Raw genomic sequence first — 220,978 nt, forward strand, 5'->3', positions numbered from 1 at the left:
TTCGAGGTTGATCAGGCCACTGAGTACATGAAGACTTACGGACTGGATGCGACCCAACTGGAAGGCAAAGTCTTGCAAGCTATAAAGCCAATTTTTGACGTTATTGTCAATGAGATTCGGCGTGCCCTGGCTTATTACACTACCCGGCACCCGGAAAGTAGTGTCAAAAGAGTAGTTTTGGCTGGTGGTACAGCTAAACTGCCGGGCCTGGTTGTTTATTTGGCAGAAATTTTGGGTTTGGAAGTGCAGCTGGGAAACCCTTGGGATGGGATCTCCCTACCTTCATCTTTGTCACAAAAGTTGACTGAGGACGCGGTTTCCTATCCGGTGGCGGTAGGTTTAGCTCTGAAAACGATTTAAAATGGACTCTATCAATCTTCTTCCGCAAGTTGCGGAAACTGAAATTAAAAAGGATGTTTACAAGAGAAAGATCAGCGTGGCTGCTGTTGCCTCACTTTTGGCAGTGGCGGGGATCATCATTGCCCTTTTTGGCTATCAGCTTTTCTTGAGCGCTCGGGATCGAACTCTGACTGCGGAAACCACCGAAAAGACAGCCCAAATTACTTCTCCAGAAAACGCCGCACTTGAAGTAAAACAAAGAGCTTTGATTGGTAAGCTGGAAGCAATCACAGGTTATTTGAACAGCAACAAGTCAACTGCTCGCGCTTTTAAGCAAATTATTACTCTAGCTTCTTCAGGACAAGTCAGCCTCTCTAGAGTTGAACTCAGTAGTGCCGGAGCCATTACTGTGGCCGGTTTTGCTTCGACTTCTTCAAACTTAGGACGTTTTTTTGACAACCTAACTGACGAGAAGGCTACAGTAAGTTTGGAAAAGGTTGTGGCTAGCTCAGTTTCTTTGACAAGCAATAGCTACCAATTTACGGTTCGGCTCAATTACACCAAACCAGGATTGCTTGACAGAGAGGAGAAAACCCCATGAAACTCCAAAACCTGAACCTAGACGAATTTTACGGTTACCTCATACCGATAGTTACTTTTCTGGTTATCTTTGGTTTGGTTCCCTTTGTTATTTTTCCACAGTTGACCAAAATCAAGGATCAAAGCGACGCTATCCGCCAAAAAGACCAGCGTTTGACTAGAATAAATGAAAAACTCTCTTTTCTTGCTCAACTTAAAAACAACGAAGCGGCTCTAGTCGAAAGTTTGAACAATGTTGAATTGGCCCTTCCCTCGGGTAAAGGTTTGGCCCCTCTGATTGAAGGACTAAAAAAACTGGCAGGAAATTCCAATATGGTCTTGAGTTCGGTGACCTTAAGGCCAGGTAAGGTGGCAACTGCTTCGGCCAAACTTGCCTCTGCGCAAGAAAGTTCCAAGTTGACTTTGAATGTCCAACTGAGTGGCGAAATTGCCGGGTTTGAAAAGTTTTTGACCCTGCTAGAACGAGCAAAAAGAATTGTTCTCGTAGAAAGTTTTGCAGCGAACTCAAATCCTGACGGAGAAAGTACTTTTTCCCTGAGCTTGAACGCCCCCTTTAGAGAAGTTCAGAATCAGGCTACTTCCGAGGATCAAGTCGCCGAGGATATTCCTTCTTTGAGTAGTGAAGAACAAGATTTATACAACAAACTTCAAAGTGACTTTGTACTTTACAGTGGTGAAGTCAGTGCTTGTGAGAACTGTACTGGCAAGGTAAAGAACCCTTTTCCCTAGTCGAGTAGATCAGGTCTGACTTTCTTAGTTTTTTCAAAAGCCGTCTCATGTCTCCATTTTTTGATTTTCTCATGATTTCCGGAAAGTAAAATTTCCGGAACCTTTTGGCCTTGAAACTCGGCTGGTCTAGTATAGTGGGGGTATTCAAGAAGCATTTGTTTTTTACCCTCAAGCTCAAAAACCGAAAAAGACTCCTGCTGCGTTGACTTCTCCTTTCCCACAAAACCAGGGACAAGTCGAGCTACAGTTTCAAGAACGACCAGAGCGGCAGTTTCCCCACCGTTTAAAATATAGTCCCCAATGGAAATTTCCTGATCAACAAAAAGATCAGTAAAGCGCTGGTCTACTCCCTCATAGCGACCTGCGACCAAAATTAACTGCTCCTTTTGTACAAGTTCGGCGGCAAGTTTCTGAGTCAGTCTTGTCCCGCCTGGGCTGAGGAGAATGACTTGTGAGTTTTTGGTCCTTTTCACAGAAGAGAGAGCTTTACTCAAAACATCAACACGCAGAACCATACCTTCTCCACCACCAAACGGAGAATCATCAACCTTTTTGTGAGGCCCCTCACCAAAGTCCCTGATATCTAGCAAATTTATTTCTAAAAGATCTTTGGCGAGAGCTTTCTGAAGCAAACTTTCCTTCAGGGGGCTAGCGAAAAACTGGGGAAAAAGAGTAAGGATGTCAAAACGCAGTTTCGGCATTGGATCTAGTCTTCAAGGACCAAGTGAAGTCGTTTTCGTGCTGGTATTGCTTTGACTTTCAAAGCAGCTCGGAGAGCCTTGATCACTTTACCGCCTTTGCCGATGATCTTCCCAGTTTCTGCCGAGGCAACCTTTAAATGTAGTATTTGAGTTCCGTTTTCATCACTTTGGGAGATTTGAATCGCTTCGGTTTCGTCAACAATGTTTTCAACTAAATAGCGGAGAAGGTCCTTCATAGCTTTTTGATTAAACTGGCCACTGCCTCCGTGGGCTGGGCACCCACAGAAATCCAGTAATCAAAACGATCTTTGTTCACCTGGATTTTGGGTGGGTTGACAGTTGGATCATAGTTGCCGAGTATTTCTAGGAATTTTCCATCTCGAGGAGAAGACTCATCAGCAGAGATGATTCTATACTTGGCTTGGTTTTTACTTCCAACACGGCTAAGTCTGATTTTTACCATTATCGCGGGATTTTAGATCATTTTGGGAAAGTTTGCAAGTGCTTTCTCGGCTGCGTCCTGCTCGGCGCGCTGTTTGCTTGAGCCTTGACCTTCGGCGACGAGTTTTTCATCGAAATAAACTCCCATCCGAAAAGTTTTAGAGTGATCCGGACCTTCTTCGCTGATGATTTTGTAAATTGGGGTGACCGAGAGTTTTTCCTGAGATTCTTCCTGAAGAAGACTCTTAAAATCCTTGTAAAGTTTTTGATTGACAATTTCATCGATCGTGGGAAGTAAAAACTTTTCCACAAAGGTTCGCGCTTTTTCTAAACCAGAGTCTAGATAAATTGCCCCTAAAAAAGATTCAAAAGTGTTAGCCAGAAGGTACTGCCGGTTTCTGCCACCTGTTGCCTCTTCTCCCTTGGAAAGCAAAAGATGCTCGCCGAGCCCAAGTTGGGCCGATATTTGGGCCAGACTGCGTGCGTTTACCAAAGCGGAGCGGAAATTGGTCAAATCCCCTTCCGCACTTTCCGGAAATTTGTGATAGAGGTGCTCAGAAACGACAAAACCCAGAATCGAGTCTCCTAAAAACTCAAGCCTTTCGTTGTGGGCTAGATTTTCACCTGGGTGCTCGTTTAAATAAGATCGGTGAGTAAAAGCAGTTTTGATCAGCTCTTTGTTTTTAAATTTTAGTTTTACCTTTTTTTCTAGTTCCTCAAACACTTTTTTGTTGTAGTTGGTGATTAGTGAGTAGTGATTGAAATTTCAATCATTATTTACCAACAGCCAGCTAAACTTCTCCAATTTGATCAGCGATAAAGATTTCAATGTCCCCGACAGTGTTAAATTTGCCATTTTCTTCAGGGGAGATTTTCACATTAAACTCATCTTCAAGACTAACAACCAAATCTGCCATACTAAGTGGGTCGGAGTTTAGGTCATCCTGCAAATGAGATTCAGAACTGATCTCGGCTTCATCAACCCCGAGGTGGTTAGCAACTATTTTCCTAATTTTTTCAAAAGTACTCATTTTTTGGTTTTCTTGGTCCCCTCAATTTCCGGCAAAAGTTGTTTCACAACTGTTCCCAGGACTCCGTTGACAAACTTTGAAGAGTTTTCTCCACCGAAAGCTTTGGCAAGCTCAACAGCTTCATCAATAGCGACTTTGGGAGGAACACTTCTAGCAATATAAATTTCGAAAATCGCAATCCGCAGTATTTCCAGATCAATTTTGGCAATTTGCTCAATTGGCCATTCGGGGGCAGCCTCTTCAATGATTTTATCAAGACTATCGAGATTTTCCGTGATTCCCGAAACTAAAAATAAAGCCAGGTCTTTATCAACGTTGATTGAGGCTTCCTCACGGTCGACTCTTGAGTATTCCTCGATATCTCTTTCACTGATCGTTTTTATGTTGGTTGAGTTAAAACTCCATTCAAAAAGAGCCTGCAAGGCAACTTTTCTAGCTTCATGTCTTGGGTCAGTTTCTTGTTTCATGAAAATTACTCCCCAGAAACTCTTCTTACTTTTGTTTTTGTTTCCGGGATAGTAACCAAACGTCCACGATACATCCCACAATTTGGACAAGCAGAGTGAGGGAGACGGTCTGCGCCGCAGTTAGGACACTTAGTTAAGCTGATTTCCTGCAATTTTATACCAGCTCTCCTTCTTCCTTGACGAAGTCGAGATAGTTTTTTCTTTGGTAATGGTGTCATATCGAAGAAGATTATATTTAAACTGCTCTATGCTGTCAATCAATTTGATCTTTTTTTAATCAAAACCGAGATCTTTTATTTTCTTATCCAGACTGTTTTGCAGAGAGGCGCTCAACTCTCTTCCCCCTCCTTGGAGCAATTTTTCGGCCCAAGCTCGTGCTTTCTTGATCAAAATAGTATCAGTGAGAGAAGCTACCTTTAAATCCGGTAGCCCGGCTTGAAGCTGACCAAAGACCTGTCCTGGTCCGCGAAAGCTCAAGTCGGTCTCTGCTAGAGCAAAGCCGGAGGTCAGAGTTTCCATCTTTTTTAACCGTGCCAGGTTCTCTCCATCTGAGAAAAGTAAACAGAAAGACTGTCTCTCCCTCCGACCGACTCGCCCCCGAAGCTGATGCAGGCTTGCCAAACCAAAACGGTCCGCTCCTTCAATCAAAATTATCGTTGCGTTGGGAATATCAATACCAACTTCAACGACAGGAGTTGCTACCAGGATCTGGTCTTGGTTACTTCGGAAGCGATCCAAGACTTGACCCTTTTCTTTTGAGGACAGTTTGCCATGAAGAAGCCCGATCTCAAACTCAGGAAAAATTTCCTCACTTAAAAAAGCAAACTCCTTTTTGACCGAACGGAGACTTTGAAGGGTTTCTGATTCCTCAATCAAAGGGCAGACGATAAAGGCCTGTTCGCCAGCTTTGATATGTTTGCGAATAAAATCATAGGCAGCGTCTCTCTTCTCTGGGCCGACCAAGCGTGTCTTGGCCACTTTTCTACCTGCCGGCAGGTCCTCCAAAACACTAACCTCCAGCTCTCCAAAAAAAATTAGCGCTAGAGTACGAGGAATTGGGGTCGCGCTTAGGGTTAAAACATTGGGTATTAGAGCCTTTTGCCGCAGTTTGCTGCGTTGTTCTACTCCGAAGCGGTGTTGTTCGTCAATGACGACCAAGCCGATTTCACTTTTTTTGAAGTCTAGATTCAGTAAGGCCTGAGTTCCTACCAAAACAGTGGCGGCAACTTTAGTTTTTTCGGCTCCAGTAGCTAGTCCAATCGAAAAAGGAGTCTTTGAAAAGACTGTTTCTAGGCTCCTGAAGTGCTGTTTAGCAAGGATTTCAGTTGGAGCCATAAAGATAGTTCTCTGCCCGTTGCTACCGGCCACAAAGGCAGCTAGGGCGGCCACGATTGTCTTTCCACTCCCAACCTCACCCTGCAAGAGCCTATTCATCGCTTGGGTTTTTCGAAGATCTGCCAAGATTTCCTTGGTGGCTTTCAGTTGCGAATTGGTTAGTTTAAAAGGCAGAGACTTTATCAACTTTTCAATTTCCTTTTCCGGAATTTCAAAAGCCGGTCTTTTTTGCTTTTCTTGATTTACTCTTTTTCTCTTTAAACTGGCGAGTTGTAGTAGGAACAATTCTTCGAAAGCAAAGCGCCTTTTGGCTCTTTTGGCAGCTTCTAAGGCCTTGGGAAAATGAATGTCTTTTAAGGCTTCAAGCAGAGTTGGAAGACCCTCTTTTTTCAAAATTGCTTCCGGCAAGGAGTCTAAAAGCTGCTCAGAAAAAGAGTCAAGAAGGAACTTTATCTTTTCCCGTAGCCACCTTGAATTTAAGCCCGCAGTTTGGGGATAAACCGGTACAAGAGGTGCAGTGTGCAGGACCACTTCTCTTTCAAGTTCCCAGGTTGGGCTGACAAAAGTGAGTTTACCTCGGTAGAGACTCACTTTTCCAGCAAGGTGGACTCTTGAAAGGTTTTTGAGCATTTTTTCCAAATAAGGTTGGTTGAACCAAACTGCCTCAACACTACCACTTCCGTCATTTAAAAGCGCTGTAGTCAAAAACTTCCCAGCGTAAGTCCGAATTGTTTTGACTTGCCAAACTTGGGCCTCAATACTCGCCTTTTGTTCCGGCTGCAAATTGGAAATGAGCTTTTTGTCCTGCAGATTTTCATAACGGCTGGGAAAATAAAAGAGCAGATCTGCTAGTGTTTTTATACCAAGCTTTTCAAGCAAAGAGGCGGTTTTGAAACCGATTTTTGGCAATTCTGTGACCGGACTTTGAAGAGAAAACTGCATCAGGAGCCGTAGTAAAGAGATTCTAGAAGGGGCAGAACCATCAAACTAAAAATAACTAAGATAGCAATTGCCGCCCAAATGGTTTTTTGGTGTTTTCGAATTAACTTCACTTTATTTTCCTCCAGCGAACGAGCAAAAAACCTCTTTTTCCCACCTTTAGAAAAGTTTGGTGCCCCTTGATTTGCAAATTCTCCAAAGGCAGACGATGAGGCTTGTTGTCGATCTCCACTCCACCTTGTTCGATCAAGCGCAGTGCAGCTGAGTTTGAGGGAGCCAATTTGGTTAGTTTGATGAGCTCTAGAACGCTCAGCGGTCCTCCTGGGAGATCCAAGGTGGTTTCCGGAGTGGTACTAGGAGCCTGTTTTTGGCGGAAGACTCGGTCAAACTCGTTTTGTGCCTCCAGTGCTTGTCTTTTTCCATAATATTTTTCCGTCAGAGTAGCCGCTAGTTTAAGTTTTAGATCCATAGGGTTGACAGCTTTCAAATTCAGTTGGGCAGCCACTTTTTGAATTTGCTTTTCGCTTTCGTTGGTGAGCCTGTTTAAATACTCGACAATGAGGTCATCACGCAAGGACATGATTTTGCCAAAGATATCGTTTGCCCCAGAATCGACGGGGACGATATTTCCGGCTGACTTGCTCATCTTTTTTCCGTCTAGCCCCGGAAGAAGGTGGGTCGTCAAAACAAATTTCTCCTTTTTTAAATAGGTTTTGACAAGTTGGCGGCCAACTAGCATATTAAAAGTTTGATCAGTACCCCCAATCTCAAGGTCTACTTTCATCGCCACTGAATCGTAACCCTGCATCAGGGGATAAAAAAACTCATGGAGGCTGATTGGGCGGTTTTGTTCTAAACGAGCCTGAAACATGTCCCTCTCAAGCATCTGTTGGACAGTGAGTTGCGAAGCAAGCTCAATTAAATCTTTAAAGTTGACTTTATCAAGCCAGGCACTGTTGTATTTAATTTTAGCTGCCTTTCTTCCAGAAAAGGAGAGGATTTTACTTGCCTGTTTCTGGTAAGTTTTGGAGTTTTCCAAGACTTGATTGCGGGTGAGGGGAATTCTAGTCTTGTCTTTTCCGGTTGGGTCGCCGATCATGCCAGTGAAATCCCCGACTAGCAGGATCACCTCGTGACCTAGGTCTTGGAAAAGGCGAAGTTTTTCCAAAAGAATAGTGTGTCCCAAATGAATTTCTGGGCTTGAGGGATCAACTCCTAGGTAAACTCGAAGTTTCTTAGCTGACTTAAGTTGATTTTCCAAAGCTTGTGGGGAGGGGTAGATCGAGTCAACGTTGTCTTTTAGAAGTGAAGTTAGGTCTTTCATCGGTTCTTGAACTTGCTTGGAATACCATCTTACTTTAAAATTATGTTAAAATACAAGTCTTATGAGTTATTCCTTGTTGCCTCCGCCGCCTCGTGGCTCATCTCGCCTTCTTTCGCGTCGACGGGCCTCACGTCGTAAAGTAAAAATATTGGGTGCTTTGGTCACGGCCTTGTTTCTTTTTTTTATTGTCTCAATTCTGGGCGCGGTCATTGCCTTCGGGTTTTTTGCTCGTGATCTCCCCTCCCCGGGCAAACTTACTGACCGCACTGTTGACCAGTCAACCAAGATTTTTGATCGCCACCACGTACTACTCTACGATGTTTACGGAGAACAAAATCGAACTTTGGTTACCCTCGATAAAATTCCCAAAACGTTGAAAGACGCCACAATTGCTATAGAAGATAAAAATTTCTACAAGCACCGCGGCTTTGACGTTGCGGGGTACCTGCGTTCTTTCAAAGAAATAATTGTCGATCACAAGTTGACAGGAGGCTCGACGATCACCCAACAGCTTGTTAAAAAAGCCCTTCTTTCCGACGAGAGAACGGTGACAAGAAAAATTAAAGAGTTTATTCTTGCTACTCAGATCGAGAGACGCTACAGTAAAGATGAGATTTTGCAACTCTATTTGAATGAAATTCCCTATGGAGGGACCGCTTGGGGTGTGGAGGCCGCCTCAGACCAATATTTTGGCAAGCATGCCTCTGAGCTCAATCTAACTGAATCAGCTATTTTGGCCGGCTTACCACAACTACCCAGTGCCTACTCCCCTTTTGGACCAGATCCAAAGGCTTACATCAACCGTTCCAAAGAGGTCCTGCGTCGAATGCGTGAAGACAATTATATCGATGCTGACCAAGAAAAGAAGGCAATTGAAGAGTTACCAAAAGTAAAGTTCGCCAAATTTGGTCAAGGTATCAAGGCACCCCACTTCTCTCTCTTCGTCAAAAAACTACTGGAGGAAAAATACGGTGAACAAAGAGTTCTTGAAGGGGGTTTGCAAGTCACCACGACTTTGGATCTTAAAACCCAAAATATGGCTCAAAAAGTAGTTAGGGATACCGTCAAGGCTCAAAAAAATCTATTCGTTGGCAACGGAGCCGCCGTGGTTCAGGAAACCAAGACCGGACAGGTACTGGCTCTAGTTGGTTCCAAAGACTATTTCGCCAAAGATATTCAAGGAAATTATGATGTTGCAACCCAAGGCTTGCGCCAGCCAGGTTCTGCTTTGAAACCTTTCAACTATCTAACTGGCTTTGAAAAAGGTTTTACTCCTGCGACCATGTTTATTGATGAAAGAACAAACTTTGGTGGAGGGTACACTCCTGTCAACTACGACGGACGTTTCCGAGGGCCAATTTCGGTGCGTAATGCTTTAGGAAGCTCTTACAACATTCCAGCTGTCAAGATGTTGGGGGTAAACGGTGTCGAAGACTTTGTCAAAACCCTGCAGGATTTTGGTATTACCACTTTGAACAACCCCTCCCAGTATGGACTTTCGTTGACTTTGGGAGGAGGGGCAGTCCGCCTTTATGAGCTGACCAACGCCTACTCAATTTTGGGTAACCTTGGTAAAAGTGTCTCTCCAACGGTGATTTTGAAAGTTGCCGATTCCGAAGGTAACGTCTTGGAAGAGTACAAAAACCATGAGGGTCGGCAGGTTGTAGCCCCGGAACATGCCTACTTGGTAGACCACATTCTTTCTGACAAAACAGCCAAATTTAGTGCTTTTGGAAGTTACGCCAACTTTTTGAACTTCAAACCAAACATTGCTGTTAAAACCGGAACTTCAGACAACAAAGTCGACAACTGGGCCTTTGGTACCACTACTTCCTATACCGTGGGGACCTGGGTCGGCAACAACGACAACTCACCACTTAATCCCCGTCTTGCCTCAGGTATCACCGGGGCTTCTCCAATGTGGCACGATATTATGGCCAAAGTTCTTGACAGCAACCCCTTGAAAAGAAACACGACGGAAACCTTCACTCGTCCTGCTGGGGTAGTGACCGCCAAAGTCGATGCCCTCTCAGGGATGAAACCAGGACCTTACACAACTCAAACCCGCAGCGAGGTCTTTACCAAGTGGCAAGTGCCAACTCAGGAAGACGATATGCACCTCAAGATCCGGATTTGTAAACCTTCTGGACTCCTTGCTTCCCCTGCCTGTGAGGCGGCCGGTCAGGCTCAGAATAAACTTTACACTGTCCTCTATGACCCCTACACCAAGCTTTTCAAGCCAGGCTATAAAAAATGCTCTCCTTGCCCCCCAACAAAGGTTGATACTTCAGTTGACGGTTCCGAGAGACCGACAGTGGAAATTACTTCGCCTGCCGACGGGAGTAACTTTTTGCTGGGAAGTTTTGACGTGACTGCGACTGTTACAACTCCCGCGGGGACAACAATTATCGATGTTAGGGCCTATTTGGACGATGATCCGAGTCCTATTGCCTCATACTCATCGGACCCGTACAGCTTTCATTACAGTGGGGTTAGCAATGGTAATCACACGGTAAAAATTGTTGCCTTTGCTAGCGATGGCACAACTGGGGAAGATTTGATCGATGTTGACATTGGACCCTAAGAAGTCCGGATTTTGGCCTGAAGAGATTTTTCCAGTTTTCTACTGAGTTGCTTTCTTACTTTACTTACCTCCTGATCAGTTAGGGTTCTATCTTTGGCTTGGTAAGTGATCCGAACTGCAACAGATTTTCTTTCTTTTTCTTCAAAAATATCAAAAACTTCTACTTCTTTGATTAGGTTGTTGCTACGGATTACTTTAAGAACTTCTCCTGCCGGTACCTCCTTGCTAATAAACATTGAAAGGTCCTCAATGATCGGCGGGAATTTTTCCAAAGCTTCATAATGATAGGAGAACGGCAGTCGTGCCAAATTTTCCAGGTAAACGGTGCCTCCAATCAGGGGTGAGCCGATTTCAAAGTTTTTCAAAATGTCTGCATTGACCGAGCCCACCTCAGACACAAGCATCTTGCCGATTTCGAAGCTTACTTTGGAACTAAAAATGCCGTCCTTGGTCAACCTCTCGGTGGACTGACCCGCGTTGTTGAGGAGATCTTTTAGGGCGCCTTTTGCTTTTAGAAAAGAATTGGTGGTGACGAAACTTAAGATCTTAGGTTGGTTTGGCAAAGCCTCTCCAGAAGCAAAAACGCGCCCAATCTCAAAAAAAGAAATTTCCTTTTCACTGCGCTGGTTTTTCTCGACCGCAGCGAACAGCTCCGGCAATAGACTCGGACGCAGATATTCAAAGTCCTCACTCATGGGATTATCTACCTTTAAGACTTCCGAGAGGTCAAATTTTGCTTGCTTGAGCTTAGAAGGGCTTAAAAGTGTGTAGGTCATAGTTTGGTTGTATCCAGAGGCCTTAAACCTTTCTACTAAACAGCCTTCCCAGTCGAATTCGAAAGCGTCGGGGTGTGTTGGAGGCTCTCCTCTAGGTAGAGCTTTGGGAAAGAAATTGTAACCCCAAATTCGGCCTATCTCTTCGACCAAATCAATACTTTGCTCAATATCAGTGCGCCAGCTCGGAACAATTACATTTAAAGTCTCCTCTTTGAAAGGGTCTTCACTGACTTGAAAACCCAGTGAAGAGAGAATATTGACTATAGCAGTCGTTTTAATCTCAATTCCCAAGTTCTTTTCTACCTCAAGTAAATTAAAGCTGATTTTTGTTTCCTTCTCAGGGACAAGGCTTTTCGGCTCGCTTGCCAAAGTTGCGCCTGTGGTTTCGTTTAAGAGCTTGACCGCTCTCTCAAAAGCTCTTAGGTGCCCTGCTGGATCAAGTTTTTTTTCAAAACGATTGGAAGCTTCAGTGCGCAGACCTAGGTTTTGACTGGTACGGCGGATTGCAACAGGATCATAAATTGGAACGTGCAGAAAAACCCGCTTCGTCCCTTCATCAATTTCAGAGTTTTCACCACCCATGATGCCAGCCAAATCAATCAGCTTTTTCGAATCCTCAATGATTATTGAGCCTGCCTTTAGTTTCCTTTCGATTCCATCTAGAGTTTTGACGCTTTCCCCTTCTTTGGCAGCTCGCAGAAAAATCTCTCCTTCAACTTTATCGAAATCAAAAGCGTGCATGGGCTGGCCAGTTTCGTGCATGACGTAGTTGGTCACATCAACGACATTGTTGAGTGGGCGTATTCCGACTAGTTTCAGTCTTTCTGCAAGCCAGGTTGGAGAAGGCCCAATGGAGATGTTTTCGATCAGCCCATAAGTATAGTAAGGACAGAGTTTTTTGTCCAAAATTTTTAAGCTGGGCGCAGCACCAAGTTTTTTGGGAGGTAGCAAGAATTCTGTTTCTAGGGCTAGCAAGTCCTGCTTGGTTACGACTGCAATCTCTCGTGCAACACCGTAAATTGAGAGGGTGTCAGGGCGATTGGAAGTTATTTCCAGATTGAAAACAGTTTCCCCGTTTGCCTTTTGAATCTCCTCAACCTTAGTACCAGAAAGAAGAAGCTTCTCGGCAAGTTTTTCCGGAGAAGTTGTGATTTTTGTATATTCCTTAAGCCAAGAAAGTGGAGCCAACATAGAATAAAAATCAAAATTGCTTTAAAAAGCGCAAATCACTACTATAAAACAAACGAATGTCCTCGATTCCGTATTTGAGCATGGCAATGCGTTCCGGACCCATTCCAAAGGCCCAGCCACGGTATTTCTTGGGATCATGGCCGGTATTTTTGATGACTTCGGGATGAACCATGCCTGCTCCTAATATCTCCAGCCATTTGTTTCCTTTGTAAAGAACCTCAACCTCAATCGAAGGCTCGGTGTAGGGAAAGTGATGGCCGTAAACGCGAATTTTGGTTTCTTCACCAAAAAGTCGGCGAGCAAAAAAATCCAACACCCCAATTAAATCAGTCATTTTGGCATTTTGGTCAACTAGTAGACCTTCTAATTGCAAAAAACCTGGTAAGTGAGTTGCATCAATTGCTTCCCGACGGTAAACCCGCCCGGGAAAGAGGACCCGAACCGGTGGCTTGTGCCTTTCTAAATAGCGGGCTTGCATTGATGAAGTGTGAGTTCGCAAAAGGTTTTTTCCAACGTAGTAGGTTTGTTGTGTGTCCCGAGCCGGATGGTCGGGGTGGAGACGCAGTTTTTGAAAATTGTACTCGTCAGTTTCTACCTCTGGTCCGTCAACCCAAGAGAAACCCAAGTATTTAAAAATTTCCTTAATTTCCTCAATTACCAACAAAGCGGGATGAGAATGCCCTGTTTTTGGCTTTTCTCCCGGCAGACTAGGGTCAAAAGTTGAGATAGGGGAAGTTTTGTTTTTTTGAACCTTTGCTGCGGGTGAAGACTCCTTTTGTAAAAGAGCCTCTTCTACTTCTTTTTTTAACTTGTTAAGATCAGGAACTAATTTTCTTTTTTCCGCCAGAGAAAGTTTGGGAATTTCTTTGAAAAGGTCAGTAAGCAAGCCTTGCTTGCGACCAAGAAATTTAACTCGTAGCTTCTCGATTTCTTCAACCGAATTGGCAAGCTCAAGTTCTGCGAAAAATTCCTTTTTTATTTTGTCCAGAGACATCATATTTTAGAATATCACAATCGTTTTCTAAACCACAAAAAAAGCCCTCAATCCATCGGGACGAGGACTCCTCGCTTCTACCACCCGATTTCCCCTCACCTCAATTGGTGGGGACACTTAGTACTCTGCTCCGCCTAAAAAGGACGGACGATTTACTTTGGGTCTTTGACGGGACCTTCCGTCGAAGCCTTGTCAACTTCGCGACTCGGGAGTGAACAGCGTCTTCTTGTTTATCCCCTTCCTCGTCTAAGCGGGACTCTCAGGAAACAAGAAATAGAACACCACTTCTCTTTCATTGTCTTTGGTTTTTTAAGTTGTTGAAAGCGATTCTACCTTGAGAAGAAAAAAGTGTCAAGAAAAGAAAATGGCCCCTTGATGGGAAGCTTACGCCTGCCCTACATAAGCTTCCCACCAAAAGGCCAAAATCAAATTGTGAACAGAGTATAGCATAAATAGGTCTTTTTGTCAAGACTATGGGGCTAAAAAATAACTATGCTATAGGGTTTGAAGTTATTTGCCTAAAACTTTTTCGACCACTTTTTTGAAAGTACTCGGATCGTTGGCAGCAATATTAGCCAAAGTTTTTCGGTCAAGCTCCACTTTGGCCTCTTTAAGAGCTTTTAAAAAGTTCGAGTAGTTGGTTTGTGTTTCAGTCAAGGCAGCGCTAATAGTGCTAATCCAACTAGTACGAAAATCGCGTCTTCTCAGTCTTCTTCCGGCGTAGGCGTACGCTCCAGCGTGCATCGAAGCTTCCTTGGCAACTCTAAAAAGTCTATTTTTTGCCCCACGATAACCTTTGGTCGATTTGAGGACCTTCTTGTGACTTAATTTTCGTGTTACTCCTCTTTTTACTCTAGCCATGATGATTTATTTTCCCAAAAGTCTGGTTATGCTGATTTTGTCTTTGCCAGTTACTTCAGCAGGCTCACCTTGACGGCGTAGTCTGGCACTGTTTTTCGAATCTTTAAGATGGGAAGAATAACCGTGCCTGCGCATCACTTTTCCGGTTGCAGTGAGATTGAAGCGTTTCTTCGCACCTTTTTTTGTTTTAACTTTGTTTGCCATCATTTATACCTATATTTTCAGCAAAGATTGCATTCTTTGCCTACTTTGTTTTTCATGATTTAATGCTTCTTTATCGGGTTAAATGACAAAACCAAATTTCTGCCAAAAAACTTCGGTGTGCCGTCTTTAATCCCAAAATCGACTAAACTTTCTTCTGATTTTTTCAAAACTTCGTGTCCAAACTCTGGGTGAGCCATTTCTCGACCAGAGAAACGAACATTCAACTTCACTCTGTCTCCGGCGGCCAAAAACTCTTTAGCGCGCTTTAGTCTTGTTTCCAGGTCGTGAGTGCTGATCAGAGGACCGAGCCAAACTTCCTTAGTGTCTGTCTCGTGGGTGTGTTTCCTTGCCTGGCGTTCTCTCTTGGCTTCCTCGTATTTAAATTTTTTAAAATCAATGATCTTGACGACAGGTGGTTTAGCGCTGGCGGCGACCTCGACCAAATCAAGACCCTGTTCCTGTGCCTGACGACGTGCCTCTTCGATACCGACCACTCCCAACTGCTTGCCAGCAGAGTCAAGAAGGCGCACCTCTTTGGCTTGAATATTGTTATTCAAGCGGTAATACCTACCCAAGGCCCTTCTCCTTTAGAACTAGATTAATTTGGTCTAAACTGATGCTACCCTGCCGAAGAAGACTCGGTTTTGGGTTTGACAAATCTAACACAGTTGAAGGTTTCTCACCCCAAGCATTTTCATTAACGACGTAGTCTACCATGCCTACAAGTTTACTGTCAACCTGAGCTACCCTCACCGGGGCGCTCTCCCCGGCTAAGTTGGCTGAAGGGGCTAGAATTGGTTCGTTTAGCCTTTGTAAAACGTTGAGCAAAAGTCCGTGAGAAGGGACTCTCAGACCGACTGTTTGGCTGAGACCCTGAATGGGTTTAGTGCTGTTTTTCTTGGCTCGGAGTACCAGAGTAAGCGGTCCAGGCCAAAATTTCTTGGCCAGAGCCTCTGAGCTTTGATCGAACTGCGCGTATTCTTGAGCTTGATGCAAATCTTTCACAACAATTGAAGTGGGTTTGTTTAGAGCTCGCCTTTTTATCGTATAAAGCCGTCTAATACCTTCGGGTGAACCGAGACGACAGCCAAGACCCAAAACTGTTTCGGTCGGAAAAATGACAAGACCACCACTTTTAAGTACTTCCAAAAACCGCTCGGCTTCGTCCATTTTATTTTCGTTCCGAAACTTCTTTTTGCAGTTGGGTGGCGGCTTCAGAAATTGTTAAAACTTTAAGTTCTTTGGAGCCTTTGCTGCGAACTGAAACAGTTTGTTGAGCCTGCTCCCGGTCTCCCAAGACAAAAAGATAAGGGATTTTTTGTAGCTCTGCTTCTCGGATTTTTGCTTGCATGGTTTCGTTCTTAGAGTTGACCTCGACTCGCAGGCTAGAGTCTTGGAGATGCCCTTTTACTTTTTCCGCGTACTCAAGATGCCTTTCGGCAATTGGAATTAGCTCAACTTGGATTGGAGCAAGCCAAAGAGGAAAGTCTCCACCGTAGTGCTCAATCAGAAAAGCCATGGTTCTTTCTAAAGCCCCAACTGAAGAGCGGTGAATGACAATCGGTTGCTGGGCTTTCCCTTTTTCGTCAATATACTCGAGATTGAAACGTCTAGGCATAACAAAATCGTACTGGACAGTGAAGGCAGTTTCTTCTTTACCTAAGACATTCTTTATCTGGACATCGATCTTCGGCCCATAAAAAGCAGCCTCGTTTTCAGCTTCAAAAAAAGGTGCTTTCGTTTCTTGTAAAACTTCGCGCAGTGTTTTTTCCGCTTTTTCCCAGGCTACATCGTCCTTGAAATATTTGCTCTCCTCCCCTCTATCTCCCAAGGAAAGGCGGTAGCGGTAGTCTTTGCCTTTCTCCAAACCTAAAGTAGAGTTCACAAAATCGATTAAGTCCAAAACCTTTTTAATCTCATTCTTAGCCCCCTCGGGAGCAACAAAAATATGGGCATCGGAAAGGGTAAAAGTTCTGACTCTCATCAAACCCGAAAGTTCCCCGCTCTTTTCGTAGCGAAATTGGGGAGAGATTTCGGCTAAGCGCAAAGGCAAGTCACGGTAGCTACGCAGCCCTGCTTTATAGAGCATGAAATGATGTGGACAGGTCATCGGTCGCAAAATCAACTCCTCTTCATCCACTTTCATGACTGGGTACATCGTTTCTTTGTAGTAGGGGTAGTGGCCGCTAGTTTTGTAGAGTTCAACTTTAGCCAAAGGTGGAGTCAGCACGTGTTCGTAGCCTCTTTTTATTTCTTCATCTACAATGAAGCGTTCGAGAACGCGACGCAGAGTTGCCCCCTTGCCCGTCAGCATTGGCAAACCCTTGCCAACCAGATCGGAATTAACAAACAGGCCGAGCTCCTTGCCAAGGAGCCGATGGTCTCGTTTTTTGGCCTCCTGGAGCCGAGTCAAGTAAGCTTTCAGTTCTTTATCATCTGTCCAGACGGTGCCGTAGACCCGTGTTAATTGTTTATTTTTTTCATTACCACGCCAATAGGCGCCGGCGAGTGAGGTGAGTTTAAAACTCCCTATTTGTTTGCTGTTTTCTAGGTGGGGACCCTCGCAGAGATCAATGAAGTTTCCCGTCTCATAAAAAGAAACTTTCTTCTCACCCTTGTCTTTGAGCTCCTTGGTCAGTTCGACTTTATAAGGTTGGGAAATTTTTTCGTTAAATTTAATAGCTTCAGTGACAGTTTTTTCAGCGCGAGTGAAATTTAAATTTCTTTTTTTAATGTCTAGCATTTTCTTTTCTATCTTTTCCAAATCAGACTCTGTAATAGCCTTTTCAAAGTCAAAATCATAGTAAAAACCGTCTTCAATTACCGGCCCAATACCAAGCTTGGTGTCTGGCCAAAGCTCGAGCACGGCTGCAGCCAAGAGGTGAGCAGTGGAATGACGCATCTTTTCTAGCTGGCTATAATTTTTCATTTATTTAAAGGGGGTAGAGGAAATAGAGTCAATTATATTGGAAATGTAACCGCCGATAATTGGAGCAGTATCGAGCTTACTAACAAAGAAAACGATGAGGGTGACGATTACGGTTGCCCCGAGGACACTACCAACTCCCCAGGCCAGTCCGGAAAGGAAACTATTGAACGCCATTTGAAATGGAGAGTACTGGATTTTGACGATGTCTTTTTCAGCTTCGATTTTGATCAAATTCTTTTCCATTTGTTTCTGGTGGACGATACTGGGCTCGAACCAGTGACCTCCGCAATGTCAATGCGACGCTCTAACCAACTGAGCTAATCGTCCCTAAGGTTTAATTCCGACTAGATCTTTCTCTGGATCAGCTTTTAAAGACTTAAAGGATTTCTTGGAATCAATTATTTGGTCGACAATTCCGTATTTTTTGGCTTCTGCGGCCCCCATGAAAAAGTCTCTTTCAGTATCAAACTCCACTTTTTCAAAGCTTTGTCCTGTTTCAGAAGCAAGTATATTGTTGAGTTTCTTCTTCATTTTCAAAATTTCTTCAGCGTGAATTTTAATATCGGTTGCTTGGCCTGAAATTTCCGTCAGAGGCTGGTGGATCATAATTCGTGAGTTTGGTAGCGCATAGCGCTTTCCTTTCGTTCCGCCTGCCATGACCACGGCTGCCCCGGAGGCAGCCATACCAACACAAACAGTTTGAATATCCGGACGGACAAATTTCATGGTGTCATAAATTGCCAAAGTTGAGTGGACATAGCCTCCTGGGGAATTTATATAAATTGAAATGTCCTTCTCGGAATTATCGTTTTCGAGATACAAAAGCTGGGCAATGATAATGTCAGCTGACTCATCAGTGATCGGCCCAGACATAAAAATAATCCTCTCTTCCAAGAGTCGGCTGTAAATATCATAAGCCCGCTCACCGGCCGGGTCTCTTTTTATAACCATCGGTACTAAATCCATAGAAACTCTTTCAGACGGTTACCGTTTGTGCTGCAGTTGATAACCGTAAGTGGGGGTATTCTAACAAATAAGTGAAGAGGTGTAAATTGAGAGGTCTAGGGGCTCGAGTTTAGCCGAAATATATCTCGAGCCCCAAAGTCTATCTCTAGCTGTCTTCCGTGGTTCGGCCCTTATCTACTGGGTGAGTTGAGTTCGCTGCAGCGCTCTTTCTTGCCCCCTACGTGCTTTTTCAAGTCCGGCACGGCGCTGCGTAGAGAGCTTCGGGTCCTTTAGCTTCTCCTTGATATCGGCGAGGTTAATCACCTGGGCAATGAGCTTGCTACCAGTACCTTCACCGAAGTCCATCAGAGCCCCCCTTCGATGGTGTGATCACCCATCAGCTCGTCGCGGAGTTCTCCGAAGACCTCCTCGATGAGCTTCTCACATTCGGGATGGGAGGCCTTCATGCTGACATAGCGCTCCCAGAGCAGCCTGATCGTTTGCTTGAAACGACCGAGTTCCTCCTTAATCTCCTCACGAGTGAGGTTTGAAGAAGTCTGCGTTGCTACCTCACTCATCAGCTCTACTCCTTCAATGCCTGACGGCTTGAGTTGAAAGCGTCATCCTCGTAGTCGCCACGAAGCTCGAGGGCAGCCTCAGCAGGATCACGCCGTGACAAGGGGTACTTCAGCTCTGGACCACAGATGTAGGTCGGCGTCCGCTCGCCCCTCGCCACTTCCCTCTTCTGCGTTGTTACGCTTGTTTGATCCACGTCTGCCTCCTTGCTGATCGCTAGCCGGTGCTTCCCCGGACAGAGTCTTGGCACAGTAGTGGTTGGACCATTCGGCCCCTTGAAACTTACTTACCTCAGACACTGTCGTGATTCAGTTTTGGCAGTCTAGAGAGGAGTCGAACCTCTGGCCTCCAGATCCTCAATCTGGCGCTCTGCCAATCTGAGCTACTAGACTACTGGCGACCGAGACAGGATTCGAACCTGCAACATAGCGATTTGGAGTCGCCTGTTCTACCGTTGAACTACTCGGCCTTTGGCTAAAATAGCCTAACTCTTTTCGCTAACCTCCTTTCCTGACTCTCCGCTTTCGTCTACTTGTTGATTAGTGCTGGTCCTCTCAAGCTTTAGACTTGAAATCCGGATACTTGGGAGAAACGGATTTGGACCACAAAAAAACCCCCTGACCGGGGGTTTACTTTCAAAGGATTTAGTCCTTTATACCCCCGAAGTCGTAAAACCCTTTACAAAAAGGGCTCTACAGGCGGTGGTAATTGGGCACATATACCTGTTCATTTCAAATAAACTATAGCAAGCAGGGGCCAGCCTGTCAAGTCGATTGGGATTTAAGTTAGTAAGTTCTTACAGAAATAGTTCCTGCTCCAACCTCAATGTCTATTTCAATTTTCTCCTTAGCGTTTTGAAAATTGCTACTTACATAGCTGCTACCCTGCTTTTGAAAGTAGTCTTTTGGCAAAGAAATATTTTTTGGTCCACCCTTGATAAGAATTTTGGTCGCACTATCTTTTGGAATTTCAAAATTCAGGCTTGAAGCACCGGTCCTAATCATTGTTTTACTCGACCTAGAAGAATATTTAATTCTTAAATTGACAGCAGCGGTTTGGATGTCAATTTTTTTGGCGAGCAAGTCTTCCAAATTTAGATCCAAATTGCTTGCTGCCGCCTTGACCAAAATTTCTAGGGGGACCAAAGGTGAAAGGTCTATTTTGGCTTCGTTGCGAATTGAGCCAAGAAAAGGAATCGAATTGCTGCTACCTTGGTTGATATTGAGATAAGTAGTGTTTTGGTCTTCGTTTCTCGCAACCGTGGGCGCAGATGCAGTTGAACTGTAGGTTAGCTGTCCGCCGGCCAGTTTGGCCGAATCAGTCGCCAAAGACGCGATTTTTAGATTGACTGCCGGCAAATCGATTGTGATTTTGGCTCGCACTGTAGTCGCCAGGTTTTGATTAAGTGTGAGTTTGCTCTTTGCCAAAGGGTTACCTCCAAAAGGGTTCAAAAAGAGAGCCAGGGGGAGGAGAAAAATCAAGGCAAAAAGAATAATTAAAGTCCGAAAGGAAACTTGCCTACCGATAAAAATCTCAACTCCAATGAGAATCAAAAGAACTGGCCAAAAACGCCAAAGTGAAAACCAAAGCGACCAGGGCAGGACGCCAAAATTGTTGAGCAAAAAGATTGCTCCCAGAAAAATCAGAATGAACGGTGCAAAGCTTGATTTGCTTCTGTTTTTCATAAATTTCTGGTGCGGGTGAAGGGACTTGAACCCCCACGACCTTTTGGGTCACAAGGTCCTAAACCTTGCGCGTCTGCCATTCCGCCACACCCGCCCGATTGTCATTTTTTTAGCCACTTTTCCAACCTTCTTATTGCGTGATGACGAAGCTGATTATACCAACAAAGTTAAAGTTTCGAAACTTGTTTTGTTCTTTGAAAGGCAGAGTCGTGGGTAGAAGTTTCAACAGAGTCGTCTAAAGGAGCAAGTTCAACCGAACCATAACGTCCTTGCAGGGCCCGTTCAAGCAAAAGATCGGCAAAACGAGGATTTTTGGGCAAAACTGGACCGTGCAAGTAGCAGCCAAAAGTATTATTTTTCCAGGCTCCTTCGAGGCGATCTTCCCCGTTGTTTCCCGAGCCAATTAGAACCTTTCCTAGAGGCTCGGTGCCCTTTTCCAAATAAGTTTTCCCGGAGTGGTTTTCAAAGCCAACCAGAGTGCCGTGCAAAAGTTTTGGGTTCACTTCAACTGCGATGTTGCCAATCATTCGCTTCTCCCCGGCCAAGGTAAAGGCGTCCAAAAATCCTAGCCCTTCAAGCTCAACTCCATCAGCGGTTCGATAAAATTTACTCAGAAGTTGATAACCACCACAAATGGAAAAAAAGACTTTCCTCTTCTCCAGATCAGAGCGTAGAAACCCTTCCTTGCTCTTTTTTAGGTCTTTGGAAACCTCAATTTGAGCTTGGTCCTGGCCGCCCCCAAAGAAATAAAGATCAACTTGATTTGGCTCTAGGTCATCCCCAAGATTAATTTCCTTGACTTTAGTTTTGATCTTGCGCCACTGGGACCTTTTTACCAAAGTCAGGATATTGCCTCTATCCCCGTAAGTACTCATTTGTTTTGGATAAAGCCAGCCGATCGTAAGTTCCATAAATTTATTCCTCCCAAAAATTGGGAGAATAGCCTTTCTTTGCCAAATAAGCTTTGATCTTTAACATCGAGGTGTAGGTAGGAAAAAGAAAAATTGTTTGCCCGCTTTCTGCCAGACTCAGGGTTTTCGCTAGGGCAGTTTCAAGAGAATCAATTCGCAAGCAGTTTTCAAGCTCAGCGTACTTGGCACGCAGTTCCATATCAGAAGCTCGGAGACCACTGACAACTAACTTTTGCAATTTGCCTTTGAGAGACTCAAAATCAACATCCCAAAGCCAGGAAACATCTCGCCCGTCAGCGATAAGATCGTTGATTGCCACCAAGGCAATTTTTTTCTCTGTGGTCTCGAAAACAGTGCGCAGTACTTCGTTGAAGCCGGTCGGGTTTTTTACGAGAGAAACAAAGATTTTTTTGCCTTCAACAGAGATTTTTTCGGTCCTGCCAAAGGCAGCTTGGAACTGCTTCAAAGTTTTTTTGACTAAAGCTAAATCTAAATTCAAGGCTCGCGCACAGGCTGCTGCGGCCAAAACATTGTAAAGATTGTAGAGCCCAGGCAAGGGAGAGTGCAGAGTTTCCCTAAAACCTTCACTCTCAAGCTCAAAAGCTGAGCCTGCAAGACCGTCGAGTTTGATTGAAGAGATTTTCAAATCCAGCTTGGGCCTTTTGAAACCGCAGTTTTTGCAAGAGTAAACTCCAAGGTGGGACAAATAAATTCTTTCGTAGGTAAGCTCGCCACCGCAATTAGTACAATTTAAATAGTCAGAGGCGTGTGGGGCTTTGCCCAAATCAATATTTTGATCTTCAACTCCATAGAAAAGCACTTTCGCTTTGGTTTGTGAAAGACTTGCTAGCGCTGGATCGTCAGCGTTTAAAACCAAAGTTGTTGAAGAATCAAGGTTTTTGACTGCTTTGATCCAAAGAGAACGGATCGTGTTGACCTCGCCATAGCGGTCAAGTTGATCCCGAAAAAGATTTCCCAAAACGATGACGCGGGGGTGAAGCTCCGAAACTACGAGGGGCAGAGCAGCCTCGTCGACCTCAAAAACAGCCGTACTAGCCTCTCTACGGCCCCAGAAGCTTTCTTCTCTGGCCAAACTGGTAGCAAGGCCACGGGCCAAGTTTGACCCCTCACGGTTGTCAATATGTTTGATTTTAGCTTCGTCGAGAATGGAGCTGATCAATCTTGAAGTGGTAGTTTTACCGTTGGTGCCGGAAATAAGGATAATGTCAGAGTAATTTTTAGCTAGTTTGCGCAGCGCTTGCGGCTCCAGTTTCAGAGCAGCGAGGCCGGGAGCGGCAGTGGCTCCGCTACCAATGGTGCGTAGAAAGCTGTGAAGTGCCTTGGCGGCAAGAATTGAACCAGCTAGTTTGAGATCCATACTTAGCCTATTCTAGCAGCTCTTGGATCCAGTTTTAATAGCCAAGGATGAGTTTTTGGTTGTAGACAACTCGCACTGCCCAAGTCGCACTCTCCGCGTAGCGTGAGCCAATACCGTAGGCAGTTACGGCTCCGTTTGTCTGATAGCGACTGCGAATACCCTGCGCCACCTGTTTTGAAGCGTCAACCCAGTTTTTGAAGCCCATTCTACCGTTGTTCCAACCGTAAGGGTTGTAGGATCCGGCCGGAATAAATTTTCCGTATTGAGATTCCAGCCCAGCAATAGCCGGCAAAAAGGTCCAATCTAGTTTGTATTTATCCGCAATGGCAACCAAAGCTTTCGCGTCTTTAGCCATGGGGGAAGCCTTGGAAAGTAAGAATTTTTTGAGTTTTTCGGCGCGATCGTCTTTCTTAGCCACGATAGAGACAGCCACTTCATTTTTATTTTGACCAAGGGGTTTGTAGGCGGGCGAAGTTGTAGTTTCTCGCCCTGCAGTCGGATTTAAAATTGTGGGACTGGCGATAAGCATAGAGACAGAGGCTATCACCATGGCAGCGGTCCGGAAAATAAAGCTCGTCATAATCCCCGAAACAAAGTTCGGGGCCAGAGCACAGAATGTGTTTCTTTAACTAGGGATAACCTAGAAAACAAAACACAAAAAAACTTCCGCACGATTGTTTGGAAGTGAGTCTAGTTTAACAAAAAGAAGCGGAAAAGTCAAGCTTGCTTGCCAACTATTGAACCATTTCCGCCATGGCAAAGCGCACCGCAAAGGCCCAAGAACCGTTGGAATTGGGTGTGTAACGTGTCATGATCGCCTCAGGTGTGGTCAAACCGTGGCTAATATACTTTTCTTTGATTCCTTTAGCGACAATTTCAATGGCATGACTCCAGCTCTCAAAACCTACTCCAGAGTTTTTTCCAGTGTAAACTGCCCAACCAAAGGCGTTGTAGGAGCCTTGCGGTATCTTTTTTCCTAGGTTTGACTCCTGAAAGGCAATCGCCGGTAGTAGTTTCCAGTCGATGCCGTATTTGTCAGCGGTAAAAACAAAATCTTTACCTGATCCATACATTGGCGAGTTGTGTTTCCTGAGAAAATTGTCGACGATGTAAGGTCGGGCATCATCAATTTTGAGCTCCGAAGCAACGACGACATTGCTTGCTCCTTCAGCTTGATAGGCATCAATTGAGGATTTGGGCAAATTGGCAGCTCCAAGTAAATTTGAAAAGGTTGGCTCTATCCTCAGAGAAAAAAACTGAACAAGTAGGTAGGCAGCCACAATTCCGGCAATCGCCCACACTATAGTGATAAAAACTATGCCTGCCTTGGACATCGTCAATAATACTAGTTGGGTGCTAAAGGAGTGTCAAGGCCACTTATCTATAAGGAAGTAGATCACTTTTTTTGTTGTATAATTTACGCGCGAGGTAGAATATGGAGGTGATCATGATGCGAACGGAAGAATTCGAGCATCTAGTTGCTACCCGGGTAAGTGTGCTTGAAACCCGCTCACTAGATAAGACAGTAATGGGTCTTACTTTTGGATTTCCCGACACAAAGGATTTCAGTAAAGTCCGAATCCTTGTCCGGGGCAGCGACAAAAGGCGAGTCCAAGTCGTGACCTTCGTCCATGAAATTGTCCATCTGCATCATGGGGACGAAGTAATAACCTTAATGGAACGTTTCGAGAAGGGTTTGATTGGCGATGCTGCAGAAGCAAAAATTGAGCGTGAGGGAAAGCGTTTTTACAAGGCGCATCGAAAGCTAGCCCGAGACACTTTTTTTACCTTGTTAAAACAGAGTCAACAACAGGCCTAATCTAGAAAGGAGAGGGATTAAGCCAAAACTGGAGCGCGAGACCAGATTCGAACTGGCGACCTCTTCCTTGGCAAGGAAGCATTCTACCGCTGAACTACTCGCGCAGACAAAGTTTGCGTGAGTAGGAAGCGGCAGGACCAGTCTTTAGACTAGCCTACCGCTGAACTACTCGCGCACGTAGGAGTATTTTAGCAGACGTAAGCAAAGATTAGCGACCACGAAATTTTTTAATCAAACTCAGGATGTGATCGGCCCTTCGCTGCAGCGTGTAACGAGGGGTTAAGGGCAAATCTTGTGCACGGAGGTATTCAACTCGACGCCCACCAAAGCCAGTCTTAAACAAAGTAAAACCGTACCAAGGGTGCCTCGGTTTAAACTCATTCTCAGCCGCTACTCCCCAAAAATTGTAGTACTTCATTCCTCGACGCTTAGCTTCTTTTATCGCCTCCCACTGCAACAAGTAACCAACCGAGCCCTCTCCCGGTCGGGAGGCGCCATGAAGATAGTAAGCCGCTTCTCCGTAGTAAGCCACGATGGACATTGCCTGAACATGTCCAGACTTGACTGATTTGAAAACAAGCATTTGGTCATCTTTGGCTAGTATTTCAAACTGTTTCTGGTAGTAATCCTTGGAATGGTTTGAAAAACCCTTGCGAAAAGAAGTTTGGTTGAGCAAACGAGCAAATTCTTCGACTTCCCCCGGATTTCGGCTGGCTTCCACTTTGACTCCTTTTTTTTCCTCATCTCGAATCAAATAGCGTGTCGTTTTGCGCATGCTGTAAAGCATTTCTTCTTCTGTTTTGTCCAGATCTAGAACCCAAACTGTTTCAGCTTGAATGAAGTTGATAGCGCGCTTAAAACCAAAGGTACGAAACAATTTTTCGTTTTCTTTTCCTGCCAAAAGATTTGGTTCCAATTTGACAAAATCAACTTTTTCTTCACGCCCCAATTCTGAAGCTTTTTTAACAAAAGCTTTGAAAACTTCTTTTTTTTGCCAATCTATGACCGGGCCGCGGGGTGAATAGAGGGCAGTCGCAAAGCGGAGTTTTTCTTTAATCAACAAACAAATTCCAACCAACTCCTTCTGAGAGTAAATTCCCAAACGAAAAACTTCTTTGCCCAGGGCTTGATTAAAATCCCCCCAATCCCAGCTCTGCAGAAAGCTATTGGGGTCTTGGTAAAGTAGAAAATTTTTCCAGTCTTGTCTGCTTTCAACCAGCTTTACTTCCATATCAGTAAATTGAGTAACCCCTTATTAATCTGCGTAGCTGCGTTCGTCCCTTTTCAGCCGTCGTATAGAGACTGTAGGCGGCTCGTAAAGGTAGATCTTGGGCTTTCAAGTATTCACGGCGAAAACCTCCAAAACCCATTTTGAAAAAAGTAATTCCGTACCAGGGATGCCCGGGCTTGAAGTTCTCTTCTTTGACGACCCCACCGAAATTATAAAAGCCCATTCCCTTGACCTTAGCATCGGTGATCGCTTGAATATGGGTTGAGTAAGCCACTGGGCTGGTATTGTGTTGGGCCGAGGCACCATGAACGTAATAAGCAGTGTCTGCATAGAAAAGAACCATCGCCATAGACAAAACCTGACCGTCTTTTAAAGTTTTATAAAGCTTGATTTGATCACGGGTACCGAGCGCCTCGACAATTTTTTTATAGTAGGTTTCTCCTTGCCCAGAAAAACCTTTGCGAGCTGAGGTTTGAGCTACTAAATCGGCAAAAGCAGCCGCGTCTTCCGTCTTTGTGCTGGAAATTACACTCAAGCCCTCCTTTTCCTCTTTTCGCAAATATCTTCTGGTTGTTTCTCGCATTTGCGAAACTAACTCCTCGACGGGTTTCGAAATCTCCAAAACCCAATCGGCCTCTGGTTGAATATAATTGCCAGCTTCCTGAAAACCTTGATTTTTGAAAAACTTTTGATTTTCTGAGTTTAATTCTAGAAGCGGATCAAGACGTAAAAAAAGACAGCCCTCGCTAGCAGCAATATCCCGAGCTTTAGCAATAATTTTCTTAAACTGCCCCTCGGAGCCAAAAATTGGTCCGCGTGGACAATAAAGAAAGGAGCCAAAACGAGTCGTGTATTTGATAAAAAGAGCAGAAGAGACCAATTTATCGCCATTAACTAGGCCCAAACGGAAAATTTTCTTTCCCAAACTCTGATAAAACTCCCCCCAGGCCCAGGATTGGAGAATAAAAGTGGGCTGACTATTTACTACGAAAGCCTCCCACTGCTCTTCTCTGTCAATTAATACAGCGTCCATAGGGCTACCAACTTCCTCCCCCACCACCACCGAAACCGCCACCAGAAAAGCCTCCGGAGGCGCTAAAACCACTACCTCCACTTGCCGCCGGGGTTGCGGCAATTGCCGAGGACAGCGAACTTGAAAAACTGTTGATTGCTGCACCAAAGTAGAGAGCGTTAAAAGCCCCACTCCCGCTGTACCAAGACGGTTCGGTCGCCTTCAGCCCCATCTTTGCAAAGGCTTTGGCGAATTTTTCAGTACAACCAAAAACAATGGCGTAAGCCAAAAGCTCGTTAAAAAGATTTTCTTTCTCAAAAAATTGTTGACGGTATTTTTCGGCTCGTGAAATGAACATTTCAAAACCTCGGCTGCGCCGATAAAGTTCGTGACCGGCTGCAGTCCGCCGCGACATTAGCGGGGAAAGCAAAGCCAAAAACAGGCCTAGAATTCCTAAAGCGATACTGGGAAGGAAAACGATATCAAGATAGCGAGAAAGGAAGGCTACTCCAAGTGCTGCAAAGACAAAAACTCCAAAGCCAAAGGCTAAGTATTTACCACGCACTGTTTCGGGGTTTTGGGGAAAATATTTTTTGCTAGTTAAATCGGAGTAAAGTTTTTCTTTCACCTTTTTAAGGTCAGTATAAAAAGTCTTCTTGAGCTCAGAAAGAGCTACACTCTGACCATCATCAAAAAGACGTTCAAAAAGTTCTTTTTCATAGCCGAGGAGCTGCTCATCAGCTTCTTTTTTCTTTTCCAGCATATAGTCTTTGCTACCAAAAAGCCATTTTTTAGCTACCTCAGTAATTTTCAGGTAGCCCCGGCTAGCTAGATCAACAATTGTAGCCGTTACGTCTAAAGTGTCAGCTCTCTCGTCCATGAGAGTGCCAATTTCAGCCGGACGTAAATTCTCTGGAGGGCTAAATTCAACCACGAGTGTGTCTCTGTCCAAAAGCGGTTGAACCTCAGCTTTTTGGTTCTCATCAAACAAATGGGCTCGTCTCCACCAAAGATCTCGTCCGTGCCTCGACCAAAGCTGGAAAAGGAAAATAAGTCCTAGCGCTAAAATTATGAAAAAAAAACTAATAGAAACAAGAGTGAAGCGTTGCGCAGTAAAGGGGTTAAAACCGGCTTCTTCAGGTTTCGTTCCGGTCAAAATCGGCACCGTTCCGGGCTTTATTGAGGCAACAATCGAAAAGTCAGAGCCGTTTCCCAAAACTTCATCCGTAGTAAAAGTGGCTGAGCTCTCTTCAAGGTTCGATTCACAAGCTTTCGTCGAAGCAGCCGGACCCACAAAGCAGGTCACTTTTTGCAAAGAATTTCCCGGCACTGAAACAGTTGCTTGGCTAGAAAGTATTTTTACTGGCCAATTTCCAAGAAGATTCCAGTAGATTTCGTCATGGGTTACGAAACCATTTAGAGCTCCTCGAACTACATATTCAATCTGGTAGGTGTGGGGTCCACTTATTGTTCTGCTCGCATCTCCAATTTTCGCCGTTTGGTACCCGGCTTCAAAGTAATCGTCAAAATGGGCTTCTTGACCATCTTGGGAAATTGAAGTGTAGGTAAGGTTGACATAGCGGTTTGAATTGTCAGCAAGTCTATAGGTAGTAGGAATTTGTCTGAAGATACCGTGTTTTTCTTGCGAGCCAAAATCAAGGTTGATAGTTTCTTTAACTGACAGAACACCACTTTTTTCGAGAGTAATATCAGAATGAAAAGAATTAATGACCCAACCCTCATCGGCAAATGCAAGTTTGGGGAACAAAAATAAGGAAATAGCCAAAGGTGCACTAAGCAACCATTTCATTAGCTTTATCTTAACATAAATTGAGTTCAAATCTAATTTCTGCTAAAATAAACCGGTTAAACTTTGGGCGAATGGCGGAATTGGCAGACGCGCTGGCTTCAGGAGCCAGTCCTAGCAATAGGGTGGAGGTTCAAGTCCTCTTTCGCCCACCAGTTATAATAGGATAGTTTTACGCGGACGTGGCGGAATTGGCATACGCGCATGCTTGAGGTGCATGTCCCGCAAGGGGTGGAGGTTCAAGTCCTCTCGTCCGCACCAAAATATATGAGTGACGCTGAAGATCAATTGCTTTTTGTCGGACAAAAAGCATTTATTGAAAAAGACGGAAAAATTTTAATTCTAAACGACCCTGCATTGGGCTTGGATTTTCCGGGTGGAAAAGTTCAAGATGGCGAAGAAAATTTTGATGAGGCCTTAAGCAGAGAGGTTCGAGAGGAAACAGGTTTGGAAATAGAAATTGGTGAACCTTTTACCCGTTGGCGTTATCAGCTCCGTCACGGGCATAGAAATGCAGGAAAAACACTTTGTTTAATAGGATTTCGCTGCAAGTATAAGTCAGGAGAAATTAAGTTAAGCGAAGAACACAGCAGTTTTAAATGGGTTGATAAGGCTACCTACCAGGATTTAAATGACGGTAGTGTTTATTTTGAGCAGTTACAAAAATATTTCTCGGGTTCTTAGCTCAGTTGGTTCAGAGCGCCTCGTTTAAGAAAATTCTGGGCACCTAGCTCAGTTGGGATCGGATGCATTTGTGCTTCGTGCAAAAGTAGATCGTCTCGTTTAGAAATTGGGGACGGTTAGCTCAGTTGGTTCAGAGCGCTTCGTTTACACCGAAGAGGTCGCAGGTTCGAGTCCTGCACCGTCCACCAGAATTTTCGCAGGATCTTTTTTGATTAAGCTCTCAAAAAATCCTACACCGTGAAGGTCTGGGGTTCGCGTCCCTAAGCACCCACAATTTGTTGTAAAATTATTTTATGTGCCGGGCTAGCTCAGTGGTAGGCTAGTTAAAAAAACTTATCCTGCCACCGACCAAATAAACATTTACAACCGAATAGTTTGAGATTTATAACTTTTCTTGGTGACCTTGCCGGGCTAGCTCAGTGGTAGAGCGCAGCTCTGAAAAAGCTGGCGTGCGTGGTTCGATTCCGCGGCCCGGCACCAAAAAATAATTAGCGATCTTGAAAAGGTTTTAGTAAGGTTGAAGAATTTAGGGCGTCTAAGGAACAGATTGCTTTAGCAGTCTATTCCGCGGCCCGGCACCAGAAAATAATTGTTATTTATTCGGGGATGGTCTAATGGTAGGACATGGGCCTTTGAAGCCCAGTATCTAGGTTCGAATCCTAGTCCCCGAGCCAGAATTATTCTGTTTTTCTCTTCCACGCAAGAACTAGCAAAATCAGACCGGCTGCCTCTAGTAGAATGCCTATTATCTGCATAGTGCTTGCAGCCGAAACCCAACTGGCAGCCTCTTCCAAGTACCAAGTTCTCTTTAGTTCTATTGCAGAAGAAACCCATTTGACCACTTCGATCCTGTAGAGGGCCGCGTTAAAAAAGAAAACTAAGGCCACCGAAGCCAAAGTAAGTCCAAGCAAAGCCTTGATCTGGTTTAGATCCAGCCTATTAAATAGCGGCCTGGATATTTCCGTTGCGGCTTTGTTTTTACGAAGCATCAGGAAGCTTGCTACCAGCAATATCAAAGCTACAGCGAAGGCAATACCTGCACCCCTAATCCAATTCCAGCCAACCTCTGCATAGGCGTCCAGCGGTTCTTCTTTATAGGCAGACAGCCAGCCGAAGCCCTCAAACAAATAAACTGCGGCAAAAACGAGCAAGCTTATACCGATAGAAGTGAAAACAACACTTATCCAACCGCTTTTTTTGTTAAAGTCAAAACGCTTAAAGTAGTTCATTTATTTAATTATACAAAATTCCTAGGATAAAAGTTCCCACTTAAGATACCGGCTCGAGCCAAAATGGTGACTGCGAGTTTTTCAAGGGTACTTTCTGATTGGGAGAGTCGCTCTTTTGATCATAAACCAGGTCTAGAAGCTCTGTTTGACCCCGACAAAATCAATTCGTGGATAGTTCTTCCTCACCTCCGACCAGAATTTGTCCGCTAAATTGGCCGAATATTTGCTGTATTGCCCAGACTCGGAATGTCCGCAAAGTTTGTTTTCATAGTCACGAATAATTGCCAAAATCTTTTCACCTTCATGATCAAATTGGGTCTTAAATTCTTTAGGGTTGGTCGCGTACATATCGTGGGTAATTTTGAAGCGGATGAAGTCTTCGCGGTTTTTCTTGACCATTTCGTCAAAGGTTTGTTTGAACTTTGTCATAGAGATTTAATTTTAACCAAAGTGTAGACTAATTTCGAGTGGTGTCCCTCTCTCCTTTCTTCTGGGACACTTAGTCTGTTTCGCGAACAATTGAGAACGAACGCCGCCGCCTTTGGAATTCAACTTCGGAGAGCATTCGGGCTAGGGCTCTTTCCTTAGCACTCATTCCCTGGCTATCGGTCTCCTCGCACAGACGCTCGAGCAATTCGGCGACTGTTTTGACAGGAGGCGAAAAACCAAGATGGACCGAGACTTCAGCGAGACGACGTTGAATCGACGGTATCTCGTCCAGAACCAAAGTCGACTCACGGCTATACTGAAGCACCTCCTCGAGACTGCTCAGCCCGAAAATTCGGTAAAGCCTCAGATCGATGACTTTGGGATCGTGCACTCTGACCTCCTTTCTCAGTCTGATTATAGCAAAAATAATTATTTACCTCTGTCTTTGCTGGCTTTATACTTGAAAACAATGTCAGCTCAAGAACTTAAAAAAGCTTTGCGCAAACTTGCTTCAGAAAAAAAGGCCTCTGCCTCAGCTTGGTTTTTCAAAACTGGTCCTGGTCAATATGGTGAAGGGGACAAGTTTATTGGAGTCACAGTACCGGAGCAAAGAAAACTTGCCCGAGAGTTTAAAGATTTAGATTTAGTGGAGATCGAAAGTCTGCTCCAATCCCCATTCCATGAGGAACGGCTCGTCTCACTCTTTATTTTGGTTAACCGGTTCAAAGGTTCTAGCCAACGAACCCAAAAAGAAATTTTTGATTTCTATCTCGCCAACACTAAATCGATCAACAACTGGGATCTAGTTGATTCGTCTGCTAGTTATATTGTCGGAGAATATTTGCTTGATAAACCAAGAAGGGTTCTCTACTCTCTGGCTAGATCGAAGAACCTCTGGGAAAGGCGAATCGCCGTGATCGCCACTTTTAGCTTTATTGTTCGGGGCGAAAGCAAAGACAGCCTAAAAATTACCGAGCTTCTACTCGGAGACAAGGAAGACCTGATGCACAAGGCAGTGGGCTGGATGCTACGCGAAGTTGGCAAACGAGTTTCAAGAGAAGTTTTGATCAAGTTTTTGAGAGTGCATTATTCTACCCTTTCCCGGACAAGTCTGCGCTACGCGATTGAGCACTTTCCTGCCGAAACGAGACAAAAATACCTCAAAGGAAAATTTTAACCTAAAAAGCAGACAGGCTCTGGTATAATTGCCTTAATTAAAAATCAAGGAGAGGATCGATGCTCTGTCACAACCTTTGTCCTGACTTTGATCGCCTTCTGGGGGAGGCAAACACTCCCGAGAACCGCTGGGAAATCGTTGATTGGCTGCGGATTAAACTCCGTGAGGCAGGCTTCGGCGATGCTGAAGACAACTGGAACCATATGGGGTCAGTCGGACCGGTAGTGGTGCGCCTTTTCAGCCACTGCGAACCAGGTATCTGGTTTGGAACACGTGGCGAGGAGGCTGTAGCGCTGGTGACCAGCTCGAGAATTGGTCTGCCGATTCACGTTAAGGCCCCAACTCAGGACCAGCTTGACACTCTTGTCCTACTTTTGGCCGAGACCATTGAGCAAACGAGCACGACAATCAAGGCAAGGAATCCCAACACTGTCGGTGTCTGGGCAAACTGAAGGAGCGCAACGTGGGAAAAAGCCGAGTCGAAATTCCCCAGGTTGACCTTGGGCTGGTGCGCTTCTTGTACCGCTCCTCAAACGCGGGAAGGTTTGAGTTTGCGGGTGGTGTCTACCACTACTGGGCAGTAGTTCTAGAGAGAAGCCTGACTTGGAGACGACTGCAGAGGATCCACGCGAGCGGTCAATGGTCTCTCTTGGCAACTCACCAGCATGTTGGCTACGCGGGGAGGCTCGTCCCTCTACCCTTCGGAAGACTGGGCATCTGTTTGGAGGCGCGTACCCCCTCCCGAGGAAATGATGTGGCTGCCTTCGAACAACTACTCGAGAACTTCGGTCAACCGGTCCATTAGGTCAAGCCAAAGTCCAGTGAAGACCTCTTTCCAATCAAGGAAGAAAGGGGAGAGCTTCACTACACCAACACTTCCCCACTTGTAACTTTTTCTTTTTAGAACTAAAATATTTTTGTGAACAAGAATCTGCTCACGGTGTCTTTATTGATCATAGTTCTCGGCTTGGTAGCAATTTTTGCCTACCAGAATTTTTTCCCTTCTAAAGACAGTGAAAAGGGCCAAAAACCAGCTGCGGAAATCAGCACTTTCGAGCAGTGTGCGGCCGCCGGAATGCCAGTTCAGGAAAGCTACCCCCGACGCTGTATGGCCGAGGGAAAGAGCTTTACTGAAGACATTGGCAATACTTTAGAAAAAAGCGATTTCATCGTTCTAAAGAGCCCTTTGCCAAACGAAAAGGTGGGCAGCCCGCTGCAAATTACAGGTCAAGCTAAAGGAAGCTGGTTTTTTGAAGCTGTCTTCCCGGTCAAAATCCTAAATAGTGCTGACAAAGTTCTTGGGACTACAACAGCCAAAACAAGTGACAACTGGATGAGCGACAGCTTTGTGACTTTCAATGCGACTTTGACTTTTGAAGCCTCAACGACTGAAAGAGGAACTTTGGTTCTCGAAAAAGACAATCCTTCTGGGCTTGTGGAAAACGAAGATTCGCTAAGAATCCCGATCAAATTTAAGTAATTGGGTTTCAGGTTTGAGAGCTGCCGAGGCTGGTGCGCCAGTTGATGAAAGGCATGCGGTGTTTTTCGATCGACACGTCCTCAAGGGGGATGTTTTTGGCAGCAGCAAAGAGAGAGAGGGTTTCGACACTAGCGGAAAGTTCGGGGTTCATGATGTTGGCATTATGAAAAGAAATGAAGTCCTCAATGTTTTCACTCACCCCTTCAGTCTACTCCTATAAATCAAATAAGCAAGAGCCAAAGGCAGTGCAGGCCGGCGCTTGCTACAAAAATCTGCCGGTGCTACTATTTCTTGATGACGACTGAGGGGCTACAAAAAAGAATTGTCAAATTTCGTGACCTCCGCAACTGGAAACAGTTTCACAACCCCAAAGATCTCGCTATTTCCCTTCTTCTTGAAGCCGCAGAACTGCTTGAACATTTCCAATGGGAAAGCCCAGAAGAAATGGACGAGCTCATTAAATCCGAAAAATTAAAGGAGATTAAAGAAGAGGTGGCGGACACTTACTACTGGATTTTGCTCATTGCCCACGATCTCAATATTGATCTGGAGGAAGCCTTGAAAGAGAAAATGGCCCAAAATGAGGCCAAATACCCAGTTGAGAAAGCTAAAAACTCCCACAAAAAATACAATGAGCTCTAAAACTGTCGGACTTAAAGACAAAGTTGTTCTCATTACTGGCTCCTCCATCGGCATTGGAGCTGCTCTCGCGGAAGAATTTGCCAGGCAGGGTGCCAAAGTGGTCATTACCTACAATACGAACAAAGACGCAGCTATGAGACTAGCTGAAAAGTGCCTGACCCTGGGTGCGGCTGATATTCTCGTGCTCAAGCTTGATGTCCGAAACGAGAAGGAAATTCTGGAAAGTGTGGCAAGAGTCAAAAAAGAGTTTGGTCACATTGATGTTCTAGTCAACAACGCTGGAGTCTTTGCGGAAGGGACAGTAGAAACAACCACTTTTGAAGGTATCGAAGATCAAGTGCGCGTCAACCTCGAGGGTTTGATCAAAATGACGCACGCGGCTCTCCCCTACTTGAAAGGGGCAGTGGTGAACATTGGTTCTCGGGCTGGAACAAAGCCTTATCCGAACTACGCGACTTACGCAGCGACCAAATGGGCGGTGCGCGGCTTTTCCAAATCTTTGGCAGCCGAGATTGCTCTGCCGGTCTACTGCGTCAACCCGGCTGGAACTGCCACCGCCATGAACGATTTTGAGGGCGTTCCGGCCTCCAAAGTCGCTGAGGTCATCCTTGCTGTCTTGACTGGAAAAATCAAAGCTGAAAGTGGGGACGATATCAATGTTTGGGAATATTAGTTTTGGACGAAACTATTTTCCTCTTCTAGTAGGGGGCCTCTGCCTGCTCTCCTTTTTTCTTTTAGGTTTTCTAGTTTTGCAGTTTCCGGACAACTTTCTCGACAGAACAAACTTCTTTTCCGAGGCGGCTCTACCCTACCCGTGGTTGGGAAATTTACTCAAGCTGGTTTCTTTTTTTGGAGAAACTCTGGTTGCACTGCTTTTACTCTTGTTGCTTTCCCTTTTTTTCTTTTTCACTAAATACCCAATCAAGCTTCCCACCATAGTTGGTCTGATTCTTTTTTCTTTCAGTGCTGATCTTCTCAAACCTCTTTTTGCTCGTGATCGACCGGGGCCAACAATCACCCACCTTACCTACAGCTACCCGAGCGGACATGCGACTTTTTACGCAGTTTACTTTGGTTTTATCTTTTTCCTCTTGCTTCGGTCAAAGGCTTTACCAAAATGGCTGCGCAACCTACTTCTTGCCTTTTGCGCTTTTTTGATCGTCTCTGTCGGGCTCTCGCGCCTTTACTTGGGCTTCCATTGGAACAGTGACGTTCTCGGTGGCTACCTCCTCGGTGTCGGTTTACTCTCGATTTTGATCTTTGGCCAGGAGCGCTTGAGCGGAAAGTCGAGGAGTGCTAAACTGGGTGCAAATGAAAATCTCCGAGTCCCAAAAAGAAAAATTGGTTGAGGAAGCCAAGGCTGTTTTGGAGCGAGTTTATCCAGCGGAGAATCCTTTTGTTTTTGCTAGTGCCGTTCTCACCAAAGCTGGCAACATTTTTTCCTCGGCCAACTACGGTTCCGATTCAGCTTCGCTTTCCCTGCACGATACGCAAGCAGCACTGGCTCATGCGGCCGCTCACGGTGAAGGAGATGTCATAGCGATTGCAGTCACCAGCCAAGAAAGGCATGCCAAAGGAGAGTTCACCAATCCTTGCCATATGTGCAAACAGCTTCTTTTCCTGAAATATTGGTTAACCTGGGCATTTTTTGATTAGTTAGTGAGTTGAGGTACTTCTACCGAACGTTTAATAATAAATTCCGGCTTCTCACCGAGTTTTTCTTCGCCGACGACTTCCAAGTAAACCTTAATAGCTTTTTCGACATTTTCCAAAGCTTCTTCTTTGGTTTCGCCTTGGGACATGCACCCTGGCAAGTTAACTACGTCAGCAACAAAACCGCCAACCTCCGGGTCTTTGAAAATTTCGACCACAAATTCTACTTTAGACATGGTTAGATTGTAGCACTATTGCACAGTAATGTTAACTTTCAAGCACTCTAAACTGAGACCCCTTCACCCTAGACCAAAGGCTCTCTTTGTGTTAGACTAGCTTTACAGTAAAAGACAACCCCATCACGGGGCTGCCTTTTTTTTGTGGAGCGGATCAACTCAGGTAAGGATGAAAGGATTCATAATGAGTAAAGCAGTCTTGGATAGGGAAGACACAGCAGGCTCTGAGCGCGACAAGGCCAAGGTCCACGTACTCGAAGCAGTTGATGAGACGTCGAAAAGGTTCCTTCTCATGGAGGACCGTCGGGAGCAACGCGCGGGCAAGGTACTGGAAAACCCACCGCCCGGCTCTTCTCAGTGCAACTGGTGCCTCTACCCGCTCTTCACCCCAGCAGTGGACGAAACCTACCCTCCAGCCCCAGAACTCTGCGAGAACTGCGACTGGCTCTTGGCGAACGGGATCATCTAGGAAGAAGATCAGAGGGAGAGAATCAAGGGACTTTGTGAAAAGTTGGTGTTTACACCTCGTATCGTTGCTTCTTTTCGTAACGGTACGCCCTTCCCTCTTTGAAAAAACCAACTCCAAATTTGAATAAGTAAGAACTTTTTAGTAAACTCCCTTTGTGATTGAAAATTACTTAAACAAAACTTCTCCCCTGACCCTTGGTTTCCTCCAAGCTCTCGGCGTGGGCCTTTACGTGGGAAAAGTAGCAGCCTTTATGTTTTTTCTAGAAAAAAATATTGGTGAGCCGGGCTATTTCGGTGTCGCCTTGATACTGACCCTTTTTGTCTTTTCAGCTGGTCTCACTGGCACTCTGGTCTTTGGTACTCCAGCCTATTTCGCTCTCAAAGGCAATATCTCCAAAGCAGTTTCAACTCTTCTTGCCACGTTCGTTTCCCTCGCCATCCTCATCACCGTCACTGCGCTGACCATCTACCTAGTTTTCTAGAGTTCCCATTTTCCTTGTTTTGGCTTGCGAAGAAGAGTAAAATACCAGACAAAATGAAACCATATTTGGCCGATGCAATAAAAAAACACTTCAACGCTTTCAATATCCGCCGTGCGGCGAACAAGATCTTCAACCGCTTTCACCACAAAGCAGAAAAAGTAGAGAAAGTAGTGCAAAAGCGCAAACCCTCCGAGAAAGTTTTTGATTTTAGCTTGAGACAAGAGTAAAATAGCCAGGTAATTTATAGTGAGCTAATCGAACTATCTTAGCTATCCTGACAACAAGAATTTTTGTCATTTTTTAATAATGTTTTGAGGACAAAACAAAATACATTTTTATAATTTAGAAAGATTGTAAAAGCGAATGGAACAGCAAAAGATGTTTAATGAAACTAAAAAAGTGACCGGATATTCCCTATATAATGAGGATTTTAAGAAGCGGTTACAACACAATTACTCAGATGGGTTTTTTCCTTCTCTACCAAATAAGCGGTTTGACATAATTTATGCTGACCCACCTTGGCACTATAATGGAAAACTTCAATTTGATAAAAGTAGTACAACTAAAGAAAAACTTAACCTATCAAGAAAGATATTCATTAGTACAGCAGGTTTTAAGTATCCTATGTTAAAACTAAACGAGTTAATGGAGATGCCTATAAGCAAAATTACAAAAGATGACTGTCTTCTGTTTATGTGGACGTCAAATCCCCATTTAGCTCAAGCTATTAAATTAGGAGAGGCTTGGGGTTTTGAATACAAAACAGTCGCATTTGTCTGGGACAAAATGAACCATAATCCTGGACAATATACCCTTTCTAATTGCGAGTTGTGTCTGGTTTTTAAACACGGAAGAATACCAAAGCCGAGAGGTGCCAGAAATGTACAACAATTAATAAGAGCCAAAAGAGGGGAGCATAGCGAGAAACCTATAGAGGTGATGAGTGCAATAGAAAAGATGTTTCCAAGCCAAGAGAAGATCGAATTATTTGCCAGAAAGAAAGCAGAAGGTTGGACGGTGTGGGGCTTAGATGTTTTTAATAAAAATGGAGATAACTTTTAAAGTAGTAAATGTTTTAGTTTCGTATTAAAATGCTCAACTAGGGATTTTTCATCAGGATACATCCACATAAAAAAGTGGTTAGGGAAACCATCGAACCAAAAAGTTATTTCTCTTACCCGTTTTGGATCACGTGCTATATCACCTGCATAGACAATCCAAAACGGTAAAACATCCTTTCCTAGGTTTGAGTGATCTTTTAAAAGTTTCAGTAGTCCAGGTGTAAAAAACTTACATGATCTTTCATGTGCATTACCCCTTCCTGCACTTGGAGGTTTACCTTCAACCCAACCATCTTGTCTTTTAACCTCTATGTAAAGTTTCTTACTAGTATTTACATTCTCAATGGCGAAATCTATCTTTATTCCATGGTGCCAAGTTCTACCCGGAGAAAACACAGCTTTCTCAACGGGTTTGTCTAATTTAACTTTTTCATAGATATGTTCAAATTCTTTCGGTTTTGGTCTTAAAATAAATGTTTCTGAGTTCTGAAATTCTTTAAAAAAAGCGTCATTAAACAGAACCTCCTGATCAAGAGCTTTCCCGCCACTTACTGTTTGCCAATTCAATCTTTTTCGTAACTCAAGTGTTCCCATAATTATTTCTCCGAATGCATTAACATACCCATGGGTATTTCAAGAGCCTTAGCGATTTTTTCAATATTTTCCAGAGAAACATTTCTGGCACCGCGTTCAATATCACTAATGTAAGTTCTATGAAGGCTTGCTTTAAACGCAAGCTCTTCTTGCGAGATTTTCTTTTGTCTTCTGATTTGGCGCATTTTTTCGCCAAACTTTTGTTTAATGTCTACCATAAGTTACTGTTACTTATTGACTACAATATACTATTCAATTAAAATTACTCCACAGACTTTAAGTGACATTAATTTCCTCGACACTGTTTTTTGGAAAACTGTTAGAATATTAGCTAGATGTTTCCTTTCTCCAAAGGAATAGACTTCCAGTACCTACGCAATTTCAATCTGATCATGGCTTCCCTACATGCTTTACAGGGAGTAGCCATACTGCTACTCAGCACTTCCTTTTCCTTGCCGGTAACTGCCGGTTACCTGACATTCGATTTTTCCAGCCAAGCGCTTGTACCATCCAGTAGAGAAATATTTAGTCTGCAGATTGGGCCTTTGGTGGCCCTGTTTTTCTTCCTTTCCGCGGCTGCCCACCTCATCATTGCTACGCTCTGGCGGGCAAGTTACGAAGAAGACCTAAAAAAGGGAATGAACCGGGTTCGTTGGATCGAATACGCCCTTTCGGTTTCGGTCATGATGGTAGCGATCGCTCTGCTGGTGGGAATTTATGAGCTCACCAGTTTGATCATGATTTTTGCTTTGGTAGCTGTCATGAACCTCATGGGACTAATGATGGAAGTGCACAATCAAACTACTGAAAAAACTAGTTGGCTCGCCTTCAAAATCGGCAGCTTTGCTGGCATCGTCCCGTGGGTTGTTGTCGGTCTCTACTTCTGGGCCGCTTCTGCCTATGGAGAGGGAGATACACCCACCTTTGTTTACTGGATTTACATCAGCATCTTCGTTTTCTTCAACTGCTTTGCAATCAACATGTACCTGCAATACAAAAGAATCGGAAAGTGGAAAGACTACATTTTTGGTGAAAGGGTCTACATGGTTCTCAGTCTGGTGGCAAAATCTGCTCTTGCCTGGCAAGTCTTCGCCGGTACCCTACGGCCTTAGGAATCCTTGACAACTTCTCCCCAACAAGCCTAAAATCCCGACACAATGGAAAAATCTACCTACAAACTAAGCCCTTCGGATTTCGCTTATCTTTACGAAGACTGCAAATATTGCTACACACTTAAAATCAAACAAGGAATAGTCCAACCTAGTATGCCAATGCCGGGTGTCTTTGGCGCGATTAATACTCGGATTCAAGGAAGTCTGGTCGGTAAAAATCTCCAAAGCCTCGCCAAAAACTTACCGGACGGCGAAGTTGTTACTCAGGAAGGCTGGGTTGAATCAATTCAAATTCCCGGAACTTCAGTTTACCTAAAAGGAAAATATGATCTTTTGGTCAAAAACTCTGACGGCAGCCACACTTTGGTTGATCTTAAAATCAGCCAGCCTGGGGAGGACAAGATCGAAAAATATAAAACTCAGCTGACTGCGTACAAATACGCTTTGGAAAACCCCAAAACAAACTCTCCCATCAAGGTCAGCAAACTTGCTTTACTAATCTTTTATCCGGACAAAGTTTCATTTGAAAGTGGAGCTGCCTTGCTCGACTTTCCCGCGAATTGGCTGGAAGTTCCAGCTGACGATGAGGCTTTCCAGATCTTTATCAAAGGAGTTGATCGGCTGCTTGCTGGTCCGGAGCCGGCTGAGAGCGAAACCTGTAAATGGTGTGTCTATAGAAAGAAGTTTCAACCACAGGAAAAGATTGTTGACGATATACCTTTTTAGATAGACTTCCTTGTCTTTTCTTCTGAGCAAGCCTATACTTAGTTCCTATGGCCCGCGGACAAAACAAACAGAAAAAAGAAAAGAAAAAGCCCAAGAAGGACAAGTCGAAGTAATGGATGAGCCAGTTCGCTGTCCTTATTGCCACAGCAAGGATCTCTCCATCCTTCCCCCCTCAAACAGAGAGTCGACCACTATTTCCTACCGCTGTCAGATGTGCTCGCGCACTTTCAGCAAGTCAAAAAACGAAGATAAAGAAGATAAATAGGCAGTTCCTGACTTTTAAAAACACTTTCTTGTATACTCTATCTTGAGATGCTTGCCTTTTCTAGAAAAAGATTGATCGCTAGCCTTGTCGGGCTCCTGCTACTTCTCTCGACAGCCTCCGCCATCTACTACTTCCTCCGTCCGGCCCAAACACCGCAAGAATCTGCTCAAAAGGAAACCCCCAAATTTGAGGCTTTTTGGAAACAGCGAATTGAGGCCGCTATGGCCCCCTCCAACTGCCCCGACACAGGTCAACCCAAGATCCCAACCACTTCTTATCAAGGCAAACTTTATGACGGGCACATCCACATTCCTTCTATTTTCACCGGGGGTGAGAATGACGAACCGAGCTACGAAGACAAGGTGGTAAATTCAACTTTAGGTGTAAATATAAAAATGAGTGAGTTCGTTTGTGTCCTCGAACATGATGGCACGAGCAAGGCTTTTGCCTTTTTCCCAGTTTACCGAGAGATGAGCCGTCAACACATTGAGATCGCAAAGCAAACAATGGAGCGTTATCCGGATCGGTTTGTCCCCTACGTAATGCCACCGGACAATGATGGCTCGAAGGACGGCTTTCCCACGGTGGACGCGGACAGCCTCAAAAAAATGCTCGGGGCTGACCCAGGATTGTTCAAGGGTTATGGAGAGATTGGACTTTACGCCCGCAGCGGTGGCTCCCCAGCGCTATTTCCGGACTCGCCGAGACTAACGGAAATTTACCCAGTTGTGAGAAAAAACAAACTCCTGATTTATTTTCACCTTGGGGAAGGAATGCGGGAAAGCTACAAAAAGATCATTAAAGCTAATCCTGACATTAATTTTCTCTTCCATGGCGATCAGCTGATTCAGTGCGAAAAGTGCTCACAAGATCTTTCCCAAATCGAAGACGTTTTGGGTTCAGCACCGAATGTTTACTACGAAGTTGACGAGCTCTGGGGTGATGTTTTTATCTTTCAGCCAGAGGTGACGAAGAAGCAGTTCTTCAATCATTTCAAAGATTACAAACCGCTGCTAAAAAAAGACGTTGCGACCTGGAAAGGATTCATCGAGAAATTTCCCGATCAAGTCATCTGGGGCAGCGACCGCGGCATTTTCCGCTGGCCGGTTGATCTTGAAGTGAGTCGGCAGCTGACTGATTACGTCCGTGCCTTTATTGCCCGTCTAGACCCAACGGTCCAGGAAAAATACGCCTACAAAAACATTGAAAAGCTGCTGCCAAACTAGCTTCGTAAGTCGGCTCGCGAGAAACTTCATCTTTTGACCATGAAAATCTTTGTCAAAGTCAAACCAGCTGCAAAAGAAGACAGGCTCGAGAAGCTCGATGAAACTCATTATCGAGTCTCGGTCAAAGCTCCGCCAGTCAGAGGCCAAGCCAATGACAGCGTGGTCGTCTCGTTGGCCCTTTTTTTCAAAGTCCCCAAAGCAAAGATTCGGATCATCTCCGGTTTAACTTCCAGGGAGAAAACAATTAAGTTAGTTTAGAAAACAACAAACAACTTTAGGCGGGCTGCTCTCTTCGCTCCTTTAATTAATTTTGCGGGTTACCACACAACGTGCTGTTGTTAATTCCAGTTTGTGTGCCGTCAGTTCCTGGCCCAGGATAAGAACCGAGGAACGTGGCATGCACCTTTTCGATTCCAAGGCTAGCGTCTTTTCCAAAAGCATCAAACGAGCCATGGTCAGCACAAACAGTTTTGGAAGTTGAAACACCGTATCCTGGCATTGTTCCGTAATCGGACCCATTACCAGAGTTGCTTGCAACCGCTGGTACGATTGCAAAAGCTACTAAAGAACCAGCCGCTACTGCGGCTCCAATATATCTTTTTAACATTATTTTTTTTACACCCCCTTTCACACAAAAAGTTGCCAGTGGGCAACTACAAATATGATGTGCTTTTGGCCCAAAAAAGTCAACTTTCAAGCAGACAAGCCATCAGCGTCTAGAACCAGGAAAGTAAGACTGAAATGGAGACTTTCTTCTTGCCGAGAAGAAGAAAGAGATCTATAATCTACCTATATGGCAATTGTCCGCCTCATCCTTGAAATCATCATCGCCGTCATCGAGATTTTGCTCGTACTCAGATTGGTTTTTGTCTTGCTCGATTCGCGTCTGGTTGGCTTTGTCGCCAATGTTTTTTCTTGGACCGACCCACTGATTGCCCCCACCAGCAATTTTTTCCCCGGTCTTCTACCCCTGTTTGCGATTCTTTTTGCTATGTTTGTTTACGGACTAGTTTTCGGTATTCTGATTGCGCTTTTGCGACTGGTCTAAAATTTGCAAACTAACCCCATAGTCAGGTATAATTAGCCTGTTCAGCCTAAGTAATTCCCTTTTTGAACAAAAGAAAAAGATTTTTTTTCTTGCCGGGAGCTTACTTTGTGCTTAAAAATTATGGAAAAACTGAGAAACGTGGCAATTATTGCCCATGTTGACCACGGCAAAACCACACTCGTAGACGCTCTTTTGCGTCAGAGCAACACTAAACTTCACAAGGACCTCACTGGGTCAGATCTGATCATGGACTCAAACGATCTAGAAAAAGAGCGCGGCATCACCATTTTTTCCAAAAACGCTTCGATTGAATGGCAAGGAACCAAAATTAACATTATTGACACTCCTGGCCACGCCGATTTCGGCGGTGAGGTTGAAAGAGTTTTAAAAATGGCGGACGGCTGTCTACTTTTGGTTGACGCCAAGGAAGGGCCCATGCCGCAGACTCGTTTCGTTCTCAAAAGAGCCCTCGAACTGGGACATAAAATCATTGTGGTCATCAACAAAATCGACCGAGCCGACGCCCGTCCTGACTGGGTCGTCAACAAGACTTTTGATCTTTTCGTGGAACTCGGAGCAGAGGAAGAAACCGCTTTCTTCCCGCTTGTTTACACTTCTGCAAAAAAGGGTCTAGCCGGTCTAGAACCAGAAATCAGCAAGATGAAAGATATTGCTCCGGTTTTTGAGGCTATTTTGCAGCATATTCCCGCCCCAGGTGGAGAGGCGGACAAACCACTGCAAATGCTTATCACCACTATCGTCGGGGACAATTTCAAGGGCCGAATCGCCACTGCCCGCATTTACAATGGCCGGGTGCGAGCTGGGCAAGAAGTGACTCACATCAACCGACTCGGGGAAATGAAAAAGGCTCGGCTCACCGCCCTGATTGGTTTTTCCGGTCTGGATCGAGTTGAAATTGACTCTGCCCAGGCTGGCGATATTGTTGCTTTTGCCGGCATTGCCGATATCAACATTGGCGAAACCGTCGCGGACCCGAATGAGGCCGTCGCTCTTCCTCTGCTCGATATTGAGGAACCGACGATCAACATGACAATTTCGGTCAACTCTTCTCCCTTTGCCGGCAAGGAGGGAGAGTTCAAAACTTCCCGCCAAATCCACGACCGACTCTACAAAGAACTGGAAACCGATATGGCTTTAAAGGTCGCAGATGGGCCAAATGGAGATTGGGTGGTTTCAGGTCGGGGGGAACTCCACTTGGCAATTTTGATTGAGAGGCTGCGCCGCGAGGGTTATGAATTTCAAGTCGCACGTCCGCAAGTAATTACAAAAATAGTTGACGGGACGAGGCTCTCCCCTTTTGAAAAGGTCTTCATTGAAGTTCCGGACCAGTACTCCGGTGTAGTCATGCAAAAAATGGGTGAGCGAGGCGGCAAACTTCTCGATATGAGGAGCGAAGACGGCGTCACCCTGACTGAGTTTGTCATTCCCACTCGCCGCCTTTTCGGCTACCGCAGTGAATTCATCACCGATACCAAGGGCACTGGAACTCTGAACACCATTTTCCACGAGTTTGCTCCTGACGAGAGCGGCTCTTTTGTCCGCTCTCGAGGCTCTCTAGTCGCCTATGAGGACGGAGCAACCACTCTTTATGGTCTGACCAACGCTCAAGACCGCGGAGTCCTCTTTATCGGCCCAGCAATCAAGGTTTATAAAGGTCAAGTCATTGGCCAAAACGCGCGCGGGGACGATATCAAAGTCAACGTCGCCCGCGAAAAACAGCAAACCAACATGCGCAGTAAAGGGGAGGGTGTCTCTGAGCACTTTAACGCTCCCCAACCGATGGGTTTGGAGGACTCTCTAGAATACATCGACGATTCCGAACTGGTGGAAGTGACTCCAGCCAACATTCGCCTGCGCAAAATCGACCTCAACGCCAAGTATTGACCTTTGCTGTGCGCTTTTAACTGGTGTAGAATAAACTTTAATGCCTGTTGAAACAAAAGAAACTTCAAAACTCCCCCTTATTTTCATCGCTTTAGTCTTTGTTCTTTTAATCGCCGGCGGAGTTGCCTTTCTTCTTTTCTTTAATAGATCTGAACCAGTCAAGGAAGCCGCAAACACCAATCCTTCAGCTACAAATTCCGCCACTGTGGAAAAAACGACTATTACCAAAACTGGCTCGGCCAAAAAGATTTTCACTGGTGGCTATGCTGATCCTTCGATCATCAAGAAAAAAGATGGGACTTACTTGATGTATTTGAATAAATTTGGCAACGGTCCCAGCGGTTATCTAGTTTTGTCTTCGAAAGATGCAAAAACCTGGAAAGAGGAGACCGGAATCATTTTCCCTGGAATTTCCGTCGCCCGCGCCTTTCAAACCAAAACCGGGATTCGTTTTTACTATCCAGAGCAAATGCCTTTGGCTGGTAGTACTGATCCGATGCCCTCCCTGCTGAGTGCCTTTTCGACTGACGGACTAGCTTTTAAGAAAGAGGCGGGAGCGAGAGTCAAACCCAGAGACGGCTATTTCCTCGGCGGCTCGACCGTTTTTACTTTGCCAAACGGAAAACTGCGGATGTATTTTGAAGAACCCGCAGCAGCTGACCCAATGAAAAGAAAGGGTGTGATTTGGGGAGCTTCCTCCTCTGATGGTCTGAAGTGGACACGCGATAGTTCCCCAAGCATTGAACCCGAAACCAGTGTTGAGAACGCTCCAGCTGATTGGCCTCAAGCTTTGCACCCCTTCGTCGTCACCGAACCTGACGGGACTTTCTTAATGTTTTACAACACTCATTCCAAAATTTATGCGGCTGAATCAAAGGACGGACTCTCTTGGACTAAACTGGGTGACCTAGGTATCGATGGCGCCGACGCGGATGGAGTTTATCTTCCCAATGGAAACTTTCGTCTTTATTACGGGGATTTTGACGAAAAAACCGGTGGCGAAGTCTTCTCCATTGATTTGACAATTTCCTAACCAAAAGAAAAGATCTCCCTCCTAAAAATCTTTTCTTAAACAGGGCGATTAGCACTTAGAACTCAGCGCCAAATGCGCCTCAAACTACCCTCTCCGAACTCGTTGTAGGTCAGCTCAAAGTGAAAGGATCGGCGCACCACTTTGCTTCTGGGTACTCATTAGGTTAAAATCGAGCCAATGAAAAAGACAGTCAAACCAACCTACCCTGCCTACAAAAGTGACTTTCTTGATGTTGGGCATGGCCACCACCTTTACTACGAACTCTACGGCAATCCCAAAGGAAAACCAGTTCTCTACCTCCACGGTGGGCCAGGAGCTGGCTTCAGAGAAAGGCACAAAGGCTTCTTTGACCCCAAAATCTGGAACGTTATCCTCTTCGATCAACGGGGAGCGGGTCGCAGTACTCCTTTTGCTAGCCTCCACGAAAACACCACCGCCAGTCTAGTCAAAGACATCAACCTTTTGCTCGACAAACTAGGTCTTGAGAAAGTCCTGCTCTTTGGTGGCTCCTGGGGCTCAACTCTAGCTTTGGTTTACGCAATTGAAAACCCCAAGAGAGTAGTCGGAATCATTACTTGGGGAGTCTTCCTTTGTGATCGTTTTGATCAAAAGTACTACCTGGAGGGTGGCTCAGCTGACTTTGCGCCTGAGGCTTGGGAACGCTTCGCAAGCATTGTCCCCAAAGAACACCAAAGTAAACCAGCACCATATTATTACCGGCAAATGCAGGGTAAAAATGAAAAGGCAAAGGACATGTTTGCTTTTGAGTGGACCCTCTATGAATGGCGCCTCATGGATCCGGATGCTAGTTTGGAAAAACTAACTCGTGAAATCAAGAAGGAAGGTTTCTACAAGTCTCTAGCGCCTCTGGAGGCTCATTACATTCTTGCTGGTGGTTTCTTTCCCGAAGGCTACATTTTGAAAAATGCTCCAAAACTAAAAATCCCGGTGACAATTGTGCAGGGACGCTATGATTATTGCTGCCCCCCAGTTAGTGCCTACCGGCTACACAAGAAAATCAGGGGCTCCAAACTGATCATGGTCAATGCCGGTCACGCCAGCAGTGAACGCCCTACTACCAAAAAACTGATCGAAACCCTAAAAGATTTTTAAGCACTCTCTTTCACTAAAGAAATGAAGCGAATTCTTGTTTGGCCAATTGACACTTCTTTTCTTCCCCACTAAACTATAAACATTGTTCTTTGTAAAAAGCGAAAGGCGGTGATTTTTTTATGAAATACACAATGACCTGTAATCAAGGCCACGAAGACGAGCCCTTTACTGCTAGTGTCGAAGCTGAAAATGACGATGAGGCGATGGGAAAGATGATGGAAGAGGTAAAACCTCACCTAGCTGAAAAGCACTCTGACCTGGCTGGGAAAAGCGACGATGAACTCAAAGAAATGATCGTGGGAATGTGGAGCAAAGAAGAGGGCGGCGCGGCAATGGGTGGTGACACCACTCCCGAAGCAGGTGGGGAGACACCCGCTGCATAAATAAAGACTTTTAATAGGTGAAGGAAAGGCGGCCCAGAGGGTCGCTTTTCTTTTTTCTAACCTTCGTTACGAGCAAATTGTCCACTTTCCTTTGATTTAGCAAACAAACGCGAGAAAACCCAAAGCGCCAGGGCGAAATAAAAGATGTTTTCTGCAAAAGCAATGCCAATTGCAGCCCAGTTGACCTGCGTATTGTTAAGCGAGTTGCGGGCCATTTCAAAAACATGGGTTGTGGGTAGTGAGTAAGCAAGGACTTGCATGGCTGGGGGGAGAATTTTGACGGGAAAGAAAGTTGCGCTCAAAGGCTGCAGTACAAAAACCAATCCCCAAGCTAGTGCCTGAATCCTCGTCCCAAAACGGAAGATCAAACCCAGCATAAAAATCCCAAAAGACCAAGAGAAAATTGCTAGATTGATGAAGGAAAAGACAAGAGTCACTGCTCCAATTTGAAAAACATTGAAGTGAAATAGAAACAAGGAAATAAAACTGACCAAAAAGAAAACTATTAGTGACTTGATCGTTCCAGAGAGAATCAGAGCAAACAAGTATTCACTAACTGAAAGGGGAGTGATAAACATGTTGCTCAAATTTCTTGCCCAAATATTCCAGAGCGCTCCTACAGTAACCGAAAACTGACAAATTCGAATCACTTCCCAGAAAATCAAACCCAAAAGCAGGTATTTCCCTGCCAGAGTTGAGTTTTCCTGGCCCAAGAAAAGATAGACGAACCCGAAAGCTAGCAATGAAAGGACTGAGAAGAAAAATAAATCTACGATCACTTCCAAAGACCGACGAGTAATGTAGAACTCTTGCAAAAGAATCCCGAGAACCCTATGTATCATCACCCCTCCTTGCAATTGTCAAAAAGACATCTTCCAGAGTCGGTTTTTTGACTTCAATGTCGGTGATCCAAATTCCAGCCTCGGAAAGACCGAAAATGACTTTTGGAATCTGCTTTTCTTTGGTTTTGACTCGAACTGAGTAGCGGTGAGTAAACTCAAAATCTTGTCCTTGTTCTTTGAGAAATTCCTCGACCTTGTCTCGATCTCCGTCGAAAGTAAGGTTTAGGGTAGCCGCCTCAATTCTTTTGGTCAGACCAAGAGGTGTATCGGCAGCAAAAATCTGACCGTGATCGAGAAAAATGACCCGGTCGCAAAGCCTAGTCACTTCTTCCATGTTGTGGCTGGTGTAAAGAATTGAAACCGAAGAGTTTTTCCTTCTCTCCTCGATAAAGCTTAAAGTCTTGTCAGCAATATCCGGATCCAGCGACGCGGTCGGTTCATCCATGAGAATTAGCTCAGGATCGTTGAGAAAAGATTTTATCAGGTTCACCCTGGTTTTTTGTCCGGCGGAAAGATCCCAGTAACGACTGTCTTTGATCGCCTCAATTTCGAAATAGTTGATCAGTTCAGTGATTTTCTTCTTCGCCTCAGAGACTGCATAAATTTGAGCAAAGACCAAAAGATTTTCCCAAACCGAAATTCGTCCTTGCAGAGTGTTGAAGGAAGAAGCAAAATTGACTCTTTGGAGAACTTCTTGACGCGCCTGGGGGAAATCTTTGCCAAAATATTTTATCTTGCCCCCAGTCGCGCTAACAATACCAAGCAGCATGTGGATTGTAGTTGTTTTGCCGGCTCCATTGGGACCGAGTAACCCGACTATTTCCCCTCTTGGAACTTCAAAAGAAATATCGTCAACCGCTGTGAAAGAGCCGAATTTTTTGGTTAAGTTCTTTACTTCCAAAATATTTTCCATGCAAGGGGTTAGTTTAGATTATTTGCTTGTTTGTGGTCAATCAGCTCTTTATGTATAATTTAATCAATGCCATCCTCCCCTGCCGAAGAGACTGGTCAATTTCGAAATCAACTTTTCAATCAAGTCATCGCAACCATTAAATCCGGTTTGGAAACGGGTAGTCTCCGCTCCTCCCGAGCCAGTGAAATTGCCGATTTTGTTCTCAAAAAACTTCAGGCGAGTCTGACAACGACAGAAATTTATCAACTTGTCCCGACTTTCCGTCAAACTTTTCCCGAACTCAACGAACTCTCAATTTCGGTCGGGCAGCACTATGAAGAACTGGTCAAAAATGAGGCCTTGCCAAAGGCCCTTGCGCTAATTCGTGCTGGCAAAATACAAGAGGCAAATCAATTTATGAAATCTCTAACTAGCAAGGAATCAAAATGAGTCTAGAAGGCGAATCTAGTTTTGAAAAATCTCCTCTTTCTGCTGACGAAAAGCGTAAACTAGAGCCAATCAGAGATCGAGTTGAAAAAGGCGATCTAGGAGGGTCCGAAGACAGCCCCGACAAGGGCAAGGAAAAGGAACCTGTTGGTCAGGATGAGGAACGTCTCCTGAGTTTAATGAAAGAAAAATCAGGTCCAAATGAAGATCCAGAGGAAACTTTACAGACAATTGCGGAATTTCTAAAGAAAGAACGAGGAAAAGCTGGACCCGAAGAACCAAAAAGTGCTGAAGTAGAGCATTCAGAAACTTCTTCTTTTGCAGAAAGGCTTCAAGAAATTCGAGAAAAAGAAAAAGTCAAAATTTACGAAGATCCCAGGCAAGACCCAGCGGTTCAAGAGATAGAGCGGGAAATCGGACGCCTAACTGCTAAATACGACGAGGACCGTGATCGCTATCATGCTAGAACCTCAGACACTAACTTTGATTATAGGCAAGATCGGCAGTTAGCTGAATTCAGAACTTGGGAGAGTTTTACTCGCCGTTTTCCAGAAAAAACCCAGGCTTATCGAGATAAAGTTCCTCAAATTGAGGATGCTATCGGAAGAATTGAAGAGCGCGATCAAGCTTACCAAGAGAAAAAGCAAAAAGAACAGAGAGCAGAAAACCAACGGCAGGAAAGAAAAAAGATTTACGAGGACCCAAATCAAGACCCGGCAATCGAACAAACCAGAAAGGAAATCGAGCAGAAAATTGCTCAGCGTGGAGAATCAGCAGATAGTGTGCTTACGGGCATTTACAAAAAGGTTGATACCGAAAGGGGTTGGGGGAACTTCGCTCTACGCTACCCGGAAAAAGCAACTGCGTATCAAGACCGAATTCCTGAAATAAATGCTGCTCTTAGCCAACTTAAGACTCACGAGCAAGAAGTGCAAGAAAGGCACCCTGTTGCGTCCGGTGTTGGAAAGGAATCTGGAGAAGAGCAGCAGTTGCCTCAGGATAGATCTGAAAGTACCCGTGACTTAAACCCACTCGATCCAGAAAGTAGAGTTGAAACCGTTCATCAGACTGAAGAGACAAGGCAGGAAACTAGAGAAGCCGATTCGGAACTTCTCAAGGACCCAAGGATAAGCTCTGCTTTGCAGGAGTTGATTCAACTTTACTCTTCTCCACAAGAATTTGACGCTAGGATAAATAAACTTAAAAAAGAGGAGCCTAGTCTTTTCTTACTTTTGATGAAACTAGTTGGGGATATTGCTTCAGCTGGCGAAAAGCTCAGTGAAGAGGGCTAGGAGAGCCAGGGGTGCTCGGCTCTCCTCTTGTCTCATCGCAGTCAAGTTTGTCATCCGGACTGAAGGCAGGGCTGACCATTCTCGTTGTGGTCACTACAGACCCCTGCAGACTCTTCTCCAAACGATCCTCTGCCCAAACCAGTGCGAGCAGTGTCCCTACAAAGAGCAGGATCAGGATTAGAAGTGTACTAACGCAGGCAAGCAACACTAGGTGCCCAAGCTTCATTTCGCTTCTCCTTCACTCATCTGCAGGGTACCCAATACACGGGGAGTCGGGGTTAGAGAGAAAACAGGTTCCCCACGACAACCCCAACTAACCAAAACTCCCCTCTTTGGATCTTTCCAACGCACCCGCAAGACGAGTCCTTCTCCGTAAGGAAACTCGTTCCACCACAAATCCTGGCCCGATGCAAGAATTCCTACTCCTGTGACCAAGACCCCCTGTTCCACAGTGATCATCTCGATCTGAGGAAGAAGTACCGACCTGGATTCGTTCGTAGCCAGGACGAGCCAGCGAACTCTTTCTCCTATTTGTACCCAATCCGCACCATCTTTTAGACAAGCTTGTGCCTTTGTTGGCAGCACCCGCAGCGAAGCGTATGTCAATTCGAGCGGTACCGGTGTAGGAGTCGGGCTCGCCTTACTCGAGAAAGAGCTGCTCGAAGCGTACGAGCTGTCCTCGTAAGGTTGCCCCGCCATCGCAGTACACATCGCAAATAGTAGGGCGACGCAAACAACAATCCCAACGAGACAAACAGCATCAATTGTTCTGTTGCCAAGCCGTTTCACTGTTTTCCAATCAAGCTTCTTCACGGAAATCCCTCCTTGGCATTCCGAGTCTTTACTTGAGATCAATTATATTGCTTTCGTCAAAGATTTAGGAAAAAAGGGAAGTTTCTCTATACCTACCAAGAAGGGTTGGAGGTGGTAACTATTTGCTTCCAGGGCCCAGGGGGAACGTCCGCGTCATTGACAAACTGCCAGGAAACTTTGCCACTGTCCCCCAGATCAAGAAAATCCCGGACTGCCGGGGAAAGATCGATTCCGGCTCTCAGGCCAAAAGTGTTTTTTGATTTAGCACTACCAAAGACATAGTTTACATCGTCACTATCGTTGGGTCCAACATCTTCCCATTGGGCGTAACACACTTTCCCGGCACGAGAAATTTTCACCCAACGGTTTTTTAGCAAAGATTTACCGAGAGGTAAATTTTTGTCGTACCAATAGACTGTTTTCGCGTTTGCCTTCAACCCCACCTCGTCGAACTCTCCGTAAGGAAGGGCGAAGTAGAACGGGTTTTCCTTCGGTTTGAAACCCGCCGGCCAGTAGCCGTTGCGGTGGGCCGGATCGTCAACCCCACCAAAATGCTTCTCCCAGGCCCCATCCCAAGCACTCTTGGTATTGGAAATAAAATCATTGTCCGGCCCAGCCAACTCGCCTACGTAAAAATAGGTAGCCACAATATTGCGGTGAAGTGGATAGCTGCCAGAGTTTTGCTTTTGCACTGGCGTGTAAAGTTCTGAATCTTGACTAGATTTAAACAAAATTTTGGTTGGTAAAATCGGTTTTTTGATCACTCCGGAAATTTTGGCCGGCTTTTCCACTACACTGGAGGAGGCCAGTTTTTCCATCCAGCTTGAAAGAGCCGTAAAAAATAAAACCAAAACAAGAAGAGCGGCGAAAAGTCGGGAAAGCATCTAAAACTAATTATACCAAGAGCTTGCTTGGTTAATAAATTTGAGAAGAAATAATCCAAGTTTACTTTTTATCTTCAAAATTAATCAGGGTAGTTTCGGGCCGGTGAGCAAAAAGGTTTCGGGAAGCAACAATGACTTGGTAGCGAGAGAGCTGAACAGCAAAGATTTTTCTGGAAAAGGCAAAGAGCCCGAGTCCAAAAGCTAAGGCTAGGGGGTAAAGATAGAGATTGCCCGGACCGGTGTTGGGTAGAGGTTTTTTTGAACCAGTAGTTTTTTTGGTGGTAGTCAATTTTGGCTCCTCGGTCGATTTTTTAGTCACTTGTGGTGCCGGTGGGGCATTGCCTACGAGCACTGCAACGCTGACCGACTTTTCGCCAACCAAAGTAATATTGTTTCTGGAATTGTCATCAAAGACAATCTCCCCAGAAGTTCGGTTGGGCTGCAGGTCAGTGACAATATTGGTGTTGGTTTCCGTATTGCGAACAGTGTGTTTTTGATCGTCTTCGTTTTTGATCTTGACGACTTCGTTGTTACCGACTTTAAGTTCAGTTGGAGTAAATTTTGCTTCTTTCGTTATCGTAATAATTTTTACTTTAGGGTTGTTTCCAAACAGAACGAAGCCAAGCGTGATCGCTCCAATCAAGATCAGTAAAACTAAAATTCCGGAAATAATTCGCGCCATGTTTGACAATCTACTACAGATTATAGGCTTTGTAAAGAGGCTACATTTTTATCTGGTCGGGGTGACATGGATTGAACATGCGACCTCACGCTCCCAAAGCGCGCGCTCTACCACTGAGCTACACCCCGACGAAGGAGGGATGCAGAGCTCTTTTGAGATCTACACCCCGAAGTACGAGGGGTCCAGGGTTTTTTAACTTAAGCTCTTTAAAAAACCCTACACCCCGATGTAAATTTAGATGTCATTCTGAGTGATAACGAAGAATCTATGAGAGCCTTCACTGCGTTCAGGATGACAGTTGAATCAGCTTATTTTACCAAAAATGGACAGAAAATGCTTTTCTCTTGTAAACTAGAGAAGAAATGAACGAAATTCCTTTTAACCCAGACGAAATTTCTAAACCGGGCGACCTAAACGCTGTTCGAGTCGAAGAATCTCAAGAGCCAATTGTGCGCGAAGTGGAACTCGGCGAAAAAGTCGTTCTCAAGGCTCCAAATGGTGGTGAGCTTGATCTTGGAGTACTAGGACCTGCAACGGGTTACGTCGGTTACGACAAAGCTCAGAAAGTTCTCTTCGGAGCGGTTTTTGATACCAGGGGTGATGTCAGTGTTGATCTGCAAAAATTTCAAGCACAACTATCCAGACAAGGTGTGACCATAACTGAGGATGCTATCGCGGGAGCCAATCAGTATTGGACTGACGAGCAACGAGAGGGAACAGAACATATTGACCTGGTACATCAAGGCAAGCAAAATGCCGCCACCATGGTAAAAAGAAACTTTTTTCGAGCTAATAAAATGACAGAGTTTGCTGTTGATGATACCTTGGGAGTAAAGTTGGAGCAGGGTAATTTTTCTATCGAACACCAAGAAGTCGAAACCTATCTGCCTGAATAAAAATGGCGAACCTAGCAATCAAAATTGAAGAACTCACCAAAGACTTCGGCGCTGAGCGTGGTGTCTTTGATCTCAATTTGGAGGTTGCCCAGGGTGAAATTTTTGGCTATCTCGGTCCGAATGGAGCCGGGAAAACAACAACCATTCGAGTTCTTCTCGATTTTGCGCGCCCGAGCCGAGGTAGAGCGGAAATTTTTGGTCTTGACCACCAGAAAGAAAGTGTCAAGATTCACCAGCGGATTGGCTATCTACCCGGCGAGTATGAACTTTACAAAAATCTGACCGGCGAAGAGTTTTTGAAATTTCTTGCTTCCTTGCGTGGTGGGGTTGATTGGAAAAAAGTAAAAGAGCTAGCGGAGCGCTTCAATTCGAACCTTTCTCAGCCGATTCGAACTCTTTCCCACGGTAACAAACAAAAACTGGGTTTGATCCAAGCGTTCATGCATGAGCCGGACTTGCTCATTCTTGACGAACCAACCACCGGACTTGACCCTCTGACTCAACACGAATTCTTTCACCTTTTGGAAGAAGCCAAAGCCAAGGGCCAAACTGTTTTCCTTTCCTCCCACATTTTGCCAGAGGTAGAGCGCAGTTGTGAGCGCGTTGCGATCCTACGCAAAGGAAAATTAGTTGCTCTGGAGACGGTCAAAAGCTTGAAGGAGCGCGCTCTGCGCCCAATCGAAGTTCATTTCAAAGAAAAACCAGCACAAAAGGATTTCGTTTCTTTGGGTTTACAAAACCTAAACATCGATGGTGAAACTCTCACTTGTACCGTTCCCGGGGATATGGAAAAGTTGATTCAAGCCCTCGCCAAATACAAGGTTGCTACCTTGGTGACTCAAGAGCCAAATTTAGAAGAGATCTTCTTGAAGTATTACGGAGAAAGCTAAATGCTGCGAAATGTTTTTCTGAAAACCCTCAGGGATCAATTTCGACCAATTTTGTTTTGGAGTCTTGGTTTCATTGCTCTGATTTTGATTTATATCGCCCTTTGGCCTTCGATCCAAGAAAGTGCTGCTGAGCTCCAAGCCTACATCGAAAAACTGCCAGAAGCTTTTCGCTCTGCTTTTGCAACTGGCGAGTACGCCACTCCAGTTGGGTATATAAATTCAGAACTATTTAGTTTTATGGCTCCCCTCTTTTTCATGATCTTTACTGTCACTTTTGCTAGTGGAACCTTGCTCAACGAAGAAGCTTCCGGAACAATGAATATTCTTCTGTCCTCACCCCTCCCCCGCTGGAAGCTAGTTCTGGAGAAGTGGTCTGCTATGGTAATCGCAACTCTGATAATTGCTTTCATCGCCTGGGAGGGTTTCTTCATCGGGCTTTTGTTTGTTGAAATGGACCTTAACTTGGCAAACATTGTTTTGGCTCTCTTCAGCGCAGCTCTGCTTGCTCTAGTTTTTGGTACTTTTTCTTTGTTTTTGGCCAGTCTCACTCCGAGCCGTGGATTGGCTGTTGGGGTCACCTCAGTTTTGGTGGTTGCTTCTTATTTATTAAATGTTTTAGGGCCAGTGGTAGGGCAACTGAAAGACTTTCAACGATACTCCCTTTTTTATTTTTACAACCAAAATAACATCATCCAAAATGGGTTGAATCTAACCCATGCAGGTATTCTTGTTTTTCTTACTCTCATTTTTCTCGGGCTATCAATAGCTGCCTTCTCCCGCCGTGATGTCGGTAGGTAAAATATGCGTGAAATGGTGGCTGGGATAATAATTGAAAAAGGGAAGGTTCTTCTTGTTCACAACACTAAACATGGCTCTGCTCGAGTCGAACCACCGGGCGGAAAGAAAGAGAAAAGTGAATCTTTGGAGCAAGCAACAAGACGAGAAGTCAAAGAAGAGTTGGGAGTCGGAATCAAGGTAGGAACACTTTTTAAAACTGAAGTGACAAGCTCTCCCGAAGGAGATTTCAACGTTTCTATGTTTCTGTGTGAAATTGTTTCCGGAGAGCCGAAACTGACTGAGCCAAACAAAATCTCAAATTTTCGCTGGTACACTGCGGAAGAAATAAAAAAGGAAGATAAACTTGTACCAAATCTAGTTGCAATCAAAAATGATTTAATTGCTTTATTAAACTAATGTACCACCCAATCAAACCTTAATTCACTCTTTAATTGGTGCGGACGAGGAGAGTAAACCTTCACTTCGTTCAGGACTGCTTTTTGCTATCAAAAAGTTGAATTCCCACGGCCTTGCGGCCAGCGGATTTTAAGAACCTTTGGTTCTTGCGAAATTTTTGGTGGGCGAGGAGGGAGTCGAACCCTCACAACCTTGCGGTCAACGGATTTTAAGTCCGTCGCGTCTGCCATTCCGCCACTCGCCCAAAAATTTCCAAAGTTCGCGTGTTGCCAAGGTCACACTAAGTGACCGCAGGATTATAGTGAAACGAATCCTAAGTTCGAGAACGCAAGTTTCTCTTATTCCGCCACCTCCGCAAATACAAGCTCAAATTTTACCTAAATTTACCCAGAATGTCTATTTATTTAGTTGTCGTTTGTATCTTGGGAATATTGAGAATGCTGCGTAACTGCTCGATCAGCTTTTCTCCTGAGGAGGGAAACTTCAACAAACACTTGGAGGCACCCGCTTCGATGTAATCCACGCTGTTGTCGGTAATATCCTCAAGGACAACAAGAATTGGTAGAGTGGAAATAGCAATGGTGTGGCTAGAACGAACTACACCGAGAAACCAAAGAATTTCTTGTTTTGGTGAGCTGATGATACAGGCAGTGATTTTTTCTTTGTGGAGGCGATCCTGACCCTCTCGAGCGTCCATCGCCGTGGCAACATCAAACCCTGCGCTTTCAATCAGAGTCGAATACATTTCTCTCAACTCTTTTTGTGGTTCTACAAGTAAGACTTTAGCCATTCCACCTCAAAAAAAGCTCTCGAAGCTGCCTTCAGAGAGCCTTGGTACCCAAACTGGAATACAAAAGCAGTTTAATTAACTGATTTTCAAGTTGAGTATAGCAGATTGTATGCTCTTGTAAATAGAGAATTAGTTGCTAGAAGCTTCTTTACTCTCTATTCCAAGCGGGGAGCTTGCTAGCAGACTGGACGAGTAGAGCAGAGCACGTTAGAATGAAAGAACCGTGATTGAAATCGCCAGCTTAGCCTACAACGAACTCCTTTACCGACCTGTTTACAATCTTGTTGTCATCATTTACAACGTGACTCCTGGGCCAAACTTTGGTTGGACCATGATCGGTCTGGCAATTTTGATCCGCTTCCTCTTTATCATCTTTACCCTGCGTGGTTTGCGGACCGACGAAATCATCAAACAGGTTGAACCGCAGATCAAAGAAATAGAAAAAGATACCTACCTCAGCTCACAGGAGCAGCGCGCCAAGATCATGGACCTTTTGCGCTCCAAAGGGATAAACCCCTATACTGAAATTTACTCCATCGTCGCCCAGGTTGGTTTTTTGGCAGTCAACTACCAGGTCATCCAGTACGGGCTGAAACCATCAGGCTTTCACAATCTTTACTCTTTCGTACATCACCCGGAAAGTATCAACTCGGTTTTCTTTGGCTTTGATCTGGTGCGCTCCAGTCTAGTGCTTTCCGCTTTCGCTGCATTACTACTTTTTGTTGAACAAGTCTGGGAATACGCTGAGAAAAAGGAAATCCCGACTGCTTTCTCAGAGCGCTGGTTCCCCTTGCTTTTAGCCAGCGGGACTTTTATACTTCTATATATATTGCCTTCCGCCAAGGCGGTCTTTATTGCAACTTCAGTCTTGTTTAGCTTAGCTCTGAAGACAACCGTCCGCTTGGCAAGAAGAAGCTGATTTATGTTCGACAAACTAGTTGTTTCATTTTTAACCGAGGAAGTAGTGGGCGGGTTTTTTGTTGACGTCCATCCCGGACAAGTCGCAGCTGTCTACGACCGTTTTCGAGGAGTACTAAAAAACACCTGGGGTCCAGGACTACACTTCAAGCTTCCTTTCATCCAAAAAGTAAAGAAATTTAATACCCAGACTCTCGAATACACCATTCGCGATGGTTTTAATGCAGAAGAGAACAAAGAAATCCTTGGTGACGATGCCTTTAATGTCGTCACCGCTGATGGGGTCTCTGTGCAGCTTTACGGAACTATTCTCGTTCGGATCAACAAAGAAAGCGTTGTCGGGATGTGGGAAAACATTGGCGAAGGCTTTATTTCAAAAATTGTTCGTCCGGTCTCCCGCAGCCGTATCAGGACTGCTGTTTCTGAATTTACTTTTCAGCAGCTGCACACTTCCGAGCGCCACAATGCCGAGAAAAGAATCAAAGAGCTGCTGGAGCTCGAATTTCAACCCAAAGGTCTGATCGTTGAAGGAGTCTTGCTTTCCGAAATCAACCAAACTTCTCCCAGCCCAAACAATCCTGAAATGCGTTGAATTTAAACTCACTTTCGACTATAATAGCTTCCAACCAAAAATAATCTTGCGCGGGATTCGTATAGTGGCTAGTATGCCACCCTTCCAAGGTGGAGGCGAGGGTTCGATTCCCTTATCCCGCTCCAAATAATTTTCACTCTGCGTAGTATAATAATTGAGCTTAGACCTGCGCCTGTAGCTCAACGGATAGGCAAGTCCTTAGGACTTGTCCTGCGATCTAGCGATCTTAGAGCACCTTTTAGCGCCCATAGCTCAACTGGATAGAGCGTATGTCTTCGGAACATAAGGTTGGGGGTTCGAGTCCCTCTGGGCGTACCATATACAGGGGTTCGTTTTGCGATTAGCAAACGAGATTGTCCCTTCAGGTGCGCCAGAAGTGAATTTGTGGGGAAGTTAGCTCAGTTTGGTAGAGCGGCAGTTTGTGGAACTGCATGTCACGGGTTCGAGCCCCGTACTTCCCCCCATAAGTAGTCAATCTTTCCTCCCCTAGCACTCGTTGACTTGATGTGCTAATATACTTTCACTATGATCAACGAGTCTCAAGAATTTCCACTGATTCCGGTTCGTGATGTCGTCATTTTTCCCCACGCTTCGGTACCTATTTCTTTAAAACGTGAGAAGTCCGTTTTTGCTCTGGAGGAAGCCCTGCTTGAGCAAAAAAGAGTTTTTGTCGTTATGCAAAAAAACAAGGACCTTGATGATCCGGAAGCAGATGATCTTTTCTCTCTTGGGACTGTTTCCAAAATTACCCAAATTCAAAGGTTGCCCGATGGAGTGATCAACATTCTGGTTGAAGGTGAATATAAGGCCGAAGTTGAAAAGTACAGCCAAGAAGAGCATCACTTTCGAGTCTCAGTCAAAAGGCTGGAAGAAACAGAAATCTCCAAAGAAGAAGTCGAAAAACTGCTCAAACCCCTGACGGAAAAATTCCGCCAGGCGATTTCGCTTGGTAAACCAGTCCCTCTTGATAGCTTGCCTTCACTTTTTGATTTATCGAACCCTTACCAAACTCTGGATTTAATTATTTACAATCTAGAACTACGCGCCAACGAAAGACAAGCGCTCCTCGAATGTAAGGATCAGAAAGAGCGCATCAAGAAAGTTGAGTCTCTTCTTTCTAAAGACCTCTCTGTTTTGCAAACTGCCCGCAAGATCCAAGACCGGACTGCAGAGGAAATCGGCAAAACGGCCAAGGAAGCTTTCTTGCGTGAGCAGCTGAAATCAATTGAAAAAGAGCTTGGCATCAAAGAAGAGCGCGAAGAGTTTGCTGATCTTGAAAAAAAGATCCACAGTGCCGGTATGCCCGAAGAAGTCGAGAGCAAAACCTTGAAAGAGCTTGACCGGCTGCGCAAAATGCCTCAATTTTCTCCGGAAGTCTCTTTCGTGCGAACCTATCTTGATTGGATAGTTGATCTTCCCTGGAAGATCGAGCAGCAAGAAAAAACCAATATTAAAGCCGCTGAAAAAATTCTTAACCAAGATCACTATGGTCTCAAGAAAGTCAAAGAAAGAATCGTTGAATATCTTGCCGTGCAAAAGTTAACCGGGAAAATCAGGGGTCCGATTCTCTGTTTTTCCGGGCCTCCAGGAGTCGGCAAAACTTCGATTGGTAAATCAATCGCCAAAGCCCTCAACCGTAAATTTGTCAAAGTTTCTCTCGGTGGAATTCGTGATGAAGCCGAGATCAGAGGTCACCGTCGTACCTATGTCGGGGCTCTCCCCGGACGAATAATTCAAGGTATTAAGGATGCCGGAACCAAAAACCCCGTCTTTATGATGGATGAGATCGACAAACTTGGGTTCGACTACCGAGGGGACCCATCGGCTGCGTTGCTTGAAGCTCTCGATCCAGAGCAAAACAACTCTTTCTCTGATCATTACTTGGAGATCCCGTATGACCTTTCCAACGTTTTGTTTGTCACCACCGCCAATGTCCTTGACACTATCCCACCGGCTCTTCGCGACCGAATGGAAATATTGGAATTCCCGGGCTATACCGAAGAAGAGAAATTCCACATTGCCCGTGACTATCTCTTCCCAAAGCAAATTGAAACTCACGGCTTGAGCGAAAAGCAAATCAAAATTTCCGACGAAGCTCTACAAAAAATTATTTCCCGCTACACTCGCGAAGCAGGTGTTCGTAGTATGGAAAGAGAGCTGGCCTCTCTCTGCCGCAAAGTTGCCAAACAAGTAGCGGAGGGGAAAACTAAGGGAACTAGCATCACTGAGAAGAACTTGCCTGAGTTTTTGGGTCCGGAAAAGTTTATTCCCTGGGTTGCCGAAAAAAAGGACGAAGTTGGTGTTGCCTCAGGACTTGCCTGGACCGAAGTTGGTGGAGAGGTCTTGTCAGTTGAAACTACTCTCATGCCCGGTCGTGGCAATCTTATCCTTACCGGACATTTGGGAGAAGTAATGAAGGAGTCAGCTCAGGCTGCTCTTTCTTATGTCAAAAGTCGGGCGGCCAGTTTTGGAATCAAAGAGAATTTTTACAAAAATTCTGATATCCATCTCCATGTCCCGGCCGGAGCAATTCCCAAGGACGGTCCTAGTGCCGGTATCACAATGGCGACTTCCCTACTCTCAGCTATTACCAAAATCCCAGTGCGCAAGGAAGTCGGCATGACCGGGGAGATCACTCTCCGAGGCAAGGTTTTGGAAATCGGCGGTGTCAAGGAAAAAGTTCTCGGAGCTCACCGGGCTGGACTGCGTACCATTTTGCTCCCGATGAAAAATAAAAAAGACCTAGAAGAAATCCCTGCCAAAACCCGATCTGATCTCCATTTTATCTTTTTGGAAACCATGGATGAGGTCATCAAAAACTCTCTAGTCACTGACCCAACTAAATTCGAGACTCACACAGCCTCAAGTAGCCCACTACCCATTGCATAAAAGTTTTTTCTGGTGAGCCAGGAAGGACTCGAACCTTCAACCGATTGCTTAAGAGGCAATTGCTCTGCCAATTGAGCTACTGGCCCACAAAACTCGTTTCTGGTACAGCATCTTGTACGAAGTTAGAACCGAATTTGTTAGTTCTCTTTAATAATTACTTTGCCATCTTTGTCACGTGTGTCAACCCAGTTGTATCGTTCTACAAAACGAAGATAGAAACCAAATGGGTCTGTAGTTCTAAAGTCTTGGTGGCTAAATCTTTTGAATAACTCGCCGACAATACTGTCAGGGTAAAGGCTTTTGTACTTTTCATAAAATGCTTCAATGCCTGTAATCGGAATAATGATCTCCACTCCATAGCCACGCGGAGTATCTTTGGAGAATTGTTTGAAAAAGGAATGTTCATAGACTTGCTCATTCCCACAGTAAAAGTTCAAAATGCTGTTGCCTGAACGCATAACTAAGTAGCCATCACGATTATTAGGTTTTTTCTCCCAAACAACTTCATAACCAAGACTGCCGTAAAACTTTTTAGCCAATTCAAAGTCTGGTATGTGTAATTCTAGTAAGATGTCGCTCTGTAAATCTTTCATAATGCTTATGTTTTGGTACCCCAGGAGGGATTCGAACCCCCGACCTTGACGTTAGAACCGTCCTGCTCTATCCGCTGAGCTACTGGGGCAAATTAAGTTGCCTTATTATACTATTTTGAGGCTGATAAATCTAGCTATAGCCGCTAAATAACAAGTTTGGGAATTTTCCAAGAAGAAACATTTTGGAAACGGTCGGCAGGGCTTTGGAAATAGTTCAATTCAATATTGTTGATTCGAGCGTTGACCACCCAGGAATAGCCCGGATAGTAAAGAAAAATTGCTGGAGATTCGTCAGCCAGAATTCTGACAAACTCAGTGTAGCGATCCTTCCTTATCTTCAAATCATTGGATTTGCGCCCATCCTCGAGAAGCTTATCAAGTTTTGGAGAAGCAATTGAGGTTATATTGCCCTGAGCAATCTGGGTAGAGTGCCAAAGAACGTATTGATCTGGGTCATCGGAAATTTCCGCGGTCGTCAAAACCGCCTGAAACTGAGTCCGTTTGATCGCGTCCGTCAGTTCCTCACTACCAAGCTCAATTGTCTGGAAGGCAATTCCTAGTTTCGCCCACATTGCGCCGATTTCAGCGGCAATTTTCTCAAAATCTGGATCGCGTGGCAAAGTAAGGGTTAGAGTCAAAGTTTTACCAGCTTTTTTTAGGAACGAATTTTGCTTCTTCCAGCCACTACTTTCCAATCTTTGGGCAGCCTTGGCCAGATCAAGAGGGAAGCGCTCTGCCTGTCTCAACCCTAAACTGTTTTCTTTGGGAAAAGGCCCTTGCGCCTGTTCCGAAGCTGGATTGGCAAAATTTAGTAGTTTTTCTTTTGGAGCTGCCTGGGCAAGCGCCTGCCGTACTAATTTGTCAGAAACAAACTCAGCTCGGGTGTTGAAAAAAATTGTCACCACCCGACTGGGCAGTGTTTGCGAGTAGATTTTCAAATTGTGCCAATTTTTAAACTGCTCAATCTCATTCCGGGACAAGCCTCCGAGAGCTTTTATTTCTCCTTGTTTGAGCGCTAAAATTGCCTTTTCCGCAGTGGGGTAGAGCTTAAAAACCAAGTCTCTTTTTGAGTTGGTAAGCACGATTTTTTCTCTGGAAAAAGAAGCGACTCTAAACCCACTAGTACCAACCGGACGGTAACTCTTCAGGGAAATGTGGGCTGGAATTATTCCCAAAGTTGTTTGGGAAAGAAAGGGCGCAAAGGGCTCTTTGAGGGTAAATTTGATCGTGTACTCATCAAGTTTCTCAATGCCGACATCTTTGAAAGCAGTTCTAGCACTCGCGGCTAAATTGGGGTCCTGAGCTTGGCGGATAGTGTAAACGACATCATCAGCAGTGAACTTTTTTCCGTCTTGCCAATAAATGTTTTTCTTGAGTCTAAAAATATAGTCCGTACTGCCGAAAAGTTCGTAGTTTTCAGCCAAATCAGTCTCAATCTGCCCACTCGGGCCAATTTTGGTCAAGCCCCGAAAGATGAGTTGATTGATCTCTTTTTCTGCCTCAGTAGCTTCAAAAATGGGGTTCAAGGACTTGACCGAACCAACCTTTCCTTCGATATAAGTGGTTTTTGATAGTGCCGCGGTAGTTCGGTTGACCAAGGGCTGCCAAAATCCAAAAAAGGTGAGTCGGAAAAAAACAAAGACAAAAAGCAAATACAAACCCAAGCGTAGTATTTGTCTAGTGTTTCTTTTTGAATAAGCAACCAGGAGAAGATAGTAAAACCTGAGTTTTTTTATCATTGAACCAATCAGACTAAGTTCTTTGAGAGCAGGACTTAACTAATCAAAACGGAAGACAAAGAAAGCACAGCAAAGCTGAGTGCCAAAACTATCGTTGCGTAGTGCAAAAGTTTTTCAACTCCGCGTCGGGAGCGATAAACTACACTACCACCCCCAAAAATACTACCGACTCCGCTGCCTTTGTTTTGCATGATGATCACAACAACAAGCAAGCAGGCTACGACTATTTGTATCAAAAAAAGACCTGTTCTCAACATCAGAGGGCTATTCTATCACAGCTCCGTTTTTGTCGCAATTACTCCTTCTCTTCACTTAAAAAGGCTTTGGAGCAAACTCGCGATCAAACCGATTAAAAAGCTGGCTAGAAAAATACTAAAAAGCGGAGTTAGCTGAAAAGCTGGCAAGATAAAACCGCTTACGCTAAGTCCCCCAAAGTTAAAGCTGACAATACTAAAGCCCTGAATAAAGAAAGTAACCAAGTAAAGAATAAAGATGTTGGTGAGCACACTCATGAGACCAAAAGTCAAAAGATTGAAAGGCAAGGCAAGAAGTTTCAGAATTGGCTTGACGAATTGAGTCAAAACGGCAAAAACGATTCCCGCCAAAGCAAGGGTTTGGAGATCAGTATAGGCAATACCTTTGTAAAAAGACGAAACCAAAAGGAAAGCAAAAGCTGACAGAATCAAATTACGAGCAAGTTTTTTCATTTCTCTACTTTGATTTTAACAAATATATTGACCAAAAGGCTACTCTAGCAAGGCTGCTTTGGTTGAGAGCTTGCGGTAAAAACTTATCGCAAAACGGTGAGCCTCATCACGAATTCGGGTGATGAGATAAAGAGCTCCCGAGTCTTTTGGCAAACGGAGCGGCGTAGTTTCAAAAAGATGAATTTCCTCATTACGCTTGGCCAAACCAATGACGGGTATTGCCAAACCAGCGTTCTCGATTTCTGTTTTTGCTGCACCAAGTTGCGTCTTGCCACCATCGACAATAATTAAATCTGGTTTCGCCCACTCATTTTTTAGCCGCCGCCGAATCACTTCTCCCATCATTCCCGGATCATTGGGAGAAGAAAAACCTTTAATCTTAAAACGACGGTATTGTCCCCGATCGACTTCTCCATCAGTTAAAACCACCATCGAACCAACCGGAAAAGACCCTTGAAAATTGGAAATGTCATAGCATTCAATTCTGCGCAAGTAGGTTTTCATCCCTAAAGTTTGAGCCAGTTCTTGCAGCTCCTTTTGGCGAATTTCCTTGATCGAAGAAGCTTCCAAATACTCATCGATTCGTCGTCGTGGACGAGTCACAAAATTAACCGCCTCGATTTTTCTCCTCGTTTCCTCTGCTTTTTCGTACTCAAGCTTACTCGAATAGGTTTGCATCTCTTTCTTAAGCTCTCGAACCAGTTTATTTTTGTTCCCCTCGAAAAAAAGTTTTAACTTGCTAATGTTCTTTTTATAGTCCTTTTCACTGATTTGGTTGGTGCAAACACCAGGACACAAACCAAGGTGGTAGAAGAAACAGGCTCGTCCTTGCCCTGGCTTGCAAGAGGTTCGGAAGGGAAAAACCTTCCGTAGACTTCTCAAAACCACGCGCAAACTTCGCGCTGATGGGTAAGGCCCAAAATACTCTTGAGCATCAACAAGCCCCTTTTTCCGTGCCAAAAGTACTCGCGGGAAGGCTTCTTTGACAATCTTTAAGTAAAGGTAGTCTTTGTCGTCTTTGAGTTGAACGTTAAAATCTGGATAGTATTTCTTGATTAAATTGGCTTCAAGGATGAGAGCTTCTGTTTCCGAATCAACTTCAATTGTTTCCAAACTCTTTGCCTCTCTCATCAGAATTTCTTGGCGCGGGGCAAGTCCAACCCGAAAGTAGCTGTTTAACCTTGATTTCAAGTTGGCGGCTTTGCCGACGTAGAGAACTTTACCCTTTTTGTCTTTGAAAAGGTAAACTCCGGGCCGGTTAGCACCGATCTTTTTCATGATGGTATTTTATCACTCTGGATCTTGAAGCTTGGGGAGTTTTTTTGGAAAGCGAATTTTATTGAAAATAGGTGGGTAAATCAAGAACAAGAAGACAAGACCAAGGAGACTAAGTAGAGAAACTGGGTTGACTGACAAAAAGAATGGTTTGACCAAGGCGGTCTGGTTGAACTCCTGCCTGGTTTCCTCTTTTCCAGCAAAACCAACAACCGCTACTTTAATACTTTGCTTTTTTGTGCTTATTAAACTACCGGTGTTTAGTTTTATATCATAGGTTTTACTTTCGAAAGGCAAAAAAGCCTCTTCCTCAACAGTGTTGGGCGAGTTCAGTCTTGCTCCGGGAACTTCAAAGTAAATTTTTGGTCTCAAAATTGCCTGCCCGGTCGGGTTTTTGATCGTAACTTTGGCACTTGAAGGTAAACCACCCAGAACATTGTTAAGGTTGAAAGTAGCCTCAAGTCTCGGTTCTGGTTGGGGTGGTTCGGGTGCAAAAGACACCTCCAGATCATCGTTTTCGGCTCCGGTTATTTTATAGCCTCCAGCTGGTATTGGAGTTTGGCTGGAAAGACCGTGAATCGCAAAAACGATGTGGTTGGTATCAAGTTTGTCAAAGTAGTTCACTCCCCCGGTAGTAGATCCCCAAGTCGGGTCGATTGCAATCCAGCGCTTTTCGTCTTGATCGTAATATTGCGGCCAGGCGTGGAGAATGTTTGTCGCTGACAAACCACCAACTTTGATCGGACGAGTATCAGTGTTGTCGGTGTAGGCATAGCCTTCTAACTCGCGAGCTGGAATTCCCGCGGCCCGTGCCAAAGCGATGAAGAGATCGGTATAGTCAGTACAGATTGCATTGGTCGGTTGTTGCAAAGCCTTGACTGCCCCGAAACGATCCGTTGTTGGCTGATCGAGCCTCTGGTAGTTGTATTTCAACAGTGAGGTCACATAGTTGTAGATATTACGAGCAGTTTTCAACTCCTTAGCTTTTTTCTGGATCATCGAATTCTCAACTTCCCAGTACTTCTGAGCCACTAAGTACTTTTTCAGTTCTGCCTCACTAGAGGCTTGAACTGTTTGTAGTTTTTCGGTTTGGTCGGAAAGTCTGGCAAAACCCTCGACTTCTATTTCCAGCTGAGCACGTCCTTTGATCGAATACTCTGCCAAATAATTTCCGTCCCCATCCAAATAGAGTCTTTTGGGTTGCGGAGAAATTCTTGAAATCAGAATTTGCTGCTGATCAGTATCCGGAGGAAGAGCAATAGTTCCAAGAGCGGAAAGAAGATTGTTGTTTTTGAGACGGTATTTTAGTTTGAGCTTAAACTGCTGGGTTGAGCCAAAAAGAGCCGAGATATTGGAATCTTTATCTGCTTTACCAAATTTGTAAGTTCCTTGAGAAGAGTCAACCTTGCTGCTAGCTGGATCAGGGGTGATAGAGTGCAGAGGCCCAAAACTTTTCGGGACGATCAGACTCAGTTGGTAACTATCAACTTGCTCGGGCGTGGCCACTTTGGGTAAATTAACTTCCCAGATCAGACCATGCTTGATAGCCAGATCGTCAATAGTGTAATTGATTGTTATCCGGGCAGTTTTGCCCAAACCAACCACAATTTCTTTGGCAATTGCTTTGATAGTGGTGGAAGTTTTGTTTTTTTTGGTTGTAACTGCAAGAACGCCGGCCCGGTCTGTGGCGGAGACTGCTGAAACGCGGGTTGAACCAATCGTCAAGCCGTACTCCTGAATTCGATTGTCTTCAGTCTTGTTTTTGAAAGTTACCGTTTGCTTGACCCGAGCTCGACCGGAGCTGTCAAATTTGAAAGTTATATCGTAGCTAGTACTAAAACAATCGGCTCCTTCACAAGCAAAAACTTGAGTCGGTTGAAAAAAAGGGAAAAGAAGTGAAAACGTTAGTAATAGAGGCAGGAAAATTTTTTGCAGATATTTTTTAGGAAACATTACCTTCAATCTTTGACCCAATTTTTTACTTTAGAAGAAATTTGTTCGGGTGAGAATTGAGATTTTATTAAATATTCATTGGCTCCCAAAGTTAGGCCCTTTTCGATCATATCTTGTTCATCAAAATTGGAAAGAATAACTACAGGAATATCTTTTGTTGCTTCTTCGGCACGTAAATGCTGGAGAACTTCAAAGCCATCCATCTCCGGCATTTTGATGTCAAGGTAGATCAGATCAGGTTTTTCTTTCAGCGCCTTGTCTAGACCTTCTTGACCCGACTCGGCGGTAAACACTGTATAGTCATCCAAAGTAAGCTTTAGTTTGTAAAGCTCCAAAACTTCCTTCTCGTCTTCAATTAGCAAAACCTTGATTTTTTCTTCAGCCATTAGAGTAAAAGGTGAGAAAAGTCTAGCATAATTAGCTTTGCAACGCAACCACAGGCAACCCAAAAGAAAAAACGCTCCCGCTTCCCGGAGTAGAAACCAAAGTCAGCCGACCACCGTGCATCTCAACTAGTGATTTGACAATGAAAAGACCCAAACCGGTACCGCGATTTTCTTTAATGTAGCTACCAGGAACTTGCTGAAATTTTTCAAAAATCTTCGCTTGCAAAGAGGGGGGAATCCCGACCCCATTGTCCTCAACCACAGTAACTATGTTTTCCGTCTCAATTTGAGTCCGAATTTTTACTTTACCGTGCTCCCGATTGTATTTGATTGCATTGTCAATCAAATTCATCAAAACTTGCTTCATTTTGTCTCGATCCACCAAAACCAGTTTTCCGTCCGAACCCCGGTCCAAGTCAAGATCCAAATCAATTGCTAGTGAGTCCGCCAAAGGTTTCATCTCGGTAAAGACTTCACGGATCAATTCAGTCAAATTAACTTTGCGCAAACGCAATTTAAGTCTTCCTTCCTCAATACGGGAAACGTTTAGCAATTCTTCAACTAGACCAGTCAAGCGCTTAGTTTCCTTGTAAACTTTTCTGATCGCTTCAAATTGCTGGTGACGAGCAACCTCTTCGGCCGGATCACCCAAATCTCCATTTAGTATTAAAGACAAATAACCGTTGATCACGGTCAACGGGGTACGCAATTCATGCGAGGCAATTGAAACAAATTCTGATTTAGCGACGTCAAGTTCTTTCAAACCAGTGATGTCACGAATCACGCCAATACACTGAATGACCTTTCTGTTTTCACCTAAAATTGGTGTGTAGGACGTTCCCACCCATCTTTCGGTTCCCTCTGGAGCGCTGTGAATGTGCTCGTCATAAGGAATTGGCTCAAGAGTCTGATAAACTTTTCTGGCTGGAGAAAATTCGGGAAAGTAGTGTCCATGGGCATCGTGGCAACCAAAAACTTCATAGGCGTATTTGCCGATTGCTTCCTTTTCTTCAATTCCGGCCATCAACTCACAAGCTCCGTTCATGGCTAAGATTTTCATATCCTTGTCCATAATATAAATTCCTTCTTCGACATTTTCAAAAATTGCCTCCCAACGGTTTCTTTGTCTTTCAACCTCAAGTAAGTTTTGGCCAATTTCTTCAGCTTGCGCTTTGAGAATGCTAACATCTCGAAAACTACCGATCATTCCCAAAACATTTTTCGCCCGGTCAACAATTGGGATATAGTTTGCCTCGATGTACTTGACAGGGTGAGAATGAACCTTAATCATGATGTTGGTCACTGCTTGACCAGAAAAGACTTTCTTCTGCGTCTCCCAGCTATCATCCGATCTTTCCTGGAAATGGGCGAAATACTTGTCCCGATGCTTAAGGATCTCCTCCCTAGTGACTCCAACCAGGCTAGTTTTTATTCCAAAAAGTTTTTCGAGAGAAGGGTTGGTATAAACAACTCTCCCTTCTTTGTCGTAAAGAGTTAATCCATCTCGTGTGTGGTTGTAAATCAAATCCATTTTGTTCTTCTCTTCTTCCAAGTGATTTTCGATCCGCTCTCTATCTTCTATTTCTCTTCTCAAGGCTTCGTTAGTTTTCTGAAGATCAACAGTTCGATCAAAAACTCTTTTTTCTAGTTCCGCATGGGAGATTTGTAGCTCTTCTGCAACACGCTTCTGTTCAGTAACATCAGTGGAAACCACCGTGAGGGCAACAATTTTTTTGTCTTTTCGAATTGGACCCACATTACTGCGATACCAAGCCTTTCCCCCCTCAAAGGCTGGTCCCTCAACTTCGTAAGTCTGGGTTTTCCCAGTCTTGAAAACTCGGGCAAAGGCCTTTTTCATGATCGGTCGGTATTCTTTGTCCACGTAGTCAAAAGAGCTTGAACCAAGTACTTGTTCGTATGTCAGACTCGGGACCAGACGATTAATGAATTGAATTGCACCTTTGCGGTCAACTGTAAAAATGAAGTCGGGGACGTTTTTGACAACAGAATCAAAAAGCTCCTGGGTAAGCGTCGGGGTTTTTTCAGAGGCTGGCTCTTTTTTAGTTTTTTCGCTTCTTTTCATTGCTGGAAGTTTCTTCACCAAAAACTAACCATCTAGGTGGTTATTTTACAACTATCTTACAACCTTTTGTTATAGCCCTACTATAAACTTATTTTCTTGGGAAATCAAGCAGGAGAGTTGTAAAATTTATTTTTGGCTGACCAAAGGCTTTAAATAAGCTCCGGTAAAAGACCTTGCTTGCTTGGCAATCTTCTCCGGCTCCCCACTTGCCACTAGTTCCCCTCCCCGTACACCACCTTCTGGCCCCAGGTCAATGATCCAATCGGCAGTACGAATCACGTCAAGGTTGTGCTCAATGACGAGAACACTGTTTCCCACTTCAACCAGTCGGTGTAAAACAGTCAGAAGATTTTCAATGTCAGCAAAGTGCAGCCCAGTGGTTGGCTCATCGAGAATATAAAGCGTCCCACCAGTACTTCTTTTGGCCAACTCAGTTGCCAACTTAACCCGTTGGGCTTCCCCACCCGAAAGAGTGGTCGCCGGCTGACCCAAGCGGATATAGCCAAGTCCAACTTCATCTAAAGTTTTTAGTTTCGAGGAAATAGCCGGAATGTTTTCAAAAAAACTGACTGCTTCGGAAACAGTCATGTTCAAAACCTGAGAAATGTTTTTACCTTTGTAAAAAATTTCTAAAGCCTCACGGTTGTAACGCGCCCCAGCACAAACTTCGCAAGTCACGTACACATCCGGCAAAAACTGCATCTCTACCTTGATAACACCATCCCCTTGGCAGTTTTCGCACCTTCCTCCTCTGACGTTAAAAGAGAACCTACCAGGTTGGTAACCCCTGGTTCGGGCTTCAGCGGTTTTTGAAAAAATGTCCCGAATGTAGATAAAAGCTCCGGTGTAAGTTGCTGGATTCGAACGTGGGGTACGACCGATTGGGGACTGGTCAATGGCAATGACTTTGTCAATCTTTTCCGTGCCAAGAATTTCTTTGAAAGCTCCGGGTCGGTCCTTGGCACGGTAAAACTTCGCGGCCAGTGCTTTGTAAAGGATGTCCCAAATTAAAGTTGATTTTCCTGATCCAGACAAACCGGTGACGCAAACAAATTTGCCAAGCGGAATTGAAACATCAATTTTTTTCAAATTGTGTTCGGCAGCACCAACTATTTTGATCTCACCTACCTCAGCTCTTTTCTTCGCAAAACTTTTTCGGCTCACCACTTTTTTCCCAGAGAGAAACTCTCCGGTGATTGATTTTGGGTTCCTGGCGATATCATCTGGTCTTCCTTGGGCAACAATTTCCCCACCGTTTTCACCTGCTCCCGGACCAACGTCGACGACCCAATCCGCAGCCCGAATTGTTTCCTCGTCGTGCTCAACAACAATGACGGTGTTGCCCAGTTCTCGCAGTTTTTTCAGAGTCTCAATGAGCTTTGAATTATCTCGCTGGTGTAAACCAATCGAAGGCTCGTCAAGGACGTAAAGAACACCCGAAAGCCCAGAGCCGATTTGGGAGGCAAGACGAATTCTTTGTGCTTCTCCTCCGGCCAAAGTCGCCCCAGTCCGGTTTATAGTCAAATAGTCCAAACCAACATTAATTAAAAATTTCAACCTTTCCTGAATCTCTTTTAAAACTTGTTTCGCTACCAAAGCTTCATTTTCTGCTAGTTTAAGATTGCTGAACCAGTCCGAAACTTGAGAAATTGCTAGTGCGGAAACTTCAACAATTGATTTATTCTTGATAGTAACAAAGGCAGCTTCTTTTTTTAAGCGACTACCGAAGCAAAGGTCACATACTTCCTCCCGCATGTATTTTTCAATTTCCTTTTTGACCCAATCACTTTCTGTTTCCTGATAGCGGCGTAGCATCTCAGGAACCACTCCTTCAAAAGTAGTTGAGAAGCGGATATTGCGCCCGAAGCGGTTGCGTCCAGAAACTTCAAGAACATCCTGCGAAGAGCCGTACAGAACTTTGTCTAGGATATCTTTGGGCAAATCTTTGATTGGAGTACTTAAAGAAAAGTTTAGCTCGGTGGCGAGAGCCTCGAGGCGGCGGGCGGTCCAGTTGTCATGGGCAAGAGTTCGGCTCCAGGGAATGATTGCCCCCTCGCTGATTGATAAAGTCTTGTTGGGAAGAACCAGCTCGGGATCAACCGTAAGTTTGGTCCCCAAACCAGAACAGCCCGGACAAGCCCCGTGGGGTGAATTAAAAGAAAAAGTTCTTGGCTCAAGTTCGGGCAAAGAAACGTCGTGCTCGGGACAAGAAAATTTCTCTGAAAAAAGCCGATCCTTTTCACCTTCAACGTTGATATGAATCAAACCCTCCCCAAGTTTAAGAGCCACTTCAACCGAATCAGTCAGCCTCTGTCTTTCAATCGGCAAAACCAGTCGATCCACGACAACTTCAATGTTGTGGATTTTGTAACGATCAAGACTAGGAGTTTCGTCAATTTCGTAAACTTTCCCATCGACACGGGCTCGTACAAAACCCTTTTTCTTCAAATCCAGGAAAACCTCGTCATAAATCCCCTTCCTGCCTTTGACGATTGGGGCAAGTAGCAAAATTTTCTTGTCCTTTTCTAGACTCAAAATTTGATCAACTATTTCCTGAGTTGACTGAGCTGCTATCTCCTTTCCATCCACCGGGCAATGAGGATGCCCAACTCGAGCCCAAAGCAAACGCATGTAGTCATAAATTTCGGTGATGGTGCCAACTGTCGAACGTGGGTTTTTCGAAGCCGACTTCTGGTCAATAGAAATTGCCGGTGAAAGCCCTTCGATCTGATCGACATCGGGCTTTTCCATCAAACCTAAAAATTGGCGCGCGTAAGCTGAGAGAGATTCAACGTAGCGGCGCTGCCCTTCCGCATAAATCGTGTCGAAGGCGAGTGAACTTTTCCCCGAACCGGAAATGCCGGTGATAACAACCAAAGAGTTTTTGGGAATTTCTAGATTCACATTTTTGAGATTGTGCTCACGGGCGCCGCGAATGACGATTTTGTCTACCATAAAAAGAGTAAATAAGCCGAAAAATTCTACCAGAAAAAGCAAGTTGAAACAATATCTAGGAGCTAAGTCTAATGTTTTTTAATAACAAAATAGGCAAGATTAGGTTCTTCGGTAAGAGTATCAATTTTGCGAAAATCGTCACGATAAACCCCTTCGAGAGATACGCCCTTAATTTTTTCAACTACAAATAGTACCTCTCTTAAGTACCACATTTTTTCTGTCATTGACTCACGTTTCCAATCTGACCAGGCACCGTCAGGATCACGAGTTCTTATAAAAACATCAAAGTTAATAAAGTTCTTTTTTGTGTCCTGATGGTTCAGCCAAATTCGGTGAAACCTCTCAGTCGCGAAGATAGTAATTGGTTGGGAATAAAAATCAATTTGCCAGCCTTGGAAAGTCCTGATATCAAAGACCAAAATTCCGTCTTTATCCAAAATATTTACTAATCGTGAAACCATCTCCTCAAGTTGTATCGGATTTAAAGCAAAATTTGAACTGTAGTCAGTCCAAACTACCGCCGCTGCAGGTTTGTCAATACTCACAGTTCGTATATCAGCCTCGAAAAGTTCAATGTTCGGATAACCAGCACTTAATCTAAAGGCTTCGGAAAGCATAGGTCGAGAATTATCAAAAGCTTTTATTTTGGAAAAACCCTGTGAAACTAGTTGTCTTGCAAGTGCTGCCGTACCGCAAGCCGCCTCTACTACCAACGCATCTTTGGGAATTTTATAACTTTCAAGAATTTCTTTGGCAAACCTTGCTACACCAGATTGTATATAATCTGGACTATCCTCATTGTAAACAGGGGCAAAAACTGCCCAGGCCGGCTGTTTTTTGAGAGATCCAAGCTTCTTTTCAATTTCAGCAGCTACTTTTTCGGGGTTTGTATCTGCCTCTCTAGCCCATTCCCCAAACTGTCCTGGCTCCTGCTTGGCGAGCTGTCGAAGTCTTGCTAAAGCAATAGAGTGGAGACTATCCGCCGAAGTATCTAAAGTCTGCATTGAGTTTTCGGAACGCCCGCTTAAAGCGTTTTTCAAGAAGCCCGCTACAATTCCTTTGGCTTCTTCTTCAGTTTCATAGGAATTACCTTGAAGCAAGTCATGGGTAATATAAGAACTGAAATCTTTGCCTTGAGCTAAAATTAATGTTGGTTTATGAAAAAGCAGGGCCAGCGTTAACTCATGACCCACTCTAATATCTTCTTCCGTTGCTTCGATAATTACCACATCAGCAGAGGCAATTCCTTGCCTAATAAAGGCGTAATGGGCTTGTTCTTTATTTAAGCCTTGGCGCTGTAGTTTATCGAGAGAAGCAAAATACCGATTAGTGTCTTCAGGGGTAATAACCCGATCACTTTTCCTAATAGTAGCAACAATAGCATCTATAAAGGTTTGATAGTGTTTTTTGCCGGAGAACGGAGTCGTGAAGAAAACATTCATAATACAAAAACTATAGCATAGGGAACTAGATCTTTTTCCCCTGAGCAGTGATTGTCTTTGGAACCGCAACCTCTTCTTTTTTAAGTTCCATGATTTGGTCGCGGATCAGTGCGGCGCGCTCAAACTGCAGATCTTCGGCTGCCGCTTTCATCGTTGCTTCTAGATCCTTGATCAGTTTTTTGACTTGATCAGCGGGAACTTTGGTCAGATCCAGTTCTTCAACTGTGGTTGCCTCCGGCTGGATCTCACTCAAACGCTCCCCAATGTCATGCAAGGCTTTTTCGACAGTTGTCGCGGTGATGCCGTGGTCTTCGTTGTATTTGATCTGAACCGCCCGCCGCCGGTCAGTTTCGCTGATAGCTTCCTTCATTGAACCAGTGACTCGGTCAGCATACATTATTACTTTAGAATTAACTCGACGAGCCGCCCGTCCGATAGTCTGGATTAATGAAGTTTTGTTGCGCAGAAAGCCTTCTTTGTCCGCATCCATGATCGCCACCAGAGAAACTTCAGGTAAATCCAGTCCTTCTCTGAGCAAGTTCACCCCAACTAAAACATCATAAATTCCCCGCCGCAAATCTTTCAAAATCTGAACTCTCTCGAGCGTATCAACCTCAAAATGGATGTACATGACCTTGATCTCCCGTTCCTGAAGGTATTCGGTCAAGTCTTCGGCCATCCGCTTTGTTAAGGTTGTCACCAAAACTCTCTCGTTTTTCTTGACCCTTTGGTCAATTTCGGAGATCAAATCGGGAATTTGCCCTTTGGTGCCTCGCACTTCAACTTCAGGATCAACCACGCCGGTCGGACGGATGATCTGCTCGACCACTTGAGTAGATAAAGAAATTTCGTAGTTCTGCGGGGTGGCGGAAGTGTAAATCACTTGGTTGAGTTTGCGGAAAAACTCATCGTAGCTCAGAGGTCGGTTGTCCAGCGCCGAGGGCAAACGGAAACCGTGATCAATCAAGGTTGTTTTCCGTGCCTTCTCTCCGTGCCACATTCCCCGTACCTGCGGCAAGCTCATGTGTGATTCATCGACAATCAGTAAAAAATCTTTGGGAAAATAATCTATCAGTGTGTACGGCGCCTCACCTGGCGCTCGATGATCGAAATAGCGTGAATAGTTCTCAATTCCGTTGCAATAACCCAGCTGCTCCATCATTTCCAAATCATAGTTGGTTCGCTGTTCCAATCTTTGCGCCTCAACCAATCTGTCATTCTTTTTTAAATACTTCAGCCTTTCGGCAAGTTCTGCTCGAATTTGCTTGATTGGGCTAGCAATATCTTCCTCCTCCATCTGATAGTGACGGGTGGGAAAAATCAAAATTTCTTCAAGCTCTTCTTCGAGATCAAAGCTAGTCGCGTTGAGTTTACTTATTTTTTCAATTTCATCACCGAAAAAACTGACGCGGAGAGCAAACTGTTCGTAGGCGGGATAAAGCTCGAGAATGTCCCCTTTGATTCGAAAAGTTCCACGCCGCAGATCAGTATTGTTGCGCTCGTACTGCAAATCAATCAAGCGTTTGGCCAGGTCTCCAAGTAAAAATTTCTGGCCTTTCAACAAACCCACTGTGCTTTGGCGGTAAGCAACTGGGTTGCCCAAGTTGTAAATGCAGGAGACTGAAGCGACAATAATGACGTCTTTCCTGGTCATTAGGGCTTTGGTTGCCGCCAAACGCAGTCGGTCAATTTCCTCATTGATATCGGCATCTTTTTCAATGTAAAGATCGATTTTGGGAACATAGCTCTCGGGCTGATAATAATCATAGTAACTGACAAAATATTCCACCGCGCTTTCAGGGAAAAACTCGCGAAATTCCGCAGCTAGTTGAGCGGCCAAAGTCTTGTTGTGGGCTAGAACCAAAGTTGGCTTCTGGATCTGATCAATGACATTGGCAATCGTGAATGTTTTGCCCGTACCCGTGGCTCCAAGCAAAGTCTGGTGTTTATCGCCGCGTTGGATTCCGGCCACAAGTTTTTCGATCGCCGCTGGTTGGTCTCCGGTAGGAATAAAGGGCGCGTGCAGTTTAAATTTGCCCATTGGAATTTCTATTGTAGCTCAGAAGTAAAGAAGTACAAGAAGTGAGGAAGCGCAGCCAGAGGAAGTGTAACATTGAGTTTCCTCTTTGTTCACTTTTCTAGCTGCGCTCGTGCATCAGTGGCGGACCCAGGATAAGTCGCTGAACCGGCCACGTGTTGCTTAGTTGGCAGGAGTCTGAGTGTACTTTCCGAACTGAACCCAGACCAGCTGCGACCGCGAATGCTGAAAGCATCCCGATTCCGTAGTCCCTCTCCTGCCTTCTGCTTTCACTTTGGTACGGAGGTTAACCGCCAACAGCACCAAAGTTTCCGCCTTTCTCACTGGAAGCAACAGATTTTGGTCGCTCAACCAGGTTGTAGTTGGGGTGGAGTCAGCGGCTGCCTTCGAACGCAATCTCTCATAGTTGCACTCATTGGCGCACAGACCTGACTCCCCGAAAGAACGGCCAGACAGGAGGTCCTGTCGGCACGGAAAAAGCGGATGAAGAGACTGGCTAGTAACTCTCAAACTTGACGGGTTCGGAAAGTGCGGGCGTGGTGCCCTTGAAGCGCAGTCTCGTCTCCGGTCTCAAATCCAAAGGTCACCGCTGCCGAGGATTTTCATCCATAAGCGGCGACACGTCAGATTGATCCCAAATTTCTTCCGAACTCTATTATAGCGCAGGAAGTCAAAATTTAAACCCCAAAAACTGATCTGGTTTGGTTGTGAAAAGAGTCTTTTTGCCTGAGTTGACAGACGACCAAAAAAGAGACGACAATATAACCAGAAAAGACACGAATGACCTGCCACGTACCAGATCAAAAAAATGTAAGTCTAATTCAACAAAGCGAATTAACTTACAGTCCGGGGCTAGGTTGAAAGTTACCAAGGAAAGTCTCGGTGCATGGCCTGCTCGGGGCCCATTCGATTTTCCTCTTTATTAAACTTAAATACTTGCCCGAGCAAAGGAAGGGTTTTATATGGCTCCTGTTCTTTACCGACGCCAGCGAGATCTGGTTGAATTTGTCTCTCAATTTATGCAAAAAAATGGTTATGCCCCGACACTAGCTGAAATATGCGACGGTCTTGGTTTGCGCTCCCCAGCTACAGTTCACGAACACATTGCCAATTTGATCCGAAAAGGGGTTTTGAAAAAAACTGAAGGCACTCGCCGTGGTATTGAGGTAGTTGATCAAAGGGCGATGGGCTGGGTCCCGGTTGGGGTGGAACTTCCCCTCAGCGGGCGTATTGCTGCCGGTCAGCCCATTGAGGCCATTGACGATCCTGCCTCAACGATCACGGTTCCGGCCGACCTGGTCGGCAACAAACGCTCCTTTGTTCTTCAGGTCAAAGGCAATTCCATGATTGAGGCAGCCATTCTCGATGGCGATTTTGTCGTCTGTGAACAAGTTGAAAGCGCCGACAACGGCGAAATCGTTGTGGCTCTACTGAACAACGGCACCTTTGCCACACTCAAGCGTTTTTTCAAAGAAGCTGACCACATCCGTCTTGAACCAGCCAATTCAACCATGAACCCACTCATTGTCCGCGATGTCCAAATCCAGGGTAAAGTAGTTGGGGTAATTCGTAAGTATCACTAACAGCGGGTAACCACCTCCTTCAATCCTGATACTTGATACTTGATACTTGATACTTGATACCTTTAGAATAAAGCTAATGCCTGAGGAGATAATTGAGAAAGTCGCCGAGTCCCCGGCGGTTGCTGTTGAAGCCGCTATTGATACTTCCAAAAAAGTTTCTGAGACTATTGCCAACCAAGCCCCGGTCAAAAAGGCCAATGAATACTGGCGCATGCTTGGTCCTGGCCTGACTACCGGCGCAGCCGACGATGATCCTTCGGGAATTGCTACCTACTCTCAAACTGGTGCCCGTTACGGCTTTCAACTGCTTTGGCTTGCGGCTTTTACCTTTCCCCTGATGGCAGTGGTCCAAGAAATGTGTGCTCGCATTGGTCTAGTTACCGGTCGGGGACTAGCTGCCAACATCCGCCTCAACTATCCAAAATGGGTTCTCTACACTTGTACTGCTCTTCTTTTCGCAGCCAACACTTTGAACCTGGGTGCTGACCTTGGAGCTATGGCCAAAGCCACCCAACTTTTGCGCCCAGATCTTAATTTTGGCTTTTTGGTAGCTGGCTTTGCCATTCTCAGTTTAGTCCTGCAAATTTTTACGACTTATGACAAATACGCCAAATATTTAAAGTGGCTCGCCCTTTTCCTTCTTTCTTACGTTCTGGCTGCTTTCATGATCAAAGGAATCGATTGGAGTCAAGTTTTCAAAGCTAGTCTGTTACCTCAACTTCAGCTAAACAAAGAACAAATTCTTCTCGTTTGTGGGATTTTGGGAACCACTATCTCCCCTTATTTATTTTTCTGGCAAACTTCTCAAGAGGTTGAGGAAGAGGTTCTCGAAGGTAAGACGACAATTCAACTGCGTCAGCAAGAAACAAGCCAAGAAGAGATTCGAAAAATGAGAGTCGATGTTTGGTCAGGAATGTTTTTGTCCAATCTAGTCATGTTTTTCATTATTTTGACAACAGCCGCGGTTTTGTTTTCCAACGGTATTACTCAAATTGCTTCGGCTGCTGATGCTGCGGCCGCACTTAGGCCTCTAGCTGGGCCCTTTGCCTACTATCTTTTTGCTGCCGGCATCATCGGAACTGGTCTTTTGGCGGTTCCAATCCTCGCCGGCTCAGCTTCTTACGCCATGAGTGAGAGCTTCCGCTGGAAATACGGTCTCTACCGCAAGCTCAAAGAAGCTTACGCTTTTTATGGGGTCATCATCATTGCCATGCTTATTGGTCTGGCTATCAATTTCTTTGGCATTGACCCGATCAAGGCGTTGCTCTATTCGGCGGTTCTCAACGGCCTGATTGCCCCGGTCGTACTGATTTTAATTGTTCTGATTAGTAGCAACAAAAAAGTTATGGGGGAAAGGAAAAATGGTTTGCTGACCACTAGCTTAGGCTGGCTTATTACTCTAGTAATGACTGTGGTTGGTCTGGCTGCTTTAGTTTCTCTCCTCATCCTATAACTGATTTTATTTCTTCCAAAACCTTCGCTGGAGAAGCTGAACTTTTAATAATGTAAGCCTTAGCCCCCAAGGAAAGTGCTTTTGTAAGCAGGGGATCGTCGTCCAAGTTGCTCAGGACAATCACGTTTAAATCTCTAGTTTTGTTGTCCTCTTTTAGCTCTTGAAGCACTTGGAAGCCATCCTTTTCCGGCATCATGATATCAAGCAGCAAAAGATCAAAGCTCTCCTTTTTCGCTATCTCCAAAGCTTCGTTACCATTGGTGGCAATTTTGACCCGATAGCCACCCTTGGAAAGCATCCGTTCGTAAAGGTTGCGGATAAACTGGTCGTCTTCAACTAAAAGAACTTTTTTTTCTTCCACTATTTTTTCCTCATTTTCTTGTAAAAGTAGATAACCACTAAGATTATAACGATAGCAATGATGACGATGTCAAATTTGCGGAAAAAAGGTCCAATGCTGTGCCAGTTTTCACGCAGTTTCAAACCAATGTAAGTAAGCAAAGCCGACCAAAGAAAGGATCCCAAAAAGGTCAGTGGAATAAAGGTTTTCAAAGGTAGTTTGGTGATTCCAGCTGGCAAAGAAATAAAAGTTCTAACTATCGGAAGAATACGGCTGAAAAAAACCAAGGGGCTGCCGTATTTTTTAAACCATTTGACGGAAAACTCGTAGTCCTCTTCAGAAAGTAGCAAAAACTTACCCCAACTCCTGATAAATTTCCGCACGTAATGGTCCTGACCCCAGTAGCCAAGACCGTAAGCAAGCAAACTCCCAACCAGGTTTCCCGCCGCACCGACGCTCACTACCAACCAAAAAGAAAACTTACCCTGAAAAGCGAGTAGTCCCGAAAAGGGCATAATGATTTCAGAAGGAATTGGAATCAGAGCTGACTCCGCGGTCATAAAAAGAAAGACTCCCCAATAGCCCGTAGCGGCAATGGTTTCTACTATTAAATTGGTAGCGGTATTGATCAAGCTCTCAAGCATAAATTAATAATACCAGTTTTGGTCCTCAGTTTGCTCAGTGTCAGTTTAGTTTGCTATCATTGCCAAGATGGCTCTTTATCTTATCGCTACCCCAATTGGAAATTTGGCTGATATCAGTCAAAGGGCTTTAGAAACTTTGGAAAAAGTGGATTTAATTTTAGCTGAAGATACCAGAAAAACAGGTCTCCTGCTTCAGCATTACAAAATCAGAAAACCCCTTTTTTCATTTCATGAGCACAATGAAGTGGACAAACTTGGTCAGGTACTACAAATGCTGACCGAAGGCAAAGAAATTGCCTTAGTTTCTGATGCTGGAACGCCAACTATTTCTGATCCAGGCTTTAAACTCGTGCGCGAGGCGACTGCCGCCGGAGTATCAGTAACTTCTCTTCCTGGTGCCTCGGCCGTTTTAGCTGCCTTGACTATCTCCGGATTACCAACCGATAGGTTTCTTTATTTAGGTTATTTACCTAAGTCAGGCGGAAAAGCTGAGAAACTACTCACCCAAGCCAGCCAGGCAGTGGCAATTTTGCCCTCGACAATTGTAATTTTCGAAAGTCCCCATCGTCTGACAAAAACTCTTGAAAAACTGGCCAGGTTTTTTCCAAAGGCGGATCTAGCAGTAACAAAAGAGTTGACCAAAATTCATGAAACAGTCGTGCGGGGCAAGCCTGGAGAGCTATTTGAGAAGTTTAAGACGGAGACGATCAAAGGGGAGTTTACTTTAGTACTGCGAAATTAAATTTCTCCCGGTCATAGTACTTGGTTTGGCAATTCCCATCAAAGACAGCAACGTTGGTCCGACATCGGCTAAGATTCCCGAAAGCAGTTGTTTACTTGACATGTTGCCAAACTGTTCCGCGATGATGACCGCTGGTACTGGATTGGTGGTGTGTTCGGTATCGGCCGCTCCAGTGGTAGGATTTACCATCAACTCGGCGTTACCATGATCGGCAGTAATGACTGCTCCCCCACCCAAACCGAGGATTGTCGGAATCAGTTTTCCCAAACATTTATCAACACTCTCAATTGCTTTGACCGTTGCTGGTATTGAACCGGTGTGGGCGACCATGTCGGGATTGGCGAAATTGATCATGATAAACTCATAGGATTGTTCACGCAGTTTACTGTTGACATAATCAGTTATTTCGGCAGCCGACATTTCTGGCTTTAAATCATAAGTCGCTACGTGCGGGGAGGGAATGTGGACCCGATCCTCCATCTGAAAAGGGTCCTCCTGACCACCATTGAAAAAGTAAGTCACATGAGCATATTTTTCCGTTTCCCCAATGTGGAGTTGACGTTTATTCATGAAAGAAACTATTGAAGCGAGGGGTGAGTTTACCTTGACGTGGGGGAAAGCAATTGACGAAACCGGCAGAGCTTTTTCATACTCAGTCATGGCGACAAAATAAAGATCATTGAGTTTTTTTCGTTCAAACTCGGTAAAGTTGGGCAAAACAAAGGCTCGGGTAAGCTGTCGCGGCCGGTCAGGGCGAAAGTTAAAAAAAATGAGGCTGTCCTTCTCTTTGATCAATTTTGGGGCGAGCGCGCCAGGTTGAATTACAGTTGGGGGGACAAACTCATCAGTAATATTTTTAGCGTAAGAATTTTGAATTGCGGCCGCGGCCGTTGGCGCTTTTTCACCACTACCTACAGTCAAAGCTTGATAGGCTACCTTGATTCTTTCCCAATGTTTGTCACGATCCATCGCCCAGTAACGCCCCATGATAGTACTGATTTGTCCAATCCCCAAACTGGACAGTTTGTTTTCTAGTTCCCCGATTAGTTGTAGTGAAGCGTTGGGTGGTGAGTCGCGACCATCGGTAAAAAGATGCAGGGAGAGGTTCTCAATTTTTGCCTCCTTAGCAAGCCAAAGTAGGGCGTAGAGGTGATCCATACTTGAGTGGACCACGCCTGTCCCAATCAAACCCATCAAGTGGAGGGTAGTTTGATTGTCTTTGGCATGTTTAACCGCTGCCTGAAGAGCTTGATTGGACAAAAAGGTTCCATCGGCGATAGCTTGATTGATTCGAGGCAACTCCTGGTAGACAATTCTTCCTGCCCCTAAATTCAAGTGCCCAACCTCGGAATTACCAGCTTCTCCTTTGGGCAAGCCCACCGCCTCACCTGAAGCCTCCAAACGCGTGTGAGGATAAGTATTGTAGTAGTTGTCCCAGTTGGGCTTATTAGCTAGACTAATCGCGTTTCCAGGTCCGGGGGCAGCGATTCCCCAACCATCAAGGACAACCAAAACGACAGGATTGACAGGTTTTATTTGCACTCTGTTTATCATAGCGGCAAGGACCTTGAGTTTTCAAGGAAGAAGAGGGTGTTGCTCGATGGAGACAGCTTTGCTATCATATCTCGATGTGCCTTTTTTAGGTCACTGACAACTTGAAGTCTAATGGAAGTAACTTTTTTTGCTGAAAAACTTTTTAGTCTTGGTCCACTACCAGTCACCAACACCTTGTTGACAACTTGGCTGGTGAGCTTGCTGTTGATCACTTTTGCTTTCCTTTCAACAAGGAGAGTCTCTTTGGTTCCTTCTGGTTTACAAAATTTCGCGGAGATGATCGTTGAGGCTCTCTGGGAACAGATTGAGTCCTTGGCAGGAAAAGAGAAGGCCAAAACCTTTTTCCCAATCTTGGCTACTTTGTTTATCTTTATTATTACTGCCAATTATTTTGGTCTTTTACCCATTGTCTCTGGTTTTGGTTTGAAAGAAATCCACGAAGGAAAGGAAACCATTGTTCCTCTCTTTAGGTCAATAAATTCTGATCTAAACGTTACTCTGGCTCTCTCGCTTACTTCAGTTGCTTTTACTCATTATTTTGCCGTCACGGGCTTAGGGGTAGTTGCTTATCTAAAAAGATACTTTAGTCTCAACCCCATCTATCTTTTTGTTGGTCTTCTTGAGCTTGTCTCGGAACTAACTAAATTAGTTTCTCTTTCCTTCCGACTTTTTGGCAATATTTTTGCAGGAGAAGCGCTCCTCTCAACTGTTTCCAGTTTGGCCGCCTTTGTGGTACCATTACCGTTCCTGTTCTTGGAGCTGCTCGTTGGCTTTGTCCAAGCAACTGTTTTTATGATGTTAACTTTAGTTTTCATGCTAATTCTGACTGAAAAGCATGAGTCTCATTAATTGAAAGGAGGTGCTTTTAAATTCAATGGAAATTGTTGTTAAAGGTGGTTTGATTGTTGCGCTCGGAGGTGTAATTCCAGCTCTGGCAATTGGTCTGATTGGTGCCAAAGCCATGGAAGCCATTGGCCGCAACCCAGAAGCCCAGGGAAAAATCCTTCCCGCAATGTTGGTAGGTATGGCCTTTGCCGAGGCTATTGCTATTTATGCCTTGATTCTAGCCTTTATTGGTTAAGTAGTTTTTAAAAGAAAGACTTTGTATGCAGATAATCGAACAGTTCGGAATTAACCCAATTCTTATTCTAGCAAATATCGTTAATTTTCTGATTTTGCTATTGGTTCTGCGTGTCTTTCTTTATAAACCAATCCTTAAAATGCTTGAGACTCGAAAAGAAAAAATCGCCATTTCAATGAAACAAGCTGAGGAAATCGAAAAAAAGCTTTCCAAAGCTGCCGAAGAGCAAGAAAAAATCCTCAAGAAAGCCAATGAAGAAGCCGCTCTTCTAGTCAATGAAGCTTCCGAAGAAGCCAAGGTACTACTCGAAAAAACCAGAAATGAAACCAAAGAGGTCTCCAAGACAGCTATGGAGCAAACCAAAGCTATGGTTAGCAGTGAAAAAGAAAAAATGATGTCAGAGATCAAAGCAGATTTGGCCGGTCTAGTCGTCTCAACGATGACTAAAATGACCGGAAAAGTCCTCACTGCTGAGGATCAAAAACGTCTCGTCGTTGAAGCAGAAAAGGATTTACTTAAATGAAGACTAAAATACTCAAGCTAGCGAAAAAATCTCTCCAAGCTTCTTTTGCCAAAGGCAGACTTGAACCTGCTTTAGTTTCAGAGCAAATTAAAGTGATTAAAAAGGAATACCCTAGCGAAACTCTGAACTTGCTTCGAGCCTACCGCAAGCTGCTGAGGGCAAAACTAGCCAAACAAACGGTTCTTGTCGAAAGCTCTCTTCCTCTGAACCAGGATTTAGTTGCCGATATCGAAGCTGAAATCAAAAAGAAATTCGGCGCGGACAAAACAGTTACTTTCAGGACTAACGAAACTACTCTCGGTGGCTTGCGTTTAAAACTTGGGGATGACATCCTGGACTATTCTTTAGCAGGAAAACTTAATGAATTGAAGGAGGCTTTTAGTCAACATGGCTGAGCAAATTTTGAGTCAACTGGAAAAAGAAATTTCTGAGTTAAAACTCTCGGGTCAAAAAAAGAACGTTGGTACTATTGAAAGTGTCAGCGACGGGGTCGCTATTGTTTCCGGTTTGAGTGACGTGGTTTACAATGAATTGGTCAAACTTCCAGGCGGTTTGACTGGACTAGCCTTGAATTTGGAAGAAAATAGTGTTGGTATTGTTGTCTTTGGTGACTATAAAAGCTTAAGAGAAGGTGATCAGGTCGAAACCACCGGTACGGTTCTGAAGGTTCCGGTCGGACAGGCCTTGGTGGGACGCGTTGTCAATGCTCTTGGAGAACCAATCGACGGAAAAGGCGCTGTAAAAGCCACCGAAAGCTTCCCAATCGAAAAAGTTGCTCCTGGTGTTATTACCCGTGAAAGTGTTAAGACTCCCCTGCAAACCGGTATCATTGCTATTGACGGTATGATACCAATTGGCCGGGGCCAGAGGGAACTCATCATTGGGGATCGAGGCTTGGGCAAAACCGCGATCACTCTCGACACAATCATTAACCAAAAGGGAACTGGTGTGACCTGTATCTATGTCGCCATCGGCCAAAAAACCAGCAAGATCGCCCAGATCATTGATACCCTCGAAAAATATGGTGCTATGAAACACACGATTGTTGTTGCCGCCTCCGCTGCTGATTCAGCGACGATGCAATACATCGCCCCTTATGCCGGGACTGCCTTTGGGGAGTACTTTATGTCCAAAGGCAAGGATGCCTTAATCATCTATGATGATTTAAGTAAACACGCCTGGGCCTATCGTCAAATTTCCCTACTTTTGCGCCGTCCCTCCGGACGAGAGGCCTACCCGGGAGACGTTTTTTATCTCCATTCACGACTGCTGGAACGAAGCGCTAAAATGAACCAGGACTACGGTGGTGGTTCTCTGACAAGTCTGCCAATCATCGAGACCCAAGCAGGAGACGTTTCTGCTTATATCCCAACGAACGTTATTTCTATTACTGATGGGCAGATTTATCTTGAGGGTGACCTTTTTTACGCTGGAACCAGACCGGCAATTAACGTCGGGCTCTCGGTCTCCCGTGTTGGAGGCTCGGCCCAAGTCAAGGCCATGAAACAAGTAGCCGGAACCCTTCGCCTTGACTTGGCTCAGTACCGCGAACTAGCTGCCTTCGCGCAATTCGGTTCTGATCTTGATCCCGAAACCAAAGCTAGGCTGCAGCGTGGTCAAAGATTGACAGAAATTCTCAAACAACCCCAATACCAACCACTCCCGGTTGAGCAACAAGTTGCTCTTATTTGGGCGGCCACCAATGGTTTTCTTGACAGCATCGAGCTGGAAAAAGTTGCCGATTTCAAGGAAAGATACCTTCTCTTTCTTGCCAATAAAAAGGTCAAACTTCTTTCCGATCTTAAGGAAAAACAAACCCTGGAAGACAAATTGAGCGCAGAGCTGAAAAAGGCGACTGAGGAATTTAAAAAAACTTATAAATAACTTATGAGCAACGTCAAAGAGATACGGGTTAGAATTAAATCAATCAAAAACACCGCCAAGATTACGAAAGCCATGCAGCTTGTTGCCGCAGCCAAAATGCGCCGCGCCCAAGAGGCGGCCAACGCGGGCAAACCTTACTCTGAATTGATCAACCAGGTTTTGCGGGGAATGATCGGTGGCATTAACCCCCTGGCCCATCCCCTTTTGACCGGCAACGGCCAGGAGAAAGACTTGATTGTCGCTATCTCCTCCGACCGAGGCTTGGCTGGAGCTTTGGTCAGCAACCTTATCCGAAAATTAACGGGTTTCAAAACTGAATCAGAGTTTATTTCTCTCGGGGCCAAGGCGAAAGCTTTTTTTGCCAAAACCGGGCGTGAAGTGATTGCTGATTTCCCTCTTCCCGAAAACGGAAGTCTGGAGACGATTCGCCCTTTGACAAAACTCTTAATCGAGAAATTTTTGAGCAGGGAAATCGGACGAGTTTTTGTAGTTTATACACAGTTTTTTTCAACTCTGCGGCAAGAGCCTGCAACAAAACAGCTTTTGCCGGTCATGGATCGAGAAAGTTTTGAGGCGCTAAAAAGTCAAGATGAGAAAGAGGGGGAAGAGGTCCAGTTCAAATTTGAACCAAACGCTGACCAAATCCTTGATCAGCTTTTGCCCCACTATATTTTGATGGAACTGACACATTATTTGCTTGAGGCCCGAGCTTCAGAACACTCGGCCCGGATGCTGGCAATGAAAAACGCAACTGACAATGCTCTTGAGCTCGTGGATGATCTAACACTCACCTACAATCAGATTCGCCAGGAAGCGATCACCAAGGAAATCTTGGATATTAGTACTGCTGCTATTGCATTGGAGTAAAAAGTTTATGAACGAAGGAAAAATTGTTCAAATTGTCGGAGCTGTAATCGATGTAGAATTTTCAAAAGAAAATCTACCTGGGATTTACCATGCCTTGGAACTAAAGGCTCCGCAGGGTTCTGAAGTAGAAAAGTTAATTTTGGAAGTTCAATCCCACCTTGGTGAAGGCTGGGTTCGAACTGTCGCCATGGGACCAACTGATGGTTTGAAAAGAGGTACCTCGGTAATTGACACCGGTAAACCGATTTCTGTCCCGGTTGGAGAAAAAGTTTTGGGAAGAGTCCTAAACGTTGTTGGGGAACCAATTGACAACAAAGGTCCGGTTGGCGCAAGCAAAACTTATCCGCTTCACCGTCCCTCGCCGGGTTTAACAGAACAAGAAACCAAGCAGGAGGTTCTCGAAACCGGTATCAAAGTTATTGACCTGGTCGCTCCTTTTATCAAAGGTGGAAAAATTGGAGTCTTCGGTGGCGCGGGGGTGGGTAAAACCGTCATTATTCAAGAGTTAATCAACAATATCGCCAAAGAACACGGTGGTTACTCTGTTTTTGCCGGAGTCGGAGAAAGAACCCGGGAAGGCAACGATCTTTACCACGAAATGGCTGAAGCCAAGGTTCTCGACAAACTGGCTATGGTCTTTGGTCAGATGAACGAACCACCCGGATCAAGACTCCGAGTAGCTCTGGCTGGACTTTCAATTGCAGAATATTTCCGTGATGAAAAGGGTCAGGATGTTCTTCTCTTCATTGACAACATTTTTCGTTTCACCCAAGCTGGTTCTGAGGTTTCAGCTCTTCTGGGACGAATTCCTTCGGCGGTTGGTTATCAACCAACCCTGGCTTCGGAAATGGGCGCCCTACAAGAGCGCATTACTTCAACCAAAAAAGGTTCAATCACTTCTCTACAGGCAATTTATGTCCCGGCTGATGACTACACTGACCCGGCCCCAGTGACTACCTTTGCTCATCTAGATTCAACCATTGTGCTAGAAAGAAGTATTGCCGAGCAGGGCCTCTACCCAGCCGTCGATCCGCTCGCCTCAACATCACGAGCCCTAGACCCAGAAGTTGTCGGCAAGGAGCACTACGAAATCGCTTTTCAAGTTAAAAAGGTTCTGCAGCGCTACAAAGAACTGCAAGATATCATTGCTATTCTTGGTATGGAAGAGCTTTCCGATGAAGATAAGGTGACGGTAACCAGGGCCCGAAAAATTCAACGCTTTATGTCCCAGCCTTTCTTTGTGGGCGAAACCTTCACTGGAAGGGCCGGGAAGTACGTCCCAATTACCGAAACTGTCAAAGGTTTCAAGAAAATTCTTGACGGAGAATATGATTCAGTAAATGAGCAGGCCTTCTTTATGGTTGGTGGTATCGAAGAAGTTAAAAAGCAATCTTTATGAAACTTGAGATTGGCGCACATAAATGTGCTGAGCAATTTCCAATCTAAGAATTAAAATGAAAATATGAAATTGGAAATAGTTACTCCAGAAAAAAAAGCTTTTGAAGATGAAGTTGATCAAGTGACTCTGACCACAACTGAAGGACAGATCACTGTTCTTCCTCACCACATCCCGGTTTTTACTCAACTTGCTTCCGGTGAAATAGTCGCGAAAAAAGCTGGCAAAGAAGCTTTGCTTGCTTCAGGCGGGGGCTTTGCCGAAATTACGGGAGATAAAGTCTCGGTTTTGACTGACCTGGCTGATCGCCCGGAGGAAATCGATGAGAAAAAAGTTGAAGAAGCGAAGAAAAGAGCTGAAGCAGCCATGAAGGAAAAACACCTGCTTTCTGAAGAAGAGTTCGCTGCCACTGCCGCAGCTCTCGAAAAAGCTCTTGCTCAGCTGAAGATAAAGCACCGCCGGCGACCTGCTACTACCCTAAAAACTGAAACTAGTCTTTAGCCATGAACAAAAAATTCACTTCTACCCCATCCAGTCTTTGGGATAGCGTTTCAAGCGAATATGAAGACACCTCCTTTCATCGCAAAGATGGTCTATACCCGGCCAACTCCTTTCGCTACGAAATCCTTTTTGATTATTTGGACAAGACCCCCAAAGGAAGAGTCCTTGATGCTGGCGCTGGACCAGGATTGATGACCCGTGAACTACAAAAACGTGGTTGGGAGGTTACTGCTTGTGATTACTCAAAGGGGATGATTGAAACTTCAAAGAAAAAAGCTAGGCAAGAGGGTTTGCCTGATGTTTACCAACAACTAAAACTCCAAGAGCTTGGGAAATTGGACCAAAAATTTGATTATATAATCCTCAACGGTGTTCTTCCCTATATTTCCGAGAATGAAGAAACAAAAGTTTTTGAAGAAATAAAAAAAGTTCTCAACCCAGGAGGGATCCTCATTGGCTCTCATTACAATCTTTACTTTGACATTTTTGGATTTGATCGCTGGGCAGTGGAGGCTGTCACAAAGAATATCTTACAACCGTCTGGTTTGGATGAAGCGGAGATAGCTAAAGCCAAAGAAAAAATAACTTCCCTACTCAGGCAACCAGAAGAAACTCTCGATAAAGAAAAAACAATGAAACTAGAAGATCCAACTGGTTACAAATTTAAACTGAAAAAATTTGGTTTTGATGAGTTTGATCAAGCTTACTACAATCTCTTCTATCTCCCGGCAAAATTTGAAGCAGCTCAAAATCAAGAAACCAGGGAAAAACTAGAAAGAAAACTCCGACGAGACCCAAAAGGATTACTCCTCTATCGAACTTTCGTTTCTTTTGCCAAGCTGTCTACCTAAATCAAAAATTGTTTTCACCCGGCGCAGCTCTAGTTTGCTTTCTTCCTCAGCCTGCCAATTTATTACATATTTCTCCCAATCTTTGACTATTTCACTCCTAGCCTTTTCAGGAAAGAAAAAAGCTATTTCAGAACTTCCGACAGGAGCATAGTTTTCTAGCGAAACAACAATAAAAGGAATTTCCTTCAAAACTTTTTTTCCTTTTAAATAATAGCTCAGAAGGCTGTGGTGACCATCAAAAAGAATTAGTTTTGAATTTGGCCCGAGGACAAATTTTATGTTCGGTAAACCCCGATTTCCATAAATATGGGTATTTTTTTCAATTTCCTCTGACAATTTTTCAATTTGCTTCAAATCACGTAAACCGGATTTATTGTGGAGAGGAACTGCCTCCCCAAGAGAAAAATCTGCAAAAAAGCTTTTCTTTTTCGTTAAATCCTTTTTCCAGTTGCCTTTTATTCTTTCAATTATTTTGTAGGGAGAATCCTTTTTTGTTGTGAAATTTGCTACGAAAACACCCATCAATGTTGGAATCGAGATAGTGACAAAACTTTTCATGGCTTTAAACAAGTCACAAAAATATTTTTGCTGCTAAAAGCGGAGTTGTTCATGATTAGGAGGCTATTTTAACCTGAGAAGTTCTATTTGTAAACAAAGCTATTAAAAATTGAAAATCGAGGCTATTTCTGTTAGAATGAATTTTCTTTGCTGGCCCTGTCACTTCAAACGTGACTGGTCAGCCGAGTTTGACTCGGCCCCGTCGTCTAGCGGTTTAGGATACTTGGTTTTCATCCAAGAGATCGCGGGTTCAAATCCCGCCGGGGTCACCAATTTGACTGATATAGCAATATAAAACGCTACTTTTTGACAACATCTCAATAATTCTTCATACTTACATCAATGCTCGATAATAATGTGCCCAACCCCTTCGCCAAAAACCCTAATTTCTACACCCACAAAGTCTTTGCAGCAGTCGGTCTAATCTTGATTGGAACTATTATTGCCGCTGCCGGTATCTGGTACTATGTTGAGAATCAAGCAGGGGCCAAAAAAGATTCAGCGGACAAAGCTACGAATTTGCAGCCAGCCTCATCATCAGCGCATACTTCGACTCAGACAGAACAAATCACTTGGATGCAAACTGCAACCGGTTGGCAAGCCAGTGGCACACCACCAACTTGCCCGAGCCCAGTTTTGAAAACTCCGGTGGCTTTGACCAAAGTTACTTCGATACTCTACCCTGGACAAGTGAGGGGAGGAAATTACAAACCGCACGGGGGTTTTCGCTTTGATACGGCTAAAAGTAGCAGCGTGTCCGTCAGCGCTGCCATGGACGCGGTCGTTGTTCGTGGAAGTCGTTACTTAGTTAATGGGGAAATTCAATATACTTTTGATTTTATTGCACCTTGCGGGATTATGTACCGGCTTGGACACTTACTTGTCCTGGACTCAAAATACCAAAAAATTGCAGCTTCTTTTCCCGCTGCAAAAGAAGGTGACTCACGAACAGAAAATGTAAACCCGCAGGTGGAGGTCAATGCGGGTGAAACAATCGCCACTGCTGTCGGAATAACAAAAGGTGGCTTAAATGTATTTTTTGATTTCGGTGTCTACGATCTCAAAACCAAAAACCAAGCTTCAAAAGATGCTGCTTGGGCAGCCAAACCGGAGCACGATCCGGAATTGGCCCAACACGCTCTGTGCTGGTTTGACCTTCTACCAAGTACCGATACATCCAAAGTCAAAAGCTTACCAGGCGCAGATGGGACCGCTGGTAAAACCAGTGACTACTGTAAATAACACTGCGCGCGCACCAGAACTTGATTCCTTTCAGCAAGTTTTCCGAACATATAATTGACCCTGCCTCTTGAGGAGACCTTCTCCCAACAGGTTTAACCAGACTCTCACCTCGAAATGTTCGCACAGTTCCCAAAGGTTTACGGATCCGGAAAGTACTCCAACAGCAAGGATGGGGAGCATTCTCTTTTCATTACACATATCGTTGATAAAACTCTCGTTTTTATCTACAATACTACGGTGGCTGAAACAAAAGAAGCAATTCTCAATTTAACTGACATTCACAAAATCTACAAAACTAGCAGCGAAAATACTGTTGCTCTAAAAAATCTTAACTTGAGAATAAAAAAGGGTGAAAGTATTGCCATCATCGGCAAATCTGGCAGTGGCAAATCCACTCTCATGCACGTCATGGCCACACTCGACCGACCTAGTAGTGGTGAACTGAGTATCAATGGTGTCTCAACCACAGAACTGAAAAACTCTGCTCTTGATGACCTCAGAAACAAAACATTTGGTTTTGTCTTTCAGCAATTTTTCGTCAATCCCCGCAACAGTTGTCTCGACAATGTCATCCTGCCTCTAGTCATTGCCGGTGTCAAAGCAAAAGAACGCCGAGCTCGCGGTTTAGAAATTCTTGAATCAGTCGGTCTTATTGACAAGGCGAAAGCCAAGGCCAATGATCTATCTGGAGGACAGAAACAAAGACTTTGTATCGCACGGGCCCTAATTACTCAACCCGAAGTCATCTTTGCTGACGAGCCAACCGGAAATCTTGACAGTGAAACTGGGAAAATAATTATAGATTTGCTTTTTGACCTGCACCGCAAACACAACCTTACTTTGGTTGTCGTCACCCATGATCAAGAACTGGCCGACCTATGTGACCGGCAAATTATTTTGAAAGACGGAGTCATCATCCAGGAATCCTAAAAAAATGAGACTTTTTGATATTATTCGCACAGCCCAGGGAAATTTATTACGCAGTAAACTGCGGACTTTTCTGACTATTGTCGCGGTTTTTATTGGAACTCTAACGCTGTCTCTGACCAACGGTGTCGGCAACGGTGTCAAATCCTATATTGATAGTCAGCTTGGCAACGTTGGAGCTAAAGATGTACTTGTAGTTCAAGCTAAACAAGTCAATCAAAATCCGGTTTCGACTGACGTAGTCAAATACGATCCAGATCGCGAAACTGGAACTTTTAATATCACTCTACTTACGAAGGAGGATATTTCAAAAATAAAAGGGGTAAACGGAATTCTTGAAGTCACACCAGCCTATTTCTTCCAACTTGAGTATATTAGCGCTGGTGGGGAAAAATACAACGTCACCGCCAACCAATATGTAGAGGGCTTAAACATCGAAATGGCTGCTGGCAGAACAGTGGGCATCGATAGCACCGATGAAATTACGATTCCAGCTCGTTATGTTAAACCTCTAGGTTTTTCTTCAAACGGAAATGCTCTTGATAAAGAAGTTAGTCTATCTTTTAAAAATGCCCTTGGGTTTTTGACTGAAACCAAAGTCCGGGTAGTTGGAATTCAAGAAAATTCTCTTTTGGGCAATCTTGATAGTTCTATTGGTGCGCCTTTAGCTAAAAAAATTGTTGAAGAACAAACCGCGGGTATCACTCAATTGGAAAACAAGTTTCAAGCGGTCTTTGCCCGCTTTGATCTCAGCCTTAGTAAAGAGAGCCTTGGAGCACTAAAAAAAGATTTGGACGGCCTGGGCTATTCCGCAGTTAGCATTGAAGATCAGATTGGTGTCGTCAACCAAGTGATTGACGCAATTCTCATGGGGCTGAATATTTTGGGCGGTATTGCCTTGCTCGCCGCCAGCTTTGGCATTGTTAACACTTTGCTGATGGCCGTCAACGAGCGCACCCGTGAAATTGGTCTGATGAAAGCTCTCGGAGCTCACCGCCGGCACATCTTTGCAATCTTTGCTTTTGAAGCGATTAGTATTGGTTTTTGGGGAGGTCTACTGGGAATACTCGTCAGTATTGGAATAGGAACCGTCGCCAACAATATCGCTTCGAACTCTTTTCTGAAAGACTTTGTCGGTTTTGATTTACTAAAATTCCCCCCGCTCCCCTCTTTAGTAATTTTACTAGGTATAATGCTCTTAGCCTTTATCTCAGGAGCATTACCGTCGATAAAAGCAAGCCGCCTCAATCCAATTGAAGCTTTGCGCTATGAGTAATAAAATTTCTTTTGACAACCAAACCAAGTCCTTCCTTGTTCGTTGCAAAATTTCTTTTTAGTTCTTAAATTTTAATCTTACAGATATGGAAACCAAAGTAAATTTCAAAGGAGGTGTTGTTTTTTTGACCCTCTGCGATTTCACTGATGAAACAGAAGCAGAGGAAGTCATCTATTGCGTTGAAAACATTTTCGCAAAAGCGAAACCCCCGATCGCGGCTTTGGTTTTTCTTGATTGTTACCGAGGAAGTACGACCAAAACCCGCTTTTTGGTCGGAGAATTTTTGAAAAACAAAATGGATCAAGTCAGCAAAATTGCCTTTGTCGGTAGCAAAAACAAGCCTTTTGAGATCGCCACTATGGTCGTCATGGCTCTCTCCGGTTTTCACAATTTCAAATTTTTTACAAGCGAAAAATCTGCTCTAGCGTGGGTCAAAGTACCCGCCGCTGAGTTGGTGAGGTAACTTCCTACCACTATTAGCCGCAACTTGCTATAATGAAAAACGCAATAGCTAAATTCTAAAAAGTGGTTTTTCTGATTCACAACAGTAGAAGAATAGTTTACCTTTTCAGTGCTCTGACAGCACTGACGATTTTTTTTCTCGTTCGGGAGTTATTTCCTTCTTCATCCCAACAAACAACTCGTCTCGTCCAAAGCTATGCCTTCACCGCCGTCATTTATATTTACTTCGCTCTCTTGGCTAGCCCAATCTACAACGTCTTTCCGTCTCTACCCTATAAGCCTCTTTATTTGACTGCTCGCAAAGCAATTGGTGTTTCAGCCTTTTTCTTTGCTTTGCTTCATGTCAGCTTCGCTCTGTTTGGCCCTCTGGGTGGTTTTCATTTGACTAGTTTCTCGCAATTAAATTTTCATTTTTCTCCTAGTCTTGAGGGTTTTCTGGCTCTTTACTTTTTGCCGATTTCTCTTTTCTTCCCCGGAATTGCTTTGTTGAGTGAACGCTACCAAATTGCCTTGGTTTTTAGCTCCATAGCCTTTGTTATTTTGTCTCTGATGGCCCTGACTTCACTGGAATATTTCGTCATTAAACTTGGCCGCAAGTGGAAAATTCTCCACCGCTTCGTCTACCTCGCCGCGCTAGCGATAGTTATCCATGCTCTTTTGATTGGAAGCCATTTTACAAACCTAAATGGGACTGTTCCGTGGGTTAGTTTTCTGGCTCTTGCTTTTTTACTCGTACTTGAAACCATTCGTTTTTATAAATTTCTGGTCAAAAAATCCCTACTGAAAAAAATGTCTCAGAAGTAATCTAAAAAGAGGATTTTCCCCTGTATTTTGTCTCTGGGAATCAGACCAAGTTTGCGGCTGTCCAAACTATCTTCTTTTTTGTCTCCTGACAAAAAGTAGCCGTTGTTGTCTTTTTCCGTAATTCTTTTTACAAAATTTTTTCCTTGCCAATCAAAAACAACTACGTCCCCAATCTTTGGTTTTTGAAAAAAATAGGCCCAGTGATTTACCCAAACTAGCCTACCCTCGGTTAGTGTTGGCTCCATGCTGTGGCCTTTGATACGATAGCGGGAAAAAGGAAACAGTTTCACTTGTGACTAACGATTTCGCCTTCGGTTGGAAAGCCTGATTTGACCCGAACCACTTCTAGCCCTTTGGATTGATAAAAAATCTCAGCAAAATCCTGAACCAGTTTCAAAAGTTCCTCGGATCCTTCCAAACTAATTTCTTGTTTGGCTTTTGAGGCTGCTTTCATAATTTTGAAAACTTTTTCGTGCAAATCTGGGTACTTCTCAATCTGCTCAGTTTTGAAGTAGTCTCCCCAAATGACTCTAACCTCATTTTTTACTTTTTCGGCGTGTTCCTCTTTTACTTTTGTAAGGCGGCTGATTTTAAAGTCTGAGCTGTTGTCAGCCTTATTGTCATCAGGATCGTTTTTTACTTCACTCAAAAGCTTCGTCATTCTGATGACAGTGTGAGCTGCAACTTGAGCTTCATGAGGATCATAAATCCCGCAGGGGATATCACAATGAGCGAAAGCACTTTTAACTGGGAGAACTTTATCTAAAATTTGATTAAACATAAACTACCTCCTTTATATTTACTTTCTATTTTGCCGTTAATTTTCCTTCTCTTCAAGAGCCAAGCGGAGCGAGAATCAGTTAATTCTCCTTTTCTGAGGCTATTTTTGCAAATAATCTTCCCAAAACACTATGTTTTCTAGTTCTTCTTTTTTCTTTTTGGCTCACACTTCTCATTATCGCCGAGGGGATCAGGAATTCCAAAGCGTTGATAAAACGGGAATTAAAGGAAGCGACCACATCCCCTAGCCGTTCTGCTTGAATGGTTGCTTCTTTCTCAGCACCAAATTTTGTCGCTGCCTTTAGATTCAAAATGCTGTTGATGAAACCCAAATGAGTGAAGGCTTGGGGAAAATTGCCTAGGTGCTCTTTTGTTCGTGGATCAAACATCTCAGCATAGAGGCCCAAAGGAGTAGCAAAATAAACCATCTTTTCAAGCCAAATTTTCGCTTCTTTCACCCGGCCCAAAGCAGAAAGAGTATCGATAACCCAAAAAGTCGAGAGGAAAAAAGCACCCTCCCCTGCTTTGAGTTGGTCCAACTCGTTGCTGGTTCGATAAACAAACCACTCCCGAGTCAACCGTGCCATGGTGCGATCCAAAGTTGAGGAAACGGTCGGGTCGGACGCTGGCAAAAATCCTACCAAAGGAATATTGAGGTTGCTGCTATCAATATTCTTTGAGCCGTAATACTCAACGAAAGCTTGCAGATCTTTGTCAAAGCCGTTCTCGATGATGTCATGCTTGATCTCATCTCTGGTTGCTTCCCAAAACTCGAAATCTGCTTCAATACCTATTTTTTTGGCAATCTTAATCCCCCGATCCATCCCCACCCAACACATCAATTTTGAATAAGTGTGGTCCTGATACCCATCTCTTGGCTCCCAAATACCTGCATCCTCCTCCTTCCAACTTTCGGCACAGAGATTGACGAGATTGCCGACAAAGGTTTTCATTTCCCCACTCAGCTTTCCACCACTACTAAGAAACAGATTAATACAGCTCAATACCTCACCGAAAACGTCAAGTTGTCTTTGCTTGTAAGCTTCGTTCCCAACTCGAACTGGTTTAGAGTTTTTGTAACCGGAGAGATGGTCCAGTTCTTTTTCAGCAAGAAGTTTTTCTCCTCGCAAACCGTACATTATTTGAATATTTTTCCCCTCTTTCAAACAAACCTTTTCTAGCCAATTCATGAACTCCAAAGCCTCTTTCAAATAACCTAAACCCAGCAAAGCGTACATTGTAAAAGAAGCGTCCCGCAGCCAAACGTAACGATAGTCCCAATTCAAGGCTCCGCCAAGTTTCTCTGGTAACGAAGTGGTTGGGGCGGCGATTACAGCTCCGGTTGGAGCGAAAATAAGTAATTTCAAGGCCAAAGCAGAACGCAGTAGGTTGGTTTTGAAAACTCCTTCGTAGCGACAAAGACCGACCCACCATTCCCAAAAAGATCTTGTCTCCGAATAAAGATTCCGAGCAAGCTTACTGTCGAACCTCTCCTTTTCTTCCTCCTCACCACCAAAAAACCCAACCGCGAAGTAGCCTTCTTCTCCCTCTTTTAGCTCAAACTCTGACCAAACTAAACCATTTTTTTCTTGCAACTGTCCTTTTTCAACAAAAAGAATAGTTCTTTTTTTACCACTTTTAAAAACTACTTTCTGATTTCCGATAACTATATCTGCTTTTTTCGAAGCAAAGTCAGGGGTAACTTTGATTTCCAGACGGATTCGGTGCTCCCCAACCTTAGCTTTGATTCTTCTTAAGAATTTTAAGCCGTACTCGGGGACAAGTGAACTTTGCTCCTCCTCTTTTGTCAGTGGCATAAAGTCAGTAAGGATCAACCGCCCGGAGTGATTGAAGAAATCGGTTTTGAGAATATTGGTGTTCTCTTTATAGATCTGAGAGCTTTGGTAAAAACCAAGGGGGTGAATATCAAAATAACCCCCTTTTTTAGCATCAAGAATTTTGCAAAAGTAAGCTTCAGAATCAAAATCCGGCAAAGCTGCCCAATCAATTGAGCCCCATTTGGAGACCAAAGCCATGGAACGGCAATTTCCAATCATGCCGTATTCTTCAAGTTTGGGATACATATACAATTAATCATAGCGGAAAATTTCTCTCTTCAAAAGCCTTGTTTTGCCGATTTTTGATCTAATTTTGCTTGCAAAAACAGCCTGGCTGAGTTATAAATTTTTAATGAATCAAAAGTTCGACCCAAGAAACAAAAAATTTCTAGCCGTGAGTGCTCACCCCGACGATGCTGATTTTTATGCTGGTGGAACGATGCTGTCCTGGCTTGCTTCTGGAGCCAAAGGTTCTATCGTAATCGCGACCAACGGAGACAAAGGCAGTAGTGATAAAAATTTAACTTCGGAGAAACTAGCCGAAACGCGCAAAAAAGAGCAACTCTCGGCCAGTTCCGTTCTGGGGCTGGAACAAACTTGGTTTCTCGATTTTCCTGATGCTCATCTCGAAATAACCCAAGACTTGAAAGCAAAACTCGTCAAGATAATTCGTGAGTATAAGCCAGACGCAATTTTTACTTTTGACCCCAGTGATTTTTATTCTGTGCAACTAGGTCAGATCAACCACCCTGACCACCGTGCAATTGGCCAAGCTGCTCTGGACGCCGCCTTTCCACAAGCACGGGATTTTCTTACTTTCCCCACAGAGGGGCAACAAGGTTTGCAACCCCACAGCGTTACGGATTTTTTTCTCTACAATAGTGATTTGGAAAAAAACAATTTTTTTGTCGACATTAACTCTTTTTTTGAGAAAAAACTTGACCTACTCAAACTCCACAAAAGCCAAGTTGATATGCAAGAAGCAAAGGCAGAACTGGAAAAACTGAATAGCCAAGCCGGGGAGAAAATCGAAGCTAAACTAGCAGAAGGTTTTGTCCATGTCCAACTAAGTTCTTAGTATACTTTCTTGGGGTCAGTCAGAGAGTGGAGAATACCCCCAACGACGGACATGACCAAGGCCCCGAACAAAGCAGACCAAAAGCCGCTAACAGAAAACCCAGAAACCAACCAAGCAGCAAGCCCAAACAGGGCCGCGTTGACAATTAGAGCAAAAATTCCCAGTGTCAGTAGGGTTATTGGTAGTGAAACAATCTGCAGAACTGGCTTAATCAAGGCGTTGACCACCCCAATCACGAGAGCCGCAAGGAAAAGGGTGGCAGTATCTTCAACCTCAATTCCAGGCACAATTTTCACCACCACAAATAAAGCAAGCGCGTTGATGATCCAAGCAAGTAAAATTTTCATCTTCCTTACTGATAACTTAACTTTCTCAAACGAACCTGTCAACTAGCAAGCACCTCTTGCCAAAATGAAAAAGTCGTTTATAATTTATAAATCGGCCCAGCAAAGAAGCGTATACAATGGCAGCAGCAAAAAGAAAAACACCAAGAAGCACAACCTCTGTCCCCAGAATTCGAAAAATAAGAAAGTTTTCTTTCAATTTTTCTGACCTTCGCAACAAAACCAAAAGCGAGTACAACTCTCACGCTAGTCTTTATCCTCTTGTTATTTTCATAATTATAGTTTTAATAGTTTTAGCCGCCCTTTTTACCTTTAGACGTGGTCTTTTTCTGGCTGGAACTGTGAACGGTCAATTTGTTTCTACCCCCGAGTTCTACCAAAAGCTGGTTCAAGGTGGTGGCACCAGTACTTTTGACACTCTTACTCGAGATATTTTGATTAAACAAGAAGCAGCAAAAAAGAAACTGACCGTCAGTCAAAAAGAAGTTGATTCTCGTCTAACTACTGTAGAAAAAAACCTTGGTGGCAAAGACAATTTAAACAACGCTCTTTCCCAAAACAACCTGACTCTGGCTGAGCTAAAAAAACAACTTGAAGTCCAGCTTCTCGCGGAAAAAATTCTTGATAAGGATCTTCAAGTCAGTGATGCCGAAGTGACCAAATATATTGCTGAGAACAAAGATGCAACCAAAAATATGAGTCGTGATGAAGTCAAAGAACAGCTTCGTACCGAAAAATTCAACACCAAATTTACTTCTTGGTACGATGAGCTGAAAAAGAACGCCAAAATAGTTAAGTATTTCTAAACCTTTTTTCCACCAAAAACCCTTTGCTAACCCTCGATTGCGTCAAAGTAAGCATAAACGTCAGCAGCTGCCTTCTGAATTGCTTTGACTCGATTTTGGTAAGTCCCTCCCCCATTGGTAAAGACAACCAGAGTAAAAGGATGACGAGGATGGGCAACAATGGCAGCGTCATGAATCTCAGCGTTGTAAGCTCCCCATTTGTGATAAACCTTGATTCCCTTGGGTATTCCAGGGGGAATTCTGTCTTCTTTGTTGGTGTTGGCCATGTAAGAAAGCAAAAGCTGACGGTGAGTTTTGCTTAGGACTTTGCCAGCATAAAGACCATAGAGCAGGTCTGAGACGGCTCTTGTTGTCATGCGATTGTTCTCTACATCAACTTTGAGTAACCCCAAACTATCAGCTTGTCTTTGCTCAGTATCTTTGCCAATCAGATTGTTGATCAGATCCCAAGAAAGATTGTTACTTTGGTTGATCATTTGCTGAATTTGGTACTGAAGAGTATAACCACCCAAAGGTTGATCAAGCGAGAGTTTCCCTTGTTCGACCCCTCTCAAAGCGGTCGTCGCTACCAAAACCTTGATGACGGAAGCAGCGTGCAGCGGGCTCGTTTCTTTGATACCAAATTTATCATTGATTTCGATATCGTTGATTGAAACACGAAAATCGCTACTGGGAGCTAAATCCTTTTTTAGCTTGGCTAGAAGAGCCTTTTTCTTTTCTTCATCTGGTTTTCTTGGTTCAGGTGCTTTTTTCTCAGCTGGCTGACTAGCAATCTTTTTCCCCAAAGAAGTAATTGTCTTTAGAGTTGTTTTTTGGTTTAGAAAAAAGTAAGTTCCAAAAACAAACAAAAGAAGGAAAAGAACGGTAAGCGAAATTTTAACCACTTTCCCAATGAATCTTTTCAAGAAACTTGGTTTACGGGACTTATAAACAAAGGAATAAGACATTAGCAACTATTTTAACTTAAGTAAAAACTTTGCACAAAAAAAGCGCCTTTTTGGCGCATCAACTTTATCTATTATAACACCCAGAAAATACCCAAGTCAATTTTTTTCGGTTTCGCTTTCGGTTTTTACAATTTTTGGTGGGCCAAAATCCCCGCCCTTGAAAAACAAGTTTTTTTGCATTTTTCTGCCGAAGCGTTAGAATTACCTTTGTGAAAATAATTTTGGCAAGCTCCTCACCCCGTCGAGTCGAGGTCATGAAAAACCTCGGTCTTGACTTTGAAACCATTCCTTCGAGCTTTGACGAACGCGCTGTCAAAGAAGCAGATCCTTTGCGGCTGGTAAAAACTCTGGCATTGGAAAAAGCTCGAGTTGTCACCCAGGAGAATCCGGGTTCTGTAGTAATTGGGGCCGACACCATGGTCCAAATCGCCGATGAGTTTGTCGGCAAGCCAAAGGATTTAGAAGAAGCGCGTAGAATGCTGCGTAAAGCTAGTGGCCAAGAAGTCAAAGATTTTGTCGGCTTAGCCGTCATCTTTAATAATCAAGAAAAGGCAATGTCTTCCATTGGAAGAGCGAAAATGAAGTCTTTTGGAGACAAAGAAATTGACTCTTACCTCAGTCGCGTCAACCCTCTTGATAAAGCCGGTGGCTTTGCTGGAGCAGCAGCAGAAGGTGGGGAATTTTATGCAAGCTACTCTGGTGAGCCTGGACAGGAGTTTGGTTTGCCCCTGACTTCTCTCGAAAAATTCTTAACTGAATTTGGAGTCGCGGTTCCCAAGCAAGATTAACCTCTTCTCCCCCAGTGCTAAAATAGAGGTATGGAAAAAACAGCTAAAACTGAATCGGAATTGAAAAAAGAACTTGATCCTGAAGTCTACCGTATTGCTCGGGAAAAAGGTACCGAAGCGCCTTTCAGCGGCAAATACACTTATTCCAAAGAAGAGGGTGTTTACAAGTGTATGGTTTGTGGAAACCCGCTTTTTGCTTCCGCTACCAAATTTGATTCTGGTACCGGCTGGCCTAGTTTTGATAAACCAATTTCTCCCGCTTCCATCGAATATCGAGAAGATAATGATCAGGGCATGGTTCGCATTGAAGTGATTTGTGCCCGTTGTGGATCACACTTGGGTCATGTTTTTGATGACGGGCCGACCGAAACTGGGAAACGTTACTGTTTGAATTCCGTCTGTCTAAACCTTCAGTCGAAAGAAAAAGAAGTTTAAAAATCGTGTAAATATTTTTCTGCAAAACCGCCGGCCTCTCTCTCTTGCTTGGCAACTTCTCCTGCAGTTTGGCGTTCCAAAATTGCGTTGCGGTGCTTGAGGATGACATGACCAATTTCGTGAGCAATGGTGTAACGCTGTTGCCGCCTGCTTTCAGAAAAAAGCTCATCACTGAGAAAAATCAAATATTTTTTCTGGATTTCTTCTCCTCGCAAAGTAAAACCCCAAGCATCTTCAAAAGAGCTAACAAACCAGCAGTTTTTGGTGACAAAATTTTGTATCTCTTGCGGAAAGGCAAGTAAAGTCTCACAGACCAAAAACTGCATCCGTGAATTTCCGATCAGCTTTCCAGCAAATTTTTCTTTAATAATCTCGAGCTCGGCTCTCATAGAAATATATTGTAGGACTAGAGCAATAAACTGGTCAATCCTTTTTACCAAAAGAAAAGCGAGCCTTGCGGCTCGCTCCTCTTCTTAAACCTTTCATTGTCATTCTGAACTTGTTTCAGAATCTTTGAAAGATTTAAGGGTTTGACGACTTTGGTTGAGAAAAGCATTAAATTCCTTGGCTTTGCTTTTCTCGTCGTCATCCCTGCGGTTTACCAATTCCGCTCTCGGTCGGGACCGACCGGTTGCTTTAGAAGTCGGTTTCTGGCTCCTGCTCTCCATAGAACGTATCGTAAACATACGTCCCAAGATAGAAAAGCAAGAAAACCAAGGCTCGAAGTGTGTCTCGTCCTGGATCATGGAGTGTGACGTCCATTACTGGAAAAAAGACCGAGGCAGCATAGTAAAACATCGGGCCGAAAATGGCGGTGTGGTAGAGTTGGCTCGGCTTACGGATTTGCCGAGAGGAAAGGCTTCCTGATCGAAAAGCATTGAACTCTTGCAGGATAGCCAGGACTACTCCAAGCCCCAAGATCGACAGATGCCACCAAACTTCATTGTAGAAACGGTCCGCGGTGTTGTGATTTTGCACTATCACCGCCGCAAACCCTGCGTAAACTGGAAGCCCAACAGTATCTCCCAGTCGAAAGCTCCACCAACGCCGTAGATACCACCTACCCTCGAAGGCCCGCCTCAGGACCATGATGACACCGAAATCGATGACGAAAATGTAGATCGCGACAAGGAACGGGTTCCAGGACCAGATGTCAAACCCAAGACTGGAGAACTCTTCCACCTCTGCACCTCCAAGTGCTCTGAAACCAAAACTGTCAATGTGCGAAACAAAAGCAACTGATTGCTGAGAAAAGCCTTCTCAATTTATCAATTGCCTTTGCAAAGGTGTTTACCGGGTCCAGAGGCGGAGATGCGTGGACCCGGCAGACGTTACTTCGTGAGGGTGAGCTGTTTGAAGACCATCAGCACATGCGGGTGCTGAGTGTCTGGAATCTGTGTGCCGTACTCAGTTAGGTTCACAGCTCCTTTGTACTTGGCGACTGCTTTTGTGAAGTCACCGCCGTACTGATCAACCAATTCACCAAAGTAACGTGCAGAACAGTAGACGTTTTCGAAAGGATCAAAGCGCAGAGCCGGGTCACAGACCTCCGGAAAGGAGCTGAGCTGACCCAGGCCAACGCAAAGATCCTCTCCGCAGGCAACCGGACCGGAATTGAGGATTTCCCAATTTTCGTGCGATTCTCGGATGAAGGAGCAATCCGCACTTTCTGTTCCCCGCGGTACCCAGTGGTAGAAAGAACTCTCCGTGAAGAGAAGCTCCAACCACACTTGGGCAGCATTGGGGTCCTCAAAGTCGTCCAAAACCGGGGTGATCACCTGCGAGAGCATACATCCCTGAACAACGTCTAACTGCGGGATTTGAGCCTCGATGCGAATCGGACTCTGGACAACCGGTGCTGCTGCACCAGCCACCCTAGCATGAGGAGTCGGCACATCCTTGTGCGTGTGAGCGTACGCCCACTTTATTCCAGGCCAAACCACTGCGAACATGGCTAGTGTAACTAGCACGTTCGCCAGGAGCTTGTTTCCCTGCCTGGCTTGTGCCGGACGTGTCCTTGTGGTGGGCATAGGAAACCTCCTTTACCACCCTCCTCCAGAACGTGCCCTATAGTATAGCAATTTCGATCGTAAAAATCAAGTACTATAAGATATTTAACCGTCTCCTCTAGCCTGCTATAATTACTCAATGAAAGAACCTTACAAAAATATTGTTGTTGCCGGAGACGTTGGCGCTGGAACTACTACCCTAGCCAAGGCTCTAGCCAAAGAACTTGGCTGGGAGTTTGAATCGGCGGGAAGTTTTTTTCGTGATTACGCAATCAAAAACAGCATTCCTCTCTGGGACAAAGAATCTGTTCCTGATGAGGTCGACAAAAAAGTGGATGCGGAAATGACCGAAAGATTAAAAACTGGGGAGCACCTAGTTCTTGATACTCACTACGCTGGTTGGTTTACACGAGATGAGCCAAGCGTTTTCAAGATCTTGTTGCTTTGTGATCGACAGATTGCTACAGAGAGGATGCTGAAGAGAAAACACACTCACGAAGAAACCCCAGAAACGATTGAGAAAAGAAGACAAGGTTTGTACGCAAAATTCAAAAAACTCTACAGTGATGAGCCCTACGAAGATCCGAAATTTTATGATTTGGTGATTGATACTGGAAAAAACTCTCCCGCCGAGACTCTCGCGATTACCCTAAAGAATTTTCACTACGTGAAAAAAGATTGGTAGTAATTACTTTAGAAAAGGTACCAAAAGGAGTGCAACGATGTTGATAACCTTAATCATTGGGTTAATTGCCGGTCCAGCGGTGTCTTTAAGTCGCCCTAGCGACGCAAAGATACGGCTATTTAAGAAAGGGTACGAGGAGTAAAGCAACGATGTTGATAACCTTAATCATTGGGTTAATTGCCGGACCCGCCGTATCTTTATAGGGGTCTCCAACTGTATCTCCGGTGACCGCGGCTTTGTGGGCTTCCGAGCCTTTTCCACCGTACTGCCCTTCTTCGATGTATTTCTTGGCATTGTCCCAGGCGGCTCCTCCGTTTGTCATCGAGACGGCGACGAAAACTCCAGTAATTAAAGTTCCAACGAGCAACCCTCCAAGCGCTGCTGCTCCCAGAAAGTAGCCGACCAGTACTGGGGCCACGACTGGAATTAGCGCGGGGACGATCATTTCTTTTTGAGCTGCCGCAGTCACGATAGCAACTGCCCGAGCGTAATCTGGTTTAGCACTCCCTTCCATGATCCCTTTGATTTCTTTGAATTGGCGGCGCACTTCAGTGACCACACTACCAGCCGCTTTGCCAACCGCCTCCATTGCGAGAGCAGCAAAAAAGTAAGGTAGGGCTCCGCCAATGAAAAGTCCGACGAGAACTTTTGGATCGGAAATAGTGAAAGTAACCGTACGACCGGCAGCCAGCAACTCTTCTGAGTAAGCTGCAAACAAAACGAGAGCGGCTAACCCCGCTGAAGCAATCGCATAACCTTTGGTGACAGCTTTGGTAGTGTTGCCAACTGCGTCCAGTGGATCGGTCACCGCTCGGACTGAAGCGGGCAAACCTGCCATCTCGGCGATACCACCAGCATTGTCGGTAATCGGTCCAAAGGCATCAATTGCCACCACAATACCGGTCATAGACAGCATGCTCACTGCCGCAATGGCAATCCCGTAGAGACCAGCGAGATTAAAGGAAACAAGAATAGCGGCGGCAATAAGTAAAATTGGCGCCAGTGTTGATTTCATTGAGACAGCTAGACCAGCGATGACATTGGTCCCGTGTCCAGTGGTTGAAGCTCTCGCGATTGATTTTACTGAAGGAAAACCTTTGGAGGTGTAGTATTCGGTAATAACTACCATTCCTAGGGTCACAATCAAGCCAATGAGAGAAGCATAAAAAAGGCTTTGTGGGTCTGGACCGATCACTGAATCCGTAGAAAGAGCGTACACTTTATTCGCAAAGAAATTGTTCGTCACCCACCAAAAACCAATCGCAGCTAGTATTCCAGAAACAATTAATCCTTGGTACAACGCTCGCATTATCCCAGTCCCGGAAAGCCGAACGAACAACGTACCAATAATTGAGGCAATTATTGAAACTGCTCCCAAGGCGAGTGGGTAAAGAACCACACTTGTGTTACCAGGAAAAACAAGTGAGCCAAGCAACATCGCGGCAATTGAAGTCACTGCATAAGTTTCAAAAAGATCAGCCGCCATCCCCGCATCATCTCCGACATTATCCCCGACATTGTCGGCAATTACCGCCGGATTGCGCGGATCATCCTCCGGAATTCCGGCTTCGACTTTTCCAACTAGATCAGCTCCGACATCAGCTCCTTTGGTAAAAATTCCACCACCCAGGCGAGCAAAAACAGAGATTAAAGAAGAACCAAACCCAAGACCGATGAGAGCTTTGACATCATGGGTGAAATAATAAAATCCAGCCACAGAAAGCAGGGCCAAACCGACGACAAAAAGTCCGGTCACGGCTCCACCTTTGAAAGCAGTATCGAGTGCCGAAGCAAGTCCTTTTTTGGCGGCTTCAGCAGTTCTGACATTAGCTCGCACTGCCACATTCATACCGATAAAGCCCGCTGCGGCAGAAGCGACTGCTCCGACCAGAAAACCAATTCCAGTCACCATTCCCAGTTTCCACCAAATAATGAGGAAAATCAGCAGACCGACCGCGCCAACTACTCTATATTGTCGGTTTAAGTAAGCAGAAGCTCCTTCTTGAATCGCAGTAGCGATCTCCTGCATTTTTTTGTCCCCGGCCGAAAGTCTTAAAACCAAACTGACCAGAACCAGTCCGTAAAGGATGGCAGCGCCTCCGCTAGCCAGAATCCAAAGTAAAGGGTTGTTCATAAACTTTTGCTGTAGCTAACTAAATTGTAAAATAACTTTAATTGGCAGATTGGCTGGTAGTTTATCGAAAAATACACACGTTGACAAGATCCTAAGCAATTATTAATAATGTAGAAAGACGCGCAAGCGTCTGTATCAAGAGCTCCTGAGCGAAGCCAAGTCTGACTTGGCGAAGTCGAAGGACGGCAACCCCACAGGTAGGGTGCCAAAACGATACGCCCGCAAGGGAACTGTCTTTTTTGACACTTTCTTTCGGGAAAGTGTTTTTTTTGTTTTTATAATCTTGGCTTTTAAGGAGGATTATTAAATGTACAAACTTTTTACTTCTGAATCAGTTGCCGCTGGACACCCAGACAAAATTTGTGATCAGGTCTCCGATGCCATTGTTGACGCGGCTCTCAAAAACGATCCTAGCTCAAGAGTCGCCGTCGAAACTTTGGTCACTACCAACCGCATCGTTCTCGCTGGCGAAGTTACAACCAGCAAAAAACTTGACTATGAAGCCCTGGCTCGAAAAGTGGTTCGCGATTTGGGCTATACTGATCCAGAACTTGGCTTTTCCGATCAGGCAGAAGTAGAAGTTTACATCCACGAGCAGTCTAAAGAAATTTCTCATGGGGTTGATCAGGATGGTGCCGGAGATCAAGGTATGATGTTTGGCTTTGCCAACAATGAAACCCCAGAGCTGATGCCGACTCCAATCATCTTGGCACACAAACTAACTGAGAACCTCGACTCTCTAAGAAAAAAGGGAACCTTACCCTATCTTTTGCCAGATGGTAAAAGCGAAGTCACCATTCGCTATGAAGGGTTGAAACCAACCGCAGTTGAGCGAGTCGTTCTTGCCGTAGCGCATAAAAAAGAAATTGCCGAAAAAGAACTTGCCGCCGATCTCTTCAAAGAACTTGTCGTTCCAAGCCTTGAAAAGTTCAAGTTCAGGGTTGACCAGAGCGCTGTCATTATCAATGGTGCTGGGCCTTGGACTAGTCCGGGACCAGCTTCCGATACTGGTTTGACTGGGCGCAAAATTGTCATTGATACTTATGGCGGTTTTGCTCGAGCTGGTGGGGGCGCGTTTAGTGGTAAGGATCCAACCAAAGTCGACCGTTCCGGAGCCTATGCAGCGCGCTTTTTGGCCAAAAACATTGTTGCTGAGAATCTTGCTGATCAGGTCGAAGTCCAAGTCGCCTATGTCATTGGCCAAGCCCAACCAGTGGCTAAAGCAATTGAGACTTTCGGGACCGAAAAGAAAAGTTTAAAGCTGATTGAAGATTTTGCCTGGAATTTGCTTGATTTGGCCGTGCCTCATATTTTGACTAAACTTGATTTACGAAAGCCGATCTACCAAAAAACCGCCTCCTACGGTCATTTTGGCCGGGACCACTTCAGCTGGGAAAAAACTTTTCCCAAGAAAAAGAATTGACAAACGAAACTTTTTAGTAGTAGACTTTTTTAGAAAAGACTGATAGTCAATGCTTTTCCTGCTCCCTAAAACTATGAAAAGATCATCACCTCGTGAAGAATATTCTTTTAACAAGATTATGAAGGCTGGATAGGGGGTGATTAATTGTGACACTACAAGACTACATTAACCTCACTCAAGACTCAATCAACAACTTCTTCAATGGTCTCGGACCAACTTTATCCAACATCGTCGCGGCAATCGTCATCTTCGCCATCGGACTAATTATTGGCTCAATACTAAAAAGAGTTTGGGAAGAAATCAGTAAGGCAGTCAGTCTCGAAAGAAGTCTTTCTGGTTGGGACGCTTACCAAAAACTGACCAAGGCTCATGACGGAGTCGATCTAACTTCCTTTGTCGGAGAGTTGCTTCGCTGGCTATCAGTCATTGTCTTCTTGCTTCCAGCCATCGATGCGCTAGGAATTGCCGGTGGACAAAGTGTACTCTCAGCAGTCATGGGTTACTTGCCAAACGTGGTCGTTGCTAGCTTGTTCTTGGTCGTTGGTTTTGTCATCTCTTGGTTCATTCATCGCTTAGTCATGGTCGCGGGTGTTTTGGTAGACAAAAACCCCTCCCATCTCATTGCTGACGTTGCTGCTTTAGCAGTCATCGTCTTTGCTCTACTTGGGGCTTTACAGCAGCTTGGCTTGGGCGCTGATCTGATCAGATTCTTTGTTTTGGCTGGCTTTGCTGCGACGGCTCTTGCCTTTGGATTGGCTGGTAAAGATACAGCCGCGGAATTGATCAAGAAATTCATGGATCGAGCCAAATAGGAGAAGAATTACTGTGTTAGAAATTATCAAGGAGGACTATGCAAGAGGTAAGTACAGCGGTCGTTGATGCAATCACCGACTCATTGCGAGCAACAGCTCGTTTCTTACCGAACCTGATCGCAGCGATTGTCATCTTCATCATTGGAGTGATTGTGGCTGCAATCTTGAAGAACGCTCTTTTGAGAATTCTCGAGGTTATCAACTTCGAGCGTTGGCTGCACAACACCGGCATTCCCGAAGCCCTGAAACGGGCAGACGCGACTCTTTCAGTCAGTAAACTTTTGGCAGAACTTCTGCGCTGGTTTACGATTCTGATTTTCTTGATTCCAGCTGTCGATCAGCTAGGACTTGGGGCGGTCAATGAAGTTCTCAGTCAGTTGCTTCTCTACATCCCCAACGTTGTGGTCGCCGTGATCATCGTTGCTGTTGGAGCAGTAGCTGCAAAACTGGCACGAGATTTCGTGACAGCGACTGCAACTGGGGTCGGAACTCAACTCTCGGGCGTGATCGGTCAAGTCGCTCAGACCTCAATTTTGGTCTTTGCGGTCCTAGCCGCCCTCACTCAGCTTGGTGTCGCTCCCGACTTGATCAAAATCCTTTTCACCGGCTTTGTTGCTATGCTAGCAATTGCGGGTGGTCTGGCCTTTGGTCTCGGTGGAAAAGATACCGCTGCCGGTGTCTTAGAGACAATACGAAAGAGCTTTCAGGAAAAGAAGTAAAAGGGCAAGAAAGCAAAGTAATTCTCTCTTGTACTGGGGCTTCTTTATGAAGTAAAATTCTTGCTGAAAATGCACGATTATCTGTCCGCCTCTGTCCTGATAAGGAGGCCCTATGTATAAAAACCTGCTCCTTTTGCATCAACTTGAAAAAGAAGACTCCCCTGAGGTTGGGTTCAAGGCCGCACGTTTGGGTGAACTGTCCAGGCAAGGTCTAAAAACTCCCTCTGGCTTTGTCATTGCTTCAGAAGCTTTTTTTGATCTCCTCAAAAATAACAATCTTTACGAAAAATTTGAAAGCCTTTTTAAATCTCTGGACTTTCACCACCATCATGAACTCGAAAGCGCTTCTCTAATTTTTAAAAAGGCTCTTTTGGCTTCCCAACTACCAACTGATTTGGAGGAAAAGCTCAAAAGCGTCTTTTCTTCGTTTTCTCCTGTCTCAAGCCAATTTTTTCTTTCTTTGAGTACAAACAATGAAGCTGTTGCCAGTTTTTTTGAAGAAAAGGAAAAATTTTTCACCGCCAGAAGTCTAAACGTCTTTATCAAAGAATTAAAATCTTCTTGGGCGGACGTCTTTGACCCAAAAGTTATTTTTCTTGCCAAAAGCAAGGAAGTTGACTTTGCAACTCTGACCCCAAGCTTAGTTTTTCAAGCCCTCGCCGCCGCCGATGCCTCGGGGACGATCAAAACAAGGCAAACTTCTCTCGGCAACCTTGTTTCCCTCACCGCCCTCTGGGGTTTGGATACGGACCTTCACAAAAGAGTCGATGAGGCAGACACTTACTTGGTTGACAAAAAAACCTTGGCCATTGTCCGAAAAACCATTGGTCAGCAAAAAATTCAACTCATTCCTGTGAGGGATAGTGTCAAAAAACTGCCAGTACCTTTAGTCTTTTCTAGCCAACAAAAACTTGAGGATCGCCTCATTCAAAAGCTGTGCAAAGACGCAGTAAAAATAGAGAACCACTTTCTTTCTCCCCAAAAAATCCACTGGTTTTTGGTTGACGACAACCTAATGATCGACAGTACCCAGCCTTTAGAGGAAACAGAGAAGATAAACTTCAACTCCGCCCGCTTACTTCTGGAAAATTCTCTACAAGTTCTCGCCAAAGGAAGGGGTCTCTATCCAGGAATTGCAACGGGACCAATTAAATTTTTAAGCTCGAAATTGACTAGTACCAAACCAAACCTGAGCAAAGTAAAAAATGGGGATATAGTTTTTCTCAAAGAGTACTCGAACAAATACTCTCCTCTACTTCGCAAGGCTGCTGGCTTGGTAGTCAGCAAACTTCCAGAAAAAGCCTTTAGCGCTTCTTTAAGAAATCTGGGCAAACCAACTCTGGTTGGAGAAGTAGCGGAAAACTACGCTGGACAAGTCGTTACTCTTGATGGTGGAGAAGGAAAAGTACTGAAAGGTGCTTGGGCTAGGGAGTCCCGGCGCAGTCTTCCCACCCGAGCACAGACAGTCCCAGAACACCGTCGGCTCACCAAAATTTTTGTTAGTACCGGAGAGCCACAACTTGCGCAGGAACTGGCCCAACAAAACTTCGACGGAGTTGGTTTACTGCGCGCCGAGCCAATTTGGACGCAGATCGGTACTCATCCCCAGCTGGTTCTGAGAGAAAAGGGAGAGAAAAAGTTTGTTCGCGCTCTCGCAAACCAGATCGGCAAACTCGCGGCAGCTTTTTCCCCTCGGCCGGTGATCTACCGAGCCAGTGAATTTACTCTCGAGGATTTGCAGGCTCTTCGCGGTAGTCCCAAAGAGCAAGCTTCTGAGAGCTCTCCCCAAGGAGCTGCCTATTTTCTAGCTCATCCAGAGCACTTTGAACTTGAGCTTGAAGCAATCAAGGAGGTACGCAATGGTCTGGGCTTTAAAAACCTTTGGCTCGCGATTCCTCTAGTTCGCAGCGTTGAAGAAATGGAAAAAATCAAAAAACAAGTTTCCGGCATTGGTTTACCTCGTTCTGGCTCTTTCCGCTTGCTGATGATCGCGGAAGTTCCCGCCAACACGGTTCTCATCGATCAATTCTTGGAAACCGGTATTGATGGCCTTGTTGTTGATGTAGCTGATCTTGCTTCTTTGATTTTGGGTAAGACCACTTCACCGGGTTCAAAAACTAGCCCGGCGGTGCTCGATTCTTTAGCTAGATTGATCAAAGAAACCCGCAAAAGAAAGCTCTTTGCTTCGGCTATTCTTCAAGCCGGAGAGCTGAACGAGGAAATCTTGGAAACCCTCGTCCGAGCCGGAGTCTCGGCTGTTTCCGTGCCGCACCCTTACCTGAACCAGGCGGCTTCACTTTTGACTAAAGCTGAAAAGAAAATTGTCACGGGAAAAAACTAGTGCTCTGTGGGCGAGGAAGATGTGGCTTGTCTAGGAGTCGAGCTTTGAGTGCTGTTTGCTTGTCTGTTTTCCTCCCCACCACTTGATCGGAAAAAGATAAACCCAAGACCAAAAAGAATCAGCAGGACAGCTAAAATTGCTACCAAAAGCCCGGTCTTGCCCTGATTTTCGTCGGATTTTTTTTCAGTTGCTAGAACTGCTTGGTCGGTATCTGAACTTGGAGAAAGCGAAGGAGTTTGTTCTTCCATGGGCTAAAAACTTACCATCTTTCTTGGTTGGCTGTCAATCAAATTTCCTGAAGAATAGATTGCAACTTTAGCCTCGATTTGTTATCATGCAAATTTGCGTGGGCCTCTAGCTCAATTGGCGAGAAAGCCAACTGCTTGTCTTTTGAGAGGAATTTTAGCTAAGATTGATTCTAGCGTTAAGAAATTCCTGGAAGAGTAGCGGCCTTTGAAGGAGGATCCTGTTGGGCCTCTAGCTCAATTGGTAGAGCAGCGGCCTTTTAAGCCGCGTGTTCTGGGTTCGAGTCCCAGGAGGCTCACCAGGATCTTCTTTCCTTCGGAAACAAGACAGTCGTTCTGGGTTCGTTTTTAATAAATTGGCAAGAGGCCAAGATCCCAGCGGGCTCACCAAATCCGATTTATATTGATATAGTAAGCAAAAGAAAAAGGCGCCCATTGCTGAACGCCTATTAATAGCGGTCTCTTAGGTCAAAGGGCGTGAGCTTTGAATAACATTAATCTCCCCTAATGCCCTTTCCAGAATTGGGTTGATTTTGTAGGACCAACCCTCGCTGCATGCAGTAGTGACAACTCCAATCTGCTCCCCGGACATAGAATTTGAGAGTGGAGAAGTAACAGCTACAACTATATGAGTACCTCTGTAGAAAAGGTGGTATAACTTCACCTCGCTCTTACTAAATTTAGGTACAAGTGCTTTGTAGGCTGTATCTGCCGAGCTAGACAACATAAACCCAAACGCGACCGCCCTTACCAATTTCATCTTCTGTCCTTTCACCACTAAACTCACCTCAGGTTGGCGAGCCTAATGATGTCTTTGTTGTTTTGATTTGGGAAAAATAATTGGGGAAGAAACTTAAACCAAGGCACGACAAGACCGCCAACTTAGTTGGATGTCTTGCTTTTCTTGATGTTTAAGTTTAAATTCATTGTTTGGAGTTTACCCCAAGAGCACAGTTTTGTCAAAAAGCTGCCATTCTAGCACTTTTGGTGTAAAATTCGAAATATGAAACTTTATCGATTCAGCCCGATTAAAAAATTAGAAAAACTATTTGAAGCAATTAAACACATTCATTTTGAGGCTCACAAACTTTCAAAACAATCCTTCGGCTATTACCTTCCAAATAACGCTGGTAACATTGGTGTGTTTTGTCACTATGACGATGAATATGAAGCTCTGATAAAGATTAGAAAAGACTTAACAAAACCCTCCGATAATCCAAACCAAAAGTACTTCACTTTACTAAAACCAATCGTTATTCCAGCACAAGATGATGTTCCAGAAACTACTTACACCCATCTTTATATTCGAAAACCAGACCCCTATCGCCATCACGTAGGAGATGTTGATTTCTATTTGGAGCCAGAAGAGTACAAAAAACCAAAAGGAGAACTACTTGCTGGTAAGAAAATGAAAGGAGCTAGAGTTTTTGAAAGACCTGATTTGGATATGATTGAACTTTTTGATCCGGACGTTGATGTTCTTGCTTACGTTAGCACTGAAAAGATGTCAGAAGCAGTCAGGGTTAAACTTTCTGAACACACTAAACTATAAAATGATAATTCATATAGCTTTGTTCAAATTCAAACCAGAAATTTCTAACGAAGACATTAATCATGCAATGGTTGAAGTTAGATCATTGAAGGACAAGATTCCTCAAGTTGTTGAGATCTTTGCTGGGGAAAACTTTTCTAAACACTCCAAAGGTTTCACTCATGCAATCGTGGTAAAATTTGCTAGCAGGGAAGATATTGATACCTATCGAGCTCACCCTGACCACAAACCAATAGCAGACAAACTAGATTCTTTAGAGGATGATTCTATAGGAATCGATTTTGAAGTATGAAAAGACTTTTCTTAGCCTCAGTTTTTGCTGAATCAGCAGATAAATTTGTTGATGCATTTCACGATTCCCTTGAGAAAACAACGGTAGCCTTTATTCCCACTGCTGCTGACCCATATGAGGACAAATGGTTTGTTGATGTTGATAGAAAAGCACTGGAAGAGAGAGGTTACTTAGTGCAGGAGGTAGATTTGAAGAAAAAAGGTGAAGGTAACTTGAGAGAAGAAATGGGTAATGCCGGTATAATTTTTGTCTGTGGTGGAAATACTTTCTACCTGCTTGAAAAGGCTAGAGAATCAGGTTTTGATGAGGTTGTAAAAGAGTTTGTTGAAAAAGGGGTTATCTATATTGGATCGAGTGCAGGGTCTGTGCTAGTAGGACCAGACATTGAACCAGTAGCGTGGATGGATGATCCCAGCAAAGCCAAATTAGATTCAACAAAAGGTTTTGGACTAGTAGACTTTGTTGCCCTGCCTCATTTTGGCAACAAGAAGTACATATCAAAATATGAAGAAATAATGGAAAAATATTCAGGAAAATACGATTTGATCAAGCTAACTGATCAAGAAGCAGTTGTTGTGGAGGGTGGGAACCATAGGATCGTATGAAGTCCCTAAAGTGGGTAAAGCAAATATATAGGTTTTTCTGGTAGTCTCTGTCTAAACCCAGCTTCTCGTTTATCAACTGGAAAGTTAAGCCAAGGATCCATCCATCTTTTCCCCATTCTACATAAATAATGTCCTTCAGGGTATTTCTTAGACCTTCTCAGAAAGACCATTTCCCCTTCCTTGTAAATTCTCTTTCTTAGTTTGGGTTTGATGTAATTGTATTCGTACCTCAACCCTTGGTTTGCGAGTACTTCAACGATTTCACGACAATAGAAACCTGTGTTCTGAGACTTTTTCTCACCCTCTCTAAACAGACTTAAAGCACTTTGATAACCAATTTCTAAGATTGAGGCAACACAAGCTACGCCACAACCAAAGTCGTCTTCCTGTTTTATTGGTTTCATAAAGGGATTGTAAGATTTATATATTTATTAACAAGAAGTAAAAAGCTGCCATTCTAGCATTTTAATTATCAGCCGCTCAACTAGACAACCAAGAAAGCTTTCGGCTAAACTTAGGTGAATGAAGCTAGCACCGAAACTGGTCCGCATTTTAGGTTTTTCAGAAGAAAGCGAAAGCAACAAATTCCTCTATCTGATCTGCATCATTTATCTTGTGGCTCTGAGCCTTTTCATGCTTTGGCATCGCATGTGGTTTTCCCCGGATCAATTTCTGATTGCAGCGGTGGTAGCAGCGCTTATTTTGGGAAAATTTGGTCAGTTTGTCAAAGATTGGGTGCCTTTCGTTCTCCTCTTTCTTGGCTATGAGGCCCTGCGTGGCCTCGCCCCGATTCTCAACAAAAACGTTCACATCACTGAAATGATCCAAGCTGACAAATTTATCTTTGGTTTTTTACCCACGATCAGACTCCAAGAGCTTCTTTTCTACCCGGGCCAGCCACAATGGTACGACTTTGTGGCGATCATTCTCTACATGTCCCACTTCATCATGCCCATGGTAACAGCCTTTGTTTTTTGGCTGCTTGATAAAAAAACCTTCCGGGAGTTTACTTGGGCACTGATCATTCTTTCTTTCGCTGGTTTTATCACCTATGTACTCTATCCAGCCATGCCACCTTGGCTGGCTGCCAACCAAGGCTACCTACCCCCCTTGGAAAAAATTATGGACGCCACTATCGCCAACCTCGCCAACCCTATTGCTCTACCAACCGTTTACAAGCTTTTCCGAGGCGATGAGGTCGCCGCCATGCCTTCGTTACACGCTGCCTACCCAATTTTAATCGCTCTTTTCTTTGTGCGTAAATTTCGCCTCTCCGCCCTTTTGACTGTCCCCTATGTAGCGACCGTTTGGTTTGCGGTAGTTTACCTCGGAGAGCACTACGTCATTGACGTTATCTTTGGAGCGCTCTACGCCCTGATCGTCTTTTTGCTTGTCACAAAGAAAGACTACTTACTGTCTAAGCTAAGGGTACTAAAAAACGAAACAAGAGCCGAGACTAGCAAAGCTCAGACTTGAAATTTAACTATTAGCCAAAATTTTGTTATGATTGAAACTGTGATAGAAGATCACGCTCCTGCCAAACACTTCAACAGCATCCGTTTCGCGGTCGCTGGTCTGATTCATGTCTTCACAACTCAGAGAAACTTTCGCTTGCAGTCCATTTTGGGATTGTTGACTATTCTTCTCGCCCTCTTGTTTGACTTTGACCGAGTCGAGTGGATCATTCTTCTTTTGACCATTGGGCTAGTTTTAACCGCCGAAATTGCCAACACTGTTTTGGAAACATTAGTTGACCTTTCGGTCACTCGCCTTCACCCCAAAGCAAAAATTGCCAAGGACTTGGCCGCCGCCGCTGTACTGATCATTGCCGTTTTTGCTGCCTTCATTGGCGCTTTTCTTTTTTGGCCCCACTTTTGGACTTTGCTCTGCAGCCTTTAGAACTCGGAAACGTTTTCCAGTATTTCTACTCGTTTGACTTTGTTCTCTGCCGCAAACTCCATGGCGACTACATCTATTCTTTCAGACTCTGGTAGTCCGGGGTGGAGAGCTCGAAAATACTCCGCGGTTTTGATGATTGAGGAAAGCTTCCTTTTTCCCACCGCCTCTTCCGGCAAACCAAATTCTGCACTCCAACGCGCCTTGACTTCAACAAAAACAAGGCAATCTTCTTTGCTAGCAACAATATCGATTTCTCCAAAACGGGAGTGAAAATTGCGCGCGATCACTTTGTAACCCTTCTTCGTAAGAAATTTGCTTGCCAGATCCTCAGCGAATTTGCCTGTGCTAGTTTTGGACATTGGCAGATAGCTCTGGTTCTGATAAATAGGCCCTGAGGTCGAAACTAAGACGGTGAACCGAGGAAAGGGAGTGTTTTTGGAGAGCCTCTTGGTGGAATTTGGTCCCATAACCTTTGTTTTTCCCAAAACCGTAGTCTGGAAAACTTCTGTGGAGTTTTCTCAACAAGCGGTCACGGTAAACTTTGGCAATGATCGAAGCAGCAGCAATTGAAGCTGAAAGCCTGTCCCCATGAATAATCGGCAACTGTTTTTCTTTTCGAATCCGCTTGATATAAAAAGCATCGACCAGAAAAAAATCAGGGACAACCTTTAACGACTGGACTGAGAGACGGAAGGATTTTTGGGCGGCTTTGCCAATTCCAAAACGGTTGATGTAGTCAACTTCGACAACCCCAATGGCTGTTGCCGCTGCACTGGCATAAATTTCTTTGGCGAGCTCCTCTCGAAGTTTGGAATTAATAATTTTTGAATCAAAAAGTTCTCTGGGGAATTGACAAAATTTGGGGAAAACAACCGCTGCACTGACAACTGGTCCAGCCCAAGCACCACGTCCCACTTCATCCACACCAGCAACAAATTCAAAACCTTTTTCCCAAAGAGATTGTTCGTGCTGCCAATTCGCAGCTCCGGGCATAAAATTAGACTCCTAGTGCGGCTTTTCCAGTCAGCTTGCGCAGATAAAAAAGTTTAGCTCTTTTTACTTTTGGTGTTTTCTTGACGGTGATTTTGGCGATTGTTGGGCTCCCGACCGGCCAAATTCTTTCGACACCAACTCCATCGCTAGCAATTTTTCGGACCGTAAAGGTCTTGGAATTACCTTCACCGCGCATTGAGATGACAGTTCCTTCAAAACTTTGAATTCTTTCTTTGCCACCCTCTTTAACTTTGGCGTCGACTCGGATACGATTGCCGACTGCAAACTGTGTTTGTTCCATATTCGGTTGCCTATTCTAAGCTAGGGGTAGATTTTTGTCAAATCTAAACTCCGCCAACCAAGAGCGAGAAAAGAACTACAAAAACCAAAAGACTTAAGGCGAGATATTCCCAAATTATTTTCGAATTTAAATTTCTTTCCTCAAGGTGATGAAAAATTCCAAAAGCAAAGTAGAGGGCTGAAATTGCAATAATCAGAACTGATTTTAAGGCTCTGGCCGGAACAATGTAGGCAGCCACCAAAAGCCCAAGGATTGAAATTGTCAAAAAACTGTATTGGACGACTCTTTTTGACATCTAAATTAATTTTCCTTTCGAAGTCACCAAAATACTGACGATCAATATCCCAATAACAATAGCATGAACCAGAGAATGGCTACCAGAACGTCTCACTCCCTTGCGATAGATAATAAAGGAATCAACCAGAAAGACACTAAAAAGGCTGAACAAAAGGAGGAGCTCAGCTTTCGCCGCCCAGGGAAGACCATCTAGTTTTTGCAAAACCCCGACTCCAGCGCTGAAAGATCCAGAAACCTTGGTGACAGCGGCGGCAGTGCTTTCTTTCACTTTGCCAGAATTTTTGTTGTTTAAAATCACTTTGTCAGAAACTGACTGAGGAGTAGCTTTCGGTATTACTTCTCCAGAGCCAGTTGAAGAACTGACAGCGGTTGAACGGGCGAAGAGTTGAACCACCAAGGTAGTTTGTTCTCCTTGCAAACTTCCATTAACCACCGCAACTCCAATTTCAGTGTAATTTTTGTTGAGCAAATTTTCTTTGTGTGAAGGACTATTCATCCAGCCTTGGACAACACCTTCTGAGGTTTGAAAATCACGGGCGAGATTTTCCCCGGCTGCACTGTATTTGTAGCCGACAATATCAAAAAAATGCCAAGGGGAAGTTCCGTCGGGAGCAAAATGAGCCCAGTAATCTTTTGCAAACATATCCGCCGCTTTTTTTTGGGCGGCTTGGTCTAGCAGGGCGCTTTCTTTCAAGCCTCTGACTCCGTTGCTTATTCTCTGCTCGTTGGTCAAACTAATAACTTCATTTTGGTAAATATTGGTGGCAAAGCCCAAAACGCGAATTTCACCCGCACTTAAATTGGACAGAAACTGAGTTCCAACCACGAGACCTGTAGCTAGAAATAAAGAGAAGTGACGGATCAGCAAAGGGTGGTTCTCGTTGCGCTGGTGTGGGATAAGCAGTTGAGCTAAAGTTTCACCAAACCCAAATTTTTTTCTTCTCCAGGCAAGCATACGTTTATTATAAGTTTAATAAGGGCGAGAGGCAATCGTTTCTGCGCAGTAAAACAGGCTTGGGTCGGTCAACTTAGTTATTTTTCCCAACAATCGGAAATGTGAATATCGACTTTGATAGGAACTTCTTTGAGGAGTTTTTGCCCACCTTCAACCATTTTCTCTTCAACTATCTTTGCCACCTCATCAACAATGTCTTCCCTAGCCTCAACGACAATTTCATCATGCACCGTGTGAATCATGTAGGCATCAAGCTTTCTGTCCTTAATTTCTTTGTACATGTAGACCAAAGCGTATTTGGTAATATCGGCACTGGTTCCTTGAATTGGGGTATTTTTTCCCTGTCGCTCAATCGAACCAAGAAGTCTTTGATACTCCGGATCGGTTTTGTCGGGAAGAGTAAACCGTCGTTTTCTTCCCCCAAGGGTTCGGACGTAGCCAACTCGAATTGACTCTCGACCAACCCGATCCATCCAACGCTTGACTCCTTTGTAGGTACTAAAATAAACATCAAGAAGTTTTTTTGACTCATCCACCGAGAGACCAATTTGGCTACTCAAGGAAGCCGGTCCTCGTCCGTACATCAGACCGAAATTGATTGATTTAGCTTGGAATCTCTTGTCCTTATCAACTTGGTCCTGAGGAATACGAAACATTTGGGAGGCGGTCAGAGTGTGAAGGTCGACGTCTTTACGAAAAGCCTCCAAAAAAACCGGGTCCTCGCTGACCTCGGCCATGATTCTCAATTCAATTTGTGAGTAATCGGCTGTAATCAATTTGTAACCTTCAGTGGCGATAAAACAGCTTCTGAAGCCACTATCAGCTGGTATTTGTTGGAGGTTTGGGTTGTTGCAAGCAAATCGACCAGTGTCAGCTCCCAGCTGAATGAAATCAGGGTGAAGACGGTTGGTGACGGGGTTAATTTTCTCTAGAATCGATTCTCCAAAGGCAGTGATCAATTTTTCGTGAGCTCGATACTCGCGAATCTTTTTTGCCAAAGGGTGGGCGGTTTTCTGCAAAGTTGCATCCGAAGTATTGGGAAGATCAACCCCGATTTTTTTGAAAATCGCCAAGAGCTGTATCGGGCTATCCAGGTTGACTGTATCCTCAACATTACCAAAAAGATCAACTTGAGAATAAGGGCTGAGATGGCGCAACTCGTCCTGGATTTCTTTGTTGATCTTGTCTCTTTTTTCCTCAAGCTCGGCGATATGGGCGCGCCATTTTTTCTGATCAATGAGTGAGCCTCTCAATTCCATTTCCGCTACTACTGGAATGACACTAAACTCCAGTTTTGCAGTTTCAATCAGATCTTCCTGCTGGAGTGCTTTGGTTTGCTTACGAAAAATTTCGTGGAGAATTTGGGCATCTCGCGCCGCGTAAAGAAGCTGTTCTCCTGAAAAATTACCTCTTAGAGAGGGGTTGGCTGGATCAATAAAACTTTCTCTGATCGTTTTGTCGAGTTTGACACCAGCGTATTTTTCAGCCAGAGTCTTCAAAGAAATCTCCCGAGAAACACCGTTGGTCAAAATGCGCTCGGCCAGCATCGTATCAAACATCAGGCCTAGGCTAATTCCGGATTGGACTTTCAACATAGCGTAGTCAAACTTGGCGTTTTGTGCGAGTTTCAAGGGCCGATCTGCTTCGAGCACGGTTTTTAGCGGGGAAAGATCGACTTTGGAACAATCAATTACGTAAGCGTGCTCCGGTGTAGCGATTTGTACGAGTAACAACTTAGAACGAAAAGGGTCGAGCAAAGTTCCTTCCGTATCCAAACCAATGACTTGCTGCTTCTCGAGTTCCGGGATGATTTTCAGCAGCTCTTCTTGGGTTTTAATAAAATCAAATTTAGTTTCGGTCAGAGTTTCCATTTAGGACAGCTTTTCTTTTAAGAGCTCCGCTGCTAAACCCGGGTCTGCTTTTCCTTTAGCTTGCCTCATCACTTGGCCTAGCAAAAAGCTAAAACTCGCAGTTTTTCCAGCTTTAAAATCGTCAACTGCTTTTTGGTTTGTTTTCAATGTTGAGACAACGATATCTGCAAGCTCTTCTTTATTACCCAGGGTAGACAGATCTTCCTCTTCAACGATCTTTCTGGGCATCTCGCCGCTGACAAACATTTTTTCCAAAACCTCTTTGGCAGAGGCGGCAGTGATACTTCCATTATCAATCATGAAGAGTAGTTCGACAAGAGCGGCCGGCTCGAAACTGATTGAGGAAAGGTCTTTCCCTGAATTTTTCAAGTTCCTAGCTATTTCCCCATTCATCCAATTAGCAACAATCTTGGCTCGACTGGATTCTATTTTCTCCTCTTTATTAGCCCGTGCATAGTCTTTAACCGCTTGCTCAAACCAATCTGCCTGCTCAAAACTCTCCGTCAGCAGACTCGCGTCGTAGTCAGACAAAGCGTAAGCCTCGACAAAGCGTGCTTTTTTTTCTGCCGGCATCTCAGGCAGTTGGCGACGAATTTTTTCTACATAATCTTTTGAAAAGGTAAGCGGTGGCAAATCTGGTTCGGGAAAATAGCGGTAGTCAGGGGAACCTTCTTTGCTGCGCTGGGATTTAGTTTCACCGCTTGTCTCGTCCCAACCCCGTGTTTCTTGACTTATTTTTTCTCCTTTTTCAAGCAGTTTCAGCTGCCTTGAAATCTCAAAGAAGAGGGCTTTCTCCAAATAACTAAAGGAGTTTATGTTCTTGATTTCGACTTTTGTCCCGTATTCTTTTTGCCCTTTTGGGCGCAAGGAAATATTGGCATCGAAGCGCATGCCTGCTTTTTCCATATCGGCATCAGCTACTCCCAAATAGCGCAGGGTCTGATGCAATGTTTTCGCATAAAGTTTTGCTTCCTCCGGTGAAGATAGATCTGGCTCAGTCACAATCTCAAGCAGCGGCACTCCACAACGGTTGAAATCGACCAAACTTGCTTTTTCCCCATCAACAGTCGCATGGGTCAGTTTACCGGTGTCTTCTTCCATATGAGCTCGGTTAATGCGAATTTTTTTGTTGTTAACAAGAAACCAACCATTGATGGAGATGGGCAACTCGAGTTGAGAAATTTGAAAACCTTTAGCAAGGTCTGGATAAAAATAGTTCTTGCGGTCAAACCTGCTTAAGAGATTGATCTGACAATTGAGGGCCAAACCAATTTTTACTGCGCTCTCAATTGCCTTTTCATTGATGACTGGCAACGCACCCGGAAGACCCAAACAAACCGGACAAGTGTGGCTGTTGGGAGTATTTCCAAAGTACTGTGCCGAAGTTCGACAAAACATCTTCGACTCTGTTTTGAGCTGAACATGTGTTTCCAAACCAATGACAATATCGTATTCCTTCATAGAGACGCTCCAAGGACAAGCAACCCAGCTTTGATCTTTTCCGCGGTTGCAGCTGCCTCAACTACTGGCATTTCAAAATTCAGGTTGTGAACCATTTCGTTACGCACTTTGTGCGCAAACCAAACTTGGTCGTATATCTCACGTTTGTATTTAAAAATCTCGCGCGCGAGCTTCAACCTTTCGCCGGTCGCAGTTAGTCCCGGATAGAGGCGGTCGAGAGCATAATCAAGAACTTTATCAGCTTCGAGGACAGCTTGTCTTCTCGAAGAAGGGTTGTTGGCCGCTAAAAGATCTTCAATGTTCTTCCACCGACCCTTGAGAACCTCTTGATCATAGGTTGACAAATAGCCTCTTTTTACAACTGCCGCTTTTGATTTCAGAAAATCAAAAAATCCCATTTTTTTATTCAAGCTCCGGCTTTTGTTTGTAATAAGCTGTTTCTTGTTCAAAGGCGTGAGCCAGTTTCAGTATTTTTTCCTCTTCCCAGTGGGCCGCCTGCAGCTGTAAACCTACCGGCAGGCCAGAGGTAAAGCCGGCTGGGACTGAAAGGGCTGGAATTCCAACTAAATTCGCGGTTACAGTGTAGATATCGGCCAGATACATACTCAGCGGGTCGTGGCTTCTCTCTCCAAATTTAAACGGCAAAACCGGGCTAGTCGGGCCTGCAATGATGTCAACCTTTTTGAAAACTTCTTGGAACTGCTCAAAAAGGACTCGACGCACTTTGGCAGCTTTGAGATAATAGGCATCATAATAACCCGAGGAAAGGGCATAAGTTCCGAGCATAATCCGGCGCTTTACTTCCGGACCAAAATTCTCTCGCCCTTTTCCAAAACGAATTCCGTCGTAACGAGCCATGTTGGCACTGACCTCAGAAGGCATGATCAAATAATAAATTCCAATCGCTTCCTTAGTTGCAGGTAGACTAACTTCCACTAGATCAGCGCCCAATTTTTCTATTTTTTTCAAAGCCGACTCAACGACATTTTTTACTTCAGTCTGCAAACCCTCCCCGAAAAATTCTTTTGGAACACCCACTTTCAAACCTTTAATTGAGGAAGCAAGATTTTTGCTGAAATCAGGTAGTTGTTTTTTCGCGCTTGTTGAATCGTACTTGTCATAACCACCGATTATGTTTAGCACCAGTGCTGCATCCTCAACAGTTTTCGTGATTGGTCCCACTTGGTCGAGCGAAGAAGCCATTGCTAGGACTCCATATCGGCTCACTCGTCCGTAGGTTGGTTTAAGCCCAACCAAGTTACAAAACGATGCTGGCTGACGAATACTACCACCGGTGTCTGTCCCAAGCGCAAAAACTGCCTGCTCTGTTGCAACAGCCGCCGCCGAGCCTCCACTTGACCCTCCTGGAACTTTCTCAAAATCCCAAGGATTGACTGTTTTACCCAAAGCTGAGTTTTCGGTTGAACCACCCATGGCAAACTCATCCAAATTTGTTTTTCCAAGCAAAACTGCGTGCACTTGCTCCAGTCGTGCGTAAGCAGTTGAGTTGTAAACCGGAATATAGTCTTCAAGAATTTTGGAGGCAGCAGTGGTCCGGATACCCTTGGTACTGATGATGTCTTTGACTGCAGCTGGAACACCGGTTAACCAACAAACTAGACCCTTATCCTTGCGAAGTTGGTCTGCCTTTTTGGCTTGTTCTAGGGCCAGCTCCTCGCTAACAGTCAAATAAGCCCCAATTTTTTTATCGAGCTTGGAAATTTTTTCCAGATGGTCTTTGGTGATTTCCAACGAGGTGAAGTCTCTTTTGTTTAAACCTTCTTCGACTTGTTTGATTGTCAAATTGGTTAAATTACTCATTCTAAAGTACCGCTTTTACTTTGAAAAAGCCGTTGTGGGTCTCCTTGGAGTTTGCTAAAGCTTCTTCTTGGGTTAAACCAGGCTCCACCTCATCTTCAGCTAAAATATCCTCTAAGCCGGTTATATTGGTTATCGGTTCTATCTTGTTCGTGTCTACCTTTTTTAACTCACCCATATTGTAATCAATCACTTCGGAGAGTTGCTGGGTGTAAAGCTCAATTTCTTTTTCCGAAAGGGAAAGACTAGCCAGTTTAGCTACGTGTTTTACATCTTCTTGACTAATTTTTTCCATTTTACTGGCCTACCTCCATTGCTCGTAGAGCTTTGACTCTTTCTTCGATCGGTGGATGGGTGTTGAACAAACTGGCAAACCAACCGACTCCCCCACCGTGACCACCCTTCAAGGGGTTGACGATATAAAGATGGGCTGTACCTTTGTTGGCCACTTCAAGGGGTTCTTTGTCGCCAGAGATTTTGAGCAAGGCTTTGGCTAATCCCTCAGGATAGCGAGTCAGCAAAACCCCACTACTATCCGCCAAAAACTCCCTACGCCGGGAAATTGCCAGTTGAATCACTTGCGCGATTAGAGGGGAGAGAAGGGCCAAAATGATACCGACGACAAACAAGATAGCACCGACTCCGTTTCTTTCATCGTTGTTTCGGTGCTGACCCAACCAAGTCATTCTGAAAAAGACATCGGCAAGCAAAGCGACCAAACCGACCAGTATCGTCACTACTGCCATCAAACGGGTGTCATAGTTGCCGACGTGAGACAGCTCGTGGGCCGCCACACCTTCAAGTTCTAGCTTATCAAGTTTTTGCAAAATTCCAGTAGTAAAACAAAGCACTGCATGCTTTGGATCCCTCCCAGTTGCAAAGGCATTGGGAGCGCTGTCCTCAATGGTGTAAATCTTCGGTTTTGGCAGCCCGGCAGCAATGCAGAGGTTTTCCACCACTCGATAAAGCTCGCGGTTGTTTTTCTCATCAACCGGGGTAGCCGCCGAAAGAGCTAGGATGATCTTGTCCGACCAGTAGTAGGAGGCAAAATTCATCACCCCAGCGATGATTAAAAAGATTCCGGTGAAGCCCAAGGCAGTTGGGTTGTCATAGCCCAAAGCTCGAGTCAATACAAAAGCGACAGCAACCACAAAAGTGGTAAAGAAAAGCATCAAAACCCAAGTTTTGCGTTTGTTGTTATCAATTTGATTGTAGGCGGTCAGAATTTGAGCCATAATCTATACCTGCCCCTGTATATTTGGCCAGCAATTTAACCTCTTAGATCTATATTTCAGAACTTGACTGCAACAGGCTTCTTCTCTTCTTCAGAAGCTGCAAAGAATTCGGTGGTCTTAAATCCAAAGACCCCGGCGATTAGGACAGTTGGGAAAACTTGTGTCTTGGTGTTGTAATCAAGTACATTAGCGTTGTAGAACTGTCGGCTGGCAGCAATTTTCGTTTCTGTGTCTGAGAGTTCTTGCTGTAGTTCTTTAAAATTCTCAGAGGCCTTTAGTTCTGGGTAAGCCTCAGCGACGGCAAAAAGAGATTTCAAAGCTCCGGTCAACATGTTGCTTGCTTCCCCTGCCTCTTTGGGATTACCCGCACTCATCAAAGCACTTCTTGCTTTGGTTACATTTTCAAAAACTTCCTTTTCGTGCTTGGCGTAACCCTTCACGGTTTCAAGCAAATTAGGAATAAGGTCTGTTCTTCTTTTGAGCTGAACATCAATACCGCTATAGCTTTCAGTAACCCTGTTTCTGGCTACAATCAGGCTGTTGTAAGTCATCCAAAGAAAACCAACAACCAGTACTAAAACCCCTAAAATTATGTACGTAGTTAGCATTTCTTCCTCCTTAATTGAAGTTAAGCTATTTTATCCTTTTGAGTATACGCTTTATTTCAGGTAGTGACAAGGTGTTTATGATGTCTCCCTTTTCGCACCAACCGCGCCTAGCGACAGAAACTCCATATTCCATCAAGTTTAAGTGCGAGCTGTGGTGAGCATCGGTATCAATTGAAAATTTGACTCCGCTGTCCTTAGCCAACCTCACTAGGTTGTCAGGAAGATCCAGACGATTGGGAAAAGCGTTGATTTCAATGATTTTTCCCAGCTCCTGCGCCTTTTTAAAAATTATTTCCCATTCAGCCTCGATTCCTTCCCTTTCGAGAAGCATTCTTGCAGTTGGGTGACAGAGAATGTTCACCAGCGGGTGCTCCAAAGCAGTAATAATCCTTTCGGTCATTTCTTCTTTGGATTGGCGAAAAGCAGAATGAATAGAAACGAGAATGACCTCATGCATCTCCAAAATTGAATCAGGAACTTGTAGCGTCATATCAGCATTTATGTTTACTTCGAGTCCAGAAATTACTCTTATTCCTTTCACTGAACTATTTACCTGTTCTATTTCTTCAATACGTTTTTTAAAGTCAAGTAAATTTGGATAAGAATGATCTGACATAACCAGATACTCTCTGCCTAGTTCTTTGGCCTTTTTGGCCATAATTTCAATTACTTCTCGACCATCACTCCAAGTTGAGTGGCTATGTAAATCCCCTTTTATATCTTGCAATTCAACTAATTTTGGCAGTTTGTGTTCAAGCGCGGCTTCAATCTCACCTTGATCTTCTCGCAGTTCTGGAGCTGGGTAGTCCATTCCAAGCAAGTGGTAAACTTCTTCTTCTTTGGTGAACTTGTGCAGTTCGCCGGTTTTTACCTCTTTCGTACCGTTATCGGAAACCGAGTAGCCTTTTTTGAGAGCCAAGGAACGCACTTTTATATTGTGATTTTTTCCACCCGTAAAGTGCTGCAAAAGGTTCCCATAAAGCTCAGGTGGTTGGACCATGAGATCAACTCGGATACCGTTTTTTAAAGCAATAGTGCTAGTTTTATCTCCTGCCTCAACAACATGGGAGATGCCTGGTGTTTTGGCAAAATGAGCAACTACTTCTTCTGGTTTATTTGAGGCTACCGAAATATCAATATCTCCAACTGTAGCTAGCCTACGTCTTAAACTGCCGAGAGTATGGGCCTCTTTTACCGAAGAGTGTTTTTTCAAATGCTCGATGACACCCTTAGCTATTTCCCCGGCCACCGGAAGAAGAATTCGATCACTCTTGCGTTTGTACTCCTCAACTCCCCGAAGAAGGTTGGCCAAGGATTTGCCGCTAAACTCTTTCACGAGTTTGTCTTTTTTAATTTTTTCTTCCAAATCATTGATGTCTTCGACCTTTGCTTCGGCTATTTTGAGCGCAGTTTTTGGCCCAACTCCCGGAATCTTTAGAAACTCAAAGAGGTTAGGTGGAACACCTTTGGAAACTTGCTCAAAGTGCTTGACTTTTCCCGTACTGAAAAGTTCATTGAGATAGCCGCGCAAACTTTTCCCCAAACCTGGGACATCATCGAGCTGAGCGGTTTCCCAAAGGTCCTTGATCTCAGAATTGGTATGCTCCACACTATCAGCCGCCAAATCATAAGCCCGAATTTGGAAAGAATTCATATTTTTGATTTGATAGACAGCAGAAATATTGCGAAAAAGATCAGCAACTTCTTTGTTGGAAAAATTGTAGGACATTTAAATTGATTTTAACAAAAGTTGAAGAGGAAATCCCGCGCAGTCGTCGCAAGTTGTTGTGCGCAACATGTAACGACCACGCGGCTCTCCTTCCCCTGCCTATCTCACCCGTTTATGGAGCTCTTCGTCGACACGGACAGCTCCATTCTCGTCAGTGTAGAACAAACGCACGAAAGGCACCCCAGACTCCCTGATTCTATCCCCTCCCCGCTCGTGGCGTTCAACTACAGTAGCCACACCAACCACCTCAGCTCCTTCTCCTCGTACTATTTCTGCGGTATAGAGCAAGGAAGAGGCGGTTGTGACCGTATCTTCGATCAAGACGACCCGACAACCGGGACGCAAAAGTGGTCCGCCGTCGTCAGCCACCGAAGCCGAGATCGTCTTCTCTTCCTTAAGACCGTGGGTTTTACTCTCTCGACGCACGAAAAAGCTGGGAATGACCGCACCCATGTCACGAGCCGCAGCAGTAAGTGCGGCGGTAACTGGAATTGCCCCTGACTCTTTACCACCGACGGCGTCTGGCCGCATCCTTATCACCGCTGGGGCTAGCAGTTTGCCAATGCTTGAGGCAAAGTTTGGGTGCAGACTGAGCAGTCGCAGGTTGCAGTAATAGTTGCTTTCTACCGCAGTCAAGCGAATTGGACTGTCGTGGTGGCTAATCGCAAACCTCTGAATGCTCTCCCGCAACATCTCGACTTCAAAAGCATCAACTCCCCACTGAATCGGCATTTCACTCTCTCCTCAATAAGGCAAGGTTGCCTCCTCCTCAGGTCGACGAACCGAGAGATACCAAAGCCGCGTGGGCACTTCTGATCCTCTCGATCTCCGACGAGTAGAACTCCGCCGCCCGCGCTGCCGCCTCGGCGAAATTCGCCGGGTCCGCCTTGAACTGGTCGCTCAGGTAGGCGTAGAGCACAGCGCTGCTCACATTGACGACGAAGTCAGCAGGTAGGTCAGTACTGAACGCGCCCTCGACCGCTCTCTCAAGGTCGCCTCCTTGCGCACCGACACCAGGGATAAGGAACGGCAGTTGTGGTGCAATCTTGCGAACCTGCGCCAACTCCTCCGGATAGGTCGCCCCGACCACTAGACCACAGTTGCCGGTACCATTCCACCCAGTGGCAACCTTGTGAGCTACCACCTGATAGAGTGGCACGATCTGCTGACCAGGTATCTTCTGCTCGACTCCTGAAATCAGAGAATCCCCGGTGAGAATGCAGGGTAGGTCCTGGAATTCGGGCGCTCCTGGGTTGGTTGTGCGGCAGAGCACGTAGAAGCCACGGTCATCGCAGTCTGTAAAGACTTGTCCCGCGCCCTTCCACCCCAGGTAGTTGTGGAGAGTAACGGCATCGAAACCGAGCTGGCCGAAGAGGGCTTCGACGTAGGCCCTGTTGGTATTGCCGATGTCGCCACGTTTGGCGTCGCCGATAATTGGCATCTCTGAATCGAGGCGGTGAATCTCGTCGATAACAGACTTCAGCGTTGGCCAACCAGATTCTCCGAGGGCCTCGAAGAAGGCGACGTTGACCTTGAAGACTGCTGCGTGACGAACAGTCGCACGGACGATCCTGAGACAGAAGTCGCCAACACTGACTCCCTCAGGGATCTTCTTCGTGTCAGGATCAACCCCAACACAGAGACGTTTGCCAACCTCCGCTTTGGCTGCCAGTTTCTGAAGATAACTACTCACTGTCTTCCAAACTCCTACTAGCCGCTTACGCAGCTGCCTACCGATCAACTATTCAGTTGTCGTGTTCACAAAGGATTATACAAACAGACTATGAGATAAAAAAGAGGGGAAATTTGTTTAAATGGCGGGCCCGACCGGGTTCGAACCGGCGATCTCCTCTTCGACAGAGAGGCATGTTAACCGCTACACCACGGGCCCACTAAGTTAAATGGCAAAACTTTCTTAAACTTTTAACGAACGGGCGAGCTCTTCACTGGTGCAGAGTGCGAAACGAGCTACACCAGAGGCCCTTGCAAGGTGCCTAGTTTAACAAATCGTCAACCGTCAGTCAATTTACCTAGTTGACAAGGTCTTGAATTTTATGTTTACTAAAAGACAGCACGAAAGAACAGAAGTTTGTTTTTGCCCACGGTCCTTTTTCTGCCAAGTCAGCCCAACTTAAATTTTAACTATTCTCGGAGGTATTAAAACGTATGGATTTGATGAAGTTTTTTAAGGAAAGACAGTCTGCTTTAGCTTCAGGTCTGGCCGCAATTATCATTATCGTGGTTGGGATTTTTCTCTTCAATGCTAATACAGGCAAAATCACGGACAAAGAAAAAACTCCGGAAACAACCAGTACCAAAACTGAAAACAAATCAAACTCAAACCAAGAAGGAAACCGAGATGGGAAAGGCAAAAAAACTGTCACTTATCATGTCAATTCTGGCGACAGTCTTTCTTCTATTGCCAAGAGTTTCTACGGTGACGGTAACAAATGGACTCTCCTCGCCAAGACCAACAAACTAGCCAATCCAAGTGTAATTCACGTGGGAAATGTTTTGACTATCCCCAGCGCTTCAGCAGCAATAGCAGCAGTGCCACAAACCTACACCGTGGTCCGCGGTGACAATCTTTGGGATCTGGCAAGCCGCTTCTATGGAAGTGGTTACCAATGGTTCAAGATTCGCGATGCCAACAAAGACAAGGTTGGGACCCTAGCCAACGGTCGACCTCTGATCACACCCGGTCTGGCTCTGAAAATTCCCGCTAACTGATATTCTAGTTGAAGCTAGAAGCAAAAAGCTGTAAACTTGTTAGAGACTTTTAATCTAGCGAGGCTAGTTCAGCGTCTGCGGGAGTAGTTCAGCGGTAGGCTAGTCTAAAGACTGGTCCTACCGCTTCCTACTCACGCAAACCTTGTCTGCGGGAGTAGTTCAGCGGTAGAATGCTTCCTTCCCAAGGAAGAGGTCGCCGGTTCGAATCCGGTCTCCCGCTCCAAGGCTCCTTGATCAAAATGAAAGAATCTGCTCAAACTGAAATAGTGATCTTAGGAGGCGGCTTTGGCGGTGTGATCACTGCCAAATACTTACTGCGCAAACTTCTTTCTGGCTTTCACATTACCTTAGTGGACAAACACGAATATCAGGATTTCCACGCTGATCTTTATGAAGTTGCTAGTTCCTGGATCGAGGAAGACCATCGTGGCAAACACGATTATCACGATATAGTTGGAACTGTCAGCTTACCTTACAAGGACATTTTCTCTGACAACAAAAATATCACAACCTTGGCTGATGAAGTAGTTGAAATTGACTTAAAGAGACGGAAAGTTAAACTCTCTTCGGAGAAAATTCTTGACTATAATTATTTAGTAGTGGCTCTTGGTTCGGAATCGAATTTTTTTGGAATCCCAAACCTAGAGGAACATTCCTTTGCCCTCAAATCAGTCGATGATGCCATGAATCTTCGTAACGAGATCGAAGAAAGGTTTTTTGATCCCAACCCCGAACTTAATATTCTCATCGGTGGTGGGGGTTTTACTGGAGTTGAACTGGCAGCAGAACTGACCAATTTTATTGGTAAAATCTGCAAAAATAAGAACCTGCCTCAAACCGGTGTCACAATCACTATTCTTGAGGCAACTGAGGGCCTTCTCGGAGGTGCAGAAGACTGGTCGAAAAAACTAACTCAAAAGCGTCTGGAAAAACTTGGTGTCAAGGTCAGGCTAAATTCACCAATTAAAAACGTAACAAAAACCCATGTGGAACTTGCTAACCAAGAAAAGCTTAGTTACGACATTCTGGTTTGGACTGCCGGAGTGAAGGGAAATCACATTTTAGCCAAAACCGAAGGCTTTGAGATCACAAAAATGGGTTCAATTGTGGTTGATAAGTATCTGAAAGCAAAAAATCTCGACAATGTTTTCGCTCTCGGGGATGCAGCAACTTATTTTGAAGAAAACAGCAAACCTGCTCCCCCAACTGCCCAAAAGGCAATCCACGAGGGCAAACTAGTTGCCAGCAACTTAGCAAACCAACTTCTTGATTACCCACTACTGCCTTACAAAAGCAAAAAACCTACTTTTATGATTCCTTTGGGTGGGAAATACGCACTTGGAAAAATCGGTCCGGTGAAATTCACAGGTTTGGCTGGTTGGATCGTCCGAGAACTCATTGCTTTACGCTATTTTTCTACTATCTTACCTTTCTCAGTAGCCTTTGACCTTTGGCTTGATGGCGTCCGGGTCTTTGAACGTAATGACAGCTAAGGTATAATGTTCCCACTTAAAAACCTAATTTAACTGTGATATTATCCCGATGTAGGAACCTGAGATTCAGAACCCTGCGTCGTCAACTCTTGCCGATGTAGCTCAGTGGTAGAGCAACGCTTTCGTAAAGCGTGGGTCAGAGGTTCAAATCCTCTCATCGGCTCCAAGGCTCAAATGAAGAAAAGAAGTGCCATTCCTCAATACACCTATCGTCAGTCCTCCAAGGCTGAAGAAAAAATCATTTATCAACGCATTGCCCTAGTTTGCGCCGCTACTCTAGTAATTCTTTTGATTATTTACTTCTGGGGACTGAGTTTTATTAATGTCTTGAGTTTACTTGGAGGTAGTGGTAGTACCTCTACAACTGAGTCGAAGACGAACAATCAGTTTGTCGTTCCCCTCCACAAACCAGAATTTAACCCTTTGCAATCCCCTACCAATACTCAAAAAATTGACGTCACCGGTACCACAACTCCGGATGCCCAACTCAGCATCAGTATCAACGGAAAAGAGTTGGGAGAAACACAAACAGCCGACAAAAGTGGCTACTTTAAATTTTCCTCTGTTTCACTCCGAGATGGCATCAACCAAATCAAGGTAACTGCCACTGATTCAAGCGCTACTGTAGAAAGCGCAAGTATCAATGTTGTACTAGACACAACTGCTCCCAATCTTTCAATTGGCAAACCGGCAAACAACGAGAGCTTTGATGAGGGGACGAAAACAGTCACGGTCTCAGGAACCACCTCTGATCCTGATGGTCTGGTTTATATAAACTCTATTCAAGCAATTCTAAACCCAAAAACAGGTAATTTTAGCTACAAGCTAGCTGTGACAACCGGACAAAATCAGATTGAAATAAAAGCTTCTGATGCAGCGGGAAATAGTGTTACTCAAAAAAGAACGATCACTGTCCAGAGTTCAACTTCTACCCCGACGGGCTACTACGAGCCTTAGTCAAGAAAACCCCAAAGGCCAAAAGCAACCAAAACTGGGCTGAAAGATCGTTCTTAAAAAAAGGTACATCTACCAAACCGTGGGTGTAGATGACCACAAAGCTTGCACAGAGAAAAATCCGCAAGAAAACCCCTTCCCTATATCTAAGAAGCTCAAAAACCAGAAGCAAAGTGACCCACAAAAAGGCCAGCAAACCAACCAAACCAATCTGAGTCCAAAAATTTAGGAAAATATTGTGAGGATACTCATTTTTCTCTCGATTACAAGTAGCATATTTCGGATACTCAAGGCGGAAAGCATCTAAGCCACTGCCTTGTAGGGGTCTGTCAGCCAATAATTTCTTAGTCCCGTCCCAAAAACACAATCTTGATTCGACAGAATTTCGTATTTTTCCTTCCGGCAAAAGGAGGTTTAAGTTTAAAAAGAAAGTCGCGATGCCAACAAACAAGAAAACTGTGACCGCCAAATAAATTTTAGGAAAGCGGTTTTTGCGAAAAATTGCTTTCCCGAAAATCCAATAGAGAAATAGGAACAAGCCGGCAAGCGGCAGCGCCAACAAAGCTCCTCTTGATCCTGAAACCCAAATACCCAGAAAAAGGTTCGGCACAATGATGAGGAGCACTTTCCAAAGTGACGACTTGTGAAACCTCTTAAACTCAAGAAAAAACCAACCTACAGTCAAGGGAACAAGCGGCCCGACAAACAAGCCCACTGCGTTCGAAGTGGTGTAAACTGCGCTGACACGATCGCGCAGCAGCTCTTGAGGAGCAAAAGGGTTGGACTGGCTTAGCCACTGCCAAACCGAAAGCCCCGCAACCCAAGTCGCGGCCAAAACCAAACCCAAAAGAAAAAGCCGAAACTTCTTGGTCAAGAGGAGATAATCAAGGCTGACCAGATAGAGAAAAAAACCTTCAAGAAAGTAGGCTTTAAATACCCCCAAACCGCCTCGTAAATCAGCTGAAATCAGCGCTCCAACCAAAGCTGACAAGAGGAAGACCCCGAGAGGCAGAAATATAGGCCCTTGAAGCCTCTGTAAGAGCTTCTGCCAACTGTCGGTTCCGGCAGACATCTCTTTGTACTTCCAAACGATCCAAGAAACGAAGGTGGCCAAAATAAAAACTTCCAACAAAGTAAAAGGTAGTGGAGAAAAAGTCTGACAAAAATCAAAGTTTTTGCACCGCACGATGTAGAGCGGCAAAGAAAGTGAGGTAAAAAATAAAAGCCACTTAGTTGTCTTCATTGGCGGATTTAAAGAAGGTTGTTAAAAAAACCACCATCAAAAGCAAAATGATCAACTCGGTCACACCAGTCAGTACTGCAGCAGTATTATAGCCAAATTTTGGGACAAAATAATAATTGGCTACAAAATTAAAAAGAGCCGCAAAACCGTAAATTAGCGGCAACAACTTTTCTTTTTTGAGAATGATAAACAATCCAAAGCCTAGGCTAGTGACAAAAAATAGAGGTAGTGATAGAGCCAAAATTCGAAACGACACAACTGCCTCTGGGTAGTTACCGAAAATAGGGATGAGATAGCCTGCAGAAAGATAGCTAACTAAAAGTGCAAGTACCCCAAGCCCCAAAACTGACCAGAATATTTTTGTAGCTAAATTTTTCAGATTGTGCTGATCCTGCTTGGTTCTTTCAATCAAAACAGGAAAAACAGAGTTTATGACAAAACTTGGAAAAGAAATGACAAAGTCAAAAATCCGGTAGGCCAAACCGTAAATCGCCACGGCATCTTTTCCATTTTGCCCCAATGTAGGCTGATAACTAGCCAAAGCGACAACTTGTTTATCAATGTTGGCTGTGATTTGAGAAAACAAAGCCGACAAACCAAGAGGCCAAGAAATCATTAGGAGCGATTTCCAGTAGTTGGTTTCAAATCTTAAACCGGGCCGAACGTAGCTTCTCACCAACACCAAAGCGACAAGTGCTTTGACTAGATTGGCTAGCAAATAAATCACAATAATCAAAAAGACACTGGCCTGAACAATTGCCAAAAATCCGACCAAAGTAAGCAAAAATATGTTGCCAAGAAAGTCAGCTAAAACAGAATAATCAAAGCGCCGAAAAGCCTGAAAAATGGCGTTAGTAGAAAAAGACACACTCTGCGCCAAAACTACAAAAATTCCGATAATAATCCCAAGCTTCACGGCTGAGCCGTGACTAGTGAAAGAAAGACCCGCCAAAGCAATAAAAACAGCTATCAAGGCCAAACCGAGGCGCAAAGACAAAAGATTTTCGAAGCTTGACTGCCTTTTCTCTGGGTTTTCGATTATTTCTCGAACGAAAATACTGTTGAGGCCAAAATCGGCAACTAGCGTAAAGATTGAGATGTAGGAGGTGATTGTCACATAATCAGCCCAGGTACTTCTACCCAACTGTCTGGTCAGCAAAACAACAACTGCTAAATTGAGCAGACCCGCCAACAAACGCCCACTCGCTTGGACAAAAGTGTCGTAGGCGATTTTTAGAGGTAACTTCATTTGAAGGATTTTAGCAAAAAATTGATAATCAATCAAAAGGACTTTTAAACGAAAAAAGGGCGAAAATTACTACATAATTGCTTGTTTTAGATAGAAGAAATCTAGCAGAAGACCTATAACAAGTGCTAAAAGGTCACTACTTCTTGTCAGGCTTTATATTGGTGGACGTGAGAGGTCTCGAACCTCTGACCTTTCGGATGTGAACCGAACGCTCTGACCACTGAGCTACACGTCCAATCAAAATTGGGCAGCTGTAAACGAAACGTCTGCTTCTAAAAAACCCTTCTCAAAAGAGCAGAACTGCTTTCTCATTTACAACTTCACTAAATAGCCAAGTCAAGGCCAATTTTAGCAAACTCGTGCTTGCATAGCAATGTGAGAACCCCTATACTAAAATTCTATCTATGCAAGAATCAAAAGCCTCATTCTGGGGTTATTTTGTTGACGTAATCGAAACTGTTGTGGTTGCGGCGGCCATTTTCGTCATCATCTATCTTTTCCTTCTCCAACCCCACCAGGTCAAGGGTGCCTCAATGGAACCCAACTTTCATGATGGAGAGTACATCCTTACTGACAAAATCACTTACCGCTTTAGTGATCCAAAAAGAGGCGATGTCATCATCTTCAAATCTCCAACCAACACGGATTTGGATTTTATAAAAAGAATCATTGCTCTTCCAGGAGAAAAAATCGAACTCAGAGACGGGCGCATAATGATTTACAACAAAGACCATCCGGATGGTTTTACTCTTGATGAAACCTATCAAACAACCAAACCAACCAAAACCGAAAAAGATGGCTTCCTCAAAGAAGGGGTTCCCACTGAAGTGCAGACGGGTAGTTATATCGTCTTTGGTGACAATCGCCTGGAAAGCTACGACTCAAGAAGTTGGGGTCAAGTTCCAAAGGGAAATATTATCGGCAAAGCTTGGCTGCGCTACTGGCCTTTGAACAAGTTGAGTTTTGTTAAACACGTGAATTACTAATCTTGCCTGATTAGTTTCTGATAGACTTGGTTCAACTCTTCGTCGTTTTTGAAAAAAAGAAGAACTCGACCACCCCGAGAGGAACGCAAAAGTTTAGTTTTGAGCCCGGTCGTAGAAGAAATTTCCTCTTCCATCTTCGCAACTTCAGGGCTGTGTTGATACTCTCGCCTCGTTCGCGGCTTGATATCTGCGCTGGATTTCATCCTCCGAACCATTTCTTCAGTAGCTCGAACTCCCAGGCTTTCTCTGAGAATTTCCTTATACGCCGTGATCATCAAGTTTATATCTTCTAAACCCAAAACTGCCTTTGCATGACCTTCAGTGATTGCACTGGAGAGAATTCCATCTTTGATCGCATCCGGCAAATCTAGTAATCTAAGTGTATTTGAAATATAAGGACCGCTTTTTCCGACTCTCTGACCAATTTCAGTTGCAGTCAGACCAAATTCCTCAATCAGTCTTTGGTAGGCTTGAGCTCTTTCCATGGGGTTGAGATCAACTCTTTGGACATTTTCGACAATTGCCATCTCGAGCATACCCTGTGGGGTTGTTTCTTTGATAATGACCGGAACTGTATTTATTCCAGCTAGTTTGGAAGCCCGCCAGCGCCTTTCACCGGCAATAATCTGGTACCCCGCCGGGGTTTTGGCTACAATGATTGGTTCGAGTAAACCATGCTCGCGAATTGATTCGGCTAGTTCGACTAGACTGTCAGGTGAGATTTGTCCTCTGGGTTGGAGTGGGTTTGGTTGTAGAGAGTCAACTTCTATGTGGACTGCATCTGCGGAAATAACTTCTTCAGGCATTTTTTCCCCTTTCGAAAGATATTTTTAAAGAAAAGTGAAGTTTAGCGAACTTCAACAACAGCTTTACCGAGTTTCGTTTTGATTTGAACAGAACCGTCGGTCTTGGCAAAAAGTGTGTGGTCTCGGCCAACACCTACGCCTACACCTCCATGAAACTTGCTTCCTCGTTGTCGAACGATGATTTGTCCGGTTTTGATTGCGGAACCACCGGAAATTTTGAAACCAAGTCTTTTTCCGGCAACGTTTCCTTTTTGTTTAGCTTTTGAACCACCGGCTTTTTTGTGTGCCATAACTTAAAAACAACCTCAGCTTTCTATAAATTTCTAGTTTTTAAGATACATCGCGCGCATAATAAATTTTTGGTTTTTTCGAAAACGATTTTAGCGCGATATAATTCTTATTTACCCTTCTGGTCGATATAACTTTCCTTTCCTAATTTTATCTCTTCAATTTTAATTGTGGTTTGATCCTGACGGTGCCCAGCCCGACGATGCTGACCAGTTTTTGCTTTGTAAGTAAAGATTTTTACTTTCTTGGCTTTTCCGTGCTCAAGGACGGTACCAACAACACTAGCTTCAACCAGGGGTTGGCCGATTTTGACTTTGTCTTCCTCGACTAGAAGTAAAACTTGATCAAGATCGATTTTTTTATTTTCCTCACCAATTTTGGCAGCAACACTGATAGAGTCGCCCTCTGCGACTCTGAATTGTTTGCCACCAACTTTTATTACTGCGTATTTCATTTTTGCTACAGGACTCTAAAAACTCGGTGCAGAGCACGCTTGTCTGGCCATAATAATATAGGCTCCTTTCCACAATGTCAACTAGCGCTCTTTGTATCAACGCTGCTGCCGGGAAACAACTAAGACAGACTCGACTAAACCAAGCATTGCAAAAACCGAAACGAGAGAACTTCCTCCGAAAGAGACTAGTGGCAAAGTAATTCCGGTGATCGGCAGCAAGCCGAGATTCATGCCAACGTTGATAAAAAGCTGAGTCATAAGGGTGACTACCACACCAACGATTATTAAAGATCCTTCCGTTTGGTGGAGGTGGGTCAGACTAGATAAGAGACGGTGGATCAAAAAGGCAAAGAGGCCAAGCAAGAGAAGTACCCCCAAAAAACCTAGCTCCTCAGCCATAGTCGCAAAAATAAAATCAGTTTTTTGTTCAGGCAAGAAATTTAAGTGGCTTTGGGTACCTCGTCCCAAGCCCCGACCAAACAACTGACCACTCCCAACTGCGATAATTGCCTGAACTAAGTTGTAACCCCGTCCCAAAGGATCAGAGGTCGGGTTCAGGAAACTTTCCAATCTTGATTTTTGATAATCCTTAAGAAATTGCCAAACCAAGGGAAAACTAATTAAAGGCAGTAAAATGACAGTAAAAATAAAGAAGAAATTTGCCCCCGAAACAAAGACAAGGGCAAACCAGATGAAACCAAGAATGGCAGCGCTCCCCAAATCTGGCTGATTAAAAATTAGTGCTAGCGGCAGCAAAACCACAAATAAGGAAATGAGAAAATAGCGCAGGCGTTGGGGCGGGTAACGAGTGAAAAGATAACTTAGGAAAAGAATCATGATTGGCTTGGCAAACTCAGAAGCTTGAATTGTGACAAATTTGAGGTCAATCCAACGTACCGAACCTCGCGTTTCAACCCCGATCAGATAAGTAACCAGTAGCAAGACAAGCAAAAAAAGGTAGAGAAAAAAAGAGTAGCGAACAAAAACTCGATAGTCCGAAAGAGCGAAAAAGAAAAAGACTCCTAAACCGATCAAAGCGTAAATCAATTGTCGAGTGAAGTAACTCCAATCAGTTCCGGTTTGACTCACTGAGGTACTGAAAATCATCAACAAACTCAAGGAAACCAAAAGAAGAGCCGGGAGTAGAATCAACCAATCGATTTTCAACAGAGATTTTAGCATTGGGAGTATTTTAGCAACAGCAAAAGGGAGTTAGAAGCCCACAGTCGGTAAAGATCATGGGCTTCTCCTCCTCTCCAGTTCGACCTTGTTTTAAGACACTGCTAGCGGCAGTCTCTGTATCCAATCGATGTCCGGGTGGCAAACTTCAGAACCGGCCGGTCCTTTGTAGAGAATCCGCTTCCAAACTTCCTCGAACGGCAATTTGAGAAGGAAGCAGTAACCGGCTATCGGTCCAATCAGAAGATCACAGTTGCAGACTGAGTCGATGAGTTCGATTGCCTCTGGGTCGTAGCGTCCCTTCCAAGCCATACGACAGAGCCAGACGCTGGCTGCGATTGGGTCAGGGAAGAGAGGGACCTGAAGACCCCTGTGTCCGAGTAGAACTACCCCCAAACCTTGGTAGAGTTCTTCCTCGCTATCAGCGAGGAAAACCGTCACCGGGGCTTCGTACTGTGCTAGGTCTCCTCCCACATCACTCTGGTCCTTGTCTAAGAAACGCGCCACTTGACCTCCCCACACGATTTGTTCTGGTTGGATTATACAGAAAAGAGGCAAGCTAGTCTTTTTTGATAGAAATTTCTGAACCTTGAAGCAACTCTTTGGCCAGAGTTTGTTGTTTGATAAAGTCTTCAAATTCGGCTGGCCAGTTCGGGAGAGTCACTGTAACCAAAGCGTTTAATTGCGTACCAGCCGCTTTTCGGGCGTCTTGAATCTGGCGAATGAGATCGCGGACTTCACCCTCTGTTTTTAGCTCAGGGGTAATGGCTGTGTCCAAAGTAACCTCGCTTTCCTTTAGCTTGGGATCGCTAACTACTTGTTTAACGTTAACCTCACCGCAAATCAACTTTTCAATTTCTTCACCAAGTTTTTCTCCACCGTAGCTCAATTTTGCCAACGGTTGTCTGACCTTGATGTTTTCTGCTTTTCTGGCAGCGTGTGCCAAACTTGCAATCTCCAGTGCTCTGGCCATTTCCTTTTCAAGATCTTTGTCAGCTTTGTAACCCATTTCCGGCCAGGGAGTGAGATGAACAGATTCTTGCCCAGTTAAATCCTTGAACATTGCTTCTGTCATGAACGGAATCATTGGAGAAAGAACTTTTGTATAAGCAACAAGGATATAAAATAGCGTTTCATAAGCATCATTTTTGTCTTTGCCCTCCGGAGCTGTCGGACCAACTCGATCACGGATGCGGCGGACGTACCAATTTGAAAGTTGATTCACAACAAAATCTTCGGCTTCGGCAACCGCAGCATCTGGTTGATACTTCTCCAAGGACTCCTGAATCTTCTCAACGCTTCCTGTAAGTTTCGACAAAATCCATTTATCAAGAACACTCTCCGGGTCAAAACCCTCCTCACTCGGCTCCCATTTATCCAGTGAGGCGTAATTCATAAAGAAAGCGAAAACGTTCCAAAAGCGAATGTGAAAATAGCGCCGGATCTCATCAGCCACGTGATAGCCAAAATTGACGTTGTTTTCAGGATTAGTGCGCAGATAGAGCCAGCGCATGACGTCAACTCCCATTTTTTCCGCTGCCTCATCAAACCAAATCGCGTTTCCCTTACTCTTGTGCATTCCCTCACCTTTTTCGTCACGAACCGATCCGTGTCCTAGCAAAGTCTTGAACGGGGCTATATTTTCCAATGCAGTGGATAGGGCTATTAACGAGTAAAACCAGTTCTTAAATTGCCCAGCAAATTCCTCAGTAATAAAATCAGCTGGAAACCATTCTTCCCAGTGTTTTTTGTCAGTGAAATAATTCAAGGTTGAAAAAGGCACGATTCCCGCGTCCAGCCAAGGGTTCCCTACATCTGGGATTCGTGAGCTAAGCTGACCGCATTTTGTACATTTAATTTTCACTTGGTCGATCCAGGGTCGATGGGGACTATTGCCCTCAAACTCTCGCCAACCCTCAACTACTTTTTCTTTCAACTCTTCTTTAGAGCCAATGACATCGAAATTTCCACATTCGGCACATTCCCAGATTGGCAAGGCGAGACCCCAATAACGTTTCTTGCTTATTAACCAGTCGTGCAAGTTGTTGAGCCAATCAAGCTCGCGCTCATAGCCCCATTTCGGAATCCAGTTGATGTCTTTGATCACCCCCTTCATCATCTCGCGATAAGTTTTCTTCGTCTTGGGATCATCACGATCAACGGCAATGTACCACTCGTCCACTACCCGCCAGACCAACTCCGTCTTGCAGCGCCAACAAGTCGGATAACGGTGTTTGTAGTTCTCTGTCTTGAAAAGAAATTTCCCGCCCTCCTTCTTTTCGAGATACTCGATAATTAATTCTGGGTGTTTCTTTGCATTCTGACCAGAGAACTCTCCGAGTCCTTCAATATAGCTTGCATCTTCTTCAATAAGAGGTATTAGCAACTCTGGATAAGCCTTAAGATTCATCAAAATCTTAAAGTCCTCGGTTCCAGCACCTGGAGCAATATGAACCAAACCTGTTCCCTCTTCTTCTGTAACTAAATCTGGTGCATCAATAACATGATGGAAAATTCTTGCTGTTTCTTCTTCCTTTGACTTACTCTTTACCTTTGAAACTATTGGTAATTCTTCAAAAGGCCACTCATATTGGTGTCCTCCTGAGCTTAATTTATCGCCACCTAAACCAGAATCTACGACCTTTGCATCTTTTCCAAAAACCCTTTCAACCGCAGAGCTCATTACCCAATAACCATCTTCATTAATTTCAACCAAAGAATATTCTTTTTCTGGATGGACAGCCAAAAAGACATTACCCGGAATTGTCCATGGAGTTGTTGTCCACGCCAACAAGTATTGCTTTATTTTTCTGTCGCCCTTAATTGAGATCGGTTGGAATTCTCCACCTGTAAGTATGGGTGCTCTGACAAAGACTGATTTGTGAACTACTTCTTTATACTCCTCAGTCAAAATTTCGTGTTGAGAAATGGCGGTTCCGCAACGCGGACACCAGGGAACAGAATCGCGACCTTTGTAGAGCCAGCCTTTGTCGTGAACGGTTTTCAGATAATGCCAGATAGAATAGTTGTTTTCGTCAGAAGAGGTATGGTAAGAATGCTCCCAGTCCATGAAATAACCCAAACGCTCGCTTTGTTCTGTCTGGACCGCGGCGTATTTTTTGACCCGTTCCTTGCAGAGGTTAACAAACTTCGCGATTGAGTCAAAGACACTGCCAGGAACTAGGTTTTCTATGTCTTTCTTGGTGTGTAGCTCAAGCTCTTTTTCGACCTCAACCTCAACCCAAAGCCCCTGCTCATCAAAACCGTTTTGAAATCTTTGCCTTTTCCCAAGCATATTGTGGAAACGCTGCCAGAGATCCTTGTAGGTTCTGCCCCAAGCGTGGTGGACCCCCATTGGATTGTTGGCGGTGATGGGTCCGTCAATGAAGGAAAAGGTTTCTTTCGAATCTTTGTTTCTTTCGAGATATTTTTTTAGGATTTTGTTCTTTTCCCAATAGTTGGCTATCTTTCTTTCCAACTCTGGAAAATCGACCTGGCTGTTTACTTGCTTAAACATGTGGCTAGAATTAAACCAAAAAATCGCTCTTCTTACAAGCGATTTTTGGCTCTAGTTAGTTTTAGGTAAATAATTCCTGCCCCAAAACTGGGGCGTCGGGTAGCTGAACTGCTACCAAGACTAGCCTTCCTCTGGTTGGTTCTTACGTGCCCTTGCCTGTCCACCTTTACGACCAATCTTGGAGTAGAAAGCTTGACCGTGTTTGATGCGAACTGTCTCGCCACCTTTTTCACCTATCTTTGAGAAAAAATCAGGGCCATAGGTGTCTTTTGTCGATTGCCCACCCTTTCTACCAATCTCTGAGTAAAAAGAAGGGCCATACTTATTCTTGACTGCCAAACCACCCCGGCGGCCTGCCTCCTCGGTTGTGATTGCCATCTAACTTTCACCCCCTTTCAAGAGATAAGTTATAGTGGTTTTATCCAAATACCTTACATTAATGATGTAACATATTGTTGAATCTCTGTCAAGGTCTTGCTTAGAAGCATTCTTAACTTTCTGAAAGCTGCCCTTGCAGCAATGGATTTCTTTAGTGTAGTATGTAGAGCAAGTCATGGATACCGCTGAGACGAAACCAATTTTCACTCTCTCCGTCGCTGCCGAAATATTAGGAGTCCACCCTCGAACCCTGATGATTTATGAAAATGAGGGTCTGGCAATTCCGGCGAGGACGAAAACAAATCGTCGCCGCTACAGCCAGAAAGACCTGCGTAGTTTGCAATTTATCCGCTTTCTTACCAATAAAAAAGGTGTCAATCTTGCTGGTGTAAAGGCAATACTGCAAATGATCAAACTCGGAAGTGAAAAGGGTCTCGATCTGCAGAAAAAAATCTTCCCCGATTTTGTTGAATCCAAAACTCTTTTCTGATCACACCGCTTGCTTGTTGATTTCTAAATTCAATAGTGATAGTCTCACTGTAGTGTTTAGTTAGCTCAATATTCTAAAGAAATAATAATTATTCCACAGAACTCCCGTAAGCCCTCGCGGGAGTTCTTTCGTTAATTTACTTTTTTAAAGACGCTTTGATGAACGAACTAAAAAGTGGATGAGCCTTCAAAGGTCTACTTTGGAATTCGGGGTGGAACTGTGTTCCCACAAAAAAGGAATGATCGGCTAGCTCAACGATCTCAACTAGCTTTCCGTTAACACTCGTACCTGCAACTAGTAAGCCGACCTCCTCAAGATCTTCTCGATAAGCGTTGTTAAACTCATAACGATGACGGTGACGCTCACGGATTAGCTCAGATCCGTAAGCACGACGGGTGATTGTTCCGGCCCGAAGTTTACAGGGATAGGAACCAAGCCTCATTGTTCCTCCGTATTCCCGACCGATGAGCAGTTTTTCCTGCTCCGGCATGATGTGGATCACTGGATCAGGGGTTTTCGGATCAACCTCGGCGGTATGGGCTTTCTCAAGTTTGAGTAAGTGCCGCGCCACTTCGATTGTGGCCATATGCATTCCGTAACAAAGACCAAGGTAGGGGGTCTTCCTTTCGCGGGCAAATTGAACTGCTCGGATCATCCCTTCTACTCCCCGCCCACCAAAACCGCCAGGAACGCAAATACCGTCCATATTCGCGAGAACTTTTTCAGAATCTTTCTTTTCTAGCTCATCGCTATCGATCCAATTTAACTTAACTTTTACTCCGTTTTCCCAACCGGCGTGTTTCATCGCCTCAATCACCGAAACATAGACATCAGAAAGTTGGAAGTCTCCGGTAGCAAAATATTTTCCCACCACCCCAATGTTGACTTCCTTTTTTAATTTGTGAATCGAATCAAGCAGGCTGCCCCATTCCTTCAAATCTTTTTTGCTTGTACCTAGACCAAATTTTTCCAAAATACGATCGCCCATATGTTGTGATTGTAGGGTCAAGGGAACTTGATAAATCGTCGAAACATCTGGATTGGAAATGACATCCTCGGGCGCCACGTTGCAAAACAAGGCCAATCTTTCCTTGCGGCGTCGATCTATGGGCAGCTCGGAACGGCCAACAACAATATCTGGTTGTATTCCTAGTGCATTCAGAGCTCGTACTGACATCTGGACTGGTTTACTCTTCATCTCGCCCAAATGGCTGGGGATTGGTAAATAGGCGACGTGAATTTGAAGAATATCCTTTGGGTGCTTGAGGCGCATGATACGAGAAGCTTCAAAAAAGAGTGTGTTCTGATACTCTCCGACGGTTCCTCCGAGCTCAACGAGGACTATATCAGCTTCTCGAACCTTTCCGGCAGCATAGAGGCGACGAATGATTTCGTCAGTCACATGAGGAATAGCTTCGACATCCTCACCATCATACTCAAAGGCTCGCTCTTTGCGCAGCACTTCTTGATAGACCTGGCCGGTGGTGATGTAATTGGCCCGAGTAAGAGAGGTACCGAGAAACCTTTCGTAGTGACCCAAGTCCTGATCAGTTTCAATCCCATCGTCGGTAACAAAAACTTCACCATGCTCTTGCGGTCGAATCGTTCCGGCATCAACATTCAAATACATATCGATTTTGACCGGAGAAACCTTGTAGCCCTTGGACTGGAGAATCAAGGCTAAAGAAGCGGTGGTGATACCCTTCCCAATTCCGGAAATCACACCACCAGAAACAAAGATGAATTTCGTAGTTTTTGCCATTAAACGTCATTCTCAGCTTAACTGAGAATCTTCTCTAAAGATCCTCGTTTTCACGAGGATGACAAGTTGTAATTCTAGGTCTGGGAGACTTAACTCACAAAAATGCCCCTTCTGGTTTTCGGGGAAAACTTTTGGGGCCCACCATTATCTTAACAAACAGCAAGCAAGCGGTGTCAAGATGTTAAAGCGCTTCAATCTTCAACTACCAAGCTCTGAAGTAGTTCTTTCGCGGCTTTATACTCTAATGAATTCACAAACTCTTGTTTTGAAATTGTTTCTTTAAAGCTCATCTCAAAGCTAAAGTTAACCGGACCAGTAGGATCTTTCGTTTTCAACGGTATTACATTATCCAACACACACGACCATTCTTTTGAGCTAGCTAAATAACTAGTTTTGACTTGGTTTTCGGAAGAACTTCCAGTAAACCGCAGGTAAAGGTTTTGATTGTTCACCTTGATTTTTTCGCTGCTTACAATAAGGTTAGCGGGTGGTTTGGTATCCTCTGGACAAGCACCACCAATTCCTCCTGGAATTTCTGAAATTTCAATCAGAAATCCATTTGACCCAGTAATAGTATAATAATGCCCAGAATTTTCGTTTTTCGAGTCGTCTTCTTTTAACAACCAAGTTTCTGGAGCCTTAAAGGTTAACATATGTGTTTTTCCTTTTTTAGTTGAGTGATCAAAAAGACTGTCGTAGAGCTTTATTATTCTTTCAACTGTCTTGGTAGAAGGAAGTATCTTCTCAGCTGAAGAACTAGCTTGCTTAGCGCTATTGGAAGCGGTGTTGATCGGAGTGTTGGTTGTATTGGGATTTTTGGATTGCTGGTCGAGGTAGTACCAAGCCCCAGCTACAACCAAAGCAAGGATAATAGCTACGGCTACAACTGCCAGAGTAACTCGTTTCAAACTAAAACTGCTCGTTGCTTTTAAAGGGGATTGAATCAGCGTTGCCATAAAAATTTTCAGATTCAGCTAAAACTAATGAGCTGAACTGGTAGCTGGCTGAGCACTTTTTGAAGCTGAGTTTGTCGCTTGTTTGATGGAAGCACCTTTGTCTTCTTGGTTGACCACGTTCCAGGTGTACCAGAAAAGTGCTCCACCGATCAAAGCAGCGATGACCGCAATGACAGCGGTCGTGATCAGTGTCTTTTTGAGATCAAGCTTTTTTGAAGAAGCCGTTTGTGGCGGAGAAGTTGGCGACGGAGTGGTAATTTCTTCAGGCATTGGCTTTATTATCTAAAATATAGAGGTTTGTGTCAAGCTTACTGAGTTTCGAGAGCTTGAATTCTCTCTTCGTGTCCTTGCAGTCTTTCATCGTAGCGATTGACAGCATTATTCAAAGTTCTTTCAATTCGATTCAAAATCTCTTCCATTCTATCTGTATCGTCCTTAAGTGCAACAACTGGAAGAATATTTTCCTCTACAACTTCTCCTACCAACTTAACTAATTCTTTTTTGTCTTGTGTGTTCATTTTGACTTAAAGCTAGTATCGTAAATACTCTTACTTTCACCAATATATTTCCTTTTCCAATTACTCATTACCCTTTTTATTTCGTCCTCAAGCATCTTCTTCAATTTTTCACGTTCTGGAATACTCATGGGAACTTATTTAACTAAAAAAGGTACTTTCTGTCAATTAAGAAATTTTGCTAGAGGATTACTTTCTAAAATTGTCATGCTGAACTAGGTTCAGCATCTAGATCCTGAACTGAATTCAGGACGACCTTTCTTACCTTTGTCTCATAAATGCCGGGATATATACTTTGCTGTGCAAAGACTGCATTCCCTCTCTACCTAAAAAATTAAGTTGTTTTAATTGGGAATAGTGGGCAAAAAAAGTTTACCTCTGCCTCATGAAAGCCGGAATGTATACTTTTTCTGGCGAAAAAGACTGCATTCCTTTTGAGCGTTAACGTCCAGTTAACTTGTCAGCTAATATAAAGGGGGTAGTTTAGCGTTGTCTCATAAATGCCGGAATGTAAACCTCGCTTCGCGACGACTGCATACTGCTTTTATCGCTGACGCATAAAAGCAGGTATGTCGAAGGCGTCTTCCTCTTCTGTCTCCCCACTAGAAGACTCGGGTACATCGGGAAGGGCCTCAACTGCCTCACGAGAAACTGCGGCGCGAGCTTTGTCTTCAGAAAAACCAGTCGCGATGACGGTAATTTTTACCTGATCGACGAGATTTTCATCAATGGCTGCTCCAAAAATGATATTGGCATCGGCATCCGCAGCAGCGGAAATGATCTTGGCCGCCTCATCGACTTCAAACATGGAGATGTCAGCTCCACCGGTGACATTGAAAAGCACTCCTTTGGCTCCTTCGATCGAAACTTCAAGCAAAGGAGAGGCGATCGCTGCCCGTGCTGCTGAAGCAGCGCGGCCCTCACCGGTACCGTAGCCAATTCCCATCAGAGCACTTCCAGCGTTGGTCATGATGCTGCGAACATCAGCAAAGTCGACGTTGATCAGACCAGGCATGACGATGATGTCGGAAATACCTTGAACTCCCTGACCAAGAACTGAATCGGCAACTTTGAAAGCTTCAATCAAACTCATTTTTTTATCAACCACATCGAGCAACCTTTGGTTGGGAATGACGATCATAGTATCAACTTTGTCTTTGAGACCATCAACCCCTTCTTCGGCTACTTCCCAACGGTGCGCTCCTTCGAAAGTAAAGGGTTTAGTTACGACTGCAACTGTCAGGGCCCCACTTTTGCGAGCGATATCAGCAACGATTGGGGCAGCACCAGTACCAGTACCACCACCCATTCCGGCAGTGACAAAGACCATATCGGCATCACTGACAACTTCGGAAAGCTTTTCGGCTGACTCTTCAGCAGCTTTTTTCCCAATATCCGGATCTCCTCCCGAACCAAGACCGCGAGTCAATTGCTCTCCAATTTGGACTTTGGTCGGAGCTTGGCAAGTTAGCAGTGCCTGAGCATCAGTATTAACACCAATAAAATCGACACCTTGAATTTGTTGAAGAGTGATCATAGAGTTGAGGGCGTTGGTTCCAGCTCCGCCAACACCAATGACCTTAATTTTTGCAAAACGGTTTACTTCCGGTTTTATGAGCATGGTTGAAACCTGAAATTAATTGTCTCTCAAGGGACAGATAGAGGCAGAATACAACGAATAGACTTTCTTGTCAATCTAAGGCAAAAAGGATTTAGCCCAGTTGAGTAGTTTTTTTGCTCCATCGAGAATGCTAGCGCCACGCATCAAAGGAACTGAAACTCCACTCGAGGAGGCCCCAAGTCTTTCTCCATAGAGGAGCAAACCAACCGTGGCCGCGTAAGCTGGGGTGGAAATCTCATCAACCAGTCCGGTCACTCCGGTTGGCTGCGCGATACGAACCGGCATCCGCAAAACTTCCTTCCCGACACCCGCAACTCCAACTGTTTCAGCCGCACCTCCGGTCACCACCAGCCCAGCAGGAAGCAGTCCAGCATAACCAGAGCGCTTTATTTCCATACCAATAAGGGTAAAAATCTCTGTCAAACGTGGTTTGATGATTCCGTCCGTCAAAGTTTTTTTGGACAAAACACCCAGATCCTCGGTCAAACCAAGTTTGGAAACGTCCAGCACATCTTCTTTCCTGGTTTTTCCCTCCTCGTCTTCGTCGGCTTTTCTTTTAGTTTGGTTGGAGAGTTCAAGTTTGATTTTTTCAGCCGATTCCAAGCTACCACGCAAGCCAATCGCCAAGTCATTGGTGATGTTGCGTCCTCCGATAGGGATGACGACTGAATGAGCAATTGAGCCGTCAACAAAAAGGGCGACATCAGTTGTCCCTCCGCCAATATCAACCAGGGCGACACCGAGCTCTTTTTCGGTGTCCGTCAAAGTAGAATGGGAAGCAGCAATTCCGGAAAAAACTAGCCCTTCGACATCAATCCCAACTTGCTGAATACATTTCACTAAATTGCGCATTGAAGTTGCTGCACCTGAAATAATATGGGTTTCGACTTCAAGGCGTACCCCAGTCATGCCAATAGGATCTTTGATACCTTCTTGAGAGTCCACAATGAAATCGCGGGGAATGACGTGGATAATTTCTCGAGAAGAGGGGATTGAAATAGCCCGAGCGGCTTCAGTGACACGACGAACATCTTCCTCACTGATCTCATTTTCTCCGCCGGCAACTGCTACCACACCGCGGGAATTGGCCGAAGCAATATGGGCTCCACCAACAGAAATAAAGGCAGCGCTGATCGACACACCGGCCATCCGCTCAGCTGCCTCAACACTTTCACTGATTGCGCTGACTGCTTCTTCGATATCAACTACTTGGCCTTTTCTCAAACCTCGAGCTTGAGAGGTCGAAACTCCAATTACAGTGAGTTCTTCTTCCCGAGAAGACGAAGCGATTAAAGTTGAAATTTTGGAACTGCCAACATCGATGCCTACTATGATTTTTTCTCTAGCCACTTTTTACCCCCAGGGTTCCTCGCGTTGTTGCGCGGGAAGGACAGACCCTTAAGCTATCTATATTCAACCACAAGGTTTTCAAATCGAAAATCTATTTTTTTTATTGCCTTACCGTCTATTTTAGCTTTAGCCAGAAGTGTTTGTAAAGTACTAACCTGCCTATCAGGGTCTTTCGAAGAAGAAAACGAGATTTTAATCTTGTTCAGGAGCAAGCTATAGTTTCCTTCCTCTGTTTTTGTCAAAGTCTGGCTCTCAATTTTTGATTTTGCCAGTCTATTTGTTAGTTCGTCCTCAAAGGAAGTCTTTGTTTCTTGCTTTGGTGCACTTTTTGGAGTAAAAACAGTGCCAATTTGTTTTACCAGCGAAGCTAGATTGTTTCTTTGATAGAAAAATACCAAAGCAACCGTACCCAGAACAACAAAGGTTACAATCACAATCTCAACCACCCGCAGCAAAAAAAGTCTTGGTTTGTAAACCGGTTTGGTGGAAAAGATTTTAGCAGCTGGCTTAGACGCTAGTCTTTTTCTCTGGAAGAATCTGATTTGTTTCATTTTCTTTGACCAATTTCTCAGCCTCTTCTACCAAAAGCCGGGCGGCATCATGGGCGACAAATTTTGAAGCCGCCTTAGCTGCTTTTTTGAACTGTCCGTAATTATCGAAAACGTATTTGATGCTTGAAAGCAAGCGCCTCGGTGTGAGTCTGTCTTGGGGCAAAATTAAAGCGGCCTTGAGATCGGACAAAACTGAAGCGTTTTTGGTTTGCTCGTCCCCACTCGACCAGGGAATCGGAATAAAAATTGCCGGTAAACACAGGGCAGCAACCTCAAAAACAGTGTTTGCCCCGGCTCGACTGACTATCAAAGAGCTGCGAGAAAAAATATCAGCCACTTCGTCACTGTTAAACCATTTGGCCGCCAGGTAACGGTTTTTCAGTCTTTTTGGTAGTTCCTGGACTTTTTTCTGTGCGTTCTCAAAATCTTTGTAAGCCTCGGAGGAACCGGTTTGATGAATTACTTCGTAGTTTTCCAAAAGATTGGGGAGAATTTCCTCCACTATCTCATTAATGACATGAGAGCCTTGATTTCCGCCGGTGATGTAGACTACCGGTCGAGCGCTACGTTTTCTCTCTAGATTCAAAATTTCTTTTCGAATCGGGTTTCCGGTCAGAACCACTTTCTCTTTAGCAAAAAACTCCTTTGAATCTTTCCAAGAGACCGCGATTTTTTTGACAAAGCGAGAAATCAGTCTAGTAGAAAGCCCACCTTTGAGGGTTTGCTCGTGGGTAATAGTGGGTATTCCCAAAACCCAGGCGGCAAAAATACTCGGGAAAGCCACGTAACTACCAAAAGACATGACAACATCTGGTTTTTCCTTACTTAAAATTGCCAAAGCTTGCAGACTACCGAGTGGAACTTTCGCCAAAGCAAGTATCGTATGTCTAGTAAATTTACGCTGCAATCTTCCGGCTTGGATTGAATAGAATTTTATTCCGAGGTTGGGAATAACCACTGATTCAGCACTCGGAGATTTGTCTCCTTCCATAGAATAGGCCCGACCAATGAAAATAATTTCGTTGTCTGGTTTTTTCTTGAGCTCATCAATGACCGCCAGTGCCGGAGTCAAGTGCCCACCTGTCAAAGCAATTTTCAACTTCGCTTCCTCCTATAGTCATGTAGTATACCAAACTAGCGCCGCCTGCGTTGGAGACGTTTCGCCGGCTGTAAATTAACCATCGGGCTCGTCTCATTGTTTTTGGCAATATTGAGTAAAAGAGCCACACCAAAGACAACGCTCACCAAAGAGCTACCGCCAAAAGAGATGAAAGGAAGCGGAACACCGGTCAGGGGGAGCAAAGCCACCATACCCGCAAGATTGATGAAAGCTTGCAAACCAAGCCAACTGGCAATACCAGCTGCCAAAAGCTGACCAAAACGATCTTTACACTGCCTGGCAATTTTAAAACCGCGAAGAACTATCAAAACAAAGACTCCTACCAAAAGTACTGAACCAATAAGGCCGAGCTCGTTGCCAATGACGGCAAAGATGGAATCAGTCGTCACTTCGGGGATATAGCCGTATTTTTGTCTTGATTGCCCCAGCCCTACTCCCCACCAACCACCACTGCCGAGAGCGATCAAGATTTGAGAAATATGGTAGGCTGCCCCTTGGGTATCAAGGCTTGGGTTGAGAAAAGTCAGAAAGCGCGCGCGGCGGTAGTCACTGCTCAAAATAAAAACCAAGGCGCTAACCAATCCAGCTGGAACAAGAAAAAGAAACTGCCACAGAGCTGCTCCCGAAAGAAAATAGATTGCTCCTCCGGTCAAAGCTATAATAGCCGCGGTACCAAAATCTCTTTGTAATAAAACAATGCCGGCTAGGATTGCGGTGACGATCAAAAAAGGAGCAAGCTTTATCTTCCGGGACAGCCAAGCCGAGAGATAAATGATGTAAGCTAGCTTTGCCAGTTCAGCTGGTTGAATTCCAAAACCACCGATATTGAGCCAGCGCTGCGCTCCATAGACCTTTACCCCCAAACCAGGAATAAAGACCATGAGTAGCAGAATGATAGCTCCAATAATCAGCAGCGGAGAAATATTTTCCCAAAATTTGTAATGAATTCGATAACCCACCACTCCCGCTCCTAAAGCTGCAAGAGCTGAAAATCCCTGTTGCTTAACTAAATGCCAAGGATCCCCAAAATCGCGCAAGCTGGTCACTGGAGAAGCGTTGTAGATCATTAGTAGCCCGAATAAAAGAAGTAGCAGGCTAGCTGCAAGGAGAACGAAATCAGTTCGGGAGTTTTGGGCAAGTCTCTTCATAGACAGGGTAGATCTTAGTATAAAACAAGATTTTACCTAGGACAACTTTTCTGCTTGCTGGGAAAATTTAAGAAGGCAGGAAAGAGTGATACCGCAAATTATTTCCGGTAGGGCCTTTGGAAACTCAAACCATTCTCTGGCTTCGATCTGCTCACTAATTTCCGGCTGTGGGTTTTCCTTTTCTTTCGGATCAAGTTGCGCTGCCCAAGCCACGTAGCCACTCTGATCCCAGCCGGTGTTGGCGGTGAAAGTGCCAATTTTGGTAAGCTTCCCTTGGCTGCCCCACTCTTCGGAAAGCTCCCGCACTGCGTTTTCTTCGTCGCTAACCCCCGAATCACCAAAACCACGGATGATTTCCCAACTCCAACTTTTTAACACCGGCCGCCAGTGTTTGATCAGACCAACGTAAACTTTGTTTCCTTCCTGGTAATATGGCACGACTGCCGGAGCAGTGTGCTCTGTTTTTACTAAAGTATCGTAAGCAAAGCCTTCTCCGGAAATGACTACCATATCGTAGCGTGCATTCACGGATGAATTAACGATGGATAAACCACCCTTCTCTTGATTAATTTCCCAACCCCGAGTAATTTTGACTCCTTTCTTTTCCGCCTCTTCAAAAGAAATCATTTCACTTGTTTTCATAAAACTACTATAGACCAATCTTTGCTCTTCTAACAACCTTGCTACTGCCTACGGGTCATTCTGATCCGCCGTCTGGCGGAGAAGAATCTCTTTAGATCCTTCGCTAAAGGCTCACGATGACACTTGTTTTGACAAAGACAGGTTAAGGTGAAATAATATTTACCAATGCCTGAAGAAATTACCACTCCGTCTCTTAACCAAGAGACAAAACCGAATTCTCAAAAGAAGCTGGATGTAAAGAAGACGCTAATTACAGTTATTGTAATTACGATCGTTGTTGGACTGATCGGTGGAGCGATTTTTTGGTACTCCTGGAACATGGTGAACCGAGAAGACAAAGGTGCGACTATAAAACAAGCTAGTTCTTCTGCACAAAAAGATGGAACTACTGATTGGAAGACTTATACAAATACAACCGCAGGTTATAAAATTAGCTACCCATCAACCTGGACTTTTGTGGTCGAAACTCCAAAGACACGTCCTGAACAAGAATACACTAGTGATAAATTTACCGGCACAGAAGGAGAAATTCGAGTAGATTATGGTACAGGTTTGGGTGGTGGTTGTGGTCCAACCCAAGAAGGACAGCTGAGTATTAAAAACTCAACCTTATCCGTTTGTGTAGTGAATCCAGACAATGCGGGAGGCAAAACTTATAATCTTTTAGGAGCAGTATCTGGAGAAAAGGAAGTAACTTGGAGAGGATTTATTACTGTAAACAAACCAGTTGCAACTAATGAAGAAATCGTTTTAAAAATAGTGGCATCAATAGAGACAACTAAGTAAGTTTCAAATTCCTCTAGAAAGAATTCACAATTTCCTTGAACTTTAATCCACGCTCTTTGTAATTTTCAAACATATCAAAACTTGCACAGGCGGGGGAGAGAAGAACGACTCCGTTTTTTGGAGTCACTTGAGTTGCCAATTTAACAATCTCTTCGAAACTGCCTGAACCGTGCAAGATCTTGGCTTTTAGTTTACCTGCTTTTTGAACCGCTTTTTCAATTTCGGGAGCAGTTTCTCCAATCAGAACTACGTTAACCAAATGTTTGTTGTTAACAATCTCCTCACCCAAAGCTGTGAAATCAGCATTCTTTGAACTACCACCCAAGATAATTGTCATCGGCTTTTCGAACGATTTTAGGGCGGCAATGGCGGTTTCTGGCGTGGTTGAGAAGGAATCGTTGTAAAAACTTTTCCCTTTCCACTCCCGAACTAACTCTAGACGATGTTCTAGTCCGGAAAACTCAGTCAAAACGTTTTTGATTGTTTGGGCTGAAACCCCTACTAACGAGACAGCGGCCGAGGCAGCAAGCGCATTTTCCAGGTTGTGTCTGCCGACAAGTCTAACCTCTGATGTTGGCAGGATTTCTTCGATTTTTCCGTGAAAGCGCCGCACTATTTTTTCATTTTTGACAAAAACTCCCGGATCATTTTCCTGCCCTAGACTGACCCAAACTTTTTCCGCCGGAGTTTGGTCTGCAAAATTAGCTGAGGTTTTGTAGTCAGCGTTGACGACGGCGAAATCCTTATTTGTTTGATGTCGAACAAGATTGTATTTCGCTTCTTGATACTCGGCAGTTGAGAGATGCCAATCAAGATGCTCAGAAGTCACCATCAGAACGACGGCGATATGTGGGCTCTTCTCTAAGTCCATCAGTTGGAAACTCGAAAGCTCAAGCACTACCCAATCACCAGGTTTTGTTTCATCCAAGAAAGACAGGGGTGGTTTGCCGATGTTTCCCCCGAGGAAAGCTTTTTTTCCCGCGGAAGTGAGCATTTCAGAAATCAAAGTTGAGGTCGTTCCCTTCCCTTTAGTTCCGGTCACGCCAATGATATTGGCTTGGCAAAGATCGAAAAAAATCCGAGTTTGAGAGGTGAGAGTCGAGCCAGATCTAACCGCTTCAACGAAAGCTGGTAAATCCGGTCGGAGCAAAGGAGTCCGAACAATGTAGTCAAAAGTGTTTAGCCCCTCCAGATAATTCTTTCCAGCTGCAATCTCAACTCCAAGATTCTTGAGCGGCTGAATTTCTTCTTCGGGCAGTTCCGAGAGATCTTTTTGATCTCGGGCTGAAACTTTGGCTCCGTGTTCAGCTAAATATTTGCTTGAAGACAAACCTTCGAGACCGAGTCCCACAACCGCGATTTTTTTGTTTGCGTACTTGAAAGCTGGCATTGCTGTAAATTTTAACCCCTGTAGAACTCTTAAACAATAAGAGCTCTGTAACTCGTTTCACTCCTTATAGCCAATTATTGCGACACCGCGTTTGTCTGTTCTTTCTGCACGAAAAGAATGAAACTTATCTGAATTGTGAATCGTGCAAATTCCTGAATCAAAAATATTCTTTTCTTTGATACCCTCGGCCAGTAGCTGTTTTGTTAAGCACTCTTGCAGGCTCAAAAAAAGTTTCCCGTCTCTTTTTTTGATCACTTCTTTCCCAAATTGCTTTTCAAAATCTTTCGCCAACTCTTCCTTTACTTCATAGCAACAGGATCGAGCCGAAGGACCAAAACTCACGAGTAAACGATCAGGAGCAATTCCCTCACAATTTAATTCCTTAACTACTTTCGCCGCCACGCCGCTTTTCACTCCGCGCCAACCGGCGTGGGCCATCGCGACAACCTTGGTCGTGGGGTCAAAATAAAGAACCGGAACGCAATCAGCCACCTGTACTGCCAAAAACACTTCTCTCTCCGCTGCAAGCAAACCGTCAGCACTATCTATTTGGCTGCCCTTGTCTTTCTTGCCGACCCAAACCACCCGATCACCATGAACTTGGTCCATTGCCACAATATCTTTTTCAGCTATGTCTCGGAAAGCAAGTGTTGAGTGAAAATCTTTTTCTTTGTCGGAAAAAGCTACCACCAAATTTTTGTCTGTAACTGTTGGGGAAAAATTCATTTTCCGAAAAGGGCAACGAAAAGGCCGAAGAAAGCGCTGACCGAACCAACCAGCCAAAATCTCATCGTGACTTTGGTCTCGTCCCAACCTTTGGCTTCAAAATGATGGTGAATCGGGGCAGCAATAAAAATTCTTTTTCCGCCGCGAGTTGCTTTCGAGATCCATTGCAGCAAGGAGGAAGAAGCTTCAATGACAAAAACCAAACCCACAAAAGGCAAGATCAAACTACTATCTATAAGTAGGGCAATCGTCGCCAGCATTGCTCCGAGAGCAAGGGCCCCGGTGTCCCCCAACCAAACCCGCGCCGGGAAAATATTGAAGTAAAGAAAGGCGAGAAGCGAGCCGAGAATGACAGCGATAAAAAGACTAACATCCTGATTGTGGATCCCGGCCAAGTACCAAATTGGTAGCAGAGCAATGACAATCAAACCAACCGCCAAACCATCGAGACCATCGGCAATGTTGACCGCGTTGGTGGTAGCAACAATCACTCCAGCCGCGAAAGGTATGTACCAGGCTCCAAGATTTAGAGTTGAGTTCAGTACCGGAACAGAAATTGAATTCAAACCAACTTCTTTGTAAAGCAGATAACCAATGATCAAAGCAATGACCCATTGCAGGAAAAATTTGAAACGAGTGCGCAGCCCCCAAGCACCTTGGGCCGAAAAGCCATAAAACTTGCGGATATCATCATAAAGACCTAAAAGACCGAAGGCAATCAAGGTCAGATAAAGAATTGCCGACGACCAATTGATCCCGTCTTTTTGTGTCAAAATATCGTACCCAGGTACTAGTTTATAGAAAATTACTGAAAGCACAATTGAAACCACGATGATCAAGACTCCACCCGCGTTTGGGGTGCCAACTTTCCAACCGTGCAACCTGTTTACCACGGAGGTAATCTGTCCAAAAATATCCTTTTGCGCTTCTTTCTGCCTTTGAAATTTAAGTCGGTAAAGCAAATTGATAAAAGGGACTGCCAAAACAAAAGTAATCAAGAAGGAAACCAAGAGGATTCCCATTAACTCTAGCATGAAATGATTTTACCACTAGAGAGGCCAAGCAAACAAATTACTGGTAAACTTGGTAACGGTGGGAGGCTAGCTCGTCAGAATCAACTTTCTTGCCTTTTAGAAGAAGAGGAATTCTCTCCAGATGTTTGAGGAGTGAGCCCTTCAAGTACCAGAGATCCCCTGGTCGCAAAAGTTCCTTGAGCTGACTAGCTGCCTCAAAGACATCGTCAGCATAAAAAACCCGATTTGGGTCCAAGCCTTTTTTGGCTTCTTCTTCAATAAATCTTGTCGCTGGTCCAACGCAAACCAAATAATCAAGCTTCATCGCCGCGACTTTTTTGCCCACCTGCCGATGCCCAGTTTCTTCATAATCACCCATTTCACCCATCTGCCCCAAGACAGCAATTTTTCTTTCTGCCTCACAATCTTCCAGAGTTTCCAAACCAGCCAAAGTTGAGGCCACATTGGCCCGGCGCGAGTCATTGAGAATAAAGGTCCCGGCAGGACCGTTCTCAAGGTTCATTCTTCCAGCTAGAGGCTCTATTTTTTCTAAACCTTTTTTTATTTGTTCTAAGGAGAGACGTTCTTCCAAACCAATACCAACGGCCAGAGCAGCAGTGTAGGCATGGTGTCGACCGATTAATTTTAGGTTTAACTCAATCTCCCCTTTGGGAATTTGGATCTTAACCCTGGTCCCCACGACTGAAACTTTGACTTCTCGGACCTGAATGTCAGCCTCTTTGCTGAAACCGTATTTAATGATTTTAATTTTTGCTCTGGAAACCATCTCCTGCACTCTCTGGTCGTCCCAGTTACAGAGTAAGTAACCTTTGGCTGGCAAAATAGAAAGCAGTTCTCCTTTTTCCTTCATGATCCCTTCCAAAGAGCCGAGGTGGTCACGGTCAGCATGCACCGGAGCAATACCAGTCAAAACTCCAACCGAGGGTCTAATCATTTTGAAGTACTGCCTCATCTGCCCAAAACCGTCAACACCAAGCTCGACGACGACGTATTTTTCGTCTTTTAGGCTGCGTATCAGCGCCGGAATGGAAAAAATTGGGTCAAGATTGAGATCGGTCTGGGCCACTTTGTATTTTTCTGAAAGAGCTGCGGTAATTGCAACCGCAGAGTTGGTTTTACCATAGCTACCAGTGATGCCAATTACCCTAATACCCAGCCTGGACATTTTCCGAGCCGCCAATTTTCTTTCAAGCAGATGGTAAATATTTTTAAGAAAATTCATTTTAGCCTCCGAAAACGCTTCTTTTTATCGAATTCTTCAAAACCAAAATCGACCAACTTATTAAGTAAATCTTTATAGCTCAATCCAGTTGCTTGCCAAAGTCGCCGGCACATACTGGTTGCAGTTAAACCTGGCATCGTATTGACCTCACTAACAAAAAGTTTTCTTCTACCTTCATCAAAAAGAAAATCAACTCTACAAATGCCACGAAGTTCTATGACTTCAAAAGCTTTTTTGGAAACATCGATAATCTCTTCCACAATCTCCGGATCAATTTTTGCAGGAATTGTCGGTTCGGAGGATTTAATATACTTTGCTTCAAAATCAAAAAACTCGTTCTCCCCTCTTGCTTCTCCTACCAAGGAATGGGAAGGTTTTTCGTTGCCAATCCAAGAAATACAAAGTTCCCTAATATCTTCCACTGCTTCTTCAACAACTACTTTATCGCCGAAAGTAAAAGCCTCACCAATTGCTTTTTTCAGCTCGTTTTTTTCTTTAATTTTGATAATACCAATACTTGATCCCAGACTAGACGGTTTAACAAATACAGGTAGTCTTAATTCGTCGAGTTTTTTCTCGATTTCATGGTCAAAGTGGGATTTTCTAACAGTTACAAACTTCACTACTGGCAAACCTATCTCTTTCCAAACTTCTTTACTTAGCTCTTTATCCATACCCAAAGCTGACCCAATTACACCACAACCCACGTAGGGAAGATCGTAGATTTCAAATAGGCCCTGAATAGTTCCATCCTCTCCATAACTCCCATGTAATACGGGAAAAGCAATATCGACTCCTTCCAAAGCTTTCTCGATAGTTGTTCTTTCACCGTTAACCAGCCACTCACCGTTTTTTTCTATCAAAATTGCGCGGACATCGAAGTTCTCCTTATCCAGGTTTTCGACCACGCTTTTTCCTGATTCAAGAGAAATTTCATGTTCGGTTGACTTTCCGCCGAAAATTACCGCAACTGTCTTTTTCATTTGTAAATCCTTGTCACTCGGTTGCTTAAATTGACCGCCACTTCGTAAGGAGAGGTTTGAAGCTGGTCAGCCACTTCTTCAATTCGAATCGTCTCTTTTCCATCTGAACCAATCAGGGTAACTTCTTCGCCATCACGAATGTCCTCGTTAATATCGGTAATGTCGGCAGCTGCCTGATCCATGGAGACCCGTCCAGCTAGAGGTACCCGTCTTCCCTTTATAATAACCTCACCCCAATTGTGCGGAGCCCGACGAAAGCCGTCCCCATAACCCACTGCAAGTGTGGCAATCCGACTTGGTCGGTCAACTCGAAAAGCCCGTCCGTAACCTACGGTTTCTCCAGGACTGAGCTCGTGGACTTGAACTACCTCGGTTTTAAAAGTTAAAGCTGGCTTCAGTCTTTGATCAAAAGTTAATTTACTATTGCGGTTGATACCAAGTACCGCCAAACCAGAACGAACCATATTAAAGTGAGAGTCGGGGTAACCAAAAATCGCGCTTGACGCGGACGCACTTTTGATCGGAATTTTGATACCATTACTTTCAAGCTCTTCAACAACTTTTTTGAATCTCTCCAACTGCTCTGCAGTAAATTCCTCATCGTCGTCAGCATCGGCAAAGTGAGTAAAAATACCTGCAATCTCCAAATTGGGAAAGTCCGTGAGTTTCTTGCAGAAATAAAGGACCTGGTCTGGCTCAAGACCGAGCCGGTGCATCCCAGTATCAACCTTGATCCAAACTTTGGCAATTTTGTCCTTTCTCCTTGCTGCTGTAACCAAAGCTTTGGCAACATCAAGATTTTTGATTGTTGCCGTAACATCATAGTCAATCATGTCCTCGTAATTCTCCGCGGGAGTGTAGCCCAAAATTAATATTGGAAGTCTGATTCCGGCTTCACGCAATTGTTTAGCCTCAAAAAAAGCAGAAACCCCAAACATATCTACTCCCCAGTCAGCGGCAATTTTGGCAACTCCGAGTGCACCATGACCATAAGCATTAGCTTTTACCACCGACATGATTTTTACTTCCTCACCAACCCTTTCTCTGATCAAGGAAAGGTTGTTTCTTATTGCTTCCGAATCGATTTCTACCCACGCCAATCTTGGTAGAGCCATTTTTTTACTCTCCTTTACCTATTCTGGCTCCGAGCCCAGTCAAACGCCCTTCGAGATTTTCATAGCCGCGTTCAAGCAATTCAATATTGCTGACCTCACTCTGACCTGGTGCAATCAAGGCGGCCAAACAAAGAGTCGCACCAGAGCGAATGTCATTTACTTCAGCTTTAGCTGGATAAAGCTTAGTTGGCCCAGAGATAGCTGCAGCGTGAAAAGAAGCTTGACTTTCGGGACTCCAATTAAAATTGTAAATTTTTTCTGGTTCAGAAATTTCCAAGCTCAGACGGCGAATATCAGCACCAAACTTTTCTAAGAGCGGAACATAAGTAAAACGGTTTTCAAAAACAGTCTCGTGAATAGTCGAAACTCCCTTGGCCTGGGTCATCAAAGTTGCCCAAATTGCTTGCCAATCAGTCATAAAGCCTGGATAGGGAGCGGTTTGAACTTGGGTGGCATTCAGAACTGATTTATAAAAAACTCTGATTCCTGACTCAACCTCTTCCCAAGCTCCACCAGCCTCGTCAATTTTTTCCAGAAAAGCTCCCAGCGTTTCTTTTTGGGCGTTTTTGATGGTTACGTCTCCCCTCGTTCCTAAAGCAAAGCAGGCAAAGGTGACCGCTTCATTGCGGTCAAACATGACTTGGTGATTGGCCCCACGCAAGTTCTCGCTACCGACAACCTCAATCGTTCTGGGTTCCGTACGGGAAGCTTGAGCGCCCATTTTGTTTAATAAGCTGATCAAATCATCAACTTCTGGTTCCGCAGCGGCATTGCGAATCGTTGTTTTTCCGGAAGCTAAACAGCCAGCGAGCAACATCATCTCAGTTCCAGTGTGAGTATTTTTGGCAAAAGTAAATTCCGTTCCAATCAAACTTTCGGCGCTCGCCTCAATAAAACCGTTCTCAACAAAAATCTCAGCTCCGAGAGATTTGAGGGCCTCAAAATGACGATCCAAGGGTCTTTCACCGATTTTGTCCCCACCGGGAAGAGGAACCCTCGCTTTTTTGAAACGATGCAGCAAAACTGGAAGCAAAAGAGTTGCGGCTCGGCTAGAAGAACCAAAACGAGATTCTAGAGAGTTTTTTTCTAAACCTTGTCCACTTGATTCAACGACATGGTTGCCGGGAAATTGTGCTTTTCCACCCAAAGATTCAATCATTTGTTTGACTACTATAGAATCACGAACGTAAGAAACGTTCTCAAGTCGGGAAGTTTGATCAGAAAGTAAGGAAGCAATCATTAGTTTGAAAGCAGCGTTTTTGGCTCCGTAAATCTCGACCTCACCTTTGAGGGGGACACCCCCATCAATCACGTATTTAGCCATTGCCCCAGTCTCCTAAGTAACGTACCTCTTCGAGTAGCTCAATATTAAATTTTTCTTCAACCTCTTTTTTCATCAAATCTACGAGTGCTTTTACATCGGCAGCTTTGGCACTACCAGTGTTAATAATGAAGTTGCCGTGTTTTTCACTGATTTTAGCTCCTCCAATTTGCTTTCCCTTCAAACCAGCTTTCTCAATCAACTCACCAGCGTGCCCACCCGGAGGGTTGCGAAAAGTCGAGCCAACCGTAGCTCCAGCTGGGTGATTTACTTTTCTTTGTAAAATATCCTTGACCCGCTCTTCAATTTCTTTTTTGTTTGAGATCTTGAGAGCAATTTTGGCGGAAAGAATGACTTCACCAGAACCCTGAAAACGGCTCGTCCGGTAATCGAACCCGGCTTTCTCAGGATAAACTTTTTCAATTTTACCCTCCGGAGTAAGAACCTTGATTTGGGCAACCAAATGACCAAAGAACTCCCCCTTTCCTGTATCTCCGGCATTCATAAAAATCGCTCCTCCCACCGAAGAGGGGACCCGCATCATTCTTTCCAAACCGCTTAAACCTCGTTTTGAGGCTTCGAGCATCAACTGCACCATGTTAACCCCTGATTCAACTTCCACAAAACCGTGAGGCAAAAACTTGATTGCGGAAGTGCGATTCAGAATCACCAAACCTCTGATTCCTTTGTCGGAAATAAGTACGTTGGCCCCTTGACCGAGAATATAGTAGGGAACCTCAAATTCACGGGCGAGGCCGACCGCTTCAATTAGTTCTTCTTCTGTCTTGACCTCAAGAAAAACATCGGCTGGTCCACCCACCTTCATGTAGGTGTGCGAACTCATTGGTTCGTTGACCCGCACGCGATTGAAACCAAGCTTGTTGATAAGTTTTTCTTCTGGATCCATCAGGCCTTGTTCCCCACTTTCTTTAATATTAGCTCGGAAAGCTCGTTGCTATCTCCTGCTCCCAAATTGAGAATAACGCTACCAAAGTCTACATTTTTGGCAAGGTAAACTGCGGCTTGCTCCTTGGAACCAGTGCTAACCACTTCCTTGTTCTTTATTGCCCGCGCCAGATCATCTGAAACAAATTTTCCTGCTCTCTCCCGAGAAGCATAGACCGGTAAAAGCACAATATTATCGACTGGGGCTTTTTCGAAAGCTTCGACAAACTGCGGGAACAGCTTCTCGAGGCGGCTGAAGGTGTGGGGCTGAAAAACGCACCAAATCTTCTCATTGGGGAATTTTTCTCGGGCGGCTTTTAGAGTCACTGCCACCCCACTGGGGTGGTGAGCGTAATCATCAAAAACTTTGATTCCCTTTGCCTCCCCGCGAAACTCAAAGCGGCGGCTGATACCGTCAAAGACTTCCAAAGCTTGTTTGGCAATTTCAGAACCAACTCCAAGATAAAGCGCTGCAGCAAAAGCAAGAGAAGCGTTTTCTTGATTAAACTGTCCTGGAACCCTCAAATTAAAATTTTCTTTGACAAAAGTTTTTTGTTTTTCTTTCTGATTTCTCAGCTCAACTTTTGGACCCAGGAAGAGCGCGCCATCGGAAGCAACTTGGGCGGCAAAATCTTCAAAGGCTGACTGAACTGCTTCCAGTGAAGTAAAGTAGTCTGGATGATCGAACTCGATGTTGGTAATGATCTCAACTTGTGGTCGATAAAGCAAAAACTTTTCCGAATACTCATCCGCCTCGATGACGAAAATTTCTCCCTTGCCCGCCCGGTAGTTGCTTTGCCAGTCCGGAACTACTGCTCCCACGAAAACGCTCGGGTCTAAGCGAGCTTTTTCCAAAATTAAGCCGAGCATCGCTGTGGTTGTACTTTTTCCGTTGGTCCCAGCAACTGCAACGACCTTCTTGTCCTGAAGCAAAAATTCCGCGAGAAATTCTTCGGCTATCTTGACTGGCAGTTTTAATCTTTCTGCTTCTTCAACTTCAGAATTTTCCGGATCGATTTTCTTGGTCGCGTTGGAGACAACCAACATTTCCACGTCTTGCAAATGCTCTTTGCTGCACTCTTTGAAGGTGGGTATCTTCAATTTTAAAAGTTCACCGAAAAAGGGTGAGTCCGGATTTAAGTGCTCACAAGCGCTCACCTCAAAACCGTTTTTTTCTGCCAAAGCAGCAACCGCACTGACTGCCGCCCCACCGGCGAAAATAAAATGAACTTTTTTAGGCTTCATCTTTACTCCAATGCTTCTCGATAAACTCGGAGGTCAAAGAAAGCTGCTCTGGCGTATCGACTCCAAACCAGCCTTGAGTATCAATCTTGTGGGTAACTATTTTTGCCTCCTCGGCTACTGCCAACTCAACCAAATCGGTGAGAAAATACTCATTTGCTTTAGTTAACTTTAAGTTTTTGATACTTTTCTCAAGCCAAACCCGGTCAAATAAGTAACAGCCGTCATTGACTTCTTTGATCCTTTTTTGTTCCTCAGTGGCGACTTTTTCCTCAACAATAGCTTCGAGATTGCCTTGGTCATCTCGAACAATTCTTCCCAAACCGGTCGGGTTTTCGGTCTCGGCGGTCAAAAAACTGATGGTCGGCTTTTCCAACAAATGTTGGGCGAGTAAAACTTCCAAAATACTCTTTTGGTAAACATCAGCTCCATAAAGAACCAGAACCTTTTCTGATTTTTCGTTGACTCTTTCCAAGCCAAGGCGGACTGCTTCTCCTGTTCCTGTCGCTTGTGGCTGAAGAGCGTATTTGTAATTGTCCCCAAGAGCTTCTTTGATTTGCTCTCCCAAATGGCCAATCACTATTACCGTGTCTTCAATCCCCAACTTTTTCACAACCTCTAGAGAGTAATGGATCATTGGTTTTCCTGCCACTTCATAGAGAGCTTTGGGCTTTGGTGAGGGTTGACCGGAATTTAATCTAGTTCCTTCTCCAGCCGCGAGAATAATTGCTGCAGTACCTTTCATTTGAAAAACCTTTCTTTCAAGGATTGTCTAGCCAGTTTTTCATCACTCCAAGGAATTTCCTTGCCCCCAATATTCATCGTTTCTTCATGCCCTTTGCCAAAAATTGCCACGATGTCCCCTTTTTTCGCTAAATTTTTCGTTGCCAAACCAATCGCCTCGGCACGATCTGCTATCTTCCAAAAGCTTTGGTTGAAAACCCCACCGACTTCAACTGCCCCAGCGGCGATTTCTTCGATGATTTTGTTTGGATCCTCATTTCTTGGGTCTTCCGAAGTAAAGATTGAATAATCCGCGAGTTTAGTAGCAACTTTGCCCATGACTCCTCTTTTGAGAATATCACGTTCGGAAGCAGCGCCAAAGACACAAATTAATTTGTTGTGTTGGTAGTGCTGCAAACTTTTCAGAGCTGCCTCAAGAGCAGCCGGAGTGTGAGCAAAATCTACCACCACAAAAAAATCCTGGCCTTCAGAAATAAACTGCATTCTTCCTTTCACCCCAGGAAAATCCTCTAGTAAAGGCCCAGTTTTTGCTCCTTCAAATCCCAAAGCTTTCAAGACTCCAACTGTGGCCAGAATATTGTAAACATTAAATCTTCCCGCCAAAGGGGTGGTCAGAGGAAAACTTTCCTTATCTTTTTGCTTGCCTCGTAAGTTTATTTTTAGCTCCAGCCCAAATTCAGTCTCGGCTACAGAACTCGCCCGTATATCCGCTCCTTGCCTCAAACCGAAACTAATTAACTGCCCAAAACCCATGAGCCGAAGTTGGCTAAAACTTGGATCGTCAAAATTTAGAACTCGAAACCTTGTCCCCCGCAAAATTTTTGCCTTGGCCAAAGTATATTTGTTCAAATTTTTGTGGTAGTCCAGGTGCTCCGGAGTAATGTTGGTAATAACAGCTACCCGCAAAGGAATAAAGGCAACTCGATTTTGGTCCAGACCGTGCGAAGTCATTTCAACAACTGCGTATTTGGTGCCAGCTTTAACCATTTCCCGCAAAAATTTTTGTACTTGAAAAGAGTCCGGTGTAGTGACATGAAAGCCTGTTTTGACCTCTTTTTCGCCAATTTTTGCTTCAACTGTTGATACCATGCCAACCTTAAGGCCGAGCTTTTTTAAGCTATGGTAAACCATCGAAGTCGTGGTTGTTTTTCCATCAGTCCCGGTGACCCCAATCACAATCAGTTTTCTGGCTGGAAAACGAAAAAACAAGGCCGCAAAAAAAGCTGCGACAAGATGAAAATAGTTTTTTATTGTCTGGGGCAAGATCTTTTTCATACCCTCAAACATGGGAGACAATTCTACCACAAACTCAGTTAGAGTTAACCTTTTTTAGTGGATCGCTATCCCCCAATACGAATACAATTCTCTCGCAATATCAAAGAAAAGTGGTTCGGAAGTTTCCGCGGCGTAAATCGGAATCGGCTCGTTAAAACGTACAATCATGGCAAATTTTGGTTTTTCAACTGGGCCGAAGCCTACGAAAGAAGCAACGGTTTTGTTTGGGTCATAGTGACCCGCGATTGGAATTTGCGCGGTTCCAGTTTTGCCTGCAACACGCAGCCCGTGCGGAATCAGTCTTTTTGCTTCCCCATTCTCGACTGCGGAAAAAAGTAGTTCTTTCATGACTGAGGCAGTTTTGGGTTTGATAATCTGCCCGACCTCTACGGGTTTGTGCTCGATAGTTTTTTCACCAATAATTTTTTGGACGAGATAGGGTTGCATCATTTTCCCTCCGTTAGCAATGGCACTGGCTGCGGTCAGCATTTGCAGGGAGGTCACAGAAATTCCTTGTCCAAAAGCAGAAGTCACGTAATCTATCGGATACCAATCTGCCGGGTCTTTCAAAAGTCCTGTTTCTTCCCCTTGAAGATCCACGCCAGTCTTTTTCCCAAAGCCGAATTTTTTTACATAGTCAATAAATTTGGCCTTACCAACCTTTTCCGCCATGAAAGAAGCGCCGACATTGTCGGAGTGTTCAAGAATATCGGAAACTGTTGAGCCGGAGTGATACTGATTATTCCAAGTCCTGATTTCATAGCCTGCGATTTTTATCGGCCCGGTGCAGGGACAAACTGTTTCGGTGGTAATTGCTCCGCTGTCTAGGGCAGCGGCGGCGGTTATCATTTTGAAAGTCGATCCAGGTTCGTAAACATCACTAATGGCGCCGTTGCGCAAATCTTTATTCTCAAAACTAAACCATTTGCTCGGGTCAAAACTTGGTACGTTCGCGACGGCCAGAATGGCACCCGTTTTTATGTCCATGACAATAGCGCTACCGGATTTAGCAGAGTATTTTTTCATTCCGGCTCTCAGGTAACGCTCAACGGTGTACTGAACCGTGCGGTCAATTGTTGTCACCAAATCAAAACCATCAGCAGGAACAGCTCCTGATTTTAAACCTGCCAAAATTGGGTGGCCCTGGGCATCTACTTCTTCGGTCAGCTTTCCTACCCTACCTCTCAACTGATCGTCATAAAAACCCTCAAGCCCAGAGTAGCCTCTGTCATTGCCGTCTTCATCTTCACCCACAAATCCAAGAAGCTGGGCTGCCAAACTTCCATTGGGATAGAAACGTGAGGCTTGCTCTTCAAAACCAAGACCGACGAGACCGAGTTTTTCTATTTTCTCTTTTGTTTTTTCAGTTAGTTTGTGGGCAAGGGCGACCCAAACCACGTTTTCAGTTTCTAAAGATTCTGTCAGAGATCTCTTGAGCGAATCGAGAATTTTCTTTTTCTCTTTGGTGGTTGCTTTCTCGGGTTTTTTGAGATCGGAAATTTTCTCCTCGGCAAGTAAGGGGGCTAAATCGTCAACAATATCTTTTGCAAGCTTGCCAAAGTCTTTTTTCCCTTTTTCTGAATCTTTTAATTGTTGTAGGTTGGCAAAAAGCAAAAAGGACGGTTGGTTGGCAACAAGGACTTCGAGATCAAAAGAAAGGATCTTTCCTCGATCGGCCCCAATTGAAACTGTAGTCAGATGCTGGTTTGCCGCTGCAGTCACAAACTCGTCGTAGTTGATTACTTGCCAAAAAAAGAGTCGCCCTAGTATCGCTAAAGCAAAAAATAAAAATAAACCCTGGAGAAACCAGGCTCGGGGGTTCTTCATGGTAGAAGAGCAAGACCACTGCTGCTTCTGTAGATCTGGACTTGTCTGATTGGTACAAAACCAAGTTTTTTCGCTGCTTTTGAGATTTTGGCGACTGAGCCCAAACTGCTGACCTGGTTTCCAAGTCTTTCATTTTCGCTTTTGAGCTCTTGGAGTTCTGTAGAATAGGCGGAAGCTAAACCCCCGGTCGTGGCCAGCTGATTGGAAACGAATATTTTTGCCAGTAACAAGCCGACGACAAGAATTGCCAAAAACCAAACAGTTTTGGACAAAAAGGTATTTTCTTTTTTTCCTAGTTTTTGAGTTTCCATGGGCAGGGTCCTCTTTTAAATTTTCTCGGCAACTCTCAGCTTTGCACTTCTGGCTCTCGGGTTTCTCTCTACCTCTTCTTCAGAAGGCAAAACCGGATTTTTGGTTATTATTTTCAAATTCTCTTGGTCCTGGAAAAATCTTTTGACAATTCGGTCCTCTAAGGAGTGGAAACTGATAACGAGCAATTTTCCACCCTTTTCCAAGACTTCCAAACTTTCTCTCAGTCCTTCTTCCAGATTTTCTAGCTCGCTATTGACTGCAATTCTCAACGCCATGAAAACTTTGGTCGCCGGATGCAGTCTGCCCTTGCGGGCCCCGACAACACGGTTGATTATTTTAACTAGCTGATAACTCGTCTGGATTTTTTCTTCTCGACGGGCGTCGACAATAGCACGAGCAAGACGTCGCGCAGAGTGCTCCTCACCATACTTGTCAAATAGCTCATAAAGTTCCCTTTCTGCTAAAGCATTTATTAAATCTGCTGCACTGACTCCTAGGTTCGGATCCAACCTCATGTCTAGCGGTGCATCTAGATTGAAGCTCAAGCCCAAACTAGGATCAGAAAGTTGATCGCTTGATATTCCTAAATCAAAAAGTACTCCTGAAACTGAAGTAATCCCTTTTTCTCTCAGGATTTCGCCTATTCTGCTAAAATTTTTGTTAATGATCGTCAACCCTGCCAGTGCCTCCTCTTCCAGTTTTTCCACTGTCTTTGGATCCACTTCGAAACCAATTACCTGACCACCCTGCTTAATTATTTCCTTAGCGTGTCCAGCCGCTCCCAGGGTCGCATCTACGTACAGATGACCTTTTTTAACGTTCAGAAAATCCAAAACTTCCTTCAGAAGTACGCTTTGGTGCTGCCAAGGATTTCTCATATTCCCGAATCTCTTAGTCTTTCCGCGAGGGCTTCACCACCAGCTCGAAGTTTGGCCTCCATCTTTTTCCATTTGTTCTTGTCCCAAACTTCAATTCTTTCTAAAACCCCGATAACAATTGCTTCTTTTTTTAAAGCCGCGTACTTTCTCAAATATTCTGGCAAACTGATCCTACCTAATTTATCAAAATCAACTTCGACTGCCCCGGCAAAAAGGTAGCGACTAAAGGCTCTGGCGTCGGCTTGAGTCAGAGGCAAAGCAACCATTTTTTTGGCCAGTTCTTCCCAAGAATTTCTCGAGTACAAAAAAAGGCAACCGTCGAGACCACGAGTCAAGACTGGTTCCCTGCCAAGAGCCTCTCTAAATTTTTTAGGTACGCTTACCCGCCCTTTATAATCAATACTGTGTTCGTATTCTCCGACAAACATCTGCCTTCAAAAACTTTCTAGGCAGAGTTTCAAAGAGTTTCCTATCTAAGTCCGGTCAGGACTAAAAATCCTGCTGTCCAGAAGGGCAGGCTGTGGAGGAGCAAAGTGTAAGAAGTTTGATCCACTCTTTACCACTTTTTCCCCTTTTTTACCACTGTAGTCATTTTATGATCCCCTCCCACACCTGTCAAGCCACGACATATCCCGTCAAAATTTCTTTAGAACACAACATCTAGTGCCGGGTGCTTTTTCCTTGTTAACAACCTGACTAAATGTGCTATCATCTTTCTTACCCCAATGAAAAATCTTTTTGAGACTGAAGAAAAAATATTTACTGGCTTTCTGACGCTGAAGGGAACTGCTTGGGAATGCCTCACTTCTCTGGAAACCTATATTGACTCTCTGTTTGAGAATCCTCCTGAAGGTTTAAATCTGCAAAATAATCTACTCCTTGGAGAAAATGTTAAGCTCGGTAACAACGTCGTTGTTCTCGGTAAAGCCATCCTCTGTGCTGGTACCGAAGTTTGCGACAACGCAGTTCTACGCGACGGGGTCATTCTAGGACAAAACTCTTTTATTGGTTTTGGTATTGAGATAAAGCATTGCGTAATAATGAGCAGGACACGAATTCCTCACCTCAACTACGTGGCTGACAGTATCATTGGTAATGGCTGCAATTTTGGGGCTGGAGTCATCACCGCCAACTGGAAGGGTGGCTTTGCCAACAAAGAAATAGCAGTAAGCTTGGACGAAGAAAGGTTTGACACTGGTTTAGAAAAATTTGGTGCTCTTGTTGGCGACGGGGTTTATTTAGGTTGCAACGCTGTTTTGGATCCCGGAGCAGTCATTGGTAAAGGGAGTCTCATCTACCCCTTGAGTTTGATTCGTGGCGAAGTGCCTGTCAAGACAATTGTAAAAAACCACCAAAATCTAGAAATGGTGGCAAAGGCAGAATGAATCTCTACGAATTTGAGGGTCTCCAACTTTTTGATAAAGCTGAAATCCCAACTCCAAAAAGAGTTTTAGTTAACTCCACTGAAGAATTAAACAAAGTGGACTTTCCTGGTCCTTACGTCGCCAAGGCTCAAGTCCTTTCCGGAAAAAGAGGTAAATCTGGACTAATCAAAATTTTAGACAACCTGGACGAGAAAGAAATCGCCAGACTTTTGGCTTCTTCAAATGGTCGCGTTTTGATTGAAGAAAAATTAGTTGCCGAAAAAGAGTATTACTTGTCAATCACCTACAGCACAAAGCGGCGCCAACCAGTCATTCTTTTTTCTGAAGCGGGTGGGGTCGATATCGAAGCGGTTAAAAATGTTCAAGAGTTTCCGGTTGATTTAACCCTAGACTTTAGTTTTAAAAAACTTGACCCCGAAGTTAACACTATAGTAGAGAAGCTCTGGAAAGTTTTTACGCAGAACGATGCTCGCTTGGCTGAAATCAACCCACTTTTTAAGACCAAAGCTGGTCTAGTGGCGGTTGATGCCAAAGTAATTTTGGATGATGACGCCCTTTCCCGCCATGAGGATCTCAGCTTTGAGCCGCGTGATGTCATCGGCAAAAAACCAACCGAGGAAGAACTAGCTGCAGCTGAAATCGACAAAGAAGACCACCGCGGCTCGGCGGGTAGTAGCTACATGCAGCTAGAGGGAAACATAGGAATCATTGCTGCTGGTGGAGGCGGTTCTCTAGTCAATATGGACGCTCTGGTCGCTCTAGGAGGCGAGCCGGCTAACTACACTGAGCATTCGGGCAATCCACCGAGAGAAAAGATTGAGAAACTAACTAAGGTTGTTCTGGGAAAAACTGGGTTAATCGGTTGTTGGCTAGTTGGGGCGACTGCCAACTTCACTGATATGTATGAAACTCTCTCCGGCTTTGTGGATGGGTTACGAGCAATTAAACCGAAACCTGATTATCCGATTGTAATAAGGCGAGGTGGTCCACGCTGGGAAGAGGCGAAAGCCATGCTTGAAAAAGTTAAACAAGAGGAAGGTTTTGATCTTCATATTTTTGGACCAGAAACACCAATGACCTCAACTGCCAAAACCATGGTTGAACTGGCCAACAAATACAAGGAAAATAAGCAGTGATTAAGGGAATCATTTTTGACTTTGGTTACACTATCTACGACCCCGACAAACAAAGTCTTCTACCCGAAGTCCTAGCCTTACTTGAAAAACTTAAAGGTAAATTCAAGCTTGCTTTGATAAGTCGAACTGCAGATCCTGAAAAGCGGCTCCAACAAATTGAAGAGCTTGGGTTAAACAAGTGGTTTGAGGCAGTTGCCGTGACACCGAAGGGAGAAAACAAGGATTTGGAACAATTTTTGGAAAAACTAAAGCTGTCTCCAGAAGAAACTCTAGTGGTTGGGGATCGAGTCGACAGTGAAATACGCCAAGGCAATTTACTCGGTATGCAAACTGCGCATTTTAATTATGGTCCAAGACAAGAAATCAAACCTCAGAGTGAGGCGGAAAAAGCTAAGTTTGAAATTAACAATTTGGCAGAAATTGAAAATTTAATCTTATGAGCATTTTAATTGACAAAAAGACCAAAGTTCTCGTTCAAGGCATTACCGGCAAAGAAGGCTCAAGAGCGGCCGAACAAATGCTTGCTTATGGTACTGAGGTGGTCGCCGGAGTAACTCCGGGCAAAGGCGGGCAAGAGGTTTTCGGTAAAGCCGTTTACAACAGCGTCAAAGAAGCTTTGGTCAAACATCCTGAGATCAACACTACCTCCATCGCTGTCCCCGGCGTCTTCGCCAAGGCAGCTATGCTTGAAGCAATTGAAAATAAAATTCCTCTCATTCATGTCTTGACTGAACACGTTCCAATTCTTGATTCAGCAATTGCTTTCGCGAGGGCAAAAAAAGCGGGGGTAAGAATTGTGGGTCCCAGTTCAATTGGCATCATCTCACCTGGAGAAGCCAAACTCGGTAGTATTGGTGGCTCGGATCCAAATTTTTCCTACCAATCCGGAGAAATAGGTGTTATTTCCAAATCTGGGGGCATGACCAGCGAAATCTCTTTCATTTTGAAAAAAACCGGTCTTGGCGTCTCCACTGCCGTGGGAATTGGGGGAGACATGATTATTGGCTCGACTTTTGCTGATCTGGCCGGAATTTTTAAAGACGATCCAAAAACCAAAGCTTTGGTAATTTACGGTGAGCAGGGTGGGACCTATGAAGAAGACTTGGCCGAGTATTTGCTCAAATCTAAATTTGAAAAACCGGTCGTGGCTTTCATCGCCGGAATTTTTGCTGAAAGTTTGCCGGCCGGCCAAGCACTGGGACACGCCGGAGCACTCATTGAATCCGGCAAGGGTAGAAGAATCGACAAAGTCAAAGCTCTTGAGAAAGCCGGAGTTGGAGTTGCAGCTGTTCCGGATGAGCTGCCCAAAGTCTTGCAAGAAAGGTTAAAATAATTCCACATGCAGTTTGTCGAACCGCCCTCGAGAAAGGCAAAACGTCCAGTCATATCAGCTATTTTTTCCTTCCTTTATCTTTTAATTTTTCTTTTCGCTCTCAGTTTGCCGTTTCTTTATCAAAACTTGCCTTTCATTAGCTACCTGGGGCTCACAAAAACTTTAGTCCTGGTCCCGGCTGCGGTTTTGGCTGCCTATGCTTTTTTGATTGCTTTTTCCTTTTTTCTGCGGGGGGACAATTGGCTCCTTCTCTCGATTGTCATTCTTTTCTTCTCCACCCTAGGAGCGGTTTTTCTTCTTGTCCTCGGCATCATGACTGGGAAAAACCTGCCGAACGGGATTCCGAGCTGTGTTAATGATATAAGTTTGTGTAATTCAACTGATGGCTTTACCTTGCTTTCTGCCCTTCTTCTTGGTATATCTATACCTACCCTAGTTCTGAATCTTTTAACTTTTATTGCTGCTTACAAAACTATGGGAACCAAATAATGCGTATGTCAGAAAAAACTTGGAAAACTGCGATCACAACTTCAAAAGACGGTGTTCCCCAAATCAAAGGTTACAAACTAACTGATTTACTTCAAAAAGTAACCTTCACGCGAGCAATATTTTTAATCTTGACCGGAGAACTACCTGAGCCAAAGCAAGAAAAAATGCTCAACGCGGTCTTGGTTGCCTCGATTGATCATGGGGTTGAAGCTCCCTCAACGACAGTGGCGAGAATAACCGTCGGCGATGGTGTTCCTCTTGCCAACGCGGTTGCTGCCGGTATCGGAGCCATTGGTAAATATCACGGCGGGGCGGTTGAAGCTGCGGCCAAACTTTTCCAAGAGGCTGTCAAGAACAACGAGTCTGCAGACTCAATAGTTAAACAAGCTAAGGAAGAGTCTCGCCGTTTGCCAGGCTTTGGCCACAAAGTTTACGAAGTAGATCCTAGAACAGCTGCAATTCTCGAAGTTTCCCAAGAAATTGGTTTTGGCGGGCCACACACAGAACTGGCGACCAAAATCGAAGAAGAACTCAACCAAGTTTCCAGCAAAAAACTGCCGCTTAATATTGATGGTATCACCGCAGCTGTGCTTTCTGATCTTGGTTTACCTTGGCAACTTGGTAATGGTTTCTTTGTCATTGCTCGCACTGTTGGTCTGGTCGCTCATGTTCATGAAGAATTAACTGCCGAAAAACCAGTTTCCCACCGCCTCAGTGAGGAAGACGTCCTCTACAACGGCCCCGAAAGTCGTCAACTACCAAAATAATCGGCCTTACTTCCCTAATAAATTTGTTTCTACGGTCGCCAGACTAGATCTCGCTCCTTAATTAGGAATTATAGGATATAATTGTTTGCGAATGGATTCGCTTTAACTACCCCCCCAGTTTAGCGAATAGGAGAAGATCATGATTGCCTGGTGTTTCAAGTGTGGTAAGGAAAGGCCGCAAATTGGACGTTGTCCCGTCTGCAAAGGCATGACACGGACACAATTCCGGTCTTCCAACACTTCCGCGGAATCAACTCCCGATCGTCAGGATCAGGATCGTTTGCTCATCGAAGTCCTAAGTAGCTCTGACGAAATCGATCTTGATGAACTCTCTGCAGAATTCGACTTGGATCCAACGGAGGTGGACATGACCATCGTCATCGTTGACGACGATCCGACAGTTCGCGTCGCTCTCAAAAACTTCTTGACCGATTCGGGAAGCAGCACAGTCGCCGTTGAGAGCGCCGGGATAGCCTTACTTGCTCCAGACGGTTATTACGGCAACTTCGACATCGCCGTGATCGACGGGCTAAACGGAAGGGCTACCGAGGTGGAGAGACGGATTCTGACCGACAAGCCAAATTGCCGGACTATCTGTTTCAGTGGTGATGAAAAACCCAAAGGCTTTCGAGGCATCTACGTACCCAAGCCCAATTTCCTCGATCTCACCGCTGCGATTGAAGCCCTGACCGCCTAAGCGCACAAACCCGCCCAAACAGACCCCCGCACGCCGCGAGGGTCTTTCCTTTTTTGGACATTTTAATTTTGTTAGGAAAGTTTTTCGAAAAGGAAGTTTTTTATTTCGGAAATCTTCACCCGTTCTTGCTCCATACTATCCCGATCACGAACTGTAACTGAAGCGTCCTCAAGTGAATCAAAATCGATGGTGATGCAGAATGGCGTTCCGATCTCGTCGGCTCGTCGGTAGCGCCGCCCGACAGTGGCGGACTCATCATACTGGACAAACCAGCTTTTCTTCAGATCTTGGTATATCTCTTGGGCGATTTTAACTAGTTTTGTGTCTTTTACCAGTGGGAGGACTGCCACCTTGATGGGAGCCACTCTCGGAGCAAATTTCATCACCAGCCGCGTTTCCTCTTCCCCTTTTTCGGCAGTTCGTACTTTTTCCTCAGTGTAAGCGTCAATCAGGACTGCGAGCATGGCTCGACCCACCCCAACTGAAGGCTCAATGACGTAGGGAATGACTCTTTCTTTGCTTTCCGGGTCGAAATACTCAAGTTTTTTGCCCGCAACTTTAGCGTGGTTTTTCAGATCAAAATCAGTGCGGTTGGCGATTCCTTCCAGCTCCGCAAAACCCATGAAAGGCCAGTCGTACCAAACCTCGCTAGTTGCCTTGGAATAATGAGCCAGATCTTCTTTGGGGAGATCAACCAGTTTGATATTTTCTTTTTTAATTCCCAGTGTCTTGATGTGCCAATTGAGTCTTTCTTCTCGCCAGTAATCAAACCACTCTTCGTCTTCGCCTGGTTTGACGAAATATTCTAGCTCCATCATTTCAAATTCGCGAACGCGGAAAAGAAAGTTGCCGGTGGTGATTTCATTGCGGAAACCTTTACCAATCTGAGCAATTCCAAAGGGAAGTTTAACTCGGCTGGATTGAAGAACATTGTCGAAGTTAATAAAAATTCCCTGAGCAGTTTCGGGCCGCAGGTAAGTAACCGCCGCCTCATTCTCCACTGGACCAAGATGAGTCTTGAACATGAGGTTAAAGTCCTTTGTGGGAGTCCAATCTTTTTTGCCACAGTTGCTACAATTTTTGTTTATATCAATATTATCGGCACGAAAACGTTGGTGACAGGCCTTACACTCAACCATCGGGTCAGAAAAACCAGCGATATGACCTGAAGCTTCCCAAACCTTGGAGTGATGAAGGATAGTTGAGTCCAGACCGACAACTTCGTCACGTGCTTGGACCATGGCCCTCCACCACAAACCTTTGATGTTGTCGGCTAGCAAAACTCCCAGTGGCCCAAGATCCCAAGTTCCGTTTAAGCCCCCATAGATTTCCGAGCCGGGAAAAACAAAACCCCGCCTTTTGGCAAGAGAAACAAGCTTTTCCATTACTTGGTTTTTCTTTTCCATAATTCGAAATAACCCTAATTTTAAAATTACTAAATTTCGAAATACATCGCGCGCGGGCTTACTTTTAATTTTCTCAGAAAAACCTTTAGCGCGATATTATTTTTGCATCTTTCGACATGGCTAAAAGTATAAGTGCTCTATAGCTTTATTGCAAGCTAGAGCGCTCTCAAAAACAGATTCGGAAAAGAAAGCAGGTTATTGCCGGTGTCACGAAAGCTTCGACCAGGGCGGCCACTGCCAACAAAGCAATCACGAAAAACCCAACTCTTAAGCTTGCGATCAAGTCTTGAACAAAGACTTTTCTTTTTTCTTTTTTGGCAAAAAGCCAATGCAAACCCGTCCTGGTCGAGAGGCCAAACCCCACCAAACTGGCAGTGATTTCAAAAATCCCGTGGGGTAAAATCAGAAAAATTAATTTTAGCGGCGAGAGGACAGCGTAAATATCGAGGAAGCCAAAGTACATCCCAAAAATCATTCCATTGACAAAGGCAACGATAGTAGGCACCAGTCCAAAAAGGCCGAAGACAAAAGTTCCAATCAAAATGCCGCCGTTGCGTTCAAAAATAAACCAGGCTGTCTTTAGATCAGTTTCGAAGCCGATCTTTTGTAAGGACTTTCCGTAGCTTTGAAAAAAAGCTCGACTCAAATCAGGGTTGACTAGGGAAATTATTACCCCGCAGGCCACACCAAGAAGGAAAACAAAGACAATGTAGCCAATCCACCAACGCGCCTCAGAAACAAAATCCCAGGCCTTTTTCATAAGTTTTTGACCTGATCAATAAACTCTTCGGAAGCTAGATTTGCCTCAACAATATATTCGAGATAAAAACCCAAATGCTGATCAATTTCTTTTTGCAGCAGTTTTGGTATCGAAAGCTTCTTTATTTGCTCCCAGTCTTCTTCAAGCAAAAAGCGCAAGATTTTTATTGCCTCCACCGAAACCGGACGAGCTAAGGATTCAGAGCTGCAGTTTTTATCAAGCAACCCTCCCATCCCTGGAGATAGTCTCTGACTCTCGGCTTGTAGAGGCCGGGTGCATTTCGTACAAACAAACAGCTGAGGTCGGAAACCAGCTTTGTCCAAAATTTTAATTTCGAAAGCGGACCGAAACAACTGCGCTTGGCCAAGATCCTGCGCAGAATTTATTCTTTCCAAGGCTTCTAAAAGTAAACCAAAGCTTCCTCTCGCTTCTTGCTCAGAGTCGAAAAGTCGATCGATAATTTCCGCAATTTTGTAGCCGTAACTGATTTTTTCGAGATCTTCCTTCAAAGTCTGAAACGAAGAGATCGTGGTTGCTTCGGTCAAGATATTGAAATTTTTGCTCTCAGAAAAAAAGAGTTTGGAGTGATTGAGCAGCTCAACGTTGCCTGCTCGACGCGACGAGACGCGCCGAATTCCTTTCGCCAAGGCGCGTATTTTGCCCTTGTTTTTAGTGAAAATTGTGAGGAGTTTGTCAGCTTCGCCAAAGTCACTGCGCTTCAAGACTATCCCTTCAGAACCCCAAGTACTCATCACCCTCTATCCTATACCAAACTAACCTCAACCTTCAACTTAAGTTGAATTTAACCCTCTTTACTGAGCTCCTTTACCACTGATGATTGCCGGCAGAGTCTTGAAAATGACCTTGAGATCAGTCAGAAGCGATGGGTTCTTCGCGTAGTCCGCGTCCATGGCCGCCCGCTCCCGAAAGGAAATCTCGGACCGGCCCGAGACTTGCCAGACCCCGGAAGCACCCGGTTTAACTTTGGTCACCTCCTCAAGCAAAGGAACTAGGTCGGAATGGAGTTTCTTCTGCATTTCTAGCTCTTCCGGATAAAGTGCGCGCGGTCCCACCAAACTCATTTCTCCTTTGAGAACATTGAGCAGTTGGGGAAACTCATCAATACTGTAGCGGCGCAGGAAACGACCAATCCTAGTGATTCTTGGATCGCGGTCAAGTTTAAAGCTGTTCTTTTTCCACTTCTCCATCAGTTTTTTGTACTGTGGGTTTCTCTTGATTTCTTCGTGAGCGTTGGCAACCATGGTACGGAATTTGTACATCCGAAAAAGTTTGCCGTCTTTCCCAACTCGATGAGAAACTTCCACGAAAACCGGTCCTTCTGAATCAAATTTGATCAAAATTGAGGTCAAAACCAAGAAAGGTGAGGTAGCGACCAAAACTAAACTCGAAAGGACCAAATCTATTGTTCTTTTCAAAAATTTGTACATGTTTTAGAAATTTTTAGAAGGGCAGCAACCAATCTCATAAGTATTCAGTTTTGTTTCTTTTCTTGATTTCAGCGACAACCTTCTTGACATCCTGACTACGGTCTTTGGGACAGATCAGTAGTGCGTCTGGGGTGTCTACCACAATCATTCCTTCTAGACCAATAGTCGCGATAAGCTTGCCTTCCTTCGAACCAAAAATGAGACAATCTTTAGTATCAATATCAATGTGCTGACCTTTAACAACGTTGGCCGACCCACCCAAACTGGCTAGCTCATCCTTGAGAACATTCCAAGCCCCAACATCAGTCCAACCCAAATCTGCCTCAATCTCAATCTGGTCCTCACTACTGAGTTTTTCAAAAAGTGCGTAGTCAATCGCCTCTCGAGGAATTTTTTGGTATTCTTGCTCAACTACTTTTTCTTCCCGACTGGTTCCGACTGCTTCTTGGATCTTTATCAAGGCAGCATAAACCTCGGGAGTGTGCTTTTGGAAAAGAGCCATGATTTTGTCTAGCTCCCAAACAAAATAACCGGTATTCCAAAGAAAATTCCCCTGTTTTAAAAACTTTTCTGCTGCTTCGTAGTTTGGTTTTTCGACATGTCGGGAAAATTGCCAAATGTCGAAGCCTTCCAAATTCTCAATCTTTTTGCCGATTTCGATATAACCTAAATGAACACTGGGAAAACTCGGGCGCACATCAACTTTGACGATAACATTTCTCTCTTTAGCTAGTTTTTCAGCTAGCTTCAAAGCTTTGACAAAAGTCGGCGTATTTTTGACCAAATGATCGGCTCCCCAGACCGCGGCCATGGTTTCACCAGGGAATTTTTTGGCTAAATAGGAAGCCGCAAAACCAACGGCGGCAAGATTGTCGCGCATTTCCGGCTCTCCCAAAATGTTCTCTGGTTTTAAATGCGGCGCCTGTTCGGCAACAGTTTCGAGATAATCCTTACCGGTCAAAACAAAAACATCCTCTGGGTCGAAACCGGTCAGGATACGCTTGACCATCGCTTGAAAAAGCGACTCATCGTCGATCAATTTTTGAAATTGTTTGGGAAGAGCCTGGCGGCTCAGCGGCCACATTCGCGTCCCGGCTCCACCCGAAAAAATTACAATCTTCAATTTAGTTAACCTCCAATCCTATTGAAATCTTAAATTTTCTGTCATTTCCGAGTATACCCGAAGAATCTCTTTGGTTCTTAATTAATCAAGACAAGCACTACTAAGTTTGCGAGACTTTTCTCCGCTCAGAGTGACGTCTTTGATCTTTTTGCTTGCAGAGCCTCTTTGACAAAGAGCTTCATTTTTTCTTTAAATCTTTCTTTAGAAAATTTTTCTGCTTGCTTCTTTGCTTCTTGAGGATCAAATTCCATTTTTTCGAATTTTCTAACTGCCTCTATTATAGACTCTTCTGTCTGCTCTGAGAAAAAAACTCCGGTTTTTCCTTCGACAATTGTTTCGAGAGCCCCACCTTTTCCAAAAGCGATGACAGCTTTGCCCGCGGCTTGGGCTTCGACTGGGACAATCCCAAAGTCTTCCTCAGTTGGAAAAATCAAGGCTCGACAGTCTTTCATGTAAGCCGCTACTTGGCTATCAGCTAGCCTTCCCAAAAACTCAATGTTGGGCTCGGCCATTGCTTTTAGAGTTGTCAGAGCTGGGCCGTCACCAATTATTTTTAGTGGATAACCGAGTTTGTTGAAAGCTTTGACGGCAATATCAATTTTTTTATAGCCCCCAAGACGGGAAACAATGAGATAGAAAAATTTATTTGGCCTTGATACTTGATCTTTGATACTGGGTACGCTGGCAAAGCGAGCTGTCTCTACTGGGGGGTAAAGCACCGTCGCCGGGACACCATATTTATCTTTAATTCGTTTTTTGATTTCTTCAGAATTGGCGATGACAAAATCGATTTTTTTCATCGCTGCCCGATCTGCCAAGCGCAAAAGGTTTTTAACAACCGGGACAGTAAGTCGGTAGATTGGCTCCAAGTATTTATCAAAACCGCGGTGTCGGTAGCCGGTCAGTTCTTGATCGTAGCCGTAGAGGAATCTCGGTGGAGTGTTGATATAGGCAATGTGAAACCCACCTTTTTTTGCTCGAGCAAATTTGGCGGCGTAGGAGGAGACACTGATCACAATATCTGCGTCGGTCTTCTGCAACCGAAAGGCCAGGGGATAAAGAAAGAAGTAGTGTTTGTTTAAATAATGAGCAAAAGGAAGTTTTTGTATTAAATTAGTGTGAATTCGACTCGGATCAATTTTTAGCCAAGAATCCATCAACTTTTTATCATAAATAGAAGTGTAGATCTGGGCTTCCGGCCAGATTTCTGCTAAGGCTCCAACGACCCGTTCTCCTCCACCATACTGGTTGAGAAAGTCGTTGACAATTGCCACACTTGGTTGCTTGCTAAACATAGGTTCCAATTATAGCGCTTTAGCGATACAAGCGCGAGTCTTTCGGGCTTATACAAGTTTAGACTGCTGCAAGCGATTTCAATTGCTTATAGCGCGCGGCACAAGCGCGAGCCGAGTACTTCTCAAAGCTAAGCTTGACCACTTAGCCAAATTCAGCATATGATTTTTAAGTAGATGAAACTAAAACTTGCCATCTTTTCTTTTGTTTTTATCCTCCTTTCCCTGGCCCAAATCAACAAAATAACCACTCGGGAATTTGTTTTGGACGAATACATTTGGATACCTGCGGGAATAACTTTCGTTGACAAACTTTCTCATGGTGAGTTTGAAAAAACCAACCTCTCCACCCGCCCAGGAGTAACCGTTGAAATAGTTACTGGAACAACTACAACCTTGGTGCGCAGGCTCAATAATCAAAAAGATCTTTTTACCACACAGATTAGCGAGAATGAAATTTTTGTAAATCGAGTAGTCATCGGGCTGATACTTGCTCTTCTTGCCAGCTTGTCTTTCTTCCCTTTATCTATTTTATTGGGTCAACGCAACGCAGCCCTAGGTACTCTTTTACTAGGTCTAAACCCGTTGTTAATACGCCTTCAGGCTGCTTGGACCGATCTTTTTTTAGCTTTGTTTTTGGTTTTAAGTTTATTTTGTTACTTGGTGTTTTGGGAAAAGAAAAACAAGAGTTTTCTCTTTCTTTCTGCCCTAGCCTTTGGTCTTGCCCTTGCTTCAAAAGCTTTCGCCATCATTCTAATACCAAGTCTAGCCCTTTCTTCGATCTGGTTTAACTTCAACAAAGAAAACGTTAAAAACGCTTTGCGCTCAGTCTTTGTAGTTTTCGCAGGCGGTTTAGCAATCGTTTACCTTATTTACCCTTTCCTTTGGGTCAAACCGTTTGGACTTTTTTTTCGTTATCCAGAGCTGACCAACAATTTTTCAACCAGTGTGACAGATCAATACTTTGGATCTTTTAGTGTCTTTTTCTACCCCTACAATCTTTTTCTCTATGATTTCTTTTTAGCCGTTTTGGTTTCTCTTTTATTGCTACCAACAATTCTTCACTTGGTCCGAAAGCGAAGTTGGCCAAACATAATCCAATTTCCGGTTCTGTTCTTCCTTCTAAACCTGGTGGCTTTATTGATAGTGTCACAAGCGAAGTACCTCACTCACAACACCGGCCAAAATATTGCGGGTTATCGCTATTTTGCCCCAGCCGTTTTCTCGCTGATCTTGTTTCTAGTGGCATCAAGCGCTTTCGTTGCTGAAAAAGTGAATTTTTGGGGAAGAAAATCTTCTGTTCCAAAAATCTTTCCCTTTTTAGTACTGGGCTATTACCTTTTCGAATTTTTCTTTTGGAGATAGAGTGAAGAATAATTTAGTTCAGAGGGTTCGACGAGAAAGAGTGCGTTCTTCCTCGTCGGTGTCTATGCAATCACTAACGCACTAGGTGCTAGAACATGATTTTCGCCGAGTTGTCAAAGCCCCAATCTTCAACAAAGAAGTTGGCCCAGATCACTGTTCCAACAATCATGAGGATGGTGAGGGCTACTGGTATCAGCTCCCATTTTCTCCTCTGTGTATCAGTTGTCAAACTGAAAACGGCCAGCACCATGGTGGCCGCAGCCAGGTCAAAGACTGGCTTGTTCACCCCAAAGCTCGCGGCGAAGACGACCATCGCCAGGATGAAAACCCAGGTGAAGCGTTCGCGGATCCAAGTCATCTCACTACTCCTTTCGACTTGCGCCGTTACGCAAATCTCTCGATGATGATCTTGACTGGCACCGCCAGCAGAAGCAGCAAGGCACTCAGACCACCACCGCTGTGGATCCAAAAGTCGCGCCGGTTGGCACGACCGTTGAACTCAACACCTTCTTCGGTGATCAGGTAGGTCTTGTCGACCACCTCGATCCTGATCCACTCGATCAACTTGAACCACAACACGGCACTGACTACCGCTGCGGGCAAGAAGACTAGCGGGTGGATTCCCAAAACCCACACCAGCAGAGGTGGCAGTACCGGCAGTAGCAGCGGTACTCCAATCTTCTTGTAGAAAGGCGTGTGGTCCTTGCCACAAATCAAGTCGTGGGCGATTCTAGCCGACACGAACTCGAGTCCGGGATGACTTTCCCTTGCCTGAGCCACGACTCCTCCTTCCGGCTTTCGCCAGCTTCCCGATCAGGCACTGACAGGTGATTTCTTCTGCGCCACCACCAAAACACCCAAACGCATCAGATTGATTCCTGCCACCCTAACCGCACCAACATCGGCAAGATCATCTCGCGAGTCGGACTTGATGAAAAGGGTCAACCAAAAACCCGGACCAAGTTGCAACAAGAATTCTGCGTCAGGAAGATATCCTCGGATGTCCGTCAGATGAAACCTCACGTTTTCCCTGAGAAGATCCTCTACCCTCCCAAGACGATCGAGTTCCTGCTCGTCAGTCGTTGCCTCCTTGGCGGCAGCCAACACTATAGCCACTGCCTTGTCAGCTCCATCTTCATCACTGAAGAAAGCGTGATCCACAACTACCTCCTTGGCATTTGCCTGTTTCTTCCGGTTAGAGCAATTATACTTCTCGTCAGCAAATGAAGGTGTATAATCCAAATCAGCAACACGAAACGAGAGAGCCGAAAGGCTAGAAGGAGATTACCCATGCTCGATGACAAGGTAGGTGAGACCTTTGCCTTTGACCTGGACTGTACTCGCGATTGGTATCCAGTCGGAGATATAACCGAGGATGAAGCATGGAATTTAGCCAACTCCGCTGCTCCTCATAGCCAGTGGAATGATGAGGAGATCACCGCCTTCATCGGCTACCAATACGCTACTGGCAAACGGGATTGGCCTGAGGAAATTGCTCTGGTTGTCACGGTCGATGAGCAGTTTGCCCATGCAGTCGTGCGCTGGGAAGGCAACTACTACCGTCTGCGACGGAAAGTTGAACCAGTGGCTGTATAACAAGGAGAAGACGATGCCAACTGCACAAGAGTCAGCCTACAGAGAACGTCTCAAGAACAGCTGGTGTGCGGTTGCGGCAGCACTGACTACACACAGGTCTGCGACCGTGGCAAGCCCAAGAACGGCCCGCCAGGGCTCTACTGTCAATCCTGTTTCGAGGAGGCTGACGAGGATTAGCCAAAAGGCTGGAGGAGAGTTTTCCATGGAAACTTTGCGGTTCCCGGACGATTATGACAGAATGAGCCTTTGGCTCGCGACCACACCCGATGGCAGACGGATTGTTGAGGGGAAATTGGAAGAGTTCCCCAATCTCTTCTCCGAACAGTTCGATCAAGGACTTCGGGAGTTGGGATTCGACAGCGCCAATCTGCTGCGGGTCAAAGAATTAGCCTTGGATTGGCATAGGCAAGGTAGTTCTCAACGCGGACGGCTTTCCAGAATCGATGTGGCCCTACTGCGAGCAGTCGAGCAGCAGTTGAGCATGTCTTTGGTGAGCCCACCACTAAAAGTCCGTCTTGAGAAACTCTCAAAGGAACTGCGACAAAACTCGCGCAAACGGCGTGGCCAGCGGACCGAGAGTCTGCGGGGTGCTGGTAACATCGTCATCGGACCCGGTTGTTAGGAGGTGATCCGTGGCAGGTAACGCAACGGAACGACTACAAATTCGATACCGCAACGGCCGAGCGGTAAAACGCCCGCCTTGGGAAGAAGATCGAGGTGGAATGGTTGTGGTACCAGTTCACTCACCACTGCCGGTGTCGCAGATACCAAAAGGGCGGGAGTAGAGGAGAAGGTCATGACACGCAAGCGAGGGCGCAAACAGCGCAAGCCCAAGCTTACCGTTGAACAAGTCTGGTCCAGAATGGAGCGCTCGCTTGAGGAATGGGAGAAGAAATTACCCAAAGCCTCGGACAAGACGCTCCACATGGTTATCAACTGATAATCAACGGGGCGCAGGATCGACAACACGAGCGACCAAAACTTTTTTGGCCGCTCGCTCCGTTTTTTAGGACCTCTTCCCAAAAAATGTATAATGAAAAGACTGTGCGGCTTTTTTCCTTTCTTCTCCTTAGTTTAATAGTCCTTTCCTTCCCAGGGAGTATCTTCGCCCACGGTTCTGGTCCCCCAATCCTGCTTATGAATGGAAAGTATGCAAACAACAACCCTATCTTTACCTCGAGCACTACTGATATTCCCTTGGGAATGGATGTAGCACCGGAAAATTATTTAGTTAATACCCAGGTTAAGTTTTCCCTGACCCGCAAGAATTTGCCGGCTCCAAAAGAAGTCATCGATCGCTCTACTTTCGGCTGGAACTTTGCTGATGGCAGGCAGGGCAGCGGGTTAACCGTTTCTCATACCTTTACCAAACCAGGCACTTATATCGTCAAAATCACCGTCAAAGACCCGACTCAAAATACGGTTTTTGATCTCAATACCGTGCAGCTGAATATTCTGCCCAACAAAGACTACTCCCTACCGCAAGCCAAGATAAAAATTAACGGTAAGCTGGTTGCAGACCCCCTCAAGGACACTTTCAAAGTCAAAAAAGGAGACGAAATTGAATTTGATGCGAGCCAATCTGTTGGCGATGGTTTGTCCTACCAATGGGACTTTGGTGATGGGGTGGCACAGAGAGGAAAGACTATAAAACATACCTACGCTGCCGACTTCTTCCCTAGTTTTCCACTGCTACGGGTCACTGACAAAAACGGCCTCTACAACGATACTTTTGCTGAGTTTTTTGGTCCTGAAGGTGGAGAAGGCTTTTTCCCAAACCCAGCCTACAAAGTCAATGATAGCAAAACTTCTTCTCCAACTGCTTCAGCAAACTCAAAATCTAAAACTGACTTTCCTCTTTTACCTGCTCTGGGAATTGGAGGGGTAGTAGTATTTCTGACTCTAACTTTTTATTTGACCAAGCTTCGTCGCCAAGTGAAAAATAAGTAATTTTGTTTTAACTCTTTTTTCCCACTTGGTTGTAAACCGCGAGTGTTTGCTCTGCCATTTTCCGCCAGGAAAACTGCCTGACTCTTTCTTGCCCAGCTTTGGTTAACCCTTCTCTGAGCTTTTTGTTCTCTGCAACTTCTTTTACTTTTTTCGCAAGCTCGGGGGGCTTGTGCGGATCGAAATAGACTGCCGCAGTAGCGTAAACTTCAGGTAAACTTGAAATTTTGGCCGCAATGACCGGACAGAGACAGGCCATTGCCTCCAAACCCGGAAGCCCAAAGCCCTCAGAGAGGGAGGGAAAAACAAAGGCGAGCGCCTCCTGAAAAAGAATGACGAGCTCTTCATTGGGAACAAAACCAACAAACTTGACCCGATCTTCCAAACCGAGATCTTTAACTTCTTCCTGCACTTTTTCGGTAAAGCGGTTTCGGGCCCCGACGATGACCAGTTTAGTTTTGGGTTCAAGAAGGCGCAGAGCTTCGAAAATGACCTGGATGTTTTTGTAAGGAAAAAGGTTTCCCACGTAAAGCAAGTACGGGTCTCTCACTCCGAAGCTCTCCAAAACTTTTTTCTTTTGCCCTTCAGCAACTTTCTTTTCTCCAAGGGACAAGAAAATCTGGTCTGCGGCTTCGTAGGTCACTTCAATTTTTGAAGGCTTGACCCCAAAGCTAGCGGCAACTTTCTTTTTGATAAATTCCGATGGAACTAGAATTTTGCTTGCCCGTTTCACGGCTTGGTTGGCGACAATCTTGTAACCAGCACTTTTGACAAAATAAATTGGTTTCATTCTTGTCGTTGCCGCACTACCACCAAACTCGTTGGTAGTCGTGTCATGAACTGTGACGACAAATTTTCCGCCCCAAAGCAAGGGTACGTTGAGGTGGGGGAAATGAACCAAATCTGGCTTTTCGCGAGTAAGAACCGCCGGCACGACGACTTGCTCTTTGACCGAGTACCATTTGGCATCAGTGAGGACTTTTTTGAAATTGGAGCTCTCCGGGTTGAAAAGGGGGTAGTTGTTTTTGCGTAGGAGAACAACATACTCATTCTCTGTGTCAATTTTCACCAACTCGTTTAGTAGATTTTCAACGTAACGGCCGATTCCGGTCCCTTCTGGACCAAAGAAACGCGCGTCAATGGCAATTTTCATTTTGAAGTAACTAGCGAGCAAATATAAATTCGCTTCGCTCTTTGTAATTTACGATTCTAGATCTCTTCGCTCTCTGCGCTGCAAGCGTCTTCAACCGCGATCCAAATTCTTGGTTTCTTAAGCAAACACCCTTCCTGGTCGATACGATGCTACTTAGACCTGCCTTCTTTCCCTAAAACTTCCCTGATAAGCTTGCCGCTTTCTTCGATCATACGGCTTTTAGTAAATTTTTCCAGAGCGCTGCTGTAAGCTTCTTGCGTAAACTTCTCTACTTTGATTTTATCATCCAAGGCTTCGAGCAAGGCTTTTGCCAAAGCCCGACTATCCTTCGCCTCGCACAGCCAACCACTTTTTCCTTCTTCTATCTCTTCGGGAATACCACCAACTTTTGTCGCAACCACCGGAACATGGGTAAAAATCGCTTCCAGGACTGACAAAGGCAAACCCTCACTTTCTGACGGTAAAGTGAAGACATCGGCAGCGTAATAAAAATTCAAAGTCTCTTCTCGTTCAATTTTTCCCAAAAAAGTCACCTCTTTCAACAGACCAAGGTATTTAACTTTGTTTCTTATTTTCTTCTCCATTAACTTATTTCCCCCACCCACTGAAAGCAGATGCACCTCTGGAATTTTTCGTTTGACTTCAACCAAGGCCTCCAACAAAGTTTCATAACCCTTGCCCGCGTTAATACGGGCATTGATACCAATCACTGGTTTTTTTTCCAAACCAAGCTTTTTCTTTGCAGTCAGCTTTTGCTCCTGCCTCGGAGGGACGAAAAAGTGCTCATCGACTCCGTTGTAAACGACTTTTATTTTTTCTTCTGAAACTGAAAAGTCAGCTAAATATTTTTTCAGAGCCTGACAATCAACCACCACCTGCTCACAAGAATTTAGTTTAGCAACAACTGCCTTTTTGAGAAGCGGGTTTTTTCGCAGCCAAGCGGGAAATTGAGGATGTTGGATATGAAGATGCGAAAAGCCCTTTTTTACCCTTTCAACCAAAACTAGCTCTTTGTAATCAAAGGTGATGACCAAATCTTTTTTGGTAGCCGAGGCAAGTTTCTCGGCCATTTTTTTCTGCAACAAAAGGTTTACCGGGTTAAAAAAATTCAAGCCTCGGTAACGACCAAAAGTACTTCCCAAACTAACTATCTCAGTTTCGACCCCAGCTTTTTCCATTGCCTTTTTAAATGGGCTTTTTTCGGAAGTAACAAATTTCGTCGGAAACTCTTTTTTTAAACTGGAGATCAAATCAAGAATTTGGTATTCTGCTCCACCAAAAAAAGGGGCACCGCTAACAAAGATAATCATAAACTTTATTTTACCAAGCCTTGGCTAGGTTTACTCCTTTTTCAGAGCCAACCTTGAGCTGGCCAATAGGAAACCGTAAAGAAACCAAGTGTGCGGATAGTAGAGAGTTGAGTTTGTCAGGTTCTGGAAACTCACCGCCAAGACTGCCGTCAAACTGCCCAAAACAACAAGTCTCATTTGCCAATCTTTACTTTGAAAGAGACTTAACAAAGCGCTGACAATGAGTGCGATGTTAAACCAAAGGAAGGCCCAAAAGCCAAAAACCCCGGTTTCGGCAAGAATCTGTAAATAAACATTGTGGGCTTGGACACGATCTCGTTTAGCTTCGGGAAGTTTGTAATCGTGATAGCGAAGCATGAAATTTTCCAAACCAACTCCGGTCAGCCAATTGGCTTTGACCATTTTAATACCGGCTTGCCAAATCTGCAGCCGTTCGGTGTTGGTTGTTGCTTCTGGATCAACACTTGAACTGATTCGCCTTTCCAAATCACTGACGTGGCTTCTGCCTCGCAAACCCCCAAACTGCAACGGCCCTATCGCAACCAACAAAACCACCAACATCACTAGACTAGTGAGCCCCACTACAGCAAATTTTGATAGCAAAGCCACAAGGTTAAAGCGCAAGATTACAGTCCCAAAAATGAAGATCAACAAAGCTCCCAACAAAGCAATCCAAGCAGCCCGAGAGAAAGTAATAGCCAAGGCTGATATCCCCGCCCCAACTAGGAAAATTCTCCACCAATTTTCTCTGGTCTTGTCTACCAAAACGGACAACCCAATTGGAAGTGAAACCAAAAGAAAATTCGCCAGAAAATTAGTGTGGTCAAAAATCCCTTTGGGGCGGGCAAAAGTTCCTGGATTTAGAATGTTGACCTTGGTATAAAAATCAATGTCCAAATAAAAAGCGACGAACTGATAAATTGCCACTACCGTAGTCACTAGTGTTCCAAGCAAAAGAGCTAGAATAGTTTTTAAAACTCGGGACGAATCAGCAACTAGAGCGAAGACGATTCCAAAAACTGTTAAGTCATAAACGAGATTGGCAAAAAAACGCAGTGACCGAGTTTGATCGAGAGCAAAATAAACTGATAACAAAGCAAAGGCGAGAAAAACCACCAACGGTAGACTGAAGGCTCTTGGTGGCAGAGTCGGTAGGCGTCTTTCTTTGACATGATTGTAGAGTAAAAGCAAAAAGGTAATTAGGAAAACGACCATGTGGATCTTGAGAGAAAAGCCAACGGAAATGTAGATTTGATCGAAGGAAAGACTAAAAACCGCTAGATAAAAAGCCAAGAGATAGTTCTTGAAATAAAAAAAACTGACTAGCAAGAAAACGGCAAGAGTAAGGAAAGCGAGGTTGAGCTTCAAGATTGCTGCCAGAACCAGCAAAAGATAAATAAGGATTGGTCCAAAAATTCTCGGCTCTTTAATTTTTTGGATGAGCAGCTGCAAATTCTTCATAGGCTCGAATATCCTCCAAGGCTAATTTTTCAAAATCAAAATACTGGCGGGCTTTTTGTGTCTTTTTCTTCAAACTCAGGTAAAGTTCTTTATCGGTGATGATTTTTGCTAGCTTTTCTTCCAAGTCATTACCATCATCAGCTTTGAAAGTCAGTCCGTTTTCAAAGGCAACGAGATGATCTACAAAATTGTTCTTTGGCAGAAGTACGGGTAGGAAGCAACCGATAGCGTTGGAGATGCCAACAGTCGGTCGTTTGGGCCAAACAGCCAGGTCACCAGCAGAATAGTACTGATAAAGATCGCTTTCTTTGACGAATCCAGCGAAATGTACTTGCTTGCTCAAACCAAGTCTTTGAGTCAAAGCCTCCAGATCAGCTTTGTAGTCTCCCTCACCGACAACCAACACTTTGGCTTGTCCGCTTTTGATCAGATCAGCACCTGCTTTTAATACTACCTCAAAACCTTTATCCGCTGCTAGTCTGCCAACCAAAAGGATCAGAAATTCTTTTGTGTTAACTGCAAAGCGCTTTCTGATTTCCTCTCGAGCTTTTTGAGAAAAAAAGAAAACTTTGGGATCAAAACCAATGGGAACCAATTTAAGCTTGCTCTCCGGAACCTGCAGATTGTTTTGCAAATACTCTTTGGTGCCGTTGTTGGGACAAAAGATCACGTCCGCCTTCTTGTAATAATAGGAATTGGCATATTTTTGAAACAGAAAATAACGAAGAAAACCGGCAACTGATTTGTAAGGCTTATTCGACTCTGGTTGGATCTGATCGTCCCCAATCAGAAAGTAACCCAGCTCGTCTTTGTATCTGGCCCCGAGAAGAGTCAAACCCTGATTGGGCGCGTAAGTGTGGACAATATCCGGTTTGATTTTCGCCAAAGCTTCTTTAACTCCGAAAGCAAAGATACTTTCCTTGATTTCAACCCTGGCCGCGAGACGGTGAATCTTGATTCCCTCGAAAACGCTCTCCCCTGCCTGCCTTTTTCTGCTCGCCGGCAGATCTAAACGCTTCGCCATAACTTGATAATCAGGAAAAGGGAAAAATTTGTTGGAAGTAATGACGTGAACCTCGTGCCCGGCTCGAACTTGGTTGAGAGCGATGTAATATTCTTTGTATCCCAACTCTGGTTGGAAATAGCCGATAAGATGAACGATTTTCATGGTCTAGCTTCTTCCAAAAATTCCTTTATCTTCTCAACAAGAAGACCACTAGCATTTCCAGCACCAAAACTAGTTTTCTGCCCGCCTCGGGATTGAAAATTTCTAATCGCCTCAACTATTTTTTCTTTGTCAGACCCCACCAAGAGGTTCCAACCATCCTCGATAGTCTCCACCCACTCGGTTTCTTCTCGCAAAGTAATGCAAGGAATTTTGAGAAAATAGGCTTCTTTTTGCACTCCGCCTGAATCAGTCAGAATTTTTTTGGCGTTAGCTTCAAGTTTTAACAAATCAAGATAACCAAGAGGTTCAATCGCCAGTACATTTTCGGGAATTTTTGTTTCTGAATCTTCAAGAGCCTTTTTTGTGCGTGGATGCAAAGGCAGAACAATTTTTTCCCCACTCTGAAGAAAACCTTCAAGAATATTTTGTAAATTTTTAATCGAATCAGTGTTTTCAGCCCGGTGGATTGTTGCTAGTAAGTAATTTTTTTCTTCTAAAGCCAACTTTTCAAGAATTGTGGAATTTCTTTCTGCTAAATCTTTGTAGTTAATGATACTGTCAAACATAACATCACCAACTTTCCAAACTCCTTTTGTGATGCCTTCCTTTTTTAGGTTTTCTACTGCCGTCTCCGTCGGGCAAAAAAGTAGCGCTGAAAGGTGATCAGTCAGAACTCGATTGATCTCTTCAGCCATAGATCGGTTGAAACTACGCAAACCAGCTTCCACGTGGGCAACTGGATAGTGAAGCTTGGCGGCTGCAAGACCACCTGCCAAGGTTGAGTTTGTGTCTCCATAAACCAGGACCAGATCTGGATGCTCTTTGACAAGCACTTCTTCTAGACGGACGAGCATTTCTCCAGTTTGTTTGCCTTGGCTTAAGGATCCAACGCCCAATTTATAGTCAGGCTCCGGAATCTCCAACTCCTCAAAAAAAGCCTCTGACATATTTGGATCGTAATGTTGCCCGGTGTGGATTAAAACTTCCTGAAACTTTTTTCGTAATTCTTTTGAAACAACCGCTGCTTTGATAAATTGCGGTCGAGCTCCGACGACACTTACTATTTTCATATTGTTAAACGCTTGTAAATAGCGAACAGTTTTTTTTCTTCAAGCTGCCAATTATACCTTCCCTCAGCTGCCTTTAGGGCATTGTTTTTCATTTTTTCATAAACACCTACCTCATTCAAAACTTGGTTGATTTTACTCGCAATCTCTTTGGGGTTCTCTGGGTCAAAGACAACACCAATCTCTTCTTCCTCCACCAACTTTTTCATTTCCTTCATATTGCTGACCGCAACCGGAAGTCCTGCAACTAAGTATTCAAAAAGTTTATTTGGAGTTGCCAAGTATTGATTTAAATTTGTTTTTAACATAGGAACAACCCCAAGATCAGCTGAACTTGTATAATCCAACAACTGCTCGAGTGGCACTGATTCTAAAAAAACAATTTTCTTTTCAATACCAAGATTCCTCGCCAATTTTTCTAGTTGCGTTTTGATTGGTCCCCCACCCATCAAAACTAGACCAAAGTTTTCCGGCCAGTAGACAACTGACTCAAGAAGCTGCCTTAAACCTCGCAGCCAACCAAAGGCTCCTTGATACAAAACTACTTTTGTTCCTGGTCCAAAAAGGTCTTTAAACTTGTCCCTACTGGTCACCACGCCACTTCTGGGAGGAACATTGAGCAAAGTTTCAACTGCTTTAATCTTGTAACGCTTTTTCAATTCTTCCTTGATTGACTCATTGACCGTGATGACCAAATCAACTTTTCCAATAAGCTTTCTTTCAGAAAGACCCATAATCAAAAACTTCAGTTTTAACAATAGATATTTGAACAAATTCATGTTTTTTCTATCCAAGGTTTCTAAGTAAAGCTCATGAGAATCATAAACCACTTTGGAGTTATTAGCTTTTGCTGCTAAATAACACAGAGGTAAAACAGGAAGGTCGTGGGCATGATAAACATCTGCTTTCTCTGCTTTTAATTCTTTCAGCGCCTTTTGCAAAGAAAAAACAAATCTCCAAGGTTTATAGATAGAGAAACAATCATAATTTGCCGAGGCTCTTTTAACTAAGAATTTGTTAACCTTCTCCTCACTTGAATTTTTGACTGTTTTCTGAGCGTAAACTACTACTTCATAACCTGCTTTCGCTAAAGAAGCGGCCTCTTTGTTGACTCGGCTGTCATGATCCAAAGAATTGTCAACGACCATACAAATTTTCTTCATAGCACACTTTCATAAACTTCTTGATATTGCTTCGCCACAACTTTTGCATCATGATACTTCTGAACAAATTCGTAGCCTTTCTTTCCCAAAGCCTTCAGTTCCTCTTTTTCGGAAATTGCTTTTTTCAAGATTTCTTTTAGAGTGTCTTTACTTGCGTTAATGATTGGAATTTCGTCCCCAAAAGGGACTAGGTCCTTGTACTCGTCCTCTAAATAACAAACTACCGGTTTTTCTAGGGCCATAGCTTCAACAGAAAAACCACCATACCAACCAATCAAAAGTTGGTCGACAACGATATCAGAGCGGTTGATCTGTTCAAAAAGTTCTTCTTTTTGCACTTTTTCTACAAGAGTTAACTCTATCTCCATGCCTTCTTTTTTTAACTCCTCTACAGCACCCGTAACAAACTTAGTGCCTTTTATTTCCTGTTTTGTTGGAGCGTGCAAAATTGTGAAAGCTTTTTTCTCGTTATTTTGTTTTTTAAACGCGTGAATTTCTTCTATATTTCTCGAGTAAGGAATTATGTGTGCCGACTTATTAGCCTGACTAGCCAACCAAGGACCAGCAAGGACGATCGCGTCTGCATTGTCGATCAAAAATCCGTTTCTCTTCTTTTCATTTTCAAAAAATGTAGCTCCTTTCTTATGGAAGAAAGAGTAGTAAGGGCTTTCTTTTCCATCAGTTTCGACAGATTTTTTTACATCATAAAGCTCTGAGCCACGAAAATCGTAAATAACTTTTTTGCCTAAAAGTTTGAAGAAGAAATGGTCAAATCGATACTGGAAAAAGGTCCTTCCGTAGAAAAAATGAAAAATATCGTATTTAAAAAGTGAGGAAATTAATAGGTAGAGACCTTGAAGTTTTTGCAAAAGTTTGTTTGAAAACGGTCTGAGGGTTACATCACAAGGGGTGTTGACCCACCTTCCGGAAAAGCCAAAAAAATCAATCCTAAAGCCTTCTTTCCTTAGAATCCTAGTGAAACTGTAGATTCCTTCCGAACCAGCGTTGTTGAAACCAACAAAAATCTTCTTTTTTTTCAGATCAGGCATTTTTGTTTTTAAGCTTGGTTATATAATCTTTCATCTCTTTGATCGTTTCCTTGAGCCGAACGGAAAAATCAGTGGAAAATTCCATTCCCAACTTCTTTATTTTTGTGTTGTCGACCTCAAAGTTTTTGATGTCACCAATAGTCCAATCTTTGTAGTCTATCTGTGATTCATCTCTGCCAAAAGTCTCCAAAACTGCTTTGGCAAGCTCCCCGACAGTAACTTTGACACCAGAAGCGCAGTTATAAACTTTTCCAATACTACCATCATTTACCGCCACCAAAAGGTTTGCTCTGACAACATCCTTTACATAGGTGAAAGAACGCTGCTGACTTCCATCTCCAAAGATAATCAGCGGTTTGTTTTCCATCATATTTCTGATAAAAATCGCCACTACTCCTCCAAAATCATTAAACTCTTGCCTAGAACCAAAAACATGAAAGTAGCGAAGCACCGTAGTATTGAGACCAAAGAGCTTGTGAAAAAGTATCGCGTATCTTTCCCCTGCCAATTTGCTAACTCCATAGGTAGAAACTGGGCTCAGGGGATGACTCTCATCCTGAGGGAAAACAACAGGCTCACCGTAAACAGAACCAGTTGAAGCGTGAACAAATCTTTTTACTCCGGTGTCTCTTGAAAGCTCAAGTAAGTTAAAGGTTCCCTTGGCGTTTACTTCTAAATCCCTTCTTGGGTCTTTCAAAGAAACCGTTTTTTTCGAAGCTGCGTTGTGAAAAACAATATCAACTCCTGAAAAATGTTTTTTTAGGTCGTCAAAATCAGTGATGTCAGCTTTAACCCCTAGGAAATTTGGAAACTTTTTTAAGTCTTGAATATTTTCTTCTTTTCCAGCTACATAGCTATCCAAAGAAACGACCTCAATTCCGGTTTTGACCAACTCTTCACAGATATGTGAGCCGATAAAGCCGGCTCCACCAGTGACAAGCGCTTTTTTGTATTTTCTAGCAACTTCCTTGTTCAAATCCATCATTTCTCCTGACTAAATCTTTTTTTAATAAGCAGTGCCGGAACTCCTGCATAAACACCGTTTTTTTCCAAATCTTTAGTGACTACCGCTCCAGCTCCGATCACAACTCCAGATCCTACTTTCACTCCAGGAGTTATAACTACATTGGCTCCAACCCAAACGTTATCTCCAATTTCAACTGGAAGTTTTTGCAAAACTCCCTCTCTGATTTTTACCTCTTTATCATCAAAAGGGTGAGTTGAAGAAAATATCTTTGTTCCAGTCGCGATAGAAACGTCATTACCAATTTTCACACCACCAAAGCCGGAGATGACACAAAACTCATGGATCGAAACATTGTTACCAATTTCGATTTCTTCCGGCTCCATGATAAAAACCGCCGTGCCGATCGAAACTGGGCGCCCCATTTTTTTCAGCAGCTTGCGATAACAAAACCTTCTCAACCGAAGAAAACTAGTTCCTTCCAAATATCTTATCAAGGTGACCAGTTTTCTCGCAATTAAAGTTTTCATGGCCTTGATCTAAATTTGTTAAGAGAATTTGCAAGAATCTTGTTTACATAGCCGCTAAGCAGTTGCCTATCTAAATGACTCAGAGCGTTTAGTTTTATTATCAACAAAAGATAGACCAGAGAATAAACAGTTCCTGCCAAAAACATTTTAACCAAGACCTCCAAATTTAGATACAAAATAAGGCTGATCGGCAAAGCTGAGAGAATCGAGATTGAGAGTATTTTCAACACAACCGTCCAAGGAAAAACGTCTGCCAAGGAAATCTTCACGTAGCGTTTAATCACTATTACATAGTAAAAAACGTTGATAAAGGTTGAGATTACAGTCGCGACCGCTGGACCGGCCAAACCTAGAGTGAAAACCAAAACTGGATTCAAAATTGCGTTAATAACAAAAAAGACTATTGAGCCCTTTAAGTTTTCTCTAGTTTTTCCAATTGCCTGAAGTACTATACCGTAGCTAGCTACTCTGATCAAAAGTAAAAGCAGGTAAATTCTGAAATAAGGAACACTACTGGCGAATTTTTCTGAATAAAGAAGCGTAATTATCTCGTGGGAAAAAATCATGGCGATGACAAAAACGGGCAAGATAATCAAACTAATTTTTCTGATTGAGTTGTGCCAAACCTCTACCAATCTCTTTGTATTTCCTTCTGAATAGGCTTTGGCCATTTCCGGTAAAACGACTTGGTTTACCGAAGATCGTATTAAACTCACAAAAGGTATTTCGGTCGCTCCAACCACGTAAACAGCATAAAGTTCTGGGGGGAAGTTGATTGAAACTACAAGTTTATCGAACTCCCAAGCGATCAGACCAATGATTGAAGTCACCCCCAGTGGGATACCGTAAGCCAGTTGCTCTTTATAGTTTGAAAGATCAAAACTAAGGATCTTTTCCAAAGCAACCATTCTTTTGGTATAAATGATTCCAAAAAACGGGAAAATCAAACTCACCAATGACAAAGCCAAGAAGATTATTTGTAAATTACCTCCAAACAAAAAGGCCAAAGTCACCGTTGGAATAAAGAAAAGAGTACTTCTGACTATTGGGTAAATCAAAAGCAAATTTAGCTTGTTGTACATGATCAATAAAGGTTGGAAAAATTGCTCCACGACCGTGGCAAAAGCATAAACGCTAAAAATCATCAGGGGGATCATCAGTTTGGGGTTGTGCATGACTCTCGGAGCCCAAAAAGCTGAAACAAAAATAAAGACGGTTAACAAAATGGCCGTAAAAATCAGCAAGGAAATAGACCGGCTGATAAACTGCTTTTTTAGTTCCAAATCCCTGATACGGGGAAGAAAATAAAATAGACCAGCAGGAATACCAACAGTAAAGATTGGAGTAAAAATTTGATAGACTAAAAAGACTTGTTTATAAGTTCCAAAATCGGTTCTTGACAAAAGTCTAGCTAGTACAACACCGGTCAAAACAGTCAAAACCTGGGCGGCGCCACTTCCGAAGGCAATCAATATAGCTTTTGAAGTAAGCGTTGTCATGATCTAGGCCACAAACCGTTTCAGCCCTTCCTCAATACCAATTTTGGGCTTAATAAGTAATTTCTCCATGAGAGCGGTGTCCACTATTTGATTACCTTTGTTTTTGTCCTCAATATACTCAAATTCAGGTTTTTTTCCAGTGATTTTGACCAAACTCTCTACGATTTCTTTTGGTGTTTTTGTCTCCGGTCCGCCGAGATTGATAGTGTGGCTACCCCCCAGTTCCAGACTTTTTTTGGTTGCTTCAACTAAATCGTCTATATAAATAGGATTAGCTTTGGGGTTTTCCCCACCATTGAAAAATTCCACTTTTCTTCCCGGCTCCATGTTGTTGAGAAGATGAAAAACTAAACCGTGGCGCATTCCGGCTCCGTAAGGATCGTTGTAGCGAAAAATCAAAGTTTCAAAATGGTTTGAATAAAAGCTAACAAGTTCTTCAGCGGCAACCTTACTTTCCGCATAAAGATTTTGTGGATTGAGCCGCTCACTTTCCTTGGCCAAGTCTTGCTTTGGACCGTAAACCGCTACTGAGGAAGCAAAAGCAAATTTTTTTAACCCAACATCTTTCCCGTACTCTAACAATTTTCTTGTCCCTTCAACGTTTATTTTTAAAAGCTCGGCTGGATTGGTTTGCTTACGTCCCACCAGAGCAGCTTGGTGAATGATGATATCCAAACTCTTGGGGAGTTTTTCTCTGTCCAGCTCTTCTGCCAGATCGTGTTCGAGGAAGTTTTCTCCTAACCCAAACTCTTTCCTGTGGACCAAAAGATAAAGTTCGTGATCGGCCAAAGCCTTGGCTAGACTACTGCCAACAAATCCTGAAGCTCCTGTAATTAAAATCTTTAGCTTTTTCATTTTATTTCCTTAAGTTTGGCGATAATTTTTTCTCTACTACCCTGTCTTGAAATAAGTAAAAGTTCTTCAGCAAATTCCTCTATATCTTCCTTCTCCGTAGAGTAAACCCGGGAAATTTTTTCATGCTCAGTGCCAACCTTCTTTTCATCGTCCTTGTAGAGTGTTTCTGTCAGTTTTTCCCCTGGGCGCAAGCCGACAAACTTGATTTCAATATCTTTTTCTGGTTCAAAACCAGCCAAGCGAATCACTTCTTTGGCTAAATCAACAATTTTTATTTTTTCGCCCATTTCTAGCATAAAGATTTCTCCGCCCTGAGAAGTAGCTGCTGCCTGAAGAACGAGTTGGGCTGCCTCCGGAATGGTCATAAAGTAGCGCTCGACTTTTGGATCGGTAACTGTCACCGGCCCACCAAGAGCAATTTGTTTGAGAAACAAAGGCACGACACTACCTCGACTGCCGAGAACATTACCGAAGCGGACGGCACAAAGTTTAGTTTTTTTGTTTCTTTTTTCTCGGTCAAGAGTGAGCAACTCACCAATTCTTTTGGTCAAACCCATGACATTCTCTGGGTAAACTGCCTTGTCCGTCGAAACGAAAACAAAACTTTGCCCCGGGTGCTCGTCATTGGCTCTAAGGATGTTTAATACACCACGAACGTTGGTCTCAACCGCAGCAGCCGGAAAGGCTTCCATCAAAGGAACGTGTTTGTAGGCGGCCGCGTGAAAAACGATTTCCGGTTTGTACTTTTCAAAAACTTCTTGAACTTCTGAAAAAACTCTGATATCTCCCATCACCGGCAAGACTTGCTCTTCCTTTCCCAAGGCAAGCAACTCCATGTGTAGGTCATAAAGTTCGCTCTCATTTTGATCGAAAAGAATTATTTTTTTGGGCTTGAAGTTGGCAATTTGTCGGACCATTTCTGAACCAATTGAACCCCCCGCACCAAAGATCAGAACCTTCTTGGCGTTGAGAAACTTCGAAATTTTTTCAAAACTTACTTTGACTGGTTCTCGGCCAAGAATGTCTTCTATCTTCACCTCTCGCACCGGACTGACTTTTCTTTTGCCGGTAATAATGTCATAAATTCCCGGCAAGATTTTGTAGTCTAAACCCACCTTTTCACAACCTTGGACGATCTTTCTGATTGTTTTTGCCGGAGCCGAAGGAATAGCAATCAAAATTTCTTCAACCGCCGGTTTTTCTGTTTTTGTTTTTTCCAAATAGTCCAAGCCACCCAAAACTTCCACACCCTCAACCAAGGCAGCAATTTTTTTCTTATCATCATCAAGAAAACCACCAACTTCGTAATTTTTCTCTTGATAACGTCTGATTTCTTCCAGAATCAATTTTCCGGCAACACCAGCACCGTAAATCAACACCTGCTTTTTTTTGACTTCTTTGGGAAGGTAAATTCTGTTTTGCACCATTTTTTATTTTAACTTGTCTTCCTTGAGACGAATTTTTTCAGTTGCTAAAGTAGCGATACGCAGGGCTTTGAGTGCTTCTTCCGGACTGGCGGCCAAACTTTTTCTTTCCGGATTTTTGATGCTCGCGACAAAATCTTCAAGCTCAGAGAGCAAGGGTTCTTTGGTTTTGACAGCAATTTTCTTGCTCTTACTCTCCCGAAATTTGCCAACGTAGTCCTCAAAGTCATCAAACTCAGTCGTGTAGCTAGTATCGAAAACGAACAGTTCTTGGCTGATAAGATTGGCCACCGCATAACCTTTGGTCCCGGTAACATTGAGTTTGCGAATCTTCACCGGGGTGATCCAGTTGACTTGGATATGACCAGTAATAGCTAGCCCTTGATTATTAATTGGATACTCAAGAAAAATATCCGCGTAATCTTCAAGCTTGCGTAGAATTGCTTTTCCTCCTGAGGCGTAAACACCTTCCGGACTAGAGTCGAGAAGAAAATTGAGCAGATCAATATCGTGCACTCCGATATCAAAGATAACGTTGGCGTCCTTGATCCGAGAGGGAATCGCATTGGCTCGGCGCGCCATGACTGAAACGATTGTCCCCAAACTTCCTTTGCCAATCAACTCTTTGAGTTTCAGAACAGCGGGATTGAACCTCTCAATGTGGCCAACGCTCAGGACCAAGCCCTTCTCTTTGGCTAGTTTGATCAAAGCCTTGGCCTCATCCACGTTGCTGGCGATTGGTTTTTCCACCAAAACGTTGCTTCCTGACTCCAAAGCTTCACTGGCAATTTTTAAATGAAGTTGGGTTGGAACACAAACACTGACCAAATCCGGTTTTTCGTTTTTGAAAAATTCTTTGTAGTCAGCGTAGTAGCGGGTAGAAAACTTCTTGGCTAGCTGCCGGCCAAGTTTTTTATCAAGATCAACAATCCCTACCAAAGCAACACCACCCATCTCCGCGTAATTGCGTACGTGGTGTCGGCCCATGTTGCCAATACCAATCACCCCTGCTTTGAGTTTTCCCGGCTGAAGCTCTCTAGTCATAATGAAAACCTAACTAATCTTTATTTCTTGGCCACCCTTTTGCAAAGATTGGTCAACGGACGCAAGCAATTTTACTACCAGCAAACCTTGTTCTGCTCCTGAAATCGGCTCTTCTCCACTTTGAATACAATCAAGAAAATGTTTGCAAACTCCCTCGAGCGCTTCCTTTGCTTCTGTTCTCGGAATCCAAACGTCGCCAGCGCGATAAATTGGGCTGAAAGGAGTTTCTGTGCTGCGCTTCAGTTTGACGCCATAGTCATACACTTTAATCTTCTCACTAGGGTGGATTTGGTCGTAGGCAACCATTTTTTTGTCTCCACTGATCAGCATCAAGCGCATTTTGACTGGTGAAAGCCAACTGACATTGATATGGACAAAGAGATCGTCTGGGTAGCGAACTGTCAGGTAAGCAATCGCTTCTTTGCTATCCCCCGGGTGTTTAAAGCCTTGGGCTGACAAGCTGATTGGTTTTTTGCCGATCAGATGATTAACAATTGAAAAGTCATGTGGTGCCAAATCCCAAACGACGTTGATATCTGATTGAAAGAGCCCCAAATTTATTCGAGTTGAGTCGATATAGTGCAGTTGCCCCAGCTCTCCACTATCAACCAATTCCTTGATTTTCTCTACCTGTGGACTAAACAAAAAAGTGTGGTCGACCATCAAAGTCAGCTTTTTTCTTTTGGCGATTTCGAGCAGCTCCTCGGCTTGAGCCACAGTCGCCGTCATTGGTTTCTCGACCAAGACATGTTTGCCTGCTTCTAAAGCTTCTTTGGCTAGTTGAAAGTGACTAGAAACCGGAGTGGCAATGACGATTGCCTCGATCTCCTTGTCGTTTAACAAGTCTTGATAATTTGTCGTCGTCCTAGCAATTGAAGGAAAATCTCCTTTGATTTTGGCAAGCCGGTCTTCTGACAAATCAGCTACTGTCTTTACCCGCACCCCCTCTTGTTTGTGGAAATTGCGAATCAGGTTTGGGCCCCAATACCCAAGACCAATAAAACCAAGAACAATTCTAGACATTCTTGATCACCCCAACAATTTTGTCCAAATCATTTTTGGTCAGGCCGGGATGAACTGGCAAAGAAAGAATAGTTTGGTGCAGCTTTTCAGCTTTGGCCAAATCTCTGTGTTTAGCCCCTGAATAAATTTTTTCCTGGCTCAAAAGTTTTGGATAGTAAATTCTTGCTCCAATTTCCTCAGCTAGCAATTTTTTTAACAACTGGTCGCGCTCCAAAGGGTAAGGTTTTTCAATCTTGATCGTATACTGGTGGTAGACGTGACGGCTAGCCTGCGGGACAAAAGGAGTAGTCAGACCAGAAATCTTCGAGAACTGTTTATCAAAATAGGCCGCATTTTCAATTCTCTTTTTGGTGAAGCCCTCTAGTTTTTTAAGCTGTTGTCTGCCAATAGCGGCCTCTATTTCCGTCATTCTGAAGTTAAAACCGAGGCTATCATGTTGGTACTGCGCGCTCATGCCTTGGTGACGGAAAATTTTGGCTTTTTCCATCAAAGCTTTGTCGCTCGTGGTAATCATTCCTCCTTCACCGGTAGTCATGTTCTTCGACGGATAAAAAGAAAAAGTTCCAGCGAGACCCCAACTACCCGCTTTTTTGTTTTTAATACTCGCTCCATGAGCTTGGGCCGCGTCCTCGATCACCAAAAGACCGTGCTTTTTGGCAAGAGCACCAATTCTTTCCATATCTGCCATCAGACCATAAATGTGAACTGGCATGATCGCGCGGGTCTTTTTTGTAATTGCTGACTCAATTTTGCTCGGGTCAAGGTTGAAAGTTTTTTCATCAATATCAACAAAAACTGGCTCAGCCCCGAGAAAAGAAATTGCGTTGGCGGTGGCAATAAAAGTAAAAGGAGTAGTAATCACCTGGTCACCTCTTTTAATACCTGCCGCAGCCAGGGCGACGATCAAAGCCGAAGTCCCGTTCTCGACTGCCACTGCGTATTTCGTCCCAGAGTAGCCTGCAAATTCTTCTTCGAAAGCTTTGACCTGCTCTCCTTGGACCAAATTGCCACTGCGAATTACTTTGACAACTGCCTCCTCTTCTTCTTTTCCTAGTTCGGGTTTGGAAATATTAATCATTTACTTTTTCTCCTTTTTTGTTAACTTTGCCAATCAGTCGAGCGGGGTTACCAACAACCAGACCGAAGTCGGGAACGCCCTTGGTGACGACCGAACCGGCCCCAATCATGGCCCACTTACCAATTTTTATACCCGGCAAAATCGTGGCGTTGGCGCCAATTGCGGCCCCGTCCTCAACGATAGTTTCCGAAACAGTCCAATCCGCACCTGATTTTAAAGTCAAATCCCCATTGACTGCTCGGGGGTGCTTGTCGTTGGTAAAACAAACGTGCGGTCCAATAAAGACTCCGTTGCCTATCTTGACTCCTTTGAAAACCGAGGAATCAACTTGCATTTTTACCTTATCCCCGATAGTAACGTCTTGATCAACGAAGACTCCTTTGTGAAGCAGACAATTTTTACCAATTTTCGCTCCTTCACGGATTTTGACAAAATTCCAGATCTCGGTTCCCTCACCGATTTCAGCGCTATCAGCGACCTCAGCCGTAGAATGAATTTTTGCTTTTTCAGCCGACATTGCCGACTCCTTTGTAAATAAAGCCGGCTTTTTTTACTTTTTCTTTATCAAAAAAAGCCCATGCATCAACAATGACTGGCTTGTTCAAAAGTGCTTTTGTTTCTGCTAGGTCAATTTCTTTATACACATCATGTTTCACCATCAACACCAAAACATCTACGCCTTTTAGGGTTTCCTCAAGTTTTCCTTGATAGTTCTGAACGAAAGGATCATGGATTTTTATCTCAGCAACGCGTCCTTGCAAACACTCGACCAAAGCTTCGGTAGGTGAGTTTCTAGTATCATCCGTATTGGCTTTGTAAGCAAAGCCGAGGAGAGCTACCTTGGCTTTTTTGGGATCTATTGTAGCTTGAGCTAAAGCTTCTTCGATCAAAACCGTCATGTTCTCCGGCATGTAGTCATTAATAGCCCGATTCAAGTTCACTAAATTTGCCACTAGCTCTTTTGCTCTTGACTCTCCGGGAGAAGCCTTAAGCTGCATGATTTTTAAATAAGGGTCTTTCGGCAGACAGTGGCCACCGACTCCTGGGCCGGGGTTTAAATAAGCGCCCCAGTAGCCAGGGATTTTCCGAATCAGCTTGATAATTTGGTTGGCATCAACACCGTAGCTTTGACACAGAAGAGCAAAGGCATTGGCCTGGGCAATCAAAGCGTCTCCGAAAGAGTTTTCTTCGGTTTTAGTTACCTCAGCTGTCAGAGGGTCAACTAAATCCAAATCCCCAGAAGTAATGTTTCGATAAAGCTCCGTCATTGCTTCCGCCGTTTTTGGGCTCGTCCCACCAACCACTCTTGGGTAAGTTTTTAGCTGAGCAAAAATGCGTGTTGGCATCAGCCGCTCTGGACAATGACCCACAAAAAAATCTACTTCTAGCTTCATTCCCGACTTTTCTTCAAGAGTAGGGATGACAATCTGCTTGGTTGTTCCCGGAGCAATCGTCGATTCAACAATGACCAGTGAACCCTTTTGTAAATTTTCACCTACCGAGGAAAGCGCGCTCCGTAAAGCTTTGTAAGCAGGTAAGTGATCGACCTCTTCAACTGGAGTTTCTACACAAACAATGACAACATCGGCCTCTTTGCTCACCGCGTAATCATCAGTCGCTAACAGTTTTTTGTTTTTGACAGTTTCTTCAACCAATTGACCGATACCTTCTTCGACTGTATCTAGAGGAGACACACCTTTATTGATGAGAGTGATCTTTTCTTTATTTAGATCAATGCCCTTTACGGCAAAACCAGCCTTGGCAAGCAAGCAAGCAACTGGTAGACCTACGTAACCAAGCCCGACCACGACTATTTTTGCTTCTTTGTTTTTTATCTTCTGTTTTAGCTTTTCCATTTTGGGGTTTTCAGAAACTGATTTTAACACAGGCAAACCTAGCAGACAAACTAACGCTTGCACAGAAAAATAAAGAGTGGTAGATTTATTACCATAAAACTTTTTTAGGGGGCCTTATGAAAAAACCTTCGACTTTTAATATCAGCTTACTTACTCTTACCCTTTTCGCTCTTTTTACCAAACCAGCCCATGCTTACTTGAATCCCGGTACTGGAAGCGTCCTCTTTCAGTTTATGATCATCGGTATCGCGGGTGGGCTTTTTACTGTCAAAACTTATTGGTCGAGTATTAAAACCTTTTTCTCAAGATTCACTCAGAAAAAAACTGCCACGAAAAATGGCAAAAAATAATCTTGCCGCCTCTTTTCGAGACCCAAGTGGTTTTCTTTTCAAAATTGACAATACCGTCTACCGACAAATAAATTCTTCTTACCGAGAGCACTTTGATTTTTTGCTAAAAAGCGGGCTCTATAAAAAATTAACCAGCGAAGGACTTTTAATTCCCCATCAAGAAGCCAACCTTTCTTTGAAACAAACCTCCCGGGCTTACAAAATTATTAAACCCACTCAAATTCCGTTCATCTCTTATCCTTACGAGTGGTGTTTTAGCCAGTTGAAGGACTCTGCTTTGGTAACTTTAAAAATTCAGAAAATCGCTTTGGAACACGGAATGACCCTCAAAGATGCCAGCGCCTTCAATATTCAGTTTTTTGAAGGCAAACCCGTGCTGATTGATACTCTTTCCTTCGAAAAATACAAAGAAGGTGAACCTTGGGTGGCTTACAAGCAGTTTTGCCAGCATTTTTTGGCTACCTTGGCGCTTATGGCTTATACAGATTTTCGACTCTCCTCTTTGTTCAAAAATTACATTGACGGAATTCCTCTAGACTTAACTGTTAAACTTCTTCCTTTTAAAGCAAGGCTACGTATTCCACTTTTTTTGCATCTTTTCATGCACGCCAAGAGCCAAATTAACTACGCCGACAAGCAAGTGAAAAAAGAAGAAATTAAGAAAAGTATTTCAAAAACTTCCCTCCTGGCTCTAATTGACAGTTTGGAAAGTGGGGTAAACCTACTAAAATGGAAGCCAGCAGGAACCGAGTGGGGCGACTACTACCCAGAAAACAACAATTATGTTTCTAGCGCACTAAAACAAAAAACGAATTTGGTGAAGGCTTTCTTAAACAGCCAAAAAACAAACTCTGTTTGGGATTTGGGAGGAAATACAGGCTTGTTTAGTAGACTTGCTTCTGATCAAAATATCCCCACCGTTTCTTTTGATATTGATCCGGATGCGATTGAAGTTAGTTATGAAACTCTTAAAAATAAAAAAGAGAAGTTCATTCTGCCTCTGCTGCTTGATCTAACTAATCCCAGTCCGGCTTTAGGCTGGGACAACCAGGAAAGGGACCCTATACTTTACCGAGCCAAGGTTGATACGATCTTCGCTCTAGCTATAATCCATCATCTGGCAATTTCGAACAATGTCTCTTTAGAAAATTTGGCTTCTCTATTCGCCAAACTTTGTAATAACTTGGTCGTTGAATTTATCCCCAAAGAAGATTCTCAAGTTCAAAAACTTCTGGCCACACGAGAAGACATTTTCCCCGACTATACCAAGGAAGGTTTTGAAAAAGCCTTTGCAAACTTTTTTCTGATTGAAAAGTGCGAACTTATCAAGGCTAGCAAAAGATTTTTGTATTTAATGAGAAAAAATGGCCAAAAAGAATAAAGTAACTGTAACTTTCTCAAAAGACTCTCTACTAAATTTCTTCAAAAAGCTGATCCAAGAACCGATCTATTTTTTCTTGTTTGCTCTCTATCCAACTTTATCGCTCTACTCGCAAAACATTTCCGAGCTTTTTCCGGAAAAGATTCTTCCTTCACTAATTTTCGTTCCCACTCTAAGTTTAGTAATTTTTTTCCTCCTCTCCAAGCTTTTCAAAAGCAAAGACAAGGCAGCTCTCCTGGTCCTCTTGGTGCTGGTTTTAGCTTTCAATTATGACTTAGTCAAAACCTCTTTGCCTGATTTCACTTTTAATATCTTTGGTCTTGCCCTTGGTGCAAACAAAACCCTGGTTCCTCTCTTTGGATTTATTCTTCTTTTTGGTAGCTATTTAATCATCAGAAAAGGTAGTGCCAAGCTGAGGCAACCTCTAAATTGGTTGGTCATTCTTCTCCTTGTCTTTCCTTTGTTCAAAATCTTTTCTTACGAAGTAGGAACGAAAAGGTTTTTTGGTTTAACAAAAAGAGAAGTGGTGATTGAAAGCACTGACAAGCTGACCCTACCAAAAGACCCACCAGATGTTTATTACTTCATTTTTGACCGCTACGCTAGCTTTCAAAACCTCAAGGAGTTCTACAACTATGACAACAAAGAATTAGCTGACTTTCTAACTGAGAAAGGTTTTTATCTCGCCAAGGCCAGTCGCGACAATTATCCAGCTACCTTCCTGTCTGTTTCAAGCTCTTTAAACTTAAATTACATCACTTCTCTGGTCAAGGCTTTGCCCAAAGATTCAAATGACCAGACTTTAGTTTATCCTCTCATGGCCAACTACAAAGTCGAAAAAGATTTGAGAGCCCTTGGTTATAAATATTTTCATGTGGGCAGCTGGTGGAATCCGACCCGGGCCAACAAAAACGCCGACAAAAACTATGTCTTTCGATTGTCCAATTTTGTCAATCTGGACGAGTTTTCTTCCAAACTTTTGGAAACAACCATTTTTTCACCAATCATCCAAAAACTAAATCGTTTCGATCTTGATGAACCCTACGGAAACTTTGATCACAGAAACAGAATTCTTTTTGGTCTGCAAAGTCTGAAAAAAATTCCCCAAGAGAGGGGAGGCCCAAAATTCGTTTTTGGTCATATACTTCTTCCACACGCTCCTTATGTTCTCGACCAAAACTGCAAACCAATCAGACCGGAACAGACAAAAAAACACTCTCCGGTAGTAAATTATCTCAACCACATCAAGTGTGCCAATTCAAATATCAAAGAAATTGTGAACAATATCCTGGCACAGTCGAAAAACTCGATCATCGTCATCCAGGCTGATGAGGGTCCAACCCCAATTTTGAACAAGGTCAGTCAGCGCTGGGACAAATCAAGCTTGAAGTCCCTGAAAGAAAAAACCGGAATTCTCAATGCCTACTATTTCCCTGACCAGAATTACAAAAACCTCTACCAGACGATTACCCCGGTCAACACTTTCCGGCTGGTTTTCAATCAGTACTTTGGGGCCAATTTTAAAAAATTGGAAGACAAAATTTTCATTTTCGAAAACCCTACCGGAGCTCCGTACAAACTCCACGATCGAACCAAAGAAATTTTTAAATAGTTTCCATGTTTAAATTTACAAACTCAAAAAAACTTCCTTTATGGGTAAAAAACTCTTATCCGATTGCGCAGCTTTTTTTCTTTTCTATTTCCCCAATACTTTATTTGTTTTCAAACAACACTGATCAGGCAACTGTAAAAGAACTTGTTTTCCCAATCATTTTGTCCCTTTCTTTTTCGCTTCTTCTTTTTAGAGCCGCTCTTTACACTTTGGGGAAAATCAAAGCCGCTCTTTTTGTTAGCCTCTTCAACATTCTCTTTTTTTCCTATGGGCACCTAAAAACCTCGCTTGGTGAGATAAGACTAACCCTAAATTTTTCGAAAGATGAAATACTTTTACCTATTTTTGTCCTCACTTTGCTCTCTGCTTTCTTTTTTCTCTGGAAAAGTAAAAAAGCGCTCGCCCCTTTGGCAAAGCTGATCAGCAATCTCGGTTTACTTCTTATCATCTTTGCACTTTTCAATACCTTTTCTACCTCTCTAAAAAACGGTTTTCCAAAGTGGGAGGAGAAAGAACCAACCAGTGCCTCAGAACTAAAAACAAGAGTTTCAAACCAACCGGATATTTATTACCTAATTCTTGATGGTTATGCCAATGAAAAAATCCTAAAAAGTGGTTATAAATTCGATAACGCGAGTTTTTTGGATTCTTTGAGCAATAGAGGTTTTTATATTGCTCATGATAGCCGAAGCAATTACCCACTCACTTTGCTGTCGCTGTCAAGCTCGATGAATATGAATTATCTGGACTTTATTGATGATAAAAATCTCACTGATCAGGAAAAAAGGCGTAAAGCTTACTTGGGAATAAGAAACGGAGAACTGCCAAAATTCTTGAAAGCAATGGGCTACACTTTTCTAGACATCGGTACTGGCTGGGTCGGTACCGACCACAACCAGTATGCCCACGAAGTTATCAAATATCCGCAAAGAACTGAGTTTATCAAGCTTCTTTTCAGTACCAGTGCTCTTACTTTGATAGAGCGTTACCAAAACGATGCGGCCAAATCGATTCTCTATGCCTTTGACCAAATCGAAAAGATTTCGAAAAGAAAGGAGAGTACTTTTACTTTTGCTCATATTATTTCTCCGCACCCACCTTATCTTTTTGACGAAGCAGGAAACATCCTCGCGCAACCAGAAAAAGACATTGGTGTTTTCAAACTTTGGAAGCAAAAGGACAGTTATATCAGTCAGTTAAAGTTTATCAACAAAAAAGTTCTGAGCCTGGTTGAGCAGATTTTGAAGAATTCCCCTCAACCTCCACTCATTGTCATTCAGTCCGATCACGGACCCACAACCATGGATCAATTTTTTCTGCCCCTAGAAAGCTTGACTGAAGAACAAACAAACGAGCGCTTTGGAATTTTGAACGCTTATTACTTACCCGCCGGCGGCCAAAGGCAGCTGACCCAAACCATAAGTCCGGTCAATTCATTCCGAAAAATATTGAATTTTTATTTTGGTGGCAACTTCAAAACTTTAGAAGACAAACATTACTTTACCGGCTACAGTGATTTTCAAGAAGCAGTCAAGTTTGATTGAAGTTATTTGACCGTCACACTTTTGGCGAGGTTGCGGGGTTTGTCGGGATCTTTGACTCCTTTGGCGAGTGCAAGATAATACCCAAGAAGGTGAGAAATAGTGATCTGGGCCAGGATCGTCGCTTCACCGATATCCTCCGTGGGTAGGAAAATATCAAAGACCTGGTTGTTTTTCGGGCCAATACCGACGATGAAGCCTCCACGTGCTTTGACCTCTGCTGCATTGGAAACTATTTCTTCGTAAGTTTCATCGTTGGGCGCAAAGACTAGCAAAGGTGTGCCTTTGTCGATCAGAGCAATGACCCCGTGTTTGAGCTCTCCTCCAGGGAAAGCTTCAGCGTGGGTGTAGCTTCCTTCTTTAATCTTCAGAGTCGCCTCAAGAGCAACTGCGTAAGACAAACCTCTTCCAATGATATAAATGTGGTCTTGCTTTTTGAGCGTTTCTGCAAGGTCCTTCACCTTTTTAATATAACTTGGAGCGAGAATCTCTTTGACATTTTTGGCCGCTTTTTTGAGTAGCTCCTGCCCTTGCTTTTGTTTTTTTGCCAGACTGTAAGCGGTCAAAAGCAAAACCGCAATCATGGCAGTGAAGCTTTTAGTCGCCACGACTGCTTTTTCAGGACCAGACTCGAGCAGAACTTTGAAATCGGCCATCCGGTAAAGAGTTGAACCCAAAACGTTGACGATCGCGGCAATTTTCGCGCCTTTTTGCTTTTTCGCCTTGGTGATTGGCTCGATGACATCGATTGACTCTCCTGATTGGGAAATCGGAATCACCAAAGTTTTTTCGCGCACAAAATCCTCAAGATATTTAAATTCTGAGCCAATTGAAAAATTAACGTGTTTTTTGGCGATTTTGGAAAAAAGATAAGTCGCCCCAACGGCTGAGTAAGAAGCTGATCCGCAAGCAATCAGAAAAGTTCCAAAAGCCCCCTCAATCAGCTCCGCCAGTTTTTTGGTCTGCGCTAAACTGTTCAAGGCAACCCGCTCAATTACGGCCGCTTCCTCGTGAATTTCTTTGATAAAGAAGTGCTCATAGTTTCCCTTTTCCGCTTCCTCAAATCTCCACGTCAGGGTGGTAAACTCAGGCTCTACCTCTTGACCTTCGGGTAGCTCGAGAAGTTTTAATTCTTCGCCAAGAATGACTAGCTGACCATCCTCCAAAAAAAGGACTTTCTTGGTGTGCTTCAAAATTCCTGCTGCATCGGAAGCGAGATAATAGCCATCTTCTCCAACCCCAACTACCAGAGGGGAACCATTTTTGCCAGCAATGATTTCTTTCGAGGCCGCATTGGCAACGACAATCGCGTTCATTCCCTCAAGGCGATTGAAGCTGTCACGTACGGCCGAAGCAAAGCCTTTCTTTTTGAGATTTTCCTCAATCAAATGAACTGCAACTTCTGTGTCAGTTTCCGAAATAAACTTGTGTCCTTGTTTCAGAAGCTCTTCTTTTATTTCCAAGAAATTTTCGATAATACCGTTGTGTATCAAAGCCAGCTCTCGACTACAGTCAAAGTGGGGATGGGCGTTTTCAGCAGTAACTCCTCCGTGAGTCGCCCAGCGGGTGTGTCCTATACCCAAATTACTTTCCGGCAAGATCGTTTCGGCTTGACCAATCTTGCCAACATGCTTTTCCAAAGTGATTTTCTTACCGGTCTTGACCGCGATTCCCCAAGAGTCGTAACCACGATATTCAAGTTGTTTCAACCCTTCGAGAACAATTTGAGCTACGTCATTTCTTTTTCCGACGTAACCAAAAATTCCGCACATTTTTAGATTATCTCCATGATGGCTGAGGCTATTTTTTCGGTATCATGACGGATTAAACTTCGTTTTAGGCTGTCCCCAGCTGTTTTTTGCACTGGAGAACTAGCTAGCAAGTCTGTGCGGATTATTTTGTAACCGTCATCTTCTAGATCGTCTTTGACGGGCTCGTCCCCTTCCTGCTTGTAACGCTGCAAAATTTCCTCTGGCAACTCTTGATTGTTAATGAGAACAAAATCCAGGCAAGGTTTGTCTAAATAGCGTTCGATCTCGGCAACAAATTTTGTTGCGGTCCAACCAAAAGTTTGTCCATACTTCGTCATCAAGTTCATCACAAAAATTTTCTTGGCACTAGAACCACAAATTGCCTCTGCTGCCCCTGCCACTAGAAGGTTGGGAATCAAACTAGTAAAAATGTCTCCTGGACCAAGAATGATCGCGTCAGCTTGCTCTATTGCTTCTGCAGTCGGTGGAAAAACTTTGGCCAGCGGATCAAGGCTCAGTTGTTTGATCGCAATTTTTCCATCGTGCTCCGGCTCATCAATTTTACCTTCTCCGCGAACAACAGAACCGTCTTCATATTCTGCCACCAAAGTGGCGTGATCAGTAGTCACGGGCAAAACTTTTCCTTTGACATTGAGAATTTGGCTGGCAACAGCAACTGCTTGATCCATCCCACCACTAACTTCAGCCAAGGCCGTTAAAAATAGGTTGCCGAAAGAATGTCCCTCCAAGCCTTCTCCCTTTGAGTAGCGGTAGTTGAAAAGCTCTCGCAGAACTGAGGTGTCTTTACTGAGGGCAACTAGAGCTTGGCGTAGATCCCCCGCCGGAAGCTGCCCAAACTCGTCACGCAGCCTTCCTGAGGAGCCACCTGAATCCATCATTGTCACCACGGCAACCAGTTCCGAGGTGTATTTTTTCAGCCCCGTCAAAACCGGAAATGTCCCAGTCCCACCGCCAATGACAACAAGCTTTTTGTCCATGATTGAAAAAGAGTATAGTACGAGCTCTGCCTGATATCAACTTGACGGCTCTGCGTTCAGCTTTTTTTGGAAATGATCAATAGTTTTTTGCAAGCCCTCTACTAGGCTGGTTTGTGCTTCCCAACCAAGAACTTTCTTGATCATCTCGACACTAGCGTAAGTTTCCTGAGCATCCCCTGCTCTCGGGCCAAGATCAGTGATCGGTACTGAATGCCCGACTAAACTAAAGATTTGCTTGACGAGGTCAATCACTTTTTCGCCACTGCCGGTACCAACATTGAGAGTGTTCATTCCTTCCAGCTCCAAAGCCCGAACGTGAGCGACTGCCAAATCCTCGACGTAAATAAAGTCCCGAACTTGCTCTCCTTTCCAGTATAAAGGAATTGGCTCATTTTTAATGGTTTTAACAACAAAATTCGGAATGGCGTGTGTCTCCGGCTCGTGATTCTCCCCTGGTCCATAAGGATTGAAATAGCGCAGCAAGGTAGCCTCAAAACCCCAATTGTGGTGGTAGGCTGCGATCATCTGCTCCATCGCTACCTTCGTCGCGCCGTAAGGATTGGTCGAAAGGCCAATTGGATCGGTTTCTTTGATTGGTAAGTTTTTGATTTCCCCGTAAACGGTGGCTGAAGAAGAAAAAATTATTTTTGTCACTCTTGCTTGCCGCATCACTTCCAGCAATTTCACGGTCTTAACGATGTTGTTTTCCGTATACTCAACCGCCCGCTCAACTGATTCGGGAACAACGATGTAATTCGCCAAATGAATAACTGCTTCTTGCCCAGAAAGAACTGCGCTCATTTTTTCGCTGTCCGCAATATCAGCTTCAACAAATTTCGCTTTTGGATTTATTCCTTCTGGAAAGCTCCGGGAAAGATTGTCAACAATTGTAACTTCGTGACCAGCTTCAATTAGCTTGTCGGCAACATGTCTACCTATAAATCCGGCGCCCCCGGTCACGACTACTTTCATTTAGTGACTCCACTTCCTTTCAAGAGTTCTTCAACTTTAAAACCTTTATCCAGCTTTGCGCTTATGCTCCGCATAATCTTAAATCCGGCTCCTACAGTTACTAAAAACCTCAACGAGGAATCCTCCTTTTCTAATTAATAAAACCCTAACCCCTAACCCCTAACCCCTAACCCCTAACCCCTAACCCCTTCAATTTTAACCTTCGGTCGCGCAGTTTAAAGGCGGTCCAAACAAACTCTATTATATCCCCTGGGCCAATTTTGGTATGCCCTATCTTTCTTTCGACAAACTCCACCGGAACTTCTTTGATCTTTCCGCCTCCCACAAAAGCTTCAAAAAGTAAGCTCATTTGAAAAGAATAGCCTTTGACGTGAAGCTTGGTGAGATCGATTTTTTTGAGCAACTCAACTCTGATTGCGCGGAAACCGGCCGTACAATCCGCCACGTCATCGATGCCAGCGATATAACGGGCAAAACGGTTGCCCCAACGGCTGTTGGCTTTTCGTAACAAACTCCAACCCTCTGGTATCTTACCTCCGGGGACGTAACGACTACCAATGACAAAGTCAGCCCCAGAATCAATTTCAGCAATCAGTCGCGGTAAATCCTCTGGCTTGTGGGAAAGATCGGCATCCATCTCGACGACGATCTCTGCCTCTAACTTTTCCATTGCGTAGCGCATTCCGCGAATATAGGCTGCTCCAAGGCCTTGTTTTTCACCGCTAACCAAATGAAGGTTTTTGTGAGTTTTAATTAGTTCGCCGACTGCCTGCGCTGTTCCATCCGGAGAGTTGTCGTCAACCACCAGTATTTGCAGGTCGTGATTAATTCTATTTCTTTGCTCCGCGAGCAATGGAATAAGTTTTTGGATGTTTTCGCGCTCACGGTAAGTGGGGATGATGACAACAATTTTCACTAAAATAGGATATCTTTAAAAAGAAAGTCTGTCAAAAACTTGGAGCAGAAAGGGTCGAGACTTCTGATTTTTGACCGGTACTTAAGTTAATAATTACAATAGTTTTTTCTCCTGTAAAACTACCGTCTGTCACACACTCACCTGAATTGCATTCTCTCAACTTTAAAGTAACCAAAATATTATCATTTACCCAAGCGGGAGTAGCTAAATGCTTCCCTAAACTTTTGTCTATCTTGCTGTTCAAATTAAATAGACCAACACTCGAATCGGAAGCTTCTGATTCATTAACGGCATAACCTTTGCTGTGAGCAAGGTTTTTACCGTCAGGGGAAACCGAAGGGCTAGACCAATCTTTTTCAGAACTGATTTTCTCGTCAGTCTTTGAAGCAAGGTCGTAAATATGCATTCCCTCAGAAATCTCCTTGTAAACAAAGCTAGTGTTTGATACCCAAACTGGCAAAGTCACGTCTCCCTTTATACTAGCTACCTTCGCTCCATTGGTGTCAAAGACTAATATTTTTTCATCAGTACTGTAGAAAGTGTCAACTATAAGGACCTTATTTGTGTCTGGAGAAAATTTGGCCGAAAAAGCATCGTCTTGTGAAGCTCCCCTACCAACAGAAGCCTTTTCATAAAGCACTTTGTCTTGATCGGTGGTTAAATCAAAAAGATGTACCGTCACTTTGTCGGAAAAATAGTTAAAAAGTAGTTTTTTATAATCTTTTGTGATGTCAGTTAGATAAATAGGCTTTTTAAATTTTTTATCTTGGCTAAGAGAAAATTTATTTCCCTTGAAAACCCCTTGCCAAAGCTCACTGCCACTGCCTTTCTCTTTAACAAAAACAAATGTCGTCTGGGTAAGGAAAGTAGGATTCCGATAAAGAAGGTCGTTTGATCCATCTTTGGTTATCTGAGTTTTCTTTTTACTGACAACATCAAGTACCCAAATATTGTTCTTGTCCACAAAACCAACTTTTGTAATCGTCTCGCTCTGAGCGTCTTTGTCCTTTGAAGTTTGCTTTGAACTGGAAGAAGCTTGTTTGGTGGTATCAGTCTTCGGATTTTTGTTGCTGGTTTTATTCAGTACTAAGTAACCGCCTGCTCCTAAAAGCGCGACTATTACTAAAACCCCGAGAGCCAAAAAAAGTTTGTTAATGCCTTTTGTTGGATTTGTTAAGTTTATTTCTTGTTTGGGAAATTCAGCGGGTTTCTGGTTGTCTACTGGGTTTGATTCATCGGGCATTGTTCTAATTATAGGTTGCCGGAAATTGCTTGTCAAAAAAAGACCCCGCCTTGCAGCGGGGTTAGGGTAACACCCGCTGACATATTAGCAGGGGTGTTTTTTTTGTCAACCCTTTACTTTCGACCTCTAGTTTATTATAACTAGTCTTTTTTGAGGACAGATGCTATACTGCTCGGGCTTTGAGGACCCAACAAAAATGCTAAAGTTTTTTGGCCAACTACTTGATTCAAACGAACGGGAAATAAAAAAACTTCAACCTATTGTTGAGGCGACTGCTGCTTTTGAGCCAGAACTAAAAAAACTCTCTGCTGCAAAATTAAAGAAGCAAACCGAGGATTTCAAAAAGCGCCTGGAAAAGGGTGAGACTCTTGATGACCTCCTTCCAGAAGCTTTTGCTACTGTCAGAGAAGCCTTCCGTCGCACTCTTGGGGTGCGGCCCTACGACGTCCAAATCATGGGTGGCACAGTCCTCCACCAAGGCAAAATTGCCGAAATGCGCACCGGAGAAGGAAAAACTTTCGTCGCTACTCTACCTCTCTATCTCAACTCTTTGGTTGGTAAAGGCGCTCATCTAGTCACGGTCAACGATTATTTGGCTCGTCGTGACGCTGAATGGGTCGGACCGGTCTTTCACTTGCTGGGAGTAAGCGTTGGCGTCATCAACCATGAAAAATCCTATCTTTATGACCCCAACCCGAAAACCAAAGAAGATGATGCGGCTGAAGTTCATTTGACGGCTGCTCAAGCCGCCTCCCCAGATTTGGAAGGAATCGGTATTGGTCGTTTTTTACGAGAAGTGACTCGCACCCAAGCTTATGGGGCTGACATTACCTACGGAACTAACAATGAATATGGCTTTGATTATCTCCGGGACAACATGGCTGATAGTTTGGACAATTATGTTCAAAGAGGGCATCACTACGCTATCGTCGATGAAGTTGACTCAATTTTGATTGATGAGGCCCGCACCCCTCTGATCATTTCCGCTCCAGCCGAAGAATCGACAGAAAAATACTACGAATTTTCTCGTCTCGTCGATAAACTCACTATCGAAACTGATTTTGTCGTTGATGAAAAAATGCGCACTGCCTCTCTGACTGAAATCGGGATTGCCAAAATCGAAAAGCTTCTGGGAGTCGACAATTTGTATGAAAAAGATTTTGAAACGATCCATCATCTCGAGGAGGCTCTCAAATCCAAAACTCTCTTTTTCCGCGACCGCGACTATGTCGTCAAAGATGGCGAGGTCATCATTGTTGATGAATTTACCGGTCGCATGCTCCCGGGCCGGCGCTACAGTGAAGGCTTGCACCAAGCCATTGAAGCCAAAGAAGGTGTCGAAATTCAGCGGGAGAGCCGCACCTTGGCAACAATTTCTTTCCAAAATTATTTCCGTCTTTATGAAAAACTCGCCGGTATGACCGGTACAGCCACTACCTCGGCGGAAGAGTTTCACAAAGTTTATACACTGGACGTCATCACCGTCCCAACCAACAAACCCATGATTAGAAAAGACCTTCCTGATGCAGTCTACAAAACCACGGCTGCCAAATACGAAGCGATCGTCAAGGACGTCGTAGAGCGACACAAAAAGGGTCAACCGGTGCTGGTAGCAACCATTGATATCAACAAGAACCAACTTCTAAGTGACTTGCTGAAACGAAAAGGTATCCCTCACGAGCTTCTCAATGCAAAATCTATCGCCGAGCAAGATGATCGTGAATCAAAAATCATCGCTTCTGCTGGTCAAAAAGGAGCAGTGACTGTCGCCACCAACATTGCCGGTCGAGGGGTCGATATTAAGCTAGGCGAAGGCGCTGATAAAGCCGGTGGACTGCACATCATTGGCTCAGAACGCCATGACGCTCGGCGCATTGACAACCAACTCCGTGGTCGGTCTGGTCGTCAGGGGGACCCGGGTTCAAGTCAATTTTACGTCAGTTTGCAGGACGATTTGATGAAGCTTTTTGGTGGCGACACGGTCGCCGGTTTGATGAACGCTCTGAAAATTCCCGATGATGTCCCAATCGAAAACCCAGTTGTCTCCAAGTCAATTGAATCGGCTCAAAGTCGCGTCGAAGGCCAGAATTTTGACAGCCGTAAGCGCGTCGTCGAGTATGACGATGTCATGAACAAACAAAGAGAGGTCATTTACTCGCTACGGCGCGAAATCCTCGAACTGGGAGACCCGAACAACGAGAATAAGGAAGAGGCTGAAAAAAAGCTGCGCGAAATGGTCTTTCCAAAAATTGAAGAAGAAATCGAGGTTCTCGTCGACACTTCCTTGGCCGAAACCAAAATTGATCTGGATATTAATCATCTGACGGCCGAATACTTCACGATTCTTCCTTTTGACGAAGCTTCACAGAAAGAAGTTTTGGAAGAAGTCGGGAAAAAGAAGAGTAGTCCTGAAGAAGTAAAAGACTATCTGAAAGGCCTGGCGAAAAAGGTTTATGAAACTCGCGAGGCTGCTTTGGGAAGAGAAGTTTCGCGGCAAATCGAAAAACTAGTTTTGATCTCGGTCATCGATACTCTCTGGATCAATCACTTGGAGGATATTGATGATTTGCGTGAAGGTATTGGTTTGCGTGGTTATGCCCAGCGCGACCCGCTTGTCGAATACAAAGCTGAAGCCTACAAACTTTTTGAGGATCTCATGGACGCGATCGACTACGAAACTGTCCACCGTATTTTCAAAGTTCAAGTCCAAACCCAACCCACTCCTCCAGCGGTCCAAACCACGATGACGACTTCTTCCGGGGCTGCCACAGAGTCTCATGCTGGCCACAACCACCCAGTGGCTGAAGCGGTTCTAGTAGGGGATAAAATCGGCCGCAATGATCCCTGTCCTTGTGGTAGTGGTCTTAAGTACAAAAAATGTGGGCTTGTAAATAGCCCAACACATCAAGAAAATATGGCTAAAGCCTAAAACGCCATTAATTTCTCTAAATTATAGGACTAAAAATTAGACTGTTTATAACTTATGACGTCCACAAGGAGTCTCAAGACTCTTACTCGTTTATCAAATAGTATCCCAGTCCATCAAAGCTTAATACCAACTAGCTAACAGCCTACTTGACAGCGAATTGTTGTTTGTTAATATACTTATATATTAAGTATCTAACATAACTTCGTATGTCGACAAGAGACCAACTCATTGAAGAAATTCTGCATAGCCTCCACGCTATTCGTAATCATATTAAGGCAAAGGCTGTTCATTTGGGGCATCAAAATCATATTACCCACTCCCAATGGTTTATTTTGAAAACTATCGAACACTATAAAAGCGTAAGTATCAAAGATATAGCGGAAACACTAGGGATGTCTTCAAGTGCTGCAACTCAGCTTGTGGACGGTCTTGTGCAAGCGGGTTTTGTGATAAGACAAGAAAACCCCAATGACCGCCGATTGGTACGGTTGGAGCTTTCGCCAAAAGGCAAGAGGCATATCGCTGCTACGAAAGAAAATCGCATAACCGAAATGGCACAAGTTTTTGACGCATTGAACGATAAGGAACTTGCGGGATACCTGAAATTGCAGAAGAAAATTCTATCAAAATTTTTGCACAAAAAATCTTAACTCAAATAAAACAATGCGATTACTAGGACTAAAATGAACACTTTTCTTCAGTATATCGGGAGATATTTTAGATCTATGCATTATGTCACCATTGTTGTTCTACTGGTGGTAGCACTTGTTGCAAATACCGGCCGTGGATTTCCTGTAAATTTGGCTGTGGCCGTTCTTGTGGCACCCGTCCTGGATGTTGCTATAAAACGCTTTTGGCTGAAAAAGAAACCAACTCTACCCTTATCAGCAATCATTACGGGCTTGATAATCGGCACTGTATCAGTAAATGCACCCGTTTCTGGAGTTCTTATTGCCACATTTCTGGCGATAGGTTCTAAATTCATCATTAGGTGGAACGATTTACACATCTTCAATCCAGCTGTGTTTGGCGTGGTTATTGCACAAGTCTTTAACCCAGCCGCTCACGGTGCCGTTACCCATGGTTCATCCCAGGTAGTAGAAGGTTTTGGGGTAGGAGGTTTTACTGTAACTCTCTGGCTCGTGCCGCTTTTGATATTTGCGAACTGGCGGGCAAGAAAACTGTGGACTTCAATCCCATTTCTGACTGCAACAGCATTGCTTTTCTACTTCACAAGACTCGCAAGTCTCAATTCATTCAATACTCAAGGTGTAATGGGATTTCTTGAAGTCCTGCCCTATTATTTTGCATTCATTATTGTTTCAGAACCGAAGACTTCGCCTAGTGCTAAGAAAGAGCAGGTCTTGTTTGGACTGGCAATCGCAGTTTTTTCCGTTTTGCCTCTAATTGTTTTGGGTTCCTATTCCCACCTCGGAGCACTTGCAGCAGTGCTTCTTGGAAATTTAATTTATGTGGCTTATCGCACCAGGAAGATAACTAAATCCTTACAAAAATAATTAACTCCTCGGTAGTACAATTAAACAACAATACCATAGTGATTGAACAAAACTCTTGTGAAGCGACTGCTATGGGGTTTCATTCTGAGGCTATCAGTCTCACCCATTGAACCTATGGGTGGGCCATTATGTAAGCACTTCAAAAAATGTTGTCTTGTAAATATACCGGCACATCAAGAAAATATTGCTAAGGCAAAAGACCGGGTTTAGGACAAGATTGACTAGCTTATTTTTTTGTATTATTCTATATATAGATGAAAATCGCTGCCCTGCTCATCTCCTTTCTTATTTTTATCGGCTCTATTACTATTGTTAACGCAGCTGATACCGGAACAGTTGCTGCCACTGTCACTCCTCAAAGCATTTCTGTAACTGTTACAGATGGTTCAGTCGCCTATGGAACCGTTGATCTTAGTAGTACCCAAGCTACTACTTCTGGTGGTTTAGATGATACTCAGGTAGCAACCAACAACGGAAATGTAGCTGAAGACTTCAATATCACAAGTACAAATG

239 protein-coding genes and 23 tRNA genes (2 of these 262 only partly in view) are annotated in these 220,978 nt (G+C 44.2%); 104 read left to right on the top strand and 158 right to left on the bottom strand.

Annotated features, from left to right (window positions below; all coding sequences use genetic code 11):
- The 3 genes in view from pilM to pilO are tightly spaced (at most 1 nt apart) and all read left to right on the top strand, a layout consistent with a single transcriptional unit that may run on beyond the window.
- Positions 1 to 360 carry the final stretch of a type IV pilus assembly protein PilM gene (pilM, locus tag Q8P13_02905; GenBank protein MDP2671391.1) on the top strand. The gene continues 675 nt to the left of window position 1, outside the view, so 360 of the gene's 1,035 nt are visible here — the last part of the coding sequence; its start codon lies beyond the left edge, outside the window; the stop codon is at positions 358 to 360.
- A 1-nt stretch (position 361) separates the two neighbouring features.
- Complete coding sequence (locus Q8P13_02910; GenBank protein MDP2671392.1) at positions 362 to 940, top strand: hypothetical protein; 579 nt, start codon at positions 362 to 364, stop codon at positions 938 to 940.
- The gene (gene pilO / locus Q8P13_02915) at positions 937 to 1,668 is read left to right on the top strand and encodes a type 4a pilus biogenesis protein PilO (GenBank protein ID MDP2671393.1); all 732 of its coding nucleotides are present in this window, start codon (positions 937 to 939) and stop codon (positions 1,666 to 1,668) included. The genes Q8P13_02910 and pilO overlap by 4 nt, the downstream gene beginning before the upstream one ends.
- On the opposite strand, the gene trmD is transcribed toward pilO, so the two are convergent.
- The 9 genes from trmD to tyrS all read right to left on the bottom strand — a co-directional run bounded on the left by trmD (position 1,665) and on the right by tyrS (position 7,906).
- Positions 1,665 to 2,369 (bottom strand): tRNA (guanosine(37)-N1)-methyltransferase TrmD, encoded by a 705-nt coding sequence (gene trmD / locus Q8P13_02920; protein ID MDP2671394.1) that lies wholly within the window; start codon positions 2,367 to 2,369, stop codon positions 1,665 to 1,667. The two genes, pilO and trmD, sit on opposite strands and share 4 nt — an antisense overlap.
- A gap of 5 nt (positions 2,370 to 2,374) precedes the next feature.
- A complete protein-coding gene (locus Q8P13_02925) occupies positions 2,375 to 2,605 on the bottom strand; it encodes a KH domain-containing protein (protein ID MDP2671395.1) in 231 nt (76 codons plus the stop codon).
- Positions 2,602 to 2,832 carry a 30S ribosomal protein S16 gene (gene rpsP / locus Q8P13_02930; protein ID MDP2671396.1) on the bottom strand — a complete coding sequence of 77 codons (231 nt, stop codon included), beginning with the start codon at positions 2,830 to 2,832 and terminating at the stop codon, positions 2,602 to 2,604. Before rpsP ends, Q8P13_02925 begins: the two co-directional genes overlap by 4 nt.
- 12 nt (positions 2,833 to 2,844) lie before the next feature.
- On the bottom strand, positions 2,845 to 3,534 hold the full coding sequence (gene rnc, locus Q8P13_02935) for a ribonuclease III (protein MDP2671397.1): 690 nt from the start codon (positions 3,532 to 3,534) through the stop codon (positions 2,845 to 2,847).
- Between the two features lie 67 nt (positions 3,535 to 3,601).
- On the bottom strand, positions 3,602 to 3,841 hold the full coding sequence (locus tag Q8P13_02940) for an acyl carrier protein (GenBank protein ID MDP2671398.1): 240 nt from the start codon (positions 3,839 to 3,841) through the stop codon (positions 3,602 to 3,604).
- Positions 3,838 to 4,308, bottom strand: a complete 471-nt coding sequence (nusB, locus tag Q8P13_02945) for a transcription antitermination factor NusB (protein MDP2671399.1) — start codon at positions 4,306 to 4,308, stop codon at positions 3,838 to 3,840. Before nusB ends, Q8P13_02940 begins: the two co-directional genes overlap by 4 nt.
- 5 nt (positions 4,309 to 4,313) lie before the next feature.
- Positions 4,314 to 4,526, bottom strand: a complete 213-nt coding sequence (rpmF, locus tag Q8P13_02950) for a 50S ribosomal protein L32 (protein MDP2671400.1) — start codon at positions 4,524 to 4,526, stop codon at positions 4,314 to 4,316.
- A 55-nt stretch (positions 4,527 to 4,581) separates the two neighbouring features.
- On the bottom strand, positions 4,582 to 6,585 hold the full coding sequence (gene recG, locus Q8P13_02955) for an ATP-dependent DNA helicase RecG (GenBank protein ID MDP2671401.1): 2,004 nt from the start codon (positions 6,583 to 6,585) through the stop codon (positions 4,582 to 4,584).
- Positions 6,586 to 6,691: 106 nt separating this feature from the next.
- Positions 6,692 to 7,906: a tyrosine--tRNA ligase gene (tyrS, locus tag Q8P13_02960; GenBank protein ID MDP2671402.1), complete on the bottom strand. Its 1,215-nt coding sequence runs from the start codon at positions 7,904 to 7,906 to the stop codon at positions 6,692 to 6,694.
- A 61-nt stretch (positions 7,907 to 7,967) separates the two neighbouring features.
- On the opposite strand from tyrS, the gene Q8P13_02965 reads away from it, so the two are divergent.
- Positions 7,968 to 10,490: a PBP1A family penicillin-binding protein gene (locus Q8P13_02965; protein ID MDP2671403.1), complete on the top strand. Its 2,523-nt coding sequence runs from the start codon at positions 7,968 to 7,970 to the stop codon at positions 10,488 to 10,490.
- Here Q8P13_02965 and pheT read toward each other — a convergent pair.
- The 20 genes from pheT to Q8P13_03065 all read right to left on the bottom strand — a co-directional run bounded on the left by pheT (position 10,487) and on the right by Q8P13_03065 (position 24,274).
- Positions 10,487 to 12,457: a phenylalanine--tRNA ligase subunit beta gene (gene pheT / locus Q8P13_02970; protein ID MDP2671404.1), complete on the bottom strand. Its 1,971-nt coding sequence runs from the start codon at positions 12,455 to 12,457 to the stop codon at positions 10,487 to 10,489. The two genes, Q8P13_02965 and pheT, sit on opposite strands and share 4 nt — an antisense overlap.
- A gap of 10 nt (positions 12,458 to 12,467) precedes the next feature.
- Positions 12,468 to 13,451, bottom strand: a complete 984-nt coding sequence (locus tag Q8P13_02975) for a phenylalanine--tRNA ligase subunit alpha (protein ID MDP2671405.1) — start codon at positions 13,449 to 13,451, stop codon at positions 12,468 to 12,470.
- A 510-nt stretch (positions 13,452 to 13,961) separates the two neighbouring features.
- Entirely contained in the window at positions 13,962 to 14,312 is a 351-nt protein-coding gene (gene rplT / locus Q8P13_02980; protein MDP2671406.1) for a 50S ribosomal protein L20, read from the bottom strand.
- A gap of 6 nt (positions 14,313 to 14,318) precedes the next feature.
- Positions 14,319 to 14,519: a 50S ribosomal protein L35 gene (rpmI, locus tag Q8P13_02985; GenBank protein ID MDP2671407.1), complete on the bottom strand. Its 201-nt coding sequence runs from the start codon at positions 14,517 to 14,519 to the stop codon at positions 14,319 to 14,321.
- 56 nt (positions 14,520 to 14,575) lie between these two features.
- Positions 14,576 to 15,091, bottom strand: coding sequence for a translation initiation factor IF-3 (gene infC, locus Q8P13_02990; GenBank protein MDP2671408.1), 516 nt, complete (start codon positions 15,089 to 15,091; stop codon positions 14,576 to 14,578).
- Positions 15,084 to 15,686 (bottom strand): L-threonylcarbamoyladenylate synthase, encoded by a 603-nt coding sequence (locus Q8P13_02995; protein ID MDP2671409.1) that lies wholly within the window; start codon positions 15,684 to 15,686, stop codon positions 15,084 to 15,086. The genes infC and Q8P13_02995 overlap by 8 nt, the downstream gene beginning before the upstream one ends.
- A gap of 1 nt (position 15,687) precedes the next feature.
- Positions 15,688 to 17,445, bottom strand: a complete 1,758-nt coding sequence (gene thrS / locus Q8P13_03000) for a threonine--tRNA ligase (GenBank protein ID MDP2671410.1) — start codon at positions 17,443 to 17,445, stop codon at positions 15,688 to 15,690.
- Positions 17,446 to 17,688, bottom strand: a complete 243-nt coding sequence (locus tag Q8P13_03005; GenBank protein MDP2671411.1) for a DUF5665 domain-containing protein — start codon at positions 17,686 to 17,688, stop codon at positions 17,446 to 17,448.
- Between the two features lie 7 nt (positions 17,689 to 17,695).
- Positions 17,696 to 17,772 (bottom strand) — tRNA-Val (locus Q8P13_03010).
- Positions 17,773 to 18,411, bottom strand: a complete 639-nt coding sequence (locus tag Q8P13_03015) for an ATP-dependent Clp protease proteolytic subunit (GenBank protein MDP2671412.1) — start codon at positions 18,409 to 18,411, stop codon at positions 17,773 to 17,775.
- 174 nt (positions 18,412 to 18,585) lie between these two features.
- Positions 18,586 to 18,756, bottom strand: a complete 171-nt coding sequence (locus Q8P13_03020) for a hypothetical protein (GenBank protein MDP2671413.1) — start codon at positions 18,754 to 18,756, stop codon at positions 18,586 to 18,588.
- Positions 18,756 to 18,968: a hypothetical protein gene (locus tag Q8P13_03025; protein MDP2671414.1), complete on the bottom strand. Its 213-nt coding sequence runs from the start codon at positions 18,966 to 18,968 to the stop codon at positions 18,756 to 18,758. Before Q8P13_03025 ends, Q8P13_03020 begins: the two co-directional genes overlap by 1 nt.
- 313 nt (positions 18,969 to 19,281) lie before the next feature.
- Positions 19,282 to 19,358: transfer RNA gene (locus tag Q8P13_03030), tRNA-Leu, on the bottom strand.
- Positions 19,359 to 19,360: 2 nt separating this feature from the next.
- Positions 19,361 to 19,435, bottom strand: a tRNA-Trp gene (locus tag Q8P13_03035).
- Between the two features lie 316 nt (positions 19,436 to 19,751).
- The gene (locus tag Q8P13_03040; protein ID MDP2671415.1) at positions 19,752 to 20,651 is read right to left on the bottom strand and encodes a DUF5668 domain-containing protein; all 900 of its coding nucleotides are present in this window, start codon (positions 20,649 to 20,651) and stop codon (positions 19,752 to 19,754) included.
- A gap of 7 nt (positions 20,652 to 20,658) precedes the next feature.
- Positions 20,659 to 20,745: transfer RNA gene (locus Q8P13_03045), tRNA-Leu, on the bottom strand.
- 73 nt (positions 20,746 to 20,818) lie between these two features.
- Positions 20,819 to 21,562: a glutamine amidotransferase gene (locus tag Q8P13_03050; GenBank protein ID MDP2671416.1), complete on the bottom strand. Its 744-nt coding sequence runs from the start codon at positions 21,560 to 21,562 to the stop codon at positions 20,819 to 20,821.
- A gap of 4 nt (positions 21,563 to 21,566) precedes the next feature.
- Complete coding sequence (locus tag Q8P13_03055) at positions 21,567 to 22,940, bottom strand: MurT ligase domain-containing protein (protein ID MDP2671417.1); 1,374 nt, start codon at positions 22,938 to 22,940, stop codon at positions 21,567 to 21,569.
- A gap of 34 nt (positions 22,941 to 22,974) precedes the next feature.
- Complete coding sequence (locus Q8P13_03060; protein ID MDP2671418.1) at positions 22,975 to 23,520, bottom strand: hypothetical protein; 546 nt, start codon at positions 23,518 to 23,520, stop codon at positions 22,975 to 22,977.
- A gap of 154 nt (positions 23,521 to 23,674) precedes the next feature.
- Positions 23,675 to 24,274, bottom strand: a complete 600-nt coding sequence (locus tag Q8P13_03065) for a hypothetical protein (GenBank protein ID MDP2671419.1) — start codon at positions 24,272 to 24,274, stop codon at positions 23,675 to 23,677.
- Between the two features lie 113 nt (positions 24,275 to 24,387).
- On the opposite strand from Q8P13_03065, the gene Q8P13_03070 reads away from it, so the two are divergent.
- The gene (locus Q8P13_03070; GenBank protein MDP2671420.1) at positions 24,388 to 24,759 is read left to right on the top strand and encodes a hypothetical protein; all 372 of its coding nucleotides are present in this window, start codon (positions 24,388 to 24,390) and stop codon (positions 24,757 to 24,759) included.
- A gap of 29 nt (positions 24,760 to 24,788) precedes the next feature.
- Here Q8P13_03070 and Q8P13_03075 read toward each other — a convergent pair.
- The 4 genes from Q8P13_03075 to Q8P13_03090 all read right to left on the bottom strand — a co-directional run bounded on the left by Q8P13_03075 (position 24,789) and on the right by Q8P13_03090 (position 28,812).
- Positions 24,789 to 24,863: transfer RNA gene (locus Q8P13_03075), tRNA-Gly, on the bottom strand.
- A 104-nt stretch (positions 24,864 to 24,967) separates the two neighbouring features.
- Positions 24,968 to 25,990 carry a peptidoglycan bridge formation glycyltransferase FemA/FemB family protein gene (locus tag Q8P13_03080; protein MDP2671421.1) on the bottom strand — a complete coding sequence of 341 codons (1,023 nt, stop codon included), beginning with the start codon at positions 25,988 to 25,990 and terminating at the stop codon, positions 24,968 to 24,970.
- Position 25,991: 1 nt separating this feature from the next.
- Positions 25,992 to 27,095 (bottom strand): peptidoglycan bridge formation glycyltransferase FemA/FemB family protein, encoded by a 1,104-nt coding sequence (locus tag Q8P13_03085; GenBank protein ID MDP2671422.1) that lies wholly within the window; start codon positions 27,093 to 27,095, stop codon positions 25,992 to 25,994.
- On the bottom strand, positions 27,028 to 28,812 hold the full coding sequence (locus Q8P13_03090; protein ID MDP2671423.1) for a DUF2207 domain-containing protein: 1,785 nt from the start codon (positions 28,810 to 28,812) through the stop codon (positions 27,028 to 27,030). The genes Q8P13_03085 and Q8P13_03090 overlap by 68 nt, the downstream gene beginning before the upstream one ends.
- A 65-nt stretch (positions 28,813 to 28,877) precedes the next feature.
- On the opposite strand from Q8P13_03090, the gene Q8P13_03095 reads away from it, so the two are divergent.
- From Q8P13_03095 to Q8P13_03120, 6 genes are all read left to right on the top strand, one after another.
- Positions 28,878 to 28,964: transfer RNA gene (locus Q8P13_03095), tRNA-Leu, on the top strand.
- Between the two features lie 21 nt (positions 28,965 to 28,985).
- Positions 28,986 to 29,070 (top strand) — tRNA-Leu (locus Q8P13_03100).
- Between the two features lie 6 nt (positions 29,071 to 29,076).
- Complete coding sequence (locus Q8P13_03105) at positions 29,077 to 29,493, top strand: NUDIX domain-containing protein (protein ID MDP2671424.1); 417 nt, start codon at positions 29,077 to 29,079, stop codon at positions 29,491 to 29,493.
- Between the two features lie 110 nt (positions 29,494 to 29,603).
- Positions 29,604 to 29,681 (top strand) — tRNA-Val (locus Q8P13_03110).
- 217 nt (positions 29,682 to 29,898) lie between these two features.
- A tRNA-Phe gene (locus tag Q8P13_03115) sits at positions 29,899 to 29,973 on the top strand.
- Between the two features lie 120 nt (positions 29,974 to 30,093).
- Positions 30,094 to 30,167: transfer RNA gene (locus Q8P13_03120), tRNA-Gln, on the top strand.
- 3 nt (positions 30,168 to 30,170) lie between these two features.
- Here the strand turns inward: Q8P13_03120 and Q8P13_03125 are convergent.
- The 3 genes from Q8P13_03125 to Q8P13_03135 all read right to left on the bottom strand — a co-directional run bounded on the left by Q8P13_03125 (position 30,171) and on the right by Q8P13_03135 (position 31,542).
- Positions 30,171 to 30,722, bottom strand: a complete 552-nt coding sequence (locus Q8P13_03125) for a hypothetical protein (protein MDP2671425.1) — start codon at positions 30,720 to 30,722, stop codon at positions 30,171 to 30,173.
- Positions 30,723 to 30,854: 132 nt separating this feature from the next.
- Positions 30,855 to 31,151: a hypothetical protein gene (locus Q8P13_03130; protein MDP2671426.1), complete on the bottom strand. Its 297-nt coding sequence runs from the start codon at positions 31,149 to 31,151 to the stop codon at positions 30,855 to 30,857.
- A 70-nt stretch (positions 31,152 to 31,221) separates the two neighbouring features.
- Positions 31,222 to 31,542 (bottom strand): hypothetical protein, encoded by a 321-nt coding sequence (locus Q8P13_03135; protein MDP2671427.1) that lies wholly within the window; start codon positions 31,540 to 31,542, stop codon positions 31,222 to 31,224.
- A gap of 78 nt (positions 31,543 to 31,620) precedes the next feature.
- Here Q8P13_03135 and Q8P13_03140 point away from each other — a divergent pair, with 78 nt between their 5' ends.
- From Q8P13_03140 to Q8P13_03155, 4 genes are all read left to right on the top strand, one after another.
- Positions 31,621 to 32,328, top strand: coding sequence for a DNA alkylation repair protein (locus Q8P13_03140; protein MDP2671428.1), 708 nt, complete (start codon positions 31,621 to 31,623; stop codon positions 32,326 to 32,328).
- A gap of 59 nt (positions 32,329 to 32,387) precedes the next feature.
- Positions 32,388 to 32,780, top strand: coding sequence for a hypothetical protein (locus tag Q8P13_03145; protein ID MDP2671429.1), 393 nt, complete (start codon positions 32,388 to 32,390; stop codon positions 32,778 to 32,780).
- A gap of 11 nt (positions 32,781 to 32,791) precedes the next feature.
- On the top strand, positions 32,792 to 33,133 hold the full coding sequence (locus Q8P13_03150) for a hypothetical protein (GenBank protein MDP2671430.1): 342 nt from the start codon (positions 32,792 to 32,794) through the stop codon (positions 33,131 to 33,133).
- Positions 33,134 to 33,247: 114 nt separating this feature from the next.
- The gene (locus tag Q8P13_03155; protein ID MDP2671431.1) at positions 33,248 to 33,808 is read left to right on the top strand and encodes a Gmad2 immunoglobulin-like domain-containing protein; all 561 of its coding nucleotides are present in this window, start codon (positions 33,248 to 33,250) and stop codon (positions 33,806 to 33,808) included.
- A gap of 7 nt (positions 33,809 to 33,815) precedes the next feature.
- Here Q8P13_03155 and Q8P13_03160 read toward each other — a convergent pair whose 3' ends face one another.
- A complete protein-coding gene (locus tag Q8P13_03160) occupies positions 33,816 to 34,007 on the bottom strand; it encodes a hypothetical protein (protein MDP2671432.1) in 192 nt (63 codons plus the stop codon).
- Positions 34,008 to 34,102: 95 nt separating this feature from the next.
- Here Q8P13_03160 and Q8P13_03165 point away from each other — a divergent pair, with 95 nt between their 5' ends.
- The 4 genes from Q8P13_03165 to Q8P13_03180 are packed head-to-tail and all read left to right on the top strand — an operon-like array spanning position 34,103 to position 36,106.
- Positions 34,103 to 34,450: a MazG-like family protein gene (locus Q8P13_03165; protein MDP2671433.1), complete on the top strand. Its 348-nt coding sequence runs from the start codon at positions 34,103 to 34,105 to the stop codon at positions 34,448 to 34,450.
- Entirely contained in the window at positions 34,440 to 35,123 is a 684-nt protein-coding gene (locus tag Q8P13_03170; GenBank protein MDP2671434.1) for an SDR family oxidoreductase, read from the top strand. The genes Q8P13_03165 and Q8P13_03170 overlap by 11 nt, the downstream gene beginning before the upstream one ends.
- A complete protein-coding gene (locus Q8P13_03175; protein ID MDP2671435.1) occupies positions 35,107 to 35,799 on the top strand; it encodes a phosphatase PAP2 family protein in 693 nt (230 codons plus the stop codon). Before Q8P13_03170 ends, Q8P13_03175 begins: the two co-directional genes overlap by 17 nt.
- Positions 35,762 to 36,106 carry a hypothetical protein gene (locus Q8P13_03180; protein ID MDP2671436.1) on the top strand — a complete coding sequence of 115 codons (345 nt, stop codon included), beginning with the start codon at positions 35,762 to 35,764 and terminating at the stop codon, positions 36,104 to 36,106. The genes Q8P13_03175 and Q8P13_03180 overlap by 38 nt, the downstream gene beginning before the upstream one ends.
- Here the strand turns inward: Q8P13_03180 and Q8P13_03185 are convergent.
- Positions 36,103 to 36,339 (bottom strand): type II toxin-antitoxin system HicB family antitoxin, encoded by a 237-nt coding sequence (locus Q8P13_03185; GenBank protein ID MDP2671437.1) that lies wholly within the window; start codon positions 36,337 to 36,339, stop codon positions 36,103 to 36,105. The two genes, Q8P13_03180 and Q8P13_03185, sit on opposite strands and share 4 nt — an antisense overlap.
- Before the next feature lie 184 nt (positions 36,340 to 36,523).
- Between Q8P13_03185 and Q8P13_03190 the strand changes: the two genes are divergently transcribed.
- The 4 genes from Q8P13_03190 to Q8P13_03205 all read left to right on the top strand — a co-directional run bounded on the left by Q8P13_03190 (position 36,524) and on the right by Q8P13_03205 (position 38,351).
- Positions 36,524 to 36,808, top strand: a complete 285-nt coding sequence (locus Q8P13_03190; protein MDP2671438.1) for a hypothetical protein — start codon at positions 36,524 to 36,526, stop codon at positions 36,806 to 36,808.
- Positions 36,809 to 36,962: 154 nt separating this feature from the next.
- A complete protein-coding gene (locus Q8P13_03195) occupies positions 36,963 to 37,289 on the top strand; it encodes a hypothetical protein (protein MDP2671439.1) in 327 nt (108 codons plus the stop codon).
- Positions 37,290 to 37,342: 53 nt separating this feature from the next.
- On the top strand, positions 37,343 to 37,516 hold the full coding sequence (locus Q8P13_03200; GenBank protein ID MDP2671440.1) for a hypothetical protein: 174 nt from the start codon (positions 37,343 to 37,345) through the stop codon (positions 37,514 to 37,516).
- A 136-nt stretch (positions 37,517 to 37,652) separates the two neighbouring features.
- Positions 37,653 to 38,351: an MT-A70 family methyltransferase gene (locus Q8P13_03205; GenBank protein MDP2671441.1), complete on the top strand. Its 699-nt coding sequence runs from the start codon at positions 37,653 to 37,655 to the stop codon at positions 38,349 to 38,351.
- On the opposite strand, the gene Q8P13_03210 is transcribed toward Q8P13_03205, so the two are convergent.
- Positions 38,348 to 38,944 carry a MunI family type II restriction endonuclease gene (locus Q8P13_03210; protein MDP2671442.1) on the bottom strand — a complete coding sequence of 199 codons (597 nt, stop codon included), beginning with the start codon at positions 38,942 to 38,944 and terminating at the stop codon, positions 38,348 to 38,350. The genes Q8P13_03205 and Q8P13_03210 overlap by 4 nt on opposite strands.
- Positions 38,945 to 38,946: 2 nt before the next feature.
- Complete coding sequence (locus Q8P13_03215) at positions 38,947 to 39,162, bottom strand: helix-turn-helix transcriptional regulator (protein MDP2671443.1); 216 nt, start codon at positions 39,160 to 39,162, stop codon at positions 38,947 to 38,949.
- Positions 39,163 to 39,279: 117 nt separating this feature from the next.
- Between Q8P13_03215 and heR the strand changes: the two genes are divergently transcribed.
- From heR to Q8P13_03235, 4 genes are all read left to right on the top strand, one after another.
- Positions 39,280 to 40,056 carry a heliorhodopsin HeR gene (gene heR / locus Q8P13_03220; GenBank protein MDP2671444.1) on the top strand — a complete coding sequence of 259 codons (777 nt, stop codon included), beginning with the start codon at positions 39,280 to 39,282 and terminating at the stop codon, positions 40,054 to 40,056.
- A 45-nt stretch (positions 40,057 to 40,101) separates the two neighbouring features.
- Positions 40,102 to 40,782 (top strand): PD-(D/E)XK nuclease family protein, encoded by a 681-nt coding sequence (locus Q8P13_03225; GenBank protein ID MDP2671445.1) that lies wholly within the window; start codon positions 40,102 to 40,104, stop codon positions 40,780 to 40,782.
- Between the two features lie 312 nt (positions 40,783 to 41,094).
- Positions 41,095 to 42,273: an amidohydrolase family protein gene (locus Q8P13_03230; protein MDP2671446.1), complete on the top strand. Its 1,179-nt coding sequence runs from the start codon at positions 41,095 to 41,097 to the stop codon at positions 42,271 to 42,273.
- A 39-nt stretch (positions 42,274 to 42,312) separates the two neighbouring features.
- Positions 42,313 to 42,531: a DUF167 domain-containing protein gene (locus Q8P13_03235; protein MDP2671447.1), complete on the top strand. Its 219-nt coding sequence runs from the start codon at positions 42,313 to 42,315 to the stop codon at positions 42,529 to 42,531.
- 46 nt (positions 42,532 to 42,577) lie between these two features.
- On the opposite strand, the gene Q8P13_03240 is transcribed toward Q8P13_03235, so the two are convergent.
- Positions 42,578 to 42,880 (bottom strand): hypothetical protein, encoded by a 303-nt coding sequence (locus Q8P13_03240; protein MDP2671448.1) that lies wholly within the window; start codon positions 42,878 to 42,880, stop codon positions 42,578 to 42,580.
- 186 nt (positions 42,881 to 43,066) lie between these two features.
- Between Q8P13_03240 and Q8P13_03245 the strand changes: the two genes are divergently transcribed.
- From Q8P13_03245 to Q8P13_03265, 5 genes are all read left to right on the top strand, one after another.
- A complete protein-coding gene (locus Q8P13_03245; GenBank protein ID MDP2671449.1) occupies positions 43,067 to 43,321 on the top strand; it encodes a hypothetical protein in 255 nt (84 codons plus the stop codon).
- Between the two features lie 120 nt (positions 43,322 to 43,441).
- Complete coding sequence (gene typA, locus Q8P13_03250; protein MDP2671450.1) at positions 43,442 to 45,226, top strand: translational GTPase TypA; 1,785 nt, start codon at positions 43,442 to 43,444, stop codon at positions 45,224 to 45,226.
- A gap of 40 nt (positions 45,227 to 45,266) precedes the next feature.
- On the top strand, positions 45,267 to 46,259 hold the full coding sequence (locus Q8P13_03255; protein ID MDP2671451.1) for a hypothetical protein: 993 nt from the start codon (positions 45,267 to 45,269) through the stop codon (positions 46,257 to 46,259).
- Between the two features lie 177 nt (positions 46,260 to 46,436).
- Positions 46,437 to 47,372, top strand: a complete 936-nt coding sequence (gene pip / locus Q8P13_03260) for a prolyl aminopeptidase (protein ID MDP2671452.1) — start codon at positions 46,437 to 46,439, stop codon at positions 47,370 to 47,372.
- A 119-nt stretch (positions 47,373 to 47,491) separates the two neighbouring features.
- Positions 47,492 to 47,755, top strand: coding sequence for a hypothetical protein (locus tag Q8P13_03265; protein ID MDP2671453.1), 264 nt, complete (start codon positions 47,492 to 47,494; stop codon positions 47,753 to 47,755).
- A 56-nt stretch (positions 47,756 to 47,811) separates the two neighbouring features.
- Here the strand turns inward: Q8P13_03265 and Q8P13_03270 are convergent, their stop codons facing one another.
- Complete coding sequence (locus Q8P13_03270; protein MDP2671454.1) at positions 47,812 to 48,597, bottom strand: ABC transporter permease; 786 nt, start codon at positions 48,595 to 48,597, stop codon at positions 47,812 to 47,814.
- Positions 48,587 to 49,510 carry an ABC transporter ATP-binding protein gene (locus Q8P13_03275; protein MDP2671455.1) on the bottom strand — a complete coding sequence of 308 codons (924 nt, stop codon included), beginning with the start codon at positions 49,508 to 49,510 and terminating at the stop codon, positions 48,587 to 48,589. The genes Q8P13_03270 and Q8P13_03275 overlap by 11 nt, the downstream gene beginning before the upstream one ends.
- A 66-nt stretch (positions 49,511 to 49,576) precedes the next feature.
- Here Q8P13_03275 and Q8P13_03280 point away from each other — a divergent pair, with 66 nt between their 5' ends.
- Together Q8P13_03280 and Q8P13_03285 are read left to right on the top strand one after the other, a co-directional pair.
- A complete protein-coding gene (locus tag Q8P13_03280; protein ID MDP2671456.1) occupies positions 49,577 to 49,939 on the top strand; it encodes a hypothetical protein in 363 nt (120 codons plus the stop codon).
- Positions 49,936 to 51,228 (top strand): hypothetical protein, encoded by a 1,293-nt coding sequence (locus tag Q8P13_03285; protein MDP2671457.1) that lies wholly within the window; start codon positions 49,936 to 49,938, stop codon positions 51,226 to 51,228. The genes Q8P13_03280 and Q8P13_03285 overlap by 4 nt, the downstream gene beginning before the upstream one ends.
- A 905-nt stretch (positions 51,229 to 52,133) precedes the next feature.
- Here Q8P13_03285 and Q8P13_03290 read toward each other — a convergent pair.
- From Q8P13_03290 to Q8P13_03300, 3 genes are all read right to left on the bottom strand, one after another.
- Entirely contained in the window at positions 52,134 to 52,925 is a 792-nt protein-coding gene (locus tag Q8P13_03290) for a hypothetical protein (GenBank protein MDP2671458.1), read from the bottom strand.
- A gap of 61 nt (positions 52,926 to 52,986) precedes the next feature.
- Entirely contained in the window at positions 52,987 to 53,607 is a 621-nt protein-coding gene (locus Q8P13_03295; protein ID MDP2671459.1) for a hypothetical protein, read from the bottom strand.
- Between the two features lie 53 nt (positions 53,608 to 53,660).
- Positions 53,661 to 53,735: transfer RNA gene (locus Q8P13_03300), tRNA-Pro, on the bottom strand.
- Positions 53,736 to 53,969: 234 nt separating this feature from the next.
- Here Q8P13_03300 and Q8P13_03305 point away from each other — a divergent pair.
- Genes Q8P13_03305 through Q8P13_03320 form a run of 4 tightly spaced genes read left to right on the top strand, consistent with a single transcriptional unit; the run spans position 53,970 to position 56,587 of the window.
- Entirely contained in the window at positions 53,970 to 54,503 is a 534-nt protein-coding gene (locus tag Q8P13_03305) for a hypothetical protein (protein MDP2671460.1), read from the top strand.
- 2 nt (positions 54,504 to 54,505) lie between these two features.
- Positions 54,506 to 55,393, top strand: a complete 888-nt coding sequence (locus Q8P13_03310) for an ABC transporter ATP-binding protein (protein ID MDP2671461.1) — start codon at positions 54,506 to 54,508, stop codon at positions 55,391 to 55,393.
- Positions 55,394 to 56,191 (top strand): ABC transporter permease subunit, encoded by a 798-nt coding sequence (locus Q8P13_03315; protein MDP2671462.1) that lies wholly within the window; start codon positions 55,394 to 55,396, stop codon positions 56,189 to 56,191. It abuts the gene before it with no gap.
- A gap of 12 nt (positions 56,192 to 56,203) precedes the next feature.
- Entirely contained in the window at positions 56,204 to 56,587 is a 384-nt protein-coding gene (locus tag Q8P13_03320) for an NUDIX hydrolase (GenBank protein MDP2671463.1), read from the top strand.
- Positions 56,588 to 56,745: 158 nt separating this feature from the next.
- On the opposite strand, the gene Q8P13_03325 is transcribed toward Q8P13_03320, so the two are convergent.
- Positions 56,746 to 56,831 (bottom strand) — tRNA-Leu (locus Q8P13_03325).
- A gap of 156 nt (positions 56,832 to 56,987) precedes the next feature.
- Positions 56,988 to 57,377, bottom strand: coding sequence for a response regulator (locus tag Q8P13_03330; GenBank protein MDP2671464.1), 390 nt, complete (start codon positions 57,375 to 57,377; stop codon positions 56,988 to 56,990).
- 223 nt (positions 57,378 to 57,600) lie between these two features.
- Here Q8P13_03330 and Q8P13_03335 point away from each other — a divergent pair, with 223 nt between their 5' ends.
- The 6 genes from Q8P13_03335 to lon all read left to right on the top strand — a co-directional run bounded on the left by Q8P13_03335 (position 57,601) and on the right by lon (position 61,776).
- Positions 57,601 to 58,296, top strand: a complete 696-nt coding sequence (locus tag Q8P13_03335; protein ID MDP2671465.1) for a YidC/Oxa1 family membrane protein insertase — start codon at positions 57,601 to 57,603, stop codon at positions 58,294 to 58,296.
- Positions 58,297 to 58,299: 3 nt separating this feature from the next.
- Positions 58,300 to 58,887: an SPFH domain-containing protein gene (locus tag Q8P13_03340; GenBank protein MDP2671466.1), complete on the top strand. Its 588-nt coding sequence runs from the start codon at positions 58,300 to 58,302 to the stop codon at positions 58,885 to 58,887.
- Positions 58,888 to 58,937: 50 nt separating this feature from the next.
- Positions 58,938 to 59,012, top strand: a tRNA-Gly gene (locus Q8P13_03345).
- Between the two features lie 116 nt (positions 59,013 to 59,128).
- A tRNA-Arg gene (locus Q8P13_03350) sits at positions 59,129 to 59,205 on the top strand.
- Positions 59,206 to 59,274: 69 nt separating this feature from the next.
- A tRNA-His gene (locus Q8P13_03355) sits at positions 59,275 to 59,351 on the top strand.
- Between the two features lie 61 nt (positions 59,352 to 59,412).
- Positions 59,413 to 61,776, top strand: coding sequence for an endopeptidase La (gene lon, locus Q8P13_03360; protein MDP2671467.1), 2,364 nt, complete (start codon positions 59,413 to 59,415; stop codon positions 61,774 to 61,776).
- Positions 61,777 to 61,786: 10 nt separating this feature from the next.
- Here the strand turns inward: lon and Q8P13_03365 are convergent.
- The 13 genes from Q8P13_03365 to uvrB form a co-directional block, all read right to left on the bottom strand.
- Positions 61,787 to 61,862 (bottom strand) — tRNA-Lys (locus tag Q8P13_03365).
- A gap of 51 nt (positions 61,863 to 61,913) precedes the next feature.
- On the bottom strand, positions 61,914 to 62,369 hold the full coding sequence (locus tag Q8P13_03370; GenBank protein MDP2671468.1) for a hypothetical protein: 456 nt from the start codon (positions 62,367 to 62,369) through the stop codon (positions 61,914 to 61,916).
- A gap of 13 nt (positions 62,370 to 62,382) precedes the next feature.
- Positions 62,383 to 62,458, bottom strand: a tRNA-Arg gene (locus Q8P13_03375).
- 54 nt (positions 62,459 to 62,512) lie between these two features.
- The gene (locus Q8P13_03380) at positions 62,513 to 64,108 is read right to left on the bottom strand and encodes an ABC transporter substrate-binding protein (protein ID MDP2671469.1); all 1,596 of its coding nucleotides are present in this window, start codon (positions 64,106 to 64,108) and stop codon (positions 62,513 to 62,515) included.
- Positions 64,109 to 64,143: 35 nt separating this feature from the next.
- Positions 64,144 to 64,365, bottom strand: coding sequence for a preprotein translocase subunit SecG (gene secG, locus Q8P13_03385; GenBank protein ID MDP2671470.1), 222 nt, complete (start codon positions 64,363 to 64,365; stop codon positions 64,144 to 64,146).
- Positions 64,366 to 64,416: 51 nt separating this feature from the next.
- On the bottom strand, positions 64,417 to 64,815 hold the full coding sequence (locus Q8P13_03390; protein MDP2671471.1) for a phage holin family protein: 399 nt from the start codon (positions 64,813 to 64,815) through the stop codon (positions 64,417 to 64,419).
- A 39-nt stretch (positions 64,816 to 64,854) separates the two neighbouring features.
- Positions 64,855 to 66,093 (bottom strand): excinuclease ABC subunit UvrC, encoded by a 1,239-nt coding sequence (locus tag Q8P13_03395; protein ID MDP2671472.1) that lies wholly within the window; start codon positions 66,091 to 66,093, stop codon positions 64,855 to 64,857.
- A gap of 12 nt (positions 66,094 to 66,105) precedes the next feature.
- Positions 66,106 to 68,043 (bottom strand): transglutaminase-like domain-containing protein, encoded by a 1,938-nt coding sequence (locus Q8P13_03400; GenBank protein ID MDP2671473.1) that lies wholly within the window; start codon positions 68,041 to 68,043, stop codon positions 66,106 to 66,108.
- A gap of 5 nt (positions 68,044 to 68,048) precedes the next feature.
- The gene (locus Q8P13_03405; GenBank protein ID MDP2671474.1) at positions 68,049 to 68,429 is read right to left on the bottom strand and encodes a response regulator; all 381 of its coding nucleotides are present in this window, start codon (positions 68,427 to 68,429) and stop codon (positions 68,049 to 68,051) included.
- A 31-nt stretch (positions 68,430 to 68,460) separates the two neighbouring features.
- Entirely contained in the window at positions 68,461 to 70,512 is a 2,052-nt protein-coding gene (locus Q8P13_03410) for a PAS domain S-box protein (protein ID MDP2671475.1), read from the bottom strand.
- 126 nt (positions 70,513 to 70,638) lie between these two features.
- Positions 70,639 to 73,467, bottom strand: a complete 2,829-nt coding sequence (gene uvrA / locus Q8P13_03415; GenBank protein MDP2671476.1) for an excinuclease ABC subunit UvrA — start codon at positions 73,465 to 73,467, stop codon at positions 70,639 to 70,641.
- A 68-nt stretch (positions 73,468 to 73,535) separates the two neighbouring features.
- Positions 73,536 to 74,909, bottom strand: a complete 1,374-nt coding sequence (locus Q8P13_03420) for a class I SAM-dependent methyltransferase (GenBank protein ID MDP2671477.1) — start codon at positions 74,907 to 74,909, stop codon at positions 73,536 to 73,538.
- Positions 74,910 to 74,934: 25 nt separating this feature from the next.
- Entirely contained in the window at positions 74,935 to 76,950 is a 2,016-nt protein-coding gene (gene uvrB / locus Q8P13_03425) for an excinuclease ABC subunit UvrB (protein MDP2671478.1), read from the bottom strand.
- 959 nt (positions 76,951 to 77,909) lie between these two features.
- On the opposite strand from uvrB, the gene lexA reads away from it, so the two are divergent.
- Both lexA and Q8P13_03435 read left to right on the top strand, forming a co-directional pair.
- Positions 77,910 to 78,530, top strand: a complete 621-nt coding sequence (lexA, locus tag Q8P13_03430) for a transcriptional repressor LexA (GenBank protein ID MDP2671479.1) — start codon at positions 77,910 to 77,912, stop codon at positions 78,528 to 78,530.
- A gap of 76 nt (positions 78,531 to 78,606) precedes the next feature.
- Positions 78,607 to 79,983: an Nramp family divalent metal transporter gene (locus tag Q8P13_03435; protein ID MDP2671480.1), complete on the top strand. Its 1,377-nt coding sequence runs from the start codon at positions 78,607 to 78,609 to the stop codon at positions 79,981 to 79,983.
- Here the strand turns inward: Q8P13_03435 and Q8P13_03440 are convergent.
- Positions 79,973 to 80,344 carry a response regulator gene (locus Q8P13_03440; GenBank protein ID MDP2671481.1) on the bottom strand — a complete coding sequence of 124 codons (372 nt, stop codon included), beginning with the start codon at positions 80,342 to 80,344 and terminating at the stop codon, positions 79,973 to 79,975. The genes Q8P13_03435 and Q8P13_03440 overlap by 11 nt on opposite strands.
- Positions 80,344 to 80,967, bottom strand: coding sequence for a DedA family protein (locus tag Q8P13_03445; protein ID MDP2671482.1), 624 nt, complete (start codon positions 80,965 to 80,967; stop codon positions 80,344 to 80,346). The genes Q8P13_03440 and Q8P13_03445 overlap by 1 nt, the downstream gene beginning before the upstream one ends.
- Before the next feature lie 67 nt (positions 80,968 to 81,034).
- On the opposite strand from Q8P13_03445, the gene rsmI reads away from it, so the two are divergent.
- Entirely contained in the window at positions 81,035 to 81,709 is a 675-nt protein-coding gene (gene rsmI / locus Q8P13_03450) for a 16S rRNA (cytidine(1402)-2'-O)-methyltransferase (protein MDP2671483.1), read from the top strand.
- Here the strand turns inward: rsmI and gpmI are convergent.
- Positions 81,692 to 83,251, bottom strand: a complete 1,560-nt coding sequence (gpmI, locus tag Q8P13_03455; GenBank protein MDP2671484.1) for a 2,3-bisphosphoglycerate-independent phosphoglycerate mutase — start codon at positions 83,249 to 83,251, stop codon at positions 81,692 to 81,694. The two genes, rsmI and gpmI, sit on opposite strands and share 18 nt — an antisense overlap.
- A 123-nt stretch (positions 83,252 to 83,374) precedes the next feature.
- Between gpmI and atpB the strand changes: the two genes are divergently transcribed.
- From atpB to Q8P13_03500, 9 genes are all read left to right on the top strand, one after another.
- Complete coding sequence (gene atpB / locus Q8P13_03460; protein MDP2671485.1) at positions 83,375 to 84,112, top strand: F0F1 ATP synthase subunit A; 738 nt, start codon at positions 83,375 to 83,377, stop codon at positions 84,110 to 84,112.
- Positions 84,113 to 84,137: 25 nt separating this feature from the next.
- Positions 84,138 to 84,344 (top strand): ATP synthase F0 subunit C, encoded by a 207-nt coding sequence (locus tag Q8P13_03465; GenBank protein MDP2671486.1) that lies wholly within the window; start codon positions 84,138 to 84,140, stop codon positions 84,342 to 84,344.
- 25 nt (positions 84,345 to 84,369) lie between these two features.
- Positions 84,370 to 84,867 carry a F0F1 ATP synthase subunit B gene (gene atpF / locus Q8P13_03470; GenBank protein MDP2671487.1) on the top strand — a complete coding sequence of 166 codons (498 nt, stop codon included), beginning with the start codon at positions 84,370 to 84,372 and terminating at the stop codon, positions 84,865 to 84,867.
- Positions 84,864 to 85,262, top strand: a complete 399-nt coding sequence (locus Q8P13_03475; GenBank protein MDP2671488.1) for a F0F1 ATP synthase subunit delta — start codon at positions 84,864 to 84,866, stop codon at positions 85,260 to 85,262. The genes atpF and Q8P13_03475 overlap by 4 nt, the downstream gene beginning before the upstream one ends.
- The gene (gene atpA / locus Q8P13_03480; protein ID MDP2671489.1) at positions 85,255 to 86,751 is read left to right on the top strand and encodes a F0F1 ATP synthase subunit alpha; all 1,497 of its coding nucleotides are present in this window, start codon (positions 85,255 to 85,257) and stop codon (positions 86,749 to 86,751) included. Before Q8P13_03475 ends, atpA begins: the two co-directional genes overlap by 8 nt.
- Before the next feature lie 3 nt (positions 86,752 to 86,754).
- On the top strand, positions 86,755 to 87,618 hold the full coding sequence (atpG, locus tag Q8P13_03485) for an ATP synthase F1 subunit gamma (protein ID MDP2671490.1): 864 nt from the start codon (positions 86,755 to 86,757) through the stop codon (positions 87,616 to 87,618).
- A 7-nt stretch (positions 87,619 to 87,625) separates the two neighbouring features.
- A complete protein-coding gene (atpD, locus tag Q8P13_03490; GenBank protein ID MDP2671491.1) occupies positions 87,626 to 89,017 on the top strand; it encodes a F0F1 ATP synthase subunit beta in 1,392 nt (463 codons plus the stop codon).
- Between the two features lie 63 nt (positions 89,018 to 89,080).
- Positions 89,081 to 89,515: an ATP synthase F1 subunit epsilon gene (gene atpC, locus Q8P13_03495; protein ID MDP2671492.1), complete on the top strand. Its 435-nt coding sequence runs from the start codon at positions 89,081 to 89,083 to the stop codon at positions 89,513 to 89,515.
- Positions 89,516 to 89,517: 2 nt separating this feature from the next.
- On the top strand, positions 89,518 to 90,366 hold the full coding sequence (locus tag Q8P13_03500) for a class I SAM-dependent methyltransferase (protein MDP2671493.1): 849 nt from the start codon (positions 89,518 to 89,520) through the stop codon (positions 90,364 to 90,366).
- Here the strand turns inward: Q8P13_03500 and Q8P13_03505 are convergent.
- Positions 90,319 to 90,924, bottom strand: a complete 606-nt coding sequence (locus Q8P13_03505) for a hypothetical protein (protein MDP2671494.1) — start codon at positions 90,922 to 90,924, stop codon at positions 90,319 to 90,321. The genes Q8P13_03500 and Q8P13_03505 overlap by 48 nt on opposite strands.
- Positions 90,925 to 91,119: 195 nt before the next feature.
- On the opposite strand from Q8P13_03505, the gene Q8P13_03510 reads away from it, so the two are divergent.
- The 6 genes from Q8P13_03510 (at position 91,120) to Q8P13_03535 (ending at position 95,635) form a co-directional block, all read left to right on the top strand.
- A tRNA-Glu gene (locus tag Q8P13_03510) sits at positions 91,120 to 91,196 on the top strand.
- A gap of 70 nt (positions 91,197 to 91,266) precedes the next feature.
- Positions 91,267 to 92,166, top strand: a complete 900-nt coding sequence (locus Q8P13_03515) for a hypothetical protein (GenBank protein ID MDP2671495.1) — start codon at positions 91,267 to 91,269, stop codon at positions 92,164 to 92,166.
- A gap of 114 nt (positions 92,167 to 92,280) precedes the next feature.
- Positions 92,281 to 93,096 (top strand): ABC transporter ATP-binding protein, encoded by an 816-nt coding sequence (locus Q8P13_03520; protein MDP2671496.1) that lies wholly within the window; start codon positions 92,281 to 92,283, stop codon positions 93,094 to 93,096.
- A gap of 4 nt (positions 93,097 to 93,100) precedes the next feature.
- Positions 93,101 to 94,369: an ABC transporter permease gene (locus Q8P13_03525; GenBank protein ID MDP2671497.1), complete on the top strand. Its 1,269-nt coding sequence runs from the start codon at positions 93,101 to 93,103 to the stop codon at positions 94,367 to 94,369.
- Between the two features lie 85 nt (positions 94,370 to 94,454).
- Positions 94,455 to 94,832: an STAS/SEC14 domain-containing protein gene (locus Q8P13_03530; protein MDP2671498.1), complete on the top strand. Its 378-nt coding sequence runs from the start codon at positions 94,455 to 94,457 to the stop codon at positions 94,830 to 94,832.
- A gap of 62 nt (positions 94,833 to 94,894) precedes the next feature.
- Positions 94,895 to 95,635 carry a ferric reductase-like transmembrane domain-containing protein gene (locus Q8P13_03535; GenBank protein ID MDP2671499.1) on the top strand — a complete coding sequence of 247 codons (741 nt, stop codon included), beginning with the start codon at positions 94,895 to 94,897 and terminating at the stop codon, positions 95,633 to 95,635.
- Here the strand turns inward: Q8P13_03535 and sodX are convergent.
- From sodX to Q8P13_03550, 3 genes are all read right to left on the bottom strand, one after another.
- Complete coding sequence (gene sodX / locus Q8P13_03540) at positions 95,626 to 95,925, bottom strand: nickel-type superoxide dismutase maturation protease (GenBank protein ID MDP2671500.1); 300 nt, start codon at positions 95,923 to 95,925, stop codon at positions 95,626 to 95,628. The genes Q8P13_03535 and sodX overlap by 10 nt on opposite strands.
- Entirely contained in the window at positions 95,922 to 96,416 is a 495-nt protein-coding gene (gene sodN, locus Q8P13_03545) for a superoxide dismutase, Ni (GenBank protein ID MDP2671501.1), read from the bottom strand. Before sodN ends, sodX begins: the two co-directional genes overlap by 4 nt.
- Before the next feature lie 79 nt (positions 96,417 to 96,495).
- Complete coding sequence (locus Q8P13_03550) at positions 96,496 to 98,499, bottom strand: glycoside hydrolase family 15 protein (protein MDP2671502.1); 2,004 nt, start codon at positions 98,497 to 98,499, stop codon at positions 96,496 to 96,498.
- A 106-nt stretch (positions 98,500 to 98,605) separates the two neighbouring features.
- Between Q8P13_03550 and Q8P13_03555 the strand changes: the two genes are divergently transcribed.
- Positions 98,606 to 99,331, top strand: coding sequence for a PIG-L family deacetylase (locus Q8P13_03555; protein MDP2671503.1), 726 nt, complete (start codon positions 98,606 to 98,608; stop codon positions 99,329 to 99,331).
- On the opposite strand, the gene Q8P13_03560 is transcribed toward Q8P13_03555, so the two are convergent.
- Positions 99,328 to 99,678: a phage holin family protein gene (locus Q8P13_03560; GenBank protein MDP2671504.1), complete on the bottom strand. Its 351-nt coding sequence runs from the start codon at positions 99,676 to 99,678 to the stop codon at positions 99,328 to 99,330. The two genes, Q8P13_03555 and Q8P13_03560, sit on opposite strands and share 4 nt — an antisense overlap.
- Positions 99,679 to 99,794: 116 nt before the next feature.
- Here Q8P13_03560 and Q8P13_03565 point away from each other — a divergent pair, with 116 nt between their 5' ends.
- Positions 99,795 to 100,481, top strand: coding sequence for a SurA N-terminal domain-containing protein (locus tag Q8P13_03565; protein ID MDP2671505.1), 687 nt, complete (start codon positions 99,795 to 99,797; stop codon positions 100,479 to 100,481).
- A 26-nt stretch (positions 100,482 to 100,507) separates the two neighbouring features.
- Here Q8P13_03565 and Q8P13_03570 read toward each other — a convergent pair whose 3' ends face one another.
- Positions 100,508 to 101,428 carry a serine hydrolase gene (locus Q8P13_03570; protein MDP2671506.1) on the bottom strand — a complete coding sequence of 307 codons (921 nt, stop codon included), beginning with the start codon at positions 101,426 to 101,428 and terminating at the stop codon, positions 100,508 to 100,510.
- A 209-nt stretch (positions 101,429 to 101,637) separates the two neighbouring features.
- On the opposite strand from Q8P13_03570, the gene Q8P13_03575 reads away from it, so the two are divergent.
- Positions 101,638 to 102,216: a Maf family nucleotide pyrophosphatase gene (locus Q8P13_03575; GenBank protein MDP2671507.1), complete on the top strand. Its 579-nt coding sequence runs from the start codon at positions 101,638 to 101,640 to the stop codon at positions 102,214 to 102,216.
- Positions 102,217 to 102,246: 30 nt separating this feature from the next.
- Positions 102,247 to 102,651 carry a peptide-methionine (R)-S-oxide reductase MsrB gene (msrB, locus tag Q8P13_03580; GenBank protein ID MDP2671508.1) on the top strand — a complete coding sequence of 135 codons (405 nt, stop codon included), beginning with the start codon at positions 102,247 to 102,249 and terminating at the stop codon, positions 102,649 to 102,651.
- Here msrB and Q8P13_03585 read toward each other — a convergent pair.
- From Q8P13_03585 to Q8P13_03595, 3 genes are all read right to left on the bottom strand, one after another.
- Positions 102,648 to 103,040 (bottom strand): ImmA/IrrE family metallo-endopeptidase, encoded by a 393-nt coding sequence (locus Q8P13_03585; protein MDP2671509.1) that lies wholly within the window; start codon positions 103,038 to 103,040, stop codon positions 102,648 to 102,650. The two genes, msrB and Q8P13_03585, sit on opposite strands and share 4 nt — an antisense overlap.
- 247 nt (positions 103,041 to 103,287) lie before the next feature.
- Complete coding sequence (locus Q8P13_03590; GenBank protein ID MDP2671510.1) at positions 103,288 to 103,833, bottom strand: hypothetical protein; 546 nt, start codon at positions 103,831 to 103,833, stop codon at positions 103,288 to 103,290.
- 149 nt (positions 103,834 to 103,982) lie between these two features.
- Complete coding sequence (locus tag Q8P13_03595; GenBank protein ID MDP2671511.1) at positions 103,983 to 104,681, bottom strand: lytic transglycosylase domain-containing protein; 699 nt, start codon at positions 104,679 to 104,681, stop codon at positions 103,983 to 103,985.
- Between the two features lie 118 nt (positions 104,682 to 104,799).
- Between Q8P13_03595 and Q8P13_03600 the strand changes: the two genes are divergently transcribed.
- Positions 104,800 to 105,345 carry an AAA family ATPase gene (locus Q8P13_03600; GenBank protein MDP2671512.1) on the top strand — a complete coding sequence of 182 codons (546 nt, stop codon included), beginning with the start codon at positions 104,800 to 104,802 and terminating at the stop codon, positions 105,343 to 105,345.
- A gap of 115 nt (positions 105,346 to 105,460) precedes the next feature.
- On the opposite strand, the gene Q8P13_03605 is transcribed toward Q8P13_03600, so the two are convergent.
- Positions 105,461 to 107,479, bottom strand: a complete 2,019-nt coding sequence (locus tag Q8P13_03605; GenBank protein MDP2671513.1) for a sodium-translocating pyrophosphatase — start codon at positions 107,477 to 107,479, stop codon at positions 105,461 to 105,463.
- Positions 107,480 to 107,786: 307 nt separating this feature from the next.
- Here Q8P13_03605 and metK point away from each other — a divergent pair, with 307 nt between their 5' ends.
- The 4 genes from metK to Q8P13_03625 all read left to right on the top strand — a co-directional run bounded on the left by metK (position 107,787) and on the right by Q8P13_03625 (position 112,774).
- Positions 107,787 to 108,902 carry a methionine adenosyltransferase gene (gene metK / locus Q8P13_03610; GenBank protein MDP2671514.1) on the top strand — a complete coding sequence of 372 codons (1,116 nt, stop codon included), beginning with the start codon at positions 107,787 to 107,789 and terminating at the stop codon, positions 108,900 to 108,902.
- Between the two features lie 146 nt (positions 108,903 to 109,048).
- Positions 109,049 to 109,714 carry a hypothetical protein gene (locus tag Q8P13_03615; protein ID MDP2671515.1) on the top strand — a complete coding sequence of 222 codons (666 nt, stop codon included), beginning with the start codon at positions 109,049 to 109,051 and terminating at the stop codon, positions 109,712 to 109,714.
- A gap of 38 nt (positions 109,715 to 109,752) precedes the next feature.
- A complete protein-coding gene (locus Q8P13_03620; protein ID MDP2671516.1) occupies positions 109,753 to 110,433 on the top strand; it encodes a hypothetical protein in 681 nt (226 codons plus the stop codon).
- Between the two features lie 112 nt (positions 110,434 to 110,545).
- A complete protein-coding gene (locus Q8P13_03625; protein ID MDP2671517.1) occupies positions 110,546 to 112,774 on the top strand; it encodes a PEP/pyruvate-binding domain-containing protein in 2,229 nt (742 codons plus the stop codon).
- Here Q8P13_03625 and Q8P13_03630 read toward each other — a convergent pair.
- On the bottom strand, positions 112,771 to 113,022 hold the full coding sequence (locus Q8P13_03630) for a hypothetical protein (GenBank protein ID MDP2671518.1): 252 nt from the start codon (positions 113,020 to 113,022) through the stop codon (positions 112,771 to 112,773). The genes Q8P13_03625 and Q8P13_03630 overlap by 4 nt on opposite strands.
- A gap of 223 nt (positions 113,023 to 113,245) precedes the next feature.
- Here Q8P13_03630 and Q8P13_03635 point away from each other — a divergent pair.
- The 4 genes from Q8P13_03635 (at position 113,246) to Q8P13_03650 (ending at position 115,468) form a co-directional block, all read left to right on the top strand.
- A tRNA-Lys gene (locus Q8P13_03635) sits at positions 113,246 to 113,321 on the top strand.
- A gap of 701 nt (positions 113,322 to 114,022) precedes the next feature.
- Entirely contained in the window at positions 114,023 to 114,571 is a 549-nt protein-coding gene (locus Q8P13_03640; protein ID MDP2671519.1) for a hypothetical protein, read from the top strand.
- 1 nt (position 114,572) lies between these two features.
- A complete protein-coding gene (locus Q8P13_03645) occupies positions 114,573 to 114,863 on the top strand; it encodes a Dabb family protein (protein ID MDP2671520.1) in 291 nt (96 codons plus the stop codon).
- On the top strand, positions 114,860 to 115,468 hold the full coding sequence (locus tag Q8P13_03650; protein ID MDP2671521.1) for a Type 1 glutamine amidotransferase-like domain-containing protein: 609 nt from the start codon (positions 114,860 to 114,862) through the stop codon (positions 115,466 to 115,468). Before Q8P13_03645 ends, Q8P13_03650 begins: the two co-directional genes overlap by 4 nt.
- Positions 115,469 to 115,473: 5 nt before the next feature.
- Here Q8P13_03650 and Q8P13_03655 read toward each other — a convergent pair whose 3' ends face one another.
- On the bottom strand, positions 115,474 to 115,872 hold the full coding sequence (locus Q8P13_03655) for a hypothetical protein (protein MDP2671522.1): 399 nt from the start codon (positions 115,870 to 115,872) through the stop codon (positions 115,474 to 115,476).
- A 118-nt stretch (positions 115,873 to 115,990) separates the two neighbouring features.
- On the opposite strand from Q8P13_03655, the gene Q8P13_03660 reads away from it, so the two are divergent.
- Both Q8P13_03660 and Q8P13_03665 read left to right on the top strand, forming a co-directional pair.
- A complete protein-coding gene (locus tag Q8P13_03660; protein ID MDP2671523.1) occupies positions 115,991 to 116,944 on the top strand; it encodes a phosphatase PAP2 family protein in 954 nt (317 codons plus the stop codon).
- 27 nt (positions 116,945 to 116,971) lie between these two features.
- Positions 116,972 to 117,367 carry a diacylglycerol kinase family protein gene (locus Q8P13_03665; GenBank protein ID MDP2671524.1) on the top strand — a complete coding sequence of 132 codons (396 nt, stop codon included), beginning with the start codon at positions 116,972 to 116,974 and terminating at the stop codon, positions 117,365 to 117,367.
- Here the strand turns inward: Q8P13_03665 and Q8P13_03670 are convergent.
- The 16 genes from Q8P13_03670 to Q8P13_03745 form a co-directional block, all read right to left on the bottom strand.
- Positions 117,364 to 117,726 (bottom strand): YraN family protein, encoded by a 363-nt coding sequence (locus tag Q8P13_03670; protein MDP2671525.1) that lies wholly within the window; start codon positions 117,724 to 117,726, stop codon positions 117,364 to 117,366. The two genes, Q8P13_03665 and Q8P13_03670, sit on opposite strands and share 4 nt — an antisense overlap.
- On the bottom strand, positions 117,713 to 118,360 hold the full coding sequence (locus Q8P13_03675) for a ribonuclease HII (protein ID MDP2671526.1): 648 nt from the start codon (positions 118,358 to 118,360) through the stop codon (positions 117,713 to 117,715). The genes Q8P13_03670 and Q8P13_03675 overlap by 14 nt, the downstream gene beginning before the upstream one ends.
- Before the next feature lie 4 nt (positions 118,361 to 118,364).
- Positions 118,365 to 118,661: a 50S ribosomal protein L19 gene (gene rplS, locus Q8P13_03680; GenBank protein ID MDP2671527.1), complete on the bottom strand. Its 297-nt coding sequence runs from the start codon at positions 118,659 to 118,661 to the stop codon at positions 118,365 to 118,367.
- A gap of 43 nt (positions 118,662 to 118,704) precedes the next feature.
- Positions 118,705 to 118,956 (bottom strand): hypothetical protein, encoded by a 252-nt coding sequence (locus Q8P13_03685; GenBank protein ID MDP2671528.1) that lies wholly within the window; start codon positions 118,954 to 118,956, stop codon positions 118,705 to 118,707.
- Positions 118,957 to 119,913: a CAP domain-containing protein gene (locus Q8P13_03690; protein MDP2671529.1), complete on the bottom strand. Its 957-nt coding sequence runs from the start codon at positions 119,911 to 119,913 to the stop codon at positions 118,957 to 118,959. It lies immediately after the preceding gene.
- Positions 119,914 to 119,990: 77 nt separating this feature from the next.
- Positions 119,991 to 121,784, bottom strand: a complete 1,794-nt coding sequence (locus tag Q8P13_03695) for a DNA polymerase (protein ID MDP2671530.1) — start codon at positions 121,782 to 121,784, stop codon at positions 119,991 to 119,993.
- Positions 121,785 to 123,245 carry an Asp-tRNA(Asn)/Glu-tRNA(Gln) amidotransferase subunit GatB gene (gene gatB / locus Q8P13_03700; protein ID MDP2671531.1) on the bottom strand — a complete coding sequence of 487 codons (1,461 nt, stop codon included), beginning with the start codon at positions 123,243 to 123,245 and terminating at the stop codon, positions 121,785 to 121,787.
- Complete coding sequence (locus Q8P13_03705) at positions 123,242 to 123,643, bottom strand: hypothetical protein (protein MDP2671532.1); 402 nt, start codon at positions 123,641 to 123,643, stop codon at positions 123,242 to 123,244. Before Q8P13_03705 ends, gatB begins: the two co-directional genes overlap by 4 nt.
- Before the next feature lie 4 nt (positions 123,644 to 123,647).
- A complete protein-coding gene (gene gatA / locus Q8P13_03710; GenBank protein MDP2671533.1) occupies positions 123,648 to 125,066 on the bottom strand; it encodes an Asp-tRNA(Asn)/Glu-tRNA(Gln) amidotransferase subunit GatA in 1,419 nt (472 codons plus the stop codon).
- Between the two features lies 1 nt (position 125,067).
- Positions 125,068 to 125,358, bottom strand: a complete 291-nt coding sequence (gene gatC, locus Q8P13_03715) for an Asp-tRNA(Asn)/Glu-tRNA(Gln) amidotransferase subunit GatC (GenBank protein MDP2671534.1) — start codon at positions 125,356 to 125,358, stop codon at positions 125,068 to 125,070.
- A 1-nt stretch (position 125,359) separates the two neighbouring features.
- Positions 125,360 to 126,298 carry a M48 family metalloprotease gene (locus tag Q8P13_03720; GenBank protein MDP2671535.1) on the bottom strand — a complete coding sequence of 313 codons (939 nt, stop codon included), beginning with the start codon at positions 126,296 to 126,298 and terminating at the stop codon, positions 125,360 to 125,362.
- 56 nt (positions 126,299 to 126,354) lie between these two features.
- Positions 126,355 to 126,906 (bottom strand): LemA family protein, encoded by a 552-nt coding sequence (locus tag Q8P13_03725; protein MDP2671536.1) that lies wholly within the window; start codon positions 126,904 to 126,906, stop codon positions 126,355 to 126,357.
- Positions 126,907 to 126,931: 25 nt separating this feature from the next.
- Entirely contained in the window at positions 126,932 to 128,635 is a 1,704-nt protein-coding gene (gene polX / locus Q8P13_03730) for a DNA polymerase/3'-5' exonuclease PolX (protein ID MDP2671537.1), read from the bottom strand.
- Between the two features lie 99 nt (positions 128,636 to 128,734).
- Positions 128,735 to 129,367 (bottom strand): phosphoribosyltransferase family protein, encoded by a 633-nt coding sequence (locus Q8P13_03735; protein MDP2671538.1) that lies wholly within the window; start codon positions 129,365 to 129,367, stop codon positions 128,735 to 128,737.
- Positions 129,368 to 129,404: 37 nt separating this feature from the next.
- Entirely contained in the window at positions 129,405 to 130,328 is a 924-nt protein-coding gene (pyrF, locus tag Q8P13_03740; protein ID MDP2671539.1) for an orotidine-5'-phosphate decarboxylase, read from the bottom strand.
- A 122-nt stretch (positions 130,329 to 130,450) separates the two neighbouring features.
- Positions 130,451 to 130,526, bottom strand: a tRNA-Asp gene (locus tag Q8P13_03745).
- A gap of 284 nt (positions 130,527 to 130,810) precedes the next feature.
- Between Q8P13_03745 and Q8P13_03750 the strand changes: the two genes are divergently transcribed.
- From Q8P13_03750 to Q8P13_03770, 5 genes are all read left to right on the top strand, one after another.
- A complete protein-coding gene (locus Q8P13_03750) occupies positions 130,811 to 131,365 on the top strand; it encodes a LysM peptidoglycan-binding domain-containing protein (GenBank protein ID MDP2671540.1) in 555 nt (184 codons plus the stop codon).
- Positions 131,366 to 131,513: 148 nt separating this feature from the next.
- Positions 131,514 to 131,588: transfer RNA gene (locus Q8P13_03755), tRNA-Gly, on the top strand.
- Between the two features lie 16 nt (positions 131,589 to 131,604).
- Positions 131,605 to 132,858 carry an NAD(P)/FAD-dependent oxidoreductase gene (locus Q8P13_03760; protein ID MDP2671541.1) on the top strand — a complete coding sequence of 418 codons (1,254 nt, stop codon included), beginning with the start codon at positions 131,605 to 131,607 and terminating at the stop codon, positions 132,856 to 132,858.
- 91 nt (positions 132,859 to 132,949) lie between these two features.
- Positions 132,950 to 133,024 (top strand) — tRNA-Thr (locus tag Q8P13_03765).
- An 8-nt stretch (positions 133,025 to 133,032) separates the two neighbouring features.
- A complete protein-coding gene (locus tag Q8P13_03770) occupies positions 133,033 to 133,815 on the top strand; it encodes a hypothetical protein (GenBank protein MDP2671542.1) in 783 nt (260 codons plus the stop codon).
- Here Q8P13_03770 and Q8P13_03775 read toward each other — a convergent pair.
- From Q8P13_03775 to Q8P13_03785, 3 genes are all read right to left on the bottom strand, one after another.
- Entirely contained in the window at positions 133,787 to 135,055 is a 1,269-nt protein-coding gene (locus Q8P13_03775) for an O-antigen ligase family protein (protein MDP2671543.1), read from the bottom strand. The two genes, Q8P13_03770 and Q8P13_03775, sit on opposite strands and share 29 nt — an antisense overlap.
- A complete protein-coding gene (locus Q8P13_03780) occupies positions 135,042 to 136,304 on the bottom strand; it encodes an oligosaccharide flippase family protein (protein MDP2671544.1) in 1,263 nt (420 codons plus the stop codon). The genes Q8P13_03775 and Q8P13_03780 overlap by 14 nt, the downstream gene beginning before the upstream one ends.
- Before the next feature lie 159 nt (positions 136,305 to 136,463).
- A tRNA-Val gene (locus Q8P13_03785) sits at positions 136,464 to 136,539 on the bottom strand.
- A gap of 169 nt (positions 136,540 to 136,708) precedes the next feature.
- Between Q8P13_03785 and lepB the strand changes: the two genes are divergently transcribed.
- The gene (gene lepB / locus Q8P13_03790; GenBank protein MDP2671545.1) at positions 136,709 to 137,290 is read left to right on the top strand and encodes a signal peptidase I; all 582 of its coding nucleotides are present in this window, start codon (positions 136,709 to 136,711) and stop codon (positions 137,288 to 137,290) included.
- Here the strand turns inward: lepB and Q8P13_03795 are convergent.
- The 7 genes from Q8P13_03795 to Q8P13_03825 all read right to left on the bottom strand — a co-directional run bounded on the left by Q8P13_03795 (position 137,287) and on the right by Q8P13_03825 (position 143,912).
- Complete coding sequence (locus tag Q8P13_03795) at positions 137,287 to 138,096, bottom strand: ParB/RepB/Spo0J family partition protein (protein MDP2671546.1); 810 nt, start codon at positions 138,094 to 138,096, stop codon at positions 137,287 to 137,289. The genes lepB and Q8P13_03795 overlap by 4 nt on opposite strands.
- 41 nt (positions 138,097 to 138,137) lie before the next feature.
- A complete protein-coding gene (locus tag Q8P13_03800) occupies positions 138,138 to 138,386 on the bottom strand; it encodes a 50S ribosomal protein L27 (GenBank protein MDP2671547.1) in 249 nt (82 codons plus the stop codon).
- 107 nt (positions 138,387 to 138,493) lie between these two features.
- Positions 138,494 to 138,838, bottom strand: a complete 345-nt coding sequence (rplU, locus tag Q8P13_03805) for a 50S ribosomal protein L21 (GenBank protein ID MDP2671548.1) — start codon at positions 138,836 to 138,838, stop codon at positions 138,494 to 138,496.
- Positions 138,839 to 138,934: 96 nt separating this feature from the next.
- Positions 138,935 to 140,020 carry a rod shape-determining protein RodA gene (rodA, locus tag Q8P13_03810; protein ID MDP2671549.1) on the bottom strand — a complete coding sequence of 362 codons (1,086 nt, stop codon included), beginning with the start codon at positions 140,018 to 140,020 and terminating at the stop codon, positions 138,935 to 138,937.
- Between the two features lie 90 nt (positions 140,021 to 140,110).
- Positions 140,111 to 140,575, bottom strand: coding sequence for a hypothetical protein (locus Q8P13_03815; protein MDP2671550.1), 465 nt, complete (start codon positions 140,573 to 140,575; stop codon positions 140,111 to 140,113).
- 1 nt (position 140,576) lies between these two features.
- Complete coding sequence (ileS, locus tag Q8P13_03820) at positions 140,577 to 143,534, bottom strand: isoleucine--tRNA ligase (GenBank protein MDP2671551.1); 2,958 nt, start codon at positions 143,532 to 143,534, stop codon at positions 140,577 to 140,579.
- Between the two features lie 120 nt (positions 143,535 to 143,654).
- Positions 143,655 to 143,912 (bottom strand): KGG domain-containing protein, encoded by a 258-nt coding sequence (locus tag Q8P13_03825; protein MDP2671552.1) that lies wholly within the window; start codon positions 143,910 to 143,912, stop codon positions 143,655 to 143,657.
- Positions 143,913 to 144,087: 175 nt separating this feature from the next.
- Between Q8P13_03825 and Q8P13_03830 the strand changes: the two genes are divergently transcribed.
- A complete protein-coding gene (locus tag Q8P13_03830) occupies positions 144,088 to 144,402 on the top strand; it encodes a MerR family transcriptional regulator (protein MDP2671553.1) in 315 nt (104 codons plus the stop codon).
- 136 nt (positions 144,403 to 144,538) lie between these two features.
- Here Q8P13_03830 and Q8P13_03835 read toward each other — a convergent pair whose 3' ends face one another.
- From Q8P13_03835 to Q8P13_03880, 10 genes are all read right to left on the bottom strand, one after another.
- Positions 144,539 to 146,164 (bottom strand): CTP synthase, encoded by a 1,626-nt coding sequence (locus tag Q8P13_03835; GenBank protein ID MDP2671554.1) that lies wholly within the window; start codon positions 146,162 to 146,164, stop codon positions 144,539 to 144,541.
- Positions 146,165 to 146,355: 191 nt separating this feature from the next.
- A complete protein-coding gene (locus Q8P13_03840; protein MDP2671555.1) occupies positions 146,356 to 147,120 on the bottom strand; it encodes a hypothetical protein in 765 nt (254 codons plus the stop codon).
- A 24-nt stretch (positions 147,121 to 147,144) separates the two neighbouring features.
- Positions 147,145 to 147,390, bottom strand: a complete 246-nt coding sequence (locus Q8P13_03845; GenBank protein ID MDP2671556.1) for a hypothetical protein — start codon at positions 147,388 to 147,390, stop codon at positions 147,145 to 147,147.
- A 38-nt stretch (positions 147,391 to 147,428) separates the two neighbouring features.
- Positions 147,429 to 147,638 carry a hypothetical protein gene (locus Q8P13_03850; protein MDP2671557.1) on the bottom strand — a complete coding sequence of 70 codons (210 nt, stop codon included), beginning with the start codon at positions 147,636 to 147,638 and terminating at the stop codon, positions 147,429 to 147,431.
- Positions 147,639 to 148,179: 541 nt separating this feature from the next.
- A complete protein-coding gene (gene ftsZ, locus Q8P13_03855; GenBank protein MDP2671558.1) occupies positions 148,180 to 149,256 on the bottom strand; it encodes a cell division protein FtsZ in 1,077 nt (358 codons plus the stop codon).
- Positions 149,257 to 149,331: 75 nt separating this feature from the next.
- Positions 149,332 to 150,606 (bottom strand): cell division protein FtsA, encoded by a 1,275-nt coding sequence (gene ftsA, locus Q8P13_03860; GenBank protein MDP2671559.1) that lies wholly within the window; start codon positions 150,604 to 150,606, stop codon positions 149,332 to 149,334.
- 53 nt (positions 150,607 to 150,659) lie between these two features.
- The gene (locus Q8P13_03865) at positions 150,660 to 151,157 is read right to left on the bottom strand and encodes a hypothetical protein (GenBank protein ID MDP2671560.1); all 498 of its coding nucleotides are present in this window, start codon (positions 151,155 to 151,157) and stop codon (positions 150,660 to 150,662) included.
- Entirely contained in the window at positions 151,114 to 152,256 is a 1,143-nt protein-coding gene (locus tag Q8P13_03870) for a UDP-N-acetylglucosamine--N-acetylmuramyl-(pentapeptide) pyrophosphoryl-undecaprenol N-acetylglucosamine transferase (protein MDP2671561.1), read from the bottom strand. Before Q8P13_03870 ends, Q8P13_03865 begins: the two co-directional genes overlap by 44 nt.
- Before the next feature lie 35 nt (positions 152,257 to 152,291).
- Positions 152,292 to 153,425 carry a putative lipid II flippase FtsW gene (gene ftsW, locus Q8P13_03875; GenBank protein MDP2671562.1) on the bottom strand — a complete coding sequence of 378 codons (1,134 nt, stop codon included), beginning with the start codon at positions 153,423 to 153,425 and terminating at the stop codon, positions 152,292 to 152,294.
- 36 nt (positions 153,426 to 153,461) lie between these two features.
- Positions 153,462 to 154,067, bottom strand: coding sequence for an NUDIX domain-containing protein (locus Q8P13_03880; GenBank protein ID MDP2671563.1), 606 nt, complete (start codon positions 154,065 to 154,067; stop codon positions 153,462 to 153,464).
- Between the two features lie 165 nt (positions 154,068 to 154,232).
- Here Q8P13_03880 and Q8P13_03885 point away from each other — a divergent pair, with 165 nt between their 5' ends.
- Positions 154,233 to 154,853: a PsbP-related protein gene (locus Q8P13_03885; GenBank protein ID MDP2671564.1), complete on the top strand. Its 621-nt coding sequence runs from the start codon at positions 154,233 to 154,235 to the stop codon at positions 154,851 to 154,853.
- 13 nt (positions 154,854 to 154,866) lie between these two features.
- Here Q8P13_03885 and murD read toward each other — a convergent pair whose 3' ends face one another.
- Genes murD through mraZ form a run of 15 tightly spaced genes read right to left on the bottom strand, consistent with a single transcriptional unit; the run spans position 154,867 to position 170,295 of the window.
- The gene (gene murD / locus Q8P13_03890) at positions 154,867 to 156,243 is read right to left on the bottom strand and encodes a UDP-N-acetylmuramoyl-L-alanine--D-glutamate ligase (GenBank protein ID MDP2671565.1); all 1,377 of its coding nucleotides are present in this window, start codon (positions 156,241 to 156,243) and stop codon (positions 154,867 to 154,869) included.
- Positions 156,244 to 156,300: 57 nt separating this feature from the next.
- Positions 156,301 to 156,969, bottom strand: coding sequence for a peptidoglycan editing factor PgeF (gene pgeF, locus Q8P13_03895; GenBank protein MDP2671566.1), 669 nt, complete (start codon positions 156,967 to 156,969; stop codon positions 156,301 to 156,303).
- The gene (mraY, locus tag Q8P13_03900) at positions 156,966 to 158,003 is read right to left on the bottom strand and encodes a phospho-N-acetylmuramoyl-pentapeptide-transferase (protein MDP2671567.1); all 1,038 of its coding nucleotides are present in this window, start codon (positions 158,001 to 158,003) and stop codon (positions 156,966 to 156,968) included. The genes pgeF and mraY overlap by 4 nt, the downstream gene beginning before the upstream one ends.
- 37 nt (positions 158,004 to 158,040) lie before the next feature.
- On the bottom strand, positions 158,041 to 159,225 hold the full coding sequence (murF, locus tag Q8P13_03905; GenBank protein MDP2671568.1) for a UDP-N-acetylmuramoyl-tripeptide--D-alanyl-D-alanine ligase: 1,185 nt from the start codon (positions 159,223 to 159,225) through the stop codon (positions 158,041 to 158,043).
- Positions 159,222 to 160,208 (bottom strand): D-alanine--D-alanine ligase family protein, encoded by a 987-nt coding sequence (locus Q8P13_03910; GenBank protein MDP2671569.1) that lies wholly within the window; start codon positions 160,206 to 160,208, stop codon positions 159,222 to 159,224. Before Q8P13_03910 ends, murF begins: the two co-directional genes overlap by 4 nt.
- Positions 160,205 to 161,323, bottom strand: coding sequence for an alanine racemase (gene alr, locus Q8P13_03915; protein MDP2671570.1), 1,119 nt, complete (start codon positions 161,321 to 161,323; stop codon positions 160,205 to 160,207). The genes Q8P13_03910 and alr overlap by 4 nt, the downstream gene beginning before the upstream one ends.
- A 4-nt stretch (positions 161,324 to 161,327) precedes the next feature.
- A complete protein-coding gene (gene murA, locus Q8P13_03920) occupies positions 161,328 to 162,647 on the bottom strand; it encodes a UDP-N-acetylglucosamine 1-carboxyvinyltransferase (GenBank protein ID MDP2671571.1) in 1,320 nt (439 codons plus the stop codon).
- Positions 162,640 to 163,551: a UDP-N-acetylmuramate dehydrogenase gene (gene murB, locus Q8P13_03925; GenBank protein ID MDP2671572.1), complete on the bottom strand. Its 912-nt coding sequence runs from the start codon at positions 163,549 to 163,551 to the stop codon at positions 162,640 to 162,642. The genes murA and murB overlap by 8 nt, the downstream gene beginning before the upstream one ends.
- Positions 163,551 to 164,834, bottom strand: coding sequence for a cyanophycin synthetase (locus tag Q8P13_03930; protein MDP2671573.1), 1,284 nt, complete (start codon positions 164,832 to 164,834; stop codon positions 163,551 to 163,553). Before Q8P13_03930 ends, murB begins: the two co-directional genes overlap by 1 nt.
- The gene (locus tag Q8P13_03935) at positions 164,824 to 165,576 is read right to left on the bottom strand and encodes a sugar phosphate nucleotidyltransferase (GenBank protein ID MDP2671574.1); all 753 of its coding nucleotides are present in this window, start codon (positions 165,574 to 165,576) and stop codon (positions 164,824 to 164,826) included. The genes Q8P13_03930 and Q8P13_03935 overlap by 11 nt, the downstream gene beginning before the upstream one ends.
- On the bottom strand, positions 165,573 to 166,862 hold the full coding sequence (locus Q8P13_03940; protein MDP2671575.1) for a UDP-N-acetylmuramoyl-L-alanyl-D-glutamate--2,6-diaminopimelate ligase: 1,290 nt from the start codon (positions 166,860 to 166,862) through the stop codon (positions 165,573 to 165,575). The genes Q8P13_03935 and Q8P13_03940 overlap by 4 nt, the downstream gene beginning before the upstream one ends.
- A 42-nt stretch (positions 166,863 to 166,904) precedes the next feature.
- Positions 166,905 to 168,677, bottom strand: a complete 1,773-nt coding sequence (locus tag Q8P13_03945) for a penicillin-binding protein 2 (GenBank protein MDP2671576.1) — start codon at positions 168,675 to 168,677, stop codon at positions 166,905 to 166,907.
- A complete protein-coding gene (locus Q8P13_03950; GenBank protein MDP2671577.1) occupies positions 168,674 to 168,988 on the bottom strand; it encodes a hypothetical protein in 315 nt (104 codons plus the stop codon). Before Q8P13_03950 ends, Q8P13_03945 begins: the two co-directional genes overlap by 4 nt.
- 15 nt (positions 168,989 to 169,003) lie before the next feature.
- Positions 169,004 to 169,867, bottom strand: coding sequence for a 16S rRNA (cytosine(1402)-N(4))-methyltransferase RsmH (rsmH, locus tag Q8P13_03955; protein MDP2671578.1), 864 nt, complete (start codon positions 169,865 to 169,867; stop codon positions 169,004 to 169,006).
- Positions 169,864 to 170,295: a division/cell wall cluster transcriptional repressor MraZ gene (gene mraZ, locus Q8P13_03960; GenBank protein ID MDP2671579.1), complete on the bottom strand. Its 432-nt coding sequence runs from the start codon at positions 170,293 to 170,295 to the stop codon at positions 169,864 to 169,866. The genes rsmH and mraZ overlap by 4 nt, the downstream gene beginning before the upstream one ends.
- Before the next feature lie 297 nt (positions 170,296 to 170,592).
- Here mraZ and Q8P13_03965 point away from each other — a divergent pair, with 297 nt between their 5' ends.
- From Q8P13_03965 to Q8P13_03995, 7 genes are all read left to right on the top strand, one after another.
- Positions 170,593 to 171,252 (top strand): hypothetical protein, encoded by a 660-nt coding sequence (locus Q8P13_03965; GenBank protein ID MDP2671580.1) that lies wholly within the window; start codon positions 170,593 to 170,595, stop codon positions 171,250 to 171,252.
- The gene (locus tag Q8P13_03970) at positions 171,249 to 172,388 is read left to right on the top strand and encodes an ATP citrate lyase citrate-binding domain-containing protein (protein ID MDP2671581.1); all 1,140 of its coding nucleotides are present in this window, start codon (positions 171,249 to 171,251) and stop codon (positions 172,386 to 172,388) included. Before Q8P13_03965 ends, Q8P13_03970 begins: the two co-directional genes overlap by 4 nt.
- Positions 172,385 to 172,828 (top strand): HAD family hydrolase, encoded by a 444-nt coding sequence (locus Q8P13_03975; GenBank protein ID MDP2671582.1) that lies wholly within the window; start codon positions 172,385 to 172,387, stop codon positions 172,826 to 172,828. Before Q8P13_03970 ends, Q8P13_03975 begins: the two co-directional genes overlap by 4 nt.
- The gene (locus Q8P13_03980; GenBank protein ID MDP2671583.1) at positions 172,825 to 173,721 is read left to right on the top strand and encodes a CoA-binding protein; all 897 of its coding nucleotides are present in this window, start codon (positions 172,825 to 172,827) and stop codon (positions 173,719 to 173,721) included. The genes Q8P13_03975 and Q8P13_03980 overlap by 4 nt, the downstream gene beginning before the upstream one ends.
- Positions 173,722 to 173,727: 6 nt before the next feature.
- A complete protein-coding gene (locus tag Q8P13_03985) occupies positions 173,728 to 174,210 on the top strand; it encodes a hypothetical protein (GenBank protein ID MDP2671584.1) in 483 nt (160 codons plus the stop codon).
- 5 nt (positions 174,211 to 174,215) lie between these two features.
- Positions 174,216 to 174,977 (top strand): citryl-CoA lyase, encoded by a 762-nt coding sequence (locus Q8P13_03990; GenBank protein ID MDP2671585.1) that lies wholly within the window; start codon positions 174,216 to 174,218, stop codon positions 174,975 to 174,977.
- A gap of 139 nt (positions 174,978 to 175,116) precedes the next feature.
- Positions 175,117 to 175,674: a hypothetical protein gene (locus tag Q8P13_03995; GenBank protein MDP2671586.1), complete on the top strand. Its 558-nt coding sequence runs from the start codon at positions 175,117 to 175,119 to the stop codon at positions 175,672 to 175,674.
- 71 nt (positions 175,675 to 175,745) lie between these two features.
- On the opposite strand, the gene Q8P13_04000 is transcribed toward Q8P13_03995, so the two are convergent.
- The 6 genes from Q8P13_04000 to Q8P13_04025 all read right to left on the bottom strand — a co-directional run bounded on the left by Q8P13_04000 (position 175,746) and on the right by Q8P13_04025 (position 181,706).
- Entirely contained in the window at positions 175,746 to 177,080 is a 1,335-nt protein-coding gene (locus Q8P13_04000) for a glycine--tRNA ligase (protein MDP2671587.1), read from the bottom strand.
- A gap of 166 nt (positions 177,081 to 177,246) precedes the next feature.
- Entirely contained in the window at positions 177,247 to 177,840 is a 594-nt protein-coding gene (locus Q8P13_04005; protein ID MDP2671588.1) for a stage II sporulation protein M, read from the bottom strand.
- Positions 177,837 to 178,592: a DNA repair protein RecO gene (gene recO / locus Q8P13_04010; protein MDP2671589.1), complete on the bottom strand. Its 756-nt coding sequence runs from the start codon at positions 178,590 to 178,592 to the stop codon at positions 177,837 to 177,839. Before recO ends, Q8P13_04005 begins: the two co-directional genes overlap by 4 nt.
- Positions 178,593 to 178,652: 60 nt before the next feature.
- Positions 178,653 to 179,288 carry a sugar transferase gene (locus Q8P13_04015; protein ID MDP2671590.1) on the bottom strand — a complete coding sequence of 212 codons (636 nt, stop codon included), beginning with the start codon at positions 179,286 to 179,288 and terminating at the stop codon, positions 178,653 to 178,655.
- A gap of 34 nt (positions 179,289 to 179,322) precedes the next feature.
- Positions 179,323 to 180,411, bottom strand: a complete 1,089-nt coding sequence (locus Q8P13_04020; GenBank protein MDP2671591.1) for a sugar phosphate nucleotidyltransferase — start codon at positions 180,409 to 180,411, stop codon at positions 179,323 to 179,325.
- Between the two features lie 125 nt (positions 180,412 to 180,536).
- Positions 180,537 to 181,706 carry a glycosyltransferase gene (locus Q8P13_04025; GenBank protein ID MDP2671592.1) on the bottom strand — a complete coding sequence of 390 codons (1,170 nt, stop codon included), beginning with the start codon at positions 181,704 to 181,706 and terminating at the stop codon, positions 180,537 to 180,539.
- Positions 181,707 to 181,880: 174 nt separating this feature from the next.
- On the opposite strand from Q8P13_04025, the gene Q8P13_04030 reads away from it, so the two are divergent.
- Positions 181,881 to 183,068, top strand: coding sequence for a glycosyltransferase family 39 protein (locus Q8P13_04030; protein MDP2671593.1), 1,188 nt, complete (start codon positions 181,881 to 181,883; stop codon positions 183,066 to 183,068).
- Positions 183,069 to 183,156: 88 nt separating this feature from the next.
- Here Q8P13_04030 and Q8P13_04035 read toward each other — a convergent pair whose 3' ends face one another.
- Genes Q8P13_04035 through Q8P13_04045 form a run of 3 tightly spaced genes read right to left on the bottom strand, consistent with a single transcriptional unit; the run spans position 183,157 to position 184,229 of the window.
- Complete coding sequence (locus Q8P13_04035; protein MDP2671594.1) at positions 183,157 to 183,426, bottom strand: hypothetical protein; 270 nt, start codon at positions 183,424 to 183,426, stop codon at positions 183,157 to 183,159.
- 26 nt (positions 183,427 to 183,452) lie between these two features.
- Positions 183,453 to 183,848 carry a hypothetical protein gene (locus Q8P13_04040; GenBank protein MDP2671595.1) on the bottom strand — a complete coding sequence of 132 codons (396 nt, stop codon included), beginning with the start codon at positions 183,846 to 183,848 and terminating at the stop codon, positions 183,453 to 183,455.
- Positions 183,849 to 183,881: 33 nt separating this feature from the next.
- Positions 183,882 to 184,229 (bottom strand): hypothetical protein, encoded by a 348-nt coding sequence (locus Q8P13_04045; GenBank protein ID MDP2671596.1) that lies wholly within the window; start codon positions 184,227 to 184,229, stop codon positions 183,882 to 183,884.
- A gap of 129 nt (positions 184,230 to 184,358) precedes the next feature.
- On the opposite strand from Q8P13_04045, the gene Q8P13_04050 reads away from it, so the two are divergent.
- The 3 genes from Q8P13_04050 (at position 184,359) to Q8P13_04060 (ending at position 186,614) form a co-directional block, all read left to right on the top strand.
- On the top strand, positions 184,359 to 184,664 hold the full coding sequence (locus Q8P13_04050) for a hypothetical protein (protein MDP2671597.1): 306 nt from the start codon (positions 184,359 to 184,361) through the stop codon (positions 184,662 to 184,664).
- A gap of 13 nt (positions 184,665 to 184,677) precedes the next feature.
- The gene (locus Q8P13_04055) at positions 184,678 to 185,286 is read left to right on the top strand and encodes a hypothetical protein (GenBank protein ID MDP2671598.1); all 609 of its coding nucleotides are present in this window, start codon (positions 184,678 to 184,680) and stop codon (positions 185,284 to 185,286) included.
- 260 nt (positions 185,287 to 185,546) lie between these two features.
- On the top strand, positions 185,547 to 186,614 hold the full coding sequence (locus Q8P13_04060) for a PKD domain-containing protein (GenBank protein MDP2671599.1): 1,068 nt from the start codon (positions 185,547 to 185,549) through the stop codon (positions 186,612 to 186,614).
- Between the two features lie 7 nt (positions 186,615 to 186,621).
- Here the strand turns inward: Q8P13_04060 and Q8P13_04065 are convergent, their stop codons facing one another.
- The 17 genes from Q8P13_04065 to Q8P13_04145 form a co-directional block, all read right to left on the bottom strand.
- The gene (locus Q8P13_04065) at positions 186,622 to 187,764 is read right to left on the bottom strand and encodes a glycosyltransferase family 1 protein (protein ID MDP2671600.1); all 1,143 of its coding nucleotides are present in this window, start codon (positions 187,762 to 187,764) and stop codon (positions 186,622 to 186,624) included.
- A gap of 149 nt (positions 187,765 to 187,913) precedes the next feature.
- On the bottom strand, positions 187,914 to 189,074 hold the full coding sequence (locus Q8P13_04070; GenBank protein ID MDP2671601.1) for a glycosyltransferase family 4 protein: 1,161 nt from the start codon (positions 189,072 to 189,074) through the stop codon (positions 187,914 to 187,916).
- Between the two features lie 30 nt (positions 189,075 to 189,104).
- A complete protein-coding gene (locus Q8P13_04075) occupies positions 189,105 to 190,535 on the bottom strand; it encodes an O-antigen ligase family protein (GenBank protein MDP2671602.1) in 1,431 nt (476 codons plus the stop codon).
- Positions 190,501 to 191,703, bottom strand: a complete 1,203-nt coding sequence (locus Q8P13_04080; GenBank protein ID MDP2671603.1) for a glycosyltransferase — start codon at positions 191,701 to 191,703, stop codon at positions 190,501 to 190,503. The genes Q8P13_04075 and Q8P13_04080 overlap by 35 nt, the downstream gene beginning before the upstream one ends.
- On the bottom strand, positions 191,700 to 192,773 hold the full coding sequence (gene wecB / locus Q8P13_04085) for a UDP-N-acetylglucosamine 2-epimerase (non-hydrolyzing) (GenBank protein MDP2671604.1): 1,074 nt from the start codon (positions 192,771 to 192,773) through the stop codon (positions 191,700 to 191,702). Before wecB ends, Q8P13_04080 begins: the two co-directional genes overlap by 4 nt.
- A complete protein-coding gene (locus tag Q8P13_04090) occupies positions 192,770 to 193,933 on the bottom strand; it encodes a glycosyltransferase family 4 protein (GenBank protein MDP2671605.1) in 1,164 nt (387 codons plus the stop codon). Before Q8P13_04090 ends, wecB begins: the two co-directional genes overlap by 4 nt.
- Entirely contained in the window at positions 193,930 to 194,982 is a 1,053-nt protein-coding gene (locus tag Q8P13_04095) for a glycosyltransferase (GenBank protein ID MDP2671606.1), read from the bottom strand. Before Q8P13_04095 ends, Q8P13_04090 begins: the two co-directional genes overlap by 4 nt.
- Positions 194,975 to 195,967, bottom strand: coding sequence for an SDR family NAD(P)-dependent oxidoreductase (locus Q8P13_04100; protein MDP2671607.1), 993 nt, complete (start codon positions 195,965 to 195,967; stop codon positions 194,975 to 194,977). Before Q8P13_04100 ends, Q8P13_04095 begins: the two co-directional genes overlap by 8 nt.
- Positions 195,964 to 196,476: an acyltransferase gene (locus Q8P13_04105; GenBank protein ID MDP2671608.1), complete on the bottom strand. Its 513-nt coding sequence runs from the start codon at positions 196,474 to 196,476 to the stop codon at positions 195,964 to 195,966. Before Q8P13_04105 ends, Q8P13_04100 begins: the two co-directional genes overlap by 4 nt.
- Positions 196,473 to 197,975 (bottom strand): oligosaccharide flippase family protein, encoded by a 1,503-nt coding sequence (locus Q8P13_04110; protein ID MDP2671609.1) that lies wholly within the window; start codon positions 197,973 to 197,975, stop codon positions 196,473 to 196,475. Before Q8P13_04110 ends, Q8P13_04105 begins: the two co-directional genes overlap by 4 nt.
- Positions 197,976 to 197,978: 3 nt before the next feature.
- Positions 197,979 to 198,830, bottom strand: a complete 852-nt coding sequence (locus Q8P13_04115; GenBank protein MDP2671610.1) for an NAD(P)-dependent oxidoreductase — start codon at positions 198,828 to 198,830, stop codon at positions 197,979 to 197,981.
- Complete coding sequence (locus Q8P13_04120) at positions 198,827 to 200,257, bottom strand: nucleoside-diphosphate sugar epimerase/dehydratase (GenBank protein MDP2671611.1); 1,431 nt, start codon at positions 200,255 to 200,257, stop codon at positions 198,827 to 198,829. Before Q8P13_04120 ends, Q8P13_04115 begins: the two co-directional genes overlap by 4 nt.
- A 3-nt stretch (positions 200,258 to 200,260) precedes the next feature.
- Entirely contained in the window at positions 200,261 to 201,298 is a 1,038-nt protein-coding gene (locus Q8P13_04125; protein MDP2671612.1) for a Gfo/Idh/MocA family oxidoreductase, read from the bottom strand.
- 9 nt (positions 201,299 to 201,307) lie between these two features.
- Positions 201,308 to 202,321: a Gfo/Idh/MocA family oxidoreductase gene (locus Q8P13_04130; protein ID MDP2671613.1), complete on the bottom strand. Its 1,014-nt coding sequence runs from the start codon at positions 202,319 to 202,321 to the stop codon at positions 201,308 to 201,310.
- Positions 202,314 to 203,399 carry a DegT/DnrJ/EryC1/StrS family aminotransferase gene (locus Q8P13_04135; GenBank protein MDP2671614.1) on the bottom strand — a complete coding sequence of 362 codons (1,086 nt, stop codon included), beginning with the start codon at positions 203,397 to 203,399 and terminating at the stop codon, positions 202,314 to 202,316. Before Q8P13_04135 ends, Q8P13_04130 begins: the two co-directional genes overlap by 8 nt.
- Positions 203,392 to 203,916 carry an acyltransferase gene (locus tag Q8P13_04140; protein ID MDP2671615.1) on the bottom strand — a complete coding sequence of 175 codons (525 nt, stop codon included), beginning with the start codon at positions 203,914 to 203,916 and terminating at the stop codon, positions 203,392 to 203,394. The genes Q8P13_04135 and Q8P13_04140 overlap by 8 nt, the downstream gene beginning before the upstream one ends.
- The gene (locus tag Q8P13_04145) at positions 203,906 to 205,255 is read right to left on the bottom strand and encodes a nucleotide sugar dehydrogenase (GenBank protein ID MDP2671616.1); all 1,350 of its coding nucleotides are present in this window, start codon (positions 205,253 to 205,255) and stop codon (positions 203,906 to 203,908) included. The genes Q8P13_04140 and Q8P13_04145 overlap by 11 nt, the downstream gene beginning before the upstream one ends.
- A 116-nt stretch (positions 205,256 to 205,371) precedes the next feature.
- Here Q8P13_04145 and Q8P13_04150 point away from each other — a divergent pair, with 116 nt between their 5' ends.
- Genes Q8P13_04150 through Q8P13_04165 form a run of 4 tightly spaced genes read left to right on the top strand, consistent with a single transcriptional unit; the run spans position 205,372 to position 210,142 of the window.
- Positions 205,372 to 205,605 carry a hypothetical protein gene (locus tag Q8P13_04150; GenBank protein MDP2671617.1) on the top strand — a complete coding sequence of 78 codons (234 nt, stop codon included), beginning with the start codon at positions 205,372 to 205,374 and terminating at the stop codon, positions 205,603 to 205,605.
- On the top strand, positions 205,592 to 206,986 hold the full coding sequence (locus tag Q8P13_04155) for an SAM-dependent methyltransferase (GenBank protein MDP2671618.1): 1,395 nt from the start codon (positions 205,592 to 205,594) through the stop codon (positions 206,984 to 206,986). Before Q8P13_04150 ends, Q8P13_04155 begins: the two co-directional genes overlap by 14 nt.
- Entirely contained in the window at positions 206,970 to 208,598 is a 1,629-nt protein-coding gene (locus Q8P13_04160; protein MDP2671619.1) for a sulfatase-like hydrolase/transferase, read from the top strand. Before Q8P13_04155 ends, Q8P13_04160 begins: the two co-directional genes overlap by 17 nt.
- 5 nt (positions 208,599 to 208,603) lie before the next feature.
- On the top strand, positions 208,604 to 210,142 hold the full coding sequence (locus tag Q8P13_04165) for a hypothetical protein (GenBank protein MDP2671620.1): 1,539 nt from the start codon (positions 208,604 to 208,606) through the stop codon (positions 210,140 to 210,142).
- A 2-nt stretch (positions 210,143 to 210,144) separates the two neighbouring features.
- Here the strand turns inward: Q8P13_04165 and glmS are convergent, their stop codons facing one another.
- From glmS to Q8P13_04190, 5 genes are all read right to left on the bottom strand, one after another.
- A complete protein-coding gene (glmS, locus tag Q8P13_04170; GenBank protein ID MDP2671621.1) occupies positions 210,145 to 211,911 on the bottom strand; it encodes a glutamine--fructose-6-phosphate transaminase (isomerizing) in 1,767 nt (588 codons plus the stop codon).
- Positions 211,912 to 211,913: 2 nt separating this feature from the next.
- On the bottom strand, positions 211,914 to 212,888 hold the full coding sequence (locus tag Q8P13_04175) for a YvcK family protein (protein ID MDP2671622.1): 975 nt from the start codon (positions 212,886 to 212,888) through the stop codon (positions 211,914 to 211,916).
- Between the two features lie 36 nt (positions 212,889 to 212,924).
- Positions 212,925 to 213,860 (bottom strand): SDR family NAD(P)-dependent oxidoreductase, encoded by a 936-nt coding sequence (locus Q8P13_04180; GenBank protein ID MDP2671623.1) that lies wholly within the window; start codon positions 213,858 to 213,860, stop codon positions 212,925 to 212,927.
- A 166-nt stretch (positions 213,861 to 214,026) separates the two neighbouring features.
- A complete protein-coding gene (locus tag Q8P13_04185; protein MDP2671624.1) occupies positions 214,027 to 214,776 on the bottom strand; it encodes a polyprenol monophosphomannose synthase in 750 nt (249 codons plus the stop codon).
- A 31-nt stretch (positions 214,777 to 214,807) separates the two neighbouring features.
- A complete protein-coding gene (locus tag Q8P13_04190; protein ID MDP2671625.1) occupies positions 214,808 to 216,019 on the bottom strand; it encodes a DPP IV N-terminal domain-containing protein in 1,212 nt (403 codons plus the stop codon).
- Between the two features lie 196 nt (positions 216,020 to 216,215).
- Between Q8P13_04190 and secA the strand changes: the two genes are divergently transcribed.
- The 4 genes from secA to Q8P13_04210 all read left to right on the top strand — a co-directional run.
- Entirely contained in the window at positions 216,216 to 218,948 is a 2,733-nt protein-coding gene (gene secA, locus Q8P13_04195) for a preprotein translocase subunit SecA (GenBank protein ID MDP2671626.1), read from the top strand.
- Between the two features lie 206 nt (positions 218,949 to 219,154).
- Positions 219,155 to 219,598: a MarR family transcriptional regulator gene (locus Q8P13_04200; GenBank protein MDP2671627.1), complete on the top strand. Its 444-nt coding sequence runs from the start codon at positions 219,155 to 219,157 to the stop codon at positions 219,596 to 219,598.
- A gap of 75 nt (positions 219,599 to 219,673) precedes the next feature.
- Positions 219,674 to 220,465, top strand: coding sequence for an RnfABCDGE type electron transport complex subunit D (locus Q8P13_04205; protein MDP2671628.1), 792 nt, complete (start codon positions 219,674 to 219,676; stop codon positions 220,463 to 220,465).
- A 254-nt stretch (positions 220,466 to 220,719) separates the two neighbouring features.
- Positions 220,720 to 220,978 carry the start of a hypothetical protein gene (locus tag Q8P13_04210; GenBank protein ID MDP2671629.1) on the top strand. Its footprint extends 272 nt past the window's final position, so 259 of the gene's 531 nt are visible here — the first part of the coding sequence; its start codon is at positions 220,720 to 220,722; the stop codon falls past the right edge of the window.

The sequence above is a fragment of the bacterium genome, from assembly GCA_030704665.1.
Lineage (GTDB): Bacteria > Patescibacteriota > Microgenomatia > Woykebacterales > RBG-16-39-9b > JAUYID01.

What these genes read in the sequence shown, in the direction of transcription:
- atpD (MDP2671491.1), top strand. Translation starts at nt 87,626, where the DNA reads ATGAACGAAGGAAAAATTGTTCAAATTGTCGGAGCTGTAATCGATGTA.
- mraZ (MDP2671579.1), bottom strand. Translation starts at nt 170,295, where the DNA reads ATGTTTGTCGGAGAATACGAACACAGTATTGATTATAAAGGGCGGGTA.
- rplS (MDP2671527.1), bottom strand. Translation starts at nt 118,661, where the DNA reads ATGGAACAAACACAGTTTGCAGTCGGCAATCGTATCCGAGTCGACGCC.
- Q8P13_03625 (MDP2671517.1), top strand. Translation starts at nt 110,546, where the DNA reads ATGTATAAAAACCTGCTCCTTTTGCATCAACTTGAAAAAGAAGACTCC.
- Q8P13_03520 (MDP2671496.1), top strand. Translation starts at nt 92,281, where the DNA reads ATGTTCGCACAGTTCCCAAAGGTTTACGGATCCGGAAAGTACTCCAAC.
- Q8P13_03560 (MDP2671504.1), bottom strand. Translation starts at nt 99,678, where the DNA reads ATGAAAATTTTACTTGCTTGGATCATCAACGCGCTTGCTTTATTTGTG.
- Q8P13_03080 (MDP2671421.1), bottom strand. Translation starts at nt 25,990, where the DNA reads ATGGAAGTAAAGCTGGTTGAAAGCAGACAAGACTGGAAAAATTTTCTA.
- Q8P13_04160 (MDP2671619.1), top strand. Translation starts at nt 206,970, where the DNA reads ATGGCCAAAAAGAATAAAGTAACTGTAACTTTCTCAAAAGACTCTCTA.
- Q8P13_03750 (MDP2671540.1), top strand. Translation starts at nt 130,811, where the DNA reads ATGAAGTTTTTTAAGGAAAGACAGTCTGCTTTAGCTTCAGGTCTGGCC.
- Q8P13_03930 (MDP2671573.1), bottom strand. Translation starts at nt 164,834, where the DNA reads ATGAAGCCTAAAAAAGTTCATTTTATTTTCGCCGGTGGGGCGGCAGTC.
- Q8P13_04005 (MDP2671588.1), bottom strand. Translation starts at nt 177,840, where the DNA reads ATGAAAAAGGCCTGGGATTTTGTTTCTGAGGCGCGTTGGTGGATTGGC.
- Q8P13_03695 (MDP2671530.1), bottom strand. Translation starts at nt 121,784, where the DNA reads ATGGAAACTCTGACCGAAACTAAATTTGATTTTATTAAAACCCAAGAA.
- atpB (MDP2671485.1), top strand. Translation starts at nt 83,375, where the DNA reads ATGGAAGTAACTTTTTTTGCTGAAAAACTTTTTAGTCTTGGTCCACTA.
- rpmF (MDP2671400.1), bottom strand. Translation starts at nt 4,526, where the DNA reads ATGACACCATTACCAAAGAAAAAACTATCTCGACTTCGTCAAGGAAGA.
- Q8P13_03880 (MDP2671563.1), bottom strand. Translation starts at nt 154,067, where the DNA reads ATGAAAACAAGTGAAATGATTTCTTTTGAAGAGGCGGAAAAGAAAGGA.
- Q8P13_03200 (MDP2671440.1), top strand. Translation starts at nt 37,343, where the DNA reads ATGAAACCATATTTGGCCGATGCAATAAAAAAACACTTCAACGCTTTC.
- Q8P13_03760 (MDP2671541.1), top strand. Translation starts at nt 131,605, where the DNA reads ATGAAAGAATCTGCTCAAACTGAAATAGTGATCTTAGGAGGCGGCTTT.
- gatA (MDP2671533.1), bottom strand. Translation starts at nt 125,066, where the DNA reads ATGAGTAATTTAACCAATTTGACAATCAAACAAGTCGAAGAAGGTTTA.
- Q8P13_03280 (MDP2671456.1), top strand. Translation starts at nt 49,577, where the DNA reads ATGCCATCCTCCCCTGCCGAAGAGACTGGTCAATTTCGAAATCAACTT.
- Q8P13_03555 (MDP2671503.1), top strand. Translation starts at nt 98,606, where the DNA reads ATGAATCAAAAGTTCGACCCAAGAAACAAAAAATTTCTAGCCGTGAGT.
- Q8P13_03240 (MDP2671448.1), bottom strand. Translation starts at nt 42,880, where the DNA reads ATGTTAAAAAGATATATTGGAGCCGCAGTAGCGGCTGGTTCTTTAGTA.
- Q8P13_04190 (MDP2671625.1), bottom strand. Translation starts at nt 216,019, where the DNA reads ATGCCCGATGAATCAAACCCAGTAGACAACCAGAAACCCGCTGAATTT.
- Q8P13_03040 (MDP2671415.1), bottom strand. Translation starts at nt 20,651, where the DNA reads ATGAAAAACAGAAGCAAATCAAGCTTTGCACCGTTCATTCTGATTTTT.
- Q8P13_03665 (MDP2671524.1), top strand. Translation starts at nt 116,972, where the DNA reads ATGATTGAAACTGTGATAGAAGATCACGCTCCTGCCAAACACTTCAAC.
- Q8P13_02995 (MDP2671409.1), bottom strand. Translation starts at nt 15,686, where the DNA reads ATGGACGAAGCCGAGCGGTTTTTGGAAGTACTTAAAAGTGGTGGTCTT.
- Q8P13_03565 (MDP2671505.1), top strand. Translation starts at nt 99,795, where the DNA reads ATGGCAGCAGCAAAAAGAAAAACACCAAGAAGCACAACCTCTGTCCCC.
- Q8P13_03305 (MDP2671460.1), top strand. Translation starts at nt 53,970, where the DNA reads ATGAACGAAATTCCTTTTAACCCAGACGAAATTTCTAAACCGGGCGAC.
- Q8P13_04000 (MDP2671587.1), bottom strand. Translation starts at nt 177,080, where the DNA reads ATGGAAAAGAAAAACCAAGTAATGGAAAAGCTTGTTTCTCTTGCCAAA.
- Q8P13_03530 (MDP2671498.1), top strand. Translation starts at nt 94,455, where the DNA reads ATGGAAACCAAAGTAAATTTCAAAGGAGGTGTTGTTTTTTTGACCCTC.
- Q8P13_03015 (MDP2671412.1), bottom strand. Translation starts at nt 18,411, where the DNA reads ATGGATTTAGTACCGATGGTTATAAAAAGAGACCCGGCCGGTGAGCGG.
- Q8P13_04175 (MDP2671622.1), bottom strand. Translation starts at nt 212,888, where the DNA reads ATGGACAAAAAGCTTGTTGTCATTGGCGGTGGGACTGGGACATTTCCG.
- Q8P13_03390 (MDP2671471.1), bottom strand. Translation starts at nt 64,815, where the DNA reads ATGAAAAAACTTGCTCGTAATTTGATTCTGTCAGCTTTTGCTTTCCTT.
- Q8P13_03825 (MDP2671552.1), bottom strand. Translation starts at nt 143,912, where the DNA reads ATGGCAATCACAACCGAGGAGGCAGGCCGCCGGGGTGGTTTGGCAGTC.
- Q8P13_03585 (MDP2671509.1), bottom strand. Translation starts at nt 103,040, where the DNA reads ATGAGAGCCGAGCTCGAGATTATTAAAGAAAAATTTGCTGGAAAGCTG.
- Q8P13_04140 (MDP2671615.1), bottom strand. Translation starts at nt 203,916, where the DNA reads ATGTCGGCTGAAAAAGCAAAAATTCATTCTACGGCTGAGGTCGCTGAT.
- murB (MDP2671572.1), bottom strand. Translation starts at nt 163,551, where the DNA reads ATGGATCCAGAAGAAAAACTTATCAACAAGCTTGGTTTCAATCGCGTG.
- Q8P13_04110 (MDP2671609.1), bottom strand. Translation starts at nt 197,975, where the DNA reads ATGACAACGCTTACTTCAAAAGCTATATTGATTGCCTTCGGAAGTGGC.
- Q8P13_03515 (MDP2671495.1), top strand. Translation starts at nt 91,267, where the DNA reads ATGCTCGATAATAATGTGCCCAACCCCTTCGCCAAAAACCCTAATTTC.
- glmS (MDP2671621.1), bottom strand. Translation starts at nt 211,911, where the DNA reads ATGTGCGGAATTTTTGGTTACGTCGGAAAAAGAAATGACGTAGCTCAA.
- Q8P13_04060 (MDP2671599.1), top strand. Translation starts at nt 185,547, where the DNA reads ATGGGAGAAGAAATTACCCAAAGCCTCGGACAAGACGCTCCACATGGT.
- Q8P13_03835 (MDP2671554.1), bottom strand. Translation starts at nt 146,164, where the DNA reads ATGGCAAAAACTACGAAATTCATCTTTGTTTCTGGTGGTGTGATTTCC.
- Q8P13_03005 (MDP2671411.1), bottom strand. Translation starts at nt 17,688, where the DNA reads ATGGAAAAGAATTTGATCAAAATCGAAGCTGAAAAAGACATCGTCAAA.
- Q8P13_03320 (MDP2671463.1), top strand. Translation starts at nt 56,204, where the DNA reads ATGGTGGCTGGGATAATAATTGAAAAAGGGAAGGTTCTTCTTGTTCAC.
- Q8P13_03060 (MDP2671418.1), bottom strand. Translation starts at nt 23,520, where the DNA reads ATGACGAGCTTTATTTTCCGGACCGCTGCCATGGTGATAGCCTCTGTC.
- polX (MDP2671537.1), bottom strand. Translation starts at nt 128,635, where the DNA reads ATGTCCTACAATTTTTCCAACAAAGAAGTTGCTGATCTTTTTCGCAAT.
- rsmH (MDP2671578.1), bottom strand. Translation starts at nt 169,867, where the DNA reads ATGAGAAATCCTTGGCAGCACCAAAGCGTACTTCTGAAGGAAGTTTTG.
- Q8P13_03290 (MDP2671458.1), bottom strand. Translation starts at nt 52,925, where the DNA reads ATGCTTTCCCGACTTTTCGCCGCTCTTCTTGTTTTGGTTTTATTTTTT.
- Q8P13_04105 (MDP2671608.1), bottom strand. Translation starts at nt 196,476, where the DNA reads ATGAAAACTTTAATTGCGAGAAAACTGGTCACCTTGATAAGATATTTG.
- Q8P13_03775 (MDP2671543.1), bottom strand. Translation starts at nt 135,055, where the DNA reads ATGAAGACAACTAAGTGGCTTTTATTTTTTACCTCACTTTCTTTGCCG.
- alr (MDP2671570.1), bottom strand. Translation starts at nt 161,323, where the DNA reads ATGGCTCTACCAAGATTGGCGTGGGTAGAAATCGATTCGGAAGCAATA.
- pgeF (MDP2671566.1), bottom strand. Translation starts at nt 156,969, where the DNA reads ATGAATTTTTCCCCAACAGTTACAGACAAAAATTTGGTGGTAGCTTTT.
- Q8P13_03605 (MDP2671513.1), bottom strand. Translation starts at nt 107,479, where the DNA reads ATGAACAACCCTTTACTTTGGATTCTGGCTAGCGGAGGCGCTGCCATC.
- Q8P13_04130 (MDP2671613.1), bottom strand. Translation starts at nt 202,321, where the DNA reads ATGTCTAGAATTGTTCTTGGTTTTATTGGTCTTGGGTATTGGGGCCCA.
- gatB (MDP2671531.1), bottom strand. Translation starts at nt 123,245, where the DNA reads ATGAAGGAATACGATATTGTCATTGGTTTGGAAACACATGTTCAGCTC.
- Q8P13_03330 (MDP2671464.1), bottom strand. Translation starts at nt 57,377, where the DNA reads ATGGCTAAAGTCTTACTTGTAGAACCACAAAAAGAGTTGAGAGAAATG.
- Q8P13_03170 (MDP2671434.1), top strand. Translation starts at nt 34,440, where the DNA reads ATGAGCTCTAAAACTGTCGGACTTAAAGACAAAGTTGTTCTCATTACT.
- Q8P13_03850 (MDP2671557.1), bottom strand. Translation starts at nt 147,638, where the DNA reads ATGAACACACAAGACAAAAAAGAATTAGTTAAGTTGGTAGGAGAAGTT.
- murA (MDP2671571.1), bottom strand. Translation starts at nt 162,647, where the DNA reads ATGGCTAAATACGTGATTGATGGGGGTGTCCCCCTCAAAGGTGAGGTC.
- Q8P13_03475 (MDP2671488.1), top strand. Translation starts at nt 84,864, where the DNA reads ATGAAGACTAAAATACTCAAGCTAGCGAAAAAATCTCTCCAAGCTTCT.
- Q8P13_03650 (MDP2671521.1), top strand. Translation starts at nt 114,860, where the DNA reads ATGAAAAGACTTTTCTTAGCCTCAGTTTTTGCTGAATCAGCAGATAAA.
- Q8P13_04075 (MDP2671602.1), bottom strand. Translation starts at nt 190,535, where the DNA reads ATGAAGAATTTGCAGCTGCTCATCCAAAAAATTAAAGAGCCGAGAATT.
- Q8P13_03505 (MDP2671494.1), bottom strand. Translation starts at nt 90,924, where the DNA reads ATGAAAAGTTTTGTCACTATCTCGATTCCAACATTGATGGGTGTTTTC.
- Q8P13_03340 (MDP2671466.1), top strand. Translation starts at nt 58,300, where the DNA reads ATGTTCGACAAACTAGTTGTTTCATTTTTAACCGAGGAAGTAGTGGGC.
- Q8P13_03885 (MDP2671564.1), top strand. Translation starts at nt 154,233, where the DNA reads ATGCCTGAAGAAATTACCACTCCGTCTCTTAACCAAGAGACAAAACCG.
- Q8P13_02940 (MDP2671398.1), bottom strand. Translation starts at nt 3,841, where the DNA reads ATGAGTACTTTTGAAAAAATTAGGAAAATAGTTGCTAACCACCTCGGG.
- Q8P13_03315 (MDP2671462.1), top strand. Translation starts at nt 55,394, where the DNA reads ATGCTGCGAAATGTTTTTCTGAAAACCCTCAGGGATCAATTTCGACCA.
- Q8P13_04145 (MDP2671616.1), bottom strand. Translation starts at nt 205,255, where the DNA reads ATGGAAAAGCTAAAACAGAAGATAAAAAACAAAGAAGCAAAAATAGTC.
- Q8P13_04080 (MDP2671603.1), bottom strand. Translation starts at nt 191,703, where the DNA reads ATGAAAATCGTTCATCTTATCGGCTATTTCCAACCAGAGTTGGGATAC.
- Q8P13_04135 (MDP2671614.1), bottom strand. Translation starts at nt 203,399, where the DNA reads ATGATTAATATTTCCAAACCCGAACTAGGAAAAGAAGAAGAGGAGGCA.
- typA (MDP2671450.1), top strand. Translation starts at nt 43,442, where the DNA reads ATGGAAAAACTGAGAAACGTGGCAATTATTGCCCATGTTGACCACGGC.
- Q8P13_03595 (MDP2671511.1), bottom strand. Translation starts at nt 104,681, where the DNA reads ATGCCCACCACAAGGACACGTCCGGCACAAGCCAGGCAGGGAAACAAG.
- tyrS (MDP2671402.1), bottom strand. Translation starts at nt 7,906, where the DNA reads ATGAAAGACCTAACTTCACTTCTAAAAGACAACGTTGACTCGATCTAC.
- rplU (MDP2671548.1), bottom strand. Translation starts at nt 138,838, where the DNA reads ATGAAATACGCAGTAATAAAAGTTGGTGGCAAACAATTCAGAGTCGCA.
- Q8P13_03940 (MDP2671575.1), bottom strand. Translation starts at nt 166,862, where the DNA reads ATGTTTGAGGGTATGAAAAAGATCTTGCCCCAGACAATAAAAAACTAT.
- Q8P13_03965 (MDP2671580.1), top strand. Translation starts at nt 170,593, where the DNA reads ATGAAAAATCTTTTTGAGACTGAAGAAAAAATATTTACTGGCTTTCTG.
- Q8P13_04065 (MDP2671600.1), bottom strand. Translation starts at nt 187,764, where the DNA reads ATGAAAATTGCCATTGACGCGCGTTTCTTTGGTCCAGAAGGGACCGGA.
- Q8P13_03175 (MDP2671435.1), top strand. Translation starts at nt 35,107, where the DNA reads ATGTTTGGGAATATTAGTTTTGGACGAAACTATTTTCCTCTTCTAGTA.
- Q8P13_03435 (MDP2671480.1), top strand. Translation starts at nt 78,607, where the DNA reads ATGCCTGAGGAGATAATTGAGAAAGTCGCCGAGTCCCCGGCGGTTGCT.
- heR (MDP2671444.1), top strand. Translation starts at nt 39,280, where the DNA reads ATGTTTCCTTTCTCCAAAGGAATAGACTTCCAGTACCTACGCAATTTC.
- Q8P13_03725 (MDP2671536.1), bottom strand. Translation starts at nt 126,906, where the DNA reads ATGCTAACTACGTACATAATTTTAGGGGTTTTAGTACTGGTTGTTGGT.
- atpC (MDP2671492.1), top strand. Translation starts at nt 89,081, where the DNA reads ATGAAATTGGAAATAGTTACTCCAGAAAAAAAAGCTTTTGAAGATGAA.
- Q8P13_03690 (MDP2671529.1), bottom strand. Translation starts at nt 119,913, where the DNA reads ATGCTTGCCTGGAGAAGAAAAAAATTTGGGTTTGGTGAAACTTTAGCT.
- Q8P13_04055 (MDP2671598.1), top strand. Translation starts at nt 184,678, where the DNA reads ATGCCAACTGCACAAGAGTCAGCCTACAGAGAACGTCTCAAGAACAGC.
- Q8P13_03285 (MDP2671457.1), top strand. Translation starts at nt 49,936, where the DNA reads ATGAGTCTAGAAGGCGAATCTAGTTTTGAAAAATCTCCTCTTTCTGCT.
- msrB (MDP2671508.1), top strand. Translation starts at nt 102,247, where the DNA reads ATGGAAAAAACAGCTAAAACTGAATCGGAATTGAAAAAAGAACTTGAT.
- Q8P13_04030 (MDP2671593.1), top strand. Translation starts at nt 181,881, where the DNA reads ATGAAACTAAAACTTGCCATCTTTTCTTTTGTTTTTATCCTCCTTTCC.
- Q8P13_03685 (MDP2671528.1), bottom strand. Translation starts at nt 118,956, where the DNA reads ATGTCAAAAAGAGTCGTCCAATACAGTTTTTTGACAATTTCAATCCTT.
- atpA (MDP2671489.1), top strand. Translation starts at nt 85,255, where the DNA reads ATGGCTGAGCAAATTTTGAGTCAACTGGAAAAAGAAATTTCTGAGTTA.
- Q8P13_03620 (MDP2671516.1), top strand. Translation starts at nt 109,753, where the DNA reads ATGCAAGAGGTAAGTACAGCGGTCGTTGATGCAATCACCGACTCATTG.
- Q8P13_03405 (MDP2671474.1), bottom strand. Translation starts at nt 68,429, where the DNA reads ATGGCTGAAGAAAAAATCAAGGTTTTGCTAATTGAAGACGAGAAGGAA.
- Q8P13_04015 (MDP2671590.1), bottom strand. Translation starts at nt 179,288, where the DNA reads ATGTACAAATTTTTGAAAAGAACAATAGATTTGGTCCTTTCGAGTTTA.
- Q8P13_03185 (MDP2671437.1), bottom strand. Translation starts at nt 36,339, where the DNA reads ATGTCTAAAGTAGAATTTGTGGTCGAAATTTTCAAAGACCCGGAGGTT.
- murF (MDP2671568.1), bottom strand. Translation starts at nt 159,225, where the DNA reads ATGAATTTTCTTAAAAATATTTACCATCTGCTTGAAAGAAAATTGGCG.
- Q8P13_03380 (MDP2671469.1), bottom strand. Translation starts at nt 64,108, where the DNA reads ATGATAAAAAAACTCAGGTTTTACTATCTTCTCCTGGTTGCTTATTCA.
- Q8P13_03125 (MDP2671425.1), bottom strand. Translation starts at nt 30,722, where the DNA reads ATGAACTACTTTAAGCGTTTTGACTTTAACAAAAAAAGCGGTTGGATA.
- Q8P13_03990 (MDP2671585.1), top strand. Translation starts at nt 174,216, where the DNA reads ATGTCAGAAAAAACTTGGAAAACTGCGATCACAACTTCAAAAGACGGT.
- Q8P13_03670 (MDP2671525.1), bottom strand. Translation starts at nt 117,726, where the DNA reads ATGTCCAAAACTAGCACAGGCAAATTCGCTGAGGATCTGGCAAGCAAA.
- rplT (MDP2671406.1), bottom strand. Translation starts at nt 14,312, where the DNA reads ATGGCTAGAGTAAAAAGAGGAGTAACACGAAAATTAAGTCACAAGAAG.
- Q8P13_03935 (MDP2671574.1), bottom strand. Translation starts at nt 165,576, where the DNA reads ATGAAAGGTACTGCAGCAATTATTCTCGCGGCTGGAGAAGGAACTAGA.
- Q8P13_03550 (MDP2671502.1), bottom strand. Translation starts at nt 98,499, where the DNA reads ATGTATCCCAAACTTGAAGAATACGGCATGATTGGAAATTGCCGTTCC.
- Q8P13_03830 (MDP2671553.1), top strand. Translation starts at nt 144,088, where the DNA reads ATGGATACCGCTGAGACGAAACCAATTTTCACTCTCTCCGTCGCTGCC.
- Q8P13_04205 (MDP2671628.1), top strand. Translation starts at nt 219,674, where the DNA reads ATGCATTATGTCACCATTGTTGTTCTACTGGTGGTAGCACTTGTTGCA.
- Q8P13_03770 (MDP2671542.1), top strand. Translation starts at nt 133,033, where the DNA reads ATGAAGAAAAGAAGTGCCATTCCTCAATACACCTATCGTCAGTCCTCC.
- Q8P13_03020 (MDP2671413.1), bottom strand. Translation starts at nt 18,756, where the DNA reads ATGGACTTCGGTGAAGGTACTGGTAGCAAGCTCATTGCCCAGGTGATT.
- Q8P13_03865 (MDP2671560.1), bottom strand. Translation starts at nt 151,157, where the DNA reads ATGAAACAAATCAGATTCTTCCAGAGAAAAAGACTAGCGTCTAAGCCA.
- Q8P13_03140 (MDP2671428.1), top strand. Translation starts at nt 31,621, where the DNA reads ATGTCAGCTCAAGAACTTAAAAAAGCTTTGCGCAAACTTGCTTCAGAA.
- metK (MDP2671514.1), top strand. Translation starts at nt 107,787, where the DNA reads ATGTACAAACTTTTTACTTCTGAATCAGTTGCCGCTGGACACCCAGAC.
- secG (MDP2671470.1), bottom strand. Translation starts at nt 64,365, where the DNA reads ATGTTGAGAACAGGTCTTTTTTTGATACAAATAGTCGTAGCCTGCTTG.
- Q8P13_03640 (MDP2671519.1), top strand. Translation starts at nt 114,023, where the DNA reads ATGAAACTTTATCGATTCAGCCCGATTAAAAAATTAGAAAAACTATTT.
- Q8P13_02965 (MDP2671403.1), top strand. Translation starts at nt 7,968, where the DNA reads ATGAGTTATTCCTTGTTGCCTCCGCCGCCTCGTGGCTCATCTCGCCTT.
- Q8P13_03720 (MDP2671535.1), bottom strand. Translation starts at nt 126,298, where the DNA reads ATGGCTCAAATTCTGACCGCCTACAATCAAATTGATAACAACAAACGC.
- rsmI (MDP2671483.1), top strand. Translation starts at nt 81,035, where the DNA reads ATGGCTCTTTATCTTATCGCTACCCCAATTGGAAATTTGGCTGATATC.
- pilO (MDP2671393.1), top strand. Translation starts at nt 937, where the DNA reads ATGAAACTCCAAAACCTGAACCTAGACGAATTTTACGGTTACCTCATA.
- Q8P13_03630 (MDP2671518.1), bottom strand. Translation starts at nt 113,022, where the DNA reads ATGGAAGAACAAACTCCTTCGCTTTCTCCAAGTTCAGATACCGACCAA.
- Q8P13_03130 (MDP2671426.1), bottom strand. Translation starts at nt 31,151, where the DNA reads ATGACAAAGTTCAAACAAACCTTTGACGAAATGGTCAAGAAAAACCGC.
- Q8P13_03245 (MDP2671449.1), top strand. Translation starts at nt 43,067, where the DNA reads ATGGCAATTGTCCGCCTCATCCTTGAAATCATCATCGCCGTCATCGAG.
- Q8P13_03025 (MDP2671414.1), bottom strand. Translation starts at nt 18,968, where the DNA reads ATGAGTGAGGTAGCAACGCAGACTTCTTCAAACCTCACTCGTGAGGAG.
- Q8P13_03270 (MDP2671454.1), bottom strand. Translation starts at nt 48,597, where the DNA reads ATGATACATAGGGTTCTCGGGATTCTTTTGCAAGAGTTCTACATTACT.
- Q8P13_03090 (MDP2671423.1), bottom strand. Translation starts at nt 28,812, where the DNA reads ATGAAATGGTTGCTTAGTGCACCTTTGGCTATTTCCTTATTTTTGTTC.
- Q8P13_03445 (MDP2671482.1), bottom strand. Translation starts at nt 80,967, where the DNA reads ATGCTTGAGAGCTTGATCAATACCGCTACCAATTTAATAGTAGAAACC.
- Q8P13_03910 (MDP2671569.1), bottom strand. Translation starts at nt 160,208, where the DNA reads ATGAAAAAGACAGTTGCGGTAATTTTCGGCGGAAAGTCAACCGAACAT.
- Q8P13_03255 (MDP2671451.1), top strand. Translation starts at nt 45,267, where the DNA reads ATGCCTGTTGAAACAAAAGAAACTTCAAAACTCCCCCTTATTTTCATC.
- Q8P13_03985 (MDP2671584.1), top strand. Translation starts at nt 173,728, where the DNA reads ATGCAGTTTGTCGAACCGCCCTCGAGAAAGGCAAAACGTCCAGTCATA.
- Q8P13_03145 (MDP2671429.1), top strand. Translation starts at nt 32,388, where the DNA reads ATGCTCTGTCACAACCTTTGTCCTGACTTTGATCGCCTTCTGGGGGAG.
- Q8P13_03210 (MDP2671442.1), bottom strand. Translation starts at nt 38,944, where the DNA reads ATGGGAACACTTGAGTTACGAAAAAGATTGAATTGGCAAACAGTAAGT.
- Q8P13_03845 (MDP2671556.1), bottom strand. Translation starts at nt 147,390, where the DNA reads ATGCCTGAAGAAATTACCACTCCGTCGCCAACTTCTCCGCCACAAACG.
- Q8P13_04150 (MDP2671617.1), top strand. Translation starts at nt 205,372, where the DNA reads ATGAAAAAACCTTCGACTTTTAATATCAGCTTACTTACTCTTACCCTT.
- Q8P13_03055 (MDP2671417.1), bottom strand. Translation starts at nt 22,940, where the DNA reads ATGGATCTCAAACTAGCTGGTTCAATTCTTGCCGCCAAGGCACTTCAC.
- sodN (MDP2671501.1), bottom strand. Translation starts at nt 96,416, where the DNA reads ATGTTTAATCAAATTTTAGATAAAGTTCTCCCAGTTAAAAGTGCTTTC.
- Q8P13_03675 (MDP2671526.1), bottom strand. Translation starts at nt 118,360, where the DNA reads ATGCCCGGAGCTGCGAATTGGCAGCACGAACAATCTCTTTGGGAAAAA.
- Q8P13_04200 (MDP2671627.1), top strand. Translation starts at nt 219,155, where the DNA reads ATGTCGACAAGAGACCAACTCATTGAAGAAATTCTGCATAGCCTCCAC.
- recO (MDP2671589.1), bottom strand. Translation starts at nt 178,592, where the DNA reads ATGAGTACTTGGGGTTCTGAAGGGATAGTCTTGAAGCGCAGTGACTTT.
- Q8P13_03265 (MDP2671453.1), top strand. Translation starts at nt 47,492, where the DNA reads ATGAAATACACAATGACCTGTAATCAAGGCCACGAAGACGAGCCCTTT.
- Q8P13_03945 (MDP2671576.1), bottom strand. Translation starts at nt 168,677, where the DNA reads ATGAAGAACCCCCGAGCCTGGTTTCTCCAGGGTTTATTTTTATTTTTT.
- Q8P13_03050 (MDP2671416.1), bottom strand. Translation starts at nt 21,562, where the DNA reads ATGGAACTTACGATCGGCTGGCTTTATCCAAAACAAATGAGTACTTAC.
- Q8P13_03400 (MDP2671473.1), bottom strand. Translation starts at nt 68,043, where the DNA reads ATGTTTCCTAAAAAATATCTGCAAAAAATTTTCCTGCCTCTATTACTA.
- Q8P13_04180 (MDP2671623.1), bottom strand. Translation starts at nt 213,860, where the DNA reads ATGAAAGTAGTCGTGACCGGGGGCGCCGGATTTATAGGTAGACATGTT.
- Q8P13_03420 (MDP2671477.1), bottom strand. Translation starts at nt 74,909, where the DNA reads ATGAATGTTTTCTTCACGACTCCGTTCTCCGGCAAAAAACACTATCAA.
- Q8P13_04120 (MDP2671611.1), bottom strand. Translation starts at nt 200,257, where the DNA reads ATGGTGCAAAACAGAATTTACCTTCCCAAAGAAGTCAAAAAAAAGCAG.
- gatC (MDP2671534.1), bottom strand. Translation starts at nt 125,358, where the DNA reads ATGGAAAAAATTAGTCAAGAAGATGTAAAACACGTAGCTAAACTGGCT.
- rodA (MDP2671549.1), bottom strand. Translation starts at nt 140,020, where the DNA reads ATGCTAAAATCTCTGTTGAAAATCGATTGGTTGATTCTACTCCCGGCT.
- ftsZ (MDP2671558.1), bottom strand. Translation starts at nt 149,256, where the DNA reads ATGCTCATAAAACCGGAAGTAAACCGTTTTGCAAAAATTAAGGTCATT.
- Q8P13_03950 (MDP2671577.1), bottom strand. Translation starts at nt 168,988, where the DNA reads ATGGAAACTCAAAAACTAGGAAAAAAAGAAAATACCTTTTTGTCCAAA.
- recG (MDP2671401.1), bottom strand. Translation starts at nt 6,585, where the DNA reads ATGCAGTTTTCTCTTCAAAGTCCGGTCACAGAATTGCCAAAAATCGGT.
- Q8P13_03525 (MDP2671497.1), top strand. Translation starts at nt 93,101, where the DNA reads ATGAGACTTTTTGATATTATTCGCACAGCCCAGGGAAATTTATTACGC.
- Q8P13_03215 (MDP2671443.1), bottom strand. Translation starts at nt 39,162, where the DNA reads ATGGTAGACATTAAACAAAAGTTTGGCGAAAAAATGCGCCAAATCAGA.
- Q8P13_03795 (MDP2671546.1), bottom strand. Translation starts at nt 138,096, where the DNA reads ATGCCTGAAGAAGTTATTTCCGCAGATGCAGTCCACATAGAAGTTGAC.
- Q8P13_03225 (MDP2671445.1), top strand. Translation starts at nt 40,102, where the DNA reads ATGGAAAAATCTACCTACAAACTAAGCCCTTCGGATTTCGCTTATCTT.
- pheT (MDP2671404.1), bottom strand. Translation starts at nt 12,457, where the DNA reads ATGTTGGCTCCACTTTCTTGGCTTAAGGAATATACAAAAATCACAACT.
- Q8P13_02975 (MDP2671405.1), bottom strand. Translation starts at nt 13,451, where the DNA reads ATGTCTCTGGACAAAATAAAAAAGGAATTTTTCGCAGAACTTGAGCTT.
- Q8P13_03705 (MDP2671532.1), bottom strand. Translation starts at nt 123,643, where the DNA reads ATGGGATTTTTTGATTTTCTGAAATCAAAAGCGGCAGTTGTAAAAAGA.
- Q8P13_03655 (MDP2671522.1), bottom strand. Translation starts at nt 115,872, where the DNA reads ATGAAACCAATAAAACAGGAAGACGACTTTGGTTGTGGCGTAGCTTGT.
- Q8P13_03295 (MDP2671459.1), bottom strand. Translation starts at nt 53,607, where the DNA reads ATGGCGCGAATTATTTCCGGAATTTTAGTTTTACTGATCTTGATTGGA.
- Q8P13_03070 (MDP2671420.1), top strand. Translation starts at nt 24,388, where the DNA reads ATGATGCGAACGGAAGAATTCGAGCATCTAGTTGCTACCCGGGTAAGT.
- rpmI (MDP2671407.1), bottom strand. Translation starts at nt 14,519, where the DNA reads ATGATGGCAAACAAAGTTAAAACAAAAAAAGGTGCGAAGAAACGCTTC.
- nusB (MDP2671399.1), bottom strand. Translation starts at nt 4,308, where the DNA reads ATGAAACAAGAAACTGACCCAAGACATGAAGCTAGAAAAGTTGCCTTG.
- mraY (MDP2671567.1), bottom strand. Translation starts at nt 158,003, where the DNA reads ATGCTAGAGTTAATGGGAATCCTCTTGGTTTCCTTCTTGATTACTTTT.
- Q8P13_03310 (MDP2671461.1), top strand. Translation starts at nt 54,506, where the DNA reads ATGGCGAACCTAGCAATCAAAATTGAAGAACTCACCAAAGACTTCGGC.
- Q8P13_03980 (MDP2671583.1), top strand. Translation starts at nt 172,825, where the DNA reads ATGAGCATTTTAATTGACAAAAAGACCAAAGTTCTCGTTCAAGGCATT.
- Q8P13_02925 (MDP2671395.1), bottom strand. Translation starts at nt 2,605, where the DNA reads ATGAAGGACCTTCTCCGCTATTTAGTTGAAAACATTGTTGACGAAACC.
- Q8P13_03165 (MDP2671433.1), top strand. Translation starts at nt 34,103, where the DNA reads ATGACGACTGAGGGGCTACAAAAAAGAATTGTCAAATTTCGTGACCTC.
- Q8P13_03370 (MDP2671468.1), bottom strand. Translation starts at nt 62,369, where the DNA reads ATGAAAGATTTACAGAGCGACATCTTACTAGAATTACACATACCAGAC.
- Q8P13_03235 (MDP2671447.1), top strand. Translation starts at nt 42,313, where the DNA reads ATGAAAATCTTTGTCAAAGTCAAACCAGCTGCAAAAGAAGACAGGCTC.
- Q8P13_03275 (MDP2671455.1), bottom strand. Translation starts at nt 49,510, where the DNA reads ATGGAAAATATTTTGGAAGTAAAGAACTTAACCAAAAAATTCGGCTCT.
- Q8P13_04125 (MDP2671612.1), bottom strand. Translation starts at nt 201,298, where the DNA reads ATGACTAGAGAGCTTCAGCCGGGAAAACTCAAAGCAGGGGTGATTGGT.
- Q8P13_03645 (MDP2671520.1), top strand. Translation starts at nt 114,573, where the DNA reads ATGATAATTCATATAGCTTTGTTCAAATTCAAACCAGAAATTTCTAAC.
- Q8P13_03465 (MDP2671486.1), top strand. Translation starts at nt 84,138, where the DNA reads ATGGAAATTGTTGTTAAAGGTGGTTTGATTGTTGCGCTCGGAGGTGTA.
- Q8P13_03395 (MDP2671472.1), bottom strand. Translation starts at nt 66,093, where the DNA reads ATGAAAAAGATCGGTGCTAACCGGCCCGGAGTTTACCTTTTCAAAGAC.
- Q8P13_03800 (MDP2671547.1), bottom strand. Translation starts at nt 138,386, where the DNA reads ATGGCACACAAAAAAGCCGGTGGTTCAAAAGCTAAACAAAAAGGAAAC.
- Q8P13_04035 (MDP2671594.1), bottom strand. Translation starts at nt 183,426, where the DNA reads ATGACTTGGATCCGCGAACGCTTCACCTGGGTTTTCATCCTGGCGATG.
- Q8P13_03840 (MDP2671555.1), bottom strand. Translation starts at nt 147,120, where the DNA reads ATGGCAACGCTGATTCAATCCCCTTTAAAAGCAACGAGCAGTTTTAGT.
- Q8P13_04070 (MDP2671601.1), bottom strand. Translation starts at nt 189,074, where the DNA reads ATGATTATCTTTGTTAGCGGTGCCCCTTTTTTTGGTGGAGCAGAATAC.
- Q8P13_03410 (MDP2671475.1), bottom strand. Translation starts at nt 70,512, where the DNA reads ATGAAAAGAAGCGAAAAAACTAAAAAAGAGCCAGCCTCTGAAAAAACC.
- secA (MDP2671626.1), top strand. Translation starts at nt 216,216, where the DNA reads ATGCTAAAGTTTTTTGGCCAACTACTTGATTCAAACGAACGGGAAATA.
- lon (MDP2671467.1), top strand. Translation starts at nt 59,413, where the DNA reads ATGATCAACGAGTCTCAAGAATTTCCACTGATTCCGGTTCGTGATGTC.
- trmD (MDP2671394.1), bottom strand. Translation starts at nt 2,369, where the DNA reads ATGCCGAAACTGCGTTTTGACATCCTTACTCTTTTTCCCCAGTTTTTC.
- Q8P13_04115 (MDP2671610.1), bottom strand. Translation starts at nt 198,830, where the DNA reads ATGAAAAAGCTAAAGATTTTAATTACAGGAGCTTCAGGATTTGTTGGC.
- Q8P13_04095 (MDP2671606.1), bottom strand. Translation starts at nt 194,982, where the DNA reads ATGCCTGATCTGAAAAAAAAGAAGATTTTTGTTGGTTTCAACAACGCT.
- Q8P13_03780 (MDP2671544.1), bottom strand. Translation starts at nt 136,304, where the DNA reads ATGAAGTTACCTCTAAAAATCGCCTACGACACTTTTGTCCAAGCGAGT.
- Q8P13_04050 (MDP2671597.1), top strand. Translation starts at nt 184,359, where the DNA reads ATGCTCGATGACAAGGTAGGTGAGACCTTTGCCTTTGACCTGGACTGT.
- Q8P13_03205 (MDP2671441.1), top strand. Translation starts at nt 37,653, where the DNA reads ATGGAACAGCAAAAGATGTTTAATGAAACTAAAAAAGTGACCGGATAT.
- Q8P13_04090 (MDP2671605.1), bottom strand. Translation starts at nt 193,933, where the DNA reads ATGAAGAAAATTTGTATGGTCGTTGACAATTCTTTGGATCATGACAGC.
- Q8P13_03190 (MDP2671438.1), top strand. Translation starts at nt 36,524, where the DNA reads ATGAGTAAAGCAGTCTTGGATAGGGAAGACACAGCAGGCTCTGAGCGC.
- ileS (MDP2671551.1), bottom strand. Translation starts at nt 143,534, where the DNA reads ATGTTTAAGCAAGTAAACAGCCAGGTCGATTTTCCAGAGTTGGAAAGA.
- Q8P13_03180 (MDP2671436.1), top strand. Translation starts at nt 35,762, where the DNA reads ATGAAAATCTCCGAGTCCCAAAAAGAAAAATTGGTTGAGGAAGCCAAG.
- Q8P13_03970 (MDP2671581.1), top strand. Translation starts at nt 171,249, where the DNA reads ATGAATCTCTACGAATTTGAGGGTCTCCAACTTTTTGATAAAGCTGAA.
- thrS (MDP2671410.1), bottom strand. Translation starts at nt 17,445, where the DNA reads ATGAAAAATTATAGCCAGCTAGAAAAGATGCGTCATTCCACTGCTCAC.
- wecB (MDP2671604.1), bottom strand. Translation starts at nt 192,773, where the DNA reads ATGAAAATAGTAAGTGTCGTCGGAGCTCGACCGCAATTTATCAAAGCA.
- Q8P13_04155 (MDP2671618.1), top strand. Translation starts at nt 205,592, where the DNA reads ATGGCAAAAAATAATCTTGCCGCCTCTTTTCGAGACCCAAGTGGTTTT.
- uvrB (MDP2671478.1), bottom strand. Translation starts at nt 76,950, where the DNA reads ATGGGCAAATTTAAACTGCACGCGCCCTTTATTCCTACCGGAGACCAA.
- Q8P13_04100 (MDP2671607.1), bottom strand. Translation starts at nt 195,967, where the DNA reads ATGATGGATTTGAACAAGGAAGTTGCTAGAAAATACAAAAAAGCGCTT.
- Q8P13_03570 (MDP2671506.1), bottom strand. Translation starts at nt 101,428, where the DNA reads ATGTCTTATTCCTTTGTTTATAAGTCCCGTAAACCAAGTTTCTTGAAA.
- ftsW (MDP2671562.1), bottom strand. Translation starts at nt 153,425, where the DNA reads ATGAAGAGACTTGCCCAAAACTCCCGAACTGATTTCGTTCTCCTTGCA.
- Q8P13_03500 (MDP2671493.1), top strand. Translation starts at nt 89,518, where the DNA reads ATGAACAAAAAATTCACTTCTACCCCATCCAGTCTTTGGGATAGCGTT.
- lexA (MDP2671479.1), top strand. Translation starts at nt 77,910, where the DNA reads ATGGCTCCTGTTCTTTACCGACGCCAGCGAGATCTGGTTGAATTTGTC.
- Q8P13_03230 (MDP2671446.1), top strand. Translation starts at nt 41,095, where the DNA reads ATGCTTGCCTTTTCTAGAAAAAGATTGATCGCTAGCCTTGTCGGGCTC.
- rpsP (MDP2671396.1), bottom strand. Translation starts at nt 2,832, where the DNA reads ATGGTAAAAATCAGACTTAGCCGTGTTGGAAGTAAAAACCAAGCCAAG.
- uvrA (MDP2671476.1), bottom strand. Translation starts at nt 73,467, where the DNA reads ATGGTAGACAAAATCGTCATTCGCGGCGCCCGTGAGCACAATCTCAAA.
- pip (MDP2671452.1), top strand. Translation starts at nt 46,437, where the DNA reads ATGAAAAAGACAGTCAAACCAACCTACCCTGCCTACAAAAGTGACTTT.
- Q8P13_03995 (MDP2671586.1), top strand. Translation starts at nt 175,117, where the DNA reads ATGATTGCCTGGTGTTTCAAGTGTGGTAAGGAAAGGCCGCAAATTGGA.
- atpF (MDP2671487.1), top strand. Translation starts at nt 84,370, where the DNA reads ATGCAGATAATCGAACAGTTCGGAATTAACCCAATTCTTATTCTAGCA.
- Q8P13_04025 (MDP2671592.1), bottom strand. Translation starts at nt 181,706, where the DNA reads ATGTTTAGCAAGCAACCAAGTGTGGCAATTGTCAACGACTTTCTCAAC.
- Q8P13_03600 (MDP2671512.1), top strand. Translation starts at nt 104,800, where the DNA reads ATGAAAGAACCTTACAAAAATATTGTTGTTGCCGGAGACGTTGGCGCT.
- Q8P13_03735 (MDP2671538.1), bottom strand. Translation starts at nt 129,367, where the DNA reads ATGCCGATTCAGTGGGGAGTTGATGCTTTTGAAGTCGAGATGTTGCGG.
- Q8P13_03065 (MDP2671419.1), bottom strand. Translation starts at nt 24,274, where the DNA reads ATGTCCAAGGCAGGCATAGTTTTTATCACTATAGTGTGGGCGATTGCC.
- murD (MDP2671565.1), bottom strand. Translation starts at nt 156,243, where the DNA reads ATGCCAGCTTTCAAGTACGCAAACAAAAAAATCGCGGTTGTGGGACTC.
- atpG (MDP2671490.1), top strand. Translation starts at nt 86,755, where the DNA reads ATGAGCAACGTCAAAGAGATACGGGTTAGAATTAAATCAATCAAAAAC.
- Q8P13_02910 (MDP2671392.1), top strand. Translation starts at nt 362, where the DNA reads ATGGACTCTATCAATCTTCTTCCGCAAGTTGCGGAAACTGAAATTAAA.
- lepB (MDP2671545.1), top strand. Translation starts at nt 136,709, where the DNA reads ATGCAAGAATCAAAAGCCTCATTCTGGGGTTATTTTGTTGACGTAATC.
- Q8P13_03105 (MDP2671424.1), top strand. Translation starts at nt 29,077, where the DNA reads ATGAGTGACGCTGAAGATCAATTGCTTTTTGTCGGACAAAAAGCATTT.
- Q8P13_03660 (MDP2671523.1), top strand. Translation starts at nt 115,991, where the DNA reads ATGAAGCTAGCACCGAAACTGGTCCGCATTTTAGGTTTTTCAGAAGAA.
- Q8P13_04165 (MDP2671620.1), top strand. Translation starts at nt 208,604, where the DNA reads ATGTTTAAATTTACAAACTCAAAAAAACTTCCTTTATGGGTAAAAAAC.